Genomic DNA, 226,057 nt, shown 5'->3' on the forward strand with positions numbered 1-226,057 from the left:
CATTCCACCGACTTCTGCACCACGGGATGATCCGCCGGCACCAGGCCCTGCACCGCATCCTGGTGTCCCGGGTAGAGCCCGCCGACCACACGGGAGGCCAGCTCGATGCTGCGCCCGGACCAGACCTCGGTGAGGGACGCGAAATAGTCCTCCAGGTATCCGTCCAGCAACTCGTGGCTGCCGAGGTTAAAGCCGGTAATCGTGGCCGAAAGCAGCTCGTTGGAGAGCGCATCGGAGTGCACCGAAGCCTGCCAGGCCGCGGCCTTGACGTCCGGATCGGGGAATGCTGCGGCGGCGGTGGTGTGGCCCACCCGTCCCGACGCCGTGGTGTCGCGTGCCAGTTCCGCATCCAGTTCCGCGCGGGTGGCCGAGCCCGTTGCCGCCAGCGCGACCCAGAGGCGCCAGCGAAGGTCCGAATCGACGGCCAGGCCGTCGATCCCCGCACTGCCGTCCAGGAGGCCGCGCAGAAGTTCGTTGTGGGTGCCGGTGCGCCGTCCGGCTCCGGCGGCGGCCCGCGCCCAGATGATCTGCCGGTCGCTGCCGGGCGCCGCTGCCTTCAGTTCCTCGACGATATGCGCGGAGAACTCCTCGCGCAGGCCGCCGCGGAGCGGTGCCGGTGCGTAGTACTCAATGGCGCTGAGGGCATTGTCCAGCAGCACCTGCAGCACGCCGGCACCGCTTTCCACGGGCGTGACGCGCTGGACCAGGCGCACATAGTCCTTGGCGCTCAGGACTCCGTCGCGGACACTGTTCCACAGTGCCGACAGGGTGATGGCCCGGGCGAGGGGATCACTCAGCCGGTGGAGGGACTCCAGCAGCGTGGCCAGCGACGCGTCGTCGAAACGGATCTTGGCGTAGGTCAGGTCCTCGTCATTGAGCAGCAGCAGGGCCGGACGCTGCCGGCCGATCAGGTCAGGTACCTCGGTCCGGGAACCGTCAACGTCCAGTTCCACGCTGTCGGTGCGGGTCAGCGCGCCGGCGGCGTCGAAATCGTAGAGGCCGATGCGGAGGCGGTGCGGACGGGGGACCTGTTCGCCGCTGACCGGATCCGGAGCGTTCTGGCGGATGACCACGGAAGTGTAGGCGCCGGCGTCGTCGGTTTCCGTCTCCGGAACCAGGACCGGAACGCCGGCGGTCTGCAGCCACCGGCCGGACCACAGGGCCATGTCCCGGCCGGACGCCGTTTCGAGGGCGGCAAGGAGATCCGCGAGGGTGGTGTTGCCAAAGGCATGGGCCCGGAAGTATCCCCGGGCTGCTTCGATGAAGGTATCGAACCCGACGTAGGCCACGAGCTGCTTCAGCACGGAGGCACCCTTGGCGTAGGTGATCCCGTCAAAGTTCTGTTTTGCCGCTTCCAGGTTGGGGATGTCCGCAACGATGGGGTGTGTGGTGGGCAGCTGGTCCTGGACGTAGGCCCACGCCTTGCGCCGGTTGGCGAAGCTGACCCAGGAGTTGGTGAAGTCCGTGGCGCGGTCCACGGCGAGGGCGCCCATGAAGTCGGCGAAGGATTCCTTGAGCCACAGGTCGTCCCACCATTTCATGGTGACCAGGTCCCCGAACCACATGTGTGCCATCTCGTGCAGGATGGTGTTGGCCCGGGCCTCGTACTGCGCCTCGGTGGCCCGGGACCGGAAGACGTACGCTTCGGTGAACGTCACCAGGCCGGGGTTTTCCATGGCGCCCAGGTTGTACTCCGGGACAAAGGCGGAGTCGTACTTGCCGAAGGGGTACGGGAAGTCAAAGAGTTCGTGGAAGTAGTCCAGCCCGCGCTTGGTCACGCCGAAGATGTTCTCCGGGTCGAAGTACTCGGCCAGGGAGGAGCGGCAGTAGGCGGCCAGGGGAACCCGCAGCTCCGAACCGTCCTCCAGCCGGCGGGACCACTCGTCGTCGGCCCGGTGGTAGGGACCGGCCAGCACCGAGGTGATGTAGGTGGAGATGCGCTGCGTGGGGGCGAAGTCCCAGCGGCTGAGCGTGCCGTCGCCCAGCGGCGTCCGCTGCGTTTCGGCACCGTTGGACGCCACTTCCCATCCGCTCGGCGCCGTCACGCTGAAGTGAAAGGCGGCCTTCAGGTCCGGCTGTTCAAAGTCCGCAAAGACACGGCGCGCGTCAGCGGGTTCGTACTGCGTGTAAAGGTAGGTACGCCCGTCCGCAGGGTCGCGGAACCGGTGCAGGCCTTCGCCACTGCGGCTGTAGAGGGCAGTGCCGTCCACGGTGACGGTGTTCTCTGCCTGCAGACCGGGCAGGTGGATCCGGGATTCGTCCACGGCCTCGGCCAGGTCCAGTTCGGTGCCGTTCAGGACAACGGAGGAGACCCCGTCGTGGATGAAGTCCAGGAACGTTTCCGCCCCCGGCTCCGAGCAGCTGAAGGCAATCGTGCTGCGGGTCCGGAAGCCCCTGGCACCGGGGTCCTCGGCGTTCCCCAGGTCCAGATGGACATCATAGGAGGTCACGGACAGCAGGCGGGAGCGCAGAGCGGCTTCATCACGACTCAGGTTCTGGTTAGGCACCTGTTCATTCAATCACTTCTTCACGGTCCCGGGCGGCCCCGGCAGCCTATCCGGCCAGCAGCACCGCCACTGCCAGCCCCAGGCACGAGATCAGCACCCATGAGGTCAAGGCGGCTGCCGCGGCGCGGACGCCCGAGGCGAGGAGCATCCGGACCCGGACGCCGGCGCCCAGCGCAAACAGGGCGGCGGCAAAGAGGAGTTCCTGCAGTACTGCGGCGGCGTCCAGCGCCGCGTCGGGCAGCACACCCCAGGTGCGGACCAGGATCAGTGCGAGGAAGCCCAGGACGAACAGGGGGACCAGGGGCGGCCGCTTGCCGGCTGCGGAACCATTCGCCTCGGCGCGGCGGGCCAGCAGCCCTGCTGCTGCGGTCATCGGCGCCAGGAGCACTACGCGTGCCAGCTTCACGACGACGGCGGCGGCCAGCGCCGCGGTTCCTGCGGTCTGCGCCGTGGCCACTACCTGGCCGACGTCGTGCACCGACGCTCCGGCCCAGGAGCCGAAAACCTCCGGAGGCAGGTTCAGGAGCCCTCCGGCCACCGGCAGCGCAGCAATGGCCAGGGTGCCGCAAAGCGTCACGAGGGCTGCCGGGACCACCGTGTCTTCGGTGCGGGTCCTGCGGACGGCGGCCATCGCGCCGACGGCCGACACCCCGCAGATGGAGAATCCCGCAGCGATCAGCACCGGTTCGTCACCCGGGAGGCGGAACAGCCGGCAGATGGCGTAGGTCCCCGCGAACGCCGCCAGCACCAGCGCCACGATCAGCAGCAGTGCCGTCCAGCCCAGTCCCGCAATGTCGACCAGGGAGACCTTCAGCCCCAGCAGGACGATTCCGAGGCGCAGGAACTTGCGCGCAGCCAGGGCAAGGCCCGGTTTCCAGGCGCCCGCCGTCCGGGCCGCGGTGCCGGGCAGGTTCGCTGCCAGCAGGCCCAGGACAACCGCGGCCGTCAGGACAGGTACTGCGGGCAGGAGCAGATGCAGCAGGTAGGACACGACGACGGCGGCCGCCGCGGCCAGCAGCCCCGGAACAGTGCCGCGCAGGCGGACGGGCCGGGAGGACGGCCCGGGGGAGGAGCAAGCGGGGGAATCTGGCACGTCTACACCCTGCCGCAGTCGCGGCAGTTATCCAAAGCGGCCCGTCTTTCACTGCCGCCGGACGCCGTAGATCCGGTTGCCGTACTGCGGGCCGCCCGTCCGTTGCTAGCATTGGGGCACCATCCTCAAGGAACCGGGAAGCACCCATGAGTTCGCAAGGCAATAATGGAAGCGTCTCCGGCCCTTCCGTGCAGCAGCAGATCTCTTCCCCGTGGTTGTTCCCCGCGGAAGAAGTGGCTTCGGCGCTGGAGACGAACCCGGAGACCGGGCTGGACGCCGGCGAGGTGAGGGACCGGGTGGAGCGTTACGGCCCCAACTCTCTTGCGGAGGGAAAAAGAACACCTGCCTGGCGGAAGATCCTGGCCCTGCTCTCGGACCGGCTGACCATCGTCCTGATCATCGCCGCGGTTGTCAGTGCCGTGGTCTCCCGCGAGTGGGAAACCCCGGTGGTGATCCTGCTGGTCATCATCCTCAACACCACCCTGAACTATGTGCAGGAGCGACGGGCAGAGAACAGCCTGGAAGCCCTGCGCAACGCGTCGGTGGACAGCTGCCGGGTGCTGCGGTCCGGCAACGCGGTGACGGCGGAACGGACCGAGCTGGTGCCCGGCGACGTCGTGCTCCTTGAGGCGGGGGACAGCGTACCGGCGGACGGACGGCTGCTGGAGGCCGTCCGCCTGCAGGTAGCCGAGGCGGCGCTCACCGGCGAGTCCAAGCCCACCAATAAGATCACCGCCCCGCTGTCGGATCCGCAGCTGCCGGTCGCGGACCGCACCAACCTGCTCTTTATGGACACCGACGTGACGCGCGGCCGTGCCGTCCTGCTGGTGACCGGAACCGGCATGAACACCCAGATCGGCACCATCGCGCACCTCCTGGGCAGCACCACGGAGGAAAAGACCACCCTGCAGCGCAGCATCGACCAGCTGGCCCGGGTCCTGACCTACATCGCCCTCGCCGTCGTTGCCCTCGTCTTCGTGCTGGGGCTGCTGCGCGGGGACAGCTGGGAGGACCTGTTCCTGACCGCCGTCTCGCTGGCCGTGGCGACCATCCCGGAGGGCCTGACCGCCGTCGTCGCCTTCACCCTGGCCATGGGCGCGTCCCGGCTCGCTGCCCGCGGCGCCATCATCAAGCAGCTGGCAGCGGTGGAAACCCTGGGCAGCACCTCGCAGATCTGCACCGACAAGACCGGCACCCTCACGCTGAACGAAATGACGGTACGCCGGCTGTACTCTCCGTCGGGCCGCCGCTTCCGGGTGACCGGAAACGGCTATTCCACCGACGGGAAGATCCTCAGCCCGGACGGACAGTCCACTCCCTTGCCCCCGGAGGGGTATATGGCCATGGCGCTGTGCAACGATGCCTCGGTCGAGGACGGCAGGCTGACCGGCGACCCGACCGAGGGCTCCCTGGTGGTCCTGGCGGAAAAGGGCGGGATCGACGTCGCCGGCGCCCGCGCCACCCACCGGCGCATCGCCGAAGTTCCGTTCGATTCCGACTACAAGTTCATGGCCACGTTCAACCGCGACGCCGGGGCCGCCGTCCACTGCAACGTCAAGGGGGCGCCCGGCGTGGTCCTGGACCGGACAGCGTTCCTGCAGACCCCGGACGGTCTGGTCCCGCTGGACCCCGAAGAACGCGCGCGCATCTCCCGCGACGTGGAGTCCCTGGCCAACGCCGGCCTGCGGACCATGGCCGTGGCGGGTCGGGTGCTCGATGCACCGCTGCCGTCCAGCCCGGAGGCGCTGTTTGCCGAGGCCGCCAACCTGGTGCTGTACGCCGTCGTCGGGATCCTGGATCCGCCCCGGCAGGAGGCCGGAGAAGCCATCGCCAAGGCGCGGGCGGCCGGAATCGACGTGCATATGATCACCGGAGACCATCTGGTCACGGCGTCGGCCATTGCCCGGGACCTCGGCATCGAGGGCCGGGCAGCCGCGGGCACGGCACTGGACGCCATGGACGATGACGAGCTGCGGGCCGAGGCGCCGCATCTGGGAGTGCTGGCCCGCGTTTCGCCCGAGCACAAGATCCGGATTGTGGAGGCGCTTCAGGCGGACGGCTACATCGTGGCCATGACCGGCGACGGCGTGAATGACGCTCCGGCGCTCAAACGCGCCGACATCGGGATTGCCATGGGCATCACGGGCACCGACGTGTCCAAGGGCGCGGCCAAGATGATCCTCACGGATGACAATTTCGCCACCATTGTGGCCGCCGTCGAAGAAGGCCGCGGCATCTATGACAACATCCTGAAATTCGTCCGGTTCCAGCTGACCACGGCCTGGGGCTTCGTGCTGATCTTCCTTGCAGCAGCGACCTTCGGCTTCGCCGGCGGAGCGCCCTTCACTGCACTGCAGATCCTCTGGGTGAACATCATCATGGACGGTCCGCCCGCCCTCGCCCTGGGCGTGGACCGGACCGATCCGGAGGTGATGAAACGCCCGCCCCGGCCGGCCGCCGAACCCCTGCTGACGGGCCGGCGGATCGCCGTGCTGACAATGCTCGGCATCGTGATGGCGGTGGGCACCTGCACCGTCCTGGTGAATGCACCGCGGTGGTTCCCCGAAAGTGCCGGCAGCACCAACTTCGCCACCACGATGGCTTTTACCACCTTCGTGTTCTACCAGGTGTTCAACCTGCTGAACGTGCGCTCCGAAACCGGCAGTGTCTTCACCCTGCGGACCTTCACCAATCGAGCCATCTGGGTTTCCCTGGTCGCAGTGGTGGTGCTGCAGATCCTGGTGGTGCAGCTGAGTATCTTCGGCGGACTCTTCGACACCGTGCCGCTCACCTCGGGGCAGTGGCTGCTGTGCTTCGCCGTCGGTGCCACCGTGCTGGTCATCTCCGAGATCGGCAAGGCCGTACAGCGGCTGGCCGCCCGCCGCCGGCCGGCTGCCGGGAAGGCCCGCGCCGGACGGCCGTCAGCTTCTTACCAGGGGGAGGGCTTGTAGTCCTTGAGGAAGACGCCGTACTGGTCTTCGCCGCTTTCCCCCATCACAATCGGGTCATAGACCCGGGCTGCGCCGTCCACCAGGTCCAGCGGGGCGTGGAAGCCTTCCTCCGCCAGGCGCACCTTGGTGGGGTGGGGACGCTCGTCGGTGATCCAGCCGGTGTCCACGGCGGTCATCAGGATCCCGTCCGTTTCCAGCATTTCCTCCGCACTGGTGCGGGTCAGCATGTTCAGCGCGGCCTTGGCCATGTTCGTGTGCGGATGTCCGGGGCCCTTGTAGCGGCGCGAGAACTGGCCCTCCATGGCGGACACGTTCACGATGTATTTCCGCCGCGCCGACGAGGCCGCCATCGCCGGGCGAAGCCGGTTGACCAGCAGGAACGGCGCCGTGACGTTGCACAGCTGCACCTCCAGCATCTCCAGCGGATCCACCTGGTCCACCACCTGCGTCCAGCTGTTGACCGGAGCGATGTCCGGCACCAGTCCGCCGGCGTCGATCGCGGTGCCGGCTTCGAGCCGGGCCAGCGAGGAGGACCCGGCCGTCAGCGCCAGCGCCGTGACGGCGTCGGCCGCCAGCACCGGGTGGGCGGCGACGGATCCGGCCAGCGCGGTCGGGTGGGCGTCATAGGTGTGTCCGAAGGTCACCAGTTCGGGCATGGGCCCGTCCGGCAGCGGTGCCAGTTCGGCGTCGGTCAGCGGACGGTAGGCGTTGGAGGAACGCCGGACCGTCTGGGCCGCGTTGTTGATCAGGATGTCGAGGGGACCGGCCTCTGCCACGGACTCGGCCAGCGAAATGACCTGGGCAGGGTCGCGCAGGTCAATGCCGACAATACGCAGCCGGTGCAGCCAGTCTGCGGAGTCCTCCATCGCGGCGAAACGGCGTGCGGCATCCTTCGGGAAGCGGGTGGTGATGGTGGTGTGCGCTCCGTCGCGCAGCAGCCGCAGGGCAATGTACATGCCGATCTTGGCCCGTCCGCCGGTCAGCAGCGCGCGTTTGCCGGTCAGATCCGTCCGGGCATCGCGCTTGGTGTGGCTGAAGCCTGCACATTCGGGGCAGAGCTGGTGGTAGAAGGCATCCACCGTCGTGTACGGCTGCTTGCAGATGTAGCAGTTGCGCGGCTTCAGCAGCGTTCCGGCGGAGGGGCCGTGGGCGGCGCTGGTGAGCTGGGCGCCGCGGGTTTCATCGTCGATCCGGTCAGCGGCGCCGGTGGCAGTGAGGGCGACGACGGCGCGGTCCGCCTCAGCTACGGCGGAGCGCTTTTCGTTCTTCCGGTGCTTCTTCACGGACTTGAACATCTTGGCGGTGGCCCGCCGGACCGCGACGTAGTCGGGGTTTTCTTCATCCAGGACATGGATGGAAGCCAGGACCTTCAGGGCGGTCTGGATTTCTTCCGGGCTTAGTTCAGGGGTGCTCATTGGGGCCTTTACGCTCATCGGCACCGGAGGATCCACAGTGCAGGCGCACCGTGTGCGCCTTCCGAGGATACCGGAGAAGACCGCTGGCACCCGTATCGGGGGCAGGGGCGCCGGGATATCTCACACCCGGCGCCCCTGTCCCTGAGCGTTTACTCTTCCGGGACGCGCTGTCCCTTGCTGAGCACGGTGAGGCCTGACTCGGTCACGGTGAATCCGCGGCTGAGGTCCAGTTCCCGGTCCACGCCCACCGTCGCACCGGCAGGGATGCGCACGTTCTTGTCGATGATGGCCCGGCGGACCACGGCACCCTCACCCACATGCACCTTGTCCATCAGCACCGAGTCGGTCACCTCCGCGTTGGAGGCAACGTAGACGTCCTGCGCCAGCACGGACCCGGTCACCTTGCCGCCGGAGATCACCGTGCCGTCGGAAACGATCGAATCGAAGGCGGTTCCGGCCTGGTCGGAGGCGCTGCGGACGAACTTGGCGGGCGGGGAGATGCTCTGCCGCGTGTAGATGGGCCACTTCAGGTTGTACAGGTTGAACGCCGGCAGGGGAGAGATCAGGTCCATGTTGGCGTCGTAATAGGAATCCAGGGTGCCGACGTCGCGCCAGTACTGGTGGTCGCTGCCGGTGGCCCCGGGAATGATGTTCCGGGTGAAGTCGTACACGGCGGCGTCGTCGCGTTCCACGAAGTAGGGAATGATGTCCCCGCCCATGTCGTGCTTGGTGACCAGGCGTTCCTCGTCCCACTGCAGCGCCGAAACCAGGGCGTCGGTGTTGAAGACGTAGTTGCCCATGGAGGCCAGGAAGCTGCCCGGATCATCGGGCAGCCCGGGGGTCGTCTCGGGCTTTTCCACGAACGCAGCGATGCGTTCCGGGTTCTCCGGATCGGTTTCGATCACGCCGAACTGGTCCGCCAGGTGCAGCGGCTGCCGCACGGCGGCAACGCTCACCGATGCGCCGGAGGCAATGTGTGCCTCGACCATCTGGGAGAAGTCCATGCGGTACACATGGTCCGCACCGATGACGACAACGATGTCCGGCTGTGCGTCCTCGATCAGGTTCATGGACTGGTAGATGGCGTTCGCGCTGCCGAGGAACCAGCTCTTGCCCACGCGCTGCTGTGCAGGCACCGAGGCCACGTAGTTCTGGAGCTGGGTGGAAAGCCGCCAGGTCTCGGAGATATGCCGGTCAAGGCTGTGGGATTTGTACTGGGTAAGAACCACTATCTGGAGGTACCCGGAGTTCACCAGATTGGAAAGTGCGAAGTCTATGAGGCGGTAACGCCCGGCAAAGGGAACGGCCGGTTTGGCCCGATCTGCTGTGAGCGGCATTAGCCGTTTACCCTCGCCGCCTGCGAGAACTACTGCCAGGACCTTCTTAGGCGCCATTGTCTTGAACCTCTTCCGAAAATAAGTCTGCTGACTTCAGACTAGATCACTGGTCGCCCGGTGCACTACGTTGGTTTAGTGCGAGTAGATATTGTGTCGAAGGAATTCCCGCCGGAAATCTACGGAGGAGCAGGCGTTCACGTTGCCGAGCTCAGCCGGGTTCTGGCCGGAGAAGTAGATCTCCATGTGCATTGTTTCGGAGCCCCGCGCCCCGAAGATTTCCACGGAGCCAAAGTAAAGAGCTATGCGGTGCCGGCGGAACTGGAGTCCGCGAATCCTGCGGTGCAGACCCTCGGGACGGACCTTGAAATCCTGGGCGGACTGGCCGGCGCGGACCTGGTCCATTCGCATACCTGGTATGCCAATATGGCCGGCCACCTGGGGTCCCTGCTGCACGGCATTCCGCACGTGCTCAGCGCCCACAGCCTGGAGCCGCTGCGTCCGTGGAAGGCCGAGCAGCTCGGCGGCGGATATGCTGTCTCCTCCTGGGTGGAGAAAACCGCCTACGAGGCAGCCGCCGCCATCATCGCGGTGTCCGAAGGCATGCGGCAGGACATCCTGCGCAGCTACCCGGACGTGGACCCGGACCGGGTTCGGGTGGTCCACAACGGCATCGATGTGGAGCAGTGGCAGCCGGATGTCGATCCCGAGGGTGTCCGCGCCTTCAACATTGATCCGGACCGCCCCAGCGTGGTCTTCGTAGGCCGCAACACCCGCCAGAAGGGAGTGCCCTACCTGCTCCGGGCTGCGGCGCTGCTGCCGCCGGAAGTCCAGCTGGTCCTGTGCCTCGGCGCGGCGGACACCCCCGAACTTGCTGCGGAAACCGCCGTGCTGATCGAGGAACTCCGGCGTACCCGCACCGGCGTCGTCGTTATTGAGCGCATGCTGCCGCGCGCCGAGCTGATCAAGATCCTCTCCATCGCCACCGTGTTCGCCTGCCCGTCGGTCTATGAACCGCTGGGCATCGTGAACCTCGAGGCAATGGCCTGCGGCACCGCCGTCGTCGCCAGTGCCACCGGCGGCATCCCGGAAGTGGTGGATACCGGCGTCACCGGCCTGCTGGTTCCCATCGACCAGGTCACCGACGGCACCGGCACTCCGCTGGATCCGGAGAAGTTTGTCCAGGACTTCGCCGAGGCGCTGACCTCCGTGGTCACGGATCCGGCCCTGGCCCAGCGGATGGGCGAGGCCGGCCGCGTCCGGGCCACCGAGCAGTTCTCCTGGGAGTCCATCGCCGAGGCGACCCTGGACGTCTACCGGTCCGTCCTGGCCTAACACCTGAAACCGAAAGGCGCCGCCGCAGTAAGCGGCGGCGCCTTTTGGCTGCCCGGAACCGGGCTGGGGGATGCTTCCGCCGCACAGGGTCCCACCGTTTGGTGCTGGTGTGACCCCTGGGACCACAGAAGGCAACACAGCCCCCACCCACTGGGACGCTGTGCTGGATTCCCCGCTCTACTGCACAGGGTCCCACGGTTTGGTGCTGGTGTGACGGAAGTGACCTCAGGAGGCAACAGAAGCCCCATATCGTGGGACGCTGTGCTGCCTCGCAACCCCGGAAACCCGCCGCACGGGGTCCCACCGTTTGGTGCTGGTGTGACGGAAGTGACCTCAGCAGGCAACAGAAGCCCCATATCGTGGGACGCTGTGCTGGATCCCGGCCCGGAAACCCCGGCCGGAACAAAGAAAGGCGCCGCCGCACAGTGCGTGCGACGGCGCCTTTCGGCCGTTCCGGTACCCGGCTCCCCGGCTCCCCGGCTCCCCGGCTACCCGGAGGAACTCCGGGGAACCTACTTCCGGGCGGACTTCTTCTTCTGCGAAGCCTTCTCGCGGGCAATCAGGATCTTCTCGTCCACCGGAGCGGCCCCGCTGGCGCGCAGCATCCGCTGGTACTCCATGGCTTCGTCCTGGCGGGCCTTCTCCGCCCCGGAGGCAATCTTCGCGCGAAGGTGTTCCTGGCCGTAGCCGAAGGAGTCCACCAGGTCCAGGGCGTGCGGACGCAGCTTGGCCAGCAGTCGGTTGATGTACGGACCCAGAGTGCGTGCACGCTGGGCGGACAGGCGGCCGTTCATGAGGTACCAGCCCAGGTTCTTCTCGATCAGGCACAGCCCGAACAGGTCCCGGACCCAGGTCATGACCTGCCGGGTGCCGGCGTCCTGAATCCGGTCCAGCCCCCGGGTGAAGGCCTCCCACTGGAGCAGTTCTGCGTGGGCACGCGCGGCTTCGATCAAGGCGTGCTGGTTCTCGTTGAACACCGCCGCACCCTTGTCCTTCGGAAGCCCGCGGGCTTCCTTGAGTGCAGTTGCCACCTCGGCCACCATGGTGCCCACGCGGTCGGCCAGCAGGTCATGCTGGGTGCGCGGATCGCGCAGGGCAATGGCGGACTTCTTCTCGGAGCCGGAATCACGGAAGGACTGCGCAATCCGGCGCAGGCCGGTGCGGTGCAGGGTCACGTCCGTGGCCTGTCCCACCACGTAGCGGGCAAGGACGCCGAAGTCCGCACCGGCGAATTCCTTGGCGTAGTCAGCCAGCAGGCGCTTGGCAACCAACTGCAGCAGCACCGTGTTGTCGCCCTCGAACGTGGCGTAGATATCCAGGTCCGCGCGCAGGGCAGTGAACCGGTTCTCGGCCAGGAACCCGGCGCCGCCGGTGGCTTCGCGGCATTCCTGCAGCGTGTCCAGGGCGTGCCAGGTGGACAGGGACTTCAGGCCCGCGGCAAGGGTTTCCAGGTCCTGGCGGTCCGCGTCGGTGTCATGCGCGCCGGAGAAAACGTCGTCGAACTTATGCAGCAGTTCCTCGTGGGCGAAGGTGGCGGCGAACGTGGTGGCCAGCAGGGGGAGCAGGCGGCGCTGGTGCTGCTGGTAGTCCATCAGCACCTCTTCCTTGATGTCCGAGGCGCCGTTGAACTGGCGGCGTTCGGTGCCGTACTGGATGGCCGTCTTCAGCGCCAGCTTGCTCGCGTTGACCGCTGCGCCGTCGAGCGAAACGCGGCCCTGCACCAGGGTGCCGATCATGGTGAAGAAGCGGCGCCCGGGGCTGCTGATGTCCGAAGTGTAGGTGCCGTCGGCGGCGACGTCGCCGTACTTGTTGAGCAGGTTCGTGCGGGGGATGCGCACGTTGGAGAAGTGCAGCCGGCCGTTGTCGATGCCGTTCAGCCCGCCCTTGATGCCGTCATCCTCGCCGCCGATGCCGGGCAGGAACCCGTTGTCGTCGCGCAGCTCCACATAGAACGCGTGCACCCCGTGGTCCACGCCCCGGGTGATGAGGTGGGCGAAGACGACGGCGGCCTTGCCGTTGACGGCGCCGTTGCCGATGTAGTCCTTCCAAGCGGCACGGAAGGGGGTGTTGATAATGAATTCTTCGGTGGCGGGGTCGTACTCGGCCGTGGTGGCGATGCTGGCGACGTCGGAACCGTGGCCGGTTTCCGTCATCGCGAAGCAGCCCGGAATCTCCAGGCTCATGATGCCGGGCAGCCACTTTTCGTGGTGCTCCCGGTTGCCCAGGTGCATCACGGCGGAACCGAAGAGACCCCACTGGACCCCGGCCTTGATCTGCAGGGACGGATCGGCCACCACGAGTTCGGTGAAGCCCGCGACGTTTGCTCCGTGGCTGTCTTCGCCGCCCACGTACTTGGGGAACGCGCCGTGGACGGACTTGCTCTCCACCAGGATCTTCAGCTGGTCCATGACCCGTTCGCGGTGCTCGGTGTGGGTCAGGCCCGCAGGGGTCTGCATGGCTTCCATGCCGGCAATCCTGCGGGCCTCCAGCCGCTTTTCAGCCCATTTGCCGAGCAGGACACGTCCCAGCGCCTCGACGTCCACCACCGCGGCGTCGTTGTCTTTGATCGTGGCACTGGCCGGGAGCTGGCGTTCGGTGGGTGAGAGCGTTTGCGTCATTGCGTTTCCTTCTCGTGTTCGGTGGAGGGAGCAGGTGATAAATCCGGTGGTCAGGGACGGGTGCCCCGGTCGTAGCCAATGCCGTCAAAGAGCCAGGCAGTCAGCTGGTCGGTCATTTGTTCCTCGGTCGGCTTGCCGGGGCCGGGGGGAGCGGCGATCCAGCGCTCTCCGGCAGCCCGGATCATACCGAGGGCGGCCGTGGGCCAGTACTGTGCGGTGGCGCTGGCCTGGGGAGGAACCTCACGGCCGGCCAGGTAGTCGCGCACGGCCGAGTCCATCATTGCCGTGATGGTGTCGAAGAAGGACGAAAGGGCGGTGTCGATCTGTCCCGGCCCGCCGTCGCCAAGCTGGCCGGTGACAAACAGGTAGACGTTGGGGGAGGTCTCCGCCATCTGCAGGTAGGCCGACACCATGGCCCGCAGGCCGGACCGGGCGGAGACTGCGGTGCGGCCCGCTTCCACGATCTTTTCCTGCATCCGGGCCACGGCCATTTCCCCCATGGCTTTCTGCAGCCCGGCCTTGTCCCCGAAGTAGCGGTAGAACACGGACTTCGAGGTGCCGGAGGCGGCAGCAATCTCTTCCATCGACGCCGCGCAGCCCAGGGTGTGTACGGCCCGGCGGGCGGTTTTGATCAGGGTGCGACGGCGCTCGGCCCGGTGCGCTTCCCAGCGGAGCGCGCGGCCGTCCGCAGCCGGGGACGGCGCGGAAGGATCTTCAAGTACGTTGTTCACGATACTGAGCGTATCAGGTACGCTGGGTAACAGTAACTAACGTCACACCGAACCCCCATGGACCCCCAAGGAGAACGACGAATGGCTGCACAGCCTGAATCCGCACGAGCTACCCCCACGAACAACGGCGCCGGCTCATCGGTGCGCAAGGCGGTGGTGATTGGCGGAAACCGCATTCCCTTCGCCCGCTCGGGCGGCAAGTACACCTACAGCTCCAACCAGGACATGCTCACGGCCGCCCTTGACGGGCTGGTTGCCCGCTTCGGGCTGCAGGGCGAACGCATCGGCGAAGTTGCCGGCGGCGCCGTCCTCAAGCACTCCCGCGATTTCAACCTGACCCGCGAAGCGGTCCTGGGTTCGGCACTGTCGCCGGAAACCCCCGCATACGACGTACAGCAGGCCTGTGCCACCGGCCTGGAGACGGTGGTGAGCCTGGCGAACAAGATCAAGCTCGGACAGCTGGAATCCGCCATTGCCGGCGGCGTCGACTCCGCCTCGGACGCTCCCATTGCCGTCAGTGAAGGCCTCCGCCGGGCACTGCTGGACCTCTCCCGCGCCCGGACCACCAAGCAGAAGCTGGCGGCCGTCGCCAAGATCCGCCCCAAGGACCTCTCCCCGAACGCGCCGTCCACCGGCGAACCGCGCACCGGGCTGTCCATGGGCGAGCACCAGGCCCTGACCACCGCCCAGTGGAAGATCACCCGCGAAGCCCAGGACGAACTGGCCTTCAACAGCCACCGCAACATGGCAGCCGCCTACGACCGCGGCTTCTTCGATGACCTCGTGACCCCGTACCGCGGCCTGGCAAAGGACGCGAACCTGCGCCCCGACACCACCATGGAAAAGCTGGCCAAGCTCAAGCCGGCCTTCGGCAAGAGCCTGGGCGATGAGGCCACCATGACCGCCGGCAACTCCACCCCGCTGACCGACGGCGCCTCCGTGGTCCTGCTGGGCTCCGAGGACTACGCCCGCGAACACGACCTGCCGATGCTGGCGAACATTGTGGACGCCGAAGCCGGCGCCGTTGACTTCGTACACGGCAAGGACGGCCTGCTGATGGCTCCGGCCTTCGCCGTACCGCGTCTGCTGGCCCGCCATGGCCTGACCTTCGACGATTTTGACTTCTTCGAAATCCACGAAGCCTTCGCCGGAACCGTCCTCTCCACCCTGGCTGCCTGGGAGGATGAGGAATTCTGCCGCACCCGCCTGGGCCTGGACGCACCGCTGGGCAGCATCGACCGCAGCAAGCTCAACGTCAACGGCTCCTCGCTGGCGGCCGGACACCCGTTCGCGGCCACCGGCGGACGCATTGTCGCCTCGCTGGCCAAGATGCTGCATGAAAAGGGCTCGGGCCGCGGCCTGATCTCCATCTGTGCTGCCGGCGGCCAGGGCCTCGTCGCGATCCTCGAGGCGCGCTGACCATGAGTGATACCTACCTGAACCTCGTGAACAGCGGCTTCACCAAGGAGCTGTCCAAGAAGCTCGGCCTGCCCCGTCCGGCCATCCTGCGCCGCTTCGACCCGTCTCGACCGCTGGTGCCGGGCCCGGTGCTCGTGCTCGGCAAGAGCACTGCCGCCGACGAGCTGTCCCGGCTGCTCCTGGGCTGGGACCAGGACGTACGCCGGCACGCGACGCCGAAGGAAAAGCTCGGCGCCATCCTGATTGTGCTCGACGACGCCGCGGCGCCGGCGGATCTCGGCGAACCGACACTGGCCACCGGCGCAGCGCTGCGCGACCTTGCTCCCGGCGGACGGGTCATCACCGTGTCCCGCCCGGCGGCGGAAGCACAGGACCCGGCAGCCGCAGCGGCCCGCCAGGGTGTCGACGGTACGCTGCGCTCCATTGCGCACGAACTGCGCGGCGGAGCCACGGCCAACGGCATTGTGCTGGCCAACGGCGTACAGGCCACGGCGCCCTCGGTGGCCGCAGCCCTCCGGTTCCTGCTTTCGGGCAAGAGCGCCTACGTCAGCGGACAGTTCATCACCGTCGGTTCCGACGCCGGCGAGCTTCCGGCCGACTGGAACGCGCCGCTGGCGGGCAAGGTCGCCGTCGTGACCGGTGCCGCCCGCGGCATCGGCGCCGCTATTGCCCGGGTGCTGCACCGCGACGGCGCATCGGTGATCGTGGTGGATGTGCCTGCCGCCGGAGAACAGCTGGCGAAGGTAGCCAACGAAATCTCCGGCACGGCGCTCCAGGTCGATATCACCCGTGAAGACGCGGCGGACCGCATCCTCACCCACGCCGTCGAACGCTACGGGCACCTGGACATCGTGATCCACAACGCCGGCATCACCCGTGACAAGCTGCTGGCCAACATGGATGAAGCCCGCTGGGGCTCGGTCATTGCCGTGAATATTGCCTCGCAGCTGCGGATGAATGAAACCTTCCTGGCCTCCGCCGGCTTCAGCCCCGAGGGCCGGATCGTCTCGCTGGCCTCCACCAGCGGCATTGCCGGTAACCGCGGGCAGACCAACTACGCAGCGTCCAAGGGCGGCGTGATCGGCATGGTCCGAGCCACCGCACCGCTGCTGGCACCGCGCGGCGGCTCGATCAACGCCGTCGCGCCGGGCTTCATCGAAACCGACATGACCGCTGCCATTCCCGCACTCACCCGCCAGGTGGCGCGCCGGCTGTCCAGCCTGCAGCAGGGTGGACTGCCCGTCGACGTGGCGGAGACCATTTCCTTCCTTGCCTCCGACTCGGCTGCCGGCGTCAACGGACAGGTAGTACGCGTCTGCGGGCAGAATATGGTGGGCGCATGACGGATACCCAGCTGAGCGAGATCCCCGCCCTCGGGCGCCTCTATGCCGGTGCGGTGGGCAGCGCGGCGAGGTCGCGCCTGTCGCCGTCGAAAACCACCGGCAGCCTTCCGACGGACCGGCACGTGGTACGCGGGGCCTCCGTAGACCTGGCCCGGCTCACCGATTTCCAGCGCCTGGTCCTGCACAGCGCCACGGATTACCTGCCCACCGGTTACGTGCATACCTTTGCGTTCCCGGTGGCCATGTCCCTGATGGCCCGCGAGGACTTCCCCCTGCCCCTGCTGGGGATGGTGCACCTGCGCAACGAGGTGCAGCATTTCCGGCCGATCCACTACGGGGAACCCCTGACGGTTACCGCGTGGGCGGAGAACCTCGCCGGCCACCGGGCCGGAACCCAGGTGGAACTCGTCGCCGAGGTGACGGTAGAGGCGGACGGCGGCTCCGAGACTGTCTGGCGCGGCCGTTCCACCTACCTGGCCAAGGGCGTTTTCCTGCCGAAGATCGACCGCCCGGACAAGTCGGCGGTGCGGGCCGAGTTCGTTCCACCGCTCCCGACGGCGCTCTGGCGTCTGGGCGCCGACGCCGGACGTAACTACGCCCGGGTCTCCGGCGACTTCAATCCCATCCACCTCAGCCGCCTGTCGGCGAAGGCCCTGGGCATGAAGCAGTCCCTGGCCCACGGCATGTACCTGGCCTCGCGGGTGGTTGCCGATACGGTGCAGACCCACGAGGGACCGTTCCAGTGGAGCATCGACTTTGAGTCGCCGGTGTTCCTGCCCGCCACGGTTGCGGTGGCGATCGACGACGACGGGACAGCGGGCGAATGGGCCGGCTCCACCTTCACGGGCTGGAATCCGCGTTCCCACCGGCGGCACTTCTCCGGTTCGGTAACGCCGCTGGACCCTGCCGGGGCCTGACCCTCGGCCTCCAAGCCCGTCCGCCTCCGGCAGCACCCGGAAGCGGACGGGCTTTTGGATGCCCTGATGCTAAGGTTCCCTCATGATTGATGCTCCCGGCCTGCTGGTTGCCGCCAAGGAACTGGACGCCGCCGATCCCCTCGCGGGCTACCGGGACCGGTTCCTGCCGGCAGAGGGAGTCCGGGCGTATCTGGACGGAAATTCGCTGGGCCGCCCGCTCCGCGCCACCGCCGGAAACCTGCAGGACTTCATCTCCCGCCAGTGGGGCGGGCGGCTGATCCGCGGCTGGGACGAGCAGTGGCTCGAGCTGCCCGGCCGGATCGGCGACGAACTCGGCGAGGTGGCGCTCGGCGCCGCTCCCGGGCAGTGCATCGTGGCGGATTCCACCACTGTGCTGCTGTACAAGCTGGCACGGGCCGCCGTTGCCGCCCGGCCCGGCCGCACCGAAATCCTGCTCGATGCCGACAATTTCCCGACAGACCGGTACGTCCTGGAAGGCGTGGCCCGCGAATGCGGCCTGACCCTGCGCTGGGTGTCCGCCGACTATGCCGGCGGAGTCACCCCCGAAGCGGTGGCGGACGCCGTCGGCCCGCAGACCGCACTGGCTGTGTTCAGCCACGTGGCCTACCGCTCCGGATACCTTGCCGATTCAGCGGCCATCAACACAATCGTGCACGACGCCGGCGGGCTGGTCCTGTGGGATCTGTGCCATTCGGTGGGGGCCGTACCTGCCGAGCTGGACGCCGAGGGGACGGACTACGCCGTCGGCTGCAGCTACAAATACCTCAACGGCGGCCCGGGCGCACCGGCCTGGGCCTACGTGGCCGCCCGCCACCAGGCGGACTTCTCCCAGCCCATCCAGGGCTGGCTGGGGTCCAGCGATCCGTTCGGCATGGCGCAGGGCTATGTTCCGGCCGAAGGCATTCGCCGCCTGGTCTCGGGCACCCCTCCCATCCTGGGGATGCTCGCGATGCAGGACATGATTGCCCTGATCCGGGAGGCCGGCATGGAGGCCGTCCGCGCGAAGTCATTGGCGCTTACCGAATACGCGCTCACCGCCGTCGACGCGCTGCTGGCACCGCGCGGCGTCGTGCTGGCCTCGCCGCGCGACCCGGACCGCCGCGGCAGCCACATCACCATCGACCATCCGAAGTTCAAGGCAGCCACCGCTGCCCTCTGGCAGCAGGGCATCATCCCGGATTACCGCAATCCAGACGGCATTCGGCTGGGCTTGTCGCCGCTGTCCACGTCCTTCGCGGAGACCTTCACCGGGATCGAAGCGGTTCTGGGCGAGCTCTAGACGCACGCGGTTACCCGTTGCCGTCCGGCCGCCTGCGGGACACCCTTGGGCATGACCAAATATCTCATCTCCTTTCCGAGCGAAGCCATGGTGCTCACTGACGAGGAGTTTCCCGTTGTGGCAGCAGATTCGCGCGCCGTCATCAGGGAGGCAAAGGCTGCCGGTGTGTATATCTTCGGCGGTGGGATCGAGGAAAAGGTGGATCCCGTGCTTGTCTCCGCCGACGGATCCGTGAACCCCGGGATCTATCCCGGCAGCCACCTCAAGGGCGGCTTCACTGTCTTGGACCTCGCGACCCGTGAGGAGGCAGTGGAGTGGGCCCGGAAGATCGCAGTGTCCTGCCGTTGTGCGCAGGAGCTCCGCGAGTTCATGTTTGATCCGGAAAGCTAGGCCTCAGGCCTGGCCGGCTTTGACCGCGAGCACCGGGCAGGCGGCCTCCAGCAGCACGCGCTGGGACGTGCTGCCCAAAATGAGCTTGCCCACCGGCGTCCGGTGCCGGATCCCCACCACCACCAGCCGGGCACCGTGGTCCTGGATTGCCTTGAGGATTTCCTCGGCGGCATCAAAATCCCCGGTGGGGTGAAGCAGGACATGGGACACCCCGCTGCTCTGCAGGACGCCGGTCAGCGTCTGCAGATAGTCGGGGGTATGTTCCGGCAGCCGCGGCTTGCGGGTGCTCTCCACATTGACCACCACGATCCCGGTGGCGAGGTCCCGGGCTGCGCGGAGCGCGGCGCGCAGCGCTGTTTCCCCCTCCGGTGTGGGGACGTATCCGACGACGACGGTCATGGTTTCCTTCTTCCTGCCTGCTTCGCCACTGGCTCGCTCAGCTCAGCTGCGAGGGGTCGCTGAAACGGGTCCTGCGTGCTTTCACTGCCCGGTTCCAGATCCAGGTGAGCACCCACAGGACCAGCCCGAGCAGCAGCAGCAGCCCGGCGATCCGGTACTCAATGGCGTCCTGCGCCCACGGGCCGAGCAGGAAGGCGCAGGTTCCGGCACCGATGAAGGGCATGATGCCGGGGGAGCGGAAGTGCGGCCGGTCAACCGGCGTTCGGCGCAGGACGATGCACGCGATGTTCACCACGGTGAAGACGGCCAGCAGCAGCAGTGCGGTGGTCCCGCCGAGTGCCGTCACCGTTTCCCGGCCCATGAAGTTGGTGACCACGATGATCAGGCCCACCGCGATCGCCGTCGTAAACGCAATGGACGCCCAGGGGGTGCGGCGTCCGGGCAGGACCGCCGACAGCCCGCGGGGCAGGACATCCTGTTTTGCCATGCCGTAGAGCAGCCGGCTGGCCATCAGCATGTTGATCAGGGCGGTGTTGGCGACGGCAAAGATGGACAGGAACGGATAAATAACGTCCACGGGGAGGTTGGGGGCACCGGCCCGCACCACCTCCAGCAGCGGGGTGGCGGATTCGGACAGCTGCCCCACCGGCACCACGGCGACGGCGGCGATGGACACCAGCAGATAGACCGAGACCGTAATGGTCAGGCCGGTGAGCATCACCTTCGGGAAGATCCTCGACGGGTCACGGGTTTCCTCCGCCATGTTCACCGAGTCCTCGAAGCCGACCATGGAGAAGAAGGCCAGGGCGGTGGCACCGGTGAGGGCGAGGAACACGCTTTTGCCCGTTTCGGTTTCAAACACCACCACACGGGAAAAGTCCGCGTTGCCCTGGCTCATGGCCCAGAACCCGATGGCTATCACGATCAGGAGGCCGGTCAGCTCGATGGCGGTCAGCACAATGTTGAACTTCACGCTTTCCGCTGCGCCCCTGAGATTGACGGCAGCGAGCAGCAGCACGAAGATCACCGCGATCCAGGTGACTCCGGTCTGTCCCCACTCAAGCTGAAACCCGACAATAAAGTTCTCGGCGAGGAATTTCGAGGCCGTCGAAGCGGACGTTATCCCGGAGCACAGCACCCCGAAGGTCACGAGGAAGGTCAGGAAATGCACGCCGAAGGCCTTATGCGTGTACAGGGCGGCACCGGCCGCCTGCGGATACTTCGTCACCAGTTCCAGATAGGACAGAGCAGTAATGGTGGCCACCGCGAAGGCGAGCAGGATGGGCGCCCAGGCGGCGCCGCCGATTTCGCCGGCCACCTGTCCGGTCAGGGCGTAGACGCCGGTGCCCAGGATGTCGCCGACGATAAAGAGCAGCAGCAGCTTGGTGCCCATGACCCGCTTGAGCTCGGGCTGGACGGTTTCCGCTTTGATGTCAGCCATGGTTGTCCTTCCGGACGTTCAGGGATGCCGCGTTGGACGGTATTCTGCGCGGTGGACGGCTGATCTGGCAATGGGCTGCCCTACGCAGGCGCCTCGGGAATCACCCGGACGGCGCCGATCCGCCGGCGCCGCACGCCCAGGACCTCCAGCCTGCATCCCGGGGCCTGCACCGTGTCGCCGGGCCGTGCCATGCGGCCCAGACGGTCCAGGATGTACCCGGCGACCGTCTCGTACTGGCCCTCGGGCAGCCCGAACCCGGTCAGCCGTTCGAATTCCTGCAGGATCAGTGCGCCGTCCACCACCAGCTGTCCCTTTTCCCTGCGGTAGCGGTCTTCGGGGTCCTGCCCGGTGTCGTATTCGTCGTAGATCTCGCCGACGAGTTCCTCCACCAGGTCTTCCAGCGTGACAATGCCGTCCGTCCCGCCGTATTCGTCCGCCACAATCGCAATGTGGCTGTTTCCGCGGCGCATGCGGCCCAGTGACGGCAGGACGGCGGCGGTCCCCGGCACAAACAGAATCGGGCGCAGGATGTCTGCCACACTGCGCTGGTCCGGCTCCGGGGCGTCCGGATCCGGCATCAGATCCCGTACGTGGATGAACCCGAGAATGTCGTCCACTGAGGTGCCGGTCACCGGATACCGGGAATAGGGCTGGTGCCGCACCCGGCACCGGGCTTCTTCCAGGGGAAGGTCCGCACGGACAAACACCACTTCGGTCCGGGGCCGCATCACCTCCTGGACCAGCCTTGTGCCTGCTCCGAAGACGTCTGAGAGGATCCGCCGGCTGTCTTCGGCCAGCATGGGGCTGGCCGCCACCATGTCCCAGAGTTCCTGGCTGCTCACCGGCACGGTCTTCACCTTCGGATTACCGCCCAGCAGACGCACCACGGTGTCGGTCGAGAAGGACAGGAGCCGGATAACGGGGCGCATCAGCACCGCGAACAGGTTCAGGGCGGGGGAGAGGATGCGGGCGTAGAGGACGGCATTCTGCATGGCCAGCCGCTTGGGCACCAGTTCCGAGAACACCAGGGACAGGTAGGCCACGGCGAGGGTCAGCAGGATGAACGCCGTCGCTTCCGCCGTGGACCGGGGCAGCCCCCACTGCCGGAGCAGGGGAACCAACGCCGGGGCCAGGGCCGAGGCACCGTAGGCAGCGGAGAAGAAACCGGTGAGGGTCACGCCGATCTGGATCGCCGACAGGAACAGGTTGGGGTTGCGGGCCAGGTGCGCGGTGCGCCTGCCCTGCTTCCCGCTCCGTTCGATGCCGCTGATCTGGCTCTCACGGAGGGACACCAGTGCCATTTCCGCGCCGGCGAAGATTCCGCCCAGCAGAATGAAGAAAACCACGAGCAGGAGATTAAAGACGCCGCTGCCGTCCATGGTGCGAGGGTACCGAAGGCGTGCCGGTGATGTGAGGTAAAGATCACACCGGACCGTTCCGGAGAAACAAAAAAGTCCTCCCGGAATCCGTAGATTCCAGGAGGACTTCACTGTGCGCGGAGGGGGACTTGAACCCCCACCCTCGTTAGAGGACTAGCACCTCAAGCTAGCGCGTCTGCCATTCCGCCACCCGCGCTTGGGTGATTTCCACCGGCTCTTTAGTTGTTCAAAACCTGTGGAAGCAACGGGAAAAACTCTAACACGGTTTAGGCGCTAAGCACGAATCGGCCCAAGCCGGGGGCCGGTCGGCGTCCCCGTGCAGCGAAATGCGGCCCATCGCGCCGCCGGTCTGGCTAAGCTGGCTGCACAGTTCACCGAAGGAGAAGCCCATGCCCACAGACGTCCGTGCCGAGCAGCCCCGCGCCGAAGATGAGGTGGCCCGGATCTGCCAGGAGCTCATCCGCTTTGACACCTCCAACTTCGGCGACAACTCCGGTCCGGGGGAGCGTGCGGCTGCCGAGTACACCGCCGGGCTGATCGAAGAAGCCGGGCTGTCCGCCGACCTCTTTGAGTCGGCCCCGGGACGCGCGTCCGTGGTGACCCGGATGGAGGGCACCGATTCCTCCCTGCCCGCCCTCGTGGTCCACGGCCACCTCGACGTTGTGCCGGCCCAGAAAGCGGACTGGACGGTGGACCCGTTCAGCGGCGAGGAACGGGACGGGCTGATCTGGGGCCGCGGCGCCGTGGACATGAAGGACATGGACGCCATGATCCTGTCCGTGATGCGCTCCATGGCGGCCACCGGAACCCGGCCCCGCCGGGACATTGTCTTTGCGTTCTTCGCCGATGAGGAAGCGGGCGGCGACTACGGTGCCCGCTGGGCCGTGGAACACCGTCCGGAACTGTTCGACGGCGCCACCGAGGCCATCTCCGAGGTCGGCGGCTTCTCGGCCACCATCGGCGGAAAGCGGACGTATCTGCTGCAGACTGCGGAAAAGGGCATCTCCTGGCTGCGGCTGGTCGCGCACGGCCGTGCCGGGCACGGCTCACAGATCAACACCGACAACGCCGTCACCCGGCTGGCCCGCGCCGTCGCCAACATCGGCAGCCACCCCTGGCCCATCGAACTGACGGACACCACCCGTGCCTTCCTGGACGGCGTCACCGAACTGACCGGCGTCGAGTTTGATCCGGACAACCCGGACCGGATCCTCGCCGAACTGGGCACCGTGGCCCGGTTTGTGGGCGCGACCCTGCAGAACACCTCCAACCCCACGGTGCTGAAGGCCGGCTACAAGCACAACGTCATCCCCGGCACCGCCGAGGCCCTGATCGATGCCCGCACCCTGCCCGGGCAGGAGGAGCAGGTCCTGGCCACCATCCGCGAACTTGCCGGCGAAGGCATCGACATCAGCTACGAACACCAGGACGTGTCCCTCGAAGTACCGTTCAAGGGCAACCTGGTCGACTCGATGATCTCCGCCCTGCAGGCCGAGGATCCGGGGGCACCGGTGCTGCCGTACACGCTTTCGGGCGGTACGGACAACAAATCCCTCAGCCGGCTGGGCATCACCGGGTACGGCTTTGCCCCGCTGCGCCTGCCGGAAGACCTGGACTTCACCGGCATGTTCCACGGTGTGGATGAACGCGTTCCGGTGGACTCCCTGAAGTTCGGCACCCGGGTCCTCTCCCGCCTCCTGACCGACTACTGAGCCCGTCCCCGCCTTTCGAAGGAGAACCCCCGTGCCGGCCACCGATGTCCTTTCCCCGGAGCTGCTGGAACGCCTGCGCTCCCGTGCCGCGGGCTACGACGAGACCAACAGCTTCTTTACGGAGGACCTGGCAGACCTGCGCGCGGCCGGTTACCTCGCCCTGTTCACCTCCCGTGACGGAGGCGGAGCCGGGATGGGCATTCCGGACGTCGTTGCCTGCCAGCGGCTGCTGGCCTCGGCCGCTCCGGCGACCGCGCTGGCCGTGAACATGCACCTGGTCTGGTGCGGGGTGGCCCACCTGCTGGCGCTGAAGGGGGATGAGTCGCTGGACTTCATCCTGCGCGAGGCGGCGGCGGGGGAGTTGTTTGCCTTCGGAGTGTCCGAGCCTGCGAACCCGGCCGTGCTTTTCGATTCCCATACCGAGGCCCGTCCGACGGGCGACGGCGGGTATGCCTTCACCGGCACCAAGATCTTTACCAGCCTGTCCCCGGCGTGGACGCGGCTGGGCATCTTCGGAAAGGACTCCTCGGATCCGGAGGAGCCGCGGCTGGTTTTCGGGTTCGCCGAACGAGGCACGGAGGGCATCACCATTGCCGATGACTGGAACACGATGGGCATGCGGGCCAGCCAGTCCTGCACCACCCGTCTGGCCGGCGCCGTGGTGCCGGCACCGCGGATGGTCCGCACGACGCCGGTGGGCCCGCACCGGGATCCCTTTGTCTTCGGGATCTTCGCCCTGTTTGAAACCCTGCTGTCCGCGGTCTACACGGGCATCGCGGACCGGGCCGTGGACCTGGCGGTCGAGACCGCCCGGGGACGTTCTTCACGTGAGGGCGTTCCGGCGTCGGCGGACCCCGCTACCCGCTGGAAGATAGCTGAAGCCGCCCTGCGGATGGACGGCATCCGGCTGCAGCTCGGCGCCGTGGCACGGGACCTTGAGGACGGCACGGATCACGGCAGCTACTGGTTCCCGCTGCTTTCGGGCCTGAAATACCGCAGCACCGAAACGGCCCGCGGCGTGGTGGAAACCGCCGTCCGGGTTGCGGGCGGCCGCAGCTATTTCCGGGGTGCGGAGCTGGAACGGCTCTACCGCGACGTCCTCGCCGGAATGTTCCACCCCTCGAGCGAGGATTCGGTGCACGGGAGCGTGGCCAACGCGCTTCTGGGTCCGGTGGAGTAGGGCCCTGGAAACACCCGGGGCGGGACGGCCCGGGCGGCTACGGGGTCCGCTGGACGCGCAGCACCCTGCGGCGCAGCCAGAACCGCCGGCCGCCGCCGCTGTAGATCCGGCTGCGGTGCAGTTCCCATTTGCCGTATTCGGCGTGCTCGACCAGGCGGCGCCTGGCGTCGGGCAGTGATTCGTTCGGATCCACCGACACCACCAGGTACTCGTAGTCCCGGGAATTATCGCGGCGGCGGGAGACATCAGGTGCAAGAATTTGTTCGCGCATTTCCCTCCAATTTTCCCTACTTTACCGATAACGTCTAGGTCATGAGCATAGATCCGCGCGTCGCGCTCCAGTCCCTTGTCACCGCGTTCGAGGAGCATCTCGCGGCTGCGGCCGCCCGCCGCGGCGAAAAGGATCCGGTGGTCGAAAGTGCGTATCTGGCCATCGCCGATGCCTTCGAAGTCTACGAGGAAGTCCTTTACGACGCCTACGGCGAGGTGACCCCGCTGGAAATCTACGAAGACGACGAGGACGACGGCGACTACGACGGCGTGGATGAAGTGGACGAAGTCCTGGATGACGAGCCGGAGGCGGCGGGGGACCAGGACAACGGGAACCCGCTGGGCCGCTCCGCCAACCGGTAGCGCGCCCCTGCGGGTGAACGGCTGCGTCCCGGTCGTCAATTAGAGTCTTAGGTGTGAATTGGTTTGAAGCGATCTTCCTTGGCCTGATCCAGGGCCTGACAGAGTTCCTCCCCATCTCCTCCAGCGCACACCTGCGCATTGTGGGGGAGCTGCTGCCCGGAGCCCAGGATCCGGGGGCGGCGTTTACCGCCATCACCCAGCTGGGCACCGAAACCGCCGTCGCTGTGTACTTCTGGAAGGACATTGTCCGGATCGTGAAGTCATGGTTCGGCTCCCTCTTCGGCCGCGTGCCGCGCAGCGATCCGGATGCCCGCATGGGCTGGCTGATCATCATCGGCAGCCTTCCCATAGTGGTGCTGGGCCTCCTGTTCCAGGACCAGATCGAAAGCACCTTCCGCAGCCTGTGGATTGTCGCCACCATGCTGATTGTCTTCGGCATCATCCTGGCGGTGGCCGACGCCGTCGGCCGCCAGCAGCGCACGCTGGATAAGCTCACCTACCGGCACGGCATCCTGTACGGCTTCGCCCAGGCACTGGCCCTCATACCGGGGGTTTCCCGTTCCGGCGGCACCATTACCGCCGGCCTGTTCATGGGTTACACCCGTGAGGCTGCGGCACGCTACGCCTTCCTGCTCGCCATTCCCGCCGTCTTCGGCAGCGGACTGTTCCAGCTGGTGAAGTCGCTGGACGAGCCCATGCCCTACACCGGCCTGCAGACCGGCGCCGCCACCGTGGTTGCCTTCGTTGTGGGCTTCGTCATTATCGGCTGGTTCCTGCGCTACGTCTCGACCCGCAGCTACCGCCTCTTCGTCTGGTACCGCATCCTCCTGGGCGTCTGCATCTACCTCCTGCTGGGCTTCGGCGTCCTTACCGCCTAACCGTGCCCGTTAGAGTGGAAGGGTGATTGCCTGGAAATCTTCCTCCCTGCCCTCCCTGCCCGGCACGTCGGACGACGTCCGGCTCTATGACACCGCCGCGCAGGCGCGGGTGGCCGTGCGGCCCGCCGGCGAGGCGAGCATGTATGTCTGCGGGATCACCCCCTACGACGCCACACACATGGGCCACGCGTCCACCTACGTGGCGTTCGACCTGCTCAACCGCCAGTGGCGCGACGCCGGCCACACGGTCCGCTATGTCCAGAACGTCACCGATGTCGACGATCCGCTGCTCGAGCGCGCCAACGCCACCGGCGCGGACTGGCGCGAACTCGCCCGGGAGCAGACCCAGCTTTTCCGCGACGACATGGAAGCCCTCAACGTCCTGGCCCCGGACCACTACATCGGTGCGGTGGAGGCCGTGGAGTGGATTGTTCCGGTCGTCGAAGATCTCATGGACCGCGGCCTGGCCTACCGGGTTCCCGGTACCGCCGGTGAGCCCGACGGCGACCTCTACTTCGACGTCGACGCCGCCTCCCGGCTGGCCGACGGCGACCCCGATGCCTGGTGGCTGGGGCAGGTCTCGCACCTGACCCGCGAGCAGATGCTGCCGGTCTTTGCCGAACGCGGGGGAGACCCGGAGCGTCCCGGCAAGCGCAATGCTCTGGACCCGCTGCTGTGGCGCGTGGAGCGCACCGGCGAACCGTCCTGGGACGGCGGCCGGCTGGGAACCGGACGCCCGGGCTGGCACATTGAATGTTCAGTCATTGCCCAGCGTTTCCTGCCCCGTCCCTTCACTGTGCAGGCCGGCGGTTCGGACCTGGTCTTCCCGCACCACGAAATGAGCGCCGGGCACGCCTTTGCCTGCGAAGGCACCCCTCTGGCCTCGCACTACGCGCACGCCGGCATGGTGGGGCTGGACGGCGCCAAGATGAGCAAGTCGCTGGGCAACCTGGTCCTGGTCTCCCGGCTGCGTGCCGAGGGAGTCGAGCCGGCGGCCATCCGCCTGGTGCTGCTCTCCCACCACTACCGCACCGACTGGTTCTGGACCTCCGACCAGCTGCGCGGGGCCGAAGAACGCCTCGTCGCATGGCGGCGTGCCCTGCAGTCCACCAACGACGACGCCGCCGCCGCGCTCCTGCAGCAGATCCGCGCCGCGCTGGCCGATGACCTGGATGCCCCGGCCGCACTGCAGGCTGTGGACGCCTGGGCGGGCGCGGCAGCTGCCGGCGGAACGCCGGGAACCCAGACCGGAGCCGAACTCGTCTGCGCCGCTCTGAACGCGCTGCTCGGAGTCCAGCTCTAGGCGAGACCCGGACCGTTCCCCGGGTACGAAAACGCCGGCCGCACCCATCGGGTACGGCCGGCGTTTTCGTGTTCGCGGCCTCGCTCAGTCCCTGCGGCGGCGCTTCAGGTAGCGTTCAAATTCGCGGGCAATGGATTCCCCGCTGGCCTCGGGGAGCTCGGCCGTATCCTTCGCTTCTTCGAGCTGGCGGACGTAGGCGGCAACCTCCGGATCCTCGGTGGCCAGCTCATCCACGCCCCGTTCCCAGGCCTCGGCCTCTTCAGTCACCAGATGCGTATCCAGGGGAGCCTGCAGCAGTTCCTCAATGCGGTTCAACAGGGCCAGCTGCGCCTTGGGCGACGGCGCCTGCCCCACGTAGTGCGGCACCGCGGCCCAGAGCGAGATGGAAGGGATGTCCGCCAGTCCCGCCATCTCGGACACCACTCCCACAATGCCGATGGGCCCCTCATAGGAGGAAGACTCAAGGCCCAGGCTTTCCTGCAGGTCGACTTCCTCGCAGGACGCACTCACCGGAATGGGCCGCGAATGCGGAACATCGGCGAGCAGTGCGCCGGCAAGAACAATGCAGTCCACCTCCAGTTCCTTGGCCAGGGCAATGAGTTCAGCGGTGTAGGCCCGCCACTTGTACGAGGGCTCGACGCCCGTGACGAAAATGACGTCCAGGTTGCTGTCCGGGACCTCGGCCCGGGAAATCCGCGTGGTGGGCCACTTGATCCGGTGCCCGCCGGAGGCCGTGCGCTTGATCGACGGTCTCGTAAACTGGAAATCGTAGTACTCGTCGGCGTCGATACTGGCTATCTTTTCGCTGTCCCAGTGCCGGCTCAGGAATTTCAGGGCATCGGAGGCTGCTTCACCCGCGTCGTTCCACCCTTCGAACGCAGCCAGCATCACCGTGACGCGCTCGGGGGACGTCTCGTCGCCAAAAAAATCCTGGAGGCCTGTGGCTTCAAAGCCTTCGGTATTGCTCACCACTTCACACTATGCCCCGTCCGACCCGCATGTCAGGAGCCCGTCACGGTGCTTCGCGGAGAGCAAAAGAAACACCGGCTTACGCCGCCACGTAGACTGAGGACATGCCCCTGAATACCGCAGATGATTCTTCCCGCAGCCAAGCCGACGCAGCACTGCAGGCCGTGTTCTGGGATATGGACGGCACCATCGTGGATACCGAGCCGTACTGGATCGCTGCCGAGAAGGACCTCACCGCATCTTTCGGCGTCGACTGGACGGACGCCCAGGCCGAAGCCATGGTCGGGCAGGCACTGGAAGTCAGTGCCGGGATGCTCCGGCAGGCCGGTGTGGATCTCGGAATCCGTGACATCATTGACCGGCTGATCGGTCAGGTGGCAGCGCAGGTCCGCCGCGAGGTGCCCTGGCGGCCGGGGGCCCGTGAACTCCTGACCGAACTGCAGGCCGCCGGTATTCCCTGCGCCCTGGTCACCATGTCGGAGCAGGTGCTGGCGCAGGAGATCCTCCGCGCCCTGCCGGCCGGGACCTTCGGCGTTGTGGTGACCGGCGATATGGTCGGCAAGGGCAAGCCGGACCCCGAGCCCTACCAGCTTGCCTTCGACACGCTTTCCCGCTCCGTTCCCGGCCTGGACAAGGCCCGGGTTGTCGCTATTGAAGATTCCCTGCCCGGTGCCACCTCCGCACAGGCGGCAGGACTGGTGACGCTGACGGTACCGAACTTCGTTCCGCTGCCCCCGGGGGTCTTCAAGCATGAATGGGATTCCCTGGCCGGACGCGGGGTGGACTCGCTGCACCAGCTGCTTCCCGGCTCCGTCCTGGAGTCCGTCAGGTGAGCGGTACCGGACCCGGCACGCAGCGCCGGGAAGGCATTCCGCTGGGAAGCATTGCCGGCGTCCCGGTAATCCTCGCCTATTCCTGGTTCCTCATTGCGGCGCTTATTGTGGCGGTATTCGGACCGCAGGTGCGGGATGCCTTCCCCCGCCTGGGTACCGGTGCCTATGCCGTTGCGCTGGGCTATGCGATCCTGCTGCTGCTCTCGGTCCTGGCACACGAGGCAGCGCATGCATTGACCGCGAGGGCCTACCACTGGCCCACCTCCAAGATCGTGCTCACGCTGTGGGGCGGGCACACCCAGTTCGGTGACCTGCGCTCCACTCCGGGCCGCTCACTGCTCGTTGCCCTGGCCGGCCCGGCAGCCAACTTCCTACTGGCCGCAGCCGGATTCGGCATCCTGCAGCTCCTCCCGGACGGCGGAGTGGCAGAGCTGGTCACCTTCATTTTTGTATCCGCCAACGTACTGATCGGCGTTTTCAATGTCCTGCCCGGACTTCCGCTGGACGGCGGACGCCTGGTGGAAAGCGCGGTCTGGAAGCTCACCGGGTCCCAGGAACGCGGCACCGTTGCCGCCGGCTGGGCTGGACGCATCATCGCGGTCCTGCTTCTGGCTGCCGTCATTGTGCCGCCTTACCTCCGGGGCGTCGCCCCCTCCCTGAGCCTGGTCCTGCTGGCCGCCCTGCTGTGCGGTTTCCTCTGGATGGGGGCAGGGGCCGCTGTTTCGAACGCCCGGGTGCGCCTGCGGCTGCCGCAGGTCAGCGCCGGCGCCCTGATGGAACCGGCCGTGTCCCTGCCCGGCGGAACACCCGTGTCGCAGGCCCTCCGGCTGGCGCGTGAGCATCCGTCAGCCACCCTGGTCATCACTGCCGCCACCGGCCAGCCCGAAGCCCTCGTGGACCGCGGAGCCCTGGCCTCCGTTCCCGCCGACCAGGCCGAACTGGTCCCGGTGAGTGCCGCCGCCCGCCCGCTGGCTGCCGGCGCCTATGTTCCCGAAGCCGCCGCCGGATCCGAACTCGTCCAGTACCTGGCCCAGCTGCAGGGCAGCGAATACGCCGTCATTGACCGCGACGGAACCGTGACCGGCCTCCTGCGCCAGGCCGCCGTCGTCGCCGCCGTAACCGGAAAACCCGCCCGCCCCGGACGCTGACACCTCCGGCTTCAACTGCCCGCCCGGCGCAGCCATGCCGGCGCCCATAACCCCGCAAAAGAACCAAAGGAACACCATGAACTCCGAAAACCAGGAGCAGCCCACCGCTGCTGCACCCCACGGCGCCGAGATCCGCAGGGGTCCGCTGCGGCCCGGGGAACGGGTCCAGCTGACCGATGAAAAGGGCCGCCGCAACACCATTACCCTGACGGAAGGCGGCGCCTTCCACACCCACCGCGGGTACCTGCAGCATGACACCGTCATCGGGCTGCCCGAAGGATCCGTGGTCACCAACACCGCCGGCCACCAGTACCAGATCCTGCGCCCGCTGCTCTCCGATTTCGTCCTCTCGATGCCGCGCGGTGCCGCCGTCGTCTACCCCAAGGACGCGGCCCAGATCGTCACCATGGCGGACATCTACCCGGGCGCCCGCGTGGTGGAGGCCGGCGTCGGCTCCGGCGCGCTGAGCATCTCGCTGCTGCGTGCCGTCGGTGACCACGGCAGCCTGCACTCCTACGAACGCCGCGAGGAATTCGCGCAGATCGCCCGCGGCAACGTGGAAACCTTCTTCGGCGGACCGCACCCCGCTTGGGACATCACCCTCGGAGACTTCCAGGACGAAGTAGTGAAGACGCAGGAGCCGGGCAGCGTGGACCGCGTGGTCCTGGACATGCTCGCCCCGTGGGAGTGCACCGACGCCGTAGCCACCGTGCTCGCGCCGGGAGGGGTGTGGATCTCGTACGTGGCCACCGTGACCCAGCTCTCCCGCACCGCGGAAGCCATCCGCGCCGACGGCCGCTTCACCGAGCCGGACGGCTGGGAGTCCATGGTCCGCGGCTGGCACCTCGAGGGCCTGGCCGTGCGCCCGGACCACCGCATGGTGGCCCACACCGGCTTCCTCCTGACCGCCCGCCGCCTGGCTGAAGGTGCCACCGGGCTCGTCGCCAAGCGCCGGGCTTCGAAAACCAACTTCAGCGAAGAGGACCTCAACGCGTGGACTCCCGCGGCCGTGGGAGAGCGGGAAGTCTCCGCCCACAAGCTGCGCCGTGCGGCTAAGGATGCAAGCTCCACCGTGCAGCGCGGAGCCCTCGAAAACGCCGAGAAATTCCAGCAGGAGACCGATACCCCATAGCGGGGGTAACCGGCGAAACACAAGACGCCGGACCCGGTGTATCTTCCGCGGGGCTGGGTTACTGTCATTGAACAGAACCAGACCTACGTGAAGGCGGTCGGTATCATGGCTGAACCCGAAAACGCAGGGACCGGGACCGGGGGATCCCGGCCCGCGTCCGCAGCGGCCGTAACAGGCACCGAGGCACGCCAACTGAACGTCCTGAGGGACAAACTTCGAAATCTGGACCGGCAGCTTGCTGCCCTTACCCACAACAACGCCCGGCTCGTGGCCATGCTGGAGACCGCGAAAGCTGAGATCATCCGGTTGAAGGACGCCCTGGAAAACGAGGGCGCCACGCCCTTCAGCTTCGGGACGGTGATCGCCGTGAACCAGCGCCGCGACGCAGTTCCCGGCGTCACCACCATCGCGGCTGCCCAGGAAAGCCTGGACATCATCCAGTCCGGCCGCAAGCTCCGCGTGGCGGTGTCACCCCTCCTGGACCTGGGACAGATTGTCCCGGGCCAGGAGGTGCTGCTGAACGAATCCCTCACCGTCATTGCCGCCCTCGGGTTCGAACGCGCCGGAGAACTGTTCACGGTGAAGGAACTCCTGGACCCGGACCGGGTGCTGGTGATCGGACGGGCCGACGACGAACGCGTGGTCCGGCTCAACGGCCCCCTGGGCCGGGAAAAGGTCCGGGTGGGGGACGCCCTCACCGTGGACACCCGCATCGGTTACGCGCTGGAGAAGATCCCGCGCAGCGAAGTGGAGAACCTGGTCCTGGAAGAAGTGCCGGACATCTCCTACGCGGACATCGGCGGCCTCGGCCCGCAGATCGAACAGATCCGTGACGCCGTCGAACTGCCGTTTATGCACCCCGACCTCTACCGTGAGCACGGGCTGAAGCCGCCCAAGGGCATCCTGCTCTACGGCCCTCCCGGCTGCGGCAAGACGCTGATCGCCAAGGCCGTGGCACACGCCCTGGCGGCACGGGTGATGGAGCAGACCGGCACGCTCGGCGCCCGCAGCTACTTCCTGAACATCAAGGGTCCCGAGCTGCTGGACAAGTACGTGGGGGAGACCGAACGCCACATCCGGCTGATTTTCGGCCGTGCCCGGGAGAAGGCCTCCGACGGCAGCCCCGTGGTGGTGTTCTTCGATGAAATGGACTCGCTGTTCCGCACCCGCGGCACCGGGGTGTCCTCCGACGTCGAAACCACCATTGTTCCGCAGCTGCTCAGCGAGATCGACGGCGTGGAGAAGCTGGAGAACGTGATTGTCATCGGCGCTTCCAACCGCGAGGACATGATCGATCCGGCCATCCTGCGTCCGGGCCGCCTGGACGTGAAGATCAAGATCCAGCGGCCCGATGCCGAGGGCGCGGCGGAGATCTTCGCCAAGTACCTGACCCCGGACCTGCCGCTGCACAGGGATGACCTGGCCGAGCACGGCTATGATCCGGTGGAAACGGTCAACGACATGGTCCGGCGCACGGTGGAGAAGATGTACGCCGAGGACAAGGCCAACGAATACCTGGAGGTCACTTACGCCAACGGCGACACCGAGATGCTCTACTTCAAGGACTTCAACTCCGGGGCCGTCATCCAGAACGTGGTGGACCGGGCCAAGAAGTACGCCATCAAGGACCTGCTGCAGCTGCACCAGCGCGGCCTGCGCATTGAACACCTGATGCGCGCCGTCGTGGATGAATTCCGCGAGCACGAGGACATGCCCAACACCACCAATCCGGACGACTGGGCACGGATCTCCGGGAAGAAGGGCGAGCGGATCACCTACATCCGCACCATCGTCCAGGGCAAGGCAGGCCAGGAACCGGGCCGGACCATCGAAACCGCCGCCAACCCGGGGCAGTATCTGTGACCGTGCGCCGCGTCATGGGGACGGAAACCGAGTACGGCGTCCTCGCTCCGTCCCTGCCGTCCGCCAACGCCACCGTGCTCTCCAGCCAGATCGTCAACGCCTATGCCGCTACTCTGCGGACCGGTGCAGGCAACCTGTCCGGGACCCGCTGGGACTATACGGACGAGGCACCGCTGAATGACGCCCGGGGATTTGCCGTTCCCCGGGCTGCGGCGGATCCCACCTCCCTTACGGACGAACCGCCGGTGCTGGACGCGGAACAGATCGCCATGGAGGGCGGCGGCCCGGCCGCACTCTACGGAGAGCAGACGCAGGACAATCCGGTGCTGATGAACATGGTCCTGGGCAACGGTGCACGCCTGTATGTGGACCACGCCCATCCCGAGTATTCCTCGCCCGAAGTGACCCGGCCGCGCGATGCGGTGCTGTGGGACAAGGCGGGGGATGCAGTGGTGCTGGCCGCCATGCGGCACATTGCCAGGATGCCCGGGTTCGCGCCCGTGCATCTGTACAAGAACAACACCGACAACAAGGGTGTTTCGTACGGGTCCCATGAGAACTACCTCGTTCCCCGCAGCGTCCCTTTCGGAGCCCTTGCCAGCGGGCTCGTGCCGTTCTTCGTGTCGCGGCAGGTCATTGCCGGGTCCGGCCGGGTGGGCATCGGTACCAACAACCAGCGGCAGGGCTTCCAGCTGAGCCAGCGGGCGGATTTCTTCGAAACGGAAGTGGGACTGGAAACCACCATCCGCCGTCCGATCATCAATACCCGGGATGAGCCGCATGCAGTGGCGGAAAAGTACCGGCGCCTGCACGTGATCATCGGGGACGCGAACCTCAGCGAGGTGTCCGCCCTGCTGAAAATCGGCACCACGTCGCTGGTGCTGTCCATGATCGAAGCCGGCACCGCCCCCGCCGTCGAGCTCCGCGACCCGGTGGGCGCGCTGCAGGCCATCAGCCACGACCCGTCACTGGAGCAGCTGGTGGAGCTGACCGACGGACGGATGGTCACGGGCCTGGACCTGCAGGAGATCTACTTCGAAGCGGCTGCGGCCCACTCCCGGGCCGGCGGCGAAACGGATCCGGACACCGAAGACATCCTGGCCCGCTGGTCCGGGCTGCTGGGCACCCTGAAGCGGGATCCGCTGGAGGCCGCCGCTTCCGTGGACTGGGTGGCCAAGCTGAAACTGCTGCAGGCCTACCGCGAGCGCGACGGGCTGGCCTGGTCCGATGCAAGGCTGCACCTGGTGGATCTGCAGTACTCCGACATGCGGCCCGAGAAGGGTCTGTACTACCGCTTGGCGGCCCGGGGGCAGATGGAACGGGTGCTCACCGATGAGGAGATTGCCCGTGCCGTCACCTCCCCGCCGGATGACACCCGTGCCTACTTCCGGGGGAACTGCCTCACCCGCTTCCCGAAGGAAGTGATCGGGGCGAGCTGGGATTCGATCATCTTCGAATTACCCTCCCGCCGGAGGCTCCAGCGGATCCCCACCCGGGAACCGCTCCGCGGAACCCGGGCACTGACCGAGGAACTTTTCAACGCTTCGGCCGATGCGGAGGATTTTGTCACCAGACTCCTGACCGGTTCCGACACCGCCGTGGCACCATAGGACTAGGATTCAACCCCCGGGCAAGAAAGGGCTAGGCATCATGGCAACCCAGGACCGCAGAAACACCGGAACGCATCCCGTTGAAGAAGAGGAAACCGAGGCCGTCCCGCCCCCCGCAGCCGAAGCGGAGGCCTCTACCGAGACCGAGGGCGTGGACGACCTGCTGGACGAGATCGACGGCGTGCTGGAGAGCAACGCCGAGGAGTTCGTCCGCGGCTTCATCCAGAAGGGCGGTCAGTAACGGATGGCCCCCCGGGACCCTGCCGACTCCATTCATCAAGCCCCGTCTTCTTCCTTTACCGACCATCTCACCCGCCACCGCCCGGAACTGCTGCCCTCCTCCCGGTCCCTGGGACCGGCGTCGAACGGTTCCGCGGCGGAGCTGGCACCGCAGGCCACCACCATTGTTTCCCTCACCTACGCGGGGGGAGTGCTGATGGCAGGGGACCGGCGGGCCACGATGGGCAACATGATTGCCAGCCGGCATATCAAGAAGGTCTTCCCGGCGGACCATTTCTCCGTGCTGGGCATCGCCGGAACGGCGGGGCTCGCACTGGACATGATCCGGCTGTTCCAGGTGGAACTGGAGCACTACGAAAAAATCGAAGGCACACCCATGAGCCTGGACGGCAAGTCCAACCGGCTCGCGGCGATGGTGCGCTCGAATCTTCCGCTGGCCCTGCAGGGGCTGGCCGTGGTGCCGCTGTTCGCCGGGTTCGACACCCAGCGGCGGACCGGCCGGCTCTTTTCCTACGACGTCACCGGGGGCCGGTATGAGGAGTACGAGCACCACAGCGTCGGCTCCGGCTCGGTGTTCGCACGCGGTGCCCTGAAGAAGCTCTGGCAGCCGAACCTGGACGAGGAGGATGCGGTCCGGGTGGCCGTGGAGTCCCTCTACGACGCGGCCGACGACGACTCGGCCACGGGCGGCCCGGACATGGTGCGCCGGCTCTGGCCGGTGGTCTATGTGGTCAACAGTGCAGGCAACCGGGAGATCCCCGAGCGGGAACTGCAGCAGCTGTCCCGTGACCTGATCTCAAGGCGCACCGCCGCCGGACTGGAGGCGTAGCCGTGACCCAGCAGTTTTATGTCTCACCCGAACAGCTGATGAAGGACCGGGCGGACTTCGCCCGGAAAGGCATCGCCCGGGGACGCTCGGTGGTGGTCCTGACCTGCCGCGACGGCATCGCCCTCGTGGCGGAGAACCCTTCACCCTCCCTCCACAAGCTCAGCGAAATCTACGACCGGATCGGTTTCGCCGCCGTCGGGAAGTACAACGAATTCGAGTCCCTGCGCCAGGCGGGCATCCGGTTCGCCGATGTACGCGGGTACTCCTATTCCCGCGACGACGTCTCGGCGCGGGGCCTGGCCAGTGTGTACGCGCAGAGCCTGGGCTCGGTGTTCACCACCGAGGGGAAACCGTTCGAAGTAGAGCTTGCCGTAGCGGAGGTGGGGGAGGACCCGTATTCGGACCGCCTGTACCGGCTGAACTTCGACGGCTCCATCGCGGACGAAAGCAATTACACGGTGATGGGCGGCCAGGCTGAAATCGTCAACGAAGCGCTCAGCCGGAGCTGGAACCAGGACGCGGATTTCGCGTCCGCCGTCCGCACGGCCGTCAAGGCACTCTCAGCCACGCGGTCGGCAGAAGGTTCCGGCAACGGACAGGCGGCGGAACCACTGGGAGCCGGGCTGCTGGAAGTAGCCGTCCTGGACCGGGATCCGCTGTCCACCCGCGGCACCGTGAGGGCATTCCGCAGGATAAACACCGTTGAGCTGGACCGTCTGTTGTCCAGCGCGGAAGGAGACTGATGGACCGCAGGATCTACGGGGTGGAAACCGAATTCGGCATCGCCTACTCCGGACCCGATTCACGTCCCCTTTCCCCCGAGGAAGTAGCCCGCTACCTGTTCCGCAAGGTTGTCAGCTGGGGCCGCTCCTCCAACGTTTTCCTGACCAACGGCTCACGCCTGTATCTCGATGTGGGATCGCACCCCGAGTACGCCACCGCCGAGTGTGACGATCTGGCGCAGCTGGTGGCGCACGACCGCGCGGGGGAGCTCATCCTCGAGGACCTGGTGGAGGAAGCGGAAGACCGGCTGAAGGCCGAAGGGTTCAACGGCAGCGTCTATCTCTTCAAGAACAACACCGATTCCGCCGGCAACTCCTACGGCAGCCACGAAAACTACCTCATCCCGCGCAGGCTCGAATTCTCCCGGCTGGCGGACATCCTTATTCCCTTCCTGGTCACCCGCCAGCTCCTGGTCGGGGCAGGCAAGGTCCTCAAGACCCAGTCCGGGTCCCTTTACGCGTTCTCCCAGCGGGCGGACCACATCTGGGAGGGTGTGTCCTCCGCAACCACCCGCTCCCGGCCCATCATCAACACCCGGGACGAGCCGCACGCCGACGCCGAGCATTACCGCCGCCTGCATGTGATTGCCGGCGACTCGAACATGTCCGAGACCACCATGCTCCTCAAGGCCGGTTCCGTGGACCTGATGCTCCGGATGATCGAGGCCGGCGTGCTGATGCGGGACCTCCGCCTGGAGAACCCGATCCGGAGCATCAGGGAAACCTCCCACGACCTTTCGGGCCGGCAGCCGCTGAAACTGGCCAACGGGTCCACCATGACACCGCTGGACCTGCAGCGGATCTACCTGCAGCGGGCCATGGACTTCGTGGCTGCAAACGGCGAGCACAACCGGCATGTCGGCCGGGTCCTGAACCTGTGGCAACGGACCCTGGACGCCATTGAATCCGGCGACCATGCGGGCATCGACACCGAGGTCGACTGGGCGATCAAGAAGAAACTGGTGGACCGCGTCAGCGAGCGGCACGGACTCGAAATGTCCTCCCCGCGGCTGGCCCAGGTGGACCTGACCTATCACGACATTTCGCGGCGCCGCGGATTGTTCTATCTGCTGCAGGCCCGGGGGGAAACGGCCCGCGTGGTCGAGGACAGCGACATCAAGGAAGCCGTGGACCAGCCGCCGCAGACCACCCGGGCCAAACTGCGCGGCGACTTTGTCCGCCGGGCCAAGGCCGCCAACCGGGACTTCACGGTGGACTGGGTCCACCTCAAGCTCAACGACCGTGCCCAGCAGACGGTGTTGTGCAAGGATCCGTTCGCCTCCGTGGACGAGCGGGTAGAGGCGCTGCTGTCCACTCTCTGACCCGTCCGCCGCGCGTACCTAGGCTTCATCCAGCCGGACCGGCTAGTCTGGGCAGTTGCGGCCGTGCGGCGTTGAGCTGCCCGGTATACCGGCATCCGCCCGGGGCCGCTGTGCTCACCGTCCACCACTGAAAGAAGTACTGTGCGTAAAGTACTAGCCATTCTCCTGCCTTTCCTGCTGTTCCTGACCGCATGTTCCGGCGGCGACTCCGACAAGGCGGCCGGCCAGGAAGGTGTTTTTGATTCCGTGAAGGTCACGGTCAAGGACCAGGAAACACCCCCTGAGGTTGAATTCGATGCACCCCTGGACATCACTGAAGGCGCAGCCAAGGTAGTCCACACCGGCGACGGGGAACCGGTTGCCGAAGGCCAGAGCGTCAGCTTCAAATTCGTCGCGCTGAACGCCGACGATGCCAGTGTCCTGGGCGACACCTACGCCCAGGACGCGGTGACGCTGGCGGTAAATGATTCGCTCAAGGAACAGGACCCGGCCCTGTATGAGGTTCTGCTGGGCACCAAGGTCGGCTCCCAGGTCGCTTATGCCTTCCCTGATGCCCAGGCTGAAGCCGGCAGCGGCGACGAGCCTACCCAGGTGATGATCCTGAACCTCCTCAGCGCCGTGGACACCGTCCCGACGCTTACTCCGGATGAAGCAGCCGCCCGGAATGAGGACGGCACCCTGCTGATGAGCAGCGAAGACGTTCAGGCCTTGGAGGCCGACGGCAAGCTTCCCGAGGTCAAGTTCGCTGAAGACGGCACCCCGTCCATCACCGTTCCCGAAGGTGCCGAGGAACCGGACCGCCTGATCGTGAAGGTCCTTGAAGAAGGCGACGGTCCGGTGCTCGAATCCACCGGCACGGTTGTAGCCGACTACCTCGGTGTCGGCCTGCGGGACGGCGAGACGTTCGACTCCAGCTACGAGCGCGGCGAGCCTGCCGAATTCCCCCTCGCCAACGTCGTCTCCGGCTGGACCTACGGGCTGGCCGGCCAGAAGGCCGGTTCCAAGGTCCTGCTGGTCCTGCCGTCCGAGCTGGCTTACGGTGACCCCTCCTCCGGCGGCAGCCCCTCCGGTCCGCTGGTCTTCGTCGTGGACATCAAGGAAGTCAAGTAGCCTTAACACCTGACCCACCAGACATAAGGAGCACCAATGTCATTCGGAAAGCGTGAATACGACCGCCAGAAGCCGGAAATTGATTTCCCGGCCCACGACGCACCCACCGACCTCGTCATTGAGGACCTTGTGGTCGGCGACGGCCAGGAAGTCAAGGCCGGAGACACGGTTTCCACCCACTACGTGGGCGTAGCCTTCTCCACCGGCGAGGAGTTCGACGCGTCCTGGAACCGGGGCACGCCCCTGGACTTCCGGGTGGGCGTTGGCCAGGTCATCCAGGGCTGGGACCAAGGACTGCTGGGCATGAAGGTCGGCGGCCGCCGCCGGCTGGAAATTCCCTCCTCCATGGCCTACGGCGACCGCGGCGCCGGTTCCGCCGTGGCCCCGGGCGAGTCCCTGATCTTCGTTGTGGATCTGCTCGGCGTCCGCTGATCCGGACTCCTGTGAAAGGGGCGGGACCGCTGTCATCAATGACGGCGGTCCCGCCCCTTTCGCATGCGGCGGCCCGGAAGGGAGGTAGATTAGCTCCCGTGTCCGCCAAGAGAACCGAACGCCTGCTGAACCTGGTCATTGCGCTGCTTTCCACGCGCAGGGGCTTCACCAAGCACGAGTTGTTCGAAGAGATTGAACTGTACTCAGAAGCCGCCACCGCCGATGCGCGGGAGAAACTCTTCGACCGGGACAAGGCGTTCCTGCGCGAGCAGGGCATTCCGGTGGAGTCCTACAGCGAAGAGGCAATGTTCGAGGACAACACCACCCAGCGCTACCGCATCCGGCAGGACGCGTACCGGCTTCCGGGTGTCCGCTTCACCCCCGAGGAATCCGCCGTCCTGACCCTGGCTGCCCGCATGTGGGACCAGGCCTCGCTCGGCTCCGCCGCAGCCCGCGCGCTGCGCAAACTCTCCGCCCGGGGCGTGCTGCCCGAAGACGCCGCCGCCATCCCCCTGCAGCCCAGCATCCGGACCAACGATCCGCATTTCGACGAGGTTTGGCGCGCTGCCACCACCCGCACCCCCGTGACCTTCGGCTACCGGCCGCCGGGCTCCGCCGCGCAGTCCGAACGCCGGGTGCAGCCGTGGGGGATGGGCAGCCGTTTCGGCCACTGGTACCTGGTGGGTTACGACCTGGACCGCGCAGCGGAACGGATCTTCCGGCTTTCCCGCATGGAGGGTCCGGTCCGGCTGCGGCCGGGCACGTACACCGTACCGGCGGACTTCGACATCGACACCTCGCTGGCCTCCCTGGATGATGTCTATGCTCCGCAGCCGGCAGTGGTGGATGTACGCCCCGGGGCCGGAGCTGCGCTGCGGCTGCAGGCGGAATCCGTGGACGCAGCAGACGCAGGCCGGGACCGGCTGCATCTGCTGGTCCGTGACCTGGACGCGCTGGCCGCTGACACCGCTGCGCTGGGCGCGGCCGCCGTCGCCGTCGCGCCCACTGAGTACGTGGACGCCGTCCGCACGGCCCTCACGCGCGCACTGGAAGCCCAGAGCCTGCCGCTGCCCGGCTTCGAGCTGGCCGACGCCCCCGCTCCGGCGCGCCGCCCGGCGGCCGCGGGTGCACAGGACCACCTCACCCGCCTGCTGGACCTGGTGCCCTACGTGCTGGGGAACCAGGGCGCAGATATGAACGAGACCGCTGCTGCCTTCGGTGTCAGCAAGGAACAGCTGGCCAAGGACCTGGACCTGCTGTTCGTGAGCGGGCCGCGGCACTACCCCAACGGACTGATGGACGTCAGTTTCGACGACGACCGGATCTACATTGAGAACGCCGAGAACCTCTCCGAACCGGTGCGTTTCGGCATGGACGAGGCCGCGGCCCTGATCGTGGGGTTGGACACACTGTCGGCGCTGCCGGGCATCGGTTCCTCCGCCGCCGTCGCCAGCACCCTGGAGAAACTGACCGAAGCCGCGGGGGAGGCCGGCAGCGTCGGCACCGCCGTCGCGGCACGCCTGGACGATGCTGCCGGCGGCACCGTGCTGGCTGAACTCCAGCAGGCAATTGCCGGCACGCGCCAGCTCGAACTCCGCTACCTGGTGCCGCGCCGCGACGAAGTCACCCTCCGCACCGTCGACCCCCGGCGCCTCTTCTCCGTGGACAACACCTGGTACCTCGAGGCGTGGTGCCACCGGGCGGAGGCTCCGCGGAATTTCCGGGTTGACCGTATCCACGGCGTGCGGGAGACAGGGCCGGCGCTGACCCACGCCCCGGAGCCCGGGGCTGCGTTCCCCGCCAGTCTGTTCACTCCCGGCCCGCTGGATCTGCGGGTCACCCTGGTCCTGGAACCCGCCGCCCTCTGGGTCGCCGAGGCCTACGACGCCGAACGCACGGCTGCGTTGCCGGACGGGCGGACGGCGGTGGAGCTGCGTACGGCCGACACCGGCTGGATTCCGGCCTTCACGGCCCGGCTGGGCGGAACGGCCTCCGTCGCGGCGCCTGCCGAGCTGCGCCAAGCCACCCTCGCCTGGCTGCAGGAGGCTGCCGCAAACTACCCGCCCGCCTAGCTGCCGGTCGGACCGGCCAGGCAGTCTCCACTATGCTGGAGGTATGCCTTGGTGGTCCTGGATACTGATTTGGCTTGCCCTCGCGGCAAGCGCCGCGGGTTTCTATGCCCTGATCGGCTACCGGCTGTTCAAGCGGTTCCTCGGTATCCTCCGGGAATTCGAAGCTGCGTCGGCGAAGCTGTCCTTCAACGCTCCGGACACCGTGAAGTCAACGGTCGTCGACGAGGTGCCCGCAGGCATCTTCACGGAGCCGGCCCAGGCACGAAAGGCCTACGACGCCGGTAAGACGGCCCGCAGCGAAGCCAGACGGCGCCGCCGTGTCGAGCGGCGTATGGCCAAAGGCCAGCCGCGGGCATGGCGCGATTTCCCGGAACTCTGACATAGTATATTTTCCAACGAAAGGACACCGCCATGAGGCTTGAAGGCTGGCAAATCATCGTCATTGTTGTACTGGCTATTCTGCTCTTCGGCGCTCCGAAGCTTCCGGGGCTGGCAAGGAGCCTGGGGCAGTCCCTTCGCATCTTCAAGTCCGAGGTACGCCAGATGAAGGACGAGAGCCCTTCGAAGCCCGCGGACACCGATCCGGTTCAGGGTCGGGTCGTGAACCCCGAACAGCATCCTGCGGCGTCCGACCAGACGTTCTTCCCCGGGCAGACTCCGCCGTCCGGCACCCCGGGAGGTTCCCCGGATTCTGCGGGTAACCCGCCCACCAGCCGCTAGCAGCCGTGGCGCTGCGTAAAGGGCGCAAATCCAACCCCGAAGGGCGGATGGCCCTTAAAGAGCACCTGCGGGAGTTCCGCAACAGGCTCTTCAAGTCCGGGATCGCCGTTGTCCTAGGTACCGTCGGCGGGTTCTTCCTGTATCTGCCCGTTTTTGAAGCCCTGACCCAGCCGCTCCTGGACGCAGGCAACAGCGACGGCCGCTTCACCACCATCAACTTCGAGGGAGTCGCAACTCCGTTCGACCAGATGATCCAGGTCTCGGTCTTCATCGGGCTGCTGGTCTCCAGCCCGGTCTGGCTGTACCAGGCGTGGGCGTTCGTCACACCCGGCCTGAAGCGCAAGGAGCGCCGGGCCGCCCTGGGATTCCTGTCCGCAGCCGTGCCGCTGTTCATCGGCGGCGTTTACCTGGCCTGGCTGATCCTTCCCAACGCGGTGCGGGTCCTCACGGAGTTCACCCCCGAAGGCGGCTCCAACGTCATCACGGCCTCGGTCTACCTGGCCTTTGTGCTCCGGCTGCTGCTGGCCTTCGGCATTGCGTTCCTCATTCCGGTCTTCCTGGTGGGGCTGAACCTGGCCGGCCTGCTGACCGGCCGGACCATCATCAAGTACTGGCGCATCACGGTGTTCCTCATCTGCCTCTTTGCAGCCATGGCAGCCCCCGGCGCCGACGCCCTGAGCATGTTCTACCTGGCCGCACCCCTGCTGGCGCTGTTCTCCCTCGCGGTGGGCATCTGCCTGATCAATGACCGGCGCCGCCTCCGGAAGCAGGCCGCCCGCGAGGCTGCCGTCGAGGCCGAGGTCGACACGGCAACCCCCGTCGACAAGCTGTAAGGCCGCAGGTACGGCGTTCGCCCACCGATGATTGTGGCATCCGGCTTCGGGCGCAGCGCATAGGCTGGGTTTATGACTTCTCCTTCGGAGCGGTACCTTGCCGCGAAACAACGTTCCGAACATGCCAGGACCCGTCTGGGGGTCTTCGAGCAGTCGCTGGGCTTCGAGCTGGACCCGTTCCAGCGCGAGGCCTGCGGGGCCCTCGAGGCAGGCCGCGGCGTCCTCGTCGCCGCCCCCACGGGAGCCGGCAAGACGGTGGTGGGGGAGTTTGCCGTGTACCTCGCCCTGCAGCAGGGGCTGAAGGCGTTCTACACCACGCCCATCAAGGCACTGAGCAACCAGAAGTACAGTGAACTGGCGGCAACCTACGGCAGCGACCGGGTGGGCCTGCTGACCGGCGACACCAGCATCAACCCCGACGCCGACGTCGTGGTCATGACCACCGAAGTGCTGCGGAACATGCTGTACTCCAACTCGGACACGCTCATGGACCTCGGCTACGTGGTGATGGACGAGGTGCATTACCTGGCGGACCGGTTCCGCGGGGCCGTGTGGGAGGAAGTGATCATCCACCTGCCTTCCGACGTACTGGTCGTGTCGCTCAGCGCCACGGTGTCCAACGCAGAGGAATTCGGTGCCTGGCTGGACACGGTCCGCGGCGACACCGACGTGGTGGTTTCCGAGCACCGGCCGGTACCCCTGTGGCAGCACGTCATGGTGGGACGGGACATCTTCGACCTGTTCGAATCCGATGTGTCCTTCGACGAGGCCGCAGACGAACAGCCGGGCATCAAGGAGCGTTACCGGGTCAACCCGGAGCTGATGGAGCTGGCCCGCTCGGAGTCCCGCGTCAACCAGCGCAGCCACTGGGGCGGGCCGCGCGGTTCCTCCCGCGGCGGACGGCGGGATTCCCCGCGCGGCGGGCGGTCCGGCGCCGGGCACGGCGGCCCGCCGATTTCACGCATCCAGCGCGCCTCCCGCCCGCAGGTCATCGCCCAGCTGGAGCGCAACGGCCTGCTGCCTGCGATCACGTTCATCTTTTCCCGGAACGGCTGCGAGGGCGCCGTCCGCCAGTGTGTCGAGTCCGGGCTGTGGCTGACGGATGAAGATGAACGCCGGGAGATTGCCCGCGTTGTGGACGAAGCCACCCAGGACATCCCCGAGGAAGACCTCGAAGTGCTCGGTTTCTGGACCTGGCGGGAAGGCCTGGTGCGCGGTTTCGCCGCCCACCACGCCGGCATGCTGCCCACCTTCAAGGAAGTGGTGGAACGCCTCTTCGCCGCCGGACTGGTCCGTGCGGTGTTCGCCACCGAAACCCTGGCCCTGGGCATCAACATGCCGGCGCGTTCTGTGGTGCTGGAGAAGCTGGACAAGTTCAACGGCGAAGCGCACGTGGACATCACCGCCGGCGAATACACCCAGCTGACCGGCCGCGCCGGACGCCGCGGGATCGACGTCGAGGGCCACGCCGTCGTCCTGTGGCAGCCCGGCACCGACCCGGCAGCCGTGGCCGGCCTTGCCTCGCGCCGGACGTACCCGCTGAACTCCAGTTTCCGGCCCACCTACAACATGAGCATCAACCTGATTGCCCAGTTCGGCCGGGAACGGGCCCGCGGGATCCTCGAGTCCTCCTTCGCCCAGTTCCAGGCGGACCGGTCCGTCGTGGGCCTGGCCAAGCAGGTACGCTCCCGCGAAGAGTCGCTGGCCGGCTACGAGAAGGCCATGACCTGCCATCTGGGCGATTTCAACGAGTACGCAGCCCTGCGCCGGCAGCTTTCGGACCTGGAAAACACCGCTTCCAAGACCAAGGCCCGGAATCGGCGCAGTTCGGCTGCCGCCTCGCTGGAGAACCTGCGCCCCGGCGACATCGTCTTCCTTCCCGGCGGCCGGAACTCCGGCCACGCCGTCGTGCTGGACGTGGACGCGTCCGCCCGCGAAGTCCGGCCTGCCATCCTGACCGAGGACAAGCAGATCCGGCGCATCAGTGCCGCGGACCTCGACGACGCCCTGGAACCGGTATCGCACATCCGCATCCCGAAATCCTTCAACTCCCGCTCACCCAAGGATCGTCGCGACCTGTCCTCCTCGCTCCGCAATGCCCTGCATGACCACCGGCCGCCGCGGCCGGCAGCCGCCCGCGCCAACGCCATGCACACCGCCGGCACGGAGCGGCAGGAGAAGGCCATAGCGGAACTGCGCCGGAAAATGCGCGCCCACCCCTGCCACGGGTGCAGCGACCGTGAAGACCACGCCCGCTGGGCCGAGCGCTGGTGGAAACTGCGCCGCGAAACCGACAACCTCGTGGGCCAGATCCGGGGCCGCACCAACACCATCGCCAAGACCTTTGACCGGGTCTGTGACGTGCTGACCCGGTACGGCTACGTCACCCCGGACGAGACCGGCACCGACGGCGTGACCCCCGCCGGGCAGAAACTGCGTCGGATCTACGGTGAAAAGGACCTGCTGGTCGCCCTGTCGCTGGAACACGGGGCCTTCGATGACCTTGATGCCGCCGAACTCGCCTGCCTGGCCTCCGCCCTGGTCTACCAGGCCAAACGGGAAGAGCGCGGACTGCGGCCGAAAATGCCCAGCGTTTCGCTGGAATCGGCAGTGGACACCGTCATCCGCCAGTGGTCCGAACTCACGGACCTGGAAGAAGCGTCCCGGCTGCCCCAGACCGGCGAGCCGGAGCTGGGACTGGTGTGGCCCATGTTCAAGTGGGTCAAGGGCAAGCACCTGCAGGTGGCCCTGAACGGCACCGAACTGGCCGCGGGGGACTTTGTCCGCTGGGCCAAGCAGGTGATTGACCTGCTGGACCAGCTGGCCAAGGTTCCGGATCTGCCGGCGGGCATGCGCCGCCGCTTCCTGGACTCCATTTCCCTGGTGCGGCGCGGCGTCGTCGCCTACTCCAACGTCGGCGACTGAACCCCGCCTCCCATCCCAACGTGCTACAGAAAACAGGTGAGTCCTTGAACGGCAGTGAAATCCCGAGCGCCCGCACCCTGACGCTCTACCGCAACGGTTCGGTCTACAGCGCCGGCGATCCCTTTGCCACCGCCATGCTGGTCGACGGCGACACCGTGGCCTGGGTCGGTTCCGAGCAGGCCGCTACCTCCATCCAGGACAGCAAGATGGACGTGGTGGATCTGCAGGGCGCACTGGTTGCCCCCGGTTTCGTGGACTCCCACGTCCACACCACCGAACTGGGCATGTCCCTGACCACCCTGGACCTGAGCGGCTGCACCTCGCTTGCCGACCTGCTGGACAAAGTCTCGGACTATGCGGCCGGAACCACCGGACTGATCCTGGGGTCCAACTGGGACGAGTCGCGCTGGCCGGAACGGCGCGCGCCCACCGCTGCGGAGCTTGATGCTGCGTCCGGCAACCGGGCCGTCTACCTCTCCCGCTCCGATGTGCACTGCGCGGCCGTGTCCGGCACGCTGGCGGCGGACCTGCGGCTGCAGGAATACGACGGCTGGGACAACGGGTTCGTTGTCCGTGCCGCCCACGACGCCGCCCGCACCGTCGCGCGCGACGCCGATCCGGACCAGCGCGCAGTGTTCCAGGTGGCCGCCCTGAAGCACGCCGCTTCCCGCGGTGTGGTGGCAGTGGCCGAAATGGCCGCACCCCACATCGCGCCGCCGGAGGACCTGCGCCGGCTGCTGGGCCTCGACGGGCCGCTCGGCGACGAGCCGCTGCCGCAGGTCCTGCCGTACTGGGGCCAGCTGGTGGAGAACGAGGCAGAAGTAACCGGCCTGGTGGACTTCTTCGAAGGCCGACTGTTGGGCCTGGCCGGGGACCTGAATATTGACGGTTCCTTCGGCGCCCGGACCGCCGCGCTCCGCGAGGGGTACACCGACCGTCCCGAAACCACCGGCACGATGTACCTGACGGCGGAACAGGTCGGGCGCCATCTCGAACTGATGACCCGCGCCGGGCTGCAGGGCGGCTTCCACGTCATCGGCGACGCCGGCATGGACACCGCACTGGCCGGACTGCGCATCGCCGCCGACGCCGTCGGGGAGGCGGCTGTCCGGGCGGCCCACCACCGGCTGGAGCATGCAGAACTGACCGATGACGCCGCCATCGCAGAACTGCTGCGCTTTGGCGTCAGTGTCAGCCTGCAGCCCGGGTTCGATGCAGCATGGGGCCACCCCGGCGGACTTTACGAGCAGCGCCTCGGCGACAGGCGCGAAAACATGAACCGCATGGCCTCGCTGCTCTCCGCCGGCGTGCCCGTCGCCCTGGGTTCCGACACTCCCGTCCTGCCGCTGGACCCCTGGTCCGGTGTGCGCGCCGCAGTGTCCCACTCCAACCCGAAGGAGCGGGTCTCGGCGCGGGCCGCGTTTATCGGCCACACCCGGGCCGGCTGGCGCGCGGCAGGGGAGAGCAATTTCATGCGGGGCCAGCTGGCCGCCGGTGCCCCTGCGTCCTTCGCACTCTGGGAGGTGCAGGAACTGATGGTCCAGACGCCGGATGCCAACGTCTCGGCATGGAGCACTGATCCACGCGCGGGAACCCCGCTGCTGCCCGCCCTGGACAACGGCGACCAGCCGCGCTGCCTGCAGACGGTCCACAACGGCCGGGAGCTCTACCGCGCATCGGATCTGATGTGAACGGTAAAACTACCCGTCCGCTCCCAGCCCCCCGGAACTGCGTCTGACCTGCAGGAACACACAAACGTCCTAGTCAGCGGCCTTATTGACAGGGGCCGACCAGCACGTAGGCTATGAGCAACGCAGTCGGGGCCGGCTGATTCAGGCATACCGGGCGCTGTACTGGATCTCTTCCAGAGGGTGCTTTGGGGGCCGTTTTACCGGATCCGTGCTGCCATGGCCCGCACTACGTGCACCGGAGCAGATGCTCCGCCGTGCCGGTGACCGGGTCCGGCATTACACAACCGGGTGGGTTCAACCGTCAGTAGAAAACAGGTCCGGCAGTTGCGCCGGAACTGGCCCGAAGACGGCTGGACCCGCCCGGTTGTGCTGTCCGGAGCCCCGGGGCCCGACCTGACGCGCCGAGTACTCCCATATACTGGATAGTCTGCCGGGGGAGTTCTCCAGTCCCGGCCCCGAACACCGCGGCGTGCGTCCGCTGAAAGGCTTACCGAGTGCGTGTCCTGACCATCATCCCCACATACAACGAGATCGAGTCGCTCCCCATCACACTGAAGCGGCTGCGGAACGCAGTTCCCGATTCGGATGTACTGATTGCGGACGATAACAGCCCGGACGGCACCGGTGCCTACGCCGACAAAATCGCCGCTGAAGACCCGCAGGTGCACGTACTGCACCGCAAGGGCAAGGAAGGGCTCGGAGCGGCGTACATTGCCGGCTTCCGATGGGGCCTGGAACGCGGCTACGACATCCTGGTGGAAATGGACGCCGACGGCTCGCACCGTCCGGAGGAACTGCCCCGGCTGCTGGAGGCTTCCAAGGCCGGCGCAGACCTCGTCATCGGTTCCCGCTGGGTCACGGGGGGATCGGTGGTCAACTGGCCGCTTCACCGCAAACTGCTCTCCCGTGCGGGAAGCACATATTCGCGGTTCATGCTGGGCATCCCGGTCCGCGATATCACGGCCGGCTACCGCGCCTTCCGCCGCGGCACCCTCGAGCAGCTGGACCTGGGCGCCGTCGAATCCGTGGGCTACGGCTTCCAGGTGGACATGACGTTCCGCGTGGCACGCATGGGGCTGTCCATCACCGAGGTGCCGATTACCTTCGTTGAGCGCGAGCTGGGGGACTCGAAGATGAGCGGCAACATCGTGGTCGAGGCGATGGCCAATGTGACCCGCTGGGGACTGACCGCCCGCTGGCAGAAGCTCACCGGACGCGGCTGAGCCACCACGAAAAAGCGGGGCGGCTGCCAATTGGCAGCCGCCCCGCTTTTTGTCTCTGCTGTGCGGCCGAAATAAACGGCCGGTGCGCCAGAGCTAGGCGCTGGTGCGCTCTCCGCGGCGTTCACGCAGGATGTTCAGGCGGTCCTGGAGGATCGTCTCAAGTTCCTCGATGCTGCGGCGTTCCAGCAGCATGTCCCAGTGCGTACGCACGGGCTTGTCATTGCTGGTGTCCGGCTTTTCGCCGTTCACCAGAAGGGCTTCCTTGCCGGTCTTGGAGATCCAGACCGGCGGGATGTCCGCTTCGGCAGCGAAAGTTACGAAAACACGCTCGCCGTCCTCACAGCGGTATTCCACCCGCTGGCGGGGAGCCGGCTCCACACCGGATTCAGTCTCCATGCTCTGCGCGCCGAGGCGCATACCCCGCAGGCTACGATCGCTCATCTTTTCTCCCTCTTCAATCCGCTGGATCCGCTGGCGGATCCCTTTGTTATGCCGGTGCCAAACCCGCCTGCCGCCCTGGGGGCGGACCGGCCGGCCGCCTTGCCGCCACAGTTCTTACAACGCCGACGGCGCTGCAGCTGTTCCCGACGGCGGTCCCGTTCGGTGCCGCAGCTATTGTCCGGCAAACAGACAATTATACCGGTACGCGCACGGAACCGCCTACCAGGCGGCTTTAGAGCCCGCCGGTGCTGCCCGGTGCTGCAGCGGAACCGGCGCTCTGTGCCGGAGAGGTGCCGTTGGAGGACTGTTTGACCGAGTCCGGGACAAAGTCACCCAGTGCGCTGCCGACACCCTTAAGTGCCTCGCCGAGTTCGCTGGGAATGATCCACAGCTTGTTGGACGTGCCTTCGGCCAGCTTCGGCAGGGTCTGCAGGTACTGGTAGGCGAGCAGCTTCTGGTCCGGATTGCCCTTGTGGATGGCTTCGAAGACCTTGGCGATGGCCTGGGATTCACCGTCTGCGCGCAGGATGGCGGCTTTCGCGTCACCCTCGGCAGCCAGGATGGCGGCCTGCCGGCGGCCTTCGGCGGTGAGGATCTGCGACTGCTTGGTGCCTTCGGCCGTCAGGATGGTTGCGCGCCGTTCCCGCTCGGCCCGCATCTGCTTCTCCATGGAATCCTGGATCGACAGGGGCGGTTCAATGGCCTTGAGCTCCACCCGGGAGACCCGGATGCCCCAGCGGCCGGTGGCGTCATCCAGGACGCCGCGCAGCTGGCCGTTGATCTGGTCACGGGAGGTCAGCGCCTCTTCCAGGTTCAGGCCGCCCACCACGTTGCGGAGCGTGGTGGTGGTCAGCTGTTCCACGGCCTGGATGTAGTTCGCGATTTCATACGTCGCAGCCCGGGCGTCGGTGACCTGGAAGTAGACCACGGTGTCAATGGACACCACCAGGGAGTCCTCGGTGATGACCTGCTGAGGAGGGAAGGAGACCACCTGTTCGCGCAGGTCCAGCAGCGGCAGCATGCGGTCCACGAAGGGAATCAGGATGGTCAGGCCGGGGTTCAGTGTCCGCTGGTACTTGCCGAGCCGTTCCACCACACCCGCCCGGGCCTGCGGGACAATCTTGACCGCCTTGACCAGGACGACCAAAACAAAGATCACCAGGACGGCAAGAATGACAAGGACTGCTGTTGCGCTCATGTTCCCCCTCTGAGTCCGCCGGACCCGGAAAGAACCCGGCGGTTTGGTTCAGCAGGACCCCGGAAAGGACCCCGCGCTTTCGGCCGGCGGACGGGCCGCCGGAGTTCGTCAGTAAGTTGCTGTTTTTTCGGTGCCCGCGGCCTGGACCAGTGCCGTGGCACCGTCGATGCGTGCCACACTGACCTCGACGCCGGCAGGCAGCCGGGACCCGTCGACGCTGCGGGCGGTCCAGGTATCGCCGCCGATCTTCACCGTTCCCGAGGAACCCGTCACGGACTCAAGCGTCAGAGCGGGAGCGCCCACGATCCGGTCGATATTGGACAACTGGTCCTTGGTGGTGTGCTGCAGGTGTTTCAGCGCCAGCGGGCGGATGACCCCGATCATGAGGACGGACACCACCGCAAACACCACTACCTGCAGGAACAGCGGGACGGCGAAGAACGAGGTCAGCATGGCGGCGAGGGCGCCCACGGCGAGCATTCCGAAGAACAGGTCCAGGGTGAGGGCCTCCACGGCAGCGAAGCCAAGGAAAAGAACCAGCCAGAGGGCCCAGCCGTAGCTGAGCATCCATTCGTAGACTTCCTGCATCACGTTTTCCCCTTGTCTCCCGGACCTGCTGCAGGCACGCTGTGCCGGCGTTTAGTTCATTCTGCCCGAGTCCGCGGCGCAGACCTAGTGCCGCAGACGTCGGAAGGATAACGTTTCGCGCCGCGCGGGCTCAGCCGGCGCGGAAGATCTGCAGGGTGAAGGATGCCGTCACCGCAACGGGATCGGGCAGGGCTGCCAGGGTCCGCTCAAGGACGGCCGGGTCCAGGTGCCGGGCGGAGGGACCCATCAGCACCACGTTTCGGAGGTCGGAGCGGTGCAGCCGCATCGAGTAGGTGCAGTGCCCGGTATGCAGGGGAGTGAACCCGGACGCCAGTGACGCGGCGACCCGTTCCTCCTTCTCGCCCGCGATGCCTAGCATTGCCGCCTCTGCCCGGATTTCCTGCAGGTGCTCCGGCCGGGGCGTCACCACGGCCAGGATGCCGCCGGGGGCCAGGACCCGGTGGAATTCGGGCGGGTTCCGCGGTGCGAAAACATTCAGGACCACATCCACGGACGCATCCCGCAGCGGCAGCTTCCTCCAGACGTCCCACACCAGCGCGTAGGAGCCGGGCAGTGCCCGGGCAGCCCGGCGCAGGGCGTATTTGGAAATGTCCAGTGCCACCGCGGAGGCGTCCGGAAGCGGGCGGAGCACCTCGCCGAGGTAATAGCCGGTGCCCGCTCCGGCGTCGAGGACTGCTGCCGCGTCCGGTGCGGCGGCGGCCACGAGCCGTGCCAGCTCGGCCGCCATGGGCTGATAGTGACCTGCTGCCAGGAAGTCGGCGCGGGCCTGGACCATGGCCGCGGTGTCGGCCTGGAATTTGGTGCCGCTGCCCGTGAGGAGATTGAAGTACCCCTGCTTGGCCGCATCGTACCGGTGCCCTGCGAGGCAGCTGAGGGTCCGGAAGCCGTCGTCGGGTTCGAGGCCTGCTCCGCAGACGGGACAGACCAGCAGCGGCAGGGAAGGCATAACTCCATCCTAAGGCGGCAGTTGGCCCGGACGTCCGCGGACATTAGGCTTCGGAGCGTGAACCCACGTGACCTGTCTCTCATCAATTCCCTTTCCGCCCCTGCCGTGCATCCCGATGCACTGCACTGCGTGGTCTCTGTGACCCGCCCGGACTTCCGTGCCGATGCCTATACCGGGCAGTTGTGGCGCGTCCCGCTGACGCCGGGAGGCCGGCCGCGACGGCTCACCCGCGGTTTCCGCGACACCATGCCCAAGTACAGTGCCGACGGTGCCAGCCTGGGTTTCCTCCGGGCAGCACCGGGGGAACCGGCACAGCTGTACGTGCTGGGCGCGGGCATCGCGGAGCCCGTGCAGCTGACGGACGCACTGCTGGGCGTCTCCTGGTTTGAGTTCTCACCGGACGGGGGCAGCGTGGTCTTTTCCTCCCGGGTGCCGGAGGAGGGCCGGTACGGGACCACCGACGGCGTAGGACCCGGCGCCGAGGATCCCCGGCTCATCACGACCTTCCAATACCGGATGAACGGCGTGGGCTACACCGGCGACAAACCCGTGCAGATCTTCCACGTGACCCTCCCGGACCTCGACGCCGGGCCGTACATCGAGCCCCGGGGGAGGGCGATGGATGACGCCGGCTCCGAAACCGGGCTGCCCGACGCCGTGCAGCTGACCTCCGACGCCGCGGACCACCTGCAGCCGGTGTTCTCGGCGGACGGAAGCAGGATCCTGTTCACGTCCTCGCCGGACCTGGACGCTTCCCTCGTCTCCGATGTCTTCAGCATCCGCCCCGACGGTACCGGCCTGACCCGGCTTACCAGCCACGACCCCGGCAACCCGCTGACGGTCTCGGACCCGGTGGAGAGCACCAACGGCCACTGGCTGTTCTACCTGGGCCAGGAGGTTTCCGTCACCGGCACCGATTTCGTCGCCCGCAACACCGCCCTGTATGCGGCACCGGCTGCGGATCCGACGGCGGTCCGCCGCCTCACGGACCCGGAAACCGTCGACCTGTCCGACGGCACCATCGTGCCGCATCTGGGGGCCGAGGTACTGGTCTTTAACCGGACCCGCGGAACGGGGGAACTCCTGGCCGTGGATCCCCGCGGACGCGTGGAAGTGCTGGCAGCCGGCCCCCGGGTCATCGAAGCCGCCGGATCGGCGGACGGCACCGTGGTGGTCAGCTACACCGATCCGCAGACGGCCGGCGACCTTGCCGTCGTCGACGACGGCGGGTTCCGCACGGTCACGGATTTCTCCGAAACGCTCCGCCGGGACACCGTGGTGGCACTGCCGGCGGAGGAAACCCACCCCTCCGCGGACGGCTATCCCGTGCACGGCTGGCTGGCCCTGCCGGAGGGGCCCGGCCCGCACCCGGTGCTGCTCAATATCCACGGCGGACCGTTTTCCCAGTACGGCTGGGGCTATTTCGACGAGACGCAGGTCTACACCAAGGCCGGCTATGCAGTATTGATGTGCAATCCCCGGGGGTCGGCCGGTTACGGGCAGGCGCACGGCCGCAGCATCAAGGAAGCCATGGGCACCCATGACCTGGCCGATGTCCTGGCCTTCGTGGACGGTGCGCTGGCCGCGCATCCCGAACTTGACGGAAGCCGGCTGGGGATCATGGGCGGTTCCTACGGCGGCTACCTGACCGCCTGGACCATCGCGCACGACCACCGGTTCACCGCCGCCGTGGTGGAACGCGGCTTCCTGGATCCGCTGTCCTTTGTCGGCTCGGCGGACATTGGCTGGTTCTTCAGCGCCGGCTACACCGGCACCGATCCGGCCGCGGTCCGGGCGCAGAGCCCGATGGCGGTCGTGGACGCCGTCCGCACCCCCACCTTCGTGGTGCATTCCGAAGACGACCTGCGCTGCCCGGTGGAGCAGGCACAGCGCTATTACACCGCTTTGAAGCTGCGCTCCGTGCCCACCCAGATGCTGCTCTTCCCCGGCGAAAACCATGAGCTCTCCCGCAGCGGCACACCCTGGCACCGGCGCCGGCGCTTTGAACACCTGCTGAACTGGTGGTCCCGCTGGCTCCCGACGCCGCAGAATCCGTCCCCGGAGCAGGCACGTGAGCCGGAACCGGTCCGGGCCTAGGGTCCGCCGGGCCTAGAACCCCAGCATGCGCTGGGCTTCGCCGATGTCCGGCGTGGCCCAGCGGCGGGAGTATTCGTCATTGCTGCACAGCGACCGGGAAAGCATCCGGTCCACGTACACGGTGCCGTCAAGGTGGTCCGTTTCATGCTGGACTATCCGTGCCTGCCAGCCGGTGAAGCGTTCCATGCGCTGCCGGGACTGCTGATCGGTGTAGTCCAGCACCACGGACCGTGGCCGGCGGACCACCCCCTGGTATCCCTCGAAGGAAAGGCAGCCTTCGAAGAACTCCGCCGTTTCCTCGCCGTCGGCCTCGTAGCGGGGATTGATGATGGAGAAGAAGGGCAGCGCGGACCGTTCACGGACGGCCGCGGACTCGGCTCCGACGTCGTAGGTGTCCTCCAGTACGGCGATCTGCAGCGGAATCCCCACCTGGGGTGCCGCCAGGCCGACGCCGGGCGCGGCATGCATGACCCGGCGCAGAAGCGCAATGAGGGCGTCGAGTTCGACGGCGTCCAGTTCGCCGTTGAACGGCAGCGCAGCGCGGCGGAGGGCGGGGTGCCCCAGTTGGACTATCGGCACGAGGTCCTGTTCGAGCATCGGCAGGACCAGGTCTCGCAGCAGGGCGGTGGAATCGGTGGGCACCGCTTTATCCTAGTGGCCGCTGCAGTGTTCCCGTGCCGCCGAAGGGCGTAACCTCGTCTGCACCATGACCGAGCAGCAGCCGTACACCGTCCTGGGACGGTATCCAGGGTTCGAGTTGCGCCATTACCCTGCGCACCTGCTGGCCCAGGTCACCGTGAACGCAGGCTTTCAGGGGGCGGGGAACACCGGCTTCAGGCACCTATACGCCTACATCACCGGGCAGAACTCGTCCCCGGGCGAAGGGGCACCGCACCTCGCCGGAACGGCCGGGATGCCGCTGGCCATGACGGCGCCGGTGCTGCTGGAACCGAGTCCGGTTCCGGGAGCCTTCATCGTTGCGTTCGTCCTGCCCGCCGCAGCCACGGCCGCCCCCGTGCCGGAGGACCCGGCCGTGAGCATTGTTCCCGTTCCCGGGCAGGCGGCCGCGGCCTTGTCGTTTTCCGGCCGGTGGAGCGAAGCGAACTACCAGAGCCATCGGGCGGCCCTTCTGGCGGCGGTGTCCGCAGCGGGGTTCACGGCTTTCGGGAATCCGCGCTTCGCGCGTTTCGATCCGCCCTTCCGGCCGTGGTTCCTGCGCCGCAACGAAGTGGTTCAGGACGTGGAGGAACCGGGGGACTGACGCGGCAGCGGCACGATGCCGGGCTGCGGGTCGCTGGCCAGCCGCGCATGGGTTGCCACGTCGAAGCGGACGTCGCCGTACCTCAGCTTCCCCCGCTCGATACCCTCGGAGCGGAAGCCTGCCCGCAGCGCCACCCGGCAGGATGCAGGGTTGTTGGTCCGGTGTCCCAGCTCGAGGCGGAACAGGCCGGCGTCGCTGAAAGCCCAGGCGGCAGCGGATGCGACACCGCGGGCGGCCAGGGACAGTCCCCGCGCAGACGGTGCAATCCAGTAGGAAATCCAGGCCGTCTGGTGCCGCGGATCGATGGCGCTGATTCCGATATTGCCCACGGCCACGCCGTCCACATCGACCGCGAAGCTGCGGCGCCGCTCCAATCCGGTGAGGCTGGCCTCGAGGTACTCTGCAGCCTGCCGGGCGTCGTCGAGCCGACGGCCCAGCTGGTATTCAAGGGAGGGATCGGCGGTGAAGGCGGCATGGAGGTCCGGCGCATCGGCGGCCGTCCAGGGACGCAGCAGGGGAGAGGCGGGCATGGGGACGTTATGCGGCGGGCGGGACGAATCCCAGCGGCAGCAGGTCACGTGCGGCAATGCTGACCGGGCCGTCCGGCGTCGGCAGGATCACGCGGATCTCCGGATAGTAGTCGGCAAGAACCTGCCGGTCCCGGCCGCACGGACTTTGCACGCCGGGGCCGTGGTTGCCGACGGCGACGATGACACTGGGATCACCGGTCCCGGCCGCACGGGCTGCGCCCAGAGCAACAAGTTCGGCGCAGGGACCGACGGTGAAGTGGTACAGGTTCACACCCGCGTGCATCCCGCCGTCGGCCGTGCGGACCGCCGCGCCCATGGTATGGATGCCGTCTTCGCCGGGCCCGGCGTCAGTGGCGGCGTCTATCGTTCTGCGGGCCAGGTCCACGAGTTTCCGGTCCGCCGCGGTAAGCGGACGTGCTGAGGCTGGAAGATGGGTGCTCATGCGGGAGAGTCTACGGGGGAGCGTGACGCGTTAAAGACAAACAGCCGGGGACCGCCGTAGGGCGGAACCCGGCTGTGCGGCTCGGGGAGAGACTAGCCCTCGCAGTCCACGCAGTAGGCCTCGCCGTTCTTTTCGCGGGCAATCTGTGAGCGGTGACGTACGAGGAAGCAGGACATGCAGGTGAACTCGTCGGCCTGCGGGGGAACCACCTTGATGAGGAGTTCCTCGCCGGACAGATCCGCACCCGGAAGGTCAAAACCGTCAATGGCGTCTGACTCTTCGACATCGATGACTGCAGTCATCGCTCCGCCACGCTGCTGAGCTTTCAGACCCTCCAGGGAGTCTGTGTGCTGGTCTTCTTCCTTGACGCGCGGGGCATCGTAATCGGTAGCCATTTTCTTGTGCTTATCTCCTGATTGTGGGGGGGTGAAGCGTAGATCATATAGGGCAACGAAAGTCGCTGCACCAAACCGTACAGGCGTGGCGGACCACGGATGACGAAATACGGCGGGAAAGTGATCAACATCCCGTCGTGATTTTGTATTCCCGCCGGCGGTCCGGTGCGGGGACGGCTGCCGGAGGGCGGCGTACCGGGGCAGGGCAGTGCCGAACGGCGGGTTATGTCAACCTTTGCCCCTGCGGTGCGATGCGTTATGTCAACTGCAAAGGAACCGGCCCGGGCGCCGGCGCAGGCGGGAAACCGTGCAACCAGGTCCGTCGTTTTTCCGGCAGGGCAGGAGCAGACTGACCGGTTATGTAAAGCCGCACGAACGGCGGCCGCTGGTCACCGGGGGACGTTATGTCAACTGAAACGCCAGGGTGCATCCGCGGATGGGAGGCCCCGAAATGGTCCGACCAGGTCGGCCGTTTTCGGGACCTGTGGCCCCTCAGGCAGCTTTTGACCCTCAAGGCAGCAGCCTCAGGCTTACTGGATGTTCCCGGCGCCGGCGAAACGTGAAAAAAGAGCCAAAAACGGGGGACCAGCGGACATTCGGGGCTGGATGGACGCTTCGGGCATATCTGTGGTTTCTGCCACTTCCGGCACCCTTATATAAACGCCGATAATCCACATTATGTCAACTAGCGTTGAGAAGGGGGTCCCCCGGCACACCTGGGCGGACAGGATTTCCCCCGATATGGTGCTGGAGTTACTTCCGTGGTTCACCTCATCAGATCCAGCCCGTTCCGGAGCTGCTGCGCCGGCTCTTCCAGCTGACGTCCGCCAGATACGCGCAGTGCTCCCGCGGGTGACAACTACATGACCCGGGGTCAGAGGACTCGTATCGATGAAGGCGGCGATCACGTCATTCTCGTAGACCATGTTCGCTCCGGCCGGACCCGCCGCTGGCGACGTCGCAGAAAATACAGGTGTCCCCGAAAGCTTCCAAGCGACGACAATCTCGGGCACCGGGAGACCGCACCCCTGCCTGCCACTCACCTGCGGCGGCAAGCGTCGTCGCCGGGTTTTCCGGTGTCAAACGGAAGAAGGAATTCCTCCCCGCTGTCGATATCCATCGCGCCCGTTCGACGTCATAGTAGAAGGCGCATCAGCCTCATCTACGAAACAAGGACCCTGTTTCCGTCACGGCAACATCCCCAGGCATCCCCCATCAGCCACGCAACGCTCGACAACGAACCAAACAGCCTGAGCGTGGAACGTCTGCCGCTCCCCCACCACAACCTGCTCCCGGTCCGGGACCACTACCTCGCTCTCTTTGAGCGGTGGCTAGCCAGTAAGCTCGACGGCATTGATGACCCAGAGGTTCGGCGTCCTATCGAGTCATTCGCCCGCTGGCACCACCTGCGACGCATCCGGAGCCTCTCCACAGATGGAAAACTCACCCGCGGCCCCGTGCGCAACGCGAAACAGGAAATCAGCGAAACCATCAGATTCCTTACCTGGCTCAACCTCACCTACGGGCGGAGCGCCGCATCATGCGTCCAGGCCGACGCGGACGCATGGCTCGCTTGTGTATTCACGAGCAGGACTTGGTGCAGCAGGACTTGGTGCTATCAGCACTGCGACATGCCGGAGGCCGGCATTTCCGGCCGACGGAAAACGGCAGGTGAACAGCCCAGCGGGGGAACCTAAAGCCCGGCCCCTGTCCATTTGATATGCCGAATAGGGATCTGGGAGTAGTTCTGACGGGTACTCACATCCGAATTGACTTCTACTTGCTGCTCGTATTGAACAGGCAATTGGCTGCAACCCGAGTTCCGGATAGTGTTCGATTTCCCGGCCAGCTGGCCGGGGAATTGGATATCCAATTGGGGGAGAATTACATGGTAAATTTATTGTCCAAATCGGCATTCGCTAAAAGTCGGGGCCGTTTCACTGACGCTTTGCCTGCTGGCCCCTGCTGCAGCCAATGCGAATGAATACAGCACCGCAGACCATAAATCACCCGACGCCACGGTGTCCGTTATACAGGCTGCAGTGGAAGCAGCGGGCCAGGATGATGCCGCGCCGGTCCTTCCCGATTCCGAGACAACTGAAATCATCAGCTCAAGTGTTGAAGAAGGCAGCGTGGAGGTCTCTCGGGACGGCGAGGAGGCTGAGGCCGTCCTTGACGGCGGGTCCGACGGTATCGAGCTAACTTTGGGGCTGCCGACCCCCGAGTATGCCGAAGACGCCGAAGTCCAGGACGACGGAACGGCCATTTACATGGATCCGGAAGGGATTGTCGATGTGGGTGTGCAGACCCTCGACGACGGATCAGTACGCGTCCTCACCGTAATCAACGACGAGATCGCGCCCGGGAGGTACGACTATCAGATCGACGTTGAGGACGGCGTTGTTCTGGAGCTGACTCCGGAAGGTGCGGTTGCTCTGAAGGGAGCTGACGGCTCCTCGCAAGGGATGATTCTGCCGGCTTGGGCAGAGGACGCTGCCGGGAACCCGGTGGAGACGCATTACGAAATGGCCGGGAATACGGTCACCCAGATTGTTGACCACAACGCCCCCGGGGTTGTTTATCCGGTGGTTGCCGATCCCAAGGTGTATTACGCCTGGTGGCAGCTCTTCAAGTGGTCCGAATGGCGTTGGAGCAGCGCCTACCGCTCAAACCAGCTGTCCATGCAACTCTCCGCGTGGGGCCGTCATGATGTGATCTTTGCTGCCGGTCAGTTCGTCTCCTCGGGGTGGAACCTTCTGAAGCAGAAGCATCCGTCGTGGATTTTCACTTCTTCAATGCGCCAGCAGTGGGAATGCCACGTCCTGGGAGGCATTGCGGAGTGGGGGACTTTTGATTTGGAAATCAACCGGCCCTCGCTGCCTAACTGGCGTAAACGAATTGGAATGCGTCCGCTATCGGCAACCTGCAACTGGTAGCTGTAGGATCAGCTCATGGTAAAACGCCGGCAGACTAAGGGTCCTTGGTTAGCTGCCGGCGTGCCATGGATTTTTGGTCTCTATTTGGTGTATGTCGTCTCGGCGCAATACACCGGCCTGGGATTGCTTGATTCGTACGCGGCATTCCAGGGAGGGTCACATCTGGGTAATACCGTCTGGCTTGTTTTGTGGACCGGAATAACCTTTATCTCCTGCTGGTTCCTGGCCATAAAGGCAGGGTCAGCACGCGGGCGGTCGAAAGCAATTTCCTTCATTTTGTATGCGTATTCGATTCCCGCGGTGCTGCTCTTCATGCCGGACGCTGCGATGGGATTCGCAGTTTCGCATGTCCGGGCGTTTACGGACGGTTCGGCACCGCACTCGGTGATGGTCGATTTACTTGTACTCAGCGGTGTGGGCGCTGCGCTGCTGGCCTTGGTTCTGCCGCACGTATTGAGGCTGAAGGGTCGGCGGCAGCCCAGGACATAAGGCCAGACGAAGCGTCCGGCACTGAGGCCGCGCGAGTCGTACGGGCTCAGGGAGAAACGGCCGCAGCACAAGAATCGTCTCGCTCGTTTCCTCGGTCCGTCGGGGTAGTTTCCATACTGATGGCCGCGTCGGCGGCACTTTTGATTCAGGGAACGTTCGTGGACCGGCTCAAAAGCTGTCACACCTCGCCGGTACTTCAGCATGAAGGCGGCGATCACGTCATTCTCGTAGACCATGTTCGCGCCGGCCCCGCCGTTGGCGATGTCGCACAAAAAACAGGTATCCCCGGAACCTTCCATACGACGACGGCCTCGGGCACCGGAGTCCGCCACTCCCCTGCCTGCCGCTCGCCTGCCGCTCGCCTGCGGCGGCGAACGGCGTCGCCGGGTTTTCCTGTGTCAACGGCAGGAAAATTGTTCCCCGCTGTCGATATCCATCGCGCCCGTTCGACGTCATAGTAGAAGGCGCATCAGCACCTTCTACGGAACAAGCAGCAGGGAGAGTGCCATGAAGTACATGTTCATCATGCGGGCCACGGAGGAAGCCGTGCAGGCTTCCAAGGACATCCCGTTTGAGCAGATCATCAACCAGATGGGCGCCTACAACGAGTCCATGATCAATGCCGGAGTCATGCTCGGCGGCGAAGGCCTCGCAGACCTTTCCGAGGGCAGCGGCCTGGTGGTGGATTTCTCCGAGGATCCGCCGCTGGTCACCGACGGCCCCTACGGCGAAACCCACGAGCTCTTCAACGGGTTCTGGATTGTGCAGGTAGGTTCCCGCGAGGAGGCCGCGGAATGGGCCAGCCGCGCACCCCTGGGCCCAGGATCGAAACTCGAGGTCCGCCGTGTGACCGAAGCCTCCGACTTCGCCGACTTTGCGGACAACGAATACATCCAGAAGGAAGAGCTGTGGCGGCAGGAAGAGGAGAACCTGAACGCGGGCAACAAATAGCCGTGGATCAGGCAGCAGTTCCGGGACGTCTCGACGCGCTATGGCGCATCGAAGGCGCCCGGATTGTTGCCGCCCTGGCCCGGGTGACCGGTGACGTCGGCCTGGCCGAGGATGCCGCGCAGGACGCCGTTGCCGAGGCGCTGGCCGCATGGAGCAGGACGGGCATTCCCCGTAACCCCGGTGCGTGGATCACCGCCGTGGCCAAACGCCGGGCCATCGACAGGTGGCGGCGGACCGAGCTGCTGCAGGACCGTTATCAGGAGCTGGCACGCGGGGCTCAGGACGAGGCAGCCCCGGAGTGGAACCCGCTGCCGGATGACGTGCTCCGGCTGCTCTTCACGGCCTGCCATCCGGTGCTCTCCACGGAGGCCCAGGTTGCATTGACGCTGCGGGTAGTGGGGTCGCTGCGCACCGATGAAATTGCCCGGCTGTTCCTGGTTCCCGCCGCCACAGTGCAGCAGCGCATTGTCCGGGCCCGGAAAACGCTGGCGGCGGCGCGGGTGCCCTTTGAACCGCCGGAGCCCAATGAGTGGACGCCGCGGCTGCGAGGCGTCCTGCATGTCATCTACCTGATGTTCACCGAGGGGTACGCGGCGACCAGCGGCGAGAGCTGGACCCGGCCGGACCTGGCGGCCGAAGCGCTGCGGATCGGAAGGATCCTCGCCGGGCTGGTGCCCCGGGTCCCGGAGGCACACGCCCTGGTCGCGCTGATGGAGTTCTCCGCCTCCCGCTTCGCCGCCCGCACCGGTCCCGGCGGCGCTCCCGTCCTGCTGGCGGACCAGGACCGGACCCGCTGGGACCGGGCGCAGATCGAGCGGGGACGGGAGCGTCTGGCCCGCGCCGACGCATTGTCGAAGGAACTCGGCCGGGCACGCGGCAGCTACGCCCTGCAGGCCGCCATTGCCCAGTGCCACGCCACGGCGGTCCGCGCCGACGCCACGGACTGGCCGCGGATCGTCCTGCTGTACGAAGCCTTGGGCCGGCTCTCCCCCGGCCCCGTGGTGGAACTGAACCGGGCCGTGGCGGTGTCCATGGCCACGGGACCGGAAGCTGCGCTTGCCGTCGTGAACCGGCTCGCGGACGAGGGCGCGCTGCGCGGCTCCCACCTGCTGCCCAGCGTGCGGGCCGAGCTGCTGGCCCGGCTCGGCCGGACAGGAGAGGCACGCGCGGAGTTCAGTGCAGCAGCCGCCCTGGCCCGGAACCTCCGCGAACGGGAGGTTCTGGAGCGCCGCGCGGCTGGCCTCTGAGTTGCCGGCTGCGCCGTACCGGTTGGTAGAGTCCGGACAACGCAGCACCAACACTTCCCACCCGAAGGACCGCCTTGACCGCTTCCGAGCAGCCATTTCCAGCCGACCCGATGACGGACCCGAACTGGTGGCGGCAGGCCGCGGTGTACCAGATCTATCCGCGCAGCTTCTCGGACGCCAACGGCGACGGTCTCGGTGACCTGCCCGGAGTCACGGCCAAGGTGCCGTATCTGGCGCAGCTGGGCGTCGACGCGGTCTGGCTGAGCCCCTTTTACCCCTCGGCGCTCGCCGACGGCGGGTACGACGTCGACGACTACCGGAACGTCGATCCGCGGCTGGGCAGCCTGGACGACTTTGATGACATGGCCGCGGCGCTGCACGCCGCCGGCATCAAGCTGATCGTGGACATCGTCCCGAACCACTCCTCCAACCGGCACGCCTGGTTCCGGGAAGCACTGGCCTCGCCCAGGGGATCCGCGGCCCGCAGCCGGTACATCTTCCGCGACGGAACAGGCCCGGACGGGAACCTCCCGCCGTCGGACTGGCAGTCCGTCTTCGGCGGCAGCGCCTGGGAACAGGTGCCGGACGGTCAGTGGTACCTGCACCTGTTCGCCCCGGAACAACCGGACTTCAACTGGGAGAACCCCGAGGTCCGCGGGGAGTTCCTCACGACGCTGCGTTTCTGGTCCGACCGCGGCGTGGACGGCTTCCGGATCGATGTGGCCCATGCCCTCGCCAAGGACCTCGCGGAACCGCTGGCGGCCGCCGGTGAGCTGACCGCGGAGGGTGAGGGGACCGACGGCACCCACCCCTTCTGGGACCGCGACGAGGTCCACGCCATCTTCGCCGAGTGGCGGAAGCTGTTCAACGAATACGACCCTCCGCGCGCCGCCGTGGCCGAGGCCTGGGTGCATGCCTCCCGCCGGGGCCGTTACGCCAGCCCGGAAGGCCTGGGCCAGGCCTTCAACTTCGACCTGCTGCAGGCAGATTTCGACGCCGCACGGTTCCGGGAAGTCATCACCGCCAACCTGGAGCAGGCGGCCGCAACCGGCGCATCCTCCACCTGGGTGCTGTCCAACCACGACGTCGTCCGGCACGCCACGCGCTACGGCCTGCCGCCCGCTCCCGCGGGCAGCAGAAAAGGACAGGACGGGAAAGCCTGGGTGCTCTCCAGCGGCACCGATCCGGAACTGGACCGCGGTCTGGGCCTGCGCCGGGCGCGGGCCGCAACACTCCTGATGCTGGCACTGCCCGGCTCCGCCTACCTGTACCAGGGCGAGGAGCTGGGCCTGCACGAAGTGGCGGAGATCCCCGACGCGGACCGGCAGGATCCCACGTTCCACCGCAGCCCCGGGGTGGACAAGGGCCGTGACGGGTGCCGCGTGCCGCTGCCCTGGACCACCGACGGCCCGTCCTTCGGCTTCGGCCCTGGGCAGGCCCATCTCCCCCAGCCGGAGGAGTTCGCGGCTGCTGCGGTGTCGGGCCAGGAACACGACGGCGCTTCGACCCTGAATTTCTACCGGCAGGCCTTGGCGCTCCGCGGCAAGCAGCAGACGGCGGAGGAACTCCAGTGGCTGGACAGCCCGTCCACCGTGCTGCACTTCCGGCGCCCGGGCGGATGGCAGAGCATCACGAACTTCGGCACCGAGGCCGTCCCGCTGCCCGCGGGATCCGTGCTCCACAGCAGCGACGCCCTCGACGGCGGCCTGCTGCCGCCCGATACCACCGCCTGGCTGGCCTAACTTGGCTGGCCTAGTCCTTAAGGAAGCTGTGGCGCCCCGGTCCCTGTTGCCGGGGACCGCCGGGTGGCTACCGTGGTGGGGACGGCATCTCTGTGTGCCGGCCAAGCTCCTGTACTGAGTCCCCGCCCTACGGAGGTTCCGCCATGGATCCGATCCCCGGTATCAACGTTGCCGTTCCGCCCAGCGGCCCGGGCTGCGTGGAATGTACCCAGCACCAGGGGTGGTGGTACCACCTGCGCCGATGCGCCGAGTGCGGGCACATCGGCTGCTGCGACAGCTCGCCGGGACAGCATGCCACCCTCCACGAACAGCAGACCGGGCACCCCGTCATCCGGAGCTTCGAGCCCGGAGAGGACTGGTTCTGGAACTACGCGGACTCCTCGGTCTTCGCCGGACCGGAGCTGGCCCCGCCGGCACACCATCCGGACAGCCAGTCCGTTCCCGGCCCCGCCGAGCGGGTGCCGGCGGGCTGGCAGAAGCTCCTGCACTGAGATGCCGCCGGCGAAGCTGACAGGTCTACACTGTAAACATGACTAGAACCTACATTGTGACCGGATCAGCTTCGGGCATCGGAGCAGCCACCGCCGCCATCCTGAAGGAGCGCGGCAACACCGTCATCGGCGTTGACCTGCGCAACGCCGACGTCGAGGCGGACCTCAGCAAGCCCGAGGGCCGCTCCGCCGCCGTCGCCAAGGCCGTGGAACTCGCCGGCGGAAACGTCGACGCCGTTATCGCGTGCGCCGGCATCTCCGCACCCGCTCCCATCACGGTTGCCGTGAACTTCTTCGGCGTCACGGACTTCCTGACCGAACTGGCACCGACCCTGGCCAAGAGCAGCGCCCCCCGCGCCGCCGTCGTCAGCTCCATGGCCAGCCTGCAGCCCAACTCCCCCGAACTCGTCGAAGCCATGCTGGCGGGCAACGAGGAGGAAGCCCTGCGGATCGGCCAGGCGCTCGCCGACAACGGCCCGCAGACCGGCTACCTGAACTACCCGTCCAGCAAGCGGGCACTGAGCCGCTGGGTCCGCCGCGAAAGCATCACCCCCGCCTTTGCCGGCGCCGGAATTCCGCTGAACGCGGTGGCCCCGGGCACCGTGGTCTCCGCCATGACGCGCGACCTGCTGTCCACCCCCGAAGGCCGGGCCATGGTGGACGCCAACGTGCCCATGCCGCTGAACGGCCACTCGGATCCGGAAGTTATTGCCCGCCTCCTGGTCTGGCTGACCTCCGAAGAGAACACCCACACCACGGGGCAGACCATCTACACCGACGGCGGCGCCGACGCCACGCTGCGCGGCGACGACATCTGGTCCTAACCGGCCCCACCGCCCCGAACCGCTGGCGCCGGTGAGGACTACCTCCCGGCGCCGGCGGCGGACCCTACACAGAACACCGGGCGCAGTGGAAGCCCCTGGCACCGGTGCCCCCACCCTGCCGGCCCGTGAAACCCATGAACACCGCGTTGCTACAGTTATGGTGACGCACGATCACGACGTCCTTCACCACTGCGACCGCGTTGTCGAGATGGTGGACGGACGCCTCGCCAGCTAGCCTCAGCACGAACAGGAGGGCCACAGGGTGCCCCGAATCACTGCCCCCACGGTGGCCGAACACCGGGCGGCACAGCAGCGGGCGCTGCTGGACGCGGCACGTACCCTCCTGGCCCGGACCGGTGAGGCCCCCAGCATGGCCGAGGTGGCTGCGCTGGCGGGCCTCGCCCGTCCGAGTGCCTACCAGTACTACAAATCCCGCCAGGACCTCCTCCACGCCCTGGTGCTGGACGTTTTTCCCCGCTGGACCCAGCGGGTCCGGGAAGCAATGGATGCCGAGCCGGAACCGGCGGACCGCATCATGGCCTACGTGCTGACCAACATTGCCCTGGTCGCGGAGGGTGAGCACGCGGTCGGCAACGCCCTCGCCGCCGTCGCCCCCGGTGAGGAGCTCAACAACCAGAGCGCCATGATGCACCGGCAGCTGCAGACCCCCCTGGTGGAGACGCTGACACAGCTGGGCGCACCGGACCCGCAGGTGACGGCCGAACTCATCAATGCGATTGTCCACTCATCCACCCGCCTGCTGGAATCCGGCGCCGCCCGGGAAACGGTGGAGGACAGGGTCCGCGGGCTCCTGGGCCCCTATGTCCGTGAAAACCGCACTACCCCCGTTCCGGAGAGCACGCCATGACAGACACCACCTCCCGAACTGACGCAGCCGTCCGGACCTGGCCCCGGGTCCTCGCCTTGGATCTGGTCCTCATCGTCGTCTTCGCCGCCCTCGGCCGGCAAAGCCACGAACACGGACTAACGCTGCCCGGCATCCTCGCCACGGCCTTGCCGTTCCTCCTGGCCTGCCTGCTCAGCTGGGCGGCCGTGCGCGCCTGGCGGCGTCCCGCGCAGCTCTGGCCTGCCGGCGTCGTCATCTGGCTCGGAACGGTGGCCGCCGGACTGGCCATCCGTGCCCTGGCCGGCGGCGGCACCGCCGTCAGCTTCCAGGTGGTCACCCTCGCGGTGCTCGGCGTTTTCCTCCTGGGCCAGCGCACTGTCTGGACCGCGGCTGCCCGCCGACGGCACCGGGCCATCCACTAGGCTCGAAGAGCACCAGTAAAGACCACCGCAGGAAAGGCCCCGCCATGATCACAGCTTTTGTACTTATCCAGACCGATGCCGCCAGGATCCCGGAATGCGCCGAGGAGATTTCCGAGATCGAAGGCATCAGCGAGGTCTACTCCGTGACCGGTGACTGCGATCTGATCGCCATCGCACGGGTACAGCGCCACGAAGACCTTGCGGACGCTATTGCCAACCGCCTGTCCAAGGTGGAAGGCGTCGTCGGAACCACCACGCAGATTGCGTTCCGTGCCTACTCCCGGCATGACCTGGACGCCGCGTTCTCGCTCGGTTTCGACAGCTAGCTTCGATAGCCAGCAGAACCTGCGCTGCGGTCCCGGCGTGCCTACTGGGTAACGGCCACCCAGCGCTCCAGCGCCGCCTGGGCCGCCCCGCTGTCGATCGAGTCGCAGGCCCGGGCCAGGCCGCGGGCCAGCCGCTCGATCAGCGGACCTTCCGCCTCGCGGTCCAAGGCCACCAAGGCGGCCGCAGCGTTCAGCACGACGGCGTCCCGCACCGGTCCCTTGTCCCCGGCCAGCACGCTGCGCACCACGGCTGCGTTGGCCGCGGCGTCACCGCCCCGCAGGTCCTCCAGCGTTGCCCGGCTGATGCCGAGATCCAGGGGATCCACTACGGACTGCTCCACGGCCCCGTTACGGACTTCCCAGACGGTGGAGACACCGGTGGTGGTCATCTCGTCCAGTCCGTCATCGCCGCGGAACACCAGGGCACGGACGCCGCGCCGGGCAAGCACGCCGGCCATCAGCGGAGCCAGCCGCGCGTCCGCCACGCCGATAGCCGAAGCGCTGGGATTGGAGGGGTTGGTCAGGGGCCCCATGAAGTTGAAGGCGGTGGCCACACCCATCTCGCGGCGGGGCACGGCAGCGAACCGCATGGAGGGATGGAAGACCTGGGCGAAGCAGAAGGTGATTCCGGCCTCGACGGCCGCCTGCGCAACACGCTCCACGGACAGGTCCAGCCGGACCCCCAGCGCCTCAATCACATCGGCGGATCCGGACGCCGACGACGCCGCCCGGTTTCCGTGCTTGACGACCTTCGCTCCGGCACCGGCACAGACCAGCGCAGCCATGGAGGAAATGTTAACGGTGTTGTGGCGGTCGCCTCCCGTGCCCACAATGTCGAGGGTCTCCCCCGGTATGTCGATGGGCCGTGCATTGGCCACCATTGCTTCCACGAGCCCGGTCAGCTCGTCAACGGTCTCTCCCTTGGCACGCAGGGCCACCAGGAACCCCGCTATCTGGGAGTCCGTGGCATTGCCGGCCATGATGGTCGACATGGCCCACCGGGTCTGCTCCGTGGAGAGGTCCATGCCCCCGATCAGCGCAGTAATCAGGCTTGGCCAGGTGTCGCCGGAACTCGGAATCGTAGTCACACACCCTAGGTTATCTACGAATCGTAGAAAAAGCCGATTTCTTTCTGGAGGTCCATTTCCGCGCCAACACAGGGATCCGGGGCAGCGGGGCCTGCTTTGGACGCGCCGTAGGCCGCTATCTGTTGGAGAACTGGGCACTTTTACCGCCATAATGTCTATGTGACAACAGCGACCCATGCCCCCAGTACCCCGGCTCACCCCACGCTGAACCGCCCCAATATGGTTTCCGTAGGAACCGTGGTGTGGCTCTCCAGCGAACTGATGTTCTTTGCTGCTCTCTTCGCCATGTATTTCACCCTTCGCTCGACTTCGAGCGACCTGTGGGCCATGGAGACGGAGAAGCTGAACGTTCCGTTCGCTTTCGTGAACACGGTGATCCTTGTTTCCAGTTCCTTCACCTGCCAGGCAGGCGTCTTCGCCGCAGAACGTCTTCAGGCACGCCGCACCGGAGGGCTCCTGAAGCTTTCCCGCTGGGGCATGACTGAGTGGTTCCTGCTGACCTTCGTACTCGGAGCGATTTTCGTCTCCGTACAGGCCTACGAATACGCCATGCTCGTCTCCGAAGGCGTATCCCTCTCGTCGAACTCTTACGGTTCCGCGTTCTACCTGACCACCGGCTTCCACGGCTTGCACGTGACCGGCGGCCTGATCGCGTTCCTCTTCATCATCGGCCGTGCCTACGCCGCCAAGCGCTTCGGACACTTCGAAGCTACTTCGGCGATCGTAACCTCGTACTACTGGCACTTCGTTGATGTGGTCTGGATTGCCCTGTTCGTCATCATTTACTTCCTCAAGTAACACTGCTTGAGGACCCGCACCCCCACGAAATACTTCAAAGTGGCACCAGTTTCCCAAAGACCACATAAGTTAGGAACTACGAAGTGAAGGCACTATCGCAAAGGCGGCGTCATCCCCTCGCAGCAGTCGCGCTGCTGCTGCTGGGACTCCTCGTTACGGGTGGTCTCTATGCCGTAGCCAACGGAGCCAACCAGGCCCAGGCAGCTACCACCACGTACACTGCCGAAGACGTCAGCGAGGGCGAGAAGCTCTTCGTCGCCAACTGTGCAACGTGCCACGGCATTGAGGCCTCCGGCACCGAAAACGGCCCGTCGCTGGTGGGCGTCGGCGCAGCCTCGGTCGACTTCCAGGTAGGCACCGGCCGCATGCCGATGGCCATGCAGGGCCCCCAGGCCCAGGAAAAGCCGGTCCAGTTCGACGAGGAGCAGACCGAGGAGCTGGCGGCCTACGTTTCCAGCCTCGGCGCCGGCCCGTCGGTCCCGGACTCGGAATACCTTGAGTCGGACACGCATGACGAAGAGGCGTCCGCGAACGGCGGCGAGCTGTTCCGCGTGAACTGCGCCATGTGCCACAACGCAGCAGCTGCCGGCGGTGCACTGACCCGCGGCAAGTTCGCTCCGAGCCTGGACGGCGTCAGCGAAAAGCACATCTACGAGGCCATGGTCACGGGCCCGCAGAACATGCCTGTCTTCAATGACACCAACATCTCCCCCGAGGAGAAGCAGGACATCATCACGTTCCTGAAGGACATCGAAACCAGCGGCTCCCCCGGTGGAGCCCAGCTGGGCTCACTGGGTCCGGTATCCGAGGGTCTGTTCATCTGGACCGCCGGTCTTGGAATCATCATCGCTTTCACCATTTGGTTGACCGCCCGGTCTTCCTAACCACAGCCGCGCTCACCTCCACGGGTGACATCACAGTTACATATAGGTCTATAAATGCAGTTTTCACAGAAGGATGAGGGGGATCATGGGCGACCATAGTCACGGCAGTCCGAACACCTCGGGCACCGTCGCTACGGCTGGCCAGGGAGATGAGGAGAAGTTCCAGAATCCGGGACTTCCCCCGCACCGCCCTCGTCTAGCCGACACACATCCCCGCGCCGAAAAGCGCGCGGAGCGGCAGGTCGCGAGCCTGTTCATCGTGTCGATCATCGGCACGATCGTATTTTTCATCGGGTACTTCAGCATCCACCTGGACGATGCCAGCATCGCGGAACTGCGGCTGCAGAACATCCTCCTGGGACTCGGCACCGCCTTCGCCATGCTCGGCATCGGCGTCGGCATTGTCCACTGGGCGAAGACGCTTATGCCGGACCACGAGGTCACGGAAGAGCGCCACGAGATCCGTCCCGAAGAGGACCGCGTCATCGCGGAGAAGATCGTTGGGGACATCATTGAGGAAACGGGCATCAAGCGCCGTCCCCTGATCCGCAACACCCTCCTCGGCGCCATGGTGCTGGCACCGCTGCCTGCCATCGCCGTGTTCCGCGACCTGGGCCCCCTTCCGGGCGACACCCTCCGCCACACGATGTGGAAAACGGGTACGCGGCTGGTCCGCGATCCCAGCGGTACCGCCATCAAGGCCTCGGATGTCACTCTCGGTTCGGCCTTCCATGTCATCCCGGACGGCCTGAACGATCTCCCCGAGCACAAGCTCGAGGAAAAGGCCAAGGCCGTAGTCCTGCTGATGCGTCTGAACCCCGAGGATCTGAACCCCTCCCCCGGACGCGAAGACTGGGCCGTGGACGGCATTGTCGCTTACTCCAAGATCTGCACCCACGTCGGCTGCCCGGTTGCCCTTTACGAGCAGCAGACGCACCACCTGCTGTGCCCGTGCCACCAGTCGACCTTCGACGTGACGCAGGAATGCAAGGTCATCTTCGGCCCGGCCGGCCATGCGCTGCCGCAGCTGCCGATCGAGGTCGACGCCGAGGGTTACCTCATCGCCAAGGATGACTTCCAAGAACCTGTCGGACCGAGCTACTGGGAGCGTGGCTAATCATGAGTGTTCCCTCTGCCACCCCTTACGAGGCGAAAACCCGTCTGGGCCGCATCACCAACTTCGTTGACTCCCGGGTCAGCGGTTCGGCCATGGTCAAGGAGTTCGGCCGCAAGGTCTTCCCCGACCACTGGTCCTTCATGTTCGGTGAAGTTGCACTGTATTGCTTCGTCATCCTCCTGATGACCGGAACGTTCCTGACGTTCTTCTTCGATCCGTCCATGGCGGAAACGCATTACGACGGCAGCTACGTTCCGCTGCGCGGCGTCGAAATGTCCGTCGCCTACGAGTCCTCCCTGAACATCTCCTTCGATGTCCGCGGCGGCCTCTTCATGCGCCAGGTACACCACTGGTCGGCACTGCTCTTCGTAGCAGCCGTCTCGGTGCATATGCTCCGCGTGTTCTTCACCGGCGCCTTCCGCAAGCCGCGCGAACTCAACTGGGTGGTGGGCGGCGTCCTGCTGATCCTGTCCCTGGCTGCCGGCTTCACCGGTTACTCCCTCCCCGATGACCTGCTCTCCGGCAACGGCCTGCGCATCATCGACGGCGTTATCAAGTCAGTCCCGGTGGTTGGCACCTACATCAGCTTCTTCCTGTTCGGTGGTGAATTCCCCGGAACCGCGATTATCGGCCGTCTGTACATGCTGCATATCCTCCTGGTTCCGGCGCTGATCCTCCTGATGATCGCCATCCACCTGTTCATGGTGGTTATCCACAAGCACACGCAGTTCCGCGGACCCGGCCGGACCAACAACAACGTTGTCGGTTACCCGGTCGGCCCGGTCTACGCAGCCAAGGCCGGTGGCTTCTTCTTCATCGTCTTCGGCGTTATTGCGATCATTGCGGGCTTCTTCACGATCAACCCGATCTGGAACTACGGTCCCTACGATCCCTCGCCCGTGTCCGCCGGTACCCAGCCTGACTGGTACATCGGCTGGGTGGACGGCGCCCTGCGCCTGATGCCGGGCTTCATCGGCGCGTTCCCGCTGGAATGGGTCATCCCGTTCCCGTGGGGTGACAACACGCTCTCGCTGAACGTCCTGCTGCCCGCCCTGGGCCCGGCCGGCCTCGTCTTCACGCTGCTCTTCGCCTGGCCGTGGATCGAAGCCTGGCTGACCAAGGACAAGCGCGCGCACAACCTCCTGGACCGTCCGCGCAACGCCCCGTACCGCACCGCCGTCGGCGTTGCAGGCATCACGTTCTACTGCGTGATGTGGGCAGCCGCCAGCTCCGACCTCATCGCCACGCACTTCCATGTGTCGCTGAACGATGTCACGTACTGGCTGCGGGTGCTGTTCTTCGTCGGTCCGATCCTGGGCTTCATCATTGCCCGCCGCATCGCCCTGGCGCTGCAGCGCAAGGACCGCGAGATTGTCCTGCACGGTGTCGAGAGCGGACGCATTGTCCGTCTCCCGCACGGTGAGTACATCGAGGTCCACGAGCCGCTGGACGAGTACAAGCGCTACCGCCTGGTGGACTTCGACTCGTACAAGGCGCTGCCGGCCCAGCCGGACGCCAACGGCAAGGTCTCCCGCAAGGAGAAGCGCCGTGCGAAGCTCTCCCGCTTCTTCTTCGAGGACCGCGTCGCCCCGGTGACGCCCTCGGAACTCGAGAACGCACACCACCACGAGTCGCCTGCCGAGGTTGAGGCCAAGGCCGACGACTCCGCATCGATCGAACAGCGCTAGCCGCTAGGCAACGCAGAAAGAGGGCCCGACCGGATCATCCGGTCGGGCCCTCTTTTTTGTACCGGCTAGGCCAGCGTGAACGGCCGCTTGGCCGGAAGCGGGTAGCGCTGCTTCAGCGCGGCGGGCTCCGCTACGGGCGCCGAGCCGATCGTAATCTTGGTGAAGTCCAGCAGCGGATCACGCAGAACAACCTTCAGACCTGCCACGGCCTTGTTCACATCGGGAACCAGGCAGTAGATGTTCAGCTTCCGCGGAGCGAACTCCGTGTGGTCCACCTCCCCCAGTCCCCGCCAGAGGAAGTATGAGGAGATGGCCTGGGTCGCCTTGTGTTCGAGGTAGCGGTCCCGCTCCGTGCCGGCGGCCGTCTTGAGTGCATACTGGACAATCACCCAGTGCTGCTCCGCCGGCTCCATCTCCGCGTACCCCTCCTCCTCCGAGGAAACTGCAAAGGCGTGCAGCAGGTCCTCGGCGGCTTGGGGAGCCACGTCCTGCACCTTTGCGGAGCCCTCGTATCCAACCGGGCCGGACGTCAGCATCAGCTGTCCGTCGTCCTCGTCGTAGAGCGCCTCCCGGAAATGGAGCACCCCCGCGTCGTCGCGCTTGTACATCCGAATGGTGACCATAATGCTGTTCTTCTTCCTGCTGTGGGGTTTGGGCGAGGGGCTGCGGGCCCTGGTGGTGCTTTCAGGCGTGCGGGCGCCTGCGCGGGTGGTAGGAACGGGGAGTGCGGACTCCGGGCCGCTGGAGGGGCACCCAGAGCTTGTAGCGGTCCGCACGGTAGTAGGACACGGAGTAGTCCACCATCGCGCGTGAGACGTAGGCGTGGCGTTGGATCTTCAGCACCGGCGCGCCGAGCTCCACGTTGAGCAGGCGCGCGATGGAGGCGGAGGCCGCCGTCGCTTCGATGGTGTCCTCGCCCCACTCCATCACCAGCCCGTAGCGTTCGCTCAGGACGTTATACAACGACGTCGGCGCCTGCTCTTCGAGGATGCCCGGCACATAGTGCGCAGGAATGAAGTTTTCATCCACGCTCATCGGCTCGCCGTCGGCCAGCAGCTGCCTGCGGAAGCGGACCACCGGCTGGCCGGGTTCAATCTGCAGTTCACGGGCCACGAGCTGCGAGGCACCGATCTGCTCGAAGCTGAGGACGTGTGCGTCCGGAACCATCCCGCGGCGGTGCATTTCCTCCGAATAGGAGGTCAGCTGCACCTGCAGGTCCATTTTGGGGCGGGCAACGAAGGTGCCGAGCCCGACGACGCGTTCCAGGACACCGTCGGCCACCAGTGCGTCCACGGCCTGGCGGATGGTCATGCGGGCTACGGCAAAGTGTTCCGAAAGTTCACGTTCGGAGGGGATGATCTCCCCCGCTCCGGCATGGGTCTCCACGAACCGGCGGAGAATGCCCTGCAGCTGAATATGCTTGGCAACGCCCGCGGCGGGGTCAATGCCCTCGGTGATCAGCCGCAGCCGGTGATTGCTCACAGGCGGTGTCCCGGACGGACACACGGACCGTAAATACGCATGCTTCGACTCCGCCCCTTCGGCTGGGAAAACTGCTGCCGTCTAAGAATACCGGCATAGCTACTGGCTCCCCTCCCCCGGCTGCCCGGTGGGCCACTCACGAAAAAGGGAAGGACCCGCAGTTTCCTGCGGACCCTTCCCTTGTATGTTCTTATCCAGCCCTAGTGGGCGTGGTTACCGCGGCTGTATTCGAAGACCCAGCCAACGAGTGCGATGACGGCCAGGCCGGCACCGATGTACAGGATCCACCAGCCCACTGCCATGCCCAGGAAGCCAATGGCTGCCGAGGCACCCAGCAGCAGCGGCCACCAGCTCCACGGGCTGAAGAAGCCCTGCTCGCCGGAGCCTTCGTGGATCTCGGCGTCAAGCCGGTCCTCGGGCCGGGGCCCGATGCGCTTGCCGGTGAAGCCGATGTAGTAGGCGATCATGCCGGACATACCGCCGGTAAGGAACAGCGCCAGGTAACCGACGGGCTCCGTCCACTCCACCATGTAGCCGTAGACAACACCGACGACGATGAAGAACGGCGTCATGTAAGCGAAGAGTTTAGTCTCAACCTTCATTAGACTTTTTCCTTCCGGTCGCCGGGGCCGAATACCTTGGCTGCGGCGGAATCGTCAGTGACGTGCTGCTGCAGCTCAGGGTGGTGCAGGTCAAGTGCCGGACGCTCGGAACGGATCCGCGGCAGCGAGGTGAAGTTGTGGCGCGGCGGCGGGCAGGAGGTTGCCCACTCGAGCGAGCCACCGAAGCCCCAGGGGTCATCCACTTCAACCTTCTTGCCGTGGCGCCAGGTGATGTACACGTTCCAGAAGAACGGGATCATCGAGGCACCCAGGACGAAGGAGGCGATGGTGGAGAACTGGTTCATCGCGGTGAAGTTGTCTTCCACCAGGTAGTCGGCGTAGCGGCGCGGCATACCGAGCACGCCCAGCCAGTGCTGGATCAGGAAGGTGCCGTGGAAACCGAAGAACAGGAGCCAGAAGTGGATCTTGCCCAGGCGTTCGTTGAGCATCTTGCCGGTCCACTTGGGCCACCAGAAGTAGAAGCCGGCGAACATGGCGAACACGACGGTGCCGAAGATGACGTAGTGGAAGTGGGCAACCACGAAGTACGTATCCGAGACGTGGAAGTCCAGCGGCGGGGAGGACAGGATGATGCCGGTCAGGCCGCCGAAGAGGAACGTAATGAGGAAGCCGATGCTCCACAGCATGGGGGTCTCGAACGTAATGGACCCCCGCCACATGGTGCCGATCCAGTTGAAGAACTTCACGCCCGTAGGCACCGCAATCAACATGGTCATAAAGGCGAAGAACGGCAGCATAACGGCGCCGGTCACGTACATGTGGTGAGCCCAGACCGTCACGGACAGTGCAGCAATGGCGATGGTCGCGTACACCAGGCCCTTGTAGCCGAAGATCGGCTTGCGGCTGAAGACCGGGAAGATCTCGGACACGATGCCGAAGAACGGCAGGGCGATGATGTAGACCTCGGGGTGGCCGAAGAACCAGAAGAGGTGCTGCCACAGGATGGCACCGCCGCGCTCCGGATCAAAGATGTGCGCGCCGAAGCGCCGGTCGGCGCCGAGGGCGAAGAGTGCTGCTGCCAGGGGCGGGAACGCCATCAGGACCAGGATTGCCGTCACCAGGGTGTTCCAGGTGAAGATCGGCATCCGCCACATGGTCATGCCGGGGGCACGCATGCAGATGATGGTGGTGATGAAGTTGACGGCACCGAGGATGGTACCGAAGCCGGACAGTGCCAGGCCGAAGACCCAGAGGTCACCGCCCACGCCCGGAGAGAACGTGGTGCTGGACAGCGGGGTGTAGGCAAACCAGCCGAAGGACGCAGCGCCCTGCGGGGTGATGAAGCCGGCGACGGCGATGGTGCTGCCGAAGAGGAAGAACCAGAAGGCCAGGGCGTTCAGCCGCGGGAAGGCAACATCCGGTGCGCCGATCTGCAGGGGCATGATGACGTTTGCGAAACCCGAGAACAGCGGGGTGGCGAACATTAGGAGCATCACGGTGCCGTGCATCGTGAACAGCTGGTTGTACTGGTCCTTGGTCTGCAGGATCTGCATACCGGGCTCAAACAGCTCCGCGCGGATGACCAGGGCCATCACGCCTGCGAGGCAGAAGAAAATAAATGAGGAGATCAGGTACATGTACCCGATCGTCTTGTGGTCAGTGGAGGTGATCCAACTGACAACGATTCGTCCCTTGGAGACGGGTACTACGCGGGGCGCGACCCTGGTGCCGGAATCTTCCGAAGTATATTCGAGAGTAGTCATGACGTCACCTACTTCCTAACTTCGCTAGATTCTGAGGTGTACTGGCGGTCGTATTCCCCGTCGACCTGACCGCTGGGCAGGGTCTCTACATAGTCGTTGTACTCGTCTTCCGTGACGACCTCGACGTTGAAGAGCATTTCGGAGTGGTATTCACCGCAGAGTTCGGCGCACTTACCGTCGAAGGTGCCGGTCTTGCCGGTTTCGAGGGTGATGATGTTGGTGCGGCCGGGGTAGATGTCCATCTTCTGCAGGAATGCAGGCACCCAGAAGGAGTGCTGGACGTCGCGGGTGTTCAGCTGCAGCTCGATGGTCTGGTCAACGGGGAGCACCAGGGTGGGGAACTCATCCGCTGAAACTTCGGTTCCATCGAGGTTAACCTGCGTGCCCTGGTAGTACTTGTCTTCGTTGACGTAGTTGAAGTCCCAGGACCACTGCTTGGCGCGCACGTCAATGATGACCCGGTCCGGGTCATCACTGGTTGCATTGATCGCCTTGATGTCCTGGTTGGTGAAGTAGAACAACACCAGAACCATGAACAGCGGAACGGCCGTGTAGAAGATTTCCAGCGGCAGGTTGTAGCTGAGCTGGCGGGGGTACCCGGTCTCGTTCTTGCGCCTGCGGTAGGCAACCATGCACCACAGGATCAAAGCCCAGGTGAGGATACCAACCGCCAGAGCGGCAATCCACGAGTTGACCCACAGGTCAATGATGCGGCCGGTGTGGTTAGTGGTGTCGCGGTCCGACGGCAACCAGCCCGTTTGAGCCTCTGATGAACACCCCGATAAAAACAACGCGCCGGCCGACGTTACGGCTGAGATCTTTAAGATCCTGGCGCGTCGGCTGCTGGTTCGGTCCTGCGAACTCACAGACGGCCCTTCCTCTTGTTGCGTGCAAGTGCTGTCCGTACCGGACACAAAAAAGTTCCCGGTTACGGACATTAGTTTTACTACTACGTGTAGAGCTTACCCGTACGCGCGGCGATCCAGTGACAGATCACCGCCGCGCCGGGCCATTAATGCTCCTATTACGGGGCCGCCGGAGCCACGGGTCCTAGTGGAAGGAATCTCCACAGGCACAGGAGCCGCCGGCATTGGGGTTGTCGATGGTGAACCCCTGCTTCGAGATGGTGTCTTCGAAGTCGATCGAAGCGCCCGACAGGTACGGAACGCTCATCTTGTCCACAATGACCTCGACGCCGTCGAAGTCGCGGACAGCGTCACCGTCCAGGACGCGCTCGTCGAAGTACAGCTGGTAGATGAGTCCGGAGCAGCCTCCGGGCTGCACAGCCACGCGGAGACGGAGGTCGGTGCGGCCTTCCTGCTCCAGCAGGCTGCGGACCTTCTGCGCGGCGACATCCGACAACAGCACTTCGTGTACGGGCAGTTCAGCCTCTGCTGCGGTGGTGATGTTTTCGCTGGTGGAAACGCTCATAGTTTCTCTCTTTCCTCAGCTGGTCTATCCGCGGGCAAGCCTTATGCGCCTGCCGCGGGCCGGGACCAGTGTCTCAATGGTACGTCTGCTGTCCCCCAACGATCTAACAGGTGCCGGGCAATGTTGATTCCCACCCGGCACCTGCCTGTGTCCTGCCTCCTAGCCGGCAACGGCCCCCAGGCGGGCCAGGAGCAGCGCTTCGGCCAGGATGGCGTTCCGGAAGTCGTTCAGGTCCAGTGACTCGTTGGCGCTGTGGGCACGCGAATCCGGATCCTCGACGCCGGTGATCAGTATCTGTGCCTGCGGGAACAGTTCCACGAGGTCCGAAATGAACGGGATGGAGCCGCCCATTCCGGACTCGACCGGCTGCACTCCCCATGCCCGTTCGAGGGCCCAGAGTGCGGTGCGGGCGGCACTGGCCGTGGTGTCGGTGGCGAAGGCATTGCCCTGCTCCCCCGGGGTGAAGGTGACCTTGGCACCGAACGGCGCGTGGGCCTGGACATGCGCCTGGACCGCTTCCATGGCCGCCTCGGGGCTCTGCCCGGGGGCCAACCGCAGGCTGAACTTGGCCCGGGCCTTGGGCTGGATGGTGTTGGAGGACATGGCAACCGTCGGTACGTCGATACCGATGATCGACAGCGCAGGCTTGGTCCAGAGCCGCGAGGCAATGGAGCCGGTTCCGGCGAGCCGGACGCCGTCGAGCAGGGACGAATCGGCACGGAAGTCGGCCTCGGGGTAATCCACGGCAGCATCATCGGTGGAGACGAGACCGGAGATGGCGACATCGCCGGCGTCGTCATGGAAGGTCGCAATCAGCCGGGCCAGCAGGGTGGGCGCATCCAGCACCGGTCCGCCGAACATGCCCGAGTGCACTGCGTGGTCCAGGACCTGGACCTCCACCGTGCCGTCCACCAGTCCGCGCAGGCTCGTGGTGAGTGCCGGGACACCCACCTTCCAGTTGCCCGAGTCGGCAACCACAATGACGTCGGCGCGGAGCAGGTCCTGGTAGGTCTCCAGGAAGGTGCGGAAGGTCGGCGAGCCGGCCTCTTCCTCCCCCTCGATGAACAGAGTGACGCCGACGCCGGACTCCTCCCCCAGCACATCCTCCAGCGCGCGCAGGGCACCAATGTGCGCCATGATGCCGGCCTTGTCGTCGGCGGCGCCGCGGCCGTAGAGCCGGCCGTTGCGTTCCTCGGCGGTGAACGGGTCGGACTCCCACAGGTCCGGGTCTCCGGGGGGCTGGACATCGTGGTGGGCGTACAGCAGGACCGTGGGCGCTCCGGCCCGCGCGGGCCGGCGGGCGACGACGGCGGGGCCGCCGGGGGTGCCGTTGTTATCCACGCGGAGGATCTGCACGTCCTCGATGCCGGCCTCGCGGACCAGGTCCGCGACGGCGGCGGCGCTGCGGTTGAGGTGCTCGGGATCAAAGGAGTCCCACGCGATGCCCGGAATGCTGACCAGGGACTTGAGCTGCTCCACGGTCCGCGGGAAATCACCGGCCACGCTGGAGCGGAGGGCGTCCTCGTGGATATCCGGGGATGAGGGATTGGCGTCTGGGGTGGGGTTGGAAGTCATAGCCAAAACCCTACAATCTTTCACGGTATCCTTGGGGTGTGTTCGGACGAAAGAAAGAAGCGCCCACCGCGCAGGAAACTGTGGACCAGGCAGCTGCCGCTGACCAGGCAGCCAACGTACGGGTGGGCAAGGGTGCCCCGACGCCCCGCCGCAAGGACCAGGTAGCCGCCCGCCGCCGCCCGCTGGTGCCCGATGACCGGAAGGCAGCCAAGGCCGCCAACCGCGAGGCACTCCGGGAAGAGCGGATGAAGACCCGCCGCGCCCTGGACACCGGCGAGGAACGCTACCTTCCCCTTCGGGACAAGGGCCCCAACCGCCGGTTCGTGCGTGACATCGTGGATGCCCGCTGGAACATCGGCGAGTTCATCATGATCGCCGCCCTCGTGTTCGTCCTGTTCAGCTTCATCCAGAACATTGATGTCCAGCTGATTGTGATGGCCGCGTTCTGGGTGCTTATCCTGCTGGTCATCGCGGACAGCTTTATGCTGCGCCGCCAGATCCGGAAGCGCCTGACCGCCAAGTTCGGCGCACCCAATCCGGGCGATGTCTGGTACGGGGTCAGCCGGTCCCTGCAGCTGCGGCGGTTCCGCCTCCCCAAGCCGCAGGTCCGCCACGGCCAGTACCCCTCCTGATTCTTTTCCACGCAAAGAAGGGCCGCCCTCCGGCGGCCCTTCTTTTTGCTTAAGACCGGCTTTTTGCCTAAGACCGGTTCCGTGCCAGGCCCCGGTTGATCCGCGCCGCCCAGAAGGGACCCTCATAGAGGAACGCCGTGTATCCCTGGACCAGGACCGCACCGGCATCCAGACGCTCCTGGACATCGGCTGCCGTTTCCACTCCCCCGACGGAAATGATGGCCGGGCCGTCCTCCCCCAGCCCGGTGCGGAGCCGCCGCAGCACTTCGAGGGACCGTTTCTTCAGCGGCGCGCCGCTCAGCCCGCCGACGCCGCAGGCAATGACCCGTTCCGGGTCAGTAACCAGGTTCTCCCGGGTGACAGTGGTATTCGTGGCAATCACTCCCTCCAGCTGAAGGGAGCGGGCCAGCTCCGCGACGTCGTCGATGTCCGCGTCCGTGAGGTCCGGGGCAATCTTGACCAGCAGCGGGACGTGCCGGCCGGCTGCCTCGTCTGCCGCGCTGCCCACCCGGGCCAGCAGCGGCCGCAGGGTGGAAATGTCCTGCAGCAGCCGGAGTCCGGGCGTGTTGGGTGAGCTCACGTTGACCGCCAGATAATCGGCATGCGGTGCGAGCTCCCGGGCGCTGGAAAGATAATCTTCAACGGCGTCCGCGAGGTCAACCGTCTTGGTTTTGCCGATATTGATGCCGATCACCGGCCGCGGCGTCCCGAAAGCCCTTGTCAGCGACTTCCGCGCCTTGTCCAGGCGGGGCGCCACGGCGGGGGCGCCGTCGTTGTTGAACCCCATCCGGTTGATCACGGCCCGGTCCTCAACCAGACGGAACAGCCGAGGCTTCGGGTTGCCGGGCTGGGCCTTGGCGGTCACGGTGCCCACCTCCACGTGCCCGAAACCCAGGTTGCTCAGGGCCGCGATCCCCGAACCCTCCTTGTCGAATCCCGCCGCCAGTCCGAACGGCGACGGAAACGTCAGCCCCAGTGCTTCGGTCCGCAGCACCGGGGCAGGGCGCATCAGCCGGCGCATCACCGGTCCGGCGGGGGTTCGGGCCGCGGCGCGGATCAGCACAAAGCCGATCCGGTGTGCCAGTTCGGGGTCCATGCCGGAAAACACCAGCCGGAAGAAGGTGGGATAAATGCGCATAGCTCAAAGATTCCAGAACCGGCACCGCGTGCCAAACCCCCGGAGCTAAACCGGCGGCCGGTCGACTATTGTCAAAGGCATGCAGCACGAACTCCCCACCTGGAAACCGGATGTTTTAGGCGAGGATTTCCGCAGCCTCACCCTCGATCTGGGGGTGGACGACGAAGGCCCGGTGGTCGCCACCCTGGTCTCCCACCTTCCCCCTGTTCCCCCGGTCCCGTCCGTCGGCAGGGTCGACGCCGTCCTGTACTTGCACGGCTGGAGCGACTATTTCTTCCAGGCGGATCTGGCACGGTTCTGGGCCGGGCAGGGCGTCGCCTTCTATGCCTTGGACCTGCGGAAGTACGGGCGGAGCCTGCGCCCCGGCCAGTCGGAGGGCTACGTGACCGATCTGGCGGAGTACGACGCCGATATCGAGGCCGCGCTGTTGGCCATGGAAAAGGACGTCCGGGAGCGGTACGACGCCGGCATGCGGATGACGCTGATGGCGCACTCAACGGGAGGACTGGTCGCCGCGCTCTGGGCCGACCGTTTTCCCGACCGGCTGCAGGCGCTCATCCTGAACAGTCCCTGGCTGGAACTGAGCGGCAGTGCCATGCTCCGCTTCGCCACCAACGGGCTGCTGGAGCCGGTGGCCCGCCGGCGGCCCGCCGGCGGCCCCTGACGCGGCTGAAGATTCCGGAATTCGGTTTCTATTTCCGGAGTATCAGTTCAACCATGGACGGCGAATGGGACGTTGATCCGCAGTGGCGTCCGCCGTTCAGCTTCCCGGTCCGGGCCGGCTGGATCAAGGCTGTGCTGGCAGGCCATGCACGGGTGGCGCGGGGCCTGGACATCCGGGTGCCGGTACTGCTGCTGGCTTCCGCAGCATCCACCATTTCCCCCACGTGGAATCCGCTGATGCTGCGCACCGACAGCGTGCTGGACGTGAACCTGATGGCCCAGCGCGGTGTCCTGCTGGGCCCGGAGGTCACCGTGTACCGTTTTGAGGGCGCCCTGCATGACACCCTGCTTTCGGCGCTGCCGGTCCGGGCCCGGGTCTACGCCGGAATCCGGCGGTGGGCCCGGGCGTTTATGCTCCCGTGCTGACCCCGGCCGTGTCGGCGTCTTCGGCCGGGCCGGCTCCGGCGGCCGCACTGCCCGCAGCTTTGTCCACGGCTTTGTCGGCGGCTTTGTCCACGGCGCCGCCGTACCTGCGGTCCCGGCGGGCGTAGATCTCCACCGCTTCCCACAGGGTCCGCCGGTCCACGTCCGGCCAGAGGGTATCCATAAAGACCATCTCCGCGTACGCGGACTGCCAGAGCATGAAGTTGGAGAACCGCTGCTCCCCGGAGGTGCGGAGGAACAGGTCCACGTCCGGCAGGTCCGGTTCATCCAGGTACTTCTGGATGGTCTTCTCGGAAATGGATCCCGGCCGCAGCCTGCCCTTCTGGACATCGGCGGCAATCGCGGCGACGGCGTCGGCAATTTCGGCCCGTCCGCCGTAGTTGACGCACATATTCAGCGTGCACACCGTGTTGCCGCGGGTTTCGTCTTCCGCAATCTCCAGTTCCCGCACCACGCTCTGCCACAGCCGGGGGCGGCGGCCCGACCAGCGGATCCGTACACCCCACTCGTTGAGCTGGTCCCGCTGCCGGCGCAGGACATCCCTGCTGAAGCCCATGAGGAAACGGACTTCTTCCGGAGAGCGTTTCCAGTTCTCGGTGGAAAACGCGTAGACGGAAACGTGGCGGATGCCCATCTCGATGGCGCCGGCCATCACGTCCAGCAGCGCCGCTTCACCGGCGCGGTGCCCCTCGGTCCGGGGCAGGCCGCGCTGGTTCGCCCAGCGGCCGTTGCCGTCCATCACGATTGCCACGTGGGCGGGCACCAGTTCGGCCGGAACCTGCGGCGGAACCGCACCGGAGGGGTGCGGGGCGGGCAGGCTCACGGGTCCTGCCTGCTTGGCAGTCGGGGTTTTCGAACGCAAGGTCAGACACGCTCCACATGTTGAAGGGACCGCAGCACCCGTTCCAGGTGCCACTGAAGATATCCGGCCACCAGGCCGGCGGATTCGTGCCGCGGCTGCGGACCCGACTCGTCCGCGGTAGCCCAGTCACCGGTGAGCAGCGCAGCCAGCAGCGTCATGGTTTCGGGTGACGGCGAGGCCGAACCGGGCGGGCGGCAGACGGGGCAGACCGCTCCGCCCAGCGGGGCGGAAAACGCGGTGTGCGGCCCCGGCGCCCCGCAGCGGGCACAGTCGGTGAAACTCGGCGCCCACCCGGCCGTCGCCAGGGCGCGCAGCAGGTAGGAATCCAGGATGAGTTCCGGGGCGTGCAGTCCCCGGCTGAGCGCCGCAAAGGCGCCGATCACCAGCTGGTAATGGGCTTTCGCGGATTCGCCGTCAATGTCGGTCAGGCGCTCCGCGGTTTCCGCAATGGCGGCCGCAGCGGTGTAGCGGGCGTAATCCGCAGCGATGCCGTGCCCGTAGGCGCCCTTGGTCTGGGCCTGGGTCACGATGTCCAGGTTCCGGCCGTGCGAGAGCAGCAGCTCTGCCACCATGAACGGTTCCAGCCGGGCACCGAACTTGCTCGAGGTGCGGCGGACACCCTTGGCCACGGCGCGGACCTGCCCGTGCTCGCGGGTCAGCAGGACGAGGATGCGGTCCGCTTCGCCCAGCTTGTGGGTGCGCAGGACAACCGCGTCATCCCGGTAGGTGCGCGATGCAAAGGATTTGGCCACAGAAGCTATTTTCCCACGCCGGGGCACGTCCGGCGGACCGCTGCCGTCCGGCGTGCCCCGCGGCGTGCCCCCGGCGTCGCTAGGGCTGGTCCCGGATGGCGCGGTTCACGGCCGAGACCACTGCCTTCAGCGCGGACATGGTGGTGTTGGGATCGATGCCCACGCCCCACAGCACCCGCTCCCCCACGGCAAGTTCAACGTACGCCGCAGCGTGCGCGTTGCCGCTGGCGGACAGGGCATGTTCGGTGTAGTCCAGCAGCCGGACGTCGATGCCGTCCTGTTCCAGGATTGCCAGCAGTGCTGCAATGGGGCCGGTTCCGCTGGCCACCCGGCGCTGCTTCACGCCGCCAACGCCCAGGGTTGCGGTCAGGTTGAAGCGGCCGTCCGCTGCACTGTCGGCGTTCACGGACGCCAGTTCATAGTGTCCCCACGCGGCGCCGTCGGACTCCGGCGTGTACGGCAGGTACTCGTCCTGGAACACCTTCCAGAGTTCCGCTCCGGTGATCTCGCCGCCGGCGGTGTCCGTGCGCCGCTGGATGACTCCGGAGAATTCGATCTGCGCACGGCGCGGCAGGTCCAGGTTGTGCTCGTTCTTGAGCAGGTAGGCCACCCCGCCCTTGCCGGACTGGGAGTTCACCCGGATAACCGCTTCGTAGCTGCGGCCAATGTCCTTCGGGTCGATCGGCAGGTACGGCACGCCCCACTGCAGGTCATCCACGGTTTTACCCTCGGCGGCAGCATCCTTCTCCATGGCTTCAAAGCCCTTCTTGATGGCGTCCTGGTGGGAGCCGGAGAAGGCCGTGAAGACGAGGTCGCCGCCGTAGGGTGACCGCTCGGGCACGGGGAGCTGGTTGCAGTACTCCACGGTGCGGCGGATTTCGTCCATGTCGGAGAAGTCCAGCTGCGGATCAATGCCGTGGCTGAACAGGTTCATGCCCAGCGTCACCAGATCCACGTTGCCGGTCCGTTCCCCGTTGCCGAACAGGCAGCCCTCAATGCGGTCTGCGCCGGCCAGGTACCCCAGTTCCGCAGCCGCAACGCCGGTGCCCCGGTCATTGTGCGGATGCAGCGAGAGAATGACCGATTCGCGGTTGGCAATATTGCGGTGCATCCACTCGATCGAATCCGCGTAGACGTTCGGGGTGGTCATTTCCACCGTCGCCGGAAGGTTCAGGATCATCTGCCGGTCCGGGGATGCTTCCAGGACCTCCGCGACGGAGTCGGAGATGCGCAGTGCGAAATCCAGTTCCGTGCCGGTGTAGGACTCGGGCGAGTACTCGTACGTGACGTCGACGCCGCGCAGCTGCTCCTCGTACTTCTTACACAGGCGTGCACCGGCGAGGGCGATGTCCACGATGCCGTCCCGGTCCGTGTTGAACACAACGCGCCGCTGCAGCACGGACGTCGAGTTGTAGAGGTGGACAATCGCCCGGTCCGCGCCCTCAAGGGATTCGTAGGTGCGCTCTATCAGGTGCTCCCGGGACTGGGTCAGGACCTGGATGGTGACGTCATCGGGGATCCGGTCCCCCTCGATGAGCTGGCGGACAAAGTCGAAGTCCAGCTGGGAGGCGGACGGGAAGCCGACTTCGATTTCCTTGAACCCCATCTTCACCAGCAGGTCGAACATCTTGTGCTTGCGTTCGGGCGTCATGGGGTCGATCAGCGCCTGGTTGCCGTCGCGGAGGTCCACCGCACACCACCGCGGCGCCTTCGTCAGGACCTTGCCGGGCCATGTCCGGTCCGGCAGATCGACGGCAATCTGTTCGTGGAAGGGGACGTACTTGGAGATCGGCATGCCTGAGGGCTGCTGTGCGTTACGCATAGTGTTGGTGTGGCCTTTTCTAGTCGATCATCAGAAATGGTGGCCGGGCAACACAGACTCCGCAGCGAGGGGCGGCCTAAGCAGGTGCTTGTGTGGCCTCGCCGCGGCAGCTAAGGAGAAGGATCTCTGCGTGCACGTGATCAGACTAACACGCAGCCGTCCAGGTTTCTGAAGTGCTAGTTCCCAAATGCCGACTGGCACGTAACCTGGGCTGCGGTCTGTCCGTCGAGGTCGCCCAGATCCCCCAGGTCCCCCATGGTGGAACCGCTGGCGAAGTCCTCGCCGATCTCCACGGACACTCCCGTGGAGGCAGCGCTGAGCACTACCTGCACATCCGGGATGTTCAGTGTCCGGGCGACTTCCAGGGCCATCTCTTCATAGCCGTAGCCGAAGAAAATCTGCGTGGCGGGGCTCTCGGCGGGAGCGGCTCCGCCGGCAAGGGCCTGGACGAAGCCCTTGGACTTCAGGTAGGCCAGGACCTTGGCATCCCGGCCGGCGGTGCCAGATGCGTTGACCAGGGTCACCGGAACAGCGGCGGGGTCGACGGCGGGAGCGGCAGGCTCCTCGGGCTCCGGAGCCGCCGGAGTTCCGGCTGCGGCGGAAGCCGAGGGCTCCGCGGAAGGCGTTGCGGCCGAGGTGATGCCCTGATCCGAGACCAGCGCATCAAACAGCGGCTGGGCCTTGGCTTCGTCGAGCACCAGCCGGTTGGGGTCATATTCGTAGGGCATCACCGGAACGGTGACGAAAGCGACGTTGCCCAGGTCAACGTCCTTCAGCCGGGTGGCCAGGGACACCAGGTCAGGAATGTTCGCGAGCTCGTCGTCCACCGTCAGGTTCTTCGTGACGGTCTCGGCAATCGAATACAGCTTGGGCAGGTTGTTCAGCGTTCCTTCGTCCTTGACCTTGCGGACCATGGAGGCGAGGAAGCTTTGCTGGGCCCGGATGCGGCCTTCGTCGCCGCCATTGCCGAAGCCGTGCCGGGTCCGCAGGAACGCGAGGGCCTGGTCGCCCTTGACGCTGCTGACCCCGGCGGGGATATTCAGGCCGGACAGCGGATCGTTCACGGGCTGGTTGACGCAGACCTCCACGCCGCCGAGGGTATTGGACAGTTCCTTCACGGCATCGAAGTCGGCCATCATAAAGTGGTCGATCGACAGGCCGGTGACGTTATTTATGGCAGCAACGGTGCAGCCGGGGCCGCCGTTGCCCAGCGCGCCGTTGAGCTGGCCCAGGTCCATGGCGTCATAGACCGTGCCGGTTTCGGGATCCTTGCATGCCGGCAGCGGGACCAGCAGGTCGCGGGGGAAGCTGGTCACGGTGACGTTTGAGCGGTCCGCAGAGAGATTCACCAGCATCATCACGTCGGAGTTGTTCGAGTCCTGGCCGTCGCGCTGGTCAGTGCCCAGGACCAGGATCTGCAGCGGATCCGTGTTGACGTCCACCTGCTCCACCGGAGTGTCGTCGGAGCCGAGGTTCAGGGGCTGGGTCTCGAAGTTGCCCCGGAGCCGCAGCAGCTGGACGGCGCCGAAAACCACGCCGCCCACGAGCACCAGGGCAAGGACGGCGGCGATGCCCTTCAGCAGCGGGTGGCCGGAGGAAGCCCCGCTGGAGAGGTGCCTGCCGCCGGGTTCGGTTGAACCCGGACCGGCAGTCGGTTTTTCCAAGGGGCCGCCGCCCGTTGCGGCACGGCGAGATGACATGGCCGGTCCCCTTCACGAATCAAAAAGCTCAAACGAATGTTTCACAGTGTACGGGCAGCTCCTGTGGATCCGGGAGCGGACCCCGCCGGACTAGAACCCGAGCTTGACGAGCTGCTTGGGATCCCGCTGCCAGTCCTTCGCGATCTTTACGTGCAGGTCGAGGTACACCTTGGTGCCCAGCAGCGCCTCGATGCCGCGCCGTGCGGTGGTTCCAACATCGCGCAGCCGGGACCCGCCGCGGCCAATAATAATAGCCTTCTGCGAGGAGCGCTCCACGTACAGGTTGACCCGGACGTCCAGGAGCGGATTTTCTTCGCTGCGGCCCTCGCGGGGCACGATTTCCTCCACCACCACGGCCAGGGAGTGGGGCAGCTCGTCGCGGACGCCCTCCAGGGCTGCTTCGCGGACCAGCTCCGCAACCATCACCGCTTCCGGCTCGTCGGTCAGTTCGCCGTCCGGGTACAGGGGCGGGGAGGCGGGCATGTGGCTGACCAGGACGTCCGACACGGTATCCACCTGGAATCCGTCCGCAGCCGATACCGGAACGACGTCGGCCCAGCCCTCCTCGCCCAGCACATCGTTGCCCAGCGCAGTGACAGACATCAACTGCTTGGCCAGGGCGGCGCGGTCCACGAGGTCGGTTTTTGTGACCAATGCGATGACGGGGGTCCGCTTCAGGGCGGCGAGCTGAGCCGCGATGTAGCGGTCACCGGGGCCCACGGCTTCGTTCGCGGGCAGGCAGAAGCCAATCGCGTCCACCTCGGCCAGGGTGTCCGCGACCAGGTCGTTCAGCCGCTGCCCCAGCAGGGTGCGCGGGCGGTGCAGGCCCGGGGTATCCACGAGGATCAGCTGGGAATCCTCGCGGTGGACGATGCCGCGGATGGTGTGCCGCGTCGTCTGCGGCTTGGCGGAGGTGATGGCCACCTTGGAACCGACCAGGGCGTTGGTCAGGGTGGACTTGCCGGCGTTGGGCCGGCCCACCAGGGAAACGAAGCCTGCGCGGAACTGCGGTTCAGTCATTACGGGGTACCAATTCTGTAGAGCGGGTGCGCGGGGAAGTGTTTCTGCCCTCGTCGCTGAATTCTTCTTTTTCGGTCTTCCAGGCCAGCACGTGGGAGACGCGGTTGCGCCGTCCCTCGAGCCGTTCGGCGTGCAGGGCGATGCCTTCGACCACTACTTCACTGCCGACGATGGGGACGCGGCCCAGGGCCTTGGCCAGGAGGCCGCCCACCGTGTCCACTTCATCATCCTCCAGTTCGACGTCGAACAGCTCACCGAGGTCGTCGATGCCGGTCTTGGAGCTGACCCGGTAGCGGCCGTCGCCGAGGCCTTCGATCTCGGGACGCTCCGAATCGTACTCATCGACAATTTCTCCGACGATTTCCTCGATCAGGTCCTCCAGCGTCACCAGGCCGGCTGTTCCGCCGTATTCGTCAATGACGATCGCCACATGGGTGGACTCGCGCTGCAGCTCCTGCAGCAGCTCGCTCACCGCCTTGGATTCGGGGACGTAGCGGACGCCGCGGGCGTAATCCTCGACCTTCTGCACGGAGGCGCGCTCCGGGTCGCTGTGAATCTGCGCGGCGACGTCCTTCAGGTAGAGGATGCCCACCAGGTGGTCCGCACTGTCCTCGATCACCGGGACGCGGGAATAGCCCGAGCGGAGGAAGAGTGACATGGCCTGGCGCAGTGTGCTGCCGGCTTCGATGCACACCATGTCGGTGCGCGGGACCATGACGGAGCGGACCTTGGTGTCGCCGAGTTCAAAGACGGAGTGGATCAGTTCCGCCTCGGTGTCCTCGATCATGTCCGCGTCGGAGGCACGGTCCAGCAGTTCCCGGAATTCCTCTTCCGTAAAGAACGCGGCGTCGGGTCCCTGCGTGCCGGGGGCGACGGCGGTGCCGAGGCGGACGAGCCAGCCGGGGATCGGCCCCAGGACGGTCCGCAGCACGCGGACCAGTCCGGCCGTGAGGACGACGACGGCGGTGACGTGCTTGCGCCCGATCTGCCTCGGGGAGACCCCCACGAGGACGAAGCCGACCGCAGCCATGGTCACCGTGGCGAGCAGGCCGGCCAGCCAGATGTTGTCCAGCAGCAGCTGGAACAGGGTCGCCACGGACACGGCCATGGACATTTCAAACCACACGCGCCAGAACCGCAGCGCGTGCATGTGTGCAACCGGATGCGCCAGGATGCGGCGCAGCGGGGCTCCTGCCTTGCCGTGGAGCAGCGCTTCGGCGTCCTGCCGGGGCAGGTAGCCGTAAGCGGACTCCGCGGCGGTGAGCAGGCCCGCCAGGACCATGAAAGCCATGGCCATGACGATGAGGACGCCAATACTCAACTTCGGGTCTCCTTGGGTGCCTGTTTACCCAGGTAGGCGGAAAGAAGGCGGCGCTGGAGTCCGAACATTTCCTTCTCCTCTTCGGGCTCGGCGTGGTCGTAGCCCAGCAGGTGCAGGACGCCGTGGGTGGTCAGGAGCAGCAGCTCCTCATCCGTGCCGTGCCCGGCATCGCGGGCCTGGCGTGCGGCGACCTGCGGGCAGAGCACAATGTCGCCGAGCACTCCGGCGGGCGTGATGCGTCCGGCGGTGCCGGGACGCAGTTCGTCCATCGGAAAGGACAGCACATCCGTGGGGCCGGGCAGGTCCATCCACTCGATGTGCAGCTTCTCGATGGCGTCCTCGTCCACCAGGATGATGGACAGGTCTGCCTCCGGGTGCACGTAGAGGCTGTCCAGCAGGTACCGGCCCAGCCGGGCCAGTTCCTCTTCGTCGACATCCGGTGCACTGGATTCGTTGTTTACTTCGACGCTCATGAGCGGGCCTCCCTGCTGTGCCCGCCGGAGCGGTTTCCGTTTCGGGCGCCGTCGTTCCGCACGGCGCTGCTGCGGCGGACCTCGTCCCATTCGCTGTAGGCGGTGACGATGTCACTGACCAGGCGGTGGCGCACAACGTCCACTGCCTGCAGTTCGGAGAAGGCGACGTCGTCAATCCCGCCCAGGATGTCGTGGACTATCCGCAGGCCGGACGCGGTGCCGCCCGGAAGGTCCACCTGGGTGACGTCGCCGGTGACCACCATCTTCGAGCCGAAGCCGAGGCGGGTCAGGAACATCTTCATCTGCTCGGGCGTGGTGTTCTGGGCCTCGTCGAGGATGATGAAGGCATCGTTGAGGGTCCGGCCGCGCATGTAGGCCAGCGGGGCTACCTCGATGGTGCCCGCGGCCATCAGGCGCGGAATGGACTCCGGGTCCATCATGTCGTGAAGGGCGTCGTAGAGCGGACGCAGGTACGGGTCGATCTTGTCGCTCAGCGTGCCGGGAAGGAATCCGAGCCGCTCCCCCGCCTCCACGGCGGGACGCGTGAGGATGATCCGGTTGACCTCTTTCTGCTGCAGCGCCTGGACCGCCTTGGCCATGGCCAGGTACGTCTTGCCGGTGCCGGCCGGACCGATGCCGAAGACAACGGTGTTGCGGTCAATCGCATCCACGTAGTTCTTCTGGTTCAGGGTCTTGGGGCGAATGGTCTTGCCGCGGGTGGACAGGATGTTCTGGGTGAGGACATCCGACGGGCGGTGCGTGCTCTGTTCCTTGAGCATGCTGATCAGCTGCTCAAGGACCTGCGGTGTCACCCGGGTGGAGTTGCGTGCCAGGACGCGGACCTCATTGACCAGGCGCACGGTCTGTTCCACTTCGGCAGCCGGGCCGGAAACCGACAGTTCGTTTCCGCGCACCATCAGGCTTACTTCGGGATTGGCCGTCTCAATGATTCTGAGTGCCTCATCATTGGCACCCAGCGACTGGACCATGTGTTCCGTGGAGTCAAAGACTATGGTCTGGTTATCCAGCCGTATGGTGCCGATTTCCATTGAAGATTCGGTCATATAGACGGCCTTTTCAGGCCTTTCATCGCCCCTTATAGAGTCTGTTTTCGTGGTGAAGCCTGGTGGTAAAGCATGTTTTGGGTCCGCGGTCCGGTCCCGCTGGGTCAAACGCCCCGGCAGGAATGATTATTTCCCTGTCGTCCCCGCTGCGCTGTCCCGGCTGTGTCCAGTGGCCGCGTTCAGCGATCACGTTCAGCGATCACACGTTGAGCGGGCACGTCCGTCCGTTACCTAAATCTTACTGGATGCACTCCCCGGCGGGCGGAGCGGCATCGGTTTTATCTCGGCCCAGCAACGGTGATGTCTCAATCGTGTTTCAGTCCGGGCGGAACCCCGTCCGGAGCACGGATCGGCCCGGAAGCGTGTGCAAAGGTGGAAGACGTACCTTTTCGCAGTTGACCCTAAGGAGGATCGATGGACGCCGGAACCAACCATGGACCGTCCTGCCTCCGGGGACTCCTCCCCCGGCCTTTCCTCGCCGGTTCGCTGCTGGCCGCGGCCGCACTGGCACTGGGTGGATGCGGCGTTGTGGCCGAAAATCCCACCATCACCATGCCCTCATCCCTTGAGGCCGGTGCAAGCATCGGCCCGGCCCCCATGACCATTTCCCCGCCGGCGGAAGCGAGTTCCGCCGCAGCCCTCATGCCCGTGTACTGGCTGGGACGAAACGACTCAACGGTCAGTCTGTACCGCGAATTCCTTCCCGCGGAGAACACCGGCGACCCCATCGGCGAAGCCGTCCGCGCGATGACCGCAGACGAACCGCTGGACCAGGACTATTTCACCCCCTGGCACGCGGCGGAGAGCGTGACGGCTTCGATTTCCAGCAAGAACGTCATTACCGTCGACATTTCATCGGATGCGTTCAAGGGGTCCCTGGACTCGGGCATGGCCGACCGTGCGGTGCAGCAGCTGGTGTATACCGCCACAGCCGCAGCCGCCAACGCGCGTTTGACCACTGTTGGGCAGGCAAGCAGCGTGGTGATCCTGGTCGACGGCAAGGAAGGCTACCGGGCGTTCGGCCATGTCCCCTTGGAGGAGCCCTTGAGCCGGGATCCCGCCCTCGTCGCGCCGATCTGGGTCATCGATCCGCAGGAGTCGCAGGTGCGGGGCACCGATGTCCTGGTCAGCGGCACGGCGGTGGCGCAGTCCGCGGGACTGAACTGGCGGGCCGAACCCATAGTGGACGGCAGGCCGTCCACCGCCGCCGCTGCTGCTTCCGGCACGGTGGAACTGGAAGAGGCCCACGGCGAAACCGCCGAGTTCAGCTTCACCACTGCGCTTGCCCCGGGGGAATACAGTCTCCGCGTCTATTACAGCGGGCAGGAAACGGCCGGGGACTCCAAACGCATCACGGTGACCGATTCCGCCCGGACCCGGGACCAGTAGCCGGCCCTGCCTGCTACCAGCGGCCCAGCAGCTGGTTCAGTACTGCCAGCGCCGAGGGACCAGCGGTTGAGGAACGCAGAACATGCGGTCCCAGCCGGACAGCCACGGCTCCGGCGCTGCGCAGCGCCTCGAGTTCCGCGGGGCTGATGCCGCCTTCGGGGCCCACCACCACGCCAATGGATGCGGCACCGGCTGCCGGGCTGCGCGTACCCAGCTCCCCCAGCGCCTCCGCCAGCGGCATGTCGGCTTCCTCGTGCAGGACCAGGACCAGGTCCAGGTCCGATAACCGGGACGGCAGCGCGCGGCTGTCCAGTGCCGGCTCCACCACGGGGATGCGGGAGCGGCGGGACTGCTTGGCTGCGGACGAGGTCAGCGCCTGCCATTTTGCCTGTCCCTTGGCGGCCTTCTCCGCACGCCAGCGGACAATGCTGCGGTCGGACTGCCACGGGATGACGGCGTCCACTCCCAGCTCGGTGGCTGCCTCGACGGCCTGCTCGTCCCGGTCCCCCTTGGCCAGTGCCTGCACCAGGAAAAACCGTTCGGAGGGTGCCGGTTCATCCAGGACGTTTTCCACCCGCAGCTCGAGGACCGATGCACCGGTTTCGGTTACGGTTCCGGTGAGCCGGCGCCCGGCGCCGTCGACCACGTCAACGCTCTCGCCGACGGCGAGGCGCTTCACGGACACGGCGTGCCGGGCTTCCGGGCCCTCGAGGCGGAAAAGCTCTCCGGGCCCGGCGGCAGCAACCTGCGCCGGGTCACCGAAGAAAATCGGGTTGGTCATCTCAGAGGTTGCCCAGACGGTCCCGCAGCTTGGCAAACACGCCGGTTCCGGAGCTGTTGAGCCGTCCCTCGCTGTATTCCTCGCCGCGCAGCTTGGCCAGCCTGCGGAGCAGTTCTTCCTGCTCGGAGTCCAGCTTCTGCGGGGTCTCCACATGCAGGTGCACGCGCAGGTCGCCGCGGCCGTGGCCGCGCAGGTGGGTGACGCCCAGGTCATTGAGGACGGAGACCTCGCCGGACTGTGTGCCCGGTTTGACGGTGATCTCGCGTTCGCCGTCGAAGGTCTCCAGGGTGACGGTCGTGCCGAGCGCGGCGGCGGTCATGGGAACCGTGAGCGTGGCGTGCAGATCGTCGCCGTCGCGCAGGAACGTCGGGTCGCTGTTGACGCGGATCTCCACGTACAGGTCACCGGCGGGTCCGCCTGCCAGGCCGGCTTCGCCCTGCCCGCCGAGCTGGATCCGGGTACCGGTCGCGACGCCGGCCGGAATCTTGATGGTCAGGGTGCGGCGGTTGCGGACACGGCCTTCGCCGGAGCACTCGTGGCACGGATCGGGGATCACGGTGCCGAAGCCGTTGCAGGTTCCGCAGGGTGCCGAGGTCATGACCTGGCCCAGGATGGAGCGGACGGCCCGCTGGACCTGGCCGGTGCCGTGGCAGATGTCGCAGGTGCGCGGCGAGGTGCCGGGCTGGCAGCAGGAACCGTCACAGGTGGGGCAGACGACGGCGGTGTCGACGTCGATCTTCTTGTTGGTGCCGAAGACGGCGTCCTTGAGGTCGATCCGGACGTTGATCAGCGCGTCCTGGCCCCGGCGGCTGCGGGAAGCCGGGCCGCGTCCGCCGCCCTGCGGAGCTCCGCCGAAGAACGTGTCGAAGATGTCCTGGAAGCCGAAGCCCTGGGCGCCGAAACCGCCGCCGCCGAAGCCGTTGTCGTTGCCGTTCTCGTTGCCCGTGGTGTCGTAGATCCGCCGCTTTTCCGGATCGGAAAGCACCTCGTAGGCATGCGTTACGGCTTTGAATTCATCGGAGGCACCTGGAGCGTTGTTAACGTCGGGGTGCAGCTTGCGGGCAAGCTTCCGGTACGCCTTCTTGATTTCTTCACCGGTGGCGTCTCGTCCGACACCCAGAACCTGGTAGTGATCGCTCACTCGTGCACATCGCTTTCCTGTATTGCGTGCCTTCAGCGTTTGAAGGCGGAGTTTGGATTCCCGCCGGTTGCCCGGCAGGGGCGGCCCGTAACTGCGCGGACCAGACTAGTTGTTCAGTATTCGGGACAGGTACCTGGCCACGGCACGCACTGCTGCCATGGTGGTGGGATAGTCCATCCGGGTGGGACCGAGGATGCCGACTTTCGCCGTGGCATCGGGACCGTAGCCCGTGGCCACCACCGACGCTTCGGACAATCCCCCGTGCGGATTCTCCCGTCCGATCCGGACGGCAACCCCGCGGGCATCCTGTTCCATTTCGGACAGCAGCCGCAGCATCACCACCTGCTCTTCAAGTGCTTCAAGCACCGGACCGATGGTCAGCGGGAAGTCTACCGTGGAGCGGGCCAGATTGGCGGTGCCGGCCATCACCAGGCGGTCCTCGCGGTTGATGCCCGCCAGCTGCTCCAGGCAGTGGCCCAGGGCGTTGCCCACGCGGCGCCGCTCTACCGGGACAGTGGTCAGTGCATTGGCCAGCTGGCTGGTGATGCTGCTCAGCGGCGTGCCCGACAGCACGGACAGGAAGTGCTGGCGCAGATCCATCAGATCCGGCTCGGTGACGGGCTGCGGGACGGTCATCACCCGCTGCTCCACCCGGCCCGTGGTCGAGATCAGGACCACCAGCACCTGCGCCGGCGCCAGGAGGACAAATTCAATGTGCCGGACCTTGGCATTGCCCAGGTGCGGATACTGCACAACGGCTACCTGATTGGTCAGCTGGGACAGCAGCCGGACAGTCCGGTCCATCACGTCGTCAAGGTCATCCGCTTCCTCCAGCAGGGAGGAGATGGCACGGCGCTCCGGTGCCGAGAGGGGCTTGACGTCGGAGATCCGGTCAACGAACAGGCGGTAGCCCTTGTCCGTGGGGATCCGCCCGGCGGAGGTATGCGGGGCGGTAATCAGCCCTTCTTCCTCCAGGGCGGCCATGTCATTGCGGATGGTTGCGGAGGAAACGCCCAGATGGTGGCGTTCCACGAGCGCCTTGGACCCCACGGGCTCGCGCGAATGGACGTAGTCCTCAACAATGGCGCGGAGGACCTCGAGTCGGCGTGGCTCACTCATGGTTTTCCCTCCCTGTTGATCGGCGGGCGGAGCGCCGGACGTTTAGCACTCGCAATGTTCAAGTGCTAAGTCTAGTACGGATCAGCAGCGTTGCTAGCATTGAGGAACCCGTGGCCTGCTGCGGTTTCCGCCCGATCAGAACCGTAAGTGAGGCAACTTCGTGTCCAGCTTTTCCTGGGGTCCGCAGGACATCACCGCACCGGCCCGGACCGCCCTGCGCAAAGTCGGCGCTGAAACCGGCCTGGTCCTGGAGGACGTTGCCACGGGCTGGGTGGGTGCTGTGGTCCGCGTGGAGAAATCCGGCGGGCTGCACCTGATGGTGCTGGAGGACCGGCGCGGAAAAAAGAAATCCTTCGAGCTCGGCTTCGGCTTCCTGCTCGAGGGCGAGCCGGTGGAAGTGGTTCCCGCAGCGGCGGCCGCACCGAAGACGGGTCCGACCCGCACGGCGTCGGGCTCCGTCCGCGTCGCCAACCAGCGTGCCCGCACCGCCCGCGCCAGCCGCATCTGGGTGGAAGGCAAGCACGACGCCGAGCTGGTGGAAAAGGTGTGGGGCGATGACCTGCGGGTGGAGGGAATCGTCGTCGAGCCCCTCCACGGCGTCGACGATCTGTACTCAGCGGTCCGGGAGTTCGCGCCGGGGCCGGGCCGCCGGCTGGGGATCCTGGTGGACCATCTGGTCCCGGGGTCCAAGGAATCCCGGATAGCCGCCGAGGCCATGACCTCTCCGGGTGCGCCGGGCAACGTGCTGATTGTCGGGCACCCGTACGTCGATGTCTGGCAGGCGATCAAGCCGTCCGTGATCGGACGCAGCGCCTGGCCCGTGGTTCCCCGGCACCTCGACTGGAAAACCGGAATCCTGCAGGGGCTGGGCTGGCCGCACCGCGACCACACCGACGTCGCCATGGGCTGGAAGAAGCTTCTGGGGCAGGTGAACAGCTACGCGGATCTGGAACCGTCGCTGCTGGGACGGGTGGAGGAAGTCATCGATTTCCTGACCGTTCCCGGGTGAGACATACGCCGCACCGCCTGTGGCCTTTCCGTGATGAAGTGTCCGAACCAGTACGCTTGAGGAATACGTAGTAGCGGACCGACCCTGTGTCAGCATGAACCAAAAGGAATAAACGCCGTGTCCAACACACGCCAGAACCACCAGCCCCGGCCTGAAGAGCGGGGCGGTGCGCAGCGTCCGGTCTATCAGGGGGCTCCCGCCAACGCGCTGCCGCTGACGGCCTCAGAAGACCGGCAGTGGGCAACGCTGGCGCACTTCGGCGGCATCCTTGCTTTTGTTCCGTCACTGATCATTTACCTGGTGTTCCGCGACCGCGGTCCGTTCACTGCCCAGGAATCCAAGGAAGCCCTGAACTTCACGCTTCCGCCCAGCATTGCTGCCCTGACGGTCTGGGCGCTGTCCTTCATTCCCGAGATCGGCGGCTTCTTTGCCGTGCTCAATGCCATGATCTGGGTCTACGTTGCCGTGTCCTCCGTGATCGCGGGCATCGAGTGCAACCGCGGACGGCCGTACCGCTACCCGCTGAACCTGCGCCGCATCCAGTAGCGCCGCAGGGCGGGCACCCCGGCACGGACCGGGCCCCGGCTGCTCAAGCCGCCGGGCTCCCCGGCACGGACCTTAGCCCGGCCGCAGAACCTAGTCCGGCAGCAGCCGGCGGACCACGGCGTCGGCCAGCAGCCGGCCGGTGGGCTTGAGGATAACCTTGCCGGTCAGGGCCGCCCGCGGATCCACGAGCCCGTCCGCCATCAGCCCGGCGACAGCGAGCCGTCCGGGTTCGCGCAGCCGGTCCAGGGCCAGGCCCTCGGCCAGCCGGGTCCGCAGCATAACGTCTTCCACGTACCGGGTATCCGCGTCGAGGGTTTCCCGTCCGACGGCGGGCGACTCCCCGGCCGCGATCCGCTGGGCATAGGCAGTCGGATGCTTGGCGTTCCACCAGCGCACACCGCCCGCATGCGAATGGGCTCCGGGGCCGATGCCCCACCAGTCATCGCTGCGCCAGTAGGCGAGGTTGTGCCGGCACTGGTCGTCCGGGGTGCGCGCCCAGTTGCTGACCTCGTACCAGTTCAGCCCGGCTGCGCTCATCATCTCGTCGGCCAGCACGTACTTGTCGGCGTGGTCGTCGTCGTCGATGGGCGGCACCTCCCCGCGCCGCATCCGGGCGGCAAGCTTGGTGCCTTCCTCGATGATGAGCGCGTACGCGGAGATGTGGTCCGGTTCGTAGCTCAGAGCTTCTTCAAGCGAACGTTTCCAGTCGGCCATGGACTCGCCGGGTGTCCCGTAGATGAGGTCCACGCTGACGTGCAGGCCGGCGTCGCGCGCCCACTGCACGGCCTGCGGAACGCGCGACGGCGTGTGCGTGCGGTCCAGCACCGCCAGCACGTGCGGAACTGCCGACTGCATGCCGAAGGAGACGCGGGTGAAGCCGGCGTCGGCCAGCAGCTGCAGGGACTGCGGCGTGACCGAGTCCGGATTCGCTTCGGTGGTGACCTCCGCGCCGGGCGCCAGGCCCCACTGGTCCACGGCGGTGCGCAGGATCAGCGCCAGGTCCTCCGCCGGGAGCAGCGTGGGGGTGCCGCCGCCGAAGAAGACGGTACCCATGCGGCGTTCCGGCAGGCCCGAGCGCCGCAGCGCGTCGGCTGCGAAGACGACTTCACGCGCAGCCGTGCCGCCGTAGGCGTCCTGCGAGGCGCCGCCGCCGAGTTCGGTGGCGGTGTACGTATTGAAATCGCAGTAGCCGCAGCGGACCGCGCAGAACGGGATATGGACGTAAAGCCCGAAATTCCGTTCGGCTGCGCCGTCTGCGGCCTGTGCTGGCAGGAGTCCGTCGGCGGGTGCCGGGTCTCCGAGGGGCAGTGCACTGGGTGTCACTTCTTGGATTTGTCCTTGGATTCGTCAGAGGAAAGCGCGGCTACGAAGGCTTCCTGCGGAACTTCCACGCGGCCCACCATCTTCATGCGCTTCTTGCCTTCCTTCTGCTTTTCCAGCAGCTTGCGCTTACGGCTGATGTCGCCGCCGTAGCACTTGGCCAGCACGTCCTTGCGGATAGCGCGAATGGATTCGCGGGCAATGATGCGGGAGCCGATGGCTGCCTGGATGGGCACCTCGAACTGCTGCCGCGGGATCAGCTCACGCAGCTTGCCGGTCATCATAACGCCGTAGGCGTAGGCCTTGTCCTTGTGCGTGATGGAGCTGAAGGCGTCCACCTGCTCGCCCTGGAGCAGGATGTCCACCTTGACCAGGTCGGCGACCTGTTCGCCGTCGGCCTTCCAGTCCAGCGAGGCGTAGCCGCGGGTCTTGGACTTGAGGATGTCGAAGAAGTCGAAAACGATCTCGGCCAGCGGCAGGCGGTACCGGATTTCCACCCGGTCCTCTGAGAGATAGTCCATGCCGCCCAGGACGCCGCGGCGGGACTGGCACAGTTCCATGATGGCGCCGACAAATTCGTTCGGTGCCAGGATCGTGGCCGAGACCATCGGCTCGCGGACCTCTTTGATCTTGCCTTCGGGGTACTCGCTGGGGTTGGTCACCGTGACCACCTTCTTGTCCTCCAGCGTCACCTCGTACTCCACGTTGGGTGCGGTGGAGATCAGGTCCAGGTTGTACTCGCGCTCGAGCCGCTCACGGGTGATTTCCAGGTGCAGCAGGCCCAGGAAGCCCACCCGGAAGCCGAAGCCCAGCGCCGCGGACGTCTCGGGTTCGTACACCAGCGCGGCATCGTTGAGCATCAGTTTTTCCAGCGCTTCGCGCAGCACCGGGTAGTCGGCGCCGTCGATGGGGTACAGCCCGGAGAACACCATGGGTTTGGGATCGGCGTAGCCCTCGAGGGACTTCTCGGCCGGCTTGGCCAGGTTGGTGACGGTGTCGCCCACCTTGGACAGGCGCACGTCCTTCACGCCGGTGATGAGGTAACCCACCTCGCCGACGCCCAGCCCCTTGGACGGGGTGGGTTCCGGGGAGCTGACACCGATTTCCAGGAGTTCGTGGCTGGCTCGGGTGGACATCATCTGGATGCGTTCGCGCGGGGACAGCGAACCGTCGATCACGCGGACATAGGTGACGACGCCGCGGTAGGTGTCATACACGGAGTCGAAGATCATGGCCCGGGCGGGGGCGTTGGGGTCGCCCTGCGGTGCCGGGATTTCACGGACAATCTGGTCCAGCAGGGCTTCGACGCCAACACCGGTCTTGCCGGAGACGCGCAGTACGTCCGCAGGATCGCCGCCGATCAGCTTCGCCAGTTCCTCGGCGTACTTCTCCGGCTGCGCTGCCGGGAGGTCGATCTTGTTCAGGACCGGAATGATCGTCAGATCGTTTTCCATCGCCAGGTACAGGTTCGCCAGGGTCTGCGCCTCGATGCCCTGGGCAGCGTCCACCAGCAGCACGGCGCCTTCACACGCAGCCAGCGACCGGGAGACTTCATAAGTGAAGTCCACGTGGCCCGGGGTGTCGATCATGTTCAGGGCGTAGGACTCGCCGTCGAGCTCCCACGGCATGCGCACGGCCTGGGACTTGATGGTGATGCCGCGTTCGCGCTCGATATCCATCCGGTCCAGGTACTGGGCCTTCATGTTCCGGTGCTCAACCACTCCGGTGGACTGGAGCATGCGGTCGGCCAGGGTGGACTTGCCGTGGTCGATGTGGGCGATGATGCAGAAGTTTCTGATGATCGCCGGATCCGTCGCGGCAGGCACCGGCGAGAAGCGGGCCATGGGTGACACTGTGGCGGTTCCTTTACTGTTCCGGGACGAGCCGGACGCGGCGCGGTGCGCGGGTGTCCTTAGTCCTGGCGGTTCTAGTGGGAGTTCTGTCGAATTAACAGTCTCCCACGTTTGCCTGCCTCAACAGGAACCGGACCCGCCTTAGGTTCCGGGCGCCGGGAGCATAACGTAGTGCCATGCCTTTTAACGCCCGTGCCTTTGCCTCCCTTGCTCGATCGGCTCTCAGCCTGCTGCGCCAGGCGTCCTCCTCTGCCGGGCCTGCCGAAGACAGCCGCCAACGCCGAAACCGTCCACGCACGCAGGCTCCGGGCCGGACGCCGTCGCCCTCGCCCCGGACCCCGGCCGCTCCCCCGCGCACACCGACTGCTCCCCCGCGGACTCCAGCCGCCCGGCCGTCGCCGACGTCGACCGCCCGGACCGCGCCGTCGTCATCGTCCCCGTCGGGGACGGGTTACGCCGGCGACTACTTCGGTCCCGTCACCCCGGTTTACGCTCCGCAGCCCGACGGCGACCCGGACCCCGGCGAGGTGGTGTGGGCCTGGGTGCCGTACGAGGATGACGCCAGCCAGGGCAAGGACCGTCCCGTCCTGCTGATCGGGCGCAGCGGCGACCTGTTGCTGGGACTGATGATGACCAGCCGGGACCGGAACAACCGCAGCGGTTCCGACCCGCGGTACCTCGACGTGGGCACCGGCCCGTGGGACAGCAAGGGGCGTCCCAGCGAGGTGAAGCTGGACCGCGTGCTCCTGCTGGAACCGGGCAGCGTGCGCCGGGAAGGTGCGATCATGGATAAGAACGTTTTCCAGACAGTTGCCCGGCGGCTGGCCGTGATGCGTTCGGCGCGCTGAACCGGCGCTTTCGTTACCGGAGCCCAAACTCTGCTAACATTTATTGCTGTGTGTCCGCGCAGGTCGACGGGCACTTTGGTTCAGGCGCCATTACGGTATCCCCACGCCGCTCAGTCAATGTCTGGGCTGAAATACCCTCACCGACCAAGTCCGCAATACAAAGAGAGTTTATAAGTGGCCAATATTAAGTCCCAGAAGAAGCGCATCCTCACCAACGAGAAGGCGCGTCAGCGCAACAACTCGGTGAAGTCCGAGCTGAAGACCGTCATCAGCAAGGTTGATGCCGCAGTCAAGGCCAGCGACAAGGACGCAGCAGCCGAAGCGCTGAAGACCGCCAGCCGCAAGCTGGACAAGGCCGTCAGCAAGGGCGTTATCCACAAGAACAACGCTGCCAACCGCAAGTCGGCCATCTCCAAGAAGGTCAGCGCGCTCTAACCAGCAGCCAGCATTACAGACTTACCAGGCACGGCCGGTCCTTCGGGACCGGCCGTGCTTTGTTTGTACCTGCAGCCTGCGGGTGGTTCCGGCGGCGGGGCCGGAAGGGCGGGCCGGAAGGGCGGGCCGGAAGGGCGGGCAAAGCTGCGGGCCGGCTGTACCCGGCCCGCATGGGCAGGCAGGGTGCTCCTAGCGTCCCGACGCGGCCAGGGCAATGACTGTCACGGCACGCTCCACGGCATAGACGGGGTCCCGGCCACCGCCCTTGACCTGGGCATCCGCTTCGGCGAGGGCCTGGACGGCTTCAATCAGGGACTCGGAAGAGAACCGCTGGGCATCCCTCCGCGCCTGGTCCACCTGCCACGGCGCCATGGACAGGTCCCTGGCCATGGACGCGGAGGATCCCCGCAGATTGGCCACCCGTGCCACAGAGCGGACCTTCATGGCCAGGGCGGCAACCAGCGGGACCGGATCCACTCCCGTGTCCAGCGCGTGACGGAGCATGGACAGGGCCTGCGCGGCACGGCCTGCCAGGGCCGCATCAGCCACCTTGAAGGCGGTGGCCTCCACCCGTCCGCCGTAGTACCGCTCCACCAGCTCCTCGGTGACTTCACCGGTCGAGTCGCTGATCAGCTGCTGGCAGGAGGCGGCCAGTTCGGAGAGGCTGGAGCCGACGGCGTTCACCAGCGCCCGGGCCGCGGCCGGGTCAATCCGGCGGCGGGCGGAGCGGAACTCCGAAGTAACGAAGTCCAGCTTCTCGGCGTCCTTCTTGAACGGCTGGCACTCCACCACCGGAGCGCCTGCGGCCTTCACCGCGTCCAGCAGCTTCTTGCCGCGGTTGCCGCCGGAGTGATGCAGCACCAGGACGGCGTCCGGTGAGGGGTCCTTCAGGTAGGTGAGGGTTTCGGTGAGGAAGTCCTCATTCATCGACGCCAGGTTCACTGCTTCAATGAGTTTGGCTTCACCGAACAACGAGGGACTCGACTGCAGCATAAGTTCCCCGGAAGCATAGGTGGCGGCGTCGAACTGCACGAGTTCGGTGTCCGGCTGCTTTTCCCGCAGCAGGCTGCGCAGCCGGTCCCGTGCCCGGGAGGCCAAGTAGTCTTCGGGGCCGGCCAGCAGGATGAACGGTGCCGGCTCCACATCGCGCCAGGACACAGTGCGGGAGGAGGTTTTGCTGCCTGAGCTGCGCTTGGATGGGACGGCCGGATTCACAGCTGGTGCTCCTGGAGTGGTGCGGGCGGCCCGGTGCGGACGGGCCTGGCGGGTTGGGCGGAATGGAACCGTCCGTACGACGGACAGGTCCCCTCCAAGATTGCCACGCCCGCCCGGTCCGGCCAATTTTCCCGCTGGACGTGTTGACCTCCAACCAGCTCGCTCCCGGAAGGGGAGCTTAGAATTTCCCACGCTTATACTTGCCGTCATCGACCCAGATGAAGCAGTCGGAACTCGAAGTGATAAGGATGGTGTCGGGCTTCGTTCCCTCTCCGACGATGTATATTTCAGCGATATCCGGAGATCGCAGCTGTACTTCATAGTCTCCCGCAGGAGCGGGATCACGGATTTTGATGGTGAACCGGCTGTTCCGGTATTTCTCTTCGAACTCCCTGACGAGCGGCTCCGGCTCTGTCCCCTCTGTCAAAGTGACAGTGGTTGCCCCGTTCCAAGTCACCAAGGTATCGCTGCAATCGATCAAGACACCGGTCGGCAGCTGATCGACCTTGGCCACTTTGTCTTCGGGAATGGAATGGGCGATTTCCAGTTCCATAGCCTGCGTCCGGGCCTTGGCTTCCTGCCACGTCAACTCTGTCGCCACGGGTGTTTCCCCTTTCCGTTGAACTCGCAGATGTCGGCGCCACCGACGAATCGTCGGCGCACCCAGTGAGGCCTGGAATCAGCCCGAAAACTGCGGCGCTACGTCGTACTGGAATCATTGCGTTACCACTAGGAGCAGGTCGCGAAGCGCTTTCATATTGGTCCCGGCTGTCGTTCGCGGTTGTCTTAGCCAGTACCGCCGCATAGGGAACCTTAGAACTTCCCACGCTTATAATTGCCGTCATCGACCCAGGGGAAGCAATCAGAACTAGACGCAATACGGATCGTGTAAGGCTCGAATCCCGGTGCGATGAGGTAGATTTCTGCGGTGTCCGGTGATACCAACCCGACTTCGTAATGTCCCGCCGGAGCGGTACGCGTTTCGATGTTGAATCGAGTGTCCCGGTACTTCGCTTCGAACGCCCTGACTAGAGGCTCAGGCTCTGTCCCCTCAGTCAAAGTCACAGTCGTCGCCCCGTGCCAATTCACCAAGGTATCGCTGCAATCGATCAAGACACCGGTCGGCAGCTGATCGACCTTGGCCACTTTACTTCCGGGAAGGGAATGGGCGATTTCCAGTTCCATAGCCTGCGTCCGGGCCTTTGCTTCCTGCCACGTCAACTCTGTCGCCACGGGTGTTTCTCCTTCCGTTGAACTCGTAGATGTCGGCACTTCCTCGCCTGCGCAGCCGGCGAGGCTAAACAGCAAAACAACAACTGCGGCAGAGCTTCGTACTCGAATCATTCCCTTCCCTCTCGGAGGATGTCCTCAAGCGCTCTGCTGTTGTCTGTGCTGTCGCTGGTGATGAGAGAGTGGTCCTCGATTGGTGCTATATCAGGCAGCCAGGATCCACGATTAGACCTACCGTACTTGTATTGTGTAAACGAATTATGGTTACCCAAAGTGCCCCGCGTCTATTGGCCACCCGGCTACGGAAAACGATTTCGACAATCTCAATATTTAACAACGCCCGGTCGTTTGTGGCCTGCAGCGGTGTCACCACGTGAAGCAACCCGTAGTGAAAATACCCTGGTGAGATTGTCCGCAATTGGAACACAAAACTCAACAGGTTTTGCGTTTGCCTTACCCAGTGCTGATATCACATCCATACGGTGACGAAATACCAATGGTTTGCATAGACGCCCACCGCTCAGGTCCACGAGAGGACTGGCACGCCTGTTTTGTTGGGTTTGTTGACTATCAGCGACACGTAGAACGCATTGCCAAACCAACGGCACATCAGGAAAACCCATTTTTCCGAATCTGAGGAAGAAGAGATATTGGTAAGTATTTTGCCGTTTGAGCATGACGTCGTTCGCTCCCGTGTTGCTCCGCTCCCGCAGGACGTCCAGGTTCATGTTCCTCCGGATGGAAGTGCAGCAGGATGAACCACCTTTTCGACGAAACCGCTGCCTCCCCTGAAAGGTGAAAGGCGAGGGTAAGCAGGCATTTCGGCCCGGCGACATGGGTGGAAGGCCAAGGCCCGGCTGCACAACCGATCAGGGCGGCAGGCTCCGGACGGCAAGGGTGTTGCCTTGGTGGAATAGCAGCACCGTTCCGTACAGGTCCGTCCGGGCAACAGCCGATCCCGCAGCCTCAAGGCTGCTCAGGATCTGCGGCGCCGGATGGCCGTAGTCATTGTCTGCGCCGACCGAGATCAGGGCCAGGGAAGGCCGCAGGGTCCGGATCCAACTGTCACCGCCGTTGCGTGCCCCGTGGTGGGGAACCTTCAGTACATCCACGCCTGCCCGCAGCTCCGGATGGGATGCGAGGATCCGGGCCGCGGTGTCCTCCTCGGCATCGCCGGTCAACAGTATCCGCAGCGGTTCCTCCCCCGGTTCCGGTGTGGCAACGGTCACCAGCAGGACGGCACTGGCGTTGTTCTCCTCCTCGTCCCCGGCCGCGGGCAGCGAACCGTCCGAGGCCGGCGGCCAGAGGACTTCCCACTGCACGCTGCCGGAGGTTCCTGCCATCCCGTTCGCCAGTCTTGTGCGGGGCGCCCCGGAACCGTCCAGCACTGCAGTCAGCTCGCGCGGCAGCCCGGGTCCGGCCGTCGAGTAGCCGATCTGCAGCACGGAACGGCCCGACAGAACTCCCGCCGCACCGCCGTAATGGTCCAGATGGGCATGCGTGAACACGAGGAGTTCCACGGTCCGCACACCCAACCGATCCAGACAGGCGTCCATGGGCTCCGGCTCCCCGCCGGCGTCTATTACGACGGCGCTGTCCGGGCCGGCACGGATGGCAAACCCGTCGCCCTGCCCGACGTCGCAGGCTGCCAGCACCCACTCCTGAACCTGCCCGGGATCTTCCTGCAGAGCACGCGTAGTGAGGACGGCAGCCCCCGGAAAGGCCAGCAGAGCGGCTCCAGCGGCCGCCGTACGGGTGCGGCGGGAACCCCGGAACCCGGCCCGCGGAGGAAGTGGTTGATTCCGCGGGTTCCGCGGGGACTCCGGATACTGCTGGTTCACCTGCCTCCGCCGGCCACCGGGACCGGGCATGCCGCCGGTGCCGCGCAGCGAGAGATAGAGAATTCCGGCAGTTGCTGCCGCCGCCCCTGCTGCCATCAGCAACACACCCGGGGTGCCCTCCGGCCACGCTGCCAGTGCTCCCGGAACGGATTCAAAGAATCGAGCCGTCCCTGCCACCCACCAGGCTCCCGCAGCCGCGGTAAGGAGCGGCGGCACTGCCAATACCGGAGCGAACCCGATCAGCGCGACGGCAAGCATTCCGGCCACGGTCACTGCCGGAACTACGGGGGCGGCCGCCAGATTCGCCGGAACGGAATACACCGGCAACTGCGGCTGCAGGAGCACCAGCACCGGGCCGCAGAACAGCTGTGCAGCCACGGGAATGGCCAGGGCTGCCGCGAGCCAGCGGGGCAGGCGATAGGACAGCACCCGGACCAGATGCGGCCCCAACACGACCAGGCCAAGGGTCGCGCAGACCGACAGAATGAACGCGTAACTTCCACACAGCCACGGATCCACACACAACAGGACCGTGATCGACAGGAAGAGCAGTGCGGCGGAAAGGCGTCCCCGCCCGGAGAGCACGGCGAGGGTTCCCAGCCCGCCCATGACGGCTGCGCGCAGCACACTGGGATCCGGCCGGACGAGGAGCACAAACGCGGCAAGTCCGGCCAGTGCCAGCAGCACCGCAGGCGCCTGCGGCATCCGAAGTGCCCGCGCAGAAAGGAAGATGAAGGCCAGCAGGTAGCTGCAGTTAGCACCGGAAACAGCCGTCAGGTGGGTCAGCCCCGTATCCTTCATGGCCTGCTCCAGCCCGGGGTCCAGGCCTCCCCTGTCGCCCAGCACCATGCCGGGGAGCAGACCGTCTACGGCTGCACCGTGTTCTTCGGCTACCCGGACAAAGGTGCTCCGGAGCGCTGCCGTTGCGGCGTACCATCCACCGGCAGGTGTGACCTCCGGTGGAGCAGCTGCCCGGAGCAGGCCCAGGTTACGGTCCCCTGCAGGAAGCGGCTGCAGGGATCCGGCGCTGGTAAACCGGTCCCCCAGTCTGACGGGCGCGTAGTCCTCCCCGCCGATCACCAGGAGGGTCGCCGACGTCCCGAACCGCTGCCCGGCTGCCGTTCCGGATTCAGCGACGGCATCGATGAGATACCGCGGACGGCCGGTGAACCGGTCCGGTGCCCCCGGGCGGGCATCTGATGCTGCACGCAGTTCCACGGTCACAGCGGCCTCTTCGGCGATGAGACCGGAGAGAGGGCCGGCCGTGCGCACAGACAGGCTGGCCGCTGCGCCGGCGCATACCAATGCCGCCGCCGCCATCGGGACTGCGGCACCTCGAAGGGCCGCTGCGGTCCCCCGCTGTATGGGGCGCTTTCCCCAGCTAGCGCGCGGTCCCGGGGACGTTTCCGGGCTGGCGACGACTACCGACCCCTTCCGAATCCGCCCGCGCGAGGCCGTCAGCAGCAACAGGACCGCCAGAACAGCTGCCGTGCCGGCCAAAGCCCAGCCAGCCGGAGGCGGGAGCCGGACCACGGCGTAGGCGGCAGCCCATACGGTTGCTGCCGCCGGCAATAGCCGCAGTTCACGGAGCGGCAGCGGCGCGTCTGCTGCAGCGGTTTCGCGGTTGTTCCAGGCCTCCCGCAGCTTGACTCCTAGACGCTTTGCCCGCTGTCTGCCGACGGCCGTGCCGGATTCCGCTTCCGCACCCCTTTCCGATTCCGTCGGACCGACACCCTCCGAACCGGCACCCTGCGGACCACCTGGCCGGGTTTCCGGATTCAGTGCCGAGGTCACATACCGTGACCATGCGCTTTCGGACCCGCTGGACATGCGCTGTCCGCTAGACCGTGACCAACGGGAGCAACGGGAGCAACGCCACCATCATGGCCTCGCCGATCCCGGGGACGGCGTCCAGATCCTCCGGCCGGCTGAACCCCCATGCTCGGTACGCCACGCAATCATCCGCTCGGCCAGAACCGGCCCGACCGTCGGCAGTGTCTGAAGCTCGGTGGAATCGGTGGTGTTCAGGTTGGCGCTGTCCGAAGCACCGCTGCTAGCCTGCGCCCCCGGATCTGGGTCCCGAAGCACAGCAACCGCCGCCCCGCAGCCCGGGAACAGGCAAACCGCCAGTACCGCTGCGGGCAGGGGAAAGGCCCACCTCCGCTTCAGCCCGGATGAAGGGCTGCCTGCCGGCTCCGACTCATCCGGGACGTCGACGTCCGGGCTGTCCAAACGATGTTGTGCCATCGGGCAAACCTACGATCCCGGCCAGCCATGTTTCCGCCGTTGTTCGCGTAGCTGGTTGTACCCACAGCGAGCCGTAGCCCGCCCCGGCGCTGTTGAGGACAAGACAAACGGTGGAACGAAGCAGCACCGCCGCACGTCCTGTTTGCGCTGTAGCCTGCGCACCTACCTGGGCGAGCAGACCGCATGCCGTAGGAGGCCGGAATCGTAGTCCAGGTCTTCGCTGTTCCCACAATCAGTTCTCGCAGCCGACCCCGTCCCCGTCACGGTCGAATTTGGATTGCCACCCCGGGTCGCCGGCCCGGATTGGGGCCGCACCAGCAGCCTTCGCTGCATCGCAGTTCGGATAGTAGACATTGGCCGGTGCTGCCGGGGCGGGGGCAGGGGCTTCAACGGTGAGCGGTTCAGCCGCCGGAGCGGGTTCCGGTGCGACCATAACACCGCCGTCGGCAGGAACCGGCTGGTCAGGGCACGTGGACGTGAGGATGTTCCGGATCGCATCGGACTCAGCCTGCGTCATCCACAGCCCATACTTGGCTTTCACCGCAGTCTGCAGGGCCACATACTCACAACGGAAACCCTTGTTCGGCGGCAGCCACGTCGCAGCGTCACCGTCACCCTTGGCCCCGTTCGTGGAGCCGTCCACAGCCAGTAGATTCAGCGGATCGTTGGCGAACGCTTCACGCTGGTCCTGTCCCATCTGCTGGGCACCCTTCTGCCAGGCGTCGGAGAGCGCCACCACATGGTCGATTTGGACAGCGTCGGAAGTACCTTCCCCGCGCACGAAGTTGATCACCGATCCCGTGAACGGGTCCAGCAGGGTGCCGGAGGTTACAACACAGTTATTCGTACCGGGCTTGAAGCTGACGGATTCCAGGTCGCGCAGGAGCAAGTCATTGCGCTGGTCGCAGCCATTGCGGTCAACGTCCTTCCATGCGGGCCCGAACTGGTCCCGGTCGTAGCCGGTCTTCGGTGCCCTGCCCTTGATGGGGATGGTGTCCAGCTGGGCCAGGGCGGTGCCGACCGCTGCAGGTGCCGGTGCAGCCGCTTCAGGCTGAGGCTCCGGTTCGGACGCTGTAACAGGAGTCGACTCAGGTTCAGGCGCCGGTGCATCCGCTTCAGGTTGAAGCTCCGGTTCGGACGCTGTAACAGGAGTCGGCTCAGGTTCGGACGAAGGGGCCGCCGTCGGAGATGTCGAGGCCGACGGCGATGATGTCGGTGCCGGATCAGAAGCCAGCGAAGGGGCGTCAAGCTCAGAAGCGGGAGCCAGCGCGCTGGCCACGATTAGCGTGACGACCGATGCGGCCACCGCTATGGCTCCACCGCGCCGGCCAGCAGGGAGCCGGGCCCAGGACCGCCGGCCGGTAATGAGGACGTATAGACCGGTGAGCAAACCGCAGAAAGCCAGCAGTCCCAGACCGGCGGTGACGCTGGGGAACATTGCAGCTATAACCAGGAGTCCCAGGATGGAGCCGGTAACTATGGTCACCGACCCGAGCTTCCGCTTTTGGGTGGGTTTGATGTCGGTCATAGGTCTCCTTTCCATGGGTTACTTCCCCATAAAAAGGTTAAGCCGAGTGCGGCAATCGCCGGTTGAGGCAGGCATGAACAGCACGCTCAGGAGTTCGTCCAAGTTGGCTGCGATAGCGCTCTCAAAGTAGTTCTTCTTGCTGAGAGGCTGTGCGCCAGCCCCGCCCGGCCCGGCCCTCGAGTATGGCAGCGCTGCGTGAAGGAGGCCCGCGAGGCCCAGCCCAGCACCTAGCAGTGTGAAGTATGGAACGGGTCGATATTCTGGGGATCATCCACGCCATTAGTCCACAACATGATGTCGGTTATGGTGTGGAAGCGGCGGGACAACATTCTGACCCGATCTTGGGCGGTCGCGATGGAATCGCCGCGTGCTTCTTGATCGACGCACCTAGTTGGGCTTAGCCGGCTGCCGGACTGGCGCAGCCAGCCCTGTTCTTCCTCGCCGGCCTAGTCCCCCTTCAAGCCTCTGAAATTCCAGAGACGCTAAACTGCCTCAAGGCAATAAGCCAGCTCCGCCTGTCGTTTGGCTGGAGCGCGTCCGTCTCATAACTTGGCGGCTCTGCACTCTGGCGGCGTGTGCTGGCGAATATGTACTACCTGAACAACTTGAACCGGACTAGAAATCAGTGTCCACGGTATCCAATTGCTCCTGGGTGAAGGCATGCAGCATCAGATGCCCACCCGGGGGCAACGGGCCGGTTAGGCGACCCTCCTGGTGAGTCGGCGGGGAGGACTTTGCCCTCATCAGGCTGGGGACCGCAGTTCCACGGTCACAGCGGCCTCTTCGGTGATGAGACCGAAAATGGGGCCGGCCGTGCGCACAGCCAGGCTGGCGGCTGCGCCGGCACAGACCAGTGCCCCCAGCGGACCGGCACCATGCGGAACACTGGCCGGGTTTCCGGATTCAGTGCCGAGGCAACATACCGTGACCATCTGCTTTCAGACCCGCTCGACACGCGCTGTCCGCTAGACCGTGACCAACGGGAGCAACGCCGCCATCATGGCCTCGCCGATCCCGGGGACGGCGTCCAGATCCTCCGGCCGGCTGAAGCTTCCGTGCTCGGTACGCCACGCAATGATCCGCTCGGCCAGGACCGGCCCGACCCTCGGCAGGGTCTGCAGCTCGGTGGAATCGGCGGTGTTCAGGTTGATGCTGTCCGTGGCCCCGCCGTCGGCCGGCGGCCCGGGACCCTGCACACCGGAACCCTTCGCAGCGGAGGTGCTGCCCGGGCCTGCTCCGTCCGCGCCGCCTGCGGGCGGCGCTTCGCCGATCCGCGGAACGATCACCATTGCACCGTCCTCAGCCAGGGCCGCCAGGTTCACAGCGGTGAGGTCCGCGTCAGCCGCCGTTCCACCGGCTGCATCAACGGCATCGATGATCCGGCTGCCCGGCAGCAGACGGACGATCCCTGGGCGCTGCACGGCTCCGGCTATATGCACCACCAGTGCTGCCTGGCCCTCTCCTCCCGGGCCCGCTGACCGGGAGGGCGACGGAACGGGTGCCGGAGAGGGCAGGCCGGGAGCCTCGGTGGCCGCCGGACTATCGCCGCCGTCAGCGGGCGCCGGGGCACTGCTGGCAGGAGGGGACAACTCGATGCTGGCCACCGGCACGGGACTTCGATCCCGGAGCAGCACGACCGCCACCCCGCACCCCAGCAGGAGACAGACCGCCAGCACCGCTGCGGGCAGGGAAAACGCCCACCGGCGCCGCAGTCCGGGAGGATCCTCGTCAGCGGGACCGGGACCGTCCATGTCGTGAATATCGGCGGTGTCCCAACGATGCTGTGCCATGCGAAGAACTTAGGATCACCAGCCCGGCGGAGAGATTCCGGTGAACCCGCCGGTGGACCGGCAGGAGCGTGCCGCAGCCCGAAACGGCACTGTTGAGGACAGGACCGCCGCAAAAAGCGGGCACCGGGGCCATGCCCGGCACGAGGGTTATCCGCGTTTCGTTTTGCCTCCGGCGAACTTCACCCGTAACGCCGGGTCCCCGGGTACCGGCTTTTCCGGCGCCTTGCCGCCCGCTGCGCCGCCGCCCGCCGGCGCCTTGCCGCCTGCTGCGCCGCCAGCTGCGCCGCCTGCGTCGGTGGTGGCGGGAGCCATGTCGGCCGACGCCGCGGAGTCGTCCGGAGCCGGTTCGTCTCCCGCAACGGCCACGGCCAGCACCCCCAGCCCGGCGTGTGCGGCCAGGACGGCAGGCAGCGGGCAGATGAGGATCTCCACCTCCGGCGCCGCAGCACCGATGACGCCGGCCAACCGCTCTGCTTCGGCGGCATTACCGAAGTGGTGCACCGCGGCGCGGACCCTCCCGGGGCGGGCGGCAATGTCCTGCTGAACAAGTTCGGCCAGCCGGGCCAGTGCCTTGGGTGCGGTCCGGACGCGTTCCAGCGGAAGCACTTTACCGTCGCGTACTACCAGGATCGGCTTTACGGCCAGCAGGGTGCCCAGCCAGCCCGACGCTGCACCGATCCGCCCGCCCCGGCGCAGCTGGTCCAGGCTGGGGACATAGAAGAGGATGGTGGACTCGGCCGCTGCCGCCCGGGCGCAGGCCGCCACCCCGGCTGCGGAGGCACCGGCCCGGGCGCTCTCCGTCGCGGCCGCCACGGCGAATCCGAGGCCCATGGCCGCCGTCGCGCTGTCGATGACCTCTACGGGAATGTCGGCGGAACGGGCGGCCAGCCGCGCCGAATCCACGGTCCCGGACAGCTGCCCGGAGAGATGAATCGATACCACGGCGGTGCAGCCCGCCGCGGCAAGCTCGCGGTAGGCCGCTTCGAACTGTCCCGGGGCCGGCCGGGAGGTCCGTACTTCATGGCCCTGCGCCATAGCCAGGGCAAGGGCCGGAATCAGATCCGCGGATCCTTCGCCGTAGATCTGGTCCCCGATCATCACAGGCATCGGAACCACCCGGACGAAATCGCCGGCGTGGGCCGCTTCCGTCCAGCCGTCGGGCAGGGCGGAGGCGGAATCGGTCACCACTCCCACGGACGGGCCGGGGGCGGCAGCGGTTTCCCGCTGCCGCCCCTTGGCCCGCGAAGCGAGCCGTTCCAGCCAGTCCACGGTCCCCGGGGCCTAGGCCGAGACGATGTTGACGAGCTTCGGTGCCCGGACAATGACCGTCCGGATGCCGCGTCCGTCGAGGAACCGCTGCACGGCGTCGGACGCCAGCGCGGCTTCGCGCAGGTCCTCTTCGCTGATGTCGGCGGCAACTTCCAGGCGGTCACGGACCTTGCCCTGCACCTGGACAACGGCGGTGACGGTGTCCTGCACCAGCAGCGTCTTGTCCACTGCGGGCCAGCCGGCGTTCACTACCGAGGCGTCGCGGCCCAACAGGTTCCAGAGGTCCTCGGCCGTGTAGGGCGCGAAGAGGCTCAGCATGACGGCGACGGCTTCCGCGGCCTCGCGCACTGCCGGGTCGGCAGCACCCGCACCGGAGTCGATGGCCTTGCGGGTCGCGTTGACCAGCTCCATCAGCTTAGCCACCACCACGTTGAACTTGTTGTTCTCCAGCAGTTCAGTGGCATCGGCGACGGTCCGGTGCGTGAGGGCACGCAGCTTCCGGTCCCCCGTCGAGTAATCCACGCCCGGTTCGCTGGTGATGTCCTGCCCCAGGCGCCAGGCGCGGGCCAGGAACTTCGCGGAGCCCGACGGCGAGACGTCCGCCCAGTCGACGTCGTCTTCCGGCGGGGACGCGAAGATCATGGTCAGACGGACAGCGTCCACGCCGTACTTGTCCAGCTGCTGGCCCAGGTCGACGCCGTTGCCCAGGGACTTGGACATGGCCTTGCCCCCGTTGAGGACCTGGCCCTGGTTCAGCAGGGAACCGAACGGCTCGCTGGCTTCCAGCAGGCCCATGTCATGGACCACCTTGGTGAAGAACCGTGCATAGAGCAGGTGCAGGATGGCGTGTTCGACGCCGCCCACGTACTGCCCGACCGGCATCCAGTTCTTTGCCGCTTCCGGATCGAACGGACCGTCGGTGAAGTGCGGGGATACGAAGCGCATGAAGTACCAGGACGAATCCACGAAGGTGTCCATGGTGTCGGTATCGCGCCGAGCGGGACCGTCACACTTCGGGCAGGCCACATTGACCCATTCCTCGGCGGAGGCCAGCGGGGAGGTGCCCTTCGGAGCCAGTGCTTCGCCGCGCAGCCCGGTGGGCAGCGTGACGGGCAGCTGGTCATCGGGGACCGGAACCTCGCCGCAGTTTTCGCAGTGGATGATGGGGATGGGCGTGCCCCAGAAACGCTGCCGGGACAGCAGCCAGTCACGCAGGCGGAAGTTCACGAACTTCTCGCCGGTGCCCTGCTCCTCGAGCATCCGGACGGCGGCGGGAATGGCTTCAGCCTTGGGCAGGCCGTCCAGGGTGCCCGAGTTGATCAGGGTGCCTTCGCCGGTGGTGGCCACGCCGCTGACGGCGGGATCCTCTTCACCGGTGTCCAGCACGGCCTTGACGGGCAGGTCAAAGGTCTTGGCGAAGTCCAGGTCACGCTGGTCGTGCGCCGGCACGGCCATGATGGCGCCGGTGCCGTAGTCCGCCAGCACGTAGTCGGCGGCCCAGACGGGCAGCTTCTCACCGTTCAGCGGGTTCACGGCGTAGCGGCCGGTGAAGACGCCGGTCTTGACGCGTTCGGTGGACTGCCGCTCGATGTCCGAGAGTGCCTTCACCGATTCGCGGTAGTCCAGCAGGGCGTTCCGGTTTTCGTCCGTCACCAGGTCCAGTGCCAGCGGGGCGTCCGCGGCGACAACGAAGAAGGTGGCGCCGGCCAGGGTGTCCGGGCGGGTGGTGAAGACGGTGACCTGCTCGGCGGGCTTGCCGCCGTCGGCCTCGATATTGAACCGGACGTGCGCGCCCTCGGAGCGGCCGATCCAGTTTTTCTGCATGGCCAGGACACGCTCGGGCCAGTGGCCCTTGAGCTGTTCCATGTCATCGAGCAGGCGGTCGGCGTACTCGGTGATCTTGAAGTACCACTGGTTCAGCGATTTCTTGGTGACCTGGGTTCCGCAGCGTTCGCAGGCACCGTTGACTACCTGTTCGTTGGCCAGCACGGTCTGGTCCTTGGGGCACCAGTTGACCGGGGAATTCTTCCGGTAGGCCAGTCCGCGCTCGTAGAACCGGGTGAACAGCCACTGGGTCCAGCGGTAGTACTCGGGGTCCGAGGTGTGGATCCGGCGGGACCAGTCAACGCTGATGGCGTAGCGCTTGAAGGACTCCGCCTGCGTCTCGATGTTGCGGTAGGTCCAGTCGCTGGGGTGCGCGTTGTTCTTGATGGCCGCGTTCTCCGCGGGCAGACCGAACGAGTCCCAGCCGATCGGGTGCAGCACGTCATACCCGCGCTGGCGCCAGTAACGGGCGACGACGTCGCCCATCGCGAACGCTTCGGCGTGGCCCATGTGCAGGTCGCCGGAGGGGTACGGGAACATGTCCAGTACGTAGCGTCGTTCGCGCGAGCCGTCGTCGGCAGGGGTGAAAACGCCGAGGTCATCCCAGACCTTCGGCCATTTCTGCTCGATGGCCGCGAAACTGTAGACGGCCTCTTCCTGCTGATCAGTCTGTGACTGCGTGCTCACTATGCTTCGCCTCTGTCCTCAAAGAAAATCGATCCGCGCTGCGGGCCGGCGGTAAATCCGGCCCTAAGATTTTGGGTCCTCCCAAGACACACAAAAGCCCCTCGACAAGCAAGGGGCGGCCGCGCACGGACGGTGCGCGGCTAGCTAAGGAGGAGTACTGCGATCATTTCTCCACTTTACAACAGCACACCGCCGCCGTGGCCAGTGCGTCCGGGTGAGCCGCGAGCGGTTTGGAGCCGGACGTATCTTTTGGCTCCTCCCGTGCGTCTACCCGGTAACGCAACGGTGGAAATGCCATTGTTGACGCAAATGCCGCCGCGCGGCCTCACGGGATGGAGCCAGGAGTGTCAGTGACAACAGAGAAACCGGAACCGGTAAACGTACATGCCGGTGAACTTCGACAGGCCCGGCGGAACTTCCTCGTTGCCCTCGAGCCTGTACGTCCGGCCGTTTACCGTTATTGCCGCCGGCTGACCGGGACCGTCTGGGATGCCGAGGATCTGCTGCAGGAAACCCTGGTCAAGGGCCTGGCCGAGGCCTCGCAGCGGCACGAACCGATCCGGAATGTCCAGGCCTGGCTGATCCGCATCGCCACGAACACCTGGTTGGACTCCCTGCGCCGCAACGGCCGGACTTCGGTACAGGACTTCAGCGAACCGGGCGCGGACCTGCCCGACGGCGACGCCGCGGATCCCCTGACATCGCTGGCGGTGGAGTCCGCGCTGGGGCACGTACTGCTGGTCCTGCCCCCGCGGGAACGGGTCTGCGTGGTCCTCAAGGACGTGTTCTCCTATTCCCTGGCCGAGATCGCGGAAATGCTGGACACCACCGCCGGAGCGGTGAAGTCCGCGCTTCACCGCGGCCGGGGCACGCTGGCAGCGGCCCAGGTGGGCGTATCAGTTTCCGACGACGACGGCTCGGCCGCGGGCTCCGGAACCAATACGACGCCGCCGGCCGGGCATCCCGAACTGCTCCGCCGTCTGGCCGACGCCTTCAACTCCTACGATATTGACGCCATGGTCAGCCTGTTCCTGAGCGGCGGACGCACGGAGGTGATCGGCAACGTCAGCGAAACCGGGCACGAGGAGATCCGCACCGGCTCCATGACCCACACCTTCGGACCCGACGCAGCGGAGCTGTACCGGGCCAGCGTGCACAGCTATGACGGTGAGAACGTGATCCTCCTGTGGGAGCGCCCCAAGGATTCACCGGACACGCCCGAGGTCGTGGCGGACGTGGTACGCCTCAGCTGCGCCCACGGAGAGCCGCTGATTGCCGAACTCCGGCTGTACTTCTTCTGTCCGGAAGTCCTCGCCGAGGTGGCCGGCGGGCTGGGACTTCCCTTCAAAACGAACGGCGTCTCCTATTTCTGACGAATGTCCCGGGCAGCGTCCCTCGCGGCACGGAACGCGAGGAACGCTTCCCGGCTCGTGCGCGTGGGGGTAAAACCGAACTCCTGCTTGAGCGCGGTGTTGTCCAGCACGGGCCGGTAGCGCAGAAACCTCACCTGCTCCGGACCGTGGACGGTCAGCCGCAGCCGGTGTCCCAGCCGGAGCGCGGCTGCCAGGACCGGCGCGGGAACCGTCACGGTCCCCTTGCCCATCAGCCCCGCTATCTCCCGGACAGTCAGGGCGCCGTCTCCGGCGACGTTGAAAATGCCGCTGCGTCCCGTGACGACGGCCTGCACCATGATCCCGGCGACATCCTCGTCCCAGATGAACACAAAGGGGGATTCGCTGCCGGCGACGCGCAGCAGCCGCGGCGCGTCGAAAAGTGCGGTGATTTGGTTGCGGACCCGCTCGCCCAGGATGGTCCCGATCCGGAAGATGGTCTGCTGCAGTTCGGGATGTTCGGCACGGACCCGGGCCAGCTCCTCTTCGACCAGCCGTTTGTGCCGGGAGTAGGCAAACTCGTCATTGCCCCGCAGCGCATCGGATTCAGTGAGCCACTCCGGGTTGTCCCGGTGGTAGCCGTAGGCGGCCCCCGAGGAGGAAATGACCACATGCTTCACGCCCGAGGAAATGCAGGCCGCCAGCACGTTGCGCGAGCCCACCACGTCCACGGAGAATTCCTGCTTTCGCGTGGTGTTTTTCCCCGGATTCACAATGGCGGCGAGATGGACCACGGTGTCGATCCGGTGGGCCTGCAGCAGCCGGGCGACGTCCGGGGAACATACATCCGCGAGGGCGTACTCGACCCCCGCGAGACGGCGTTCCTCCGCGGGTTCCCGGATATCGAGGCTGAGGACATGCGAAATCTCCGGATGGTCCGCTAATCCCGCGACCACCGCACTGCCCAGGAAGCCGTTGCCTCCGGTCACGCAGACCCGTGTCATCGTCCTGTCCCCCGATTCCCGGCCGGTCCCGCTGATCCTGCCGACCCTGCCGACCCTGCCGCGGCCGCCGTACCGCGCCGCGCATCCCGCCGCCGCCACCAGGCAGCCAGCAGCAGTCCGGCCAGAATGTCCCAGATGCCCCACCAGGCGGCAACCATGGCCATGCCGCCGAGCCCGGCGAAGAAGGTCAGCGTCAGACCCAGGCCGAGTCCGGTGTTGCGGGCGCCTACTTCGAAGGTAAAGGCCCGCCGGCTCGGCTCGTCCAGCCGCACCGCCGCTGCGGTCCAGTACCCCACGGCCAGGGCCACCGCGTCATGCAGCAGCACCACCAGGAAAATCGTGCCCAGATGCTCCCGCAGGGGGCCGAGGTTGCTGGCGGTGCCGGCCACGATGAACACCAGCAACGCCACCAGGCCGATCCGCTGCACCCAGGGCCGAAGAATGTCCGTCACCGCCGGGAAGCGCCGGGCCAGCGGCATGCCAACCGCGAACGGCACGCCGATGATCAGCAGCACCTGCACCAGCATTTCCCACCGGTCCAGCGAGAAGTTCCGCATCAACCCTGCCGTCGCGGGATTCAGCCGGGCCCACAGCGCCACGTTCAGCGGCATCACCGCGATGGCCACCAGGTTGGAGACGGCGGTCATGGAAGCAGACAGGGCAACATTGCCGTGCGCCCTGTGGGTCAGCACATTGGAGATGCCGCCGGGCGGACAGCAGGCCACGAGGATCATGCCCAGGGCAATGGATGCCGGCACGCGAAGCACCAGTGCCAGGCCGACCGTCACGGCGGGCAGCACCAGGTACTGGGCGCAGATCCCCAGCAGCACCGCCTTCGGACTGCGCGCCACCGCACGGAAGTCCGCCGGACGCACCTCGAGGGCGATACCCAGAATGATGAACGCCAGCACCGCATTCAGGAGCATCAGCGAGGCGGGAGTGAAGCTCAGGACAACGTCGTCAATGGGCATCAGGGACGCACCTCGCTACGCGCTGCGGTCCCGGCGGCGGCCAGCCGGTCCAGGTGTGCGTCCAGTTCGGCACGGTACGCGTCCTTGTTCACGTAGTAGCTCATCCGGTCCAGGCCCAGATAACGGTAGCCGCCCGTGACATCCGGGGACTTCCCGGCCAGCAGCTGCCGGAACTCCCCCGCTGCGGCCGGTGCCTGCTGCTGGGCCGCCAGGTAGGCCGCTGCCAGCTCCGCCTGCCGGAACCGGCCTTCCCATCCGAGGCCGGAGGCTTCCACCATGCCGATGACCAGCAGGTTTTCCGCCTGGCGGCTGAAGATGTTCAGGTACAACGACGGCGACGGGCCGTCCCAGCCAAGCAGCGACGGGTCCAGGAAGGGATAGTCCAGCACGTAGCCCGTGGCGAGCAGGATCAGGTCATAGTCCCCCGAGGTCCCGTCCCGGAAGTGCACGGTCTGCCCGTCCAGCCGGGCAATGTCGCCCTTGACCCGCAGGTCCCCGTGCCCCAGATGGTGCAGGATCAGCGAGTTCACCACCGGATGCGACTCATAGATGCGGTAGTTGGGCTTCGGGAAACCGAAGCGGTGCGGATCTCCGGTGAACATCCGCAGCAGGCGGGTGTCGAAGAACTGCTTCAGCGGCCGCGGCATTGGCTTGCCCTGGTTCAGGGTGTCCGTGGGCCGGCCGAAAATGTACTTGGGAATGAAGTAGTACCCCCGCCGGACGCTGATGTCGACGGCGGCGGCGTGGTGCACGGCGTCCACCGCAATATCGCAGCCGCTGTTGCCGGCGCCCACGATCAGGACCCGCTTCCCCGCCAGCTCCCGGGGGTCCTTGTAGGAAGCGGAATGGCGGATCTCGCCGCTGAACTCTCCGGGCAGCGTGGGAATGGCGGGGGTATGCAACGTGCCGGATGCCACAATGACGGCACTGAACCTGCCGCTTTCCGCTCCGCCGGCATCCTCCCAGGACACCGTCCACACGCCGTCGTCGTCGGACCGCACCGCGGCGGTAACCGCCGCACCGAACCGGATAAAGGACCGGAGGCCGAAGTGGTCGGCGTAGGAGCGGAAATAGGCCTGCAGATGGCGGTGCCCGGGATAGTCCGGGGTGTCCTCCGGCATGGGGAATTCGGTGAATTCCGTGGTGGATTTCGAGGAAATGAGATGGGCCGACTGGTAGACCGTGCTGGCCGGATTCCCGATGTTCCAGAGTCCCCCGACCTCCGTGTGCTGTTCAAATCCGACAAAGTCCAGCCCCTGCTTGGACAACGCCCGCATGGCGGCAAGGCCGCTGGGTCCGGCGCCGATGACGGCGACCGGCAGTGCCGATCGTACAAAGTTTGCTGTGGGAGACACTTCCACCTGCTTCTGTGACCTGCATCACCGTCGATGCTGCCCGAACGCTACCGAAGGGTGGAGGTGCCCGTCAAACCGGCCATTCCGGACGAAGAGATGCGAAAGGCCCCGGCAGTCTCGCTGCCGGGGCCTTCCACTACTGCTCTTCGATCGAATTACTGAACGTCGTCGTCAACCCAGTCGAAGGTCTTGGTGACAGCCTTCTTCCAGAGGCGCATCTGGCGCGCACGTTCGGTTTCTTCCATCTGCGGGACCCAGCGCTTGCCTTCAGCCCAGTTCTGCTCGAGCTCGTCGGTGTCGTTCCAGAATCCGACAGCCAGGCCTGCGGCGTATGCGGCGCCCAGTGCCGTGGTCTCGATGACCTTGGGGCGGACGACGTCGACGCCGAGGATGTCTGCCTGGAACTGCATGAGGGCGTCATTGGCGACCATACCGCCGTCCACGCGCAGTTCCGTCAGCGGGACACCGGAGTCGGCGTTCACGGCATCGAGCACTTCCCGGGTCTGGAAAGCGGTGGCTTCCAGTGCGGCCCGGGCAATGTGGTTCTTGTTCACGTAGCGGGTCAGGCCGACCATCGCACCGCGCGCATCTGCACGCCAGTACGGTGCGAAGAGTCCGGAGAATGCGGGCACGATGTACACGCCGCCGTTGTCGTCCACCTTGCGGGCGAGCTCTTCGATCTCCGGGGCGCTGTTGATGATGCCCAGGTTGTCGCGGAGCCACTGGACCAGGGATCCGGTGACGGCAATGGAGCCTTCAAGCGCGTAGACCGGCTTGGCGTCACCCAGCTGGTAGGCCACCGTGGTGATGAGGCCGTTCTCGGAACGGACAATCTCCTCGCCCGTGTTGAAGATCAGGAAGCAGCCGGTGCCGTAGGTGTTCTTGGCATTGCCCTTTTCGAAGGCCGCCTGGCCGAACGTGGCGGCCTGCTGGTCACCGAGGATGCCTGCCACCGGGGTTTCGCGCAGCAGCTGCGAACCGGCAACCATGCCGTAGACCTCGGAGGAGGACTTGATTTCCGGAAGCATGGACTTCGGAATGCCGAATTCCTTGAGGATCTCCTCATCCCAGGTGAGTGTCTCAAGGTTCATGAACAGGGTGCGCGAAGCGTTGGTGACATCAGTGATGTGCACGCCGCCGTCCGTCCCGCCGGTCAGGTTCCAGACAATCCAGGAGTCCGTGTTGCCGAACATGAGGTCCCCCGCCTCTGCCCGTTCACGTGCCCCCTCTACGTTGTCCAGGATCCACTTGATCTTCGTTCCGGAGAAGTACGTCGCCAGCGGCAGGCCAACGGTGTCCTTGAAGCGGTCCAGGCCGCCGTTTGCGGCCAGCTCGTTGACGATGGGCTGCGTGCGGGTGTCCTGCCAGACAATGGCGTTGTAGACAGGTTCGCCGGTCCTGCGGTCCCAGACCACTGCTGTTTCACGCTGGTTCGTGATTCCGACGGCGGCAATGTCGTGCCGGGTCAGGTTGGCCTTGGACAGGGCGCTGCCCACAACCTCGCGGACGTTCGTCCAGATCTCCATCGGATCGTGCTCCACCCACCCGGCGTGCGGGAAGATCTGCTCGTGTTCCTTCTGCCCGGTGGAAACGATGTGTCCGTCGTGGCCGAAGACGATTGCACGGCTGCTGGTGGTGCCCTGGTCGATGGCGATGATGTACCTGGGATTGTCAGGCATTATTTCTGCTCCTTGCGGTGGGGGTCTTTAGGGGGTGGCGCACCGGATGGCGGCCGTGCGCTTATTCCAGAATCGGAAGGGGAAGCTGGGCGCCCAGGAGTCCACCCAGGGCACCGCCGATCAGCGGGCCGACAACCGGCACCCAGGCGTAGGCCCAGTCGCTGCTGCCCTTGCCCGGGATGGGCAGCAGGGCGTGCACGATGCGCGGGCCGAGGTCACGGGCAGGGTTGATGGCGTAGCCGGTGGGTCCGCCGAGCGATGCGCCGATGCCGAGCACCAGCAGCGCCACGGCCAGGGGGCCAAGCTCGTCCGGGGTACCGGCGAAGGCGATGATGATGAAGACCAGGACGAAGGTGCCCACGACCTCGGTGACAACGTTCCAGCCGTAGGACCGGATGGCAGGACCGGTGGAGAAGACGCCCAGGATGTTGGCTGCGTCAGGCTCGTCATCGAACTGCTTCTTGTAGGCGAGCCATGCCACGAACGCACCTATGATGGCACCGACCATCTGTCCGGCGAAGTAGACCATGGCCGCACTGAAGGACACTTCAACGCCGGGCGCGAATTCGTCCGCGCCACTGGCCCACAGGCCCACGGTCACGGCGGGGTTGATGTGCGCACCCGAGAGAGCGGCTGCGTATACGCCGGCAAACACACCGATGGCCCACCCCCAGTTGACCATCAGGAAGCCGCCGCCGGCCCCCTTCGTCTTTGCAAGGGCGACGTTGGCCACGACACCGCAGCCAAGAATAATGAGGATGGCCGTTCCGGCCAGCTCACTAATGAAAACTTCTCCCAGAGTCACCATCGACTCCTCCGATCATTCGTATCCATCCGCGACCCGATTGGGAGGGCGGACTGTTGGTTTCTATGCAATCAATCTTTTGCAAGAAGCGCCATTACCTTAGCTGACCTGTTTGGCGCCACGCCAATCTTCATATGGAGAAACAGGTAGTCAGGGCACGATTCGGCACCGCGCCCGTGCCTCGGTAAAGTCGTCCTATGCAGCCTGCACCCCGAATCCCGCTCAATAACGGCGTCCTGATGGACCAGGTCGGCTTCGGCACGTACAAGATTCCCGCCGACGACGCCGCCCGGCTGTGCCTGGACGCGCTCGAGGCGGGTTACCGGCACATCGATACGGCCGCCCTGTACGGCAACGAGGCAGGTGTGGGCGAGGCCGTACGGTCCTTCACCGGCAGGAACGACGCCGCGCGGACCGACATCTTCGTCACCTCCAAGGTCTGGAACACCGACCAGGGCTACGACCCGACCCTGCGGGCCTTCGACGCGTCCCTGTCCCGGCTGGGCCTGGATTATCTGGATCTGTACCTGATCCACTGGCCCTGCCCGCAGCGGGGACAGTTCATCGACACTTACCGGGCGCTGGAACAGCTCTACGCCGAGGGCCGGGTCCGCGCCATCGGCGTCTCCAACTTCCAGCCTTCCCATCTGGAGCAGCTGCTGGACGCGACCGGGATTGTTCCCGCGGTAAACCAGATTGAGCTGCACCCGTGGCTGGCGCAGGAGGAACTGCGGCAGCTGCACCAGCGGCTGGGGATCCGCACGGCCGCCTGGAGTCCGCTGGGCCGCGGGGCGGTATTGGCGGACCCGGCCGTCGAGCGGATCGCCGCCGAGCTGGGCCGCACTCCGGCGCAGGTGATCCTGCGCTGGCACCTGGACCTGGGCAACATCGTCATCCCCAAGGCCAGCAGCCCCGAGCGGATTGCCGGCAACCTGGACCTCTACTCCTTCGAGCTGACCGACGAGGACAGGACCGCTTTGAACCGGCTGGACCGCGGGCACCGCTCCGGTTCGCATCCCGACGAGGTGAACTGAATGTCCGGGACTGCGGCGCACCGGCCGCTGACGCCGTCGGGCGCCCCGGAACCGTTCTTCCGCAAAGCCGCGGTCCGGTCATTTACCGTGGACGGTGCCGTGCAGGTCTGCCGCGATTTCCCGCCGGTGACCGGCGACGACGCGGGCCTCCCGCCGATCTTTATGGTCCACGGTTTCCGCGGCGACCATCACGGACTGCTGCGGATTGTCGAAGCGCTCCCCCGGCACCGGATCCTGGTGCCGGATCTTCCCGGCTTCGGGTCCGGTGCCGCGCTTCCGGGCCGGCACGATGTCCCCGCGTACACCGGTTTCATCCGCGAGGCGTTGGCCGCACTGGGCCTGGGGCCGGACACCGTCCTGCTCGGCCATTCCTTCGGTTCCATCATTGCCGCCCACCTGGCAGCCGAGTCGCCGGAGCTGATCAGTGAACTGGTGCTGGTCAACCCGATCTGCGAGCCTGCACTGGAAGGGCCCAAAGGGATCACCAGCAAGGCCGCCGAACTCTACTACCGGCTGGCCGCGGCGCTGCCGGAGAAACCCGGGATGGCGCTGCTGCGCAGCCCGGTGATTGTCCGTGGCATGAGCATGCTGATGGCGAAGACGAAGGATCCCGGCCTGCGCCGCTGGATCCATGCCCAGCACGATGCCTATTTCAGTGCATTTGCCAACCGCCGGGTGGTCCTGGACGCCTTCCGGGCCTCCATCTCAGCCACGGTGCGCGACGTCGCCGCACAGTTGACCATGCCGGTGCTGCTGATCGCGGCGGAACAGGACGACATCGGATCCGTTCGGGGGCAGCGCCTGCTCGCGGAGCGCATCCCCGACGCGGAACTGGATATCCTGCCCGGCGTCGGGCATCTGGTGCACTATGAGAAGCCGGCCGAAGCGGCCGATACGATCGAGGATTTCCTCTCCCGGAGGCACCCGTGAGGATGCGCCTGGCCGTAGACGCACGCTTCACCCGCACCGACCACCATGACGGCATCAGCCGGTACGGCGCCAGCCTGATCGAAGCCGTGAGCGGGCATGCCGATGTCCTGATGCTGATCTCCGACGAACGCCAGCTGGCCCTGCTTCCGGACCTGCCGTGGGTGAAGATCAACAGTCCGCTCTCCCCGGCGGAGCTGTTTGTGGCGTTCCGGATCAACCGGCTGCGCGCGGACGCCGTCTTCTGTCCCATGCAGACGATGGGCAGCTGGGGGCGGAAGTATCCGCTCATCCTGACCCTGCATGACCTGATCTACTACTCGAACCCGACGCCGCCGTCGTTCCTGCCGTTGCCGGTGCGTGCACTGTGGCGGCTGTACCACCTGTCCTACCGGCCGCAGCGGCTGCTGCTGAACCGGGCCGACGTCGTCGCCACCATCAGCGACACGACCAGCGGGCTGATGCGCCGGCACCGGCTGACGAAACGTCCGGTCCGGATGGTGGCCAATGCACCGCAGGACGGTGCCGCACCGCGGGATCCGGAGACCGGCGCGGATGCGACGCTGCTGTATATGGGCTCCTTCATGCCCTACAAGAACGTGGAAACGATCATCCGCGGCATGGAGCACCTGCCGGACTTCACGCTGCACCTGCTCAGCCGGATTTCCGACGCGCGGCGGGCCGAGCTTGAAGCGCTGATCCCCGCCGGCGCGCACGTCCGGTTCCACAACGGCGTGACCGATGAGGAGTATGACGCCCTCCTGCGCCGCACCACGGCGCTGGTGACCCTGTCCAAAGCCGAAGGGTACGGGCTGCCGGTGATCGAAGCGATGGCTGCCGGCACCCCCGTCGTCGCCAGTGATATTCCGATCTTCCGTGAGGTTTCGGGCGGCGCGGCACTGCTGGTGGATCCGGATGACCCGGCGGCGTTTGCCGGCGCCGTGCGGCAGCTGGGCGAGCCGGGGCGCTGGCAGAAGGCGTCCGACGCCGGCGTGCAGCGCGCGGCCGACTACAGCTGGGGTGCCTCCGCCGCCCAGCTCATGGAAGCGGCCGGGGAGGCTGTCCGCCTGTTCCCCGGCCGCCGCCGTCGTCGTTGATCCTTACTGGCCGTTGATCCTTACTTGCCCAGGGTCACGATCATCTTGCCCTTGTTGGCGCCCTTCATCAGGTCGATAAAGGCCTGCGGGGCGTTCTCCAGGCCATCAACGAAGGTCTCGTCGTAGCGGACCTTGTTTTCCTGCAGCCAGCCGGTCATCAGGGAGGCAAACTCGTCGGCGTACTTGTTGTAGCTGCCGACTATGAACCCGCGCAGCGTGATTTCCTTACCGATGGCAATGGCCAGGTTCCGCGGGCCGACCGGTGCATCGTTGTACTGCGAGATGGCACCGCACATGGCGATCCGGCCGAACTTGTTCATCACGGAAAGGGCGGCTTCGAGGTGCTCGCCGCCCACGTTGTCGAAGTAGACGTCGATGCCGTCAGCTCCGGCAGCCTTCTTCAGTGAATCCTTGACCGGACCGTCGTGGTAGTTGAACGCCTCATCGAAGCCAAGGTCCAGCAGGTGCTGGACCTTCTCGGCGGAACCGGCGCTGCCGATAACCTTTTTGGCTCCCAGCGCCTTGGCGATCTGGCCAACCAGCGAGCCCACCGCACCGGCGGCACCGGAGACGAAGACGACGTCGCCTTCCCGGAATTCGGCGACCTTGGTCAGGCCGACATATGCGGTCAGGCCGGTCATGCCCAGGACGCCGAGGTAGGCGCTGGCGGGTGCCTGTTCGGTGTCGATGACCCGGGCGCGGCCTCCGTCGAGAACGGCGTAGTCCCGCCAGCCGAGGCCGTGGAGGATCTTGTCACCCGGCTTGTGGCTTTCGGAGCGGGACTCCACGACTTCGCCTACGGCGCCGCCTTCGAGCGGTGCATCGAGCTTGAACGGCGGAACATAGGACTTGACGTCGTTCATCCGGCCGCGCATGTAGGGGTCCACGGACATGTACAGGTTGCGGACCAGGATCTGGCCCTCCTGCAGCTCGGGCACCGCCGCCTCGGTCAGGCGGAAGTTCTCCTCCGTCGGCCAGCCTTCGGGGCGGGAAGCGAGCTGGATTTCGCGGCCGGTGTAACTGCTCATGGAATGGTCCTTACTGTTGGGGTGACGGGACGAATCGCGGCGGTTCTTTTCGCTGCCGTTCATTTCGCTGTCGTTCATTTTTGTGGGCGTTCATTTTTGTGGGCGTTCATCTTGGGCGCGTTCATTTTGCTGCGGCCTGCCGCAGGGCGGCGGTGACCTTCGCGAGGGTCTCCTGCAGGCGTCTCAGTTCGGCAGGCTCCAGTCCTGCTGATTCCGCCAGCCGTTCCGGAAGGTTCCTCGCCTGCTGCTCGAGTGCACGGCCGGCATCTGTGAGGTCGATACGGACACGCCGCTCGTCTTCGACGGCACGACGGCGCTGCACCAGATCCGCCGCTTCGAGCCGCTTGAGCAGCGGAGAGAGCGTCCCGGAGTCCAGGTCCAGCGCCTCCCCCAGGTCCCGGACGGTTTGTCCGTCCTGTTCCCAGAGCAGCGACATCACCAGGTACTGCGGGTAGGTCAGGCCGAGATCATCGAGCATCGGCCGGTACAGGGCCGTGGCCGCTCTCGAGGCGGAGTACAGCGAGAAGCACACCTGGCGCTGCAGTGATTCGTTCATAGATACACCGTAGGGCACAATTCAGTTGTGCACAACCTTTTTGCGGCTCGTCTCCCAATCGCGGCTTCGAGGACGATACACAACTTCCGGGTTAGACGCCGGCGGATTTGTGGACCACGCGACGGCGGCGCCGCTTCCGCGGCTTGAGCACACAGTAAAGGCTGATGACGCTGACCAGAACAACGGCTGCGGCCAGCCAGGCGGTCAGTGGATCGCTGGCGAGGAGCCGCGGAATGCTTCGCGACGGAACGATGGTGGAGCTGCCGACCAATCTTCCGCGACACTTTGCGCCCCTTCTCCATCCGGCTTCTTGACGGCGGTCCGTAACCCCTTTTAATCAATCCCCCTAAAGGCAGGAGCGTAAAGACAGGTAGTAGGTTGCGTAGTTTTGGCCTTCCGGACGGTTGTTCCAGCCGATAAACTCGAACACATGTTCGAATATTCGGCATCGGCCGACCATCGCCGGGAAGGACCCATGGAGGTCCAATCCGCGGTATTCGACGCCTGGGTGGAGTATCTGGGCGACGTTCCCGGAAGCCGGGAGGATGCAAAAGGCGAGCATCCGGATTCGGAACTGATCAACCAGCTCAGGGCATTGGAAGACCTCAAGGCTGCCGCTTCTGCTGCCCAGGCGCGTATCGCTGCAGCATTCGATGCCTCGCAGCGCCGCCTGCAGGCGCGGGCCGGTGAGCGGACCGAAAACCTGGGGCGCGGGGTGGCATCGCAGGTTGCATTAGCCCGGAGGGAATCCCCCAACAAGGGCGGACGGTTGCTGGGTTTCGCAAAAGCATTGACGTCGGAGATGCCGTATACGCTCCGGGCACTGACCGCCGGAAGAATCAGTGAGTGGCGGGCAATGCTGCTGGTCCGCGAGACTGCCTGCCTGTCCGTCGAGGACCGGCGCCGCGTGGACGAGGAGGTGGCCGGTGATCTCCCGCTTCTGGAAACCCTCGGCGACCGGCAGATTATTGCCCGTACCAAGGCTGCCGCGTACCGGCTGGATCCGCGGGCTGCGGTAAACCGCGCTTCAAAGGCCGCCTCCGAACGCTTTGTCTCCTGCCGCCCGGCGCCGGACACCATGACGTATCTGACTGGATTGCTGCCCGTAGCCGACGGGGTAGGTGTTTATGCAGCGCTTTCCCGCGAGGCTGACCGCCTGCGTGCTGCCGGCGATCCCCGCGGCCGCGGTCAGATCATGGCGGACACCCTGGTGCAACGCGTCACCGGTCAGGCCGAACCGGGGTCCGTGAAAGTCGAAATCCAGCTGGTAATGACTGACCGCACCTTGCTGGCCGGCGATTCCGAACCGGCATTGGTCCCCGGCTACGGACCGGTCCCGGCACAGTGGGCCCGGAACCTGGTTCGGCACGGGATCCGGGGCATACCAAAACGGCGGATCAAGGACGGACCCGAGAGGTATGGGGAACGCTGGATCCGGAGGCTTTACACCGCTCCCGACAGTGGTGAGCTGATTGCGATGGATTCCCGTGCGCGGTTATTTCCAGGTTCCCTTGCGCATTTCATCGCAGTCCGGGACCAGACCTGCAGGATGGCCTGGTGCGGAGCTCCGATACGACACGTGGACCATGTCCATCCGCACAGCCGCGGCGGACCAACAAGTGCAGCCAACGGGCAGGGACTGTGTGAAGCCTGCAATCACGCAAAAGAAGCACCGGGCTGGAATGCGGCAGCAATGAGGATGGAAGGCGAAGCCGGCACCGCTCCTGCCGGCACCGGTGTCTCCCCGACAGTCGTGACGACCACGCCTACCGGGCACACCTACCGATCCGCCCCACCTCCCTTACCTGGCAAACCTCAGGCGGCTAGTCTGCCGAGACAGAGGGAAGGCTCCCCCGCCGAAACCCTCTTTGCGGATCTACTCTGGGCGGCTTGATCCTTGCGCCCCGATGAAGAGTCCCGGTAGTGCCGCTGAAGGAACGGCGGTACGCAGAACACTGAAGCGGCTCGCTGGAGTCAGCAACACCCGAACTGCAAGGAGCCCCGATGAGACTCGGACCGCATCTGCACCGCATCGGCAATGACATAGTGGCTGCCTATCTGGTGGATACGGATGATGGCGTAACTGTCGTAGACACCGGATTGCCCGGACACTGGGACGATCTGATCGCCGAACTGCGGGCGATGGGCCGCTCCCTCGACGATGTGCGCGGAGCAGTCCTCACGCACGGAGACAGCGACCATATCGGCTTTGCCGAAAGGCTGCGAAGGGAGGTCGGCGTACCGGTCTTTGTGCACTCGCTCGATGCCGAACGTGCGCGCAGCGGCGGCAAGCCTAAAACCGCCATGGGTTCCGTGCGGGTCTTCCCTCTGCTCCAGTTCGCCCTCTACGGGCTGCGTAAACGCGGCTGGCGCCCAAAATACCTCAGCCAGGTGACTGAAGTGGCAGATGGAGACATCCTCGCGCTTCCGGGCTCCCCTCGGGTGATCGCCCTGCCGGGTCATTCCCCGGGAAGCATTGCCGTCCATGTGCCCGTCGCCGACGCCGTTTTCGTCGGCGATGCGTTGACCACGCGCCACGTGCTGACCGGGATATCGGGCATCCAACCCGCACCATTCACCGATGATCCGGATGCTGCGCTCGATTCCCTCGGCCGGCTCGCGGGGGTGGAGGCCAGCTGGGTGCTTCCCGGGCACGGCGCTCCATGGCGTGGAGATCCCGGAGATTTGCAGGTGCTCGCCCGCCGGGCGAAAGAACAACTTCCACACCAGAAAAAGTAGTTGGCACTCGCCACAAGTGAGTGCTAATCTCTTTCTGCAAGTTGAGTGACATCGACTCAACTTTGGAACTGAATCTTGAAAAGGAGTTGGTACCACCATGGCTATGAAGTTTGATCCGTTCCAGGAACTGGACCGTATGACTCAGGCACTGCGCGGCGAAGGAACTCTGCGCGGCATGCCCATGGACCTTTACCGGCAGGGCGACCAGTACATCCTCGCAGCCGACCTCCCGGGGATCGATCCCGGTTCCATCGACATTGACGTTGATGGCCAGCTGCTCACCATCCGCGCCCAGCGCACGCTGCAGAACACGGACGGCGTCAAATGGCTGACCCGTGAACGTGAAAGCGGTTCCTTCCTGCGCCAGCTGAACCTGGGCCAGGGCATCGACACCGAAAAGATCTCCGCACAGTATGAGAACGGTGTCCTCAGTGTCATCATCCCTGTGGTTGAGCGGGCCAAGCCCCGCAAGATCGCGGTCCAGACGTCGTCCGAAAGCACGGCGATCAGGGGCGAAACCGCAGCCGAGGGCAAAGACGACGCCCGTGAAGCCGTTCAGGCATAGATAAACAGATCCACCGTCGAAGGGCTCCGGATATCCGGAGCCCTTCGTCGTGTGGGCAATTCGTACCGGCAGTCCGCACCGGCGGTTCTCACCTGCCGCCGGTGGCCACTCCCCGTGGCCAACTTCACCCCGATTCCGGTCAGGTTGCCTGTCAGCGGCGCAGGATACTGGGAAATGTACGCCATCAAACCGAGTCGGCCCGGGGCGGAATGCAAGGCACTTTAAACTGCAGCCGACAGATCCCGGCCGCCACGAAAGGGGACGCAGCGATGAGGCTGCCGATAGTCAACCATCGGAACTGGATGATCCATGGAGTACCCCGTGGACTCCTCGGGCAGCTGTCCCGGCTGGGCGGGGCGGCCCAGCTGGCGCTGCTTTCCCTGCTCGGCGCCGGCGCCGTCCTGCTCGAACTGCTGTAGGCCTACTGCACTGCTGTAGGCCTTCTGCGCTAGAGAACGTCTGTTCCGTCCACCCGGATGTAGACGGGATCACCGGTGCGGCGGGCCGAGGCAGCAGCTTTGGTGGAACGCAGCGCCGCGGTAATCGCCGGAGCTGCCGCGTAGGGGAAAAACAGCAGTGTCCGGTAGCGTCCGCCCGTTCCGCCCAGCTGGCCGTCCGGGCCGTCGCGGCGGGTGCTGTTTCCCGGCGGCGGAACAACCGGAGGCGCAAGCGGCGCCGGTCCCACCGCCCGGACCCCCTCAGGAAGCCCAAGCCTGGTCACGAAGGCATCAAGTCCCTCGCGCGAACCGGTGAGTTCGGCATACCGCACGGCAGGAGGCAGCCCCAGCTCGCGCCGCAGCTCCAGTTCCCGTTCCGCCGCCGACGCCGGATCCCACCGAAGCAGGTGCCCGACCGTTGACGAGTCGTCGGCCGTGACCACCACCAGCCCCTTTTCCGCGGCAGGCCGTACGAGCGCTGCAGCGGTGAACCAGCGGCGCAGGGTGTCCTCCCCTGCCCGCAGCGATTCGCGTGACAGCATCGCGTTGCCGTCCAGCAGGATGGCGGCGGCGTAGCCGCGCGGTGCTACGGGTTCAGCGCCGGGGGTGGCAACCACCAGCGCAGGAGCGTCCGGGATCTCGGTCCGGACATGGTCGCCGGCGGAGGAGATCACAGTGGTGGAGGGGAAAGCACGTCCCAGCTCCTCGGCGGTACGGCCGGCACCTGCAGTGGACCCGCGCAGATGCGTTCCCCCGCAGTTGCTGCAGTGCCACATCGGCTCCGGCCGTCCGCACCAGCGGCAGGCAGGAATGCCGTTCCTGCTGGCCAGCCCGAGCGGACCGGAGCAGTTCCGGCAGCGGGCAGGTTCTCGGCAGTCCTGGCAGGACAGCGCCGGCGAAAAACCGGTACGCGCCACCTGGACCAGGACCGGGCCGCGGGTCAGCCCGTCCTGGGTTGCTTTCCATGCTGCATGCGGAATCCGGGCACGCGCAGCCAGCGGGTCCCGTTCCATCGTGAAGGAGTCGGTGGTGCTGACCACACGCGGGGCGTGGGCACGGACAGTGGAACGTTCCGCGGCAATCCCGGCCGCCCAGCCGCTGGCGACCAGCCGCTGCGCCTCCGTGCTTCGTGAATGCGACGCGAGAAGCAGGGCGGCATCCTCCAGTTCGGCACGCAGCAGCAAGACGTCCCGGGCGTGCTGGTAGGGCGCCCGCTGTTCGGCGTGCAGATCATCGGCATCGTCCCAGATGACCGCCAGGCCCAGTTCCTGCACGGGTGCATACGCTGCCGAGCGTGTCCCGATAGCAACGCGGACGTCACCGTGCAGCAGCTGCAGGAAGCTGCGGTAACGCGGGGTAGGGCCGTCTTCTGCGGTCAGCCGGACAAAGGCCTTCGCCCCGATCCGGGCGGTCAGCGCCGACTGCAGCCGGGCCAGGTCCTTGTTGTCGGGAACGACGACGACGGCGCCGCGGCCGGAGAGCAAAGTGGACCGGACCGCTTCGGCAATTTCGGCCGGCCAGTCCTGCGGACCGTATCCGCCGAGCGAGGACAGCACCGCGCGCGGGCTGTGCCCGGCAGCAAGATGCGTAAGGAAGCGGGGTCCGTGCGGGTACCGGGCAAGCGGATTGACCCCGGCGCCTTCAGGCCCCGGTGTCGGTCCTGCGGGAGCCGGAGGCGGTCCTGCGGGTCCCGGTGTCGGTCCTGCGGGAGTCGCCCCGGCTTCCGCCCCGGCACCTATGGACCCGGCCGCCGACCGCGCCTCCGGAGTGAACTCCTTGTCCACGCGGGCCGCACGCGGCGGAATAGCTACCCGCAGGACGTCATGCACGGTGCCCGCGTAACGGGCCGCGACCGCTTCCGCCAGGCGCAGAATCTGCGGCGAAAGGACGGGCTGCGGGGAAATCACCTTGCCCAGGGGCATCAGGCGTGCGGCGGTGTCCGCTTCGGCCACACGCGCAGTGATGAAGCCGGGAAGTTCCTGGCCGCCGAACCGGACCTTGACCCGGGCGCCCGCAACGGCGTCGGCCTCGAGATCGGCAGGGACCAAGTAGTCGAAGGGGCGGTCCAGATGCGGCAGCGGGGAATCCAGGAGCACGCGGGCAATCGGCAGGGCGGAAGCCGGCTGGGCCTTGCCCGCCGGTTTGGCTGACGGCGTGAAGCCGTGCAGCAGTGACAGCTGCACGGCCTCCCCGGAAGAGTCCCCGCCCATGGCCGGCGGCTACAGGTTGAAGTAGCTGCGGAGATCCTCGACCTTGTCCTTGCGCTCCCAGGTGAAGCCTTCGTCCTCGCGGCCGAAGTGGCCGTGGGCGGCAGTCCGCTGGTAGATGGGACGCTTGAGGTCCAGGCCGTTGATGATGCCCAGCGGGCGCAGGTCGAAGACTTCCTGGATGGCGTCGGCAATGCGTGCCGGATCCACCGTCTCCGTGCCGAAGGTCTCGACGTAGATTCCCACGGGGCGGGCCATGCCGATGGCATAGGCGATCTGGATTTCCGCGCGCCGGGCCAGGCCGGCGGCCACGACGTTTTTGGCTACCCAGCGCATGGCGTAGGCCGCGGAACGGTCCACCTTGCTCGGATCCTTGCCGCTGAAGGCGCCGCCGCCGTGGCGGGCGAAGCCGCCGTAGGTGTCGACGATGATCTTGCGGCCGGTGAGGCCGGCATCGCCCACGGGGCCGCCGATAACGAACGGTCCGCCCGGGTTGATGATGTGCTCGACGTTGGAGATGTCCAGGTCGGTGCCGGCCAGGACCGGGTTGACCACGTACTGGACCATGTCGGCGCGCAGCTGCTCAAGGTCCAGTTCGGCGGCGTGCTGCGTGGAGACGACCACGGAGTCCACGGAAACCGGCCGGTCGCCGTCGTAGCCGACAGTGACCTGGGTCTTGCCGTCCGGGCGCAGGTACGGCAGGGTGCCGTCCTTGCGGACGGTGGTGAGGCGTTCGGAGAGACGGTGCGCCAGCCAGATAGGCGTGGGCATCAGCACCGAGGTCTCGTCGCTGGCGTAGCCGAACATGATGCCCTGGTCCCCCGCACCCTGGGCGTCGTAGGGATCCACGACCTTCCCGGTCCGGTTCTCCAGGGAGTTGAAGACGCCCGAAGCGATTTCCGGGGACTGCTGGCCGATGGAGACGGACACTCCGCAGCGGGCGCCGTCGAATCCGTTGGCCGACGAGTCGTAGCCGATGTCGAGGATGGTGTCGCGGACCAGCTGCGGGATTTCAACGTACCCCTCGGTGGTCACTTCCCCGGCGACGTGCACCAGGCCGGTGGTTACCAGGGTTTCGACGGCTACCCGGGACTCCGGGTCAACCTTCAGCAGGCCGTCGAGGATGGCGTCACTGATCTGGTCGCAGATTTTGTCCGGGTGTCCCTCAGTGACGGATTCCGAGGTGAAAAGGCGCAGGTTCGACTGCGGCTTAGAGGGGGAAGAAGTAGAAGTCACGGGATTTACTCTACCGGGCCGCACCCACCATCAACGTACGTGGCCCGCGTGCGGCGTCAGGAGCGGCGGGCAGCGAGTTCGGCGGTAATGCGCGCGAGAATGCGTGCCGAAACCTCGGCTTTGGTGCCGGCGGCGCTTTCGACGGCGTCCTCCGCGGAATCGGCCGGTGAGAGAATCCTCACTTCGGTTTCGTCCTGGCCGAAGACCAGGGATTTGCCGACCCGGTTGAGGACCAGCAGGTCGCAGCCTTTGCGGGCGAGTTTCTTACGGCCGTACTCGAGCACATCGGAGGTGGCGTCTCCGGTTTCGGCGGCGAAGCCGACAATGAGCGCGGGGGTACCGGTTCCGGATTCGTCCCGGGCGTGGACGAGTTCCTGCAGGATGTCCGGGTTCCGGACGAGCGTGATGACGGGATCCGCCTCGTCGTCGCGCTTCTTGATCTTGGTCTCCACCACCTGTGCGGGGCGGAAATCCGCCACGGCAGCGGCCATGATGACGACGTCGGAGTCCGCTGCGGCCTGATGGGCGGCGGTACGCAGTTCAAGGGCTGTTTCGACGCGGATCAGTTCGACGCCGTCCGGTGCGGGAACGTCCATGTGTGCGGCAATGAGCCGCACCCGGGCTCCGGCCGCCAGGGCTGCTACGGCCAGCGCCGTGCCCTGCTTTCCGGAGGAGCGGTTGCCGAGGAACCGTACCGGGTCCAGCGGCTCACGGGTGCCGCCGGCAGTGATGGTGACCGTGGTGCCGGCCAGCGCGCCGGGGGCGGCAGCCGGCCGGGATGCTTCGACTGCGGCCAGCGCAGCTGTGAAGATATCCTCAGGTTCCGGCAGGCGGCCGGGGCCGGTGTCCTTGCCGGTGAGCCGCCCGGTCGCGGGTTCCAGCACCACCGCTCCCCTGCTGCGCAGGGTGGCAACGTTGGCGGTGGTGGCGGGATGCGCCCACATCTCGGTGTGCATGGCCGGGGCGAAAACCACCGGCCCGCGGGCCATGAGCAGGGTGTTGGTCAGCAGGTCGTTCGCCTGTCCCCCGGCAGCCCGGGCCAGCAGGTCGGCCGTGGCAGGGGCCACCACGATCAGATCCGCTTCGTGGCCGAGCCGCACGTGGTTGACCTTCTCCACCTCGTCAAAGACGGAGGAGGAGACGGAGTTGCCCGAGAGTGCCTCCCAGGTGGCAACCCCGACGAACTGCTTGGAGGATTCGGTGGGGACAACGGTGACGTTGTGCCCGGCCTCCGTGAAGAGCCGCAGCAGCAACGCGGCCTTGTAGGCGGCAATACCGCCGCCGACGCCCAGGACTACGCGCACGCTGCTGCCTTCCCCCGTGTTGGCTTTATTCGGCGTTCTCGTTCGGGCGCACTACGAGCATGCCGTCGTTGATCTCGCGCAGGGCGATGGACAGCGGCTTTTCGTTCAGCTTGGTTTCCACCAGCGGGCCGACGTACTCGAACAGGCCCTCGTGCAGCTGGGAGTAGTAGGCGTTGATCTGGCGGGCGCGCTTGGCACCGTAGATGACCAGCGCGTACTTGGAATCTGCTGCTTCGAGCAGGTCGTCGATCGGCGGGTTGATGATGCCTTCAGACACAGGGTTCTCCAAAATTCTTGAACGGGATTCGCGGTTTGTCAGCGCGTGCGCGGACTGATTCCCATGAGTGATACAAGCTCAGCTGCAGCCCGCTGGACGTCATCATTAATGACGGTGTGATCGAACTCGGACTCGGCAGCAAGTTCCAGTTTAGCTGTTTCCAGCCGTTGCTGCTGCTCTTCGGGTGTTTCAGTTCCGCGTCCGACCAGCCGGCGGACCATTTCGTCCCACGATGGCGGGGCCAGGAACACGAAATTTGCCTCCGGCATGGACTTCTTGACCTGCCGGGCGCCCTGCAGATCGATCTCCAGCAGGACGCTGCGCCCCTCGGCCATGGCTGCTTCGACGGTGCGGCGCAGAGTGCCGTACCGGTTGCGCCCGTGGACTACTGCCCACTCAAGCATCTGGTCCTGTTCGATCATGGCGTCGAATTCCTCGGCGCTGACGAAGAAGTAATGCACACCGTCTTCTTCACCCGGCCGGGGCGCACGCGTGGTGGCCGATACGGAAAGCCAGACCTCGGGATAGTTGTCCCGGATATAGGTGGATACAGTGCCTTTGCCAACTGCGGTTGGACCTGCAAGAACTGTCAGCCGCGGTTGCGACACGTAGACCTCATTCACTCGTTATTACTTCAATGGTTGTCCAGCAGGTCGATCAGCGCCTTGCGCTGATGCACGCCCAGCCCCCGGACCCGGCGGGTGGGCGCAATACCTACCGTAGCCATTATTCCAGCTGCGCGGCGCTCCCCGACACCAGGCAGGGCACGCAGCAGATCCATGACCTTGAGCCGGCCTACCGCTTCCTCCCCTGAACGGGACAGGATGACCTCTTCGATGCTGAGGTCGCCGGACTTGATTCGTGACTTCACCTCGGCACGGACTGCGCGGGCCGCAGTGGCCTTTTCGCGGGCCCGGGTACGCTCGGCTTCTGTCAGTGGCTTGAGGTTCAAGAGGCGCTCCCGGACGAAGACAAACCGCTGTCAGCGGCTCTGCTGGTAAGTTCCGAATAAGTTCCGAACCTATCCGCAAACGAAGCCCAATTGCAATGGACCCGCGCCGCAGCGGAAGACTCGTCGGCTAGCGTGCGGATGCCAGTTCCGCCCCGGTCCGCAGCGCCGCTTCCCGCAGGCTCCGGAGGTCTGGGCCGGCCCGCAGGATGCCGCGGCTCGAGGTGGCCAGGACGTTGGGGTAGGCCGCGGCGAAGGTTCGGCGCAGGTCCGCCGCCGTCGCGCCCTGTGCCCCCAGTCCCGGAGCCAGCAGCGGCGCCCGCGAGGCGGCGAGGTCGATGTCCAGGTCCGCCAGGGCAGTACCAACGGTTGCGCCGACCACCAGCCCCACGGAGCCCAGGTCAGGCTCCGCTCCCGCCTCCGGCCGGACGTTTTCCGCCGCTGCGGCATCAACTATCCGCGCGGCCACGGACCGGCTGTCCGGGCCGCCCGTGTGCTGGACGGACGCCCCTTCCGGATTCGAGGTCAGGGCGAGCACAAAAACGCCGCGGCCCGTTTCCGCGGCAAGGTCCAGGGCGGGCCGCAGGGACTCGAACCCGAGGTACGGACTGAGGGTCACGGCATCGGCCGCCAGCGGCGAACCGTCCCGGAGCCAGGCGTCAGCGTAGGCGGCCATCGTGGAGCCGATGTCTCCGCGCTTCGCGTCGGCAATGCTGAGCACCCCCGCGTCGGCACACTCCGCCAGCAGGCGTTCCAGGACCGCGATGCCGGTCGAACCGTGCCGTTCATACAACGCCACCTGCGGCTTCAGGGCGGCAACCTGCTCCCCCACCGCTTCCACAACGGTGCGGGAGAACCGCTCCAGCCCGGCGGCGTCGTCGTTCAACCCCCACTCAGCCAGCAGGCCGGGGTGCGGGTCGATGCCGACACACAGCTGCCCGCGGCGGTCCATCGCCGCGCGCAGCCGTGCACCGAAGGTTCTGCGGGGCTCAGACACCGGTGGCGGCCTTGAGCCGGGCCGCGTGTTCCTGCAGGGAGGTCACGTCCCATTCGTAGGACCGCATTGCTTCGATTGCCTGGACGGCAGCCCCGAACTCGGAGACGGTGGTGACCACGGGGCAGCCGATGGAGGTGGCCGCTGCGCGGATCTCGTATCCGTCACCGCGGGCCTGACCGCCGGAAGGCGTGTTGACCACGAGGTTGATCTCGCCGGCGGTGATGAGGTCGACGACGGTCCCTTCCCCGTTCGGTCCCGCACCCTCGCCGACCTTGCGCACCACGGTGGCGGCAATGCCGTTGCGGCGCAGCACCTCGGCGGTGCCGCCCGTGGAGAGGATCTCGAACCCGAGGTCGCTCATCAGCTTCACCGGCATGATGATGGAGCGCTTGTCCCGGTTCGCCACGGAGACAAACACCTTGCCGGCGGTCGGCAGCGCGCTGTTCGCGGCGGCCTGGGACTTTGCGAACGCCGTATCGAAGTACTTGTCGATGCCCATAACCTCGCCGGTGGAACGCATTTCCGGGCCCAGCAGCGAGTCCACCACGGTGCCCTCAGGCGTGCGGAACCGGCTGAACGGCAGCACTGCCTCCTTCACGGCCACGGGTGCGTCCAGCGGCAGGGTGGAGCCGTCGCCGACGGCGGTCAGCTTCCCGGCCGCCCGCAGCTCGGCGATGCTGCTGCCGGTGCCGATCAGTGCCGCGGCCTTGGCCAGCTGGACACCGGTGGCCTTGGAGACAAACGGCACCGTGCGGGAGGCCCGCGGGTTGGCTTCAATGACGTAGAGGATGTCCGAGGCCAGCGCGAACTGGATGTTGATCAGGCCGCGGACGCCCACGCCGGCGGCGATCACCCGGGTGGCTTCGCGGACCCGGTCGATCACGTCGGTGCCGAAGGTGATGGGCGGCAGCACGCAGGCCGAGTCGCCGGAGTGGATACCGGCTTCCTCGATGTGCTCCATGATTCCGCCCACGTACAGGTCGGTGCCGTCGAAGAGCGCGTCGACGTCGATCTCGATGGCATCTTCCAGGAACCGGTCCACCAGGACGGGATGGTCCGGGGTGATCTCGGTGGCGTTGGTGATGTAGCGGGAGAGGTTGGCTTCGTCGTAGACGATTTCCATGCCGCGGCCGCCCAGGACATAGGACGGGCGGACCAGTACGGGGTAGCCGATCTCATCCGCGACCCGCTTGGCGTCCTCGAAGGAGACGGCGGTGCCGTTCTTCGGGGCGGTCAGGCCGCCCTCGTCCAGCACCTGCTGGAACGCCCCGCGGTGTTCGGCCAGGTCGATCGCAGCAGGCGAGGTGCCCAGGATCGGCACGCCGGCGTCGGCCAGGGCCTGCGCCAGCTTCAGCGGCGTCTGCCCGCCAAGCTGGACGAAGACGCCCAGGACACCGCCGGTGCGCTGCTCCGCGGCGATGACCTCCAAGACATCCTCCAAAGTCAGCGGTTCGAAGTAGAGCCGGTCGGAGATGTCATAGTCGGTGGACACGGTTTCCGGGTTGCAGTTGATCATCACGGTCTCGTGCCCGGCCTCGCGCAGGGCCATGGTCGCGTGGACGCAGGAGTAGTCGAACTCGATGCCCTGGCCGATCCGGTTCGGACCCGAGCCGAGGATGATGATGGACGGCTTGGCGTGCTCGGCCACCTCGTCCTCCTCGTCGTAGGAGGAGTAGTGGTACGGGGTGTAGGCGGCGAATTCGGCGGCGCAGGTGTCCACGGTCTTGAAGACCGGGCGGACGTTCAGGGCGTGCCGGACACCGCGGACCACGGCTTCGGGGGTGTTGGTCAGCGCCCCGATCTGCTCGTCGGAGAAACCGTGCCGCTTGGCCAGGCGCAGGATGTCCTCGTTGACCGACGGCGTGGCGCGGATCTGCTCGGCGGTTTCGTTGATCAGCACCAGCTGGTCCAGGTACCAGGGGTCGATGCCCGTGGCTTCGAACAGCTCCTCGATGGAGGCTCCGCCCAGCAGCGCCTGCTGCACCTGCTGCAGCCGGGCGGTGGTGGGACGCCGGGACGCCTCAATGAGTCCGGGCACATCGGCGGCATCCACCGGATCGAAGGACAGCGAGGCGCCCCTCTGCTCCAGGGATCGCAGCGCCTTCTGCAGGGCCTCGGTGAAGTTGCGGCCGATCGCCATCGCCTCGCCCACGGACTTCATGGTGGTGGTCAGCGTGGGATCCGCGGCCGGGAACTTCTCGAAGGCGAACCGCGGAACCTTCACCACCACGTAGTCAAGGGTGGGCTCGAACGACGCCGGGGTCTTCTTGGTGATGTCGTTCGGAATCTCGTCCAGGGTGTAGCCGAGGGAAAGCTTCGTGGCGATCTTGGCGATGGCGAAGCCGGTGGCCTTGGACGCCAGCGCCGAGGACCGGGAGACGCGCGGGTTCATTTCAATGACCACCACGCGGCCGGTGTCCGGTTCGATGGCGAACTGGATGTTGCAGCCGCCGGTGTCCACCCCCACCTCGCGGATGACGGCGATCGCGATGTTGCGCAGCTTCTGGTATTCGCGGTCGGTGAGGGTCATGGCCGGGGCCACGGTGATGGAATCCCCCGTGTGCACGCCCACCGGGTCGAAGTTCTCGATGGAGCAGACGACAACCACGTTGTCGTTCTTATCCCGCATCATCTCCAGTTCGTATTCCTTCCAGCCCAGGATGCTCTCTTCGAGCAGCACCTCGGAGGTGGGGCTGTACTGGATGCCGGCACCGGCGATGCGGCGCAGGTCCTCGGCGTTGTAGGCCAGGCCGGAGCCGAGGCCGCCCATGGTGAAGGACGGCCGGACCACCATCGGGTAGCCCAGCACGTCGGCGGCGGCGAAGGCCTCGTCCATGCTGTGCACAATGATCGACTTCGCAGATTCGGCACCGCAGCGTTCGACGACGCCCTTGAATTTTTCGCGGTCCTCGCCGAGTTCGATCGCGGCGATGTTCGCGCCGATCAGCTCTACGTTGTACTTTTCCAGCGCACCGCTCTTATCCAGCGCGATGGCGGTGTTCAAGGCGGTCTGTCCGCCCAGGGTGGGCAGGATGGCGTCGGGGCGTTCCTTGGCAATGATCTTTTCGACCACCTCGGGGGTGATCGGCTCGACGTACGTGGCGTCGGCGAACTCCGGGTCGGTCATGATGGTGGCCGGGTTGGAGTTCACGAGGATGACGCGCAGGCCCTCCTCCTTGAGCACCCGCAGGGCCTGCGTGCCGGAATAGTCGAATTCCGCGGCCTGGCCGATGACGATCGGGCCGGAGCCGATGACCAGGACGGACTTGAGGTCGGTTCTGCGGGGCATTAGATGCTTTCCTTGCTCTTGCTGGCGGCCATCAGGTCCACGAAGCGGTCGAAGAGGTAGGCGGAGTCATGCGGTCCCGCGGCAGCCTCGGGGTGGTACTGGACGGAGAATGCCGGGAGGTCGAGGCAGGCGAGGCCCTCAACGACGTCGTCGTTCAGGGACACGTGGCTGACTTCCACCCGCCCGTAGCGGGCCTCCGGGGCGGTGACGGGCCCGTCCAGCGGGGCGTCGACGGCGAACCCGTGGTTCTGGCTGGTGATTTCCACCTTCCCGGTGCGCCGGTCCATGACGGGCTGGTTGATGCCGCGGTGGCCGTAGCGCAGCTTGTAGGTGCCGAAGCCCAGCGCGCGGCCGAGGATCTGGTTGCCGAAGCAGATCCCGAAGAACGGCAGGCGGGCATCCAGTACCTCGCGCAGCAGGTCCACCTGGACGTCGGCGGTCGCCGGGTCGCCGGGGCCGTTGGACATAAACACGCCGTCGGCGTTCAGTGCCTTGATGTCCTCGAAGGTGGCGGCGGCGGGCAGCACGTAGGTGCGGATGCCGCGCTCGGCCAGGCGCACCGGCGTCATCGACTTGATGCCCAGGTCGATGGCGGCAACGGTGAACAGCGGCTCGCCGGCCCAGCCGTGGTCCGCCGGGTCGATCAGGTACATTTCGTCCACGCTGACCTCTTCGGCCAGCCGGGCGCCCTCCATCCCCTGCTGGGCACGGACCTCGGCGAGGAGCTCGGTGTCGGGGCGTTCGGCGTCGGAGCCCGAGAAGATCCCGGCCTTCATGGCGCCGCGTTCCCGCAGGTGCCGGGTCACGGCGCGGGTGTCGACGCCGGAGATGCCGACGACGCCCTGCTCGGCCAGCTGCTCGTCCAGGGTGCGCTCGGAGCGCCAGCTGGAGGGGCGGCGGGCGGCGTCGCGCACAATGTACCCTGCCACCCAGATGCGGCGGGACTCGGCGTCGTCGCCGTTGACTCCGGTGTTGCCGATGTGCGGGGCCGTCTGGACCACGAGCTGGCGGGCATAGGAGGGGTCGGTGATGGTCTCCTGGTAGCCGGTCATGCCGGTGGCAAACACCGCTTCGCCCAGCGCGGTGCCCTGCGCCCCGTAGGCACGTCCGCGGAAGGTGCGCCCGTCCTCCAGCATGAGGACGGCGGGCGTGGGGTTGATGGTCTCGTGCACTGTCACAGTTGTTCCTCGCTAGGGGTGGCCGATTCCGGCAGAAGTTCGGTAATGGCGCGGACAAGGGGTGTCTTCTCGTCCGCGGAGCGGGTGCGGAAGCCGGTATCCACGCGCTTGGGGCCCAGCTGCCAGGTCACAATGACCAGTCCGTCCTTTTCGACGAACTTTCCGGCCATGCCCCGCTCGAGGCGGACGTCGTGCAGGTCCCGGCGCGGGATCCAGAGGTCGTCGGCGCCGGAGCGGGCAAAGAGCACGCCTTCGGGGAAAACCGCGGCGGTGGCATTGGACTTTACGCCCAGGCCGTAGGGTGCCACACGGTCCAGCCAGTCACCGGCGGTGGTGGTGGCGACATATTGGCCGAGCGCCTGGAAGCCGGGATCGGACAGTTCGTCCGGCAGCGGCAGCGGGCGGGGCGTGTCCTGCTGGCGGCGTCGCCTGCCGCGCCAGCCGAGGGCAAACAGGCCCAGGACCACAACGATAAGGGCGGCCAGGCCCAGGAAGAATAAGACCAGTTCCATCAGGATTCCTTTGCGGCAGCGGGGTGGGGCGTGTTCAGTCTGCCGTTCAGGACGGTGGGGTGGCCGGCGTAGAACACCGCTTCGACCCCACCGGGCAGTTCCAGTCCGGCAAACGGACTGTTGCGTCCCTTGGTTGCCATCTTATTGGGGTCGACCCGCCTGCGCGCAGACGGGTTCACCAATATGACGTTGGCCGGTTCGCCGGCGGCGACCGGCCTGCCCTGCTCCGGCACCCGTCCGATCAGGGCCGGCGTTGCGGAAGTTACGCGCGCAAAGTCGGCCCAGTCCATCAGCCCGGTGTCGATCATGGCGTGCTGCACCACGGAAAGGGCGGTTTCCAGGCCGGTCATGCCCATCGCCGCATGGGCCCACTCGCCTTCCTTGTGTTCGCTCGGGTGCGGGGCATGGTCGGTGCCGACAATGTCGATGGTGCCGTCGGCCAGGCCGCGGCGGACGGCCTGCACATCTGCTTCGGCACGCAGGGGCGGGTTCACCTTGTAGACCGGATCGTAGGTCCGTACCAGTTCGTCGGTCAGCAGCAGGTGGTGCGGGGTGACCTCGGCGGTGACCCGGATGCCGCGCTCCTTCGCCCAGCGGAGGATCTCCACGGAGCCGGCGGTCGAGACATGGCAGACGTGCAGCCGGGATCCGGTGTGCCGGGCCAGCAGGACGTCACGGGCAATGATGGATTCTTCGGCGACGGCGGGCCAGCCAGCCAGTCCGAGGACGGCACTGACCTCGCCTTCGTTCATCTGCGCACCCTCGGTCAGGCGGGGTTCCTGCGCGTGCTGGGCGATGACGCCGTCGAACGCCTTCACGTATTCCAGGGCGCGGCGCATCAGCACCGGGTCCGAAACGCATTTGCCGTCGTCGGAAAACACGCGCACCCGTGCCCGCGAGTCGGCCATCGCCCCGAGCTCGGCCAGCTGTTCGCCTGCCAAGCCCACGGTGACCGCCCCTACGGGACGCACGTCCACCCAGCCGGCCCGCTCCCCCAGGTGAAGGACCTGTTCCACCACGCCGGCGGTGTCAGCCACCGGCATGCTGTTGGCCATGGCGTGGACCGCGGTGAAGCCGCCCAGCGCAGCTGCCCGGGTGCCGGTTTCGACGGTTTCGGCGTCCTCGCGGCCGGGTTCGCGCAGGTGCGTGTGCAGGTCCACCATGCCTGGCAGGGCGATCAAACCTTCCGCCTCAATCACGGAGGCGCCCTCGGGCACCGGCAGCCCGGGGGCGACGGCGGCAATGATGCCGTTCTCGATGCGGATGTCCGCGTGCTCCGCGCCGAGCACGGAGGCCCCGCGGATCAGATAGGTACCGGTGGTGCTCATCGTGGCTGCTCCTGCGGTGTGCGGTCGGTGCTGTTCTCTCCGGAGAGCAGCAGGTAAAGGGCGGCCATGCGCACGGAGACTCCGTTGCGGACCTGGTCCAGGACGGTGGAGCGGGGCGAATCCGCTGCCCGGGCGGAGATTTCCAGCCCGCGGTTCATCGGCCCGGGATGCATGATGATGGTGTCGGTCAGGCCCAGGGCGTCCAGCCGGTCCAGGCGGACATCGTCCAGGCCCCACCGGCGGGAATACTCGCGGACGGACGGGAAGAAGGCCGAGTGCATCCGTTCGCCCTGCACCCGCAGCATCATCACCGCATCCGGACGGGAGGCCAGCGCCTCGTCAAGGTCGTAGGTGACGGTGCAGGGCCAGGATTCGACGCCGAACGGCAGCAGCGTCGGCGGGGCCACCAGGGTGACTTCCGCGCCCAGTGTCCGAAGCAGCCACAGGTCCGAGCGGGCCACCCGGGAGTGCAGTACATCCCCGGCAATCACGACTTTCATGCCGGTCAGGTCGGTGCCGGCGGATTCCGTGCCGTGCAGCCGGGCCCAGTGCCGGCGCATGGTGAAGGCGTCCAGCAGCGCCTGGGTGGGGTGTTCGTGCGTGCCGTCCCCGGCGTTGAGCACGGCGGCATCGATCCAGCCGGAGGACGCCAGCCGTGCCGGCGCTCCGGAGGAGCCGTGCCGGATCACCACGGCGTCGGCGCCCATGGCGGCCAGCGTCTGTGCGGTGTCCTTCAGAGATTCCCCCTTGGAGACCGAGGATCCCTTGGCGGAGAAATTGATGACGTCGGCGGACAGCCGTTTCGCGGCGGCCTCGAAGGAGATGCGCGTGCGGGTGGAGTCCTCGAAGAAGAGGTTCACCACGGTGCGTCCGCGCAGGGCCGGGAGCTTCTTTACTTCCCGCTCCCCCACCGCTGCCATTTGCTCGGCGGTGTCCAGGATGGCCAGGGCGTCGTCCCGGCCGAGGTCCATGGTGGACAGCAGGTGCCTCATGCAGTGCCCTCGATGACTACCTCGTCTGTGGCCGCTTCACCTGGAGCCGCGCTGTCGGTCTCGGCCAGCCGGACCCGGACCTGTTCCAGGGACGAGGTCGGGAGGTTCTTGCCCACGTGGTCCGCCCTGATGGGCAGCTCGCGGTGGCCGCGGTCCACCAGCACCGCCAGCCGGACAATGCGGGGGCGGCCGAGGTCGACGAGGGCGTCCAGTGCCGAGCGGATGGTCCGGCCGGAATACAGGACGTCGTCCACCAGCACCACCACCTTGTCATCGATGCCGGTCACCGGGACGCGGGTGGCATAAGGGGGCCGGGTGGGCCTGCGGGCGAGGTCGTCCCGGAACATGGTGACGTCGAGCTGGCCGGTGATGGCCGCCGGATCGACGCCGGGGGCTGCGGCTGCAATCTTGGCCGCCAGGCGCCGGGCCAAGGGATAGCCGCGGCGGGGAATGCCCATCAGGACCAGGTCTTCGGGGCCCTTGTTCGCCTCGAGGATCTCATAGGCAATGCGTGTCAGGGCGCGGTCAATGTCAGCTGAAGACAAAACAGTACGGCTGGAAATGGCATCGGCCGTCATATTCGCTTCCTCCTTCCCCGCCTCACAGGACGGAATTTAAAGGTTGAATGCGCCACCAAGCTATCACAGGGCACGCCGCTGCCCGCTCCGTGACGGGGATCAGTCCGCGGGAGAACTATCCTGTCTCCTATGATCAGGCCCAGCGCATGAGCGCACCCGGTAGCTTCCCCGACCAGCAGCATCCCGCCCCTCCGGGCTACGGCTCCGCGCCTGTCCAGACCTTCTGGTCCCCTCCGGCGGTACGCCGCGACAAGGGACTGGCGGCGACCGTAGTGCTGATTGTGCTCTCCGCCGTGGCGCTGGCGTGGGTGGGAATGTTCCTGCTGGACAGCCTTGGCCCGCCGGCCTTCATTGTCTGCGGGCTCCTGGCACTGGTGCCCCTGGGCATCTGCGTGCTGGGGATCTGGTGGGTGGACAGGTGGGAGCCCGAACCGCGCAGCAGCCTGGTGTTTTCCTTCCTCTGGGGTGCCGGTGTTTCGGTGGCGATCGCCCTGCTGGTGGGCCCGTACTTCACGTTTGCCTTGCTGGAGCTGGTTCCGTACGGCTCCGCGGACGCGCTGGGCGCCGTGGTCCAGGCTCCCGTGGTGGAGGAAGTCGCCAAGGGGCTGGGTATCCTCCTGCTGCTGGTGGTCCGCCGGCGGATCTTTGACGGTCCGGTGGACGGCATAGTCTTCGCTGCTGCGGTGGCTGCGGGGTTCGCCTTCACGGAGAACATCCTCTATTTCGGCTCCGCCCTGCTGGCCGCGGGGAATGACACCTTCTATCAGCTCGGTTTTACCTTCATCCTCCGCGGGCTGCTCTCCCCCTTCGCCCATGTGCTGTTCACCGCCTGCACCGGAATCGCCCTCGGCCTGGCGGCGCGGCGCGCCGGCAATGCGTGGATCCTGCCGGCCTTCGTGCTTGGCCTGATTCCCGCCATTCTCGGACACATGCTCTGGAACGGCGGCCCTGCGTTCCTGTTCGGGGACTTCTTCCTCTTCTACTTCCTGCTCCAGGTGCCGTTCTTCGCCGCAGCGGTCACCGGAGTGTGGCTGCGGCGCCGTGCGGAGCAGCGCCTGACCCTGCGCCGGCTGTCGGAATACGCCGCGGCGGGCTGGTTCACCCCTGCCGAAGTGGGGATGCTGGCCACCGGCGCCGGCCGCCGTCAGGCAATGGTCTGGGCGCGGGCCACCGGAACGGCACCGGCCATGAAGGAGTTCATCCGGCGTGCCACCCGACTGGCGCTGACCCGGCAGCAGATAGCCGCCGGCCGGGACGTGCCTGCCAACCAGGAATACGAGCGGACCCTGCTCGGCGAAGTCACCGGAATCCGGTCCGCCATGCTGGCCGGGCAGCGGTAAACGCGCGGCCGGACTGGGCCGGCCGCAACAGCCGCAACAGCCGCAACGCAGAAAAGACCGGCCCCGTGGGGCCGGTCTTTTCGTTAATGCGGGTTCTGCCTACGCCAGGAGGGACGGCTTCAGTTCCTGGAGCCGGCCCAGCAGGCCGTTGATGAAGGCCGGGGATTCGTCCGTGGAGAGCGCTTTCGCCAATTCCACGGCTTCGCTGATGGCCACTTTGTCGGGAACGTCGTCGTTGTAGAGGAGTTCCCACGTGCCCAGGCGGAGGATGATGCGGTCCACCGAAGGCATGCGATCAAGCGTCCAGCCCTGCGAATACGTGCTCAGGAACTCGTCAATCTGCTCCTGCATCGCAACCACGCCTTCCACCAGGTCCATGGTGTAGGGGTTGATGGTCTGGTCGGTCTTTTCGCGGCGGGCCCGGATGGCATCGAAGGCCGAAACCGAACGCTGTTCGGCTTCGAAAAGGACCTCCAGTGCCCGGGTCCGTGCTTTACTGCGTGCGCTCACTCGTTAACGCGTCCCAGGTAGTCGCCGGTGCGGGTGTCAACCTTGACCTTGGTGCCCTGTTCCAGGAACAGGGGCACCTGGATCTCGTAGCCGGTCTCGATGGTGGCCGGCTTGGTGCCGCCGGTGGAGCGGTCGCCCTGCAGGCCCGGCTCCGTGTACGTGATTTCCATGGTGACCGACGGCGGCAGCTCGATGTAGAGCGGCGAGCCTTCGTGGATGGCGATGGTGACCATCATGGACTCCATCATGAAGTTCGCGTTGTCACCGACAATCTTGCCGGGGACCGTGAGCTGGTCGAAGTCGGAGGTGTCCATGAAGACGTAGTCTTCGCCGTCCTGGTACAGGTACTGGTAGTCGCGGCGGTCCACGGTGGCGGTCTCGACCTTGATGCCGGCGTTGAACGTCTTGTCCACTACCTTGCCCGAAGTCACGTTGCGCATCTTGGTACGGACGAACGCACCACCCTTGCCCGGCTTCACGTGCTGGAACTCGATGATGCTCCAGAGGTTGCCTTCAAGCTTCAGCACGGTGCCGTTCTTGATGTCGTTGGTCGTCGCCACAGTTTCTCTTCCGTTGTTCGTGAAAGTACGTTTTATTCAAGTCCGTCGACTATTCTACCCGCTCGCGCACAACCTACAGGCTGAGGCGGATTCCGCCCTGCGGCTCGGAGGCGATCTCCTGGTAGGCAGCGAACAGCAGCGAGGTGTCCGGCACCTCGAGCATGGACGGTTTCGCCAGCCCGTCCAGCACCACGAAGCGCAGCAGGTCGCCCCGGGACTTCTTGTCCCGCCGCATGCCGTCCAGCAGCGCGGACCAGCGGTCCTTCCGGTACGTCACCGGCAGTCCCAGCGAGGACAGGATCTCCTTGTGCCGGTCAGCCGTGGCGTCATCCAGGCGGCCGACGGTCCGGCCCAGCTCCGCGGCAAAGACCAGTCCCACGGACACGGCGGCACCGTGGCGCCACTGGTACCGTTCCGCCAGCTCGATGGAATGGCCCAGCGTGTGCCCGTAGTTCAGGAATTCACGGCGGCCGGACTCCCGCAGGTCGGAGGAGACAATGTCGGCTTTGACCCGGATGGAACGTTCCACCAGTTCGCGGACGACGGCGGACCCGCCGTCGGCAACTGCCTCACGGTTCGCTTCGACCAGGTCCAGGATGGCGGGGTCGGCAATGAAACCGCATTTGATGACCTCGGCCATGCCGCTGAGCAGTTCGTTCTTCGGCAGGGTGGCCAGCGCGTCCAGATCCGCCAGGACTCCGGCCGGGGGGTGGAAGGCGCCCACCAGGTTCTTGCCCTCAGCGGTGTTGATGCCGGTCTTGCCGCCCACGGCGGCGTCCACCATACCCAGCAGGGAGGTCGGAATGTGCACCACCTTGATGCCGCGCAGCCAGGTGGCGGCAACGAAGCCGGCCACGTCGGTGACGGCGCCGCCGCCCACGGCCACAATGGCATCGGACCGGGTGAAGTCGTTCTGGCCGAGGACCTGCCAGCAGAAGGACGCCACCTGGATGTGCTTGCCCTCTTCGGCATCCGGGATTTCGGCGGTTACGGCGGTCAGGCCGGTCGCGGCGAGTTCATCGCGCACGGTGTCGCCGGTGGTGCGCAGGGCGCGGGGATGGATGACCAGGACACGGCGGACGCGCTCACCGAGCATGTCCGGCAGCCGGCCGAGCAGGCCGTGGCCGACAACGACGTCGTAATTGTCTGCGGGGTTGGCGCCGGTCACCGGGATGATCGTTGGTTCGGAGGGCATCTAGTCTTCTCCTTTAGTGAGGACGGAAGTCAGCCGGTCAATGATGGCCGGAACGGTAAGTCCCCTGGTGTCTATGGTGATGTCGGCCAGGGATTCGTATATGGGGCGGCGGATGTCCGCCAGCTCCTGCCAGCGCCGGACCGGGTCCGGTGCCAGCAGCGGGCGGTGGCCTGCGCGGGTGATGCGGGGAAGCACGGTGGCAAGGTCCGTATCCAGAAACACTACCGTGGCGCGGCCGAGGAGCTGCTGGGTCCCCGAATCCAGTACCGCTCCCCCGCCCAGTGAAATCACGGTGGGCACGCGGGCCTCAAGCGCCGCGGCGACGGTCCGCGCTTCGACTTCCCGGAAATAGTGCTCGCCGTAGGCGCTGAAAATGCCGGCAATGGGCCCGTACCGGGCCACGACGGCCTCGTCCGTGTCCAGGAAGGGCATCCCCTGGCGGGCAGCGAACCCGCGTCCGACGACGGACTTCCCCGCCGCCATGAAGCCCATCAGGACCAGGTGCCGGTCAGAGCTCCACGACCGGCTCCGGGGCAGGCCGCTCCTAGAGGACATCGGTACCGGCGGATTCCAGCGACTGCGGGATGGCGGCCAGGTAGGCGTGCAGGTTGCGTGCCGTCTCGGGCACGGAATCACCGCCGAACTTCTCAATCACGGCTTCGGCCAGGACCAGCGCCACCATGGCTTCAGCCACCACTCCTGCAGCGGGGACCGCGCAGACGTCCGAGCGCTGGTGGTGGGCACGCGCCGGCTCGGACGTACTCACGTCCACGGTGCGCAGCGCCCGCGGCACGGTGGCAATGGGCTTCATGGCGGCCCGCACCCGCAGCAGTTCGCCGATGCTCATGCCGCCTTCGATCCCTCCGGCGCGGTTGCCGGAGCGGACCACCCGGCCGTCGGCGTCCTGCAGGATTTCGTCATGCGCGGCGGAACCGCGGCGGGTGGCTGTGAGGAAACCGTCACCCACCTCCACTCCCTTGATGGCCTGGATGCCCATCAGGGCACCGGCGATCCGGGCGTCCAGCCGGCGGTCCCAGTGCACGTAGCTGCCCAGTCCGGGCGGCAGCCCGTAGGCCAGCACCTCCACCACTCCCCCGAGCGTCTCGCCCTCCTTGTGGGCGGCATCGACTTCGGCAACCATGGCCGCGGAGACGCCGGCGTCGAAGCAGCGCATCGGATCGGCGTCGAGGGCGTCGACGTCGGCGGGCAGCGGCAGTGCGGATCCCTCGGGTGCCATGACGCCGGCGATCCCCACCGTGTGGCTGACCAGTTCAATGCCGAGCTGCCGAAGGAAGGCCGAAGCCACCGCGCCGAGGGCCACGCGGGTGGCTGTCTCGCGGGCGCTGGCGCGTTCGAGGACGGGCCGGGCCTCGTCAAAGCCGTATTTCTGCATGCCGGTGAAGTCGGCGTGCCCCGGACGGGGACGGGTGAGCGGGGCGTTGCGGGCGGAATCGGCCAGGACCGCCGGGTCCACGGGATCGGCAGCCATGACCTGTTCCCATTTGGGCCACTCGGTGTTGCCGATTTCAATGGCGACGGGGCCGCCCTGGGTGAGGCCGTGGCGGACACCGCCGAGGATGCGCACCGCGTCCTGCTCGAACTTCATCCGTGCGCCGCGGCCGTAGCCGAGCCGCCGGCGGGCCAGGGCGGCGGAGACGGCGGTGCTGTCCACTTCCACTCCGGCAGGGACGCCTTCAATAATTCCGACAAGGGCAGGGCCGTGGGACTCACCGGCGGTCAACCAACGCAACATGCTTTCAATACTGCCATGCCCGGCGGGGGCGTTCAGCGCCGCGGGATTCCCACCGCGTCACACATGGCGTTTATGACGCCGGGTTCATCCGAGAACGCATCCGCGGTGAACAGCTTGACCTGTTCCACGGCCTGGTACAGCAGCATCTCGATGCCCGGGGCCACCGTTCCGCCGAGCCCGGACCAGGCCGAGGCAAGGCGGCTCGGCCAGGGGTCATAGGCTGCGTCCAGGAGGACGGCGTCCGGGCGTACCGCGGAGATTTCCTCCGCCAGGCCGTCGGCGCCGTGCGGGGGCAGCGTGCAGATCACGACGTCGGCTGCCGAGCAGGCCGCCGCTGCCTCCTCCCACGGGCGCGGGCGCACCGTGACACCGGTAGCCAGGCCGGCTTCGCGGACTCCTGCCCTGCCGGCTGCCGCTTCCGGAAAGCGCCGGGCGCAGACGTCGACGCCGTCCGCGTCCAGCTCTGCCAGGGCCGCAACGGCCGCACACGCGGTTCCGCCGGCGCCGAGCACGACGGCGCGTGGCCGGCGCCGGGTTCCGGCGTGCCGCAGGGCTCCGACTATGCCGGGCACATCGGTGTTGTGCCCGGTCAGCCGCGGGCCGGAGTCCGTACGGCTGAAGGTCACGGTGTTCAGCACTCCGAGTGCCTGCACCAGCGGCCGGACCTCGTCCATCTGCGTCACCATAACGGCCTTCAGCGGCATGGTGACGGACAGGCCGGTCCAGCCGGCCTGTCCGCGAAGGGAGGCCACAAACTCTGCGGCTTCCGCTTCGCGGACATCGATGGCCTCATAGCTGCACTCGAACCCCAGGTGGGCGTAGGCCGCCCGGTGCAGCAGGGGTGACTTGGAATGGCCGATCGGGTGACCCAGGACGGCTGCCCGCCGTGGAACCACTTATCCGCACCGCCCGGCTTTTTGGGTGCTGCACCAGTTCTGGTATTCCTCTACGTACTCGGCGTGCTCGGCCAGGGTGGAGGAGAACTTGGTTTCGCCCGTGTCGAGGTTGACCGTGACCCAGTAGTAGTACGGGACATCGTCGGGGTTGGCGGCCGCGTCAATGGCCTCCCGGCTCGGGGAACCGATCGGACCGACGGGCAGGCCGGGGTTGGCGTACGTGTTGTACGGGTTGGACTTGTCGGCCTTTTCCTCGGGAGTGAGTTCGTAGCTCTTGCGCCCCAGCCCGTAGGTCACCGTTGCATCGGACTGGATCAGCCCGTTGGTTTCCTTGTTGTCCGGGCCGAGACGGTTCTCGATGGAACCGGCAACGGAACCGTAGTCCGCTTCCCCGGCTTCGGCCTGGATAATGCTGGCCTTGGTCAGGATGCGGTACTGCTCGGCGGGATCGGTAATGCCGGCCTCTTCGAGCTCGGTGAAGGTGCTCTCCACCATCTCGGTGATGATCTCGGTGGCGGTCTTCTCCACATCGAACCGGTATTCGCCGGGGTGCAGGTAGCCCTCGAGGCTCACGGCTTCCTCGGGCAGACCGAACTGCTGCGGATCTGCGGCCAGGGCCTGGAACTCCGAGAGCGGAATCCGAGTGGAGGTGTTGAGGACTTCAAAGACCTCGTTCTGGCGCAGGTCACGGGCCACGGCGGCGTAATGCACCTGACTGCCCCCGTCTCCCAGCAGGGCGTCCACCGCTGCCGAAGAGGACATCTGATACTTCATTTCATACGTGCCCGGCTGGATCTCCCGGCCGTCGGACTGCGCGGAGAAGGTATCGATGAACTTCTTGGAGGAGGCCACGATGTCTTCGGACTCGAGCTTGCCGCCGATCAGCAGCGGGCCGTCACCCTCAGCGACGGTAAAGGCCACGGTACCGTTGCCGGCACCCTTGTAGTCCTGGACCTCGTTCATACCCAAAAGGTCCCGCAGGAACATGATGAGGCCGAAAATAACCCCGGCAAACACGGCCAGCACGGTGATCATGACGATGGTGCGGCGCCGGCGCCGGCGCTGCTTTTCAAGGCTCGGCCGCTGGCTCCTGCGGCTGGGCAGCTCCAAGGACTCCTCGAAGAACTGGCCCACGGGCAGGTCCCCGCTGGACTGCCCGGGCTGGCGCTCCGGCTCCGCCATCGGGGGGTACTCGGGATATCTGTGGCTCACGGCGTGATACCGCCTTCGCGCTCGATGTCCTGCGAAATGTCGAACTCCTCGGTCGGGGCCGGCACTCCGCCGCCTGGGCGGCGCGGCCGGCTAGGTGTAACCAGCTCCCCTACGTCCCGGTTCAGGGACCGCTGTGTGTCAATAGACTGCTGCAAAATGGCGACAGCGGCCGCTTGATCCACTACTGTACGGTGATTCCGGCTGTTCATTCCAGCTTCATGCAGTGATCGGTGCGCGGACACAGTAGTCAGCCGTTCATCCACGAGCCGCACCTGCTGGTCCTGCCCGGCATCGGCCAGGGCCCGGGCCAGCGTCTGCGCGTACTCGCGCGCCATCCGGGTGGACGCGGTTTCACCGCCGCTCAGGCTCCGCGGGAGGCCGACGAACACTTCAACGGCCTCCCGCTCTGCAGCTTCGCGGACCACCACGCGGATGTCGCTGTTTTTCTTAGCGTCCCGCTTCAGCGTCTTCACCGGCATGGCCAGGACGCCGTCGGGGTCGCTGGCTGCGAGGCCGACCCTTACGAGGCCGACGTCGACACCCAGCTTCACCCCGCGGAGAGTTGCCAAGTTAGGCCCGTCCGGCCACGGCTTGGCGGATGGCCGTGAGCGCATCCGCGATCCTGCCGGCGTCGGAGCCGCCGCCCTGGGCGACGTCGTCCTTGCCGCCTCCGCCGCCGCCGAGCACACCGGCGGCAACCTTGACCAGTGCCCCGGCCTTGACGCCTGCACTGCGGGCGCCTTCATTGGTGGCAACAATCACTACCGGGCGGTTGTTCGAGACACCGGCCACGGCCACAGCTGCGGCGTCGCTGCCCAGGCGGGAGCGCAGGTCGAGTGCCAGGGTACGCAGATCATCCGCTCCCCCGACCTCGCCGGCGTTGTGGGCCAGCAGCCGGACGCCGTCGACGTCCACTGCGGTGCCGACGAGGGCGGCAGCCGAGGCCGCCAGCTGCTCGCGGCGCAGCCGGTCCAGTTCCTTCTCGGTGGACTTCAGCTTTGCCAGCGTGGCGGCAAGGCGGTCCGGCAGCTGCGCCGACGGGACCTTGAGCATCTCGGAGAGTTCGTTCACCAGTGCCCGTTCGGCAGCGAGGTGGCGGAATGCGTCCATGCCCACGAAGGCTTCGACACGGCGGTTGCCGGACCCTACGGACTGCTCGCCCAGCAGCGTCAGGCTGCCGATGCGGGAGGTCGAGGCCACGTGCGTGCCGCCGCAGAGTTCACGGGACCAGTCGCCGTTCATTTCCACCACGCGCACGGTGTCGCCGTAGGCTTCGCCGAACAGTGCGGTGGCGCCCAGGGCCTTCGCCTCGGACAGGGACATGATCTTGGTTTCGACCTGGTAGTTGCTGCGGATTGCCAGGTTGGAGACCTCTTCGATTTCCGACTTCGCGGCGTCGGACAGGCCTTCGCCCCAGGAGAAGTCGAAGCGGAGGTAGCCGGCCTTGTTGAAGGAACCGCGCTGGAGGGCTTCCGGGCCGAGGATCTGGTGCAGGGCGGCGTGCACAATGTGCGTGCCGGAGTGCGCCTGCTCGGCTTCGTGGCGGCGCTGGGCGTCGACGGCGGCCAGCACGGTGGCGCCGGCAGCGATCTCGCCTTCGCGGACAATGGCCTTGTGCACGCTCAGCCCCTTGACCGGGCGCTGGACGTCCTGCACCTCGAGGACAAAGCCGTCACCGGTGATGAGGCCGGTGTCGGCGGCCTGGCCGCCGGCTTCGGCGTAGAACGGCGTGGAGTCCAGGACCAGGGAAATCTCCGAGCCCTGTCCGGCGTATTCCACCCGGGAATCTCCGGAAATGATGCCGCGGACCTTGGATTCGGACTTCAGCTCGTCGTAGCCGGTGAACTCCGTCTGCCCGGCGGCCAGCAGTTCGTTGAAGACGGACATGTCGGCGTGTCCGTGCTTCTTCCCGCGGGCATCTGCCTGGGCGCGCTTGCGCTGCTCGGACATCAGCGACCGGAAGCCGGCTTCGTCCACCTTCAGGCCCGCTTCCTCGGCCATTTCCAGCGTGAGGTCGATGGGGAACCCGTAGGTGTCATGCAGGGCGAAGGCTTCTTCGCCGCTCAGCGGGGAACCGGCGGCCTTGGAGACCTTGACGGCTTCTTCCAGGCGCTCGGTGCCGGAGGCGATGGTGCGCAGGAACGCTTTTTCCTCGGCGTAGGCAATCCGGCTGATCCGGGCGAAGTCGGCCTCGACCTCGGGGTAGGTGCCCTTCATGGCGTCCCGGGAAACGGGCAGCAGTTCGGGCAGCACGGCCGTTTCCACGCCGAGCAGGCGCATGGCGCGTACGGCACGGCGGATCAGGCGGCGCAGCACGTAGCCGCGGCCTTCGTTGGAGGGGCTCACGCCGTCGGAAATCAGCATCAGTGCGGAGCGGATGTGGTCACCCACCACGCGCATCCGGACGTCATCGGTGTGGTGCGGATCGGAGGGGTCTTCGGCGCTGGTGTAGGTCTTGCCGGAGAGCTCGGCGGCCTTGTCCAGCACGGGACGGACCTGGTCCGTCTCGTACATGTTCTCCACGCCCTGCAGGATCATGGCGAGGCGTTCCAGGCCAAGGCCGGTGTCGATGTTCTTCTGCGGCAGTTCGCCGGCAACGTCGAAGTCCGTCTTGGAGCGGACGGCGGAGAGCTGGTACTGCATAAAGACCAGGTTCCAGATTTCGATGTAGCGCGTCTCGTCGACGGCCGGGCCGCCTTCCTGGCCGTACGCCGCGCCGCGGTCGTAGTAGATCTCGGAGCAGGGGCCGCCGGGGCCGGCCTGTCCGGTATTCCAGTAGTTGTCGGCCTTGCCGGTTCCCACGATGCGCTCGTTCGGGATGCCGATCTTGTCCCGCCAGATGGCGCGGGCTTCGTCGTCGCGCTCGTCGCCGTCTTCGTAGACGGTGACCCAGAGCCGCTGCGGGTCCAGCCCGTAGCCGCCCTTCTCCACGTCGGAGGTCAGCAGGTCCCAGGCATAGGTGATCGCTTCTTCCTTGAAGTAGTCACCGAAGGAGAAGTTGCCGGCCATCTGGAAGAAGGTGCCGTGGCGTGCGGTCTTGCCCACTTCTTCAATGTCCGCGGTGCGGATGCACTTCTGCACACTGGTTGCCCGGCTGTACGGAGCCTTTTCCCGGGCGGTGAGGTAGGGGATGAACGGCACCATGCCGGCCACGGTGAACAGCAGCGAGGGATCGTTGGAGACGAGCGACGCCGAAGGCACCACCGTATGCCCCTTATCGCTGAAGTAGTCCAGCCAGCGGCGTGCAATCTCGTGGGACTTCATGGTGCTTCTCTACCCTTCCGGTAATGATGGTTCAGCATGCAGGTGGAACTGCGTGCGTTGTGCTGTGCTGCCAGTGATGAAGAAGTACCGGCGCTCAGCGGCGCATGGACCTCAGTGTCTCGGTGATGTTCTCGGGAGTGTCCAGTCCAAGTGCCGCGCGCAGCTCGCCCTCACGCTGGCCCATGCCTTCGCGCAGGGCTTCGGCAAAGCCCTGCACCACGCCCGCGGCGGAATCCACCGCACGGTTGATTCTCGCCTGGCTCAGGCTGGCCTTGGCCTCGGAAACCCTGCGGACGGCAATGACGCCGATGGCGACGCCGATGGACATCCAAAATACGCGCTTGATCATGGCTGGCTCCTGTAGTTGGTTAAGTGTGCTGGCGTACTTAGCGGCTGCGCCGGCCGCGGCCGGCTGTCCTGCGGGAAGCAAGGGCCGAGCGGACGCCGTAGCTGAACGCCGAGACCTTGATCAGCGGGGAACCCACGGTGGCGGCCACGAGGGAAGACAGGGCGGACAGGTTCGCCGTCGCGTCCGAGACGTTCGAGGAGATGCCGTCCACCTTCTGCAGCTGCTGATTGGTGGTGGACACCGTGGTGGTGACCTCGTCGATCAGCGGTGTGGTTTCCTCGCTGAGGGTCCGGATGGCGGAGCGCATCTCGTCAAAGACCTTCCCCAGTTTCCAGACGGGAACGGCCAGCAAAGCGACCAACACGGCAAACACACCGGCCGCGATCAGACCGGCTATATCTCCACCCGACATGGGACTCCTTTTACGCAAAATTTGTGGTTCGCAGCACCGTGACCGGCGCTGCCCTGGAGTCCCTGCCTGGATACGGCGAAAGACCCCGGTATGTACCTTACCTACTGCAGCCCCGCGGCACTTACTTTTGCCGCGTGCGCCACTTGGGGCGGCATCTGCCCCGGACAACGGAACAGCCCGCGGCACAAGGCCGCGGGCTGTTCAGTAAACGGAAATTTTCTCCGTAATTAGCGTGCGTAGTATTCCACGACGAGCTGCTCTTCGCAGGTCACGGGAACTTCCGAGCGCTTCGGGCGACGCACGAGGCGTGCCTGCAGCTTGTCCAGGGAAACATCGAGGTAACCCGGAACGGCGGGCAGGACGTCGCGGTGGGCGCCGGCTGCGGCAACCTGGAACGGCGTCATGGTCTCGCTGCGCTGGTGCACGTGGATGAGCTGGCCTTCGGAAACGCGGAAGGACGGGCGGTCCACGCGGGCGCCGTCAACCAGGATGTGGCGGTGCACAACCAGCTGGCGGGCCTGGGCGATCGTGCGGGCGAAGCCGGCACGCAGCACGAGGGCGTCGAGACGCATTTCGAGCAGTTCGATCAGGTTTTCACCGGTCAGACCGGCGGTACGGCGGGCTTCTTCGAAGACACGGGTCATCTGTGCTTCGCGGATGCCGTACTGGGCGCGCAGACGCTGCTTTTCGCGCAGACGTACCGCGTAGTCGCTGTCCTGCTTGCGACGGGCGCGGCCGTGCTCACCCGGGGGGTAAGGCCGACGCTCGAAGTACTTTGCTGCCTTGGGGGTCAAAGCAATGCCGAGGGCGCGCGATGCGCGTGCCTGCCGGCGTGCACGTGTGTTGTTAGCCACGTTCACCTTTCACTGTTTGGCGGTTTGGCCACGGCGGTGATGCGTGCCGTGACTGCTGCGAAATATGCTGGCCTCCATGAGGGAGAGCTCCGGCCAACCGCTGCCGTCTGCTACAGCCGAGGGTGTCGAAATCGACAACCGGCTTGCCAGTCAACCATCAATGCTAACACGGGATGCGGGGCCGGCAGGTCAGGACTTCTCCCCGCGGATGATCCCCCGCAGCCGCTCCAGCCGCGCGGTGATGTCGCGTTCCACGCCGTTGCCGGTGGGTTCGTAGTAGTTCTTACCGACCAGGTCATCCGGGGCGTATTGCTGGCGCGCAACCCCGTGCGGCGAATCATGCGAATAGACGTACCCCTTGCCGTGCCCCAGCTGCTTCGCACCCGGGTAGTGGGCATCGCGCAGGTGGGAGGGAACGCCCTGCCCGCGCCCGGCCCGGACATCAGCGATGGCCGCGTTGATGCCGTTGTAGGCAGCGTTGGACTTCGGAGCGGTGGCAATATGCACCACCGCCTCCGCAAGGATGATCCGCCCTTCCGGCATGCCGATCAGCTGCACGGCCTGGGCCGCCGCGACGGCGGTCTGCAGCGCCGTCGGATCCGCCATGCCCACATCTTCCGACGCCGAAATGATCAGCCGCCGGGAAATGAACCGCGGGTCCTCCCCCGATTCCAGCATGCGGGCCAGGTAGTGCAGGGCGGCGTCGACGTCCGATCCGCGGAGGGACTTGATGAACGCGCTGGTGATGTCATAGTGCTGGTCACCGGCGCGGTCATAGCGCAGCGCCGCGACGTCCAGGGCCTCTTCGGCGTGCTTCAGGGTGACTTCCGGGATGTCGTCGCCGTCGGCTTTCTCGGAGTAGGCGACGCCGGCGGCGGCCTCGAGTGCGGTCAGGCCGCGGCGGGCGTCGCCTGCCGCCAGCCGGACCAGGTGCTCCAGCGCCTCGGCGCTGAGCGTGACCCGCCCGGCGAGTCCCCGTTCATCCTCGACCGCGCGCTGGAGCAGGGCGGCAATATCCTCCTCGGTCAGGGGCTTCAGGGTGAGCAGCAGCGACCGGGACAGCAGCGGGGAAACCACGGAGAAGGACGGGTTTTCCGTGGTGGCGGCCATGAGGACCACCCACCGGTTTTCCACGCCCGGCAGCAGGGCGTCCTGCTGGGCCTTGTTGAAGCGGTGGATCTCATCCAGGAAGAGGATGGTGGTGACGCCGTGCAGGTCCCGGTCCGTCAGTGCCTGTTCCATGACCCGGCGGACGTCCTTGACGCCGGCTGTGATGGCGGAGAGCTCCACGAACTTTCGCCCTGCGCCGCGGGCGACAACGTGCGCGAGCGTGGTCTTGCCGGTGCCCGGCGGTCCCCACAGCATGACCGAGGAGGGACCGGCGGGGTTGCGTTCATCGGCGGAGGACGCCAGCGTGCGCAGCGGCGAACCTGGGCCGAGCAGGTGCTGCTGTCCCACCACCTCGTCCACCGTGCGCGGGCGCATCCGGACAGCCAGCGGGCTGCGCGGCCGTATCCGCGTGCCCTGGGCCGTCCCGGCGTCGTCGAACTCTGCGTCGTCGTCTCCGTCAACGCTGAACAAATCATTCCCCGGCAAACCATTCACGCTTCAAGGCTACTCGTGCCGTAACCTGAGCTGGTCCATCCCTCTCTCGTCGAAAGCAGGCCTCACCGTGCCCGGCTCCCGCACCACCTATGTTCCGGCAGAGCGGCTGGTTGGCTGGCTGGAACGGTTCGAGGCAAGCCAGGGCGCACTGGAGTTCCTTCCTGACAACGACGGGATCCGGGTCCGTGCAGCCTCCGGCGCCGAGGCCCGGCTGCTCGGGCCGTGGCCTGCCGACGGGCGGCCCGGGCGGGGAGCCAACGACGTCGAACGCCTCGCTTCGCTGGCCGGGCAGGCCAGGACCCTGGGCCTGGTGCTGGCGCGCCGGGGCGGATATGCCGTAGGGGTGGCCCGGGAAGGGAGACTGCTGGCCTCGAAAACCGGTTCGTCCAACAGCCGCCGGGCGAATGCCGCCGATGCCCTGGCGGGCACCGTCGCGGAACAGGCAGCGACCCTCTTCGGCAGCGCCGCTCCTGAGTACCTGGTCTTCGGCGGCGACCGGATGCTGGCCGAGCAGGTGGCCGGCCGGCGCGAGTTGGCGCGCTGGGCCGGACTCCCCCGGCTGCGTCCGCTGGACGTACCTGACCCGAAGGCTGCCGTGCTGGAACAGGCGGCACGGGACGCCGTGTCCGTGGTCATCCGGATCACGCTGCCCTAGCTCCAGGTCAGGCCGGCGGCGTGCCCGCGATGCGCCCGACCACGGCGGCGGCGGGCTCCGGCGCTGCCGAACGGTAGCCGGTTCCGGCCCAGAGGCTGGTGCCGTGCGGATCGCCGGCGGCTGCTGCCTGCGCCCGGAGGGCTTTCGTGATCTGGTTGACCAGCGGATACGCGGCAGGCGCGTCAGAGTGTTCTGCCATAAACCGGTTGGCGAGTCCCCGGGCGGTGCGGCCGGAGAAGGCACGGGTCAGTGCCGTCTCCGTAAACTGCGGGTCCTGCAGGGCCGCCCGGTGCACGCCGCTGGTTCCGGCTTCCGGGCTCAGCAGCAGTGCTGTGCCGATCTGGACGGCGTCGGCGCCTGCCTCGAGGAGCGTCCGGGCCTTGGCGGAGGTGCAGATTCCTCCGGCGGCAATGAGTTCGACGTCGGAACCTGCACTGCTGCCGGCGCTCCGGACGGCGCGCACCAAGTCCTCCAGCGGCTGCGCGGGCGGTTCCGCCGCGGCGTCGAAGGTTCCGCGGTGGCCGCCCGCCTCCGGACCCTGCAGGCACAGGATCCCGGCGCCCGCCGCTGCGGCCAGCGCTGCTTCCCCGGCCGTGGTGACGGTAACGGCGACGGCGGTGCCCGCATCCCGGAGCGCATCGATGACGTCTTTGCCGGGCAGGCCGAAGGTAAAGGACACCACCGGCACCTGCAGGCGGCGGACCAATTCGAGCTTCGCGTCCCAGTCGTCGTCGTCCGCCGGGTCCGGCAGCGGCAGCAGCTCCGGCGGATAGTCCCGAGCCAGCTGCTCCCGGTAGGCCAGGGCAGCGGCGACCTGCCGGGACGTACCGGAACCGCCGGTGTTCGCGGCGTCCGGGACAAAGAGGTTGACGCCGAACGGCTTGCCGGTCAGCTCCCGGGTCCGCGCGATTTCGCCGGCCACCGCCCCGGCGCTTTTGTAGCCGGCGGCGAGGAAGCCCAGGCCGCCGGAGTTACTGACGGCTGCGGCCAGCGACGGAGTGGACGGCCCGCCGGCCATCGGGGCGCCGACGACGGCGTGCGGCAGGGACTTCAGCGTAAACACGGCGGGCGGTTACAGCTTTACGGTGCCGTCAATGCAGGTGGCGGTTTCCCCGCCGACCCAGATTCTGCGGTCGCGGGTAAAGATCCGCACGAGTCCGGACCGTTCCAGTACCGTGCCCTGGGTGACGGTGTAGCGTTCCGGCGCCAGCCCGGCTCCGATCAGCCACTGCGCCAGACCGGCGTTGAGGCTGCCCGTGACCGGATCCTCCCGGACTCCGTGGCCGGGCGCGAAGGCGCGGACTTCGTAGTCTGTTTCGCCGCCGTCGGCCTGCGGTCCGATGACTCCGATAGCCAGGGATCCCATGGCCGCCGGATCCGGGGTCAGGGACAGGACGGTTTCGGCATCCTTCAGGAGCAGGCCGAGCCAGCCGGGGCCGTTGTCGATCCAGTTCGAGGCGGAGACCTGGTCCCGGGTGATGCCCAGGGCGTCCACTGCCTGTTTCAGTACGGCTTCCTCCAGCTCGCCCGAGCGGATCAGCGGCGGGGCGCCGAACGCGGCCATACCGGCCGAGGCGTGCAGGGTCACCAGCCCCACTCCGCACTCGGAAATGACGACGCCGGGGTAGTGCGGGATGTTGCCGGCCTCCAGCCAGGCATGGCAGGTGCCCAGCGTGGGGTGCCCGGCGAAGGGGATCTCTCCCCCGGGTGTGAAAATCCGGACCTTGTAGTCGGCGCCGTCCTGCGTCGGGGGCAGGACGAAGGTGGTCTCCGACAGGTTGGTCCACCGGGCAAAGGAGGCCATGGCGGCGTCGGACACGCCGTCCGCGTCGAGCACCACCGCCACGGGGTTGCCCAGATAGGGTTTGGTGCCGAAGACGTCCACCTGCTTGAACCAGCGATCTCTCATGCCCAAACACTATCGGGTGCCGGTGCCGGACTGTCCAGCGGAAGCGGGCATGTCCGGGCAGGGGTTAAAGCACGGTACCCGGCCGCGCGCTGCGACCGGGTACCGTCTGCGCCGGGAAGTTACGCTTCCTTCGCGGGTGCTTCCTTGTCCTTCTTGGCCTCCGGCTTGAAGTCCACGCCGGCTTCCTTGCGCTGCTGCGGCGTGATCGGCGCCGGAGCCTGCGTCAGCGGGTCGAAGCCGCCGCCGGACTTCGGGAAGGCGATGACGTCGCGGATGGAATCGGTGCCGGCCAGCAGGGCCACCACGCGGTCCCAGCCGAAGGCGATGCCGCCGTGCGGCGGTGCACCGTACTTGAAGCCTTCGAGCAGGAACCCGAACTTCTCCTGGGCGTCTTCCTGTGAAAGGCCCATGACCTTGAAGACCCGTTCCTGCACGTCGCGCTGGTGGATACGGATGGAGCCGCCGCCGATTTCGTTGCCGTTGCAGACAATGTCGTAGGCGTAGGCCACGGCCGACTCGGGATCCGTGTCGAAGGTATCCATGAATTCGGGCTTGGGTGAAGTGAACGCGTGGTGCACGGCGGTCCAGGCGCCGCCGCCCACTGCTACGTCACCGGCTGCAACGGCAGCGGAGGCCGGCTCGAACATGGGCGCGTCGACAACCCAGACGAAGGCCCAGTCCTTGGGATCGATCAGGCCGGTGCGGTGGCCGATCTCCACGCGGGCGGCACCGAGCAGGGCTCGTGCCTCGCTCTTTTCACCTGCTCCGAAGAAGATGCAGTCGCCGGGCTTGGCGCCGACCTTTTCGGCGAGGTTCTCCCGCTCGAAGTCCGTCAGGTTCTTGGCGACCGGGCCGGTCAGCGTGCCGTCCTCCTGGATGAGCACGTAGGCCAGGCCCTTTGCGCCGCGCTGCTTGGCCCATTCCTGCCAGGCATCCAGGGTCCGGCGTGCCTGGGAGGCACCGCCGGGCATCACCACGGCACCCACGTACGGGGCCTGGAAAACGCGGAAGGTGGTGTCCTTGAAGAACTCGGTGAGCTCGGTCAGTTCCAGGCCGAAACGCAGGTCCGGCTTGTCGGAACCGTAGCGGGCCATGGCATCCGCGTAGGTCATGCGCGGAATGGGGGTGGTGATCTCGACGCCGATGAGCTTCCACAGCGACTTCACGATCTGCTCGCCCAGGGCGATGATGTCGTCTTCCTCAACGAAGCTGGCTTCAATGTCCAGCTGCGTGAACTCCGGCTGGCGGTCGGCGCGGAAATCCTCGTCGCGGTAGCAGCGGGCAATCTGGTAGTACTTCTCGAAGCCGCCCACCTGCAGCAGCTGCTTGAACAGCTGCGGGGACTGCGGCAGCGCGTACCAGGAACCCGGTGCCAGGCGTGCGGGAACCACGAAGTCGCGGGCACCCTCGGGAGTGGAGCGCGTCAGCGTGGGGGTTTCAATTTCCACGAAGCCTTCGTCGTGCAGCAGCTCGCGGGCCACACGGTTGGCTTCGGACCGCAGGCGCATGGCTGCTGCCGGTGCCGGGCGGCGCAGGTCCAGGTAGCGGTGGCGCAGGCGGGCTTCCTCGCCGACCTCCACGTGCTCGTCAATCTGGAACGGCAGCGGATCGGAGGTGTTCAGGATCACGACGTCGTCAGCGATCACCTCGACTTCGCCGGTGGCGAGGGCCGGGTTTTCGTTGCCCTCGGGCCGCTTCTGCACGGTGCCGGTGATCTGCAGGACGTACTCGTTGCGCAGGCCGTGGAAGACGTCCTCTTCACGCACCACCACCTGCGCCACGCCCGAAGCGTCGCGGAGGTCGAGGAAGGCAACGCCGCCGTGGTCGCGCCGTCGGGCGACCCAGCCTGCGAGAGTAACGGTCTGTCCAATATGCTCGGCCCTCAGGGAACCAAGGGCATGAGTGCGCAGCACAGCTGTCCTTTCGAGAAACTTGCGGAAACCACTGTTTCCGCCCATTGTAAATACACGGTCTTCTTGAGAGTTTACCGGTGAACGGACCCCCACCCCGCCAAGCACCTACCGATTGGACACCCCTGTTGTCCGGCACTACCCAGCCGCGAGTTCCCCTGGGCGGCTTTGACGCCACCACTGCCGGCCTAGGCTCCATCGTCGGCGCGGGTGCGTTTGTTGCCTTCTCGCCGGCTGCCGCCGCCGCAGGTCCTGCGCTGGGCACGGCGCTGGGAATAGCCGCATTTGTGGCCTTCCTCTGCGGGCTCTCCACCTTCCAGCTCAGCAGGGCCGTCTCGCGGCGCCTCCCCGAGGACCAGGGCGGGGATGCGACGGCGCGGACCGCGGCGCGGATCCTGCTGGGACCGTACAGCGGGTTCCTTTCCGGCTGGACCCTGGTGTGGGGGCTGCTGCTGTCCTCCGCCGTGCTGGCCCTCGCGTTCGGCGCCTACGCCGTCCCGGAACACCCCAGAGTCGGTGCCGCGGGCGCCGTCGTTGTGATGGCCGCAGTGAATCTGCTGGGACTCAGCCGGAGCTCCTGGGTTACCCGCTTCATTGTTGCCTTCGTTTTCAGCGTCCTGGCCTTCACCGTGGTGGTGCTCTTCAACGAGGCACCCAACCAGCCGGTGCGCGTGGGCGCGGAGATCGAGGCATCCACGTCCGGCGTGCTGCAGGCAGCCGGACTGCTGTTCTTCCTCTTCTCCGGGTACACGCGGCTGGCCACCATGGGCTCCGGTGTGCGCAATCCCTCCCGCAACCTCCCCATCGCCATCCCCGCGGCGCTGGCCGTGGCCTTCGTGCTCTATTGGTTCATGGGCTCCTCCATGCTGGCCTACTACGGGGCGGCGGCGCTTTCCGCGGAAACCGCACCGCTGCTGGACCCGATGCAAAGCGTGGGCGCCGGCGTGGGTACGGGGGCCGTGGTCATCGCGGTGACTGCCGCTGCGCTGGGCGGCCTGTGGTCGCTGCTGGAATCGGCAAGCCGGACCGCGTCCGCCATGGCCTCCGACCGGGACCTGCCGGCAGTCTTCACCGCTTCCCGGAACACCCGGACCGGTTCCGTGCCCTGGGCCGCCCACGCCGCGGCCGCCGTCGTCGTCCTGCTGCTGGTGCTGTCCGGCGATATTGACGGACTGCTGGGCATGGCGTCCTTCACCCTGCTCTTCTACGCGGCCATCACCACCGTGTGCGCGTTCTCGCTGAAGGACCGCACCCGCTACGCGCCGCGCCTCCTGAACCTTGCCGGCGCGGCCGGTGCCCTGCTGCTGGCCCTCGCCCTGCCGCCGCTGTCCATCAGCCTGGCCCTGATCATTCTGGTGGCCGGACTTGTGGTCCGCCTGAGCTTCCGCCGCCCGCGGTCCTCCAAGACTCCGCCGGCGCTTTAGTCCGCTTCGGGTCCGGCCGCCGCCCACGCACGGACTTCGTCCAGCAGTTCGGCGCGGCGTCCCGCGGACGCAAACGAAGCTTCGATGGAATCCTCCCCGAGCCGGGCGAGCTGCGCCCGGCTCAGGCCGAAAACTTCCTGCACGGTCCGGAAGTTGTCATCCACGTAGCCGCCGAAGTACGCCGGATCGTCGGAGTTCACCGAAATGTTCAGCCCGTGATCGAGCATCTGCGGCAGCGGATGCTGCGCCAGGCTCTCCACGGCCTGCAGCCGCACGTTGGAAAGCGGGCAGATGGTCAGCGGAATCTTGTCGCGGACCAGCCGCTCGACCAGGGCCGGGTCATCCAGGCAGGTGATGCCGTGGTCGATCCGGTCGACGAGGAGCAGGTCCAGAGCCTCCACGATGTAGGTGGGCGGCCCTTCCTCGCCGGCATGGGCAACGGTCCTCAGCCCGGCCTCCCGCGCCCTCCGGTACAGCTCGACGAACCACGACGGCGGATTCCCCACTTCCGCCGAATCCAGGCCTATCGCAATGATCGGCGCCCCCATGGCCAGCAGCTCTTCCAGGACCTCCAGGGCTTCCGCCGCAGGGCGGTCACGCAGGAACGCGGCGATCAGCCCGGTGGAGATGCCGAATTCCTCCTCGCTGCGCTCCAGCACCGCGCAGACACCGCGGACGGAGGTCTCGAGCGGAATCCCACGGATGAGGTGCGCCTGCGGGTCCATCATCATTTCCACATGCCGCACCCCGGCGGTGGCTGCCCGCCGCAGATAGGCACGGGTCATGTCGGCGAAGTCCGCCTCTGTGCGCAGGACGTCCATGTTGGAGTAGTACAGGTCCAGGAAGGACTGCAGGTCCGTGAAGCGGTAGCGGGCGCGGAGGTCCTCGAGATCGGCGTAGGGCAGGTCGATGCCGTTGCGCGCAGCCAGTTCAAAGATCAGCTCGGGTTCCAGCGTCCCTTCTATGTGCAGGTGGATTTCGGCACAGGGCGGGGTGGCAAGCAGTTCGGCAACCATGGAACCAAGCCTAGGATGCCCCCGCCGCCGGCAGCTACCCGGCCCGCTGCGCTAGGCGGTGGGAACCGAAGCCGGGGTCACCTGCACGGTGAGGTCCTCCGCCGGCGGCGTCCAGAGCGCCGGGTCGGCGGGCACCTGGTCACCGGAGCGGATGTCCTTGACCTCGTGGCTGCCGTCTTCTCGGGTGAACCAGACAAACGGGATGCCCCGGCGGTCGGCGAACTTGATCTGCTTGCCGAACTTCTCCGCCTTCGGTGCCACCTCCACGGAAATCCCCCGGCTGCGGAGCTGGGCGGCAATGTCCTGGGCCTCGGACCAGGACTCATCGGTGGCCAGCGTCAGCAGCACGGTGGTGGGCACGCTGCGCGAGGCGGAGGCGAAGTCCTGGCTGAGGATGCGCATCACCAGCCGGGTGACGCCGATGGAGAGTCCGACGCCGGGGAAGGTGCGGCTGCCCTTGCTCGCCAGGGAGTCGTAGCGTCCGCCGGAGCAGATCGAGCCGAGCGCTTCGTGCCCAACGAGGACCGTTTCGTAGACGGTGCCGGTGTAATAGTCCAGGCCGCGGGCGATGCTCAGGTCTGCCAGGACGCGGCCCGGAGCACGGCGGGACGCTTCACTGATGACCTGGAACAGTTCGTCCAGGCCTTCCTCGAGCAGGTCGTTGGACACGCCCAGGGCGCGGACCTGCTCAACGAAGGAGGTGTCTTCCGTCCGGATGGAGGCCAGCTTCAGGGCTGCCTCGGCCTGCTCGGCAGTGGCGCCGAGTTCTTCCTGCAGGAGTTCGGCCACACGCTGCGCACCGATCTTCTCCAGCTTGTCGATGCTGCGCAGCACCCCGGCCGTGTCTTCCAGGCCGATGCCGCGGTAGAAGCCTTCGGCCAGCTTGCGGTTGTTGACCCGGATCTTAAACTCGGGGATGGGCAGCGCGCCGAGGGCTTCGGCGATCACCAGCGCCAGCTCGACGTCGTACCGGAACGGCAGGTCGCCGTCGCCCACCACGTCGATATCGGCCTGCGTGAACTCCCGGGCGCGTCCCTCCTGCGGCCGTTCGCCGCGCCAGACCTTCTGGATCTGGTAGCGGCGGAACGGGAAGGAGAGGTGGCCGGCGTTCTCCACCACGTAGCGGGCAAACGGCACGGTCAGGTCGAAGTGCAGGGCGAGCTGGTTGGGATCCTCCTTGCCGGAGGCCTCGCCTTCCTCGGCCTGCAGGCGGCTCAGTGCATAGACTTCCTTGTCAATCTCGCCCTTGCGCAGCAGCTGGCCCACCGTTTCCACGGCACGGGTTTCAATGTTGGAAAAGCCGTGCAGTTCGAAGGTGCGGCGCAGTACGTCCAGGACATGGAGTTCAACCAGGCGCTCCTGCGGTAGCCATTCGGGGAAACCGGACAGTGAGGCCTTGCGTGCCATGGCGGCAAACTCCTTAGGTGGGCGAAACGGCGCAGGCAGCACTCCGCCCGGCCAAAGTGCACGCTTCAAAGCGTGCATAAACTATGTGCGGCACTCATTTTAGCGAACTCGGGCGCAGCCCTTGTCCCGGACGCGCTGGTGCGGACTCCGGTCCGTTCCCGCTCCAGCCCCGGAATCAGCACAGATCCAGTACAGGAGGTAACGGTGGCAGCAAACCGCACCAGCCGTGAAGACAGGCGCCGCGTGGCTCGGATGGAAGCACGCAGGGCCTTCGCCGCTGCCCGTGCCAAGCGCCGGAAGCGGGACAACCTCTTCGCGGCAGCGGCCGCCGTCGTTATCCTCGCGCTGGCCGTGGCCCTGCAGGTGAGCTGGTTCAGTTCGGACCCCACCGCGGACGAACTGGCGCAGCTGCGGGAAGAGTCCGCGGCAGCCGACCTGCCCGCCGTTCCGGATCCGTCCGTGGCCGAGGGGAAGACCTTCACCGGTTCCCTCTCGCTTGGCCAGGGCGAGGTCGGGGTGGAGCTGGACGGCAACGCGGCACCGCAGGCCGCCGCCGTGTTCAAGACGCTTGCGGATGAGGGGTATTTCAGCGGCAAGGACTGCCACCGTCTGACCGCCACCGAATCCACGTCCGTGCTGCAGTGCGGATCACCGAACGGTGACGGAAAGGCCGACCAGGATTTCCTGTGGGGGCCCGTGGAAAACTCCCCTGCCGACGGCATTTACCCGGCCGGCACCATCGCCGTCGCCCGCGGTGACGACGTGATGAGCAACGGCACACAGTTCTTCATCGTTTACAAGGATTCGACGTTGGCGCAGGAATCCGGCGGCTACACGATAATGGGTAAGGTAACGTCAGGTCTTGACGTAGTTGAGGCCATTGCATCCTCGGGGACTGACTCCGGGGGAACCGATGGCCGTCCGAAAGACCCGGTGACGATTAACTCGTTCACCCTGAAGTAAACGGCGGCGCGGGCTTCGCAAACTGCCATCCATCGAGTGAAAGACTTTTAGCGGTGACAGACAGTCAGAAATCCGACGAAACAGCAGGCCCTTCCACTACGGAGACGTCCCGGCCTGCCACTCCGAGCCCGGCAGCACTCGCGGCGCGGCGGCCCTCCCCCGCAGCCGTAGGCGCCCGGCCCGGCGCGGCAGCCCAGCCGGTGGTGGCTGCCCCGGCCGCCCACTCCACCCCGTTGGAGGAAGCAGCCCGCTTCGCACGCGTCGAGGAGGACGGCCATGTCTTCCTGATCGTGGACGGCGAAGAAACCGCCGTCGGGCAGTTCCCCGATGCCTCCAAGGAGGATGCGCTGGCCTACTTCGTGCGCAAGTACGACGACGTCGCCAGCCAGCTCCTGCTCCTCGAGCAGCGGGTGCAGGTCAAGGCCCCGGCCGCAGACATCCACAAGACGCTGAAGCACCTGGCCCAGCAGGTGGCCGAGCGCAAGATGGTGGGCGACATCAAGGCTCTCGACGCCCGCATTGCGTCCCTCGAAGCCTCGCTGCAGGAAGCCGAGGCCGCCGAGCGCGCCGAAGCTGAAGCAGTGAAGGCACGCGAACTCGCTGCCCGCGAGGCCATCGTGGCCGAGGCGGAGGAAATCGCCGCCAAGGACCCTGCCACCATCCAGTGGAAGACCAGCAGCAACCGGATGAATGAGCTGTTCGATGCGTGGAAGACCGCGCAGAAGAACGGCCCGCGCCTGGGCCGCAGCACCGAAGACTCCCTGTGGAAGCGGTTCCGTTCCGCCCGCACGGTCTTCGACCGCCACCGCCGCGCCTACTTCTCCCAGCTGGACAGCGAAAACTCGTCCGCCAAGGCGGCGAAGGAGGCGCTCATCGCCCGCGCCGAGGAACTGGCCACGTCCACGGACTGGGGCAACACCGCCGCCGAATACCGGCAGCTCATGGACGAGTGGAAGGCGTCCAAGCGCGCCAGCCGCAAGGACGACGACGCCCTGTGGGCGCGTTTCCGTGCAGCGCAGGACCAGTTCTTCGCAGCCCGGCAGGCAGCAAACGAGGTTATCGACGAGGAATTCGCCGCCAACCTCGTGGTCAAGGAAGAGCTGCTGAAGGAAGCCCAGGCGCTGCTGCCGGTGCGTGACCTGACCGCAGCCCGCAAGGCCCTGCAGTCCATCCGCGAACGCTGGGAAGACGCCGGCAAGGTGCCGCGGGCGGACATGGGCCGCATGGAAGCCGGCATCCGCAAGGTCGAGGAAGCCGTCAAGGCCGCCGAAGACGAGCACTGGCAGCGGAGCAACCCGGAAACCAAGGCGCGCACCAACTCGGCGCTGTCCCAGCTGGAGGCGACCATCGCGTCCCTCGAGCAGGATCTGGCCGACGCCGAGAAGGCCGGCAACGCGAAGAAGATCGCGGATGCGCGCGAAGCCCTTGAAGCCCGCCAGCAGTGGCTGGCCATGCTGCAGAAGTCCGCGCAGGACTTCGCCTAGGCTTTACCCTCTTCCGCACGGCGCAAAGCCCCGGTCCCCGTTATCCACAGCGGCGGGCCGGGGCTTTCGTTTTGGCCGCAGACTGCACAAGCTGATCTGTATGCCCGCTCAACTTTTTCCCTATCCCGGGGCCCTTCCCCAGGTCACGTCCACGGGCGGAGCGCTGTTCACTGCCGGGGAGGTCTTCCGCCACGAGGAACTCCAGGCCATGGCGATGGACGGGCTGCTGCGCCATGTGTACGCCGGGACCTTTGTGCGCTGGGATGTCCGGCCGGATCCGGTGGTCCGTGCCCTTGCGGCGTCCGCGGAACTGCCGCCACCGCTGCGCCGGCGCCTCACCATGGGACGGCTGACCGCCGCCTGGATCTACGGCTGCGCTCCGCGGCCGCCCAGGCTCGATGTCCTGGCGGACCGGCGCAGCCGCACCGGCGCCATGCAGCCCTTCAGCACCGCGGTCCTCCATGAGGTCCTGCTGGGCCCTGCGGACCGCGTGGACGTAGGCACGGTGTCCGTCACCTCGCCGCTGCGGACCGCCGTCGACGTCGCCCTCTATGCGGGCACTGCGGACGCCGTTGCCGCCCTGCGTCGCCTCGCGGCACATCCGGTGCTGGGCTGCCGGCTGGACCTCGTGCGGCGTGCACTGGAGGCCGGCAGCCGGGTGCCCGGCAAGGCGGCGGCGCTGGAACGTGTCACGGCCGCCGCCGCCCCTGCTGAATAGCCGAATAGCCGACCCTGGCCGGTTAGACCCGCCGCTGCGACCCGGTGGTCCGGTAGACGTCGAACACGCCGTCGATCTTGCGCACTGCGCTGAGGATGTGGCTCAGGTACTTCGGATCCCCCATTTCGAAGACGAACTTCGACATGGCCACGCGGTCACTGGAGGTGTTGACGCTGGCGGAGAGGATGTTCACGTGGTTCTCCGAGAGCACCCGGGTCACGTCCGAGAGCAGGCTCTTGCGGTCCAGTGCCTCCACCTGGATTTCGACCAGGAACACGCTGGACTGGGTCGGCGCCCACTCCACCGGGACAATGCGGTCCGGTGTGGCCCGCAGTTCCTGCACGTTGCGGCAGTCGCTGCGGTGGACCGAAACGCCTGAACCGCGCGTAACGAACCCGATGATCGGGTCCGGCGGGACCGGCGTGCAGCAGCGGGCCAGCTTGACCCACACGTCTCCCGTACCGCGCACGGTAACGCCCGAATCGGTGAACTTGGGGCGGCGGGCGGCCGTGGAGACCGGTGCTTCGGCGAGGTCCTCTTCGGCGCCCTGATGGCCGCCCATCAGGTTCACCAGGTGCTCAATGACGTTCTGGGCCGAGGTATGGCCGTCACCGACGGCGGCGTAGAGCCCCGAAATGTCCTGGTGGTGCAGTTCCTCGGCCACCGCCACCAGCGCATCGTGCGTCATCAGACGCTGCAGCGGCAGGTTCTGCTTGCGCATCCCCCGGGTCAGCAGGTCCTTGCCCTTTTCGATGGCCTCTTCGCGGCGTTCCTTGGTGAACCACTGCCGGATCTTGTTCCGGGCACGCGGGCTCTTGACGAAGCCCTGCCAGTCCTGGCTGGGGCCGGCGCCTTCGGCCTTGGAGGTGAAGATCTCCACCCAGTCGCCATGCTGGAGCTCGCTGTTGAGCGGCACCAGTTTCCCGTTGACGCGTGCACCGATGGTCCGGTGGCCCACCTCGGTGTGGACCGCGTACGCGAAGTCCACCGGCGTCGAACCGGCCGGAAGGGCCATCACTTCGCCCTTGGGGGTGAAGACAAAGACCTCGCGGGCGTTGATTTCGAACCGCAGTGAGTCCAGGAATTCGTCCGGGTCCGAGGTTTCCTGCTGCCAGTCCACCAGGCTCCGCAGCCAGCCCATGTCATCGGGGGCTTCGGGGCCCTTGTTTCCGTCCTTGTACTTCCAGTGCGCCGCCACGCCGTATTCGGCCCGGCGGTGCATGTCATGGGTGCGGATCTGGATCTCCACCGGCTTGCCGCCGGGACCGATCACCGTGGTGTGCAGTGATTGGTACATGTTGAACTTCGGCATCGCGATGTAATCCTTGAACCGCCCGGGAAGGGGGTTCCAGCGCGAATGCAGGGCACCGAGGGTGGCGTAGCAGTCGCGGACGGAGTCCACCAGGACGCGTACGCCCATCAGGTCATGGATGTCGTCGAAGTCTTTGCCCCGCACGATCATCTTCTGGTAGATCGAGTAATAGTGCTTGGGCCGGCCGGTGATGGTGGCCTTGATCTTGACCGCGTGCAGGTCATCGGCGATCTGGGACCGCACCGTGCCCAGGTACTTTTCCCGTTCCGGCGTCCGGTCGCCGACCATCCGGACAATCTCGTCATACACCTTGGGATGCAGTGCGGCGAAGGACAGGTCCTCCAGCTCCCACTTGATGGTGTTCATGCCCAGCCGGTGGGCCAGCGGGGCGAAGATTTCCAGGGTTTCGCGCGCCTTCTTGGCGGACGATTCCGGTGACACGAACCGCCAGGTGCGGGCGTTGTGCAGCCGGTCCGCAAGTTTGATGACCAGGACGCGGATGTCCTTGGCCATGGCAACAACCATTTTGCGCACGGTTTCGGACTGCGCGGCGTCGCCGAAGGTGACCTTGTCCAGCTTGGTGACGCCGTCCACGAGCATCGCCACTTCGGGACCGAAATCGGAGCGCAGCTCGTCCAGGGTGTAGCTGGTGTCCTCCACCGTGTCATGCAGCAGGGCCGCCGCCAGGGTGGTGCCGGACATGCCGAGTTCCGCCAGGATGGTCGCCACAGCCACCGGGTGGGTGATGTACGGGTCCCCGCTCTTGCGCTTCTGGCCCTCGTGGCTGCGCTCGGCCACCACGTAGGCGCGCTGGATCAGGTCCAGGTCTTCCTTGGGGTTGTTCACCCGCACGGTGCGCAGCAGCGGTTCCAGCATGGGCGAGTAGCCGGGATTGCCGCGGCCGGCCAGCCGGGCGAGCCGGGCGCGCGTGGAAGTGCGGCGCCCAGTCGACGGGGCCCGCCCTGATCCGCTGCCGACCTTCGCCCCTGCGGGGGTCCTGGCCTGGCCGGGTACCGGGAGCAGGGCGTCAGCGCTGCGGTTGCCGGCAGCGTCCAGCGCCGCAGCTTCACTCGCTGCGGTGCTCTCGCTGCCCGGGTCAATCCCCGTGGTACCGCTGTTTCCTGCCTCATCGGCAGGCGTTGCGCTATTGGCCACTGACGACCTTTCTTCCGTGCTTCTTCAAGCAGGTGTTCAAAACGCTTCCTTGGCGGCCGCTGCGGCGCGGCTCCTGTCAACCAGTCTAAGCCTGCCCGCTCTGCACTTAAACCGCCGGTTCCGTACTCCTTGAAGGAAGGAGGACGGAACCGGCGAGGCAGACCTGGGTTTGGTTCTAGGCGTGAACAGCCGCCGGGGTCTTTGCCTCGGCTGCGCGGCGCTCGGCCACACGCTTGGCCTGCCTGCGGATGTCCGGTTCGTTCCGGCGCAGCACCGCGTACAGCGGCGCCGCGATGTAGATGGTTGCCACGGTGCCCAGGATGATGCCCACGAACAGGGCCAGCGACAGATCCTTCAGGGTACCGGCGCCCAGCAGCAGCGCACCGATGAACAGGATGGAGGCCACCGGAAGGACGGCCACCACGGACGTGTTGATGGACCGGACCAGGGTCTGGTTCACGGCGAGATTGACCTCTTCCGCAAAGGTCCGCTTCGTCCGCTTGTCCAGGTCCTTCGTGTTTTCCCGGACCTTGTCGAAGACCACCACTGTGTCGTAGAGCGAGTAGCTGAGTACGGTGAGGAATCCGATGATGGCCGACGGCGTCACTTCGAAACCGCTCAGGGCGTAGACGCCTGCGGTGACCACCATAACCACCAGCAGCCCGACGACGGCGGCCACGGACATCTTCCAGGTGCGGAAGTACAGGGCCATCAGCACCGCGGCAAGGGCCACGAAGACGACGAGTCCCACCAGCGCCTGCCGGCTGACGTCGCTGCCCCAGGTGGGGCCGATGAACGTGGAGGTGACTTCCTCCTGGCTGACGCCGTAGGTGTCCGCCAGTGACTCCTTGACCTCAATGGTCTGGTCATCGCTCAGCTTCTCCGTCTGGATCCGCATGGTGCCCGGAGCAATGTTGGTGACCTTGGGGTCGGCAGTGCCCGCAACCTCGGCTACTGCCTCCTCGCCTCGGCTGACGTCGGTGTTGCTGACGTTGGAGACAGTGAACTCGGAACCGCCGCGGAACTCGATACCAAGGTTGAAGCCGCCCTTGGCCACCGGGATGAGGATCGACAGCACCACCGCGGCTGCTGCGATGAAGAACCAGAGCCGAGCCTTGCCAACGAAGTTGTAGGACCGCTTTCCGGTGTACAGGCCATTGCCGAATGCGGCGAAACTGGGAAGCTTACTCATTACTCGCCGTCCTTTTCGGAGCTGCGGCCGGATCCGGCCATTGAATCCTGCTTTTCGGCAAGCCGCCGTTCGGCGATGGTCATCCGTCGTTCGGCTTCCTTAGCCGCAGCCTTGTTTTTGCCGCGGGCCGCCGAAGCGTCTGCGGGGGTGCGTACCCGGCCGGCGCCGCGGTACAGCGGTATTGCGCCGAGGCGGCTCGGGTCGAGACCGGAGAAGCGGTGGCCGTCGCCGAAGAACCTGGTGCGGGCCAGCAGCACCATGGTCGGGTGCGTGAACATAAAGACCACAATGAGGTCGGCAATGGCGGTGAGGCCCAGGGTGAACGCGAAGCCGCGCACGTTGCCGACCGCCACGAAGTACAGGACGACGGCGGCGAGGATGTTCACGGCCTTGGAGGCCAGGACGGTGCGCTTGGCCCGTTTCCAGCCGTTGTCCACGGCGGACACCAGGCCGCGGCCGTCGCGGAGCTCGTCACGGATGCGTTCGAAGTAGACGATGAACGAGTCGGCGGTCTGGCCGATGGCGACGATCAGGCCCGCCACGCCCGCCAGCGAGAGGCGGTAGTTGTGGCTCCAGCCCAGGATGGCGATGGCCAGGTAGGACAGGAGACCGGCGACGACCAGCGAGGCAATGGTGACGAAGCCCAGCGCCCGATACTGGAACAGCGAGTACACGGCCACCAGCGCAAGGCCGATCAGGCCGGCGATGATGCCCATCCGAAGCTGGTCCGCACCGAGCGTTGCCGAGACCTGCTGTTCGCTCTGGATTTCGAAGCTGATCGGCAGGGCGCCGTACTTGAGCTGCTCGGACAGCGCCTCGGCGCTCTCCTGGGTGAAGTTGCCCGTGATCTGGGGCTTGCCGTCGGTAATGACCGCGTTGACGGTCGGCGCCGAAATGATCTGGCCGTCCAGGACAATGGCGAACTGGTTCCGGGGGTCCCCCTCAGGGAAGGCGAACAGACGGTCGGTGACGGAGCGGAACTTGTCCGTGCCTTCGCCGTTGAACTCAATGTTCACGGCCCACTGGTTGGTGGAGACGCCGTTGTTGCCCTGGGCCATGCCGAAGCTGGCCGTGGAGATGTCCACGCCGGGAACTTCCACCGGGCCGAGGATGTACTTACCCGCAGTGCCCGGTTCGCAGGCAACCATCGGCTGGTCTGCCGGAGCCTGCTCCGCGTTGGCAATGGTGTCCGGGTTCAGGCAGTCGGTGGTTTCGAACTGTGTCTGCAGCTCGGGTGAAATCCAGTTGGTGTCCGAAGCATCCGTGGGCTCGGCCGACGGGGTGGGCAGCTGTTCTGCCGGAGTCGGGTCCGTGACTGCTGCACCCTGTCCCCCGCCGCCGCTCAGGACCGGACGGAACTCCATGTTGGCTGAAGCCTGGATCAGTTCGCGTGTCTCGGCATCGGGAACGCCGGGCAGTGACACCACGACGTTCCGGTTGGACTGGGTGCTGATCTCCGCTTCGGAGACACCGCTGCCGTCCACGCGCTGGCGGATGATCTCCACTGCCTGGTCCAGCTGTTCGGTGGTGATGTCAGAGCCACCTCCCTGCACTTCGGGAGCCAGGATCATCTGGGTGCCGCCCTCGAGGTCGAGGGCAAGTTTCGGGGTCCAGCTGGCGTTGCTCCACATGGAACCACCGCCAAGCAGAAGGGCCAGGGCAGCAAGAATGACGCCCAGCCAAAGGAGCGTCTTTTTCGCGGCCGAGCCGGGGCCGGTACGGGGCATAGGGAATTTTCCTTAAGGGCGAAGATCACCGGGACCATCATGGTCTCCGGGCGGCAAGCGGGGCACCAATGCCCCGCTTGGCTCGTGGAGAGTCTAGTTCTCTTTTTTGTCGTCGCGGTTCAGGCGCTTAAGTGTTTCTTCCGGCGTCTCGTCCTGCACGGCGTCCTGGCGCTCGGACGTGTCCTTGCCGAGCGTGAGGGAAGAGGCATCATCGGGGACCGCGGCGGCGTCATCGGCCGGTGTTTCTTCAGCGGGAATGGTGACGACCTTGGTCAGTGCCTGGAGGTGCACCGTGGCGGTGTTGCCGGGGGAAAGCTCCAGAACGGCCTTGTTTTCGTCCTGGTCCACGGAAACGATCCGTCCGAAAAGCCCGAACTGGGTCATGACCTCGGTACCCGGAAGCATCTGCGCCCGCTGCTGAACAACCGTCTGCTGCGACTTCTTCTGCTTGCGGAACATCATGATGACGAAGACCGCCAGCAGCAGAGGGAGAAAGAGATCAGCGATATTCACGTGGAGAATTCCGTTTCTGTTGAGGAAGTGCCGGGCGTCCCGGCATGCTGCCGGGACCATGCCCAAGGGCAAGTCTAAACGGAAAACGTGGAAGCGGACGGTTAAGTTTCCCGCAGGCTCTCGTCGGCTGCGGCGGACGAGGTGTTGGTACCGGGCCCGGAGAACATGTTCTGCGGCATCGCGGCCGCCACGTTCTCGGGCATCTGCAGGCCCAGATGCTCCCAGGCGGCCCGGGTCGCGATGCGGCCCCTCGGCGTCCGGCCGAGCAGGCCTTCGCGGACGAGGTACGGTTCGGCCACCGTCTCCACGGTCTCCGGCTCCTCGCCGACGGCGATCGCCAGCGTGGAAAGGCCCACCGGTCCCCCGTTGAACTTGGTGATCAGTGCGGTGAGCACGGCACGGTCCAGCCGGTCCAGGCCGAGCACGTCCACTTCATACATGTCCAGGGCCGCACCTGCCGAACGGGCGTCGATCTGCTCGATTCCGTGCACCAGGGCCCAGTCGCGGACGCGGCGCAGCAGCCGGTTGGCGATTCGCGGCGTGCCGCGGGAGCGTCCGGCCACCTCGGCGAAGCCTGCGGAGTTGACCTTCATATCCATCAGCATGGCCGAGCGGCGCAGCACCAGTTCCAGTTCCTGCGTGGAGTAGAACTCCAGATGGCCGGTGAAGCCGAAACGGTCCCGCAGCGGCCCGGGCAGCAGCCCGGCGCGGGTGGTGGCACCCACCAGGGTGAACGGCGGCAGGTCCAGCGGGATGGCGGTGGCGCCGGCACCCTTGCCGACGATGATGTCGACGCGGAAATCCTCCATGGCCATGTAGAGCATTTCCTCGGCCGGACGGGACATGCGGTGGATTTCGTCCAGGAACAGCACTTCGCCCTCGGTGAGGGAGGACAGGATGGCTGCGAGGTCGCCGGCGTGCTGGATGGCGGGCCCGGAGCTGATCCGCAGCGGCGCATTCATTTCCGCGGCAATGATCATGGACAGGGTGGTCTTGCCCAGGCCGGGTGGACCGGACAGCAGCACGTGGTCGGCGCTGCGGCCGCGCAGCCGGGACGCTTCGAGCACCAGCGACAGCTGTTCGCGGACACGCTTCTGCCCCACGAAGTCGTCCAGGTTCTTGGGGCGCAGGGCGGCCTCGATGGCTTTGTCGTCCGGGTCGGGGCCGGGGGCGACGAGGGAGTCGGCGGCGGTCACCTTAGCCGGCCTTTCGGCGCGATGCGGCCCGCGCGCCGTCGTTCCCGAGGCGGCGCAGCGTCAGTTTCAGGATTTCCCCGACATTGCCGGCGGCAGCGACGTCGGGATGCTCGGCAGCGGTGTCGTCAACTGCAGCGGTGGCGTCCTTTTCGGACCAGCCGAGACCGGTCATGGCAGCCAGCACCTGTTCCTGCCAGCGCGGGGAAGCCGGGTTGTTTTCCGCAGTGCCGTGCGGCACGAGCTTGTCCGCCAGTTCGAGGACAATGCGGCGGGCACCCTTGGGCCCGATGCCGGAGACCTTGCTGAAGGCCTTGTCATCACCGGTGGATGCGGCCACGCGGATGGCTTCAGGAGTGTGGACGGCCAGGACGGCGAGGGCGATCCGCGGACCCACGCCGCTGACGCCGAGCAGGATTTCGAATACTTCCCGCTGATCTGCATCACTGAACCCGTACAGGGTCATGGAGTCCTCACGGACGATCATCGCGGTGTGGACGAACGCTTCACTTCCCGTACGCAGCGAAGCCAGTGTCTGGGGAGTGGCCTGGACGAGCATCCCGAGTCCTTGGACATCGATGACGGCGGAGGAAAGGCCCACGTGCGAAACGACCCCGCGGAGGGAACTGATCATGAAGGAACTCCAGAGGCTGTATAGAACATATCTACGAATACCCTACTTGCTGGCGCCCGCATTCCCCTGCTGTTCAGTAGCTTCCGCGTTTTGCCCGCGCTTCCGCTTCGGCCCACAGCCGCTGGGCCGGAGTCAGTCCGGTAGCCGGTGCCGTGCCCCGCGAGGCGGAGCCGGCGGTGGGTCCGGGACCTGCGACGCCGCGGCGCCAGGCGTGGGTGATCGCCAGGGCCAGCGCGTCGGCAGCGTCGGCAGGTTTGGGCATTTCGTCCAGCCGCAGGATCTTGGTCACCATCTTGCCCACGGCATCCTTGTTCGCCGAACCGGAGCCCGTCACCGCCGCCTTGACCTCGGTGGGCGTGTGCAGGGCGACCGGGATACCGCGCCGGGCGGCTGCGGCAATGACGACGCCGGAGGCCTGGGCGGTGCCCATCACCGTGCTGACATTGAGCTGGCTGAACACCCGCTCCACGGCCAGGACATCGGGCCGGTGCGTGTCCAGCCACAGGTCGATGGCTTCGGAAATGACCAGCAGCCGCGCATCAAGCGCGGTTCCGGCCACCGTGCCGACAACTCCAACGGCCACAAGGGTGGCCCGGCGGTTTCCCTCGACCTCAACTACTCCAAGGCCGCAGCGGGTCAGGCCGGGGTCCACCCCCAGGACGCGTAGAGACACAGGTACGTCTTAGTCGTCTTCTTCAAGCTCGGCCATAACGGCGGCCGGGATATCAGCGTTGGAGTAGACGTTCTGCACGTCGTCGAGGTCTTCGAGCGCGTCCACGAGCTTGAGGAACTTGCGGGCTGCGTCCGCATCCAGTTCCACGTGCATGGACGGAACGAATTCGGCCTCATCGGTCTCGTACTCGATGCTGGCTTCTTCCAGGGCGCCGACGACGGCACGCAGGTCCTGCGGCTCGGAGATGATCTCGAAGTTCTCTCCGGATTCCTTCACCTCGTCCGCACCGGCATCGAGGACGGCCATCAGCAGGTCGTCTTCGGTGAGGCCGTTCTTCGGCAGGTTCACTACGCCCTTGCGGGTGAACATGTACGCCACCGAACCGGGATCACCCATGTTGCCGCCGTTGCGGGTGACCGCCAGGCGAACCTCGGAGGCGGCACGGTTCTTGTTGTCCGTGAGGCACTCAATCAGGAGAGCCGAACCCTGGGGTCCGTAGCCCTCATACATGATGGTCTGGTAATCGACGGCTTCACCGAGCAGGCCGGCGCCGCGCTTGACCGCGCGGTTGATGTTGTCGATCGGCACCGACGTCTTCTTGGCTTTGGACACGGCCAGTTCAAGGGCCGGGTTGCCTGCCATGTCGGCTCCGCCGGCGCGTGCTGCAACTTCAATGTTCTTGATCAGCTTGGCGAAGGACTTGGCACGCTTGGCATCAATTACGGCCTTCTTGTGCTTGGTGGTTGCCCATTTAGAGTGGCCCGACATGCTCTACGCTTCTCCTCTGATCGATAAAAAAGTCCGGCTGCTTGCCGCCCGTCGGGACTCCGGGGGAACCGGGCCGAACAGGGAGACCAGCTAAGCGTCCCGAACACACTGCCACAATTCTAGCGACCGAATCCGTTTCCGGGGCGGTCAACGCGTCCCGGACCGGCAGCGGGGCCGGGTACCGACGTGGAAAAGCACTGTTGACCAGCCCCGATGCGTGCAGCCTCACGCCCGGGAATCGCCGCCGGATCAAGGGGGTGCGCTATATTCAGTAACCATGAGTTCTTTCTCCATCCTGGTCGGAAAACTGGTCCGCAGTGCCTCCAAACTGCGCGGCGGCGGCTCCGCCCTGCCGGGCCTGGTGGTGGAGAAGATCGATCCCGATTTCATTCGCCGCACCCTCGCAGACCTGCCGCTCGGCGTCGCCGTCGTTTCCGGCACCAACGGCAAGACCACCACAACCAAAATGGTGGTGGAGCTGCTCGAGAGCCAGGGGCTGAAGGTTTTCACGAACCGGACCGGCAGCAACTTCACCCGCGGTGTCGCCGCGGCGCTGCTGGGCGAAGTCAGCCTGCGCGGACGCCTGGATGCGGACATCGCCGTCCTGGAACTGGACGAGGCCCATGCCGTGCACTTCGTGAAGCTGATCCAGCCGCGCTACAGCCTGCTGCTCAATGTCCTCCGCGACCAGCTGGACCGGTTCGGCGAGATCGACAAGACGACCCGGCTGCTGGAGCAGATTGCCCGTGCCACCACGGAGACCGTGGTCCTGAACCGTGAAGATCCCCGCGTCGCGGGCATTGCCGAGTCCCTGACCGGCCAGCGCGCCGTGTACTTCGGGCTCGACGCGTCGCTGCGCAGCACCTTCCCCAACGACGACGAGATGCGCGGCAGCCTCGCCGAGGCCCTCGCCGCCACCCAGGAAGCCGACGTCGTCCTGGAACGCGTCAGCGAGACCGAGGCGGACTTCCTCATCGACGGACAGGTCCGCACCTCCGGGCTGAAGCTGCGCGGCGTCTACAACATCTTCAATGCCGCTGCGGCCCTGGCCTTCGCCCGCACCATCAAGGGCGGGGACCTGGATTCGGACGCACTGTTCGAGGCGCTGGCCAACGTGGAGCCGGCCTTCGGCCGCGGCGAGTCGCTGACCGTCAACGGGCAGCCGCTGGAGCTGGTGCTGGTGAAGAATCCCAGCGGCTTCCGCCTCGGCCTGAAGTCCTTTGCCGCCCACGGCTATTCCACGATGATCGCCATCAATGACAACTACGCCGACGGCCGGGACATGTCCTGGCTGTGGGATGTGGACTTCGAATCCCTGGCCGAGGGCGGCGTCGACGTCGTCAGCGGCGTGCGTGCCTACGACATGGCCCTGCGCCTGAAGTACGACGACGTGCCCGTGCGCACCATTGAACCGGACATCACGGACGGACTGAAGCGTTTCATCAAGGACTCCCCCGGGGTTCCCATGCGGATCTTCTGCACGTACACGGCCATGCTGGCCGTGCGCCGGGAACTCTCCAAGATCACGAAGGTAGAGGTGGTCTCATGACCGAGGACCGCACGATTAAGATCCTGCAGCTGTACCCGCGGGAAATGAATATTTACGGCGACTGGGGCAATGTGCTGGTGCTCAAGCAGCGCCTGAAGTGGTACGGCTACACGCCCGTCGTGGAGGAGTACAACGCCGGGGACGAGTTCCCGACGGATGTCGACATCATTGTCGGCGGCGGCGGGCAGGACAGCGGGCAGGTGGTGATCCAGCAGGATCTCCAGCAGCTGGCCCCCACCCTGCAGGGGCTCGCCGAGGACGGCCTGCCGATGCTGGTGATCTGCGGGCTGTACCAGTTGTTCGGACGGTTCTTTCGGACGCATGAGGGTGCACTCATTCCGGGTATCGGCATCCTGGACATGGAGACCCACGGCGGTGATGTGCGGCTGATCGGCAACGTGCTTTCCGTCAGCGAAGAGTTCGGCGAGATCCACGGCTATGAGAACCACAGCGGCCAGACGTTCCTCGGTCCGGGCGTGAAGCCGCTGGCGGAGATCCGCAAGGGAGAGGGCAACAACACCAAGGACAGCACCGAGGGTGCCCGCTACAAGAACGTGGTGGCCAGCTACCTGCACGGTTCCCTCCTGCCGAAGAACCCTGCCATTGCCGACTTCCTGATCGAGAAGGCAGCCATCCGCAAATTCGGCAGCTTCTCCCCCGTTTCCCGCTCCGAAGCGGACCTGGCGGAGCTGTCGAAGCTTTCGGAAATGGCACGCCAGCACGCCGGGCAGCGGCCGCGCTAGATCGCGGGCGCCGGGCGTCGTCCCGTTGCCTACCGGCACTGTTTAGCCGGACACAGGGCATGGTTGGATTACCCCATGTCTTCCCGACCTCCGGTATGGCCCACCGTTCACAACGAACGCCAAGCCCTCATTAACGACCTTGAATCGCTTTCGCCGGGGCAATGGACCCAGCCCTCGCTCTGCCCCGGCTGGGACATTCACGACGTCCTGGCCCACCTCGTGGATACAGCGAAGACAACTCGTCTCAGCTTTCTCCGCCAAATGGTTGCCGCGAAGTTTGATTTCGACACAGCCACCGCACACGGGATCACCCGGGAACGAGCCGCGACCCCGCAGGCCACCCTCGCTGAGTTCCGTCGCATACGTGAATCAACCAGAACGGCGCCGGCTGCTCCGGCAACGCGGCTCGTCGAAGCAATCGTGCATGGTGAGGACATCCGGCGTCCCCTTGGGCTCACAGGAACCTACCCGAGTGAGTCGGTCGAGGCAGCCCTGCAATACCAGGTCAAAACCGGGGCCTCCCTGGGCGGCGGTAAGGAACGCGCGCTTGGATTCCGTCTGCAGGCTCCCGATTCACAGTTTCACCACGGATCCGGTCCCGAAGTCGAAGGAACCTTATTGGCACTCCTCATGGCCGTCTCCGGCCGCCCCGTCCATGCGGAGGATTTCTCGGGTGAAGGCGCAGCCTCATTCGTCGGCAAGCTTGAGCAGGCGTCTCACTGAGGAGCCTCCTCGCGCATCTCGGCTCTGCCGGGGCGTTCGGCGCAGCGGACGCCGCCGGCCGGCGTCGCCGGTTAGTCTGATCGTCATGATCCCAAGTGCCGACCTTGATTCCTACGCAGAAAAGATGCGCCGGCTAGTCGAAAAGGGAATGGACTTCGAGGTCGATGCACGGTTTGTCGACATGCTGGCCCCCCGGAACAGCCGGATCCTCGACATCGGGTGTGGCATCGGCTCGGCGGTTAGTGCGCTGCGCCGGAGTGGGCATCAGGTGTACGGCATCGATCCGACCCGTGCCGTTTTGGATGTCGCCGCTGACATCTTCGATAAGGGTTGGTATCGGCAGCTGGCCGTGGAGGAACTAGCTGATGATCGCTTGTGCGGAGAGGGTCTTCCGGGCGAATACGAGGTCATCTTGATGTCCGGAAACGTGCCGGCATTCCTTTCCGACGAGGCCTTGCAGGACGCTTTCAGGAGAGTTCGTGGGCTCTTGGTTGACGGTGGCCTGTTTGTAGTTGGTACCACCGTCGGAGCAAGGGGCGGCCCGACGGCCCAGGATGCTGCGGCGGGTTCCGCAGGGCTACCGTTGAAAAATCGATTTTCGGATTGGCACCTCGGCGCTTTCGACAAGGACTCAGGCTGGTCAGTGAGCGTTTATGCCAAACCGGGTGCACTAAGCACTCGCACCGGCCCGGACGGGGTCTTCCTTCTGAAGCGCTGAGACGCAGCCGGGCTGAACGGGCAGGGGCGTCGCGTTACTTCGATGCCAGTCGGCGACTTCCCGGTGCGCGGTGAATCCTGCCGCCAGATAGGTGGCGACGGCTCCCGCGTTAGAGGTCTCCGCGCAGACCATGGCGCTCGATGACCCCAGTTGCCGGAGCGCGTCCACTGCCGCACTTGCCATGGCTGTGCCGTATCCGCGGCCACGGTGTTCCTGATGCACTGCCAGTGGTTCGATGAGTCCCGGACGCCCTTCGCCGGCCGACCACACCGCGGCGGCAGCGACGACATGACCGTCACGGCATCGCAGGGACAGTATGCGCGCGAGGTCAAGAAAGGGGCTTTCCGCGGCGAGGCGCCATCCATCCACGAAGCGTTGGCTGCGCTCGTCCGGTATCGGGGTACCCCGAAAGGCCGACCAGTGAACAGCCACCCACTCAGCGGTGTGACCTGGTTCCACGGTCTCAACCCGGAGGACCGAGGCCTTGTGCGATGCTGCCATATCGTGGTGGAGCGGTGTCCACGGTTCGTCGGCCGACCAATCGTTCTGCGCCAGCTGCTCGGTCAAGGCGACCGCACCGCGTGCCTCGATAGTTGCTGCCCCTGCGCTGAGGATTCCAGCCATCGGGTTGTTGACGTCATCAACGATGCGAAGGGCAAGGCTTGCATCTCGGCGCCGCGTCGGATCGATGGCGAACCGCAACAGCTCGGGGCCGTCGAGAAGGGCCATGGCAAGGATCGTGTCACCCTGCGACCACACGCGGGTCGCAGCGGCTGTGGCGGCTGGCCCTCGTAGGGAGTACCAGCCCAGATCGCCTGGGTGTAGATGCAGTGGTCCCCTGTCGTGTTGCCACTTCCCTAAAACGCTGCAGATCCCACCGAGCTCGTCCACACCCGGTGTTCGCAGGACAACATCCATGATCCCCCGTCTTCCTTCTCCAAAAATGTTCCAGAATGCCGAACTGCACTTCTACTGCCGCGGCGAAACGCTGACCTGGTGCCTGGGCAGGGTCCACGTCTGGTGACGGGAACGGCAGCGACGGCAGCCAGGGCCTGCGCAGTACTCTCGGCGATCGCCGCGGCACCGGGAGGCAGTCCCGCTAAGTAATTCCTCAGCGGGCATGGTGCTTGTCGGCAGAAGTGGTTGTTTCGGTCAGTCAGCGGCGGAGGCTGCAGCCTTGTTCATCATTGACTGTTCGCTTGCTTCGCTGTGACGAATGACCAGGGAGGTCGTGATGAGTATGGCGGAGAGCAACATGGAGGCAACCAGGAGGAGCAAATAAATCAGCGATACCAGCACAGCGCTAGGTGCTGTTTCCCAGACCACGAGAAGCGGCATTCCGCTCAGACTGTCTCCTACGCCGAAGTTCCTGTTGATAAACGAACCCAGGCCGAGGAGGACGACCGCTGCAATCCCGAACCTCGTACCAAACCTCATTGTGGACTTCGCGAGCGTTGCACCAGACATCTCACTCCTAGGATTCGGTCGGCTCGAGCGGTCAATGCCGCGACATCTGCTTTAGTATGCGCGCCGTTCACGGCAGCATCAATGCCGGGCTCGGGCTGGGGTCCACCCGCCGGGTAGGCGTCCCAGTAGTTTTTCCCGGCTCAGCATGTCGCCTTACGAAGCGACGCCGCCAGCCGCACGGCGCTGTGCAAACCCGCTATCTAGTCCTGCGACTCGATCACTCAGGTGCCCGGCAGCGGCGGTGCGGTGGATTGATAGGTGTGCCCGGTGGGCGTGGTTATTGCCACCGTGTGCCGGTCCGGATTATCAATGCCTTCGGCCCGCCATCCGGCTGCTTCCTTGGCGTGGTTGCAGGCTTCGCAGAGACCCTGCAGGTTGTCGCTGGAGGTGCGGCCGCCTAGATGATGGGGCCGGATATGGTCGCGGTGCCGAATCGGGGCGTTGCACCACGGTGTCCGACAGGTTTCGTCCCTCGTGGAAATGAACCTTGACAATGCTTCGGGGACAAACCGCGCCTTCGAGTCCATGCCGATGAGTTCACCCGAGGTCGGCGCGGTATAGAGGCGCCGGAGCCAGAGATCCGGCGCTGAAGGCGCTCCACGCCGGCCGGTCCGTTCCGTCCGTTCTTTGTGTCCGGCTTTTCGTACGGCGTCGCGTGCCCACATGGCCGGCACCACGCCGTATCCCTGGAGGTAGGCCGGATCTTCGGCGCCCGCAAGAAGCGTACGGTCGGTCATGACGAGCTGGACTTCCATCGGCACACGGTCAGCTTGGGTAAGGCCGGTGATTCTTTCGACCAGCGTGTCAGCCATGATCTGGCCCCGGCCGCGTTCATCGCCGCGTGCCCGGAGGGAATCCGCTTCACGGCTGAGGGCGGCAAATACGGCGACGCCCTGGGCCACCGGCAACAGGCCTGTCAGATAGGTCATAGTGTCCGGGGCGGGCCGGCAGGAAACATAACGGTCCGCCTGCGCCTTGGCTGCACGCCGGACCAGTGCCTCCTGGTCGATCCGGTACGTCAGTTTCCGGATCCGGCCAATCAAACGCCCATCACCGAGCCCCTCGAGACCGGCAACGTCTCCGGCTACCTCACGGTCCACCAAGCGCCGGTCGGATACCGACAGGCATGCAGTCTCGCGGACCAGAAGCGTGGCCCGCCATTCGTTGAGTCTGCCCTCGGACAGCGCCCGGAGTGTGCATGGCATTTCATGTGCAAGTGCCTTGGAGAAGCCAAGAATCCGCCCACCGCGTGCAGGAGATTCGCGTCGTGCGAGGGCAATTTGAGCAGCGACTCCTCTCCCCTGATGCTCCTCGGGAATGCCGGAGCGGGCGTCCTTTGCACGGACGGAGGCATCGAAGGCGGCTGCGACGCGAACCTGGGCTGCTGCAGCAGCGGCCTTGAGTTCTTCCAGCACGCGCAGACGGTTTATCAGACCCGCGTCTGTATCGGCGGCAATCTCCTGCAGGGCCCGTCCGGACGACAGGTCGGCGATCCATGTGGTGACCGGCGAGGAGGACGGTTCGTTGCCACAGCCAGCGCCATCAACAGGTGGTGGATAGTCCCGATTTGATTCGAACATGTGTTCGATGCTATGTGCTCAAAACCCAAGCCTGCAATAGGAGGTTTCACCCTTGTGGAAAACTCTCCTCACCCCCCGAGAATCACGCCCTGACCTGCGGAAACACTTGAAAGAGTAAGTCAGGATCCTGGTCTCCCCTCCCGATCCCGCGTGCTTGCTGGAGGCGTGCAACCGTCAGCCCGGAGGCCGGTCTGGATCCGCCGCAGTCGGCAGGTTGGGAGTCCCGCCGTCGGCCCGCCCCAGGTCAGCCGCCCGCCTCCGCCGCCCGCCCCGCCGTCGGCTCCAGGTCCGGGACGCGTGCTACCGTTCGGGGCCGTACCCACAACCGAAGCCGACTGGTCCCGCGATTGAAGAGGCACCCCCCGAATGAAACGAGCCGCATGACTGTTGCAAAGCCCGGGAACTACTACGCCGTTCCTGAACTTGCAGGCGCCTACGACGCCGATACGGAAGCCCGGCAGGACCTGCCGTTCTACCTGTCCCTGGCTGCAGCACTGGGCGCCCGCCGCGTTGCGGACATCGGATCAGGAACAGGCCTGCTCTGCAGCCTTCTGGCCGGGCATGGGCATGAAGTGATCGGTGTCGAACCGGAAGAAACCATGCTCTCGCTCGCTGCGTCCCAACCGCATGCCGACGACGTCGCCTGGGTTCGAGGAACCGCGGAACATCTGCCGGAGGCCTGGGCCGATCTGGTTCTGATGACCGGACATGTCGCGCAGTACTTCCTCGATGACACCTCCTGGGCGCAGGTCCTCAGCCATGCGGGACGGGCTCTGAGGTCCGGAGGCAGGCTGGCATTTGAAGTGCGCACCCCGGACGCTGAAGCCTGGCGCCGGTGGGAGGGCACACAGAGCACCAGTCGGGGAACAGTCATCCAGACCGTCCGGCGCAACGGCGACCTGGTCACGCACACCGATACCTGGACCAACGAATCCGGCACCTGGACCACGACCGAGACCCTCCGCTTTCCCTCCTGGGACACGGTGACCGCAGGGCTGCAAGCGGCAGGACTTACGGTCGATCAGTGCTGGGGGAACTGGGATCGAAGCCCGGTGCGGAAGGATTCACCGGAGTGGATTGTCCTCACCAGCCCGGCGTAGCGCCCGCACCCGGCTGCCCGGCTGCCCGGCACCATGCCTAGCGACTCCCAGCACCCCCCACGACATCCCTACCCTCCCCCGCTGTCCTGCGTCACCAGCCACTCGTGCGCCCCGGCGTCGGCCGCTCCCAGGGACTCGACAACCGGAACGGTCCGTGCCCGCACCGCTTCCCGCTGGGCCGGGGGCGCGCATTCCCCCTGCGGCAGGTCCCCGGCTACGGAACACCACCGGTACGGGTCCCGGACAATCACCGACGGCGCCCAGGCAAGGTCACCGACCGACCACTCCCCGGCGTCGTCGCGCACGAACTGCGCCCGGACAATCAAGCCCTCATTGTTGACGTCGTACCAGGGCGACAGCTCCGTCACGGCATTGCCGAGCCCGTACACAATCCAGGTGCCGTTGTAGTTCTCGATCGGCAGGACCGAGTGTGTGTGGTGGCCGTAAATAAAGTCGAACTCGCCGCTGTCCGCCAGCGCGTGGGCCGTTTCCACCTGCTGGGCGTTGGGCGCCGAGGCGTATTCGTCACCGGCGTGGATCGCCGCGACGACGACGTCGGCCCCCTCCGCCCGGGCCGCCTTCGCCTTCGCGATCATCGCCGGAGCGTCGAGCAGGTCCACCTGCCACGGATACTCGGCCACCAGCCCGTTCAGTCCGTAGGTTGCTTCGATGACGGCGAGGTTCCCCGCCGGCGCGGACAGGAGCATGGGTGCTCCGGCACCGGCTTCCGCGGCGTATGACCCGGTGTGCTCCAGCCCGAGGGAGTCCAGCACCCCGAGGGTGCGGTTCAGCCCGGCCGTGCCGGCGTCGACGGTGTGGTTGCTGGCAGTGGTGCAGCCGGAATAGCCGACGGCGGCCGCGGCGGTAAGGATCTGCGGAGGCACGTTGAACATGGGATAGCCCGCATAGGGACCGTCCGGCTCGGCCACCGGAGTTTCCATGTGGCACACGGCCAGGTCGGCGCCGGAGATGTAGGTCCGCTGCCCGGCCAGCAGCGGCTCGAAGTCCAGGGGAGCCTTCCCGGTGGCAGCCGCATCCGCCGCGGCCTGCTCCCAGAGCTGAGGGTGGACCAGCAGGTCCCCGGCGAGCATCAGGGAGAAGCAGTTCTCCGTGGGACACTCCAGTCCTTTTCCGGGGCTGCCGGAATCCGCGGACGGTGCCGGGACGGACGGCGACGCAGACGGGTCGGCGGCTGAAGAAGACGCCGACGACGCCCCGCCGGCACCCCCGCCGCCCTCCTGCCCGCTGCCCCCGGCCGCCGTACAGCCGCCGAGCAGCAGGGCCAGCACCAGCGCCGCCGCGGGCCCCGGCAGCCGGGCCGGCGCCGGACCGGCCCCTGCAGTGCGAACGCCGAGGTTGCGTTTCATGAACTCCGCCATAACTCCCCCACGGATCTCGCCCCAGGCCTGCGGGCTGCGGGCAGCGGGGAATCGGACCGATCCTACGGCAGTGTCAGGTTGGATTGGCATGCTCCGCTGTGCCAGTCTTGGGCTTTATGGACAATCCCTTCCTTTACCCGAGTAGCCTGCCGTACCAGCTACCCCCGTTCGAGCAGATCAACGAAGACGTTTTCCTGCCCGCCTTTGACAGCGGCATCCGTGAGCACGCCGCGCAGATCGAGCGCATTGCCGCGAACCCGCAGGCACCGGACTTCGGCAACACCATTGCAGCGCTGGAGTCATCGGGCCAGGAACTGGGCCGGACCGCCGTCGTCTTCTTCACCTTCTGCGCCGCCCACGCCACCGAGGGTGTGCAGCAGATCCAGCAGGAGATCAGTCCGCGGCTGGCCGCCCACGAGGACGCCGTCTACCTCAACCGGCAGCTCTTCGACCGGGTGGAAGCGGTTGCGGCAGAAACCGGCGGCCTGGATGACGAGCAGGCGCGCCTGGTGTCCGAGTACCGCCGGCGTTTCATCCGCGCCGGGGCCCGGCTCGACGACGCCGGTCAGGCACGCATGCGGGAACTGAACGCCCGGCTTTCGGAACTCGGGACGGAGTTTTCCCAGCGCCTGCTGAAGGACACCAATGATTCCGCCCTGGTGCTCGACGACGCGGCCGAACTCGACGGCCTGTCCGACGACGACGTCGCCGCCGCTGCCACCGCGGCCAAGCAGGCCGGGCACGACGGCAAATACCTGCTGTCCCTCGTACTGCCCACCCCGCAGCCGGCGCTGGCGTCGCTGACCCGCCGGGAGACCCGCCGCCGCCTGCACGAAGCCTCCCTGAACCGCGGCTTCCGGGACAATGACCGGAACACGCTGGCCATCGCCGCCGAGCTGGCAGCGCTGCGCGCAGAGAGGGCCGCGCTGCTCGGTTTCGCCACCCATGCCGAGTACGCCACGGACGACCAGACCGCACCGACCCTGGACGCCATCCACGAGATGCTGGACAAGCTCGCCCCCGCCGCCGTGCGCAACGCCAAGGCCGAAGCCGAAGAACTGCGCGAAGCGGCCCGGCGGAACGGCCACGAACTGGCCGCCTGGGACTGGGCGTATTACTCCGAGCAGGTCCGGCGGGAGAAGTTCGACGTTGACTCCGCCGCCCTGCGCCCGTACTTCGAGCTGGAGCGTGTGCTGAATGACGGAGTCTTCTACGCTGCAAACCGCCTCTACGGCCTCACCTTCACCGAACGCACGGATCTCACGGGTTACCACCCGGATGTGAGGGTCTGGGAGGTTAAGGACGACGACGGCACCGGGCTGGGCCTGTTCCTGGGCGACTACTACACCCGCAACACCAAGAACGGCGGCGCGTGGATGAATTCCCTGGTCCACCAGTCCCGGCTGCTGGACGCCCCGCCCGTGGTCATCAACAACCTGAACATTTCCAGGCCCGCGGCCGGCGAGCCCACGCTGCTGAGCTTCGGCGAGGTGGTCACCGCGTTCCACGAATTCGGCCATGCGCTGCACGGCCTGTTCTCGGACGTGACCTATCCCCAGTTCTCCGGCACCGCCGTACCGCGTGACTTCGTGGAATACCCGTCGCAGGTCAACGAGATGTGGATGCTGTGGCCGGAGGTGGTCAGCAACTTCGCGAAGCACCACGTCACCGGGGAGCCGCTGCCGCAGGACGTCATCGACAAGGTCAACGCGGCGGCCGTCTGGGGCGAAGGGTTCTCCACCACCGAGTACCTCGGCGCCGCCCTGCTGGACCTGGCCTGGCACGAACTGCCGCCGGGCGAAACGGTACAGGATCCGGAAGCGTTCGAGGCCGCAGCGCTGGCGGCGGCCGGCGTCGACCTGGACCTGGTTCCGCCTCGCTACCGGACCGGCTACTTCAAGCACATCTTCGCCGGCGGCTACGCTGCCTCCTACTACGCTTACATCTGGAGCGAGGTGCTCGACGCCGACACGGTCGAGTGGTTCCGGGAAAACGGCGGCCTGACCCGGGAGAACGGCGACCGTTTCCGGACGGAGCTGCTCTCCCGCGGCAACAGCATCGACCCGCTGCAGGCGTTCCGGAACTTCCGCGGACGCGATGCGCAGATCCAGCCGCTGCTGGACCGGCGCGGCCTGGCCTAGGCAGGCAGGCAGGCAGGCAGGCACAGAACAGCAAAAGGCGGGAACCGGATCACCGGTTCCCACCTTTTGTTGCGTTTACTAAGCCTGCCTAGGCCGGATTCCCCAGCTTCGCCTGCCGGCGGACACTGTACATCCGCTGGCCGATGGTCACGCAGCTGGCCAGGGTCAGCAGGATGAGGACCACCAGCAGCAGGACCTCGGGCACGCCCAGCCCCACCAGCCCGGTGGCCACCAGCAGGGAGACCAGCCGCTCGGCACGTTCGGCAATGCCGACGTTGGCGGAGAAGCCCAGCGACTCGGCCTTGGCCCGGATGTAGGACACCAGCATTCCCACCACCAGGCAGAGGACGGCCGCGATGCCGATTGCGTCGTTGCCGCCGCCGGTGAAGAACCAGATGGCGACGCCGGCAAACAGGGCGCCGTCGGCAAAGCGGTCGAGGGTGGAATCCAGGAACCCGCCCCAGCTGCCCTTGCGCTGCTGCTGCCGGGCCATGATTCCGTCCACCACGTCGGAGAAGATGAAGACGGTGATGAAGATGGTGCCCCAGAAGAGCTCACCCAGCGGATAAAAGACCAGTCCGCCGATCATCACGCCGAGGGTGCCGGCGATGGTGACCATGTCCGGGGTTACCCCGCGGCGCAGCAGCCAGGCGGCCAGCGGGCTGAAAACGGCAGTAAAGAATCCCCGCGCGTATTTGTTAAGCACGCGTCAGTCCTCACTGTCCGGGCCGGAGCCCTCTTCGGGCCAGGCCTCGGCCACCTGCTGGCGCACCTCGCCCAGGGTCTGGGTGATGGCCTTGGTCTGCGCAATGATCGGCAGGAAGTTTCCGTCACCGCCCCACCTCGGCACGATGTGCTGGTGCAGATGGGCCGCGATCCCGGCCCCGCCGGTTTCACCCTGGTTCATGCCCAGGTTGAAACCGGTGGGGCTGGATACCTTCCGCAGCACGCGCATGGCGGTCTGCGTCAGGGCAGCAATTTCCGCGGTCTCCTCCGGGTCGATGTCCGTGTAGTCCGGCACATGCCGGTACGGGCAGACCAGCAGGTGGCCGGCGTTGTACGGGAAGAGGTTCAGGATCACGAAGGCGTGCTTCCCGCGGTGGACAATCAGCGATTCCTCGTCCGACCGCTCCGGCGCGGCACAGAACGGGCAGGTCTCCTTCGAGGAAACCTGCTTCTGCCCGCCCTTGATGTAGGCCAGCCGGTGCGGAGTCCAGAGCCGCTGGAACGAGTCGGGGACGCCGGCGAGTTCAAACGTGTCCGTCACCGCGGCGTCGTCAGGCTGTTCTCCCATAGCGTCCCCGCCGCCCTACTTGTCCCGGTTACGGACGGCTTCAACAATCCGCTTGACGGCCTCTTCAACGGGCACGCCGTTGTCCTGGCTGCCGTCACGGAAGCGGAAGGACACGGCGCCTGCCTCGGCGTCGTCACCGCCGGCGATCAGGACAAACGGGATCTTGTCCTTGGACGCGGTGCGGATCTTCTTCGGGAAGCGGTCGGTGCCGGTGTCCACCTGGGCGCGGATGCCGTGGGCCTTGAGCTTGTCGACGACGTCGAACATGTAGTCGTTGAACGCTTCAGCCACGGGGATGCCGACTACCTGAACCGGTGCCAGCCAGGCGGGGAAGGCGCCGGCGTAGTGCTCGGTGAGCACGGCCATGAAGCGTTCCACGGAGCCGAACAGGGCGCGGTGGATCATGACCGGGCGCTGGCGGGTGCCGTCGGCGGCCTGGTACTCGAGTTCGAAGCGCTCGGGCAGGTTGAAGTCCAGCTGGATGGTGGACATCTGCCAGGTGCGGCCGATGGCGTCGCGGGCCTGGACGGAGATCTTCGGGCCGTAGAAGGCTGCTCCGCCCGGATCCGGGACCAGGTCCAGGCCGGAGGCTTCGGCAACCTCGGCGAGGGTGCGGGTGGCTTCCTCCCAGATGTCGTCGGAGCCGACGAACTTTTCCGGGTCCTTGGTGGACAGCTCCAGGTAGAAGTCATCCAGACCGTAGTCCTTGAGCAGGTCCAGCACGAACTTCAGCGTGGTGGTCAGCTCGTCCTTCATCTGCTCACGGGTGCAGTAGATGTGGGCGTCGTCCTGGGTCATGCCCCGCACGCGTGTCAGGCCGTGGATCACGCCGGACTTCTCGTAGCGGTACACGGAACCAAATTCGAACAGCCGCAGCGGAAGCTCACGGTAGGACCGTCCGCGGGAGCGGAAGATCAGGTTGTGCATGGGGCAGTTCATCGGCTTCAGGTAGTAGTCCTGGCCGGGCTTGGTGACCTCGCCGGTCTCCGGATCGGTGACCTCGTCCACGTGCATGGGAGGGAACATCCCGTCGCGGTACCAGTCCAGGTGGCCGGAAACCTCGTACAGGTGGCCCTTGGTGATGTGCGGGGTGTAGACGAACTCGTAGCCGGCCTCGGTGTGTCGCTGGCGGGAGTAGTCCTCCATGGCCTTGCGGATGATGCCGCCCTTGGGGTGGAACACCGGCAGGCCCGAACCCAGCTCATCCGGGAAGGAGAACAGGTCCAGTTCGGTGCCCAGCTTGCGGTGGTCGCGGCGCTCGGCCTCGGCCAGGCGTTCCTGGTAGGCCTTCAGCGCGTCCTTGGTGGGCCAGGCGGTGCCGTAGATGCGCTGCAGCTGCTGGTTCTTCTGGTTGCCCAGCCAGTACGCGGCGGCGGAGCGGGTGAGGGCGAAGGCGTTGGAGATCAGCTTGGTGTTGGGCAGGTGCGGGCCGCGGCACAGATCGCACCAGACGACGTCGCCGGACTTGCGGTCCACATTGTCGTAAATGGTGATCTCGCCGGCACCGACCTCGATGCTGGCACCTTCGCCCGCTTCCTCGGCGCCGTCCTTCTTGCCCAGCAGTTCAAGCTTGTACGGCTCGTTCTTCATGGCTTCGCGGGCTTCGTCTTCGCTGACCACGCGGCGGGCGAACTTCTGGTTCGAGTTGATGATCTTCTGCATCATCTTCTCGAGGGTCTTCAGGTCCTCCGGCGTGAACGGCTCGGCAACATCGAAGTCGAAGTAGAAGCCGTCCTTGATGTACGGGCCGATGCCCAGCTTGGCATCCGGACGCAGCTGCTGCACGGCCTGGGCCATGACGTGGGCGGTGGAGTGGCGCAGGACATTCAGTCCGTCTTCGGACTCAATGGTGACAGATTCCACGATGTCGCCCTGCTCCAGCGGCGTATCCAGGTCCTTGAGGACGGAGTGGACGCGCATCACGACGACGTCGCGGCGTTCGAAGAAGAGCTGCGCACCGGTGGTGCCAGTATCCACCGTGGTCTCTTCGCCGTCGACGATGAGGGTGAACTTCTCTGGCACTGACACGGTTGTCTCCTAGATTTCGTTGTACGGCGTCTGCTGCACGGCCTGGACACGGCCGCACTTCCGCCCGTACCGATGTTATCCGCTGCGCTTGGACCCCACCAACATGCCGCGCTGACGGCCGGGCTTCGGAAGTGAGTCCGTGTCCGCCAGGTTCCATGCCTCGAGTGCCTGCAGGCTGATGCCCCGCGGCCCGGTGCGGCGGGTCAGCCCGCGGACCAGCAGCAGTTCGGTGCCGAAGAGCAGCGGACCGGATTTCTCCTGCGCCTCGTGGAAGAACGTGCAGTCAATGCACCCGGTGCCGTCGTCGAGGCTGATGAACACCACCCGGCGTCCCCCGCGCATGGGAGGCGTCTGCGTGGCCACCCGGATCCCGGCGACCAGCACCTCGGTCCCGTTGCGCAGGTCCATCAGTGCTTCCGCGGGCGTGACGCCGAGTCCGCGCAGCAGCGGACGGTAGCTTTCCATCAGGTGCGCGCTGACGTCCACTGACAGCAGATCCAGTTCGGTGCGGACCTTTTCCCGCAGTCCCGGTTCCGGCAGGTGATGGTGCAGGTTCGTCAGCTCGGTATCTCCCAGCGGCAGGGCCAGCTGCCCCGGAATCGGATCGTGCTTCCGGGACGCGGATTTTGCCGGTGCGGCGTCGAGGTAGGAGATCAGGTCAGCGCGGCTCGCCTCGGAGCCGGTCTGCTTACTCAGGAAATCGAAGGCACCGAGCTGGGCCAGCCGGCGCAGGGTGGGGCGGGAGACCTTCGCACGTGCCCGCAGGTCCGCCAGCGAGTCATAGGGCTGCCCGGCGGCAATGCGCTTTAGCTCGACGGCGGACAGTCCGTAGATCCCGGCCAGGGACAGCCGGATGCCCAGCCGGCCGTCGTCGAGCCGTTCCACCCGGTAGGTTTCGCCGCTGCGGTTGATGTCCAGGGGCAGGATGGGAATGCCCATCCGCCGCGCCTCGGCCACGAGCAGCCGGCGGGGATACATCCCGGGATCGTGTTCGAAGATCCCGGCGAGGAACGCTGCCGGGTGGTGCGCCTTCAGCCACGCGGACTGATAGGTGGGTACGGCAAAAGCCGCGCCGTGGGCCTTGCAGAAGCCGAAGCTGCCGAAGGCCTTGAGCGTGTCCCAGACCTTGTTGATGGTCTCCTGCGTGTAGCCGCGGGCGGCGGCCTTGCTGCGGAAGTATTCCTCCACCCCGGGCTCGGCGGTTTCGTTGCCCAGCAGCCGGCGCAGTTCGTCTGCCTTCGCCAGCCCGCAGCCGGTGAAGACGTTCAGCGTCCGCAGCACCTGCTCGTGGAAAACCGTGACGCCGTGGGTTTCGGCCAGCACCGGGCGCAGCGCCTCGTGCGGGTACACCTCGGGGGAAAAGCCGTGCCGGTGTTCCAGGAACGGCCGGACCATATCGGATTTCATCGGGCCCGGCCGGAACAGGGAGATGTCGATGATCAGGTCATTAAACTCCCGCGGTGCCATCTTGCCCACCAGCTCGCGCTGGCCCGGGGATTCGATCTGGAAGCAGCCCAGGGTATGCGTGCTGCGGATGAGTTCGTAGGTGGGTTCGTCGTCGAACGGCACGGCATCCAGGTTGATCCGGCCGTCCGCTTCGACAAACTCCGGGTCCGGCTCCTCCGGCCCGTCCCGGTGCCTGCCGGCGGCAATGACTTCCTCGCGGGAGGAATACACACGCACTACTTCGCGGACGGCAAAGGCCATGGCGCTCTGCATCCGCACGCCCAGCACGTCGAGTTTGAGCATGCCCATAGGATCCATGTCGTGCTTGTCGAACTGGGACATGGGCAGGCCCAGACCGCTGGGCTGCACGGGGGTGCGGTCCAGCAGGGAGGTGTCCCCCAGGATCACTCCGCAGGGATGCATGGAAATGTGCCGGGGCAGCCGGTCCAGGCGTTCGGTGAGGTCCACCAGCAGGTCCAGCTGCTGGTTCTTTTCCACCTGGCCGGAGAATTCCCGCAGTTCGGGCTTTTCGGCGAGCGCCTCGCGGAAGTTGCGGGCCGAGAAACGCCACAGCTGTTTAGCCACAGCGCCGATCTCCTCCTCGGGCATGCCCAGCGCCATACCGGCGTCGCGCACCGCTCCCCGTGCCCGGTAGCCGTTCTGCATGCTCATCAGGGTGACCCGTTCGGAGCCGAAGCGTTCGAAGATGCGGTGATAGACGTTGTGCCGCTCGGCGCTTTCCACGTCGATGTCGATGTCCGGCAGCGTGGAGCGGTCCCGGGAGAGGAAGCGTTCAAAGATCAGGTCGTGGTCCAGCGGGTTCACGTGACTGACGCCCAGCAGGTAGTTCACCAGCGAGGATGCGCCCGACCCCCGGGCCGCGGCGCGTACCCCCATCCCGGTGATCATGGCCGAGACTTCCGCGACCGTGAGGAAGTAGGAGGCGAAGCCCAGCCGTTCGATGATGCCCAGCTCGTGTTCGAGCCGGTTGCGCAGTTCTACTTCGGCAATGGAGTCCCGGGCACGCAGCCGCCGGTTGATCCCCGCCTCGCAGCGCTGGCGCAGTTCGATCATGGGTTCGGCCTCGATGCCGATCACCGAGGCTTCGGGGACCACGGGCTGCTTCCAGCCCATGTCCGCCACCGGATCCATCCGGCAGCTATCCGCGAGCGCCGCAGTGTCGGCGAGCATCCGTGCCGCTCCCGAGGAACCGTAGCCTGCCTCCGAGCTGATCTCGCGGGCCAGGGCAGTCATCTCCCGTGTCCCCTTGAGCCAGCCCTGCCCGTTGGGCTGCCGGTCCGGGAGGTGGGAGAGGGAGGTCAGCGACCGCGCGGCGTCGAGCACGTCAGCGGTGGCGGCTCCATCCTCATCCACGTACCGCACGGCATTGGTGAGGATGCCGGGCACGCGCATCTCATCGGCCAGCCGGAACATCCGTACTGCGTGGGCCAGGCTGAGGTTCTCCCCCGGTGCGGACAGATGCGTGACCACCTCGACGGCGAGCGCCCGGGCAGGGATCAGCGAGCGCCAGCGGCCGAACAGGGTGCGGGCGACGGCATAACTGCGGCTGCGCATGGCCTGGCCGACGTCGGACTGCGGTCCGACGAGGACGGTCAGGACCGGTTCGTCCTCCCCCTCTGTGCTGACATACCCGGCAAGCTGCTCCATGGTGACGCCTACCGGTTTGCCGGAGCGTGCCCGTGAGGCGGAGGTGGCGGCGTGTGCAGCGGAGATCAGCCGGCACAATGCCCGGTAGCCCGCTCCCCCGGTATGCCCGTGGGCGAGAATGACCACCCGGCCGGTGACGGCGTTCCCGTCATCCAGCACAGCCAGGTCCACGCCCACAATGGGATCGATGCCCGCTTCCATGCATGCCCGCAGGTGCTTGACCGTTCCGTAGAGCCCGTCCCGGTCGGTGCAGGCCAGGGCATCGGCGCCGTCGGCCGCTGCGGCCTGCGCCATCTCCTCCGGCCAGGACACCCCGTAGTGGGCGCTGAACGCGGTGGCGGCGTGCAGGTGGATAAAGCTCATTGCTTAGGCACTGTCCTTCATTAGGCGCTGTCCCTCAGTGCGTCATGAATGCGGATCAGGCGCCAGCGGTCGCTGCGGACGTGATGCGAGAGGTCGAGGGTGCGCAGGTCGGAGCGGTCATTGACGCGTGCCTGGACCCGCCAGATCTCGGTATCCACCAGTCCGGCGCCGTGTCCGCGTTCGGCGCGGGTTTCCTCTTCCCACCAGTTGCGGCGTTCGTACCAGCGCACCGGGTCCGCTCCCACCTTGTAGGTGCGGCCGCCCCATGTAAGCCTCAGAGGCTGCCCCGCGGGTGAGCACACCACCTCTATTGCTTCGCTGAAGACACCCATTCAGCTTCCTCCCCGCCCCGGTACACAGGCGCACCGCCTGCGCCTTTCCCACTGGTTATCCCTTGGTTATCCCTTGGTTATCAATAGGCAACTAATTCGAACATATGTTCGAACAGCTCCGCCACCAGTGTACGACCAGCCGGGGACAAACAACACCACACAGGGACGGATGCGGCGGAGGTCCTGCCGCCCCGCCCGTCAGGATCCGGAAGCGCCGGTGCAGGACCCGTCGGTGCCGCTGCAGGAATACATGCCCCTATGGGGCACACTTTTCCCAGACACACCGGATCCAGTGCAGGACGCCCTGATCCGGGTACTTTCCATCGGATGGGGGCCGGAGCGTGGCTATTGACCGAAACACACCGCAGGCGCCCGCACACCTGCAAACTTCCCGCCGCATTGGCGGCCTGGGGATTGCCGGCATGCTGGCTGTTGTTCTGGGGTATGCGCTTTTCCTGATTTCTCCGCTTTCGAACCTGATGTTCGGCTTCCTCGCATATCCGGGACTCGCCGCCGTCGGCATTGCGGTGATCGGATTCATTGCGGCAATGGTCAGGGGCGACGGGTGGCTCGCTACAGCCATGTTCATCATCCCGTCCCTGCTCTATCAGGCAGTGGTTTTGGGGTTCGCCATCGTGGGGTTCGCCATCCTTGCCACCTACCAGCCGTAGGGCAGCTGCTTAGCGGTCCGCCTCTCCGCTAACCCGTGACGTGGTGGACAACGGCGTTTCCCTGATGAACAGGCACAGCACCAGGGCCACTGCCATGACGGGCACGCTGAGCAGGAAGATGGGAGGCAGGGCGTGTCCGAAGGCCGCAGCGATGAAGTCCTGCGCCGGGGCGGGGAGTCCGCGGAGCATGGCCGGGCTCAGCGAATTGATGTCCCCGCCGAGGGCAGCTCCGGCCCCCGGGGGCGCGGCTGCAATCTCATTGCCCAGCCGGTGGATGAAGATCGACCCGAACAGTGCGATCCCGAAGGAAGCCCCGATCTGCCGGAAATAGTTCGCTGCGGATATCGCCGCCCCCATGTCCCTGCCGGGCACGCTGTTCTGCACAATCAGGACCAGGTTCTGCATCAGCATCCCCAGACCGAGTCCCATCACCAGCATGCCAAGAGCTGTGAAGCTGTAGGCGGTGGTGTCTGAGATCCGTGAGAGCAGCACCAGCCCGGCAATGATCACGGCGCAGCCCAGCACCGGATAGATCTTGTACCGGCCGGTGCGGGAAATCAGCTGTCCGGTGCCGATGGAGGTCAGCAGCAGCCCGCCCATCATGGGCAGCATCATCAGGCCCGACTGCGTGGCGGTGGCCCGGTTCACCATCTGCAGGAAGGTGGGCAGGTAGGAGATGGTGGAGAACATCGCTATTCCGACGGCGATGCCCACCAGCACCGGCAGCAGGAAATTCCGGCTGCGGAACAGGCCCAGCGGCAGGATGGGTTCCGGAGCCCGCTTCTCCACCCGGACAAACACTGCTCCGGCTGCCAGCGTCACCACGGCCAGGGCAAGGATCTGGGGACTCGACCAGGCGTACGTGGTGCCGGCCCAGGTGGTCAGCATCACCAGGGCGGCGCTCGCGAGGGCGAGCAGCCCGGCGCCAGCGTAGTCCAGCTTCGGGCGCCTGCCCTTGGGTTTGGGCAGGTGCAGCGAGGACACGACGACGGCGAGCGCCACGGCGCCGATGGGCAGATTGATGTAGAACACCCACCGCCAGGACCAGGCATCGGTGATCCAGCCGCCCAGCAGCGGGCCGCCGACGGATGCCAGCCCGAAGGCCGCACCGATCAGGCCCATGTATTTCCCGCGCTCCCGCGGGGAGACCAGGTCTCCGAGGATGGCCTGCGCCCCGATCATCAGCCCGCCGCCGCCGAGGCCCTGCAGGGCACGGAAACCGATCAGCTGGCCCATATTCTGCGCCAGTCCGGACAGGACCGAACCGATGAGGAACACCGCGATTGCGAAAATGAAAATGCTTTTGCGGCCAAACAGATCCCCGAGCTTGCCGTATACCGGCAGGCCGATGGTGGCCGCCAGGATATACGCGGTGACCACCCAGGACAGATGCTCCAACCCGTTCAGGTCCCCCACGATAGTGGGCAGGGCGGTAGCGACGATGGTTTGGTCCAGGGCTGCCAGCAGCACGGAAAGCACCAGTCCCGTGAAGACCGGCACGAGGTTCCGCTTCGGTTCCTCGCCCTGGGCGGTCTCCTCCCGATGCTTGGGCAGGGCGGTCCCGGCGCGGTCCGGGGGTGCCGCGGTGCGCGGCGTTATTGCTCTGTGGGACATGGCGGGTTTCTTCTCTTCTCGGTTGCCGGCCTACGCTGCGTCCATATCCACCCGCGCCGTCCTGGACAGCGGCTGCTGCACAAGAAACAGCGTCAGGACAAAGGCCGCCCCAAGGATCGGCACCCCGAGCAGGAAGATCGGCGGCAGCGCCTCGCCGAACGCGGATTTGATAAAGTCCTGCGCCGGAGCAGGCAGCGCCCTGATGCTGTCCGGACTGATGGAATTGGCGCCGCCCGACGCCGCGTCGCCGGCTCCGGCCGGTGCGGAGGCCAGCTGGTCGTTCAGCCGCCGGATGAACAGGGAGCCGAAGAGGGCAATCCCCAGGGAACCGCCCATCTGCCGGAAGTAGTTGGCCGTGGAGACCCCGGTGCCCATGTCCTTGGCCGGGACGCTGTTCTGCACAATCAGCACCACGTTCTGCATCAGTGCCCCGATCCCGAGCCCCAGTACGAACATGCCGAGCGCGGTGAGGAGGTACGGCGTCGTACTGGAGATGCGCGAGAGCAGCAGCAGGCCGCCGATCATGGTGAGGGACCCGAGAATCGGATAAATCTTGTACTTGCCCGTCCGGGAGATCAGCTGCCCCGTCCCGATCGAGGTGATGAGCAGCCCTGCGGTCATGGGGAGCATCATCAGCCCGGACATGGTGGGACTGGCTCCGTTGACGATCTGCAGGAAGGTCGGCAGGTAGGCAATGGACCCGAACATAGCCAGCCCCACCGCCAGCCCCACCAGTGTGCAGATCAGGAAGTTGCGGATCCCGAACAGGCGCAGCGGAAGTATCGGTTCGGACGCCCGCAGTTCCACCGGAATGAAGAGTGCGACGGCGACGGCGGCCACTGCTCCCAGCGTGAGGATGGTCGGAGAGGTCCAGGCGTAGTTGTTGCCGCCCCAGCTGGTCAGCAGCACCAGGGCGGCGCTGCCGACGGCAAGCAGTGCGGCACCGGCATAGTCCAGCCGGATCCCTTTGCGTTCGGACCGCGGCAGGTGCAGGGCGGTGATGATGACCGCGAGCGCCACCGCACCGATGGGCAGGTTGATGTAGAAGACCCACCGCCAGGACCAGTAGTCGGTAAGATATCCGCCCAGCAGCGGTCCGCTGACGGAGGCGATGCCGAAAGCCGCCCCGATCAGGCCCATGTATCTGCCGCGCTCGCGGGCGGGCACAATGTCGCCGATAATGGCCTGCGCACCGATGATGAGTCCGCCGCCGCCCACACCCTGGATGGCCCGGTAGGTGATGAGCTCGGTCATGCTGTGTGCCTGCCCGGACAGGGCGGACCCGCCCAGGAAAACCACGATGGCGAAAATGAAGATGTTCTTGCGCCCGAGCAGGTCCCCGAGCTTCCCGTAGATCGGCAGCCCGATGGTGGAGGTCAGCAGGTAGGCGGTGATCACCCAGGACAGGTGGTCCATACCCTGCAGATCCCCCACGATGGTGGGCAGGGCGGTGGAGACGATGGTCTGGTCCAGGGCAGCGACAAGCACCGCCAGCATCAGCCCGGCGAAAACGACGGCGATCTGGCGCCTCGAGTGCCCGCCTCCCGCATCGGCGCGGGCCTGCGCACTGTCCCCGCCGGATGGAGGCGTTGACCGCGCCTGCGGGGTATGGGCCACCAGGGGGACGGCATTGACGGGCGCTCCCATGGCGCCGGCCATGCCGGCTATCGGATGGGTTGCTGCGGTTCCGTGGGGAGTAAACCTATCGGCCATGCACTCCTCCTTGGAAATTTCCGCCGGATGAGGGCAGTCCGGTTGGAACTTCCATTCGACGCCCACCGTCCTGCCAAGTCAACGGTTGGAGGCGGGCCACCCATGCCGCCGGTGCCGGCCGGCGTCGGAGCTGTGGAGGGCGCGAAGTTCCATGGCCCAAGGAGCTGCTCCCTGCCTCGGCGTTGTTCCGCGGGGAGGACAGGCGCAGACTGGCACTAAACGCGGACCGGCCATGACGTCGAAGCCGCACGGGATCATCTGCGGGGTACGCCATGAACCGTACAATAAGCGTCATTTTCCGCGCCATACCGCTTCTGATGGGCGCTGTCTGTCTGTCCTTCGGCCTCTACATCCTGGCCGGGCGGAACGATGCCAGTCACTTTGTCGCCGGACACGTCAACGTCGGGCTGACCGCCATCTGTTACGCACTGTTCACTACGGCGGCCACCATCATTCGGCAGCTCATCGACCGCTATGGGCGCGTGTGGAGGATCATCCTGCCGCTCTCCGGCTACGTGGCTGCTGCCGCCGCCATCATTTGGGGCATCGTTCTGGCCAACCGGGACAACACCGCGGAGAACCTCACGGCGGGCTTCGTGGTGATCGGCATCGGCTTCGTCGCCGCGTGCGTCAGCACCGTCGCGGCCGCATCCACAAAATTCACTCTCATCCAGTCAGCACAGTTGCTCGAGCCTCAGGGCGGCCCGCCGGAAGGTGCTCACTCCCGCGCCGCCGGCGCCGTGCTGCTCGCAGTTCCGGTTGCGGCCGCCGTCGTCGGTTTCTCCCTTGCGACCGGCCTGCTGGTGCGCGGAGATACTCCCGGATTCGTTGCCGGCCACGTCCTGACCGGCCTGTCGGTGATCTGCACGTCGCTGATCGCCCTGGTCGCGAGCATCGTGCGCCAGGTGCGCAACGAATTCAGCGAGGGCGAGCGTTCCGCCTGGCCCTGGCTCGTCGGCGCCGCGGGCACGGTCAATGTACTGCTCGGACTATTCGTGCTGTTCAGCTCACACGAGCCCTATCGGCTGGCCCCGGGATGTGTGCTGATCGGCCTCGGGCTGATCTGCTTCAGCATCCTGTCGAAGGTGCTGTTGCTCGCCCTCGTCTGGCGCCGCACGTTTGCCTTGGCCAACCGCATCCCGCTGATGCCCATCGGCACAGCGCTCACCTGCCTGTTCTTCGCCGCGTTCCTCTTTGAAGCCGCAGGCTCAGACCCGGCGTTCTTTGTCCCCGCGCACGTGCTGGTTGGGCTCGGAGCCGTCTGCTTTACGCTCTTCTCAATCGTGTCGATCCTCGAAGCGGGAACGTCGGAGTAGCAGAGCAGCGTCAAGGCCTGGCGGTAACTGCTCCCCGCCAGGTGCGGATGCCGGTGCGGACTGCTTCCGGCAACCCGGCGTCGTCAAAGAGCCGCTGCAGCGAAAAGCGGTCCACCGCCGCGCGGATAGCACCGTCCATGCTGGTTCCGTGCTCGGCGCACAGTTTTTCGCTCTCTGCCTCCGGATTGGGCCGTCCCGTTGCTGCTGCGAAGGCGTCCGCGTTGCGGACGGTTTCGAAGTAGTCCTCCCGGATCTCCTCCGGCTCCGCGTCCACTGCCGCGAGCAGGACCATGGCGGTCATTCCGGTGCGGTCCCGGCCGGCCATGCAGTGGAAGAGCACCCCGCCGGGCGGGGCATCGGCGAGCGCCTGCAGCACGGTACCCATCCGGTCCGGCAGCCGGGTCAGGTGCGGCAAGTAGTACAGCGGCGTGCCCATCAGTCCGTTGTTCCAGTACCCCTTCCAGAACTCCGGATTCTCCGCCAGCCCGTCCAGGTCCACGGGAACCGTGGTGAGCCAGTCCGGGCGGCCGGCGGTGTCCCGTGCGCGCTCGGGCGGCTGCCGGAGGTCGACGACGGTACGCACTCCCAGCGCATACAGGGTGTCCCAGCCGCCGGGCCGAATCCGGTCCACCGTTTCGGAGCGGAAGAAGACCCCGTGCGGCGTGAGCGTGCCGTCGCGCCGTCGTCGGCCGCCCAGGTCGCGGAAGTTCACTAGGCCCTCCACAGTGGCGGGAGCCGCGCCAACTGCAGTGAAGCCGGCCGTGTCGGGGAAGCTAGGCAAATTCCATTCCTTCCGCCGGACGGGGACGGATGAGCCAGTACTGGGTGCCGGCGGCGTCCCGGGCCACGATGCCTTCGTCCACCAGATAGCGGCGGATGGCAGCGGGGTCTGCGGTGAAGGCGGCCAGCCGGGTGGTGACTTCCTTTTCCGTCAGGACCGGACGCAGTCCCGGCTCCGGCGGCCGGGCGTGTTCAAAGACCTCCCCGGCCAGGAAATGCAGCAGCTCCAGCCGGTCGGCGCGTTTGCGCGGGTAGGTCTCGACCTTGCCGTTCACGAAGAAGCGCTGCACGGTGGTGTCCCGCGGGTCGGATGCGGCGAGCATCTCCTCCAAGACGGTTTCCGAGGAGAATATCCAGCCCTTCCGAGTCTCCAACAGGCCTGCACGGCACAGGACGGCCAGGGATTTTGCCTCTTCGGCGGTGAGCTGGTCCTCATGCAGCGTGTCCCAGTCGCGGGCCAGCACGGCGCGGGCATACAGATGCCGGTGGCCCCGGTGTGCGAGCGCTGCCACCACCGGACGCCACCGGTTCTCTTCCGATTTGTTAGTTTCCCCCACGGTGCTCCTTCAAATCTGTGTGCGGTTGTTCATCATCAGTGGGCGGCGGTGCCAGCACCTGGACCGCCGGCATATCGTGCATCATCCCCATGACCTGCAGGTCCGCATACAGATCCGCCACCGAGCCGGCGTTCCAGCTCTGAGCGCAGATCAGGGTGCCGTCGGGAAAAGCACGGACTCGGGCATCCAGGGGGAAAGGCGGCCGTCCGTACCCCGTCAGGGAGAACCAGTTCATGTATCCGAGGCGGGGATCCGACCTGCGGACGCCCAGCTCGTCACAGCGTTTCCACACAGCCCGCAAGGTTTCCCTCGACTCCAGAGCGGCAGTTTCCGGCTGCCAGATCCGGACCAGCCGCTGAAACAAGGCGGCCAGTTTCCCCGGGGTTCCGAAGACGAACCCATCCGGCAGGCGCAGGGTGATTTCATTGCCCAAGTAGGGACCGCTGCGGCCGGCCTCGACCTCAAACTCGAACAGCTTCCCGCTTTCGGGGTCTGCTCCGCCGAAAAGGGTAAATCTGGCCTTCAGCGTTCCGGTGGAAACGTCGGCGTCGGGCAGGTCACGCTGCCGGGGGCTTTCGACGAGCCTAGCGAGGGCTGCGGCATCCTGCGGAACAGGCTGTTCCTTTCGCAGGTCGAAGGTTTTCCCCACCGTGACCTGCCACCGCACTGACGGCACGGCGAAGCGGTCCTGAAGCAGCTCCAGGGTCGGAAGGATCCTGGCGGCCACGTGTTCCGGGGTTTCCTTCCGGGATCCCCAGCCGAGGTGAATCCAGGCACGCTCGCTTCCCTCAGCTTCGGGAAACAGGTCAGCGACGGTAAGTGTCATGCGCCACAACCTACCCGATTCGTGCCGCGTCTCCAGTGAGGGTTCGGGGGCGGTGCGCCTGGTCGCTAACTGCGGCTGAAGGCGTCCAGCTTGCGCTGGGTCTCCATCTCGTGGCGGACCTTCAACTCGTAGTCGATAAAGGCTTCGATCATGGCCTTGTACGTGCGTTCCACCACGTTGCAGTCGCCGTCCTGCTCTTCGGCCGCGTGCCGGACGTGGGCAATGACTTCCTCCATGCGCTTGGGTGAGCGGACGGCGTCGTCATTGTCCTTCAGCCCCCCGGCGACCCGGACCAGCCGCTGCCGCCGAAAGATCAGCGCGACAATTTCCTCATCAATTTCGTCAATTGCCGTCCGGACGTCGTCTAGCTGTCCCGACCCGGATTTCTGTTCAGCTGCTCCCATGCCTTAAGAGTAACCATCACCGGGCCGCCGCACCGGACACCCGGTGGGCGGGTAATGGCCAATCAGCATCTTCATGGCAGGATCAAAGACGTGAATCCCTCTGTTTCCGTGGTTACCGTAGGCGTACGGGACCTCGAAGTAACTTACGCGTTCTACGTTTCCCGCATGGGCTGGGAAGCGGTGCAGTATGTGCCGGACGAAGTCATCTTCTTCCAGGTCAACCACGGGCTGCTGCTGGCCTTCTTCCGGGGCGACCATCTGGCCGCGGAAGCCGGCGCGGCGGGCGAACTCCACAACGCCCCGGTCACCCTCGGTCACAACGTGGATTCCGCCGCCGAGGTGGACGCCGTGCTGGCCAACGCCGCCGGTGCCGGCGGGATCATCACCGCGCCCGGAACGCAGATGAGCTGGGGCGGCTATTCCGGTTACTTCACGGACCCGGACGGACTGCGCTGGGAGGTCTGCTTCAACCCCGGACTTAGGGTGGACGACGCCGGCCGGGTCACCCTGGCAGTGATTTAGGCTTCGGCTAGAACAGCACGTCCTCCGCCGGCACGGCAGCGGCAGATACGTCCTCCGGGCCTGGCCGCAGCAGGTACTCGCCGTCGTTGCGCACATTGCCGACGGCCGGATGGGCTTCAGACAGCACCCAGCCCGCCGCCGCCGCGTAGGCCTGCTCCGTGGCCAGTGCCACCAGTGTGCCTGCGTCGCGCCGCGCCGGATCCAGCCAGGCAGCCATGGCGTCCGGGGACAGCGGCAGCGGCAGCCGGTCATGCAGCTCGGCCAGTTCGCGCAGCACCGGTTCGGCGCTCGCCGCCGGGGGCGAGGCCACGGTGAGGATCGACGTCGAGAGCAGCCACTTCTCCGGGTCGCCTTCTGCCTTGGCCGGATCCCGCCACCACTCATACAGGCCGGCAAAGAAGATCGGGGACCCGTCGGCACGGGAAACATAGAACGGCCGGCGAACCTTGCCGGGGCCCGCCTTCCATTCGTAGTAACCGTCCACCGGCACGGCGCAGCGGCGCGAGAGAACCGCTTCACGGAACGTCGGCTTCTCCAGAACGGTTTCACTGCGGGCATTGAAGGCCCTAACGCCTACGGACGCATCCCGTGCCCACGCCGGCACCAGGCCCCACCGGGCAACGTGGATCTCGCGCACCTGCGAGCGTCCCCGGCCCGGCACCTCAACGAACCTTTCCAGGACCACCGGGACGTCCGACGTCGGCGCCACATTCCAGGACGCCCGCAGTTCCAGGTTGGCGTCCGCCTCCGCCTCGGCCTCGGCGACCAGGTCACCAACGGAACGGGCCATCACGTATCTTCCGCACATGCCTCCAGTCTGCCAGCGGGAATGCCGCCGGCCGGAATACTGTTGGATTAGGCAACAATCCATTTCAACGAAGAGGAGCAACCCCCGTGGCTGCCACTGCTGAAGCTTTCACCCCCGCAACCGGAACCATCACCATGTTTTCCACCTCCTGGTGCGGATACTGCCGCCGCCTGAAGTCCCAGCTGGATGCCCAGGGCATCGGCTACACCGAGGTCAACATCGAGGACGTGGAAGGCACCGCGGAGCTGGTAGCCTCGCTCAACGGCGGCAACCAGACCGTCCCCACCGTGATTTTCCCCGACGGTTCCGCGGCCACCAATCCTTCCGCTTCCGAGGTGAAGTCCCGCCTCGGCCTCTAGCGGGTAGGGCTCCGCCGAGGCCGGCGAACGGCGGAGCTGCGGGTTTGACTCTCGATTACTGAGTAGTAGGGTAAGGGCTCTTCCAGAGGGAACGGGTACTACCGGGACACGAAGGAGCGAGATGAAGACCACGATGACACGGGCCGCCGTCCTTATATCGACAGCCGGACTGATCGCCGGTTCCGCGGTTTTTGCGGCACCGGCCTCAGCGGCCGCCACCGAATGCGAACCCGGGTCCACCGCAACCATCTTCACCGAGTCCGCCGCGAGCCGGGAAGCAGCCGGAACGGCAACGCTCACGAACAGTTCCACCGTCACTGTTCCTGTCGGGCTCACCAGTGAACGTTCCGTCACCAGCAAGGCGTCTGCCAAAGGGACGGTGCCGCTCAGCGCAATCCTTCCCGCTGTGCGGACCGATGTCAGCGCGCTGGCGTTCGAAACCGCCAGCTGGCGTGCCGGACAGTCGATAATCCAGCTGACCCTGCCGCCGGGCCAGTCCCACCAGGTGACGTACGGTTTCAACCTGATGTCGTTTTCCGGTTCCCAGCAGGAATGCGGACTCGACGGACGCTTCGGTCCCGAAACGGACTTCGGCGGTACCGTTCCGACCGGAACCTACGTAGATTACTAGCGCCGCGGAACCTGCGGGACGGCGCTCAGGGACAGGAGTGCCTTGATGGTCCGCCGCTCGTCCATCGCCCGGTAGCCTTCCGCGGCCTCGCCAAGCGGTGAGTTCGCGTACCGCGGCCACGCCGTTGTCGCCGCGTTCCTCCACCCGGGCATCCCGCTCTCCGTACAACAGGGTTCCCAGCATGGGCACTTCCTGGTGTGGGCAGCCGGCAGACTCCGGACCGTTCCCGCCTTCCATGCTAGGGCGGCGGCAGGCCCTGAAGGCGAAGCCTGCAGCGGAAGGGCAATCCCGGCTTCGCCTCCGGCGCCCCCGCTCCATAGGATGGGAAGCGGGAGGCCGGACTCAGGCTTCCCGCCAGGACAGCGAAAGAGGCAGCACACTCATGGTTCATAAAGTTCAGGCCGTAGTCGTCAAGGAAAAGAACGCCCCCGTCTCCCTGGAGACCATCCTGGTTCCGGATCCCGGCCCCGGCGAGGCCCTGGTGGACATCCTCACCTGCGGCGTCTGCCACACCGACCTGCACTACAAGCAGGGCGCCATCAATGATGACTATCCGTTCCTGCTCGGACACGAAGCCACCGGCGTCGTCTCCGCCGTCGGCCCCGACGTCACCGAGGTTGCCCCCGGTGACCGGGTGGTGCTGAACTGGCGCGCAGTGTGCGGCGAATGCCGCGCCTGCCGCAAGGGCGAGCCGCAGTACTGCTTCAACACCGCCAACGCCACGCAGAAGATGACCCTGGAGGACGGCACCGAGCTGACGCCAGCCCTGGGCATCGGCGCGTTCGCCGAGAAGACCCTCGTGGCCGCCGGCCAGTGCACCAAGGTGGACGACGACGTCGACGCCGCCGCCGTGGGCCTGCTCGGCTGCGGTGTTATGGCCGGCATCGGTGCCGCCATCAACACCGGCGCCGTGCAGCGCGGGGAATCCGTGGCCGTGATCGGCTGCGGCGGCGTGGGCATTGCCGCCGTCGCCGGTGCGAAGCTGGCCGGCGCCACCACCATCATTGCCGTGGACATCGACTCGGCCAAGGTTGAGCTGGCTCTGGCCCAGGGCGCCACGCACGGCATCAACTCCAAGGACGAAGATCCGGTGGAAGCCATCCGCGCCCTCACCGGCGGCTTCGGCGCCGACGTCGTGATTGACGCGGTGGGACGCCCGGAGACCTATCGGCAGGCCTTCTACGCCCGCGACCTCGCCGGCCGCGTGGTGCTGGTGGGTGTGCCGAACCCGGAGATGAAGATCGAACTGCCGCTGGCGGACGTGTTCGGCCGCGGCGGCTCCCTGAAGTCCTCCTGGTACGGCGACTGCCTGCCCTCCCGGGACTTCCCCATGCTGGTGGAGCAGTACAAGCTCGGCCGGCTGGACCTGGATGCCTTCGTCACCGAGCGCATCGGCCTGGGCGACATCGAGGAAGCCTTCACCAAGATGCATGACGGCAAGGTCCTGCGTTCGGTGGTGGAACTGTAATGTTCCGCATCGACAACGTGGTCACCTCGGGAACCTTCTCCCTGGACGGCGGCACCTGGGACGTGGACAACAACGTCTGGATTGTCGGCGACGACGCCCAGGTCATCGTCATCGACCCCGCACACAACATCAACGCGATTGCCGAAGCCGTAGGTGAGCGGGAGGTCATGGCCATCCTGCTCACGCACGGCCACGACGACCACATCCGTGCCGTCGGCAAGGCCCGGGACCGCTTCAGCGCCCCGGTGTTCCTGCACGCCGCGGACCGGATGCTCTGGGATGCCGTGTTCCCCGACGAAGGCCCGGACGACGTGATTGAGGACGGCGACACGTTCGAGATCGCCGGCCATACCCTGCGCGCCCTGCACACCCCGGGCCACTCCCCCGGATCGGTGTGCTTCTCGCTGGCTGCGGGTGAGGACGTTCCGGAGCCGGTGGTCTTCAGCGGCGACACGCTGTTCAACGGCGGCCCCGGTGCCACGGGCCGTTCCTACAGCGACTTCCCGACCATCATCGAATCCATCCGGGAACGGCTGCTGACGCTGCCGGCGGAGACGAAGGTGCTCACCGGGCACGGGGATTCGACGTCGATCGCCGCCGAAGGTCCGCACCTGCAGGAATGGATCGACCGGGGGCACTAGGACCCGCCATGCCCATCCGAACGCAGGCCGCGGGCGCCGCGGCCTGCGTTAGGGTGTGCGCATGGGAGTTCACTGGGAACAGCTGCTGGATCTGTCCGTGGATGAGGACGGCGCGGAAGAGCGCCTGCAGGAAGTCCGAAACTGGCTCAGAGCCAACGGCTGGAGCAAGGCCGATCCGGCCATGTTCTTCACGTATTACGACAAGCACCCTGCCGACGCCTTCGGGCCCCGGAGCCTCCTCACCGCAGGCCCCGGGTTCGACACTAGTTTTGCCTTCGTCGCAGGCCGGGATTTCTACCACGCCGGGGACGGTGCAGGAGGACCGGAGTGCCGCAAATGCGGCACGGAACTCCCGCTGATGCCCATCATCCCGCAGATACGGGAATGGGATGAACGCGGCCCTGAACCCCTCCTCACCTGCCCGGAATGCTCCTGGACGGACCTGCTCGGGAACTGGGACATCGGGGGATGCATGGCGGTATCGTCATTTGCGCTCATTATCGATACCTCCAGCAGCGGGACATCAGACCCGCTCATTGACGCCCTGATCGAAGGCCTGCAGACAGAGCTCGGCGGCCGCTGGGCCTACGTCCACCACCATCTCTAGCACCCCGGATCCCCTCCGCGTTCGTCCCCGGATTAAGACTTTGCCTGCCGAATCCGCAACCCCTTGTTTCGGGTGGCGGCCCGCCAGAGACTAGTTCCATGGCCCTGCACATCAGTCCCGCTTTCTGGAAACTCCTGCCGGAGCTGCGCTACGAACCTACGCCGCGGCGTATCCGTGCGCAGCTCGGCGGCAACACCGTGGTGGATTCCACCAATGCGGTGCTGGCCTATGAGCCGAGACGGGTCACCCCTATCTACGCCGTACCCGCCGGAGATATCTCAGCGGAGGTGGCGGCTGCTTCGGAGCCCGACGGCGACCCGCTGGCCGAGGTGCCGCCCGGCGCCCTGATGGACCCGCGCTACCCGTTCTCCGCGCACACTGCCCCCGGCCAGCCACTGGACCTGCGTGCGGGTGCGCATGAGCTGCCCGGTGCGGGGTTCCGTCCGGATGATGCAGATCTTGGCGGGTATGTGCTGCTGGACTTCAATGCGTTCGACCGGTGGCTGGAGGAAGACCAGATGGTTGAGGGGCACCCCCGGGACCCCTTCCACCGGGTCGACGCCGTGGACTCCTCGCGTGCCGTGCGGGTGCACCTGGACGGACAGCTGCTGGCCGAGACCCGCCAGCCGCTGCTCGTGTACGAAACCATGCTTCCGCCGCGGACCTACTTTCCGCGCGGGGACGTGGACTGGGATGTCCTCAACACATCGACCTTCCGGTCCGTCTGCCCGTACAAGGGGACGGCGAACTACTGGTCGGTGGCCGGGCATCCGGCGGGAACGGACCTGGCCTGGTCGTATGAACGGGTGCTGCCCGACTCGGCGCAGCTGAAAGACCGGGTCTCGTTCTTCGACGAGCGCACCGACGTGTATGTGGATGACACCAAACAGGAGATCAACTCCCTGTTCCGCTTCTAAGGCTGCTTCAGTCCGCAGTATCGGCAATCTGGATAAGGTTGCCGACGGTGTCGGAGAAAACCGCCGTCGTTATTGGTCCCATCCGGGTAGGCGGCTGGGTGAAGGCCACGCCCAGGTCCAACAGCCGTTGATATTCGTCCTCCACGCTGTCAACGGCGAAGGAGGTGAAGGGGATCCCGTCCGCTACCAGCGCCTCCGTGAATGGCGCGACGGCGGGATGCCCGGCCGGTTCGAGCAGCAGTTCCACCCCGGTGTCCTCCCCCGGCACACCCACAGTCAGCCAGCGCGCCCCGCCCGCCGGCACATCCTGCCGCTGCTCGAATCCCAGCACACGCGTATAAAAATCCAGTGCCTTGTCCTGGTCGTCCACAAAAATACTGGTCACCACAATCCTCATGAGTGTTCCCTGTCTGTTCGGGTTTTCTCGTGCCGGCCATCCGGGAGTTCCGTCGGCACGGCCAGTATCCGCTGCACCAGGCAAATTCGGGAGGGTGGGTCCTGTCGAACCCCCGGCTGCGCAGGGCACTGGCCGCTGATAACCGGGGTTCGTAGCGTTGGTTCCCCAACACTTCATCAGAAAGGGAGACCACGCCATGTCAACGCCTAATGAATCGTACGATCTTGCCCGCCGGCGCGTCATCGCGAAGACCATCTACAAGGGAGTGGTCGGTCTCTGGCTGCTGCTCGCGGTCCTTCAGATCGTTATCTGGTACTTCACGACGCCGGGCGGTTACTTCTGGCCGGTCTGGCCGATCCTGGGAACTCTTGCCGCCGCGGTCATTGCGGGAATCCCGGTCTACGCAGGCCGTCCCGCCGTATCGGATCGCCGAATTGAAGAAGAACTGGCTCGGATGCGGCGAGCCGGCTGACCGTGCGGCCATGCTCATGCGGGAGTGCTCGTCATCCTCGGCCTTCTCGTCATGGTGATCGTGCAGGCGAACGGCGTGCCCGAGCCGTTCGCCACGATTTCCCTGGGCGTCCTCGTGGCTGCGATCCTGATGCCCGCCGGTTTTTTCGTCTCCGTGATCGGTCAGGATCCCGCACGGCCCAGCCGGGCCATTATGCTGCTGTGGATTGGGGCGGCTGTGCTGGGCGTCGGGCTGCTCTCCGCAGGCGTCGGGCTCATCCTTCAGGGGGTCACGTCATGAGGACCTAACACACGTCTGCACCCAAAAGGCACCCTGCCTGCCTGCCGAAGCTTTTTACGCAGGCGAGGGTCCCTTCGCCTGAGCCGCTGCCGCGATGACGGACCGTTGAGCGCGCTGCAGATTGCGGATGAGTTCCTCGCGGCTTTGTCCATCGACGTGGTGGCGCCACATCGGCGTACCGGGGCTGCTGCGCCAGGATTCGCTCAGGGGACTGTTATCAACTGCATCGAATCCGAGATCGTCGTAGAACCGGGTCACCAGTTCGACGGCCTCCGGGTAATCGCTGGAGACGGCCAGCGCCTTACGGTCAGGTGCTCCGGCCGGTCGCGCCAGCCGTATGATGGCCGGCAGCGCATCGCTGGGGACACGGAGGTGGAAGCGCTCATGGAACTGGACGTGATTGAACGCCTTGACGACCTTTGAGGCGGGCAGCTGTTCCTGACGTAACTCATGGATTGTCTTGAGCCCGGCATCGACGTCAGGGAAGTTCCCGTCGCGCCAGACCATGTAATTGTTGTTATCGATCACGACTTTTCCTGCGAGTTCCTGGACCGGCAGCCGGTCACCGGGCGCGTACGGGAACGCGGTCACGGCGAAGTCAGCTGCAGCCGCGGCCTCTGCCGCGTAGGCGGCGCGTGCCCGCGGTCCCAAGTCCTTGACCAGCCGCTGCAAGGTTTCGGGTCCCCGCGAATTCGCGATAACGACGTCGTAGCCCGCCGCCGTCGCCACCCGGGCAAGCGTTGTTCCGGCCTGGCCCGCGCCGAGGATGCCGATGGTAGTCACGGTATTACTCGTTGCTTAACCCAGCGCTGGTGTGTGGATGTTCCTGGCCCCTGTTCGTTGAGAAGGCCGCGGAGGCAAGGAGCGCGAGTTTCTCAGCATTGTCCGACCCGGCGTCGGGGTGGTAAATGACGAGCATCAGTCCGTCCGCTCCGTTGATGCCCAGCCGCTCCCGGTTGAGGGTCATTTCCCCGATCTGCGGGTGGTTGAGCCGCATCGGTGTGCCTCTCTGGGGCCCCACTTCATGCCGTGCCCACATTCGGCGGAAGTAGGGGCTCGCCAGCGAAAGCTCTCCGACGAGTTCAATGAAACGGGGATTATCGACATCCTTGCCCACGGACTGCCGAAGGTTCGCAACGAAGCACTCCGTCACCGCTTCCCACTCCGGATAAAGGGCCTGCTCGGCCGGGTCGAGGAACATGTCCCTCAGCTGGTTCCCCCCGACATCAAGACGGGGTGAGAGCGCCTTCGCCAGACTGTTCGAGGCCAGGATGTCGAAGTACCGCCCCTCGATGAAGGCGGGCTGGGCGAGCGAATCCAGCAGCTTGAGTGCACCAGGGGGAGCGGATTCCTTGGCCGGCCGGCGAACGCGCTGCCGGGGAACGTCCGCAACCAGCGTGAGCAGGTGCGCGAGGTGGTCGTCGTCAAGTTGGAGCACGCGGGCGATGGACTCGAGGACCTGCACGGAGGGGTGCCGGTCCCGACCGCGCTCCAACCGCAGGTAGTAATCGGCGCTGATGCCGGCGAGCATGGCCACTTCCTCGCGCCGAAGTCCGGGCACGCGCCGCACACCTATGTCCGGGATGCCGGCCTGCTTCGGGGTTACCAGCTCACGCCTGGCCCGCAGGTAGTCGCCAAGGGCGTTCGGTGTCTTACTCATGGGAGCCAGCCTAGGACCTGGCAGGGCAGATGGGACAGCGGCAGAGGGGGTCCTGTCACTCCCCCGGTTGGACAGGGCTCTGGCCTGCCCGATTCCCTGTTCCGCTTCTAGTCCAGCCCCTCGAAAACATCGCTCAGCACCGCACCCCCTGGCTGCCGCGGCGGCCAGGCGATGGCCAGCATCTCGGAGCCGACGGTGCGCCCCCAGCGGACGTCTTCGTCCACATCCGGGGGCACCCCGGGTGAGACCACGTGCCGCTGGGTCCGGTGTTCCATGAGCCCTGCCACGACCCGGTGCGCCACACTGCCGACATTGACCTCGATCCCGATCTGCTCGTCCGGGATCGGATGCACGTCATACACCCTTCCCTCGATCCACGGTTGAAGTCCGTGCCGGATCCGGCTGCGGTTCCACCGGTCCCAGGTGGAGCGGCACACTCCCCCGTGCAGCAGGCGCTGCAGCCCCGGACCGCCGTCGGCCTTCAGGCGCCCGAACGCCGCATCCGTGGCCGCTCCCACCGCGATGTGGTCCGGGTGCCCGGTGAGCCCGTCGGGACCGAAGGTGGCGACGACGTCGGGCCGCTCCTGTGCCAGAATGCCGCCGATGCGCTCCTCGAGTTCCCCGAAGGGAACTGCGGCGACCGCGCCGTCGTCGTAGTCCAGCCACTCGTGGCGGTCCGGCGGCCGGCCGTGGGCCATCCAGGCGGCGTCCGTCTCCCGCCGGCGGATCCGCCCGAGCGGTTCGTTCACCGGCGGATAGGACGGATCGATCTGCCCCGCGCCGCCGTCGGTCGCGTGGACCAGGACGAAGCGGAACCCCGGATCGTGTTCGTGCAGTGCCACCGTTCCGGCCAGCCCGTAGGCGTCGTCGTCGGGGTGGGCGACGACGAGGGCAAGGACATGCGATCCGGTCATTTCCGGCACCTCCTGCGGCAGAGCGTTTTGCCACCGTTCCAGCGTAGGACGAGGGGCAGGCAGGAGGAACCGGCGGCGCTTTCGGGTATTTTCCGCCGGCATTCGTTACGGTGTGGCATGAGCGATAACCGGGAACAACTGCTGGACCTTTCCGTGGAAGCGGAAGGAAGCGAGGAACGATTCAGCCAGGTACGGAACTGGTTCCGCAGTACCGGCTGGAGCATGGCCGACCCTACGGTCTACGACCTCTACTACGACAAACATCCCGCCGACGCCTTCGGACCGCGCACCTTGGCGGCATCCGCAGACGCCAACGGAAGCTACAGCTTTGTCTCCGGACGGGATTATTACTTTGCCGGTGAGGGCACAGGGGGTCCCGTGTGCCGGCGCTGCACCGTCCAGCTTCCGCTCGAGCTGATTGTTCCGCTGGTCAGTGAATGGTACGACGGCGGTCCCGAGCCTCGGCTTGCCTGTCCCGACTGCTCCTGGACGGGACTCTTCGGTGACTGGGACCTGCGGAGCTGCATGGCCGTGGCGTCCTTCGCGGTCATCATCGATACCGGCACCGCCGGGTATTCACCCGAACTCACCATGACCCTGCTCGAAGGCCTCCGGACAAACCTCGGGGGACGCTGGGTCTACATCAACAAGTACATTTAGGCCGGGCGTCCAGGATCGGGCGGCGTCCTCCCGCCGCCGGCGTTAGGCTGGAGTGCCATGGAGTGGTTCAGCGCCGAAGGGTACGAATTCGCCCGCCAGGTCCTGCAGCGGGGTATTGCCGCCGTCTACCTGATCGCGTTCCTCTCCGCCGCCGCCCAGTTCCGGGCCCTGCTGGGCGAGAACGGACTGCTGCCGGCACCGACGTTCCTGGCCCGGGTTAAGGGCCGGGGAATTCCTACCCTCTTCCACTGGCACTACTCCGACCGGTTCCTGCTCGCCGTCGTCTGGGCAGGCGCCGTCGTCGCCGCCCTGCTGGTGGCGGGAGTGCCGCAGTCGGGGCCGTGGTGGCTGCCGATGGCGGCGTTCCTGTTTATCTGGGGGCTGTACCTGTCGGTGGTGAACATCGGGCAGACGTTCTACGGGTTCGGCTGGGAATCGCTCCTGCTGGAGGCCGGATTCCTGGCCGCGTTTTTGGGCTCCGACGACGTCGCGGCACCGGTGGCGGTGCTCTGGGCCTTCCGCTGGCTGGTGTTCCGGCTGGAATTCGGGGCCGGCCTGATCAAGCTGCGCGGCGACAGGGTGTGGCGGGACCTCACGGCCCTGTACTACCACCACGAAACCCAGCCGATGCCGAACCCGGCGAGCTGGTTCTTCCACCACCTGCCGCGGCCGCTGCACCGGGTGGAGGTGCTGGGCAACCACTTCGCCCAGCTGGTGGTGCCGTTCTTCCTGTTCTTCCCGCAGCCGGTGGCTTCGATCGCCGCGGCAGTGGTGGTGATTACCCAGTTCTGGCTGGTCCTCTCGGGGAACTTCGCCTGGCTGAACGTGCTGACCATCCTGCTGGCGTGCACGGCGGTCAGCGATTCGGCCGTGCGGGCGGTGCTTCCGGGCGTGCAGTTCGCCGCACCGGATCCGGAGGCAACCCCGGCGGCGTTCGCCGTCGTCGTCCTAGCCGTAACCGTGGCGGTCCTGTACTGGGCCTGGGCGCCGCTGAAGAACCTGGTCCGCCGGGACCAGCTGATGAATGCCAGCTTCAACCGCTGGCACCTGTCCAACGCCTACGGCGCGTTCGGGAGCATCACCCGGCACCGCAGCGAGGTGGTCATTGAGGGCACCAACGATCCGCCGGGGCCGGATGCCCGCTGGCTGGAGTACGAGTTTCGGGGCAAACCCGGGGACCCGCGCCGGATGCCGCGCCAGTTCGCGCCCTACCATCTGCGGCTGGACTGGCTGATGTGGTTTCTGGGCCTGGGTGCCTCCGGGGCCTGGTTCCCGGTGCTGCTGCGGAAACTGCTCGCTGCCGACCGCCGGACCCTGCGCCTGCTGCGCAGGGATCCGTTCGGCGGCGAGGCGCCCCGCTGGATCCGCGCCCGGGTCTACCGCTACCGTTTTTCCACGCCCGCGGAACTGCGCCGCGAACGGGTCTGGTGGGTACGGGAACCGGCGGGGATCCTCGTGGACCCGGTCGAGGGACCGGGTCCGGGAGGGGGTCCGTCCTAGGCGTTTACCTTGGCGACCACGTTGTGCGTGGCGTGGTCGTACAGGAAGGTCAGCGGGCCGCCGGCATGCCGCGTTTCGATGTTGCCGCCGTCGCGGTGGGCATCGAACCCGTAGTTCTCGTCCCAGGAACCGTTCAGTGCCACCTTGTAGGCGTACGTGCCTTCGGGCAGGTCCAGCGTGAGCTTCCACAGTTCGTCGTGGCGGTCGAAGGCGAACTGCGCTCCGGCCGGGTCCCAGTCCTCGGTGCCGAGCGCGGCGCCGAAGTCGCCGGCAAGGGCCACGGACTGCGGCTGCGGGAAGGACGGCTCCGGAATATCGGTCTCCGGGTGTGAGCCGTGCTGCTCGGCCGGAGCCGACGGTACGGCGACGGCGTCGCGCAGGGCCTCTTCCACTACTTCCTCAGCCGGGGAGACTGCTTCGGGTACCGGCTTGCCGTTAAGGGCAGCGGACAGATGCGCCGGCTCCGGGAAGTCCTTCAGGGCCTGGCGGCCCTCGTTGGTGATGCTCCAGCCGGCGCGGGCCTCCTTGAGGATCCAGCCGGCCTTGACGAGCTTGGTGGTGGCATTCACCAGGGCACGCTCGCCGCGGGTGGTGCCGCTGGCCAGGGTTTCCGCCTCGCGTCCGGCAAGCGGTACACGGTCCAGGGCGGTGCCGAGTACCTTCGCCTTGCTGACCTTGCCGGTAGCCGACGGGTCCTCTGCGGCGAGGATTTCAAGGACCGCCCGCAGCCGCAGCGCAGTGTTTTCAACGGTGTCTGAGCCCAATGGAATTCCTTTGTTACGAATGAAGATAGCGGCTCCTGATAAGCCCGCTGACCGCCATCAACACTATCGTCGGGAACCCCGGCGACGAAGCACCACGGGCCTAGTGTTGCGTAACTCTCGCCCGCAGCCGGGCAAAAGACCCGTCGACGAGGGGTGCGTAGCCGGCATAAGCGGCCAGGACGGCGTCCTGCACCTGGGCCAGGTCCACCTCCGGGGCGAGGTCCCGGGCGGCGCCGGCAGTGCCCGGCTCCCAGTCCAGCCCGAGTTCGGCGTAGCAGTCGGTGAGGACCTCCCGCAGCGGTGCGGCGTTGTCCACCACCAGCACCGAGGAAAACAGCCAGCCGCCCGCGACAACCCGCTGGGCGGTGCCCACCAGTTTGATCCGTTCCCCGCCGGGGGCCTGCCCGTACACGGTGAACTCCCCGGGGCAGTACTCCCCCGGGATTTCGCCTACCCCGGCGGTCAGCCCGGCCTTGCGGAACGCAGCCGCCAGCAACTCGCCGAAGTCGGCGAACCGGCGTCGGGAACCTGCGAGCGCATCGACGTCGGGCTCCACATGGTCCAGGATCAGGCAGCCGTCGTGATAGGCGGCGGCCCGTCCGCCGGCCTTGCGGACCAGCGGCTCGAAACCGTGCCGCCGGCAGGCCGCCTGCGCTGCGGCGAAGCCGGGCAGCTTCGCGTCGCGCTGTCCCAGCGCCATGGTGGGGCGGGGGCGGTAGATCCGCAGGGCGGGGCCGAGCTCGCCGCGGCGAACGGAGTCAAGCATGGCGAGCGCGAAGTCCAGGTCCGCGGCGGCGCCGAGGGAGTCCTCCTGCCGGAACACCTCCAGGGCCGCGGGCACGGGCTACGCTCCGCCGAGCGGGCGGACGGTCAGGATCTGCTCGCTGCGCCCGAACGGTCCGTGGACGTCATGCAGGACAGTGGAGGTCAGGCCGATGCCGTCCGTGCCGAAGGTGACCCGGGTATCCAGGCCCAGCCACTCGCCGCGGGGATCCCGGTGCAGATGCAGCTGCAGGTCCACGTTGGGGAAAATGTAGCTGTCCCCTCCCGGCGGGACGCGGGTGGAGATGCCGTTGGCGGTATCGGCCATGCCCACCAGGCGGACCAGGTCCGAGGTGGGCAGGCCTTCCACCATTTCGTGCGGGGTGCGCAGCCAGGCCCGGCCGCGTCCCGGACGCAGCCCGGGCAGCGCCCGCTTCTCCAGGGACTCGATAAAGGCGCCGGGCCACGCGGTCATGCCCTCGTGGCTGCCTGCCTCCGCCGGGCCGGGCATGGAGTCGTCTTCCACTGCGGCCACGTCCGCAGTGGAGCCGCGGGCAATGCGCCAGGCGGTGGCGCGCACGGCGGTGCGGCCCTCGGCCACCATCTCGGCCTGCACCAGTTCGATGGTGCGCCCGGGACGCAGGACGGAAGTCTTCACTTCGAAGGTGGTGCGCGGGATCAACCCGAAAATGTCGTAGCTGATCCGGGCCATGCGCAGTTCGGGCCGCGGACGGAACTGCTCCAGGCAGTGGGCCAGCAGGCCGGAAATCGGCGCCATGTGCTGTTCCTGCGGATTCCAGGCCCCCTGGGTGTGGATGGTTGCCTCATAGGCGCCGTTGCCCAGTGAGCGGTAATACGATTCAGCCACGTGCCTGCTTCTCCCTGCCGTTCGCGGAAATTGGAGCTTTCAGGCTACCCCAGCGCCGCCGGACGGCTGGCCCCGGAACGTAACGCAGGGCACACTGGCCGGATGGAATATACCCATCTCGGCCGCTCCGGCCTGTCCGTATCCCGCCTGTGCCTGGGCACCATGAATTTCGGCCCGAAAACCGAGGAGGCGGACGCCCACGCCATCATGGACTCCGCCCGCGACGCCGGCATCAACTTTTTCGATACCGCCAATGTGTACGGCTGGGGTGAGCGCAAGGGCTGGACCGAGCAGATCATCGGCCGGTGGTTTGCCAAGGGCGGCGGCCGGCGCGAGGACACCGTCCTGGGCACCAAGCTGTACGGCTCCATGAGCGAGCGGCCCAATGACACGTTCCTCTCCGCCCTGAATATCCGCCGTGCCCTGGACGCCAGCCTGAAGCGGCTGCAGACGGACTACATTGACCTTTACCAGTTCCATCACGTGGACCGGAACACGCCCTGGGACGAGATCTGGCAGGCCATGGAAGTGGCCGTGGCGCAGGGAAAGATCATTTACAACGGCAGCAGCAATTTCGCCGGCTGGCATATTGCCCGGGCCCAGGAAAACGCCCGCCGCCGCAACTTCTCCGGACTCGTGAGTGAACAGTCCATCTACAACCTGATCAACCGGTCCGTGGAGCTGGACGTCCTTCCCGCCGCGCAGCAGTACGGTTTGGGAATCCTGCCGTGGTCTCCGCTGCAGGGCGGCCTGCTGGGCGGGATCCTGCAGAAGGAGGCCGACGGCGGCGGGCGGCGTGCCGAGGGCAGAGTGCGGGACCTGCTGGAGAAACACCGGGAGCAGATCCGGCAGTACGAGAACCTGGCGGCGGAGCTGGAGATCCTGCCCGGGGTCCTGGCCCTGGCCTGGCTGCTGCACCAGCCGGCGGTAACCGCGCCGCTGGTCGGTCCGCGCACGCAGGACCAGCTGGACGAGGCACTGCTTGCCCTGGACGTTACCCTCGATGCCGGGACGCTGGCCCGGCTGGACGAGATCTTTCCCGGGCACTCCCCTGCGCCGGAGGACTACGCCTGGTGACCGGAGGGCAGCGGCTTTGGCGCCTGACTGTCAGGCGCTCGCCGGCTCAATCAGCTGCGGCCCGTTGTTGCGCACCGAGTTCACCTCGGTGGAAACCACCCGCGGGGTGAGCGTGGGTTCGGGTACGGCGTCAAGCAGCTGGGCGACGTCTGCCCCGCCGCTCAGTTTCGGATCCAGCCAGTCCGCGTAGAGGTCCGGCGGAATGATCAGCGGGGTGCGGTCATGGATGTGGCCCAGGGCGTCGGTGGCCTTCGTGGTGATGATGGTGACGCTCAGCAGCCATTTGTGTTCGTGGTCCTCCGGCAAGGCCGGGTCCGGCCAGAATTCGTACAGGCCGGCGAACGCCAGCGGATCCTGCTTCCCGGAGTACAGATAGGTGGGGATCTTTCCGTCCTCGGACTTTTCCCACTCGTAGTAGCCGTCCGCCGGCACCAATGCCCGGCGTTTCACGGCCGCCTTGCGGAACGCCGGCTTCTCCAGGAGAGTCTCGCGGCGGGCGTTGATCATCCGGGACCCGATCTTCGGGTCCTTGGCCCAGACCGGCACCAGGCCCCATTTCGCCGTCGCCAGCCGCCGCACCGGCGCTTCGTTGGAGAACCGCTCGGTGACGATCCGCACGTCGTCCGTGGGTGCAACGTTCCAGGACGGCAGCACGTCCGGTCCCACTGTCTGTTCGACGGCGAACGCCGAGACCAGGTCCGACGTCGCCCTTGCCATTACGTAGCGTCCGCACATGGCACCCATTGTGCACCATGCCCTGCCGGTGACGCCCGCTGCACCCGGACCGACATTCGAACATATATTCTATTTATATGAACCAGGACGCCGCCGAGCGGCTGGCGGCCCGCTATGCCCGGCGGGCCGAGCCGATCAGCCTTACCCCGGAAGAACTGGACTTCGAGCACAATCCGGTCACCACGTCGGTGCCCGGGGTACCGGTCTGGGCCTGGATCCGGTTCCCCGGAGCCGCGGAGCGGGTGAAGGGCGAGGCCTGCAGCTGGTCCTCCCGCGCCGTGCAGGTGCTCTGGGAGGACGCGGGACTACGGCGGGCCACCTGGGTGTGGGCGTCCGCGGTGACGCGCCGGACCAACAACTCCCGCAAGGAAACCCTCGGGGACCGTACTGCCCGGGAGGCCGGGTGAGGTCAGTCCGCCGTCCATCCCGAGGCCCGGATCCACGCCGGGAAATCCAGCGGGGCGCCGCCCAGGAGGGTACGGGTTGCCTCAAAGTCGCCCTGGTAGGCGGGAGTCTGGCCGAACCAGCGGAACATGGCCGCCAGATCCTCCTGGGATGCGACCGCCTCCAGCGGCAGCGCCTCATAGCGGGCCGGCAGGCCGGCGGCCACGCCGAAGGCTGCGGCGATCTGCGGGCCGGTGAGCTCATCCCCCGCGATTTCGACGGCGCCGCCCTCCACCGCGGTGCCACCCAGGAGGATGGCGGCCGCGGCCCGGCCGACGTCGTGCACGGTCACCATCTGCAGCGGAACGTTGTCCGGCAGGGGCATTCGCACCACCACGTCGCCGTTCTCCGTGCTGATCCCGAACCCCTGGAAGTTGTCCGCAAAGAACACAGGGCGCAGGAAGGTTGCATGCAGCCCGAGGTTCTCGATGTGCTCCTCGACGCGGCGCTTGCTTTCGAAGTGGGGCACTCCCGACTGCCGTTCGGCGCCGCCGACAGAGCTGTAGACCAGATGCGGAAGGTCCGTGCGCCGGGCGGCATCGGCAACCGCTGCGCCGTGGGCGGTTTCCGCTTCCGTTCCGCCGGGCCCGGTCATGGTGGCCATTGAATAGGCCGCGTCCGCTCCCTTGAGCAACACGTCGAGGCTGTTCGGGTCCGCCAGGTCTCCGGGAACCAGTTCGACGCCGCGGTCCGCGAGCGCTGCCGCCCGGCTTGACTCCGGGTCCCGCACCAGGGCACGGACCCGTGCTCCATGGTCAAGCAGGGCCGTGACCACGGCACCGCCCTGCTGTCCGGTGGCACCGACAACGGCAATCAGGGGGGATGAAACGTTCACGGCATTCTCCTGTCACAGGTGGAGTTAGTGAAAGCTGGTTGCCGTGCTAACCCGGAAGGCTGCGCACATATTCCAGCGCCTCGCGGGTCAGTTCCGTCCACTGCCGCGCCGTGGCTGCCGGGTCCGCAGCGGCGGGCACCTCGATCCATTCCCGCATGGTGCGCTTACCCATGGTGACCGGCGTAGCGGCCCCGGCGGCGATGATCTCCTCCGCCCGAGCTTTGGGCAGCTTCACGATCAGACAGTCACCCGAGCCGAGGAAGGCCACGATCTTGGATCCGGTGCGCAGCCCGGGGCTGCGGAACATGGTGCCGACGGCCAGCGGACCGTCATCCTGCAGTTCGTCTGCGATGGCGTGCAGAAGGTCGAGGGCTTCCTGGGACGGACGCATTTTTCCTCCCGGGTAGTGCCTGCTTCAGTCAGAACTGGCTGAAGTCCGCCGTCGCCGGGTCGGCCCCGAGCCGGCGACCGCCGTCCAGCCCGTCCAGGACCGCCAGCTCCTCCTCCGTCAGCTCGAGTCCGGCCGCGGCGAGATTCTCCCGCATCCGCTCGGAATTGGCCGACTTGGGAATGACGATCCGGCCCGACCCCAGATGCCAGGCCAGAACCACCTGTGCGGGGGTGGCCCCGTACTTCCCGGCGAGCGCCGCCACTTCAGTTCCGGCCAGCTCAGTCCCCTGCCCCAGCGGGCTGTACGCCTCCACGGCAATGCCGCGGGACATGGTCTCGGCGGCGAGCGCCGCCTGCTGGAACCCGGGGTGCAGCTCGATCTGGTTCACGGCCGGCAGC

General features: G+C 66.4%; 215 protein-coding genes, 1 tRNA gene and 1 pseudogene (2 of these 217 cut by a window edge). 90 read left to right on the forward strand and 127 right to left on the reverse strand.

Annotation, left to right across the window (positions count from 1 at the left end):
* Positions 1-2,507: the 5' portion of an aminopeptidase N gene (gene pepN, locus N2K95_RS08525; RefSeq protein ID WP_260651222.1), read on the reverse strand. 103 nt of this gene lie to the left of the window's left edge; 2,507 of the gene's 2,610 nt are visible here — the first part of the coding sequence; it begins with the start codon at positions 2,505-2,507; its stop codon lies off the left edge, out of view.
* A 46-nt stretch (positions 2,508-2,553) separates the two neighbouring features.
* Positions 2,554-3,600 (reverse strand): YeiH family protein, encoded by a 1,047-nt coding sequence (locus N2K95_RS08530; RefSeq protein WP_407080073.1) that lies wholly within the window; start codon positions 3,598-3,600, stop codon positions 2,554-2,556.
* A gap of 146 nt (positions 3,601-3,746) precedes the next feature.
* Here N2K95_RS08530 and N2K95_RS08535 point away from each other — a divergent pair, with 146 nt between their 5' ends.
* Positions 3,747-6,551: a cation-translocating P-type ATPase gene (locus N2K95_RS08535; protein WP_260651223.1), complete on the forward strand. Its 2,805-nt coding sequence runs from the start codon at positions 3,747-3,749 to the stop codon at positions 6,549-6,551.
* On the opposite strand, the gene N2K95_RS08540 is transcribed toward N2K95_RS08535, so the two are convergent.
* Complete coding sequence (locus tag N2K95_RS08540; RefSeq protein ID WP_260651224.1) at positions 6,530-7,966, reverse strand: SDR family oxidoreductase; 1,437 nt, start codon at positions 7,964-7,966, stop codon at positions 6,530-6,532. The two genes, N2K95_RS08535 and N2K95_RS08540, sit on opposite strands and share 22 nt — an antisense overlap.
* Before the next feature lie 149 nt (positions 7,967-8,115).
* Positions 8,116-9,360 (reverse strand): glucose-1-phosphate adenylyltransferase, encoded by a 1,245-nt coding sequence (gene glgC / locus N2K95_RS08545; protein ID WP_313771004.1) that lies wholly within the window; start codon positions 9,358-9,360, stop codon positions 8,116-8,118.
* 78 nt (positions 9,361-9,438) lie between these two features.
* Between glgC and glgA the strand changes: the two genes are divergently transcribed.
* Positions 9,439-10,635 carry a glycogen synthase gene (gene glgA / locus N2K95_RS08550; protein WP_260651225.1) on the forward strand — a complete coding sequence of 399 codons (1,197 nt, stop codon included), beginning with the start codon at positions 9,439-9,441 and terminating at the stop codon, positions 10,633-10,635.
* A 512-nt stretch (positions 10,636-11,147) separates the two neighbouring features.
* Here glgA and N2K95_RS08555 read toward each other — a convergent pair.
* Together N2K95_RS08555 and N2K95_RS08560 are read right to left on the reverse strand one after the other, a co-directional pair.
* The gene (locus tag N2K95_RS08555) at positions 11,148-13,253 is read right to left on the reverse strand and encodes an acyl-CoA dehydrogenase family protein (protein ID WP_260651226.1); all 2,106 of its coding nucleotides are present in this window, start codon (positions 13,251-13,253) and stop codon (positions 11,148-11,150) included.
* A 50-nt stretch (positions 13,254-13,303) separates the two neighbouring features.
* Positions 13,304-13,984 (reverse strand): TetR/AcrR family transcriptional regulator, encoded by a 681-nt coding sequence (locus tag N2K95_RS08560; RefSeq protein ID WP_260651227.1) that lies wholly within the window; start codon positions 13,982-13,984, stop codon positions 13,304-13,306.
* An 81-nt stretch (positions 13,985-14,065) separates the two neighbouring features.
* Between N2K95_RS08560 and N2K95_RS08565 the strand changes: the two genes are divergently transcribed.
* The 5 genes from N2K95_RS08565 to N2K95_RS08585 all read left to right on the forward strand — a co-directional run bounded on the left by N2K95_RS08565 (position 14,066) and on the right by N2K95_RS08585 (position 19,353).
* Positions 14,066-15,403, forward strand: a complete 1,338-nt coding sequence (locus N2K95_RS08565) for an acetyl-CoA C-acetyltransferase (RefSeq protein ID WP_260651228.1) — start codon at positions 14,066-14,068, stop codon at positions 15,401-15,403.
* Between the two features lie 2 nt (positions 15,404-15,405).
* A complete protein-coding gene (locus N2K95_RS08570) occupies positions 15,406-16,746 on the forward strand; it encodes a 3-oxoacyl-ACP reductase (protein ID WP_260651229.1) in 1,341 nt (446 codons plus the stop codon).
* Complete coding sequence (locus N2K95_RS08575) at positions 16,743-17,663, forward strand: MaoC/PaaZ C-terminal domain-containing protein (protein WP_260651230.1); 921 nt, start codon at positions 16,743-16,745, stop codon at positions 17,661-17,663. The genes N2K95_RS08570 and N2K95_RS08575 overlap by 4 nt, the downstream gene beginning before the upstream one ends.
* An 82-nt stretch (positions 17,664-17,745) precedes the next feature.
* Positions 17,746-18,963 (forward strand): kynureninase, encoded by a 1,218-nt coding sequence (locus tag N2K95_RS08580; protein WP_260651231.1) that lies wholly within the window; start codon positions 17,746-17,748, stop codon positions 18,961-18,963.
* A gap of 51 nt (positions 18,964-19,014) precedes the next feature.
* Entirely contained in the window at positions 19,015-19,353 is a 339-nt protein-coding gene (locus N2K95_RS08585; RefSeq protein ID WP_260651232.1) for a YciI family protein, read from the forward strand.
* A gap of 3 nt (positions 19,354-19,356) precedes the next feature.
* On the opposite strand, the gene N2K95_RS08590 is transcribed toward N2K95_RS08585, so the two are convergent.
* The 4 genes from N2K95_RS08590 to N2K95_RS08605 all read right to left on the reverse strand — a co-directional run bounded on the left by N2K95_RS08590 (position 19,357) and on the right by N2K95_RS08605 (position 22,768).
* Positions 19,357-19,752, reverse strand: coding sequence for a universal stress protein (locus N2K95_RS08590; RefSeq protein ID WP_260651233.1), 396 nt, complete (start codon positions 19,750-19,752; stop codon positions 19,357-19,359).
* A gap of 37 nt (positions 19,753-19,789) precedes the next feature.
* A complete protein-coding gene (locus N2K95_RS08595) occupies positions 19,790-21,193 on the reverse strand; it encodes an APC family permease (protein ID WP_260651234.1) in 1,404 nt (467 codons plus the stop codon).
* An 80-nt stretch (positions 21,194-21,273) separates the two neighbouring features.
* A complete protein-coding gene (locus tag N2K95_RS08600; RefSeq protein WP_260651235.1) occupies positions 21,274-22,572 on the reverse strand; it encodes a hemolysin family protein in 1,299 nt (432 codons plus the stop codon).
* Between the two features lie 113 nt (positions 22,573-22,685).
* Positions 22,686-22,768 (reverse strand) — tRNA-Leu (locus tag N2K95_RS08605).
* A 193-nt stretch (positions 22,769-22,961) separates the two neighbouring features.
* Between N2K95_RS08605 and N2K95_RS08610 the strand changes: the two genes are divergently transcribed.
* Together N2K95_RS08610 and N2K95_RS08615 are read left to right on the forward strand one after the other, a co-directional pair.
* On the forward strand, positions 22,962-24,284 hold the full coding sequence (locus tag N2K95_RS08610) for a M20/M25/M40 family metallo-hydrolase (RefSeq protein ID WP_255792047.1): 1,323 nt from the start codon (positions 22,962-22,964) through the stop codon (positions 24,282-24,284).
* Positions 24,285-24,315: 31 nt separating this feature from the next.
* Positions 24,316-25,464, forward strand: coding sequence for an acyl-CoA dehydrogenase family protein (locus N2K95_RS08615; protein ID WP_260651236.1), 1,149 nt, complete (start codon positions 24,316-24,318; stop codon positions 25,462-25,464).
* Between the two features lie 37 nt (positions 25,465-25,501).
* On the opposite strand, the gene N2K95_RS08620 is transcribed toward N2K95_RS08615, so the two are convergent.
* Positions 25,502-25,735 carry a DUF5703 family protein gene (locus N2K95_RS08620; RefSeq protein WP_260651237.1) on the reverse strand — a complete coding sequence of 78 codons (234 nt, stop codon included), beginning with the start codon at positions 25,733-25,735 and terminating at the stop codon, positions 25,502-25,504.
* Positions 25,736-25,776: 41 nt separating this feature from the next.
* Here N2K95_RS08620 and N2K95_RS08625 point away from each other — a divergent pair, with 41 nt between their 5' ends.
* Genes N2K95_RS08625 through mshC form a run of 3 tightly spaced genes read left to right on the forward strand, consistent with a single transcriptional unit; the run spans position 25,777 to position 28,278 of the window.
* Entirely contained in the window at positions 25,777-26,097 is a 321-nt protein-coding gene (locus tag N2K95_RS08625) for a hypothetical protein (RefSeq protein ID WP_260651238.1), read from the forward strand.
* A gap of 53 nt (positions 26,098-26,150) precedes the next feature.
* Positions 26,151-26,975, forward strand: coding sequence for an undecaprenyl-diphosphate phosphatase (locus N2K95_RS08630; RefSeq protein ID WP_260651239.1), 825 nt, complete (start codon positions 26,151-26,153; stop codon positions 26,973-26,975).
* Positions 26,976-26,997: 22 nt separating this feature from the next.
* Positions 26,998-28,278: a cysteine--1-D-myo-inosityl 2-amino-2-deoxy-alpha-D-glucopyranoside ligase gene (mshC, locus tag N2K95_RS08635; protein ID WP_260651240.1), complete on the forward strand. Its 1,281-nt coding sequence runs from the start codon at positions 26,998-27,000 to the stop codon at positions 28,276-28,278.
* Between the two features lie 84 nt (positions 28,279-28,362).
* On the opposite strand, the gene N2K95_RS08640 is transcribed toward mshC, so the two are convergent.
* Positions 28,363-29,247: a PAC2 family protein gene (locus tag N2K95_RS08640; protein WP_260651241.1), complete on the reverse strand. Its 885-nt coding sequence runs from the start codon at positions 29,245-29,247 to the stop codon at positions 28,363-28,365.
* A 104-nt stretch (positions 29,248-29,351) separates the two neighbouring features.
* On the opposite strand from N2K95_RS08640, the gene N2K95_RS08645 reads away from it, so the two are divergent.
* From N2K95_RS08645 to N2K95_RS08730, 18 genes are all read left to right on the forward strand, one after another.
* Positions 29,352-30,080: an HAD family hydrolase gene (locus N2K95_RS08645; RefSeq protein ID WP_260651242.1), complete on the forward strand. Its 729-nt coding sequence runs from the start codon at positions 29,352-29,354 to the stop codon at positions 30,078-30,080.
* Entirely contained in the window at positions 30,077-31,228 is a 1,152-nt protein-coding gene (locus N2K95_RS08650; protein ID WP_260651243.1) for a site-2 protease family protein, read from the forward strand. Before N2K95_RS08645 ends, N2K95_RS08650 begins: the two co-directional genes overlap by 4 nt.
* A 76-nt stretch (positions 31,229-31,304) precedes the next feature.
* Entirely contained in the window at positions 31,305-32,360 is a 1,056-nt protein-coding gene (locus tag N2K95_RS08655) for a tRNA (adenine-N1)-methyltransferase (protein WP_255792035.1), read from the forward strand.
* A 105-nt stretch (positions 32,361-32,465) separates the two neighbouring features.
* Positions 32,466-34,223: a proteasome ATPase gene (arc, locus tag N2K95_RS08660; RefSeq protein WP_255792034.1), complete on the forward strand. Its 1,758-nt coding sequence runs from the start codon at positions 32,466-32,468 to the stop codon at positions 34,221-34,223.
* Positions 34,224-34,237: 14 nt separating this feature from the next.
* Positions 34,238-35,833 (forward strand): depupylase/deamidase Dop, encoded by a 1,596-nt coding sequence (dop, locus tag N2K95_RS08665; protein WP_260653769.1) that lies wholly within the window; start codon positions 34,238-34,240, stop codon positions 35,831-35,833.
* 40 nt (positions 35,834-35,873) lie between these two features.
* Entirely contained in the window at positions 35,874-36,074 is a 201-nt protein-coding gene (locus tag N2K95_RS08670) for a ubiquitin-like protein Pup (protein ID WP_255792033.1), read from the forward strand.
* A 3-nt stretch (positions 36,075-36,077) separates the two neighbouring features.
* On the forward strand, positions 36,078-36,902 hold the full coding sequence (prcB, locus tag N2K95_RS08675) for a proteasome subunit beta (RefSeq protein ID WP_260651244.1): 825 nt from the start codon (positions 36,078-36,080) through the stop codon (positions 36,900-36,902).
* A 2-nt stretch (positions 36,903-36,904) separates the two neighbouring features.
* A complete protein-coding gene (prcA, locus tag N2K95_RS08680) occupies positions 36,905-37,645 on the forward strand; it encodes a proteasome subunit alpha (protein WP_260651245.1) in 741 nt (246 codons plus the stop codon).
* Positions 37,645-39,006: a Pup--protein ligase gene (gene pafA / locus N2K95_RS08685; RefSeq protein WP_260651246.1), complete on the forward strand. Its 1,362-nt coding sequence runs from the start codon at positions 37,645-37,647 to the stop codon at positions 39,004-39,006. Before prcA ends, pafA begins: the two co-directional genes overlap by 1 nt.
* A 141-nt stretch (positions 39,007-39,147) precedes the next feature.
* The gene (locus N2K95_RS08690) at positions 39,148-40,116 is read left to right on the forward strand and encodes an FKBP-type peptidyl-prolyl cis-trans isomerase (RefSeq protein WP_260651247.1); all 969 of its coding nucleotides are present in this window, start codon (positions 39,148-39,150) and stop codon (positions 40,114-40,116) included.
* A 36-nt stretch (positions 40,117-40,152) separates the two neighbouring features.
* Complete coding sequence (locus N2K95_RS08695; protein ID WP_260651248.1) at positions 40,153-40,548, forward strand: FKBP-type peptidyl-prolyl cis-trans isomerase; 396 nt, start codon at positions 40,153-40,155, stop codon at positions 40,546-40,548.
* 98 nt (positions 40,549-40,646) lie between these two features.
* Positions 40,647-42,620, forward strand: a complete 1,974-nt coding sequence (locus N2K95_RS08700; RefSeq protein WP_260651249.1) for a helix-turn-helix transcriptional regulator — start codon at positions 40,647-40,649, stop codon at positions 42,618-42,620.
* Between the two features lie 43 nt (positions 42,621-42,663).
* Positions 42,664-42,999: a hypothetical protein gene (locus N2K95_RS08705; protein ID WP_260651250.1), complete on the forward strand. Its 336-nt coding sequence runs from the start codon at positions 42,664-42,666 to the stop codon at positions 42,997-42,999.
* 32 nt (positions 43,000-43,031) lie between these two features.
* Positions 43,032-43,340, forward strand: a complete 309-nt coding sequence (gene tatA / locus N2K95_RS08710) for a Sec-independent protein translocase subunit TatA (RefSeq protein WP_255792021.1) — start codon at positions 43,032-43,034, stop codon at positions 43,338-43,340.
* Between the two features lie 47 nt (positions 43,341-43,387).
* Complete coding sequence (gene tatC / locus N2K95_RS08715; RefSeq protein WP_260651251.1) at positions 43,388-44,173, forward strand: twin-arginine translocase subunit TatC; 786 nt, start codon at positions 43,388-43,390, stop codon at positions 44,171-44,173.
* Positions 44,174-44,245: 72 nt separating this feature from the next.
* Entirely contained in the window at positions 44,246-47,098 is a 2,853-nt protein-coding gene (locus N2K95_RS08720) for a DEAD/DEAH box helicase (protein WP_260651252.1), read from the forward strand.
* 44 nt (positions 47,099-47,142) lie between these two features.
* Positions 47,143-48,789, forward strand: coding sequence for an amidohydrolase (locus N2K95_RS08725; protein ID WP_260651253.1), 1,647 nt, complete (start codon positions 47,143-47,145; stop codon positions 48,787-48,789).
* Positions 48,790-49,283: 494 nt separating this feature from the next.
* Positions 49,284-50,012, forward strand: coding sequence for a polyprenol monophosphomannose synthase (locus N2K95_RS08730; RefSeq protein ID WP_255792016.1), 729 nt, complete (start codon positions 49,284-49,286; stop codon positions 50,010-50,012).
* A gap of 93 nt (positions 50,013-50,105) precedes the next feature.
* Here N2K95_RS08730 and N2K95_RS08735 read toward each other — a convergent pair whose 3' ends face one another.
* The 4 genes from N2K95_RS08735 to N2K95_RS08750 all read right to left on the reverse strand — a co-directional run bounded on the left by N2K95_RS08735 (position 50,106) and on the right by N2K95_RS08750 (position 53,206).
* Positions 50,106-50,453, reverse strand: a complete 348-nt coding sequence (locus N2K95_RS08735) for an RNA polymerase-binding protein RbpA (protein WP_227911401.1) — start codon at positions 50,451-50,453, stop codon at positions 50,106-50,108.
* Positions 50,454-50,685: 232 nt separating this feature from the next.
* Entirely contained in the window at positions 50,686-51,651 is a 966-nt protein-coding gene (locus N2K95_RS08740) for an SPFH domain-containing protein (RefSeq protein WP_260651254.1), read from the reverse strand.
* A 108-nt stretch (positions 51,652-51,759) separates the two neighbouring features.
* Positions 51,760-52,239 carry an NfeD family protein gene (locus N2K95_RS08745; RefSeq protein ID WP_255792820.1) on the reverse strand — a complete coding sequence of 160 codons (480 nt, stop codon included), beginning with the start codon at positions 52,237-52,239 and terminating at the stop codon, positions 51,760-51,762.
* Between the two features lie 130 nt (positions 52,240-52,369).
* Positions 52,370-53,206 carry a methyltransferase domain-containing protein gene (locus N2K95_RS08750; RefSeq protein ID WP_260651255.1) on the reverse strand — a complete coding sequence of 279 codons (837 nt, stop codon included), beginning with the start codon at positions 53,204-53,206 and terminating at the stop codon, positions 52,370-52,372.
* Between the two features lie 57 nt (positions 53,207-53,263).
* Here N2K95_RS08750 and N2K95_RS08755 point away from each other — a divergent pair, with 57 nt between their 5' ends.
* On the forward strand, positions 53,264-55,303 hold the full coding sequence (locus tag N2K95_RS08755; protein WP_260651256.1) for a S9 family peptidase: 2,040 nt from the start codon (positions 53,264-53,266) through the stop codon (positions 55,301-55,303).
* Between the two features lie 12 nt (positions 55,304-55,315).
* Here N2K95_RS08755 and N2K95_RS08760 read toward each other — a convergent pair whose 3' ends face one another.
* Positions 55,316-55,945 (reverse strand): peptide deformylase, encoded by a 630-nt coding sequence (locus N2K95_RS08760; protein ID WP_260651257.1) that lies wholly within the window; start codon positions 55,943-55,945, stop codon positions 55,316-55,318.
* A 64-nt stretch (positions 55,946-56,009) separates the two neighbouring features.
* On the opposite strand from N2K95_RS08760, the gene N2K95_RS08765 reads away from it, so the two are divergent.
* Positions 56,010-56,564 carry an SOUL family heme-binding protein gene (locus N2K95_RS08765; protein WP_260651258.1) on the forward strand — a complete coding sequence of 185 codons (555 nt, stop codon included), beginning with the start codon at positions 56,010-56,012 and terminating at the stop codon, positions 56,562-56,564.
* Here N2K95_RS08765 and N2K95_RS08770 read toward each other — a convergent pair.
* From N2K95_RS08770 to N2K95_RS08780, 3 genes are all read right to left on the reverse strand, one after another.
* A complete protein-coding gene (locus N2K95_RS08770; protein WP_260651259.1) occupies positions 56,537-57,094 on the reverse strand; it encodes a GNAT family N-acetyltransferase in 558 nt (185 codons plus the stop codon). The two genes, N2K95_RS08765 and N2K95_RS08770, sit on opposite strands and share 28 nt — an antisense overlap.
* Positions 57,095-57,101: 7 nt before the next feature.
* Positions 57,102-57,536, reverse strand: a complete 435-nt coding sequence (locus N2K95_RS08775; protein ID WP_260651260.1) for a cytidine deaminase family protein — start codon at positions 57,534-57,536, stop codon at positions 57,102-57,104.
* Between the two features lie 92 nt (positions 57,537-57,628).
* The gene (locus N2K95_RS08780; RefSeq protein WP_227911407.1) at positions 57,629-57,931 is read right to left on the reverse strand and encodes a DUF4193 domain-containing protein; all 303 of its coding nucleotides are present in this window, start codon (positions 57,929-57,931) and stop codon (positions 57,629-57,631) included.
* A 2,042-nt stretch (positions 57,932-59,973) separates the two neighbouring features.
* Here N2K95_RS08780 and N2K95_RS08785 point away from each other — a divergent pair.
* The 11 genes from N2K95_RS08785 to N2K95_RS08835 all read left to right on the forward strand — a co-directional run bounded on the left by N2K95_RS08785 (position 59,974) and on the right by N2K95_RS08835 (position 68,206).
* Positions 59,974-60,867 (forward strand): hypothetical protein, encoded by an 894-nt coding sequence (locus N2K95_RS08785; RefSeq protein ID WP_260651261.1) that lies wholly within the window; start codon positions 59,974-59,976, stop codon positions 60,865-60,867.
* 15 nt (positions 60,868-60,882) lie between these two features.
* A complete protein-coding gene (locus N2K95_RS08790; RefSeq protein ID WP_260651262.1) occupies positions 60,883-61,356 on the forward strand; it encodes a hypothetical protein in 474 nt (157 codons plus the stop codon).
* Positions 61,357-61,863: 507 nt separating this feature from the next.
* Complete coding sequence (locus N2K95_RS08795) at positions 61,864-62,307, forward strand: YciI family protein (protein ID WP_260651263.1); 444 nt, start codon at positions 61,864-61,866, stop codon at positions 62,305-62,307.
* A 2-nt stretch (positions 62,308-62,309) separates the two neighbouring features.
* Positions 62,310-63,554, forward strand: coding sequence for an RNA polymerase sigma factor (locus tag N2K95_RS08800; protein WP_260651264.1), 1,245 nt, complete (start codon positions 62,310-62,312; stop codon positions 63,552-63,554).
* 110 nt (positions 63,555-63,664) lie between these two features.
* On the forward strand, positions 63,665-65,296 hold the full coding sequence (locus N2K95_RS08805; RefSeq protein ID WP_260653770.1) for a glycoside hydrolase family 13 protein: 1,632 nt from the start codon (positions 63,665-63,667) through the stop codon (positions 65,294-65,296).
* A gap of 143 nt (positions 65,297-65,439) precedes the next feature.
* Positions 65,440-65,787 carry a UBP-type zinc finger domain-containing protein gene (locus tag N2K95_RS08810; RefSeq protein WP_260651265.1) on the forward strand — a complete coding sequence of 116 codons (348 nt, stop codon included), beginning with the start codon at positions 65,440-65,442 and terminating at the stop codon, positions 65,785-65,787.
* 38 nt (positions 65,788-65,825) lie between these two features.
* Positions 65,826-66,611 (forward strand): SDR family oxidoreductase, encoded by a 786-nt coding sequence (locus N2K95_RS08815; RefSeq protein WP_260651266.1) that lies wholly within the window; start codon positions 65,826-65,828, stop codon positions 66,609-66,611.
* Positions 66,612-66,696: 85 nt separating this feature from the next.
* On the forward strand, positions 66,697-66,846 hold the full coding sequence (locus tag N2K95_RS08820; protein WP_260651267.1) for a hypothetical protein: 150 nt from the start codon (positions 66,697-66,699) through the stop codon (positions 66,844-66,846).
* 27 nt (positions 66,847-66,873) lie between these two features.
* On the forward strand, positions 66,874-67,479 hold the full coding sequence (locus tag N2K95_RS08825; RefSeq protein ID WP_260651268.1) for a TetR/AcrR family transcriptional regulator: 606 nt from the start codon (positions 66,874-66,876) through the stop codon (positions 67,477-67,479).
* Positions 67,476-67,880, forward strand: coding sequence for a DUF3054 domain-containing protein (locus N2K95_RS08830; RefSeq protein ID WP_260651269.1), 405 nt, complete (start codon positions 67,476-67,478; stop codon positions 67,878-67,880). Before N2K95_RS08825 ends, N2K95_RS08830 begins: the two co-directional genes overlap by 4 nt.
* Before the next feature lie 44 nt (positions 67,881-67,924).
* A complete protein-coding gene (locus N2K95_RS08835; RefSeq protein WP_255791996.1) occupies positions 67,925-68,206 on the forward strand; it encodes an Lrp/AsnC family transcriptional regulator in 282 nt (93 codons plus the stop codon).
* Between the two features lie 41 nt (positions 68,207-68,247).
* Here N2K95_RS08835 and trpD read toward each other — a convergent pair whose 3' ends face one another.
* Positions 68,248-69,231, reverse strand: coding sequence for an anthranilate phosphoribosyltransferase (trpD, locus tag N2K95_RS08840; protein ID WP_260653771.1), 984 nt, complete (start codon positions 69,229-69,231; stop codon positions 68,248-68,250).
* 222 nt (positions 69,232-69,453) lie between these two features.
* Here trpD and ctaE point away from each other — a divergent pair, with 222 nt between their 5' ends.
* The 4 genes from ctaE (at position 69,454) to qcrB (ending at position 73,781) form a co-directional block, all read left to right on the forward strand.
* A complete protein-coding gene (ctaE, locus tag N2K95_RS08845) occupies positions 69,454-70,092 on the forward strand; it encodes an aa3-type cytochrome oxidase subunit III (RefSeq protein ID WP_229948434.1) in 639 nt (212 codons plus the stop codon).
* Positions 70,093-70,175: 83 nt separating this feature from the next.
* Positions 70,176-70,976 (forward strand): cytochrome bc1 complex diheme cytochrome c subunit, encoded by an 801-nt coding sequence (qcrC, locus tag N2K95_RS08850; protein WP_260651270.1) that lies wholly within the window; start codon positions 70,176-70,178, stop codon positions 70,974-70,976.
* A gap of 85 nt (positions 70,977-71,061) precedes the next feature.
* A complete protein-coding gene (gene qcrA / locus N2K95_RS08855; RefSeq protein ID WP_260651271.1) occupies positions 71,062-72,093 on the forward strand; it encodes a cytochrome bc1 complex Rieske iron-sulfur subunit in 1,032 nt (343 codons plus the stop codon).
* Positions 72,094-72,095: 2 nt separating this feature from the next.
* Positions 72,096-73,781, forward strand: a complete 1,686-nt coding sequence (qcrB, locus tag N2K95_RS08860) for a cytochrome bc1 complex cytochrome b subunit (protein WP_255791990.1) — start codon at positions 72,096-72,098, stop codon at positions 73,779-73,781.
* Between the two features lie 65 nt (positions 73,782-73,846).
* Here the strand turns inward: qcrB and N2K95_RS08865 are convergent, their stop codons facing one another.
* From N2K95_RS08865 to N2K95_RS08895, 7 genes are all read right to left on the reverse strand, one after another.
* Positions 73,847-74,404, reverse strand: coding sequence for a hypothetical protein (locus tag N2K95_RS08865; RefSeq protein ID WP_313771006.1), 558 nt, complete (start codon positions 74,402-74,404; stop codon positions 73,847-73,849).
* Between the two features lie 61 nt (positions 74,405-74,465).
* Positions 74,466-75,248, reverse strand: coding sequence for a GntR family transcriptional regulator (locus tag N2K95_RS08870; RefSeq protein WP_260653773.1), 783 nt, complete (start codon positions 75,246-75,248; stop codon positions 74,466-74,468).
* A gap of 215 nt (positions 75,249-75,463) precedes the next feature.
* The gene (locus N2K95_RS08875) at positions 75,464-75,865 is read right to left on the reverse strand and encodes a cytochrome c oxidase subunit 4 (RefSeq protein ID WP_260651272.1); all 402 of its coding nucleotides are present in this window, start codon (positions 75,863-75,865) and stop codon (positions 75,464-75,466) included.
* A complete protein-coding gene (gene ctaD, locus N2K95_RS08880) occupies positions 75,865-77,589 on the reverse strand; it encodes an aa3-type cytochrome oxidase subunit I (protein WP_255791988.1) in 1,725 nt (574 codons plus the stop codon). The genes N2K95_RS08875 and ctaD overlap by 1 nt, the downstream gene beginning before the upstream one ends.
* An 8-nt stretch (positions 77,590-77,597) precedes the next feature.
* Positions 77,598-78,455 carry an aa3-type cytochrome oxidase subunit II gene (ctaC, locus tag N2K95_RS08885; protein WP_255791987.1) on the reverse strand — a complete coding sequence of 286 codons (858 nt, stop codon included), beginning with the start codon at positions 78,453-78,455 and terminating at the stop codon, positions 77,598-77,600.
* A 184-nt stretch (positions 78,456-78,639) separates the two neighbouring features.
* Positions 78,640-79,020: a HesB/IscA family protein gene (locus N2K95_RS08890; RefSeq protein WP_229948456.1), complete on the reverse strand. Its 381-nt coding sequence runs from the start codon at positions 79,018-79,020 to the stop codon at positions 78,640-78,642.
* A 159-nt stretch (positions 79,021-79,179) separates the two neighbouring features.
* The gene (locus tag N2K95_RS08895) at positions 79,180-80,595 is read right to left on the reverse strand and encodes a dipeptidase (protein ID WP_260651273.1); all 1,416 of its coding nucleotides are present in this window, start codon (positions 80,593-80,595) and stop codon (positions 79,180-79,182) included.
* 38 nt (positions 80,596-80,633) lie between these two features.
* On the opposite strand from N2K95_RS08895, the gene N2K95_RS08900 reads away from it, so the two are divergent.
* Positions 80,634-81,227 (forward strand): DUF3043 domain-containing protein, encoded by a 594-nt coding sequence (locus N2K95_RS08900; RefSeq protein ID WP_260651274.1) that lies wholly within the window; start codon positions 80,634-80,636, stop codon positions 81,225-81,227.
* A 67-nt stretch (positions 81,228-81,294) separates the two neighbouring features.
* Here N2K95_RS08900 and N2K95_RS08905 read toward each other — a convergent pair whose 3' ends face one another.
* The gene (locus N2K95_RS08905) at positions 81,295-82,365 is read right to left on the reverse strand and encodes a quinone-dependent dihydroorotate dehydrogenase (protein ID WP_260651275.1); all 1,071 of its coding nucleotides are present in this window, start codon (positions 82,363-82,365) and stop codon (positions 81,295-81,297) included.
* Between the two features lie 79 nt (positions 82,366-82,444).
* Between N2K95_RS08905 and N2K95_RS16275 the strand changes: the two genes are divergently transcribed.
* Both N2K95_RS16275 and N2K95_RS16280 read left to right on the forward strand, forming a co-directional pair.
* Positions 82,445-83,029 (forward strand): alpha/beta hydrolase, encoded by a 585-nt coding sequence (locus N2K95_RS16275; protein WP_313771007.1) that lies wholly within the window; start codon positions 82,445-82,447, stop codon positions 83,027-83,029.
* A 53-nt stretch (positions 83,030-83,082) separates the two neighbouring features.
* The gene (locus N2K95_RS16280; protein WP_313771008.1) at positions 83,083-83,454 is read left to right on the forward strand and encodes an alpha/beta fold hydrolase; all 372 of its coding nucleotides are present in this window, start codon (positions 83,083-83,085) and stop codon (positions 83,452-83,454) included.
* Here the strand turns inward: N2K95_RS16280 and N2K95_RS08915 are convergent.
* The 8 genes from N2K95_RS08915 to N2K95_RS08950 all read right to left on the reverse strand — a co-directional run bounded on the left by N2K95_RS08915 (position 83,438) and on the right by N2K95_RS08950 (position 92,486).
* Positions 83,438-84,340, reverse strand: a complete 903-nt coding sequence (locus tag N2K95_RS08915) for an isoprenyl transferase (RefSeq protein WP_407080146.1) — start codon at positions 84,338-84,340, stop codon at positions 83,438-83,440. The genes N2K95_RS16280 and N2K95_RS08915 overlap by 17 nt on opposite strands.
* Entirely contained in the window at positions 84,337-85,086 is a 750-nt protein-coding gene (gene recO / locus N2K95_RS08920; RefSeq protein ID WP_255791982.1) for a DNA repair protein RecO, read from the reverse strand. Before recO ends, N2K95_RS08915 begins: the two co-directional genes overlap by 4 nt.
* A gap of 79 nt (positions 85,087-85,165) precedes the next feature.
* Complete coding sequence (leuA, locus tag N2K95_RS08925) at positions 85,166-86,908, reverse strand: 2-isopropylmalate synthase (RefSeq protein ID WP_260651277.1); 1,743 nt, start codon at positions 86,906-86,908, stop codon at positions 85,166-85,168.
* Between the two features lie 176 nt (positions 86,909-87,084).
* On the reverse strand, positions 87,085-88,608 hold the full coding sequence (locus N2K95_RS08930; protein ID WP_260651278.1) for an LCP family protein: 1,524 nt from the start codon (positions 88,606-88,608) through the stop codon (positions 87,085-87,087).
* Positions 88,609-88,698: 90 nt separating this feature from the next.
* On the reverse strand, positions 88,699-89,628 hold the full coding sequence (gene era, locus N2K95_RS08935) for a GTPase Era (protein WP_255791979.1): 930 nt from the start codon (positions 89,626-89,628) through the stop codon (positions 88,699-88,701).
* Positions 89,621-90,925, reverse strand: a complete 1,305-nt coding sequence (locus N2K95_RS08940) for a hemolysin family protein (protein ID WP_407079949.1) — start codon at positions 90,923-90,925, stop codon at positions 89,621-89,623. Before N2K95_RS08940 ends, era begins: the two co-directional genes overlap by 8 nt.
* Before the next feature lie 20 nt (positions 90,926-90,945).
* Positions 90,946-91,422 (reverse strand): rRNA maturation RNase YbeY, encoded by a 477-nt coding sequence (ybeY, locus tag N2K95_RS08945; protein ID WP_255791975.1) that lies wholly within the window; start codon positions 91,420-91,422, stop codon positions 90,946-90,948.
* Positions 91,419-92,486, reverse strand: a complete 1,068-nt coding sequence (locus N2K95_RS08950; RefSeq protein ID WP_260651279.1) for a PhoH family protein — start codon at positions 92,484-92,486, stop codon at positions 91,419-91,421. The genes ybeY and N2K95_RS08950 overlap by 4 nt, the downstream gene beginning before the upstream one ends.
* A gap of 414 nt (positions 92,487-92,900) precedes the next feature.
* Between N2K95_RS08950 and N2K95_RS08955 the strand changes: the two genes are divergently transcribed.
* Positions 92,901-93,875, forward strand: coding sequence for a GerMN domain-containing protein (locus N2K95_RS08955; protein WP_260651280.1), 975 nt, complete (start codon positions 92,901-92,903; stop codon positions 93,873-93,875).
* Between the two features lie 13 nt (positions 93,876-93,888).
* Here N2K95_RS08955 and N2K95_RS08960 read toward each other — a convergent pair whose 3' ends face one another.
* The 3 genes from N2K95_RS08960 to hrcA form a co-directional block, all read right to left on the reverse strand.
* A complete protein-coding gene (locus N2K95_RS08960; RefSeq protein ID WP_260651281.1) occupies positions 93,889-94,656 on the reverse strand; it encodes a 16S rRNA (uracil(1498)-N(3))-methyltransferase in 768 nt (255 codons plus the stop codon).
* Position 94,657: 1 nt separating this feature from the next.
* On the reverse strand, positions 94,658-95,797 hold the full coding sequence (gene dnaJ, locus N2K95_RS08965; protein ID WP_260651282.1) for a molecular chaperone DnaJ: 1,140 nt from the start codon (positions 95,795-95,797) through the stop codon (positions 94,658-94,660).
* Positions 95,798-95,902: 105 nt separating this feature from the next.
* Entirely contained in the window at positions 95,903-96,916 is a 1,014-nt protein-coding gene (gene hrcA / locus N2K95_RS08970; protein WP_255791967.1) for a heat-inducible transcriptional repressor HrcA, read from the reverse strand.
* A 160-nt stretch (positions 96,917-97,076) separates the two neighbouring features.
* Here hrcA and N2K95_RS08975 point away from each other — a divergent pair, with 160 nt between their 5' ends.
* Positions 97,077-97,925, forward strand: coding sequence for a DUF3097 domain-containing protein (locus tag N2K95_RS08975; protein ID WP_260651283.1), 849 nt, complete (start codon positions 97,077-97,079; stop codon positions 97,923-97,925).
* Positions 97,926-98,042: 117 nt separating this feature from the next.
* The gene (locus N2K95_RS08980; RefSeq protein ID WP_255791963.1) at positions 98,043-98,471 is read left to right on the forward strand and encodes a DUF4870 domain-containing protein; all 429 of its coding nucleotides are present in this window, start codon (positions 98,043-98,045) and stop codon (positions 98,469-98,471) included.
* A 90-nt stretch (positions 98,472-98,561) separates the two neighbouring features.
* Here N2K95_RS08980 and hemW read toward each other — a convergent pair whose 3' ends face one another.
* Together hemW and lepA are read right to left on the reverse strand one after the other, a co-directional pair.
* Entirely contained in the window at positions 98,562-99,794 is a 1,233-nt protein-coding gene (gene hemW, locus N2K95_RS08985) for a radical SAM family heme chaperone HemW (RefSeq protein ID WP_260651284.1), read from the reverse strand.
* Positions 99,791-101,644: a translation elongation factor 4 gene (gene lepA / locus N2K95_RS08990; protein ID WP_260651285.1), complete on the reverse strand. Its 1,854-nt coding sequence runs from the start codon at positions 101,642-101,644 to the stop codon at positions 99,791-99,793. The genes hemW and lepA overlap by 4 nt, the downstream gene beginning before the upstream one ends.
* A gap of 176 nt (positions 101,645-101,820) precedes the next feature.
* On the opposite strand from lepA, the gene N2K95_RS08995 reads away from it, so the two are divergent.
* Together N2K95_RS08995 and rpsT are read left to right on the forward strand one after the other, a co-directional pair.
* Positions 101,821-102,492 (forward strand): type II toxin-antitoxin system PemK/MazF family toxin, encoded by a 672-nt coding sequence (locus tag N2K95_RS08995; protein ID WP_260651286.1) that lies wholly within the window; start codon positions 101,821-101,823, stop codon positions 102,490-102,492.
* Between the two features lie 174 nt (positions 102,493-102,666).
* Positions 102,667-102,927, forward strand: coding sequence for a 30S ribosomal protein S20 (gene rpsT / locus N2K95_RS09000; protein ID WP_146361896.1), 261 nt, complete (start codon positions 102,667-102,669; stop codon positions 102,925-102,927).
* 189 nt (positions 102,928-103,116) lie between these two features.
* Here rpsT and holA read toward each other — a convergent pair whose 3' ends face one another.
* The 10 genes and pseudogenes from holA to leuS form a co-directional block, all read right to left on the reverse strand.
* Positions 103,117-104,142, reverse strand: coding sequence for a DNA polymerase III subunit delta (holA, locus tag N2K95_RS09005; RefSeq protein WP_260651287.1), 1,026 nt, complete (start codon positions 104,140-104,142; stop codon positions 103,117-103,119).
* Positions 104,143-104,320: 178 nt separating this feature from the next.
* Positions 104,321-104,743: a hypothetical protein gene (locus tag N2K95_RS09010; protein ID WP_260651288.1), complete on the reverse strand. Its 423-nt coding sequence runs from the start codon at positions 104,741-104,743 to the stop codon at positions 104,321-104,323.
* Positions 104,744-104,955: 212 nt separating this feature from the next.
* Complete coding sequence (locus tag N2K95_RS09015) at positions 104,956-105,375, reverse strand: hypothetical protein (RefSeq protein WP_260651289.1); 420 nt, start codon at positions 105,373-105,375, stop codon at positions 104,956-104,958.
* 320 nt (positions 105,376-105,695) lie between these two features.
* Complete coding sequence (locus N2K95_RS09020; RefSeq protein ID WP_260651290.1) at positions 105,696-106,100, reverse strand: hypothetical protein; 405 nt, start codon at positions 106,098-106,100, stop codon at positions 105,696-105,698.
* A gap of 141 nt (positions 106,101-106,241) precedes the next feature.
* Positions 106,242-108,431 carry a ComEC/Rec2 family competence protein gene (locus tag N2K95_RS09025; protein WP_260651291.1) on the reverse strand — a complete coding sequence of 730 codons (2,190 nt, stop codon included), beginning with the start codon at positions 108,429-108,431 and terminating at the stop codon, positions 106,242-106,244.
* A gap of 762 nt (positions 108,432-109,193) precedes the next feature.
* A pseudogene (locus N2K95_RS16315) lies at positions 109,194-109,460 on the reverse strand (hypothetical protein); the annotation flags it as partial.
* Positions 109,461-109,692: 232 nt separating this feature from the next.
* Positions 109,693-110,988 (reverse strand): GmrSD restriction endonuclease domain-containing protein, encoded by a 1,296-nt coding sequence (locus tag N2K95_RS09030; protein ID WP_260651292.1) that lies wholly within the window; start codon positions 110,986-110,988, stop codon positions 109,693-109,695.
* 965 nt (positions 110,989-111,953) lie between these two features.
* Positions 111,954-112,778 carry a helix-hairpin-helix domain-containing protein gene (locus tag N2K95_RS09035; protein WP_260651293.1) on the reverse strand — a complete coding sequence of 275 codons (825 nt, stop codon included), beginning with the start codon at positions 112,776-112,778 and terminating at the stop codon, positions 111,954-111,956.
* A gap of 147 nt (positions 112,779-112,925) precedes the next feature.
* Complete coding sequence (locus N2K95_RS09040) at positions 112,926-114,047, reverse strand: DegV family protein (RefSeq protein WP_260651294.1); 1,122 nt, start codon at positions 114,045-114,047, stop codon at positions 112,926-112,928.
* Between the two features lie 12 nt (positions 114,048-114,059).
* Positions 114,060-116,561 carry a leucine--tRNA ligase gene (leuS, locus tag N2K95_RS09045; RefSeq protein WP_407080147.1) on the reverse strand — a complete coding sequence of 834 codons (2,502 nt, stop codon included), beginning with the start codon at positions 116,559-116,561 and terminating at the stop codon, positions 114,060-114,062.
* Between the two features lie 347 nt (positions 116,562-116,908).
* On the opposite strand from leuS, the gene N2K95_RS09050 reads away from it, so the two are divergent.
* Positions 116,909-117,931, forward strand: a complete 1,023-nt coding sequence (locus N2K95_RS09050; RefSeq protein ID WP_260651296.1) for an RNA polymerase sigma factor — start codon at positions 116,909-116,911, stop codon at positions 117,929-117,931.
* On the opposite strand, the gene N2K95_RS09055 is transcribed toward N2K95_RS09050, so the two are convergent.
* The 5 genes from N2K95_RS09055 to N2K95_RS09075 all read right to left on the reverse strand — a co-directional run bounded on the left by N2K95_RS09055 (position 117,922) and on the right by N2K95_RS09075 (position 123,703).
* Positions 117,922-118,893, reverse strand: a complete 972-nt coding sequence (locus N2K95_RS09055) for an SDR family oxidoreductase (protein WP_260651297.1) — start codon at positions 118,891-118,893, stop codon at positions 117,922-117,924. The genes N2K95_RS09050 and N2K95_RS09055 overlap by 10 nt on opposite strands.
* A complete protein-coding gene (locus N2K95_RS09060; protein ID WP_260651298.1) occupies positions 118,890-119,864 on the reverse strand; it encodes a bile acid:sodium symporter family protein in 975 nt (324 codons plus the stop codon). The genes N2K95_RS09055 and N2K95_RS09060 overlap by 4 nt, the downstream gene beginning before the upstream one ends.
* Complete coding sequence (locus N2K95_RS09065; protein WP_260651299.1) at positions 119,864-121,219, reverse strand: flavin-containing monooxygenase; 1,356 nt, start codon at positions 121,217-121,219, stop codon at positions 119,864-119,866. The genes N2K95_RS09060 and N2K95_RS09065 overlap by 1 nt, the downstream gene beginning before the upstream one ends.
* Before the next feature lie 155 nt (positions 121,220-121,374).
* Entirely contained in the window at positions 121,375-122,898 is a 1,524-nt protein-coding gene (gene glpK / locus N2K95_RS09070; RefSeq protein ID WP_255791935.1) for a glycerol kinase GlpK, read from the reverse strand.
* Between the two features lie 61 nt (positions 122,899-122,959).
* Positions 122,960-123,703, reverse strand: coding sequence for an MIP/aquaporin family protein (locus N2K95_RS09075; RefSeq protein ID WP_255791933.1), 744 nt, complete (start codon positions 123,701-123,703; stop codon positions 122,960-122,962).
* A gap of 197 nt (positions 123,704-123,900) precedes the next feature.
* Here N2K95_RS09075 and N2K95_RS09080 point away from each other — a divergent pair, with 197 nt between their 5' ends.
* Genes N2K95_RS09080 through N2K95_RS09090 form a run of 3 tightly spaced genes read left to right on the forward strand, consistent with a single transcriptional unit; the run spans position 123,901 to position 126,761 of the window.
* On the forward strand, positions 123,901-124,737 hold the full coding sequence (locus N2K95_RS09080; RefSeq protein ID WP_260651300.1) for an aldo/keto reductase: 837 nt from the start codon (positions 123,901-123,903) through the stop codon (positions 124,735-124,737).
* Positions 124,738-125,667, forward strand: coding sequence for an alpha/beta fold hydrolase (locus N2K95_RS09085; protein WP_260651301.1), 930 nt, complete (start codon positions 124,738-124,740; stop codon positions 125,665-125,667).
* A gap of 2 nt (positions 125,668-125,669) precedes the next feature.
* Positions 125,670-126,761, forward strand: a complete 1,092-nt coding sequence (locus N2K95_RS09090; RefSeq protein WP_260651302.1) for a glycosyltransferase family 4 protein — start codon at positions 125,670-125,672, stop codon at positions 126,759-126,761.
* 20 nt (positions 126,762-126,781) lie between these two features.
* On the opposite strand, the gene N2K95_RS09095 is transcribed toward N2K95_RS09090, so the two are convergent.
* The 3 genes from N2K95_RS09095 to N2K95_RS09105 all read right to left on the reverse strand — a co-directional run bounded on the left by N2K95_RS09095 (position 126,782) and on the right by N2K95_RS09105 (position 128,616).
* Positions 126,782-127,789: an NADP-dependent oxidoreductase gene (locus N2K95_RS09095; protein ID WP_260651303.1), complete on the reverse strand. Its 1,008-nt coding sequence runs from the start codon at positions 127,787-127,789 to the stop codon at positions 126,782-126,784.
* Between the two features lie 121 nt (positions 127,790-127,910).
* Positions 127,911-128,345 (reverse strand): MarR family winged helix-turn-helix transcriptional regulator, encoded by a 435-nt coding sequence (locus N2K95_RS09100; protein ID WP_260651304.1) that lies wholly within the window; start codon positions 128,343-128,345, stop codon positions 127,911-127,913.
* A gap of 91 nt (positions 128,346-128,436) precedes the next feature.
* Positions 128,437-128,616: a hypothetical protein gene (locus tag N2K95_RS09105; RefSeq protein ID WP_260651305.1), complete on the reverse strand. Its 180-nt coding sequence runs from the start codon at positions 128,614-128,616 to the stop codon at positions 128,437-128,439.
* Between the two features lie 159 nt (positions 128,617-128,775).
* On the opposite strand from N2K95_RS09105, the gene N2K95_RS09110 reads away from it, so the two are divergent.
* From N2K95_RS09110 to N2K95_RS09125, 4 genes are all read left to right on the forward strand, one after another.
* Positions 128,776-130,239 carry an HNH endonuclease gene (locus N2K95_RS09110; RefSeq protein ID WP_260651306.1) on the forward strand — a complete coding sequence of 488 codons (1,464 nt, stop codon included), beginning with the start codon at positions 128,776-128,778 and terminating at the stop codon, positions 130,237-130,239.
* Between the two features lie 110 nt (positions 130,240-130,349).
* Complete coding sequence (locus N2K95_RS09115; RefSeq protein WP_260651307.1) at positions 130,350-131,084, forward strand: MBL fold metallo-hydrolase; 735 nt, start codon at positions 130,350-130,352, stop codon at positions 131,082-131,084.
* Between the two features lie 97 nt (positions 131,085-131,181).
* Positions 131,182-131,649 carry an Hsp20/alpha crystallin family protein gene (locus N2K95_RS09120; protein ID WP_260651308.1) on the forward strand — a complete coding sequence of 156 codons (468 nt, stop codon included), beginning with the start codon at positions 131,182-131,184 and terminating at the stop codon, positions 131,647-131,649.
* A gap of 269 nt (positions 131,650-131,918) precedes the next feature.
* The gene (locus N2K95_RS09125) at positions 131,919-132,068 is read left to right on the forward strand and encodes a hypothetical protein (protein WP_255791922.1); all 150 of its coding nucleotides are present in this window, start codon (positions 131,919-131,921) and stop codon (positions 132,066-132,068) included.
* 29 nt (positions 132,069-132,097) lie between these two features.
* On the opposite strand, the gene N2K95_RS09130 is transcribed toward N2K95_RS09125, so the two are convergent.
* The 13 genes from N2K95_RS09130 to pyrR all read right to left on the reverse strand — a co-directional run bounded on the left by N2K95_RS09130 (position 132,098) and on the right by pyrR (position 146,933).
* Entirely contained in the window at positions 132,098-134,296 is a 2,199-nt protein-coding gene (locus tag N2K95_RS09130) for a primosomal protein N' (protein WP_260651309.1), read from the reverse strand.
* Positions 134,297-134,305: 9 nt separating this feature from the next.
* Positions 134,306-135,529 carry a methionine adenosyltransferase gene (gene metK, locus N2K95_RS09135; RefSeq protein WP_255791919.1) on the reverse strand — a complete coding sequence of 408 codons (1,224 nt, stop codon included), beginning with the start codon at positions 135,527-135,529 and terminating at the stop codon, positions 134,306-134,308.
* Positions 135,530-135,585: 56 nt separating this feature from the next.
* On the reverse strand, positions 135,586-136,833 hold the full coding sequence (gene coaBC / locus N2K95_RS09140; RefSeq protein ID WP_260651310.1) for a bifunctional phosphopantothenoylcysteine decarboxylase/phosphopantothenate--cysteine ligase CoaBC: 1,248 nt from the start codon (positions 136,831-136,833) through the stop codon (positions 135,586-135,588).
* Between the two features lie 25 nt (positions 136,834-136,858).
* On the reverse strand, positions 136,859-137,122 hold the full coding sequence (rpoZ, locus tag N2K95_RS09145; RefSeq protein ID WP_227921386.1) for a DNA-directed RNA polymerase subunit omega: 264 nt from the start codon (positions 137,120-137,122) through the stop codon (positions 136,859-136,861).
* Between the two features lie 26 nt (positions 137,123-137,148).
* Positions 137,149-137,733, reverse strand: a complete 585-nt coding sequence (gmk, locus tag N2K95_RS09150) for a guanylate kinase (protein ID WP_260651311.1) — start codon at positions 137,731-137,733, stop codon at positions 137,149-137,151.
* Between the two features lie 11 nt (positions 137,734-137,744).
* Entirely contained in the window at positions 137,745-138,062 is a 318-nt protein-coding gene (gene mihF, locus N2K95_RS09155) for an integration host factor, actinobacterial type (protein ID WP_260651312.1), read from the reverse strand.
* A gap of 127 nt (positions 138,063-138,189) precedes the next feature.
* Positions 138,190-139,011, reverse strand: a complete 822-nt coding sequence (pyrF, locus tag N2K95_RS09160; RefSeq protein WP_260653774.1) for an orotidine-5'-phosphate decarboxylase — start codon at positions 139,009-139,011, stop codon at positions 138,190-138,192.
* Between the two features lie 37 nt (positions 139,012-139,048).
* Positions 139,049-142,345: a carbamoyl-phosphate synthase large subunit gene (gene carB, locus N2K95_RS09165; RefSeq protein WP_260651313.1), complete on the reverse strand. Its 3,297-nt coding sequence runs from the start codon at positions 142,343-142,345 to the stop codon at positions 139,049-139,051.
* The gene (gene carA, locus N2K95_RS09170; RefSeq protein ID WP_260653775.1) at positions 142,345-143,481 is read right to left on the reverse strand and encodes a glutamine-hydrolyzing carbamoyl-phosphate synthase small subunit; all 1,137 of its coding nucleotides are present in this window, start codon (positions 143,479-143,481) and stop codon (positions 142,345-142,347) included. Before carA ends, carB begins: the two co-directional genes overlap by 1 nt.
* Positions 143,482-143,519: 38 nt before the next feature.
* On the reverse strand, positions 143,520-144,035 hold the full coding sequence (locus N2K95_RS09175) for a PH-like domain-containing protein (protein ID WP_260651314.1): 516 nt from the start codon (positions 144,033-144,035) through the stop codon (positions 143,520-143,522).
* Entirely contained in the window at positions 144,035-145,363 is a 1,329-nt protein-coding gene (locus N2K95_RS09180; RefSeq protein WP_260651315.1) for a dihydroorotase, read from the reverse strand. Before N2K95_RS09180 ends, N2K95_RS09175 begins: the two co-directional genes overlap by 1 nt.
* Positions 145,360-146,355, reverse strand: a complete 996-nt coding sequence (locus N2K95_RS09185) for an aspartate carbamoyltransferase catalytic subunit (RefSeq protein ID WP_260651316.1) — start codon at positions 146,353-146,355, stop codon at positions 145,360-145,362. Before N2K95_RS09185 ends, N2K95_RS09180 begins: the two co-directional genes overlap by 4 nt.
* Positions 146,352-146,933, reverse strand: coding sequence for a bifunctional pyr operon transcriptional regulator/uracil phosphoribosyltransferase PyrR (gene pyrR / locus N2K95_RS09190; protein WP_260651317.1), 582 nt, complete (start codon positions 146,931-146,933; stop codon positions 146,352-146,354). Before pyrR ends, N2K95_RS09185 begins: the two co-directional genes overlap by 4 nt.
* A 146-nt stretch (positions 146,934-147,079) precedes the next feature.
* Here pyrR and N2K95_RS09195 point away from each other — a divergent pair, with 146 nt between their 5' ends.
* Positions 147,080-148,273, forward strand: a complete 1,194-nt coding sequence (locus N2K95_RS09195) for a PrsW family intramembrane metalloprotease (RefSeq protein WP_260651318.1) — start codon at positions 147,080-147,082, stop codon at positions 148,271-148,273.
* 99 nt (positions 148,274-148,372) lie between these two features.
* Here the strand turns inward: N2K95_RS09195 and nusB are convergent, their stop codons facing one another.
* The 13 genes from nusB to N2K95_RS09260 form a co-directional block, all read right to left on the reverse strand.
* The gene (gene nusB, locus N2K95_RS09200) at positions 148,373-148,783 is read right to left on the reverse strand and encodes a transcription antitermination factor NusB (RefSeq protein WP_227921364.1); all 411 of its coding nucleotides are present in this window, start codon (positions 148,781-148,783) and stop codon (positions 148,373-148,375) included.
* Entirely contained in the window at positions 148,780-149,343 is a 564-nt protein-coding gene (efp, locus tag N2K95_RS09205) for an elongation factor P (RefSeq protein WP_227911484.1), read from the reverse strand. The genes nusB and efp overlap by 4 nt, the downstream gene beginning before the upstream one ends.
* 73 nt (positions 149,344-149,416) lie before the next feature.
* Positions 149,417-150,538 (reverse strand): 3-dehydroquinate synthase, encoded by a 1,122-nt coding sequence (aroB, locus tag N2K95_RS09210; protein WP_255791898.1) that lies wholly within the window; start codon positions 150,536-150,538, stop codon positions 149,417-149,419.
* The gene (locus N2K95_RS09215; protein ID WP_260651319.1) at positions 150,539-151,093 is read right to left on the reverse strand and encodes a shikimate kinase; all 555 of its coding nucleotides are present in this window, start codon (positions 151,091-151,093) and stop codon (positions 150,539-150,541) included. It lies immediately after the preceding gene.
* Positions 151,083-152,291, reverse strand: a complete 1,209-nt coding sequence (gene aroC / locus N2K95_RS09220) for a chorismate synthase (RefSeq protein WP_260651320.1) — start codon at positions 152,289-152,291, stop codon at positions 151,083-151,085. The genes N2K95_RS09215 and aroC overlap by 11 nt, the downstream gene beginning before the upstream one ends.
* Before the next feature lie 32 nt (positions 152,292-152,323).
* Positions 152,324-153,187: a shikimate dehydrogenase family protein gene (locus N2K95_RS09225; RefSeq protein WP_260651321.1), complete on the reverse strand. Its 864-nt coding sequence runs from the start codon at positions 153,185-153,187 to the stop codon at positions 152,324-152,326.
* Positions 153,188-154,399: an endolytic transglycosylase MltG gene (gene mltG / locus N2K95_RS09230; protein ID WP_260651322.1), complete on the reverse strand. Its 1,212-nt coding sequence runs from the start codon at positions 154,397-154,399 to the stop codon at positions 153,188-153,190.
* Positions 154,396-155,013, reverse strand: a complete 618-nt coding sequence (gene ruvX, locus N2K95_RS09235) for a Holliday junction resolvase RuvX (protein ID WP_407079936.1) — start codon at positions 155,011-155,013, stop codon at positions 154,396-154,398. The genes mltG and ruvX overlap by 4 nt, the downstream gene beginning before the upstream one ends.
* Entirely contained in the window at positions 154,970-157,663 is a 2,694-nt protein-coding gene (gene alaS / locus N2K95_RS09240) for an alanine--tRNA ligase (RefSeq protein ID WP_260651323.1), read from the reverse strand. The genes ruvX and alaS overlap by 44 nt, the downstream gene beginning before the upstream one ends.
* Positions 157,664-157,757: 94 nt before the next feature.
* The gene (locus N2K95_RS09245) at positions 157,758-158,012 is read right to left on the reverse strand and encodes a hypothetical protein (RefSeq protein WP_260651324.1); all 255 of its coding nucleotides are present in this window, start codon (positions 158,010-158,012) and stop codon (positions 157,758-157,760) included.
* Between the two features lie 37 nt (positions 158,013-158,049).
* Positions 158,050-158,424 (reverse strand): DUF948 domain-containing protein, encoded by a 375-nt coding sequence (locus N2K95_RS09250; protein ID WP_260651325.1) that lies wholly within the window; start codon positions 158,422-158,424, stop codon positions 158,050-158,052.
* Positions 158,425-158,651: 227 nt separating this feature from the next.
* The gene (gene rpsD, locus N2K95_RS09255) at positions 158,652-159,278 is read right to left on the reverse strand and encodes a 30S ribosomal protein S4 (RefSeq protein WP_146361840.1); all 627 of its coding nucleotides are present in this window, start codon (positions 159,276-159,278) and stop codon (positions 158,652-158,654) included.
* Positions 159,279-159,467: 189 nt separating this feature from the next.
* On the reverse strand, positions 159,468-160,763 hold the full coding sequence (locus N2K95_RS09260) for a replication-associated recombination protein A (protein ID WP_407079947.1): 1,296 nt from the start codon (positions 160,761-160,763) through the stop codon (positions 159,468-159,470).
* 187 nt (positions 160,764-160,950) lie between these two features.
* Between N2K95_RS09260 and N2K95_RS09265 the strand changes: the two genes are divergently transcribed.
* Positions 160,951-161,538, forward strand: coding sequence for a Vms1/Ankzf1 family peptidyl-tRNA hydrolase (locus N2K95_RS09265; protein WP_260651327.1), 588 nt, complete (start codon positions 160,951-160,953; stop codon positions 161,536-161,538).
* Positions 161,539-161,545: 7 nt separating this feature from the next.
* On the opposite strand, the gene N2K95_RS09270 is transcribed toward N2K95_RS09265, so the two are convergent.
* The 3 genes from N2K95_RS09270 to aspS form a co-directional block, all read right to left on the reverse strand.
* Positions 161,546-162,601, reverse strand: coding sequence for a nitronate monooxygenase (locus tag N2K95_RS09270; protein WP_260651328.1), 1,056 nt, complete (start codon positions 162,599-162,601; stop codon positions 161,546-161,548).
* A 9-nt stretch (positions 162,602-162,610) separates the two neighbouring features.
* Positions 162,611-163,447 (reverse strand): PhzF family phenazine biosynthesis protein, encoded by an 837-nt coding sequence (locus N2K95_RS09275; protein WP_260651329.1) that lies wholly within the window; start codon positions 163,445-163,447, stop codon positions 162,611-162,613.
* Positions 163,448-163,566: 119 nt separating this feature from the next.
* Positions 163,567-165,360, reverse strand: a complete 1,794-nt coding sequence (gene aspS / locus N2K95_RS09280; RefSeq protein ID WP_260651330.1) for an aspartate--tRNA ligase — start codon at positions 165,358-165,360, stop codon at positions 163,567-163,569.
* Between the two features lie 125 nt (positions 165,361-165,485).
* Between aspS and N2K95_RS09285 the strand changes: the two genes are divergently transcribed.
* Entirely contained in the window at positions 165,486-166,781 is a 1,296-nt protein-coding gene (locus N2K95_RS09285) for an APC family permease (protein WP_260651331.1), read from the forward strand.
* Here the strand turns inward: N2K95_RS09285 and N2K95_RS09290 are convergent.
* On the reverse strand, positions 166,778-167,797 hold the full coding sequence (locus N2K95_RS09290; RefSeq protein ID WP_260651332.1) for an adenosine deaminase: 1,020 nt from the start codon (positions 167,795-167,797) through the stop codon (positions 166,778-166,780). The genes N2K95_RS09285 and N2K95_RS09290 overlap by 4 nt on opposite strands.
* A gap of 51 nt (positions 167,798-167,848) precedes the next feature.
* Positions 167,849-169,204: a histidine--tRNA ligase gene (hisS, locus tag N2K95_RS09295; protein ID WP_260651333.1), complete on the reverse strand. Its 1,356-nt coding sequence runs from the start codon at positions 169,202-169,204 to the stop codon at positions 167,849-167,851.
* A 204-nt stretch (positions 169,205-169,408) separates the two neighbouring features.
* On the opposite strand from hisS, the gene N2K95_RS09300 reads away from it, so the two are divergent.
* From N2K95_RS09300 to N2K95_RS09310, 3 genes are all read left to right on the forward strand, one after another.
* Positions 169,409-170,167, forward strand: a complete 759-nt coding sequence (locus N2K95_RS09300) for a peptidylprolyl isomerase (protein WP_260651334.1) — start codon at positions 169,409-169,411, stop codon at positions 170,165-170,167.
* A 53-nt stretch (positions 170,168-170,220) separates the two neighbouring features.
* Positions 170,221-171,651: a DUF349 domain-containing protein gene (locus N2K95_RS09305; RefSeq protein ID WP_260651335.1), complete on the forward strand. Its 1,431-nt coding sequence runs from the start codon at positions 170,221-170,223 to the stop codon at positions 171,649-171,651.
* 100 nt (positions 171,652-171,751) lie between these two features.
* Entirely contained in the window at positions 171,752-172,369 is a 618-nt protein-coding gene (locus tag N2K95_RS09310) for a type IV toxin-antitoxin system AbiEi family antitoxin (protein WP_260651336.1), read from the forward strand.
* A gap of 22 nt (positions 172,370-172,391) precedes the next feature.
* Here N2K95_RS09310 and N2K95_RS09315 read toward each other — a convergent pair whose 3' ends face one another.
* The 8 genes from N2K95_RS09315 to N2K95_RS09350 all read right to left on the reverse strand — a co-directional run bounded on the left by N2K95_RS09315 (position 172,392) and on the right by N2K95_RS09350 (position 181,536).
* On the reverse strand, positions 172,392-174,836 hold the full coding sequence (locus N2K95_RS09315; RefSeq protein ID WP_308206309.1) for a RelA/SpoT family protein: 2,445 nt from the start codon (positions 174,834-174,836) through the stop codon (positions 172,392-172,394).
* Between the two features lie 175 nt (positions 174,837-175,011).
* Complete coding sequence (gene secF, locus N2K95_RS09320; RefSeq protein WP_260651337.1) at positions 175,012-176,028, reverse strand: protein translocase subunit SecF; 1,017 nt, start codon at positions 176,026-176,028, stop codon at positions 175,012-175,014.
* Positions 176,028-177,755 carry a protein translocase subunit SecD gene (gene secD / locus N2K95_RS09325; RefSeq protein ID WP_260651338.1) on the reverse strand — a complete coding sequence of 576 codons (1,728 nt, stop codon included), beginning with the start codon at positions 177,753-177,755 and terminating at the stop codon, positions 176,028-176,030. Before secD ends, secF begins: the two co-directional genes overlap by 1 nt.
* A gap of 93 nt (positions 177,756-177,848) precedes the next feature.
* On the reverse strand, positions 177,849-178,268 hold the full coding sequence (locus N2K95_RS09330) for a preprotein translocase subunit YajC (RefSeq protein WP_260651339.1): 420 nt from the start codon (positions 178,266-178,268) through the stop codon (positions 177,849-177,851).
* Between the two features lie 101 nt (positions 178,269-178,369).
* Complete coding sequence (gene ruvB / locus N2K95_RS09335) at positions 178,370-179,464, reverse strand: Holliday junction branch migration DNA helicase RuvB (RefSeq protein ID WP_260651340.1); 1,095 nt, start codon at positions 179,462-179,464, stop codon at positions 178,370-178,372.
* Position 179,465: 1 nt separating this feature from the next.
* Entirely contained in the window at positions 179,466-180,095 is a 630-nt protein-coding gene (gene ruvA / locus N2K95_RS09340) for a Holliday junction branch migration protein RuvA (protein ID WP_260651341.1), read from the reverse strand.
* Positions 180,096-180,168: 73 nt separating this feature from the next.
* Positions 180,169-180,768, reverse strand: a complete 600-nt coding sequence (gene ruvC, locus N2K95_RS09345) for a crossover junction endodeoxyribonuclease RuvC (protein ID WP_255766349.1) — start codon at positions 180,766-180,768, stop codon at positions 180,169-180,171.
* A 9-nt stretch (positions 180,769-180,777) separates the two neighbouring features.
* On the reverse strand, positions 180,778-181,536 hold the full coding sequence (locus tag N2K95_RS09350) for a YebC/PmpR family DNA-binding transcriptional regulator (protein WP_227921280.1): 759 nt from the start codon (positions 181,534-181,536) through the stop codon (positions 180,778-180,780).
* 277 nt (positions 181,537-181,813) lie between these two features.
* On the opposite strand from N2K95_RS09350, the gene N2K95_RS09355 reads away from it, so the two are divergent.
* The 4 genes from N2K95_RS09355 to N2K95_RS09370 all read left to right on the forward strand — a co-directional run bounded on the left by N2K95_RS09355 (position 181,814) and on the right by N2K95_RS09370 (position 185,269).
* Complete coding sequence (locus tag N2K95_RS09355; protein WP_260651342.1) at positions 181,814-183,085, forward strand: Mur ligase family protein; 1,272 nt, start codon at positions 181,814-181,816, stop codon at positions 183,083-183,085.
* Entirely contained in the window at positions 183,082-183,828 is a 747-nt protein-coding gene (locus N2K95_RS09360) for a type 1 glutamine amidotransferase (protein WP_260651343.1), read from the forward strand. Before N2K95_RS09355 ends, N2K95_RS09360 begins: the two co-directional genes overlap by 4 nt.
* Positions 183,829-183,903: 75 nt before the next feature.
* Positions 183,904-184,551, forward strand: a complete 648-nt coding sequence (locus N2K95_RS09365) for a maleylpyruvate isomerase family mycothiol-dependent enzyme (protein WP_260651345.1) — start codon at positions 183,904-183,906, stop codon at positions 184,549-184,551.
* An 85-nt stretch (positions 184,552-184,636) separates the two neighbouring features.
* The gene (locus N2K95_RS09370; RefSeq protein ID WP_260651346.1) at positions 184,637-185,269 is read left to right on the forward strand and encodes a class I SAM-dependent DNA methyltransferase; all 633 of its coding nucleotides are present in this window, start codon (positions 184,637-184,639) and stop codon (positions 185,267-185,269) included.
* On the opposite strand, the gene N2K95_RS09375 is transcribed toward N2K95_RS09370, so the two are convergent.
* From N2K95_RS09375 to N2K95_RS09385, 3 genes are all read right to left on the reverse strand, one after another.
* On the reverse strand, positions 185,222-185,998 hold the full coding sequence (locus N2K95_RS09375; RefSeq protein ID WP_260651347.1) for a GNAT family N-acetyltransferase: 777 nt from the start codon (positions 185,996-185,998) through the stop codon (positions 185,222-185,224). The genes N2K95_RS09370 and N2K95_RS09375 overlap by 48 nt on opposite strands.
* 423 nt (positions 185,999-186,421) lie before the next feature.
* On the reverse strand, positions 186,422-186,736 hold the full coding sequence (locus tag N2K95_RS09380; RefSeq protein WP_260651348.1) for a hypothetical protein: 315 nt from the start codon (positions 186,734-186,736) through the stop codon (positions 186,422-186,424).
* A gap of 221 nt (positions 186,737-186,957) precedes the next feature.
* Positions 186,958-188,316 (reverse strand): HNH endonuclease, encoded by a 1,359-nt coding sequence (locus tag N2K95_RS09385; protein ID WP_260651349.1) that lies wholly within the window; start codon positions 188,314-188,316, stop codon positions 186,958-186,960.
* 380 nt (positions 188,317-188,696) lie between these two features.
* On the opposite strand from N2K95_RS09385, the gene N2K95_RS09390 reads away from it, so the two are divergent.
* Positions 188,697-189,416: a class I SAM-dependent methyltransferase gene (locus tag N2K95_RS09390; RefSeq protein ID WP_260651350.1), complete on the forward strand. Its 720-nt coding sequence runs from the start codon at positions 188,697-188,699 to the stop codon at positions 189,414-189,416.
* A 68-nt stretch (positions 189,417-189,484) separates the two neighbouring features.
* On the opposite strand, the gene N2K95_RS09395 is transcribed toward N2K95_RS09390, so the two are convergent.
* Positions 189,485-190,885 (reverse strand): CapA family protein, encoded by a 1,401-nt coding sequence (locus N2K95_RS09395; protein WP_260651351.1) that lies wholly within the window; start codon positions 190,883-190,885, stop codon positions 189,485-189,487.
* Between the two features lie 26 nt (positions 190,886-190,911).
* Here N2K95_RS09395 and N2K95_RS09400 point away from each other — a divergent pair, with 26 nt between their 5' ends.
* Positions 190,912-192,936, forward strand: coding sequence for a M3 family metallopeptidase (locus tag N2K95_RS09400; protein WP_260651352.1), 2,025 nt, complete (start codon positions 190,912-190,914; stop codon positions 192,934-192,936).
* An 88-nt stretch (positions 192,937-193,024) separates the two neighbouring features.
* Here N2K95_RS09400 and pgsA read toward each other — a convergent pair whose 3' ends face one another.
* From pgsA to N2K95_RS09425, 5 genes are all read right to left on the reverse strand, one after another.
* Positions 193,025-193,642 carry a phosphatidylinositol phosphate synthase gene (pgsA, locus tag N2K95_RS09405; RefSeq protein ID WP_260651353.1) on the reverse strand — a complete coding sequence of 206 codons (618 nt, stop codon included), beginning with the start codon at positions 193,640-193,642 and terminating at the stop codon, positions 193,025-193,027.
* A 3-nt stretch (positions 193,643-193,645) separates the two neighbouring features.
* Positions 193,646-194,230, reverse strand: a complete 585-nt coding sequence (locus N2K95_RS09410) for an HIT family protein (RefSeq protein WP_260651354.1) — start codon at positions 194,228-194,230, stop codon at positions 193,646-193,648.
* A 15-nt stretch (positions 194,231-194,245) separates the two neighbouring features.
* A complete protein-coding gene (gene thrS, locus N2K95_RS09415) occupies positions 194,246-196,258 on the reverse strand; it encodes a threonine--tRNA ligase (protein ID WP_255791847.1) in 2,013 nt (670 codons plus the stop codon).
* A 75-nt stretch (positions 196,259-196,333) separates the two neighbouring features.
* Positions 196,334-199,735: a DNA polymerase III subunit alpha gene (locus N2K95_RS09420; RefSeq protein WP_260651355.1), complete on the reverse strand. Its 3,402-nt coding sequence runs from the start codon at positions 199,733-199,735 to the stop codon at positions 196,334-196,336.
* A gap of 20 nt (positions 199,736-199,755) precedes the next feature.
* Positions 199,756-200,067, reverse strand: a complete 312-nt coding sequence (locus N2K95_RS09425) for a DUF6504 family protein (protein ID WP_260651356.1) — start codon at positions 200,065-200,067, stop codon at positions 199,756-199,758.
* 341 nt (positions 200,068-200,408) lie between these two features.
* Between N2K95_RS09425 and N2K95_RS09430 the strand changes: the two genes are divergently transcribed.
* On the forward strand, positions 200,409-200,738 hold the full coding sequence (locus tag N2K95_RS09430; RefSeq protein ID WP_260651357.1) for a hypothetical protein: 330 nt from the start codon (positions 200,409-200,411) through the stop codon (positions 200,736-200,738).
* Positions 200,739-200,747: 9 nt separating this feature from the next.
* Here the strand turns inward: N2K95_RS09430 and N2K95_RS09435 are convergent, their stop codons facing one another.
* Positions 200,748-202,352 carry an MDR family MFS transporter gene (locus tag N2K95_RS09435; protein WP_260651358.1) on the reverse strand — a complete coding sequence of 535 codons (1,605 nt, stop codon included), beginning with the start codon at positions 202,350-202,352 and terminating at the stop codon, positions 200,748-200,750.
* 30 nt (positions 202,353-202,382) lie between these two features.
* Positions 202,383-204,065, reverse strand: coding sequence for an MDR family MFS transporter (locus N2K95_RS09440; protein ID WP_260651359.1), 1,683 nt, complete (start codon positions 204,063-204,065; stop codon positions 202,383-202,385).
* A gap of 272 nt (positions 204,066-204,337) precedes the next feature.
* On the opposite strand from N2K95_RS09440, the gene N2K95_RS09445 reads away from it, so the two are divergent.
* A complete protein-coding gene (locus N2K95_RS09445; RefSeq protein ID WP_260651360.1) occupies positions 204,338-205,381 on the forward strand; it encodes a DUF2776 domain-containing protein in 1,044 nt (347 codons plus the stop codon).
* 10 nt (positions 205,382-205,391) lie between these two features.
* Here the strand turns inward: N2K95_RS09445 and N2K95_RS09450 are convergent, their stop codons facing one another.
* The 4 genes from N2K95_RS09450 to N2K95_RS09465 form a co-directional block, all read right to left on the reverse strand.
* Positions 205,392-206,162 carry a tyrosine-protein phosphatase gene (locus tag N2K95_RS09450; protein WP_260651361.1) on the reverse strand — a complete coding sequence of 257 codons (771 nt, stop codon included), beginning with the start codon at positions 206,160-206,162 and terminating at the stop codon, positions 205,392-205,394.
* Complete coding sequence (locus N2K95_RS09455) at positions 206,155-206,718, reverse strand: DUF2087 domain-containing protein (RefSeq protein WP_255791833.1); 564 nt, start codon at positions 206,716-206,718, stop codon at positions 206,155-206,157. Before N2K95_RS09455 ends, N2K95_RS09450 begins: the two co-directional genes overlap by 8 nt.
* Complete coding sequence (locus N2K95_RS09460; RefSeq protein WP_260651362.1) at positions 206,705-207,544, reverse strand: hypothetical protein; 840 nt, start codon at positions 207,542-207,544, stop codon at positions 206,705-206,707. Before N2K95_RS09460 ends, N2K95_RS09455 begins: the two co-directional genes overlap by 14 nt.
* 65 nt (positions 207,545-207,609) lie before the next feature.
* Positions 207,610-207,948, reverse strand: coding sequence for a chorismate mutase (locus N2K95_RS09465; RefSeq protein ID WP_255791830.1), 339 nt, complete (start codon positions 207,946-207,948; stop codon positions 207,610-207,612).
* Positions 207,949-208,038: 90 nt separating this feature from the next.
* Here N2K95_RS09465 and N2K95_RS09470 point away from each other — a divergent pair, with 90 nt between their 5' ends.
* Positions 208,039-208,470, forward strand: a complete 432-nt coding sequence (locus N2K95_RS09470; protein WP_260651363.1) for a VOC family protein — start codon at positions 208,039-208,041, stop codon at positions 208,468-208,470.
* Positions 208,471-208,477: 7 nt separating this feature from the next.
* On the opposite strand, the gene N2K95_RS09475 is transcribed toward N2K95_RS09470, so the two are convergent.
* A complete protein-coding gene (locus N2K95_RS09475; protein WP_260651364.1) occupies positions 208,478-209,260 on the reverse strand; it encodes an SOS response-associated peptidase in 783 nt (260 codons plus the stop codon).
* Positions 209,261-209,412: 152 nt separating this feature from the next.
* Here N2K95_RS09475 and N2K95_RS09480 point away from each other — a divergent pair, with 152 nt between their 5' ends.
* Both N2K95_RS09480 and N2K95_RS09485 read left to right on the forward strand, forming a co-directional pair.
* The gene (locus tag N2K95_RS09480) at positions 209,413-209,637 is read left to right on the forward strand and encodes a mycoredoxin (RefSeq protein ID WP_227933722.1); all 225 of its coding nucleotides are present in this window, start codon (positions 209,413-209,415) and stop codon (positions 209,635-209,637) included.
* A 121-nt stretch (positions 209,638-209,758) separates the two neighbouring features.
* Entirely contained in the window at positions 209,759-210,268 is a 510-nt protein-coding gene (locus N2K95_RS09485) for a hypothetical protein (RefSeq protein ID WP_260651365.1), read from the forward strand.
* Here the strand turns inward: N2K95_RS09485 and N2K95_RS09490 are convergent.
* Entirely contained in the window at positions 210,265-210,420 is a 156-nt protein-coding gene (locus N2K95_RS09490) for a hypothetical protein (protein WP_260651366.1), read from the reverse strand. The genes N2K95_RS09485 and N2K95_RS09490 overlap by 4 nt on opposite strands.
* Before the next feature lie 230 nt (positions 210,421-210,650).
* On the opposite strand from N2K95_RS09490, the gene N2K95_RS09495 reads away from it, so the two are divergent.
* The 4 genes from N2K95_RS09495 (at position 210,651) to N2K95_RS09510 (ending at position 213,901) form a co-directional block, all read left to right on the forward strand.
* Positions 210,651-211,736, forward strand: coding sequence for an S-(hydroxymethyl)mycothiol dehydrogenase (locus N2K95_RS09495; RefSeq protein ID WP_260651367.1), 1,086 nt, complete (start codon positions 210,651-210,653; stop codon positions 211,734-211,736).
* Entirely contained in the window at positions 211,736-212,377 is a 642-nt protein-coding gene (locus N2K95_RS09500) for an MBL fold metallo-hydrolase (RefSeq protein WP_260651368.1), read from the forward strand. The genes N2K95_RS09495 and N2K95_RS09500 overlap by 1 nt, the downstream gene beginning before the upstream one ends.
* Positions 212,378-212,438: 61 nt before the next feature.
* Positions 212,439-212,984, forward strand: a complete 546-nt coding sequence (locus N2K95_RS09505) for a hypothetical protein (RefSeq protein WP_260651369.1) — start codon at positions 212,439-212,441, stop codon at positions 212,982-212,984.
* 98 nt (positions 212,985-213,082) lie between these two features.
* Complete coding sequence (locus N2K95_RS09510) at positions 213,083-213,901, forward strand: DUF427 domain-containing protein (protein WP_260651370.1); 819 nt, start codon at positions 213,083-213,085, stop codon at positions 213,899-213,901.
* Positions 213,902-213,908: 7 nt separating this feature from the next.
* Here N2K95_RS09510 and N2K95_RS09515 read toward each other — a convergent pair whose 3' ends face one another.
* Entirely contained in the window at positions 213,909-214,286 is a 378-nt protein-coding gene (locus N2K95_RS09515) for a VOC family protein (protein ID WP_407080074.1), read from the reverse strand.
* 208 nt (positions 214,287-214,494) lie between these two features.
* Here N2K95_RS09515 and N2K95_RS09520 point away from each other — a divergent pair, with 208 nt between their 5' ends.
* Together N2K95_RS09520 and N2K95_RS09525 are read left to right on the forward strand one after the other, a co-directional pair.
* A complete protein-coding gene (locus tag N2K95_RS09520) occupies positions 214,495-214,770 on the forward strand; it encodes a hypothetical protein (protein WP_260651372.1) in 276 nt (91 codons plus the stop codon).
* Between the two features lie 51 nt (positions 214,771-214,821).
* On the forward strand, positions 214,822-215,049 hold the full coding sequence (locus N2K95_RS09525) for a hypothetical protein (protein WP_260651373.1): 228 nt from the start codon (positions 214,822-214,824) through the stop codon (positions 215,047-215,049).
* A 54-nt stretch (positions 215,050-215,103) separates the two neighbouring features.
* Here N2K95_RS09525 and N2K95_RS09530 read toward each other — a convergent pair whose 3' ends face one another.
* The 3 genes from N2K95_RS09530 to N2K95_RS09540 form a co-directional block, all read right to left on the reverse strand.
* Entirely contained in the window at positions 215,104-215,832 is a 729-nt protein-coding gene (locus N2K95_RS09530; protein WP_260651374.1) for an NADPH-dependent F420 reductase, read from the reverse strand.
* A gap of 4 nt (positions 215,833-215,836) precedes the next feature.
* On the reverse strand, positions 215,837-216,709 hold the full coding sequence (locus N2K95_RS09535; protein ID WP_260651375.1) for a helix-turn-helix transcriptional regulator: 873 nt from the start codon (positions 216,707-216,709) through the stop codon (positions 215,837-215,839).
* A gap of 107 nt (positions 216,710-216,816) precedes the next feature.
* Positions 216,817-217,623: a PIG-L family deacetylase gene (locus tag N2K95_RS09540; protein WP_260651376.1), complete on the reverse strand. Its 807-nt coding sequence runs from the start codon at positions 217,621-217,623 to the stop codon at positions 216,817-216,819.
* A gap of 117 nt (positions 217,624-217,740) precedes the next feature.
* On the opposite strand from N2K95_RS09540, the gene N2K95_RS09545 reads away from it, so the two are divergent.
* Together N2K95_RS09545 and N2K95_RS09550 are read left to right on the forward strand one after the other, a co-directional pair.
* Positions 217,741-218,283 carry a hypothetical protein gene (locus N2K95_RS09545; protein WP_260651377.1) on the forward strand — a complete coding sequence of 181 codons (543 nt, stop codon included), beginning with the start codon at positions 217,741-217,743 and terminating at the stop codon, positions 218,281-218,283.
* A gap of 57 nt (positions 218,284-218,340) precedes the next feature.
* On the forward strand, positions 218,341-219,783 hold the full coding sequence (locus N2K95_RS09550; protein WP_260651378.1) for a lipase maturation factor family protein: 1,443 nt from the start codon (positions 218,341-218,343) through the stop codon (positions 219,781-219,783).
* On the opposite strand, the gene N2K95_RS09555 is transcribed toward N2K95_RS09550, so the two are convergent.
* The 3 genes from N2K95_RS09555 to N2K95_RS09565 form a co-directional block, all read right to left on the reverse strand.
* Positions 219,780-220,547: a pullulanase X25 domain-containing protein gene (locus tag N2K95_RS09555; protein ID WP_260651379.1), complete on the reverse strand. Its 768-nt coding sequence runs from the start codon at positions 220,545-220,547 to the stop codon at positions 219,780-219,782. The genes N2K95_RS09550 and N2K95_RS09555 overlap by 4 nt on opposite strands.
* Positions 220,548-220,647: 100 nt before the next feature.
* Positions 220,648-221,388, reverse strand: coding sequence for a lipoate--protein ligase family protein (locus N2K95_RS09560; protein ID WP_260651380.1), 741 nt, complete (start codon positions 221,386-221,388; stop codon positions 220,648-220,650).
* A gap of 3 nt (positions 221,389-221,391) precedes the next feature.
* Positions 221,392-222,177: a thioesterase family protein gene (locus N2K95_RS09565; protein WP_260651381.1), complete on the reverse strand. Its 786-nt coding sequence runs from the start codon at positions 222,175-222,177 to the stop codon at positions 221,392-221,394.
* A gap of 102 nt (positions 222,178-222,279) precedes the next feature.
* On the opposite strand from N2K95_RS09565, the gene N2K95_RS09570 reads away from it, so the two are divergent.
* Positions 222,280-223,254: an aldo/keto reductase gene (locus N2K95_RS09570; RefSeq protein ID WP_260651382.1), complete on the forward strand. Its 975-nt coding sequence runs from the start codon at positions 222,280-222,282 to the stop codon at positions 223,252-223,254.
* A gap of 30 nt (positions 223,255-223,284) precedes the next feature.
* Here the strand turns inward: N2K95_RS09570 and N2K95_RS09575 are convergent, their stop codons facing one another.
* Positions 223,285-223,971, reverse strand: a complete 687-nt coding sequence (locus N2K95_RS09575) for an SOS response-associated peptidase (protein WP_260651383.1) — start codon at positions 223,969-223,971, stop codon at positions 223,285-223,287.
* A 95-nt stretch (positions 223,972-224,066) separates the two neighbouring features.
* Here N2K95_RS09575 and N2K95_RS09580 point away from each other — a divergent pair, with 95 nt between their 5' ends.
* The gene (locus N2K95_RS09580; protein ID WP_255791799.1) at positions 224,067-224,396 is read left to right on the forward strand and encodes a hypothetical protein; all 330 of its coding nucleotides are present in this window, start codon (positions 224,067-224,069) and stop codon (positions 224,394-224,396) included.
* Between the two features lie 2 nt (positions 224,397-224,398).
* Here the strand turns inward: N2K95_RS09580 and N2K95_RS09585 are convergent, their stop codons facing one another.
* The 3 genes in view from N2K95_RS09585 to N2K95_RS09595 are tightly spaced (at most 46 nt apart) and all read right to left on the reverse strand, a layout consistent with a single transcriptional unit that may run on beyond the window.
* Positions 224,399-225,268, reverse strand: a complete 870-nt coding sequence (locus N2K95_RS09585) for an NmrA/HSCARG family protein (RefSeq protein ID WP_260651384.1) — start codon at positions 225,266-225,268, stop codon at positions 224,399-224,401.
* 46 nt (positions 225,269-225,314) lie between these two features.
* Positions 225,315-225,659, reverse strand: coding sequence for a hypothetical protein (locus tag N2K95_RS09590; protein ID WP_260651385.1), 345 nt, complete (start codon positions 225,657-225,659; stop codon positions 225,315-225,317).
* Positions 225,660-225,687: 28 nt separating this feature from the next.
* Positions 225,688-226,057, reverse strand: partial view of an aldo/keto reductase gene (locus N2K95_RS09595; protein WP_260651386.1) — the 3' end only. Its footprint extends 476 nt past the window's final position; the window shows 370 of its 846 coding nt (coding positions 477-846); its start codon lies beyond the right edge, outside the window; its stop codon occupies positions 225,688-225,690.

Origin of the sequence: Arthrobacter zhaoxinii (assembly GCF_025244925.1) — a bacterium.
GTDB classification, from domain to species: Bacteria; Actinomycetota; Actinomycetes; order Actinomycetales; family Micrococcaceae; genus Arthrobacter_B; species Arthrobacter_B zhaoxinii.

What these genes read in the sequence shown, in the direction of transcription:
- N2K95_RS09375 (WP_260651347.1), bottom strand. Translation starts at nt 185,998, where the DNA reads ATGGCCCTTCTCGACGGCCCCGAGCTGTTGCGGTTCGCCATCGATCCG.
- N2K95_RS09440 (WP_260651359.1), bottom strand. Translation starts at nt 204,065, where the DNA reads ATGGCCGATAGGTTTACTCCCCACGGAACCGCAGCAACCCATCCGATA.
- N2K95_RS09475 (WP_260651364.1), bottom strand. Translation starts at nt 209,260, where the DNA reads ATGGCCCGTTCCGTTGGTGACCTGGTCGCCGAGGCCGAGGCGGAGGCG.
- N2K95_RS09480 (WP_227933722.1), top strand. Translation starts at nt 209,413, where the DNA reads ATGTTTTCCACCTCCTGGTGCGGATACTGCCGCCGCCTGAAGTCCCAG.
- N2K95_RS08595 (WP_260651234.1), bottom strand. Translation starts at nt 21,193, where the DNA reads ATGGCTGACATCAAAGCGGAAACCGTCCAGCCCGAGCTCAAGCGGGTC.
- N2K95_RS08740 (WP_260651254.1), bottom strand. Translation starts at nt 51,651, where the DNA reads ATGAGCGCAACAGCAGTCCTTGTCATTCTTGCCGTCCTGGTGATCTTT.
- carB (WP_260651313.1), bottom strand. Translation starts at nt 142,345, where the DNA reads ATGCCCCGCAGAACCGACCTCAAGTCCGTCCTGGTCATCGGCTCCGGC.
- pafA (WP_260651246.1), top strand. Translation starts at nt 37,645, where the DNA reads ATGGACCGCAGGATCTACGGGGTGGAAACCGAATTCGGCATCGCCTAC.
- N2K95_RS09100 (WP_260651304.1), bottom strand. Translation starts at nt 128,345, where the DNA reads ATGAACGAATCACTGCAGCGCCAGGTGTGCTTCTCGCTGTACTCCGCC.
- N2K95_RS08775 (WP_260651260.1), bottom strand. Translation starts at nt 57,536, where the DNA reads ATGAGCACCCATCTTCCAGCCTCAGCACGTCCGCTTACCGCGGCGGAC.
- era (WP_255791979.1), bottom strand. Translation starts at nt 89,628, where the DNA reads ATGACTGAACCGCAGTTCCGCGCAGGCTTCGTTTCCCTGGTGGGCCGG.
- N2K95_RS09485 (WP_260651365.1), top strand. Translation starts at nt 209,759, where the DNA reads ATGAAGACCACGATGACACGGGCCGCCGTCCTTATATCGACAGCCGGA.
- N2K95_RS16280 (WP_313771008.1), top strand. Translation starts at nt 83,083, where the DNA reads ATGGACGGCGAATGGGACGTTGATCCGCAGTGGCGTCCGCCGTTCAGC.
- N2K95_RS08745 (WP_255792820.1), bottom strand. Translation starts at nt 52,239, where the DNA reads ATGCAGGAAGTCTACGAATGGATGCTCAGCTACGGCTGGGCCCTCTGG.
- N2K95_RS09030 (WP_260651292.1), bottom strand. Translation starts at nt 110,988, where the DNA reads ATGACCGACATCAAACCCACCCAAAAGCGGAAGCTCGGGTCGGTGACC.
- N2K95_RS09020 (WP_260651290.1), bottom strand. Translation starts at nt 106,100, where the DNA reads ATGAACCTGGACGTCCTGCGGGAGCGGAGCAACACGGGAGCGAACGAC.
- N2K95_RS08795 (WP_260651263.1), top strand. Translation starts at nt 61,864, where the DNA reads ATGAAGTACATGTTCATCATGCGGGCCACGGAGGAAGCCGTGCAGGCT.
- ctaD (WP_255791988.1), bottom strand. Translation starts at nt 77,589, where the DNA reads ATGACTACTCTCGAATATACTTCGGAAGATTCCGGCACCAGGGTCGCG.
- N2K95_RS08930 (WP_260651278.1), bottom strand. Translation starts at nt 88,608, where the DNA reads ATGTCATCTCGCCGTGCCGCAACGGGCGGCGGCCCCTTGGAAAAACCG.
- ruvX (WP_407079936.1), bottom strand. Translation starts at nt 155,013, where the DNA reads ATGCGCTCACGGCCATCCGCCAAGCCGTGGCCGGACGGGCCTAACTTG.
- N2K95_RS09385 (WP_260651349.1), bottom strand. Translation starts at nt 188,316, where the DNA reads ATGTTCGAATCAAATCGGGACTATCCACCACCTGTTGATGGCGCTGGC.
- N2K95_RS09275 (WP_260651329.1), bottom strand. Translation starts at nt 163,447, where the DNA reads ATGAGAGATCGCTGGTTCAAGCAGGTGGACGTCTTCGGCACCAAACCC.
- N2K95_RS09520 (WP_260651372.1), top strand. Translation starts at nt 214,495, where the DNA reads ATGTCAACGCCTAATGAATCGTACGATCTTGCCCGCCGGCGCGTCATC.
- N2K95_RS09580 (WP_255791799.1), top strand. Translation starts at nt 224,067, where the DNA reads ATGAACCAGGACGCCGCCGAGCGGCTGGCGGCCCGCTATGCCCGGCGG.
- glgC (WP_313771004.1), bottom strand. Translation starts at nt 9,360, where the DNA reads ATGGCGCCTAAGAAGGTCCTGGCAGTAGTTCTCGCAGGCGGCGAGGGT.
- N2K95_RS09540 (WP_260651376.1), bottom strand. Translation starts at nt 217,623, where the DNA reads ATGACCGGATCGCATGTCCTTGCCCTCGTCGTCGCCCACCCCGACGAC.
- glpK (WP_255791935.1), bottom strand. Translation starts at nt 122,898, where the DNA reads ATGCCTGACAATCCCAGGTACATCATCGCCATCGACCAGGGCACCACC.
- N2K95_RS08555 (WP_260651226.1), bottom strand. Translation starts at nt 13,253, where the DNA reads ATGACGCAAACGCTCTCACCCACCGAACGCCAGCTCCCGGCCAGTGCC.
- N2K95_RS08830 (WP_260651269.1), top strand. Translation starts at nt 67,476, where the DNA reads ATGACAGACACCACCTCCCGAACTGACGCAGCCGTCCGGACCTGGCCC.
- arc (WP_255792034.1), top strand. Translation starts at nt 32,466, where the DNA reads ATGGCTGAACCCGAAAACGCAGGGACCGGGACCGGGGGATCCCGGCCC.
- N2K95_RS09495 (WP_260651367.1), top strand. Translation starts at nt 210,651, where the DNA reads ATGGTTCATAAAGTTCAGGCCGTAGTCGTCAAGGAAAAGAACGCCCCC.
- N2K95_RS09545 (WP_260651377.1), top strand. Translation starts at nt 217,741, where the DNA reads ATGAGCGATAACCGGGAACAACTGCTGGACCTTTCCGTGGAAGCGGAA.
- trpD (WP_260653771.1), bottom strand. Translation starts at nt 69,231, where the DNA reads ATGGACCTCTCCACGGAGCAGACCCGGTGGGCCATGTCGACCATCATG.
- N2K95_RS09445 (WP_260651360.1), top strand. Translation starts at nt 204,338, where the DNA reads ATGAACCGTACAATAAGCGTCATTTTCCGCGCCATACCGCTTCTGATG.
- N2K95_RS09505 (WP_260651369.1), top strand. Translation starts at nt 212,439, where the DNA reads ATGGGAGTTCACTGGGAACAGCTGCTGGATCTGTCCGTGGATGAGGAC.
- N2K95_RS08590 (WP_260651233.1), bottom strand. Translation starts at nt 19,752, where the DNA reads ATGACCGTCGTCGTCGGATACGTCCCCACACCGGAGGGGGAAACAGCG.
- N2K95_RS09095 (WP_260651303.1), bottom strand. Translation starts at nt 127,789, where the DNA reads ATGAGCAGTTACACCGGCCGCGAAATCCAGCTCGCTTCCCGCCCCGAA.
- N2K95_RS09115 (WP_260651307.1), top strand. Translation starts at nt 130,350, where the DNA reads ATGAGACTCGGACCGCATCTGCACCGCATCGGCAATGACATAGTGGCT.
- tatC (WP_260651251.1), top strand. Translation starts at nt 43,388, where the DNA reads ATGGCCCTTAAAGAGCACCTGCGGGAGTTCCGCAACAGGCTCTTCAAG.
- N2K95_RS09175 (WP_260651314.1), bottom strand. Translation starts at nt 144,035, where the DNA reads ATGGAACTGGTCTTATTCTTCCTGGGCCTGGCCGCCCTTATCGTTGTG.
- N2K95_RS09350 (WP_227921280.1), bottom strand. Translation starts at nt 181,536, where the DNA reads ATGTCGGGCCACTCTAAATGGGCAACCACCAAGCACAAGAAGGCCGTA.
- N2K95_RS09060 (WP_260651298.1), bottom strand. Translation starts at nt 119,864, where the DNA reads ATGCCCATTGACGACGTTGTCCTGAGCTTCACTCCCGCCTCGCTGATG.
- N2K95_RS08810 (WP_260651265.1), top strand. Translation starts at nt 65,440, where the DNA reads ATGGATCCGATCCCCGGTATCAACGTTGCCGTTCCGCCCAGCGGCCCG.
- N2K95_RS09355 (WP_260651342.1), top strand. Translation starts at nt 181,814, where the DNA reads ATGAGTTCTTTCTCCATCCTGGTCGGAAAACTGGTCCGCAGTGCCTCC.
- N2K95_RS16275 (WP_313771007.1), top strand. Translation starts at nt 82,445, where the DNA reads ATGCAGCACGAACTCCCCACCTGGAAACCGGATGTTTTAGGCGAGGAT.
- N2K95_RS08580 (WP_260651231.1), top strand. Translation starts at nt 17,746, where the DNA reads ATGATTGATGCTCCCGGCCTGCTGGTTGCCGCCAAGGAACTGGACGCC.
- N2K95_RS08905 (WP_260651275.1), bottom strand. Translation starts at nt 82,365, where the DNA reads ATGCGCATTTATCCCACCTTCTTCCGGCTGGTGTTTTCCGGCATGGAC.
- N2K95_RS09215 (WP_260651319.1), bottom strand. Translation starts at nt 151,093, where the DNA reads ATGTCCTCTAGGAGCGGCCTGCCCCGGAGCCGGTCGTGGAGCTCTGAC.
- N2K95_RS08865 (WP_313771006.1), bottom strand. Translation starts at nt 74,404, where the DNA reads ATGGTCACCATTCGGATGTACAAGCGCGACGACGCGGGGGTGCTCCAT.
- N2K95_RS09575 (WP_260651383.1), bottom strand. Translation starts at nt 223,971, where the DNA reads ATGGCAAGGGCGACGTCGGACCTGGTCTCGGCGTTCGCCGTCGAACAG.
- N2K95_RS08625 (WP_260651238.1), top strand. Translation starts at nt 25,777, where the DNA reads ATGAGCATAGATCCGCGCGTCGCGCTCCAGTCCCTTGTCACCGCGTTC.
- N2K95_RS08770 (WP_260651259.1), bottom strand. Translation starts at nt 57,094, where the DNA reads ATGCCCGCCTCTCCCCTGCTGCGTCCCTGGACGGCCGCCGATGCGCCG.
- N2K95_RS09525 (WP_260651373.1), top strand. Translation starts at nt 214,822, where the DNA reads ATGGTGATCGTGCAGGCGAACGGCGTGCCCGAGCCGTTCGCCACGATT.
- N2K95_RS08720 (WP_260651252.1), top strand. Translation starts at nt 44,246, where the DNA reads ATGACTTCTCCTTCGGAGCGGTACCTTGCCGCGAAACAACGTTCCGAA.
- N2K95_RS09250 (WP_260651325.1), bottom strand. Translation starts at nt 158,424, where the DNA reads ATGTCGGGTGGAGATATAGCCGGTCTGATCGCGGCCGGTGTGTTTGCC.
- N2K95_RS09420 (WP_260651355.1), bottom strand. Translation starts at nt 199,735, where the DNA reads ATGAGCTTTATCCACCTGCACGCCGCCACCGCGTTCAGCGCCCACTAC.
- ruvA (WP_260651341.1), bottom strand. Translation starts at nt 180,095, where the DNA reads ATGATCAGTTCCCTCCGCGGGGTCGTTTCGCACGTGGGCCTTTCCTCC.
- N2K95_RS09550 (WP_260651378.1), top strand. Translation starts at nt 218,341, where the DNA reads ATGGAGTGGTTCAGCGCCGAAGGGTACGAATTCGCCCGCCAGGTCCTG.
- N2K95_RS08815 (WP_260651266.1), top strand. Translation starts at nt 65,826, where the DNA reads ATGACTAGAACCTACATTGTGACCGGATCAGCTTCGGGCATCGGAGCA.
- N2K95_RS09085 (WP_260651301.1), top strand. Translation starts at nt 124,738, where the DNA reads ATGTCCGGGACTGCGGCGCACCGGCCGCTGACGCCGTCGGGCGCCCCG.
- qcrB (WP_255791990.1), top strand. Translation starts at nt 72,096, where the DNA reads ATGAGTGTTCCCTCTGCCACCCCTTACGAGGCGAAAACCCGTCTGGGC.
- N2K95_RS09535 (WP_260651375.1), bottom strand. Translation starts at nt 216,709, where the DNA reads ATGAGTAAGACACCGAACGCCCTTGGCGACTACCTGCGGGCCAGGCGT.
- N2K95_RS09570 (WP_260651382.1), top strand. Translation starts at nt 222,280, where the DNA reads ATGGAATATACCCATCTCGGCCGCTCCGGCCTGTCCGTATCCCGCCTG.
- N2K95_RS08750 (WP_260651255.1), bottom strand. Translation starts at nt 53,206, where the DNA reads ATGCCTTCCCTGCCGCTGCTGGTCTGTCCCGTCTGCGGAGCAGGCCTC.
- N2K95_RS08835 (WP_255791996.1), top strand. Translation starts at nt 67,925, where the DNA reads ATGATCACAGCTTTTGTACTTATCCAGACCGATGCCGCCAGGATCCCG.
- N2K95_RS08735 (WP_227911401.1), bottom strand. Translation starts at nt 50,453, where the DNA reads ATGAGCGATCGTAGCCTGCGGGGTATGCGCCTCGGCGCGCAGAGCATG.
- N2K95_RS09490 (WP_260651366.1), bottom strand. Translation starts at nt 210,420, where the DNA reads ATGCCCGGGTGGAGGAACGCGGCGACAACGGCGTGGCCGCGGTACGCG.
- N2K95_RS08705 (WP_260651250.1), top strand. Translation starts at nt 42,664, where the DNA reads ATGCCTTGGTGGTCCTGGATACTGATTTGGCTTGCCCTCGCGGCAAGC.
- N2K95_RS08875 (WP_260651272.1), bottom strand. Translation starts at nt 75,865, where the DNA reads ATGAAGGTTGAGACTAAACTCTTCGCTTACATGACGCCGTTCTTCATC.
- N2K95_RS09035 (WP_260651293.1), bottom strand. Translation starts at nt 112,778, where the DNA reads ATGGCACAGCATCGTTGGGACACCGCCGATATTCACGACATGGACGGT.
- N2K95_RS09390 (WP_260651350.1), top strand. Translation starts at nt 188,697, where the DNA reads ATGACTGTTGCAAAGCCCGGGAACTACTACGCCGTTCCTGAACTTGCA.
- N2K95_RS08995 (WP_260651286.1), top strand. Translation starts at nt 101,821, where the DNA reads ATGCCTTTTAACGCCCGTGCCTTTGCCTCCCTTGCTCGATCGGCTCTC.
- dop (WP_260653769.1), top strand. Translation starts at nt 34,238, where the DNA reads ATGGGGACGGAAACCGAGTACGGCGTCCTCGCTCCGTCCCTGCCGTCC.
- aroC (WP_260651320.1), bottom strand. Translation starts at nt 152,291, where the DNA reads ATGTTGCGTTGGTTGACCGCCGGTGAGTCCCACGGCCCTGCCCTTGTC.
- hisS (WP_260651333.1), bottom strand. Translation starts at nt 169,204, where the DNA reads ATGGCACGCAAGGCCTCACTGTCCGGTTTCCCCGAATGGCTACCGCAG.
- secF (WP_260651337.1), bottom strand. Translation starts at nt 176,028, where the DNA reads ATGAGTAAGCTTCCCAGTTTCGCCGCATTCGGCAATGGCCTGTACACC.
- N2K95_RS09110 (WP_260651306.1), top strand. Translation starts at nt 128,776, where the DNA reads ATGTTCGAATATTCGGCATCGGCCGACCATCGCCGGGAAGGACCCATG.
- N2K95_RS09090 (WP_260651302.1), top strand. Translation starts at nt 125,670, where the DNA reads ATGCGCCTGGCCGTAGACGCACGCTTCACCCGCACCGACCACCATGAC.
- N2K95_RS09245 (WP_260651324.1), bottom strand. Translation starts at nt 158,012, where the DNA reads ATGATCAAGCGCGTATTTTGGATGTCCATCGGCGTCGCCATCGGCGTC.
- N2K95_RS08570 (WP_260651229.1), top strand. Translation starts at nt 15,406, where the DNA reads ATGAGTGATACCTACCTGAACCTCGTGAACAGCGGCTTCACCAAGGAG.
- N2K95_RS08940 (WP_407079949.1), bottom strand. Translation starts at nt 90,925, where the DNA reads ATGGCCATGGCTTTCATGGTCCTGGCGGGCCTGCTCACCGCCGCGGAG.
- N2K95_RS08645 (WP_260651242.1), top strand. Translation starts at nt 29,352, where the DNA reads ATGCCCCTGAATACCGCAGATGATTCTTCCCGCAGCCAAGCCGACGCA.
- N2K95_RS09195 (WP_260651318.1), top strand. Translation starts at nt 147,080, where the DNA reads ATGAGCGCACCCGGTAGCTTCCCCGACCAGCAGCATCCCGCCCCTCCG.
- N2K95_RS08950 (WP_260651279.1), bottom strand. Translation starts at nt 92,486, where the DNA reads ATGACCGAATCTTCAATGGAAATCGGCACCATACGGCTGGATAACCAG.
- N2K95_RS09590 (WP_260651385.1), bottom strand. Translation starts at nt 225,659, where the DNA reads ATGCGTCCGTCCCAGGAAGCCCTCGACCTTCTGCACGCCATCGCAGAC.
- N2K95_RS09500 (WP_260651368.1), top strand. Translation starts at nt 211,736, where the DNA reads ATGTTCCGCATCGACAACGTGGTCACCTCGGGAACCTTCTCCCTGGAC.
- N2K95_RS09310 (WP_260651336.1), top strand. Translation starts at nt 171,752, where the DNA reads ATGCCCGCTCAACTTTTTCCCTATCCCGGGGCCCTTCCCCAGGTCACG.
- N2K95_RS09380 (WP_260651348.1), bottom strand. Translation starts at nt 186,736, where the DNA reads ATGTCTGGTGCAACGCTCGCGAAGTCCACAATGAGGTTTGGTACGAGG.
- leuA (WP_260651277.1), bottom strand. Translation starts at nt 86,908, where the DNA reads ATGCGTAACGCACAGCAGCCCTCAGGCATGCCGATCTCCAAGTACGTC.
- N2K95_RS08610 (WP_255792047.1), top strand. Translation starts at nt 22,962, where the DNA reads ATGCCCACAGACGTCCGTGCCGAGCAGCCCCGCGCCGAAGATGAGGTG.
- qcrA (WP_260651271.1), top strand. Translation starts at nt 71,062, where the DNA reads ATGGGCGACCATAGTCACGGCAGTCCGAACACCTCGGGCACCGTCGCT.
- N2K95_RS08585 (WP_260651232.1), top strand. Translation starts at nt 19,015, where the DNA reads ATGACCAAATATCTCATCTCCTTTCCGAGCGAAGCCATGGTGCTCACT.
- alaS (WP_260651323.1), bottom strand. Translation starts at nt 157,663, where the DNA reads ATGAAGTCCCACGAGATTGCACGCCGCTGGCTGGACTACTTCAGCGAT.
- N2K95_RS08805 (WP_260653770.1), top strand. Translation starts at nt 63,665, where the DNA reads ATGACGGACCCGAACTGGTGGCGGCAGGCCGCGGTGTACCAGATCTAT.
- N2K95_RS08670 (WP_255792033.1), top strand. Translation starts at nt 35,874, where the DNA reads ATGGCAACCCAGGACCGCAGAAACACCGGAACGCATCCCGTTGAAGAA.
- N2K95_RS09130 (WP_260651309.1), bottom strand. Translation starts at nt 134,296, where the DNA reads ATGGGCGGGGACTCTTCCGGGGAGGCCGTGCAGCTGTCACTGCTGCAC.
- N2K95_RS08890 (WP_229948456.1), bottom strand. Translation starts at nt 79,020, where the DNA reads ATGAGCGTTTCCACCAGCGAAAACATCACCACCGCAGCAGAGGCTGAA.
- N2K95_RS08895 (WP_260651273.1), bottom strand. Translation starts at nt 80,595, where the DNA reads ATGACTTCCAACCCCACCCCAGACGCCAATCCCTCATCCCCGGATATC.
- pyrF (WP_260653774.1), bottom strand. Translation starts at nt 139,011, where the DNA reads ATGGACCGCCGCGGGCAGCTGTGTGTCGGCATCGACCCGCACCCCGGC.
- prcB (WP_260651244.1), top strand. Translation starts at nt 36,078, where the DNA reads ATGGCCCCCCGGGACCCTGCCGACTCCATTCATCAAGCCCCGTCTTCT.
- N2K95_RS08780 (WP_227911407.1), bottom strand. Translation starts at nt 57,931, where the DNA reads ATGGCTACCGATTACGATGCCCCGCGCGTCAAGGAAGAAGACCAGCAC.
- N2K95_RS09185 (WP_260651316.1), bottom strand. Translation starts at nt 146,355, where the DNA reads ATGAGGCACCTGCTGTCCACCATGGACCTCGGCCGGGACGACGCCCTG.
- N2K95_RS08955 (WP_260651280.1), top strand. Translation starts at nt 92,901, where the DNA reads ATGGACGCCGGAACCAACCATGGACCGTCCTGCCTCCGGGGACTCCTC.
- N2K95_RS09125 (WP_255791922.1), top strand. Translation starts at nt 131,919, where the DNA reads ATGAGGCTGCCGATAGTCAACCATCGGAACTGGATGATCCATGGAGTA.
- N2K95_RS08655 (WP_255792035.1), top strand. Translation starts at nt 31,305, where the DNA reads ATGAACTCCGAAAACCAGGAGCAGCCCACCGCTGCTGCACCCCACGGC.
- N2K95_RS09410 (WP_260651354.1), bottom strand. Translation starts at nt 194,230, where the DNA reads ATGGGAGAACAGCCTGACGACGCCGCGGTGACGGACACGTTTGAACTC.
- N2K95_RS08575 (WP_260651230.1), top strand. Translation starts at nt 16,743, where the DNA reads ATGACGGATACCCAGCTGAGCGAGATCCCCGCCCTCGGGCGCCTCTAT.
- tatA (WP_255792021.1), top strand. Translation starts at nt 43,032, where the DNA reads ATGAGGCTTGAAGGCTGGCAAATCATCGTCATTGTTGTACTGGCTATT.
- N2K95_RS09465 (WP_255791830.1), bottom strand. Translation starts at nt 207,948, where the DNA reads ATGGGAGCAGCTGAACAGAAATCCGGGTCGGGACAGCTAGACGACGTC.
- N2K95_RS09400 (WP_260651352.1), top strand. Translation starts at nt 190,912, where the DNA reads ATGGACAATCCCTTCCTTTACCCGAGTAGCCTGCCGTACCAGCTACCC.
- N2K95_RS08540 (WP_260651224.1), bottom strand. Translation starts at nt 7,966, where the DNA reads ATGAGCACCCCTGAACTAAGCCCGGAAGAAATCCAGACCGCCCTGAAG.
- N2K95_RS09260 (WP_407079947.1), bottom strand. Translation starts at nt 160,763, where the DNA reads ATGCGCCCGCGCACGGTGGACGAGGTGGTGGGACAGCAGCACCTGCTC.
- N2K95_RS09395 (WP_260651351.1), bottom strand. Translation starts at nt 190,885, where the DNA reads ATGCCAATCCAACCTGACACTGCCGTAGGATCGGTCCGATTCCCCGCT.
- N2K95_RS09180 (WP_260651315.1), bottom strand. Translation starts at nt 145,363, where the DNA reads ATGAGCACCACCGGTACCTATCTGATCCGCGGGGCCTCCGTGCTCGGC.
- N2K95_RS09290 (WP_260651332.1), bottom strand. Translation starts at nt 167,797, where the DNA reads ATGGTTGCCGAACTGCTTGCCACCCCGCCCTGTGCCGAAATCCACCTG.
- N2K95_RS09435 (WP_260651358.1), bottom strand. Translation starts at nt 202,352, where the DNA reads ATGTCCCACAGAGCAATAACGCCGCGCACCGCGGCACCCCCGGACCGC.
- N2K95_RS09080 (WP_260651300.1), top strand. Translation starts at nt 123,901, where the DNA reads ATGCAGCCTGCACCCCGAATCCCGCTCAATAACGGCGTCCTGATGGAC.
- N2K95_RS08695 (WP_260651248.1), top strand. Translation starts at nt 40,153, where the DNA reads ATGTCATTCGGAAAGCGTGAATACGACCGCCAGAAGCCGGAAATTGAT.
- N2K95_RS08960 (WP_260651281.1), bottom strand. Translation starts at nt 94,656, where the DNA reads ATGACCAACCCGATTTTCTTCGGTGACCCGGCGCAGGTTGCTGCCGCC.
- N2K95_RS09120 (WP_260651308.1), top strand. Translation starts at nt 131,182, where the DNA reads ATGGCTATGAAGTTTGATCCGTTCCAGGAACTGGACCGTATGACTCAG.
- N2K95_RS09055 (WP_260651297.1), bottom strand. Translation starts at nt 118,893, where the DNA reads ATGACACGGGTCTGCGTGACCGGAGGCAACGGCTTCCTGGGCAGTGCG.
- N2K95_RS09510 (WP_260651370.1), top strand. Translation starts at nt 213,083, where the DNA reads ATGGCCCTGCACATCAGTCCCGCTTTCTGGAAACTCCTGCCGGAGCTG.
- N2K95_RS08790 (WP_260651262.1), top strand. Translation starts at nt 60,883, where the DNA reads ATGGTAAAACGCCGGCAGACTAAGGGTCCTTGGTTAGCTGCCGGCGTG.
- N2K95_RS08765 (WP_260651258.1), top strand. Translation starts at nt 56,010, where the DNA reads ATGACCGAGCAGCAGCCGTACACCGTCCTGGGACGGTATCCAGGGTTC.
- ybeY (WP_255791975.1), bottom strand. Translation starts at nt 91,422, where the DNA reads ATGAGCGTCGAAGTAAACAACGAATCCAGTGCACCGGATGTCGACGAA.
- N2K95_RS08620 (WP_260651237.1), bottom strand. Translation starts at nt 25,735, where the DNA reads ATGCGCGAACAAATTCTTGCACCTGATGTCTCCCGCCGCCGCGATAAT.
- pyrR (WP_260651317.1), bottom strand. Translation starts at nt 146,933, where the DNA reads ATGACGGCCGATGCCATTTCCAGCCGTACTGTTTTGTCTTCAGCTGAC.
- aroB (WP_255791898.1), bottom strand. Translation starts at nt 150,538, where the DNA reads ATGCCCTCCGAACCAACGATCATCCCGGTGACCGGCGCCAACCCCGCA.
- N2K95_RS09360 (WP_260651343.1), top strand. Translation starts at nt 183,082, where the DNA reads ATGACCGAGGACCGCACGATTAAGATCCTGCAGCTGTACCCGCGGGAA.
- hrcA (WP_255791967.1), bottom strand. Translation starts at nt 96,916, where the DNA reads ATGAGTGAGCCACGCCGACTCGAGGTCCTCCGCGCCATTGTTGAGGAC.
- N2K95_RS09370 (WP_260651346.1), top strand. Translation starts at nt 184,637, where the DNA reads ATGATCCCAAGTGCCGACCTTGATTCCTACGCAGAAAAGATGCGCCGG.
- N2K95_RS08600 (WP_260651235.1), bottom strand. Translation starts at nt 22,572, where the DNA reads ATGGACGGCAGCGGCGTCTTTAATCTCCTGCTCGTGGTTTTCTTCATT.
- carA (WP_260653775.1), bottom strand. Translation starts at nt 143,481, where the DNA reads ATGCTGGAGGACGGGCGCACCTTCCGCGGACGTGCCTACGGGGCGCAG.
- N2K95_RS09460 (WP_260651362.1), bottom strand. Translation starts at nt 207,544, where the DNA reads ATGACACTTACCGTCGCTGACCTGTTTCCCGAAGCTGAGGGAAGCGAG.
- secD (WP_260651338.1), bottom strand. Translation starts at nt 177,755, where the DNA reads ATGCCCCGTACCGGCCCCGGCTCGGCCGCGAAAAAGACGCTCCTTTGG.
- N2K95_RS08535 (WP_260651223.1), top strand. Translation starts at nt 3,747, where the DNA reads ATGAGTTCGCAAGGCAATAATGGAAGCGTCTCCGGCCCTTCCGTGCAG.
- N2K95_RS09425 (WP_260651356.1), bottom strand. Translation starts at nt 200,067, where the DNA reads ATGGGTGTCTTCAGCGAAGCAATAGAGGTGGTGTGCTCACCCGCGGGG.
- N2K95_RS08565 (WP_260651228.1), top strand. Translation starts at nt 14,066, where the DNA reads ATGGCTGCACAGCCTGAATCCGCACGAGCTACCCCCACGAACAACGGC.
- N2K95_RS09365 (WP_260651345.1), top strand. Translation starts at nt 183,904, where the DNA reads ATGTCTTCCCGACCTCCGGTATGGCCCACCGTTCACAACGAACGCCAA.